This window comes from Kitasatospora sp. NBC_01302 (assembly GCF_035976515.1).
Classification (GTDB): domain Bacteria; phylum Actinomycetota; class Actinomycetes; order Streptomycetales; family Streptomycetaceae; genus Kitasatospora.
This window is the reverse complement of sequence record NZ_CP108404.1, coordinates 3,262,617-3,481,560: the sequence shown is the minus strand read 5'-3', so window position 1 is coordinate 3,481,560 and position 218,944 is coordinate 3,262,617. Positions and strand designations below refer to the sequence as shown.

The 218,944-nt window shown below is 71.4% G+C and carries 254 protein-coding genes, 4 tRNA genes, 3 rRNA genes and 1 pseudogene (2 of these 262 only partly in view); 103 read left to right on the top strand and 159 right to left on the bottom strand.

The window, feature by feature from the left end; genetic code table 11:
* The 3 genes from OG294_RS14795 to OG294_RS14785 all read right to left on the bottom strand — a co-directional run.
* On the bottom strand, positions 1-698 hold the 5' portion of the coding sequence (locus OG294_RS14795; RefSeq protein ID WP_327066970.1) for a C40 family peptidase. The gene continues 358 nt to the left of window position 1, outside the view; only the first 698 of its 1,056 coding nucleotides appear in the window; its start codon is at positions 696-698; the stop codon falls past the left edge of the window.
* A 234-nt stretch (positions 699-932) separates the two neighbouring features.
* Positions 933-1,835 (bottom strand): sucrase ferredoxin, encoded by a 903-nt coding sequence (locus tag OG294_RS14790; RefSeq protein ID WP_327066969.1) that lies wholly within the window; start codon positions 1,833-1,835, stop codon positions 933-935.
* Between the two features lie 52 nt (positions 1,836-1,887).
* Positions 1,888-4,335, bottom strand: coding sequence for a DNA gyrase/topoisomerase IV subunit A (locus OG294_RS14785; RefSeq protein ID WP_327066968.1), 2,448 nt, complete (start codon positions 4,333-4,335; stop codon positions 1,888-1,890).
* 276 nt (positions 4,336-4,611) lie between these two features.
* Here OG294_RS14785 and OG294_RS14780 point away from each other — a divergent pair, with 276 nt between their 5' ends.
* The 3 genes from OG294_RS14780 (at position 4,612) to OG294_RS14770 (ending at position 8,956) form a co-directional block, all read left to right on the top strand.
* Complete coding sequence (locus tag OG294_RS14780) at positions 4,612-5,991, top strand: M16 family metallopeptidase (RefSeq protein ID WP_442789161.1); 1,380 nt, start codon at positions 4,612-4,614, stop codon at positions 5,989-5,991.
* Positions 5,988-7,376 carry a M16 family metallopeptidase gene (locus OG294_RS14775; protein WP_442789160.1) on the top strand — a complete coding sequence of 463 codons (1,389 nt, stop codon included), beginning with the start codon at positions 5,988-5,990 and terminating at the stop codon, positions 7,374-7,376. The genes OG294_RS14780 and OG294_RS14775 overlap by 4 nt, the downstream gene beginning before the upstream one ends.
* Positions 7,377-7,762: 386 nt before the next feature.
* Entirely contained in the window at positions 7,763-8,956 is a 1,194-nt protein-coding gene (locus OG294_RS14770) for an RtcB family protein (protein ID WP_327066967.1), read from the top strand.
* A gap of 24 nt (positions 8,957-8,980) precedes the next feature.
* Here OG294_RS14770 and OG294_RS14765 read toward each other — a convergent pair whose 3' ends face one another.
* Together OG294_RS14765 and OG294_RS14760 are read right to left on the bottom strand one after the other, a co-directional pair.
* Positions 8,981-9,733: an SAM-dependent methyltransferase gene (locus OG294_RS14765; protein ID WP_327066966.1), complete on the bottom strand. Its 753-nt coding sequence runs from the start codon at positions 9,731-9,733 to the stop codon at positions 8,981-8,983.
* Positions 9,734-9,887: 154 nt separating this feature from the next.
* Positions 9,888-10,169, bottom strand: coding sequence for an HPr family phosphocarrier protein (locus OG294_RS14760; protein ID WP_327066965.1), 282 nt, complete (start codon positions 10,167-10,169; stop codon positions 9,888-9,890).
* A gap of 168 nt (positions 10,170-10,337) precedes the next feature.
* Here OG294_RS14760 and OG294_RS14755 point away from each other — a divergent pair, with 168 nt between their 5' ends.
* From OG294_RS14755 to OG294_RS14740, 4 genes are all read left to right on the top strand, one after another.
* On the top strand, positions 10,338-13,175 hold the full coding sequence (locus OG294_RS14755; RefSeq protein ID WP_442789159.1) for a bifunctional acetate--CoA ligase family protein/GNAT family N-acetyltransferase: 2,838 nt from the start codon (positions 10,338-10,340) through the stop codon (positions 13,173-13,175).
* A 104-nt stretch (positions 13,176-13,279) separates the two neighbouring features.
* On the top strand, positions 13,280-13,867 hold the full coding sequence (locus OG294_RS14750; protein WP_327066964.1) for a DUF5998 family protein: 588 nt from the start codon (positions 13,280-13,282) through the stop codon (positions 13,865-13,867).
* A 10-nt stretch (positions 13,868-13,877) separates the two neighbouring features.
* Positions 13,878-15,065, top strand: coding sequence for an alkaline phosphatase family protein (locus OG294_RS14745; protein WP_327066963.1), 1,188 nt, complete (start codon positions 13,878-13,880; stop codon positions 15,063-15,065).
* Between the two features lie 82 nt (positions 15,066-15,147).
* Positions 15,148-15,798 carry a thymidine kinase gene (locus tag OG294_RS14740; protein WP_327066962.1) on the top strand — a complete coding sequence of 217 codons (651 nt, stop codon included), beginning with the start codon at positions 15,148-15,150 and terminating at the stop codon, positions 15,796-15,798.
* A 4-nt stretch (positions 15,799-15,802) separates the two neighbouring features.
* Here the strand turns inward: OG294_RS14740 and OG294_RS14735 are convergent, their stop codons facing one another.
* On the bottom strand, positions 15,803-16,579 hold the full coding sequence (locus OG294_RS14735) for a VOC family protein (RefSeq protein WP_327066961.1): 777 nt from the start codon (positions 16,577-16,579) through the stop codon (positions 15,803-15,805).
* Positions 16,580-16,757: 178 nt separating this feature from the next.
* Between OG294_RS14735 and OG294_RS14730 the strand changes: the two genes are divergently transcribed.
* Positions 16,758-17,666, top strand: coding sequence for a sulfurtransferase (locus OG294_RS14730; protein WP_327066960.1), 909 nt, complete (start codon positions 16,758-16,760; stop codon positions 17,664-17,666).
* A 64-nt stretch (positions 17,667-17,730) separates the two neighbouring features.
* Here OG294_RS14730 and sepH read toward each other — a convergent pair whose 3' ends face one another.
* Positions 17,731-18,819 carry a septation protein SepH gene (sepH, locus tag OG294_RS14725; RefSeq protein WP_327066959.1) on the bottom strand — a complete coding sequence of 363 codons (1,089 nt, stop codon included), beginning with the start codon at positions 18,817-18,819 and terminating at the stop codon, positions 17,731-17,733.
* A 592-nt stretch (positions 18,820-19,411) separates the two neighbouring features.
* Here sepH and OG294_RS14720 point away from each other — a divergent pair.
* Positions 19,412-20,371 carry a hypothetical protein gene (locus OG294_RS14720; RefSeq protein WP_327066958.1) on the top strand — a complete coding sequence of 320 codons (960 nt, stop codon included), beginning with the start codon at positions 19,412-19,414 and terminating at the stop codon, positions 20,369-20,371.
* Between the two features lie 29 nt (positions 20,372-20,400).
* Here the strand turns inward: OG294_RS14720 and OG294_RS14715 are convergent, their stop codons facing one another.
* Both OG294_RS14715 and OG294_RS14710 read right to left on the bottom strand, forming a co-directional pair.
* On the bottom strand, positions 20,401-21,717 hold the full coding sequence (locus OG294_RS14715; RefSeq protein WP_327066957.1) for a D-arabinono-1,4-lactone oxidase: 1,317 nt from the start codon (positions 21,715-21,717) through the stop codon (positions 20,401-20,403).
* A gap of 67 nt (positions 21,718-21,784) precedes the next feature.
* Entirely contained in the window at positions 21,785-23,050 is a 1,266-nt protein-coding gene (locus tag OG294_RS14710) for an MFS transporter (protein ID WP_327066956.1), read from the bottom strand.
* A 182-nt stretch (positions 23,051-23,232) separates the two neighbouring features.
* Here OG294_RS14710 and OG294_RS14705 point away from each other — a divergent pair, with 182 nt between their 5' ends.
* Both OG294_RS14705 and OG294_RS14700 read left to right on the top strand, forming a co-directional pair.
* Complete coding sequence (locus OG294_RS14705; RefSeq protein WP_327066955.1) at positions 23,233-24,378, top strand: ferrochelatase; 1,146 nt, start codon at positions 23,233-23,235, stop codon at positions 24,376-24,378.
* 40 nt (positions 24,379-24,418) lie between these two features.
* Complete coding sequence (locus tag OG294_RS14700; RefSeq protein ID WP_442789328.1) at positions 24,419-25,255, top strand: inositol monophosphatase family protein; 837 nt, start codon at positions 24,419-24,421, stop codon at positions 25,253-25,255.
* A gap of 133 nt (positions 25,256-25,388) precedes the next feature.
* Here the strand turns inward: OG294_RS14700 and OG294_RS14695 are convergent, their stop codons facing one another.
* Complete coding sequence (locus tag OG294_RS14695; RefSeq protein ID WP_327066954.1) at positions 25,389-25,571, bottom strand: hypothetical protein; 183 nt, start codon at positions 25,569-25,571, stop codon at positions 25,389-25,391.
* Between the two features lie 449 nt (positions 25,572-26,020).
* On the opposite strand from OG294_RS14695, the gene OG294_RS14690 reads away from it, so the two are divergent.
* The 4 genes from OG294_RS14690 to OG294_RS14675 all read left to right on the top strand — a co-directional run bounded on the left by OG294_RS14690 (position 26,021) and on the right by OG294_RS14675 (position 30,045).
* Positions 26,021-26,674: a response regulator transcription factor gene (locus tag OG294_RS14690; RefSeq protein ID WP_035846216.1), complete on the top strand. Its 654-nt coding sequence runs from the start codon at positions 26,021-26,023 to the stop codon at positions 26,672-26,674.
* Positions 26,675-26,711: 37 nt separating this feature from the next.
* Positions 26,712-28,016, top strand: coding sequence for a sensor histidine kinase (locus OG294_RS14685; protein WP_327066953.1), 1,305 nt, complete (start codon positions 26,712-26,714; stop codon positions 28,014-28,016).
* Positions 28,017-28,176: 160 nt separating this feature from the next.
* Positions 28,177-29,160, top strand: coding sequence for an acyl-ACP desaturase (locus tag OG294_RS14680; RefSeq protein WP_327066952.1), 984 nt, complete (start codon positions 28,177-28,179; stop codon positions 29,158-29,160).
* 588 nt (positions 29,161-29,748) lie between these two features.
* Positions 29,749-30,045: a DUF4193 domain-containing protein gene (locus tag OG294_RS14675; protein WP_327066951.1), complete on the top strand. Its 297-nt coding sequence runs from the start codon at positions 29,749-29,751 to the stop codon at positions 30,043-30,045.
* Between the two features lie 214 nt (positions 30,046-30,259).
* Here the strand turns inward: OG294_RS14675 and OG294_RS14670 are convergent, their stop codons facing one another.
* Complete coding sequence (locus OG294_RS14670; protein ID WP_327066950.1) at positions 30,260-30,697, bottom strand: DUF3093 domain-containing protein; 438 nt, start codon at positions 30,695-30,697, stop codon at positions 30,260-30,262.
* A 178-nt stretch (positions 30,698-30,875) separates the two neighbouring features.
* Between OG294_RS14670 and OG294_RS14665 the strand changes: the two genes are divergently transcribed.
* The 6 genes from OG294_RS14665 to rrf all read left to right on the top strand — a co-directional run bounded on the left by OG294_RS14665 (position 30,876) and on the right by rrf (position 38,474).
* Positions 30,876-31,448, top strand: a complete 573-nt coding sequence (locus OG294_RS14665) for a PaaI family thioesterase (RefSeq protein ID WP_327071545.1) — start codon at positions 30,876-30,878, stop codon at positions 31,446-31,448.
* A complete protein-coding gene (dut, locus tag OG294_RS14660) occupies positions 31,445-31,912 on the top strand; it encodes a dUTP diphosphatase (RefSeq protein ID WP_327066949.1) in 468 nt (155 codons plus the stop codon). The genes OG294_RS14665 and dut overlap by 4 nt, the downstream gene beginning before the upstream one ends.
* A 91-nt stretch (positions 31,913-32,003) precedes the next feature.
* Positions 32,004-32,831 carry a DUF3710 domain-containing protein gene (locus OG294_RS14655; protein ID WP_327066948.1) on the top strand — a complete coding sequence of 276 codons (828 nt, stop codon included), beginning with the start codon at positions 32,004-32,006 and terminating at the stop codon, positions 32,829-32,831.
* Positions 32,832-33,351: 520 nt separating this feature from the next.
* A 16S ribosomal RNA gene (locus OG294_RS14650) occupies positions 33,352-34,873 on the top strand.
* A 277-nt stretch (positions 34,874-35,150) separates the two neighbouring features.
* Positions 35,151-38,270 (top strand): 23S ribosomal RNA (locus OG294_RS14645).
* Between the two features lie 87 nt (positions 38,271-38,357).
* Positions 38,358-38,474, top strand: a 5S ribosomal RNA gene (gene rrf / locus OG294_RS14640).
* Together the 16S, 23S and 5S rRNA genes form the textbook arrangement of a ribosomal RNA operon.
* Positions 38,475-38,524: 50 nt before the next feature.
* On the opposite strand, the gene OG294_RS14635 is transcribed toward rrf, so the two are convergent.
* Positions 38,525-39,313 carry a VOC family protein gene (locus OG294_RS14635; RefSeq protein ID WP_327066947.1) on the bottom strand — a complete coding sequence of 263 codons (789 nt, stop codon included), beginning with the start codon at positions 39,311-39,313 and terminating at the stop codon, positions 38,525-38,527.
* A 262-nt stretch (positions 39,314-39,575) separates the two neighbouring features.
* Here OG294_RS14635 and recD2 point away from each other — a divergent pair, with 262 nt between their 5' ends.
* The 3 genes from recD2 to OG294_RS14620 all read left to right on the top strand — a co-directional run bounded on the left by recD2 (position 39,576) and on the right by OG294_RS14620 (position 44,585).
* Entirely contained in the window at positions 39,576-41,831 is a 2,256-nt protein-coding gene (gene recD2 / locus OG294_RS14630; RefSeq protein ID WP_327066946.1) for an SF1B family DNA helicase RecD2, read from the top strand.
* Positions 41,832-42,048: 217 nt separating this feature from the next.
* Positions 42,049-43,359, top strand: coding sequence for a citrate synthase (locus tag OG294_RS14625; protein WP_376778505.1), 1,311 nt, complete (start codon positions 42,049-42,051; stop codon positions 43,357-43,359).
* 506 nt (positions 43,360-43,865) lie between these two features.
* A complete protein-coding gene (locus tag OG294_RS14620; RefSeq protein WP_327066945.1) occupies positions 43,866-44,585 on the top strand; it encodes an SDR family NAD(P)-dependent oxidoreductase in 720 nt (239 codons plus the stop codon).
* A 51-nt stretch (positions 44,586-44,636) separates the two neighbouring features.
* Here OG294_RS14620 and OG294_RS14615 read toward each other — a convergent pair whose 3' ends face one another.
* Both OG294_RS14615 and OG294_RS14610 read right to left on the bottom strand, forming a co-directional pair.
* Positions 44,637-46,907, bottom strand: coding sequence for a heavy metal translocating P-type ATPase (locus tag OG294_RS14615; protein WP_327066944.1), 2,271 nt, complete (start codon positions 46,905-46,907; stop codon positions 44,637-44,639).
* A gap of 98 nt (positions 46,908-47,005) precedes the next feature.
* The gene (locus tag OG294_RS14610) at positions 47,006-47,224 is read right to left on the bottom strand and encodes a heavy-metal-associated domain-containing protein (protein WP_327066943.1); all 219 of its coding nucleotides are present in this window, start codon (positions 47,222-47,224) and stop codon (positions 47,006-47,008) included.
* A gap of 270 nt (positions 47,225-47,494) precedes the next feature.
* Between OG294_RS14610 and OG294_RS14605 the strand changes: the two genes are divergently transcribed.
* The gene (locus OG294_RS14605; protein ID WP_327066942.1) at positions 47,495-48,664 is read left to right on the top strand and encodes a PP2C family protein-serine/threonine phosphatase; all 1,170 of its coding nucleotides are present in this window, start codon (positions 47,495-47,497) and stop codon (positions 48,662-48,664) included.
* A gap of 30 nt (positions 48,665-48,694) precedes the next feature.
* On the opposite strand, the gene dhaL is transcribed toward OG294_RS14605, so the two are convergent.
* Both dhaL and dhaK read right to left on the bottom strand, forming a co-directional pair.
* Positions 48,695-49,333, bottom strand: coding sequence for a dihydroxyacetone kinase subunit DhaL (gene dhaL, locus OG294_RS14600; protein ID WP_327066941.1), 639 nt, complete (start codon positions 49,331-49,333; stop codon positions 48,695-48,697).
* Positions 49,334-49,422: 89 nt separating this feature from the next.
* Entirely contained in the window at positions 49,423-50,418 is a 996-nt protein-coding gene (dhaK, locus tag OG294_RS14595) for a dihydroxyacetone kinase subunit DhaK (RefSeq protein WP_327066940.1), read from the bottom strand.
* 127 nt (positions 50,419-50,545) lie between these two features.
* Between dhaK and dhaM the strand changes: the two genes are divergently transcribed.
* Entirely contained in the window at positions 50,546-50,938 is a 393-nt protein-coding gene (gene dhaM, locus OG294_RS14590) for a dihydroxyacetone kinase phosphoryl donor subunit DhaM (RefSeq protein WP_327066939.1), read from the top strand.
* A gap of 9 nt (positions 50,939-50,947) precedes the next feature.
* Here dhaM and OG294_RS14585 read toward each other — a convergent pair whose 3' ends face one another.
* Entirely contained in the window at positions 50,948-52,660 is a 1,713-nt protein-coding gene (locus OG294_RS14585) for a bifunctional 3'-5' exonuclease/DNA polymerase (RefSeq protein ID WP_327066938.1), read from the bottom strand.
* A gap of 147 nt (positions 52,661-52,807) precedes the next feature.
* Between OG294_RS14585 and OG294_RS14580 the strand changes: the two genes are divergently transcribed.
* Positions 52,808-54,835 (top strand): M3 family metallopeptidase, encoded by a 2,028-nt coding sequence (locus tag OG294_RS14580; RefSeq protein ID WP_327066937.1) that lies wholly within the window; start codon positions 52,808-52,810, stop codon positions 54,833-54,835.
* Between the two features lie 97 nt (positions 54,836-54,932).
* Here the strand turns inward: OG294_RS14580 and OG294_RS14575 are convergent, their stop codons facing one another.
* Together OG294_RS14575 and OG294_RS14570 are read right to left on the bottom strand one after the other, a co-directional pair.
* On the bottom strand, positions 54,933-55,640 hold the full coding sequence (locus OG294_RS14575) for a G1 family glutamic endopeptidase (protein WP_327066936.1): 708 nt from the start codon (positions 55,638-55,640) through the stop codon (positions 54,933-54,935).
* 217 nt (positions 55,641-55,857) lie between these two features.
* A complete protein-coding gene (locus OG294_RS14570) occupies positions 55,858-56,628 on the bottom strand; it encodes a G1 family glutamic endopeptidase (RefSeq protein ID WP_327066935.1) in 771 nt (256 codons plus the stop codon).
* Between the two features lie 266 nt (positions 56,629-56,894).
* Here OG294_RS14570 and OG294_RS14565 point away from each other — a divergent pair, with 266 nt between their 5' ends.
* Entirely contained in the window at positions 56,895-57,860 is a 966-nt protein-coding gene (locus OG294_RS14565) for a LuxR C-terminal-related transcriptional regulator (RefSeq protein WP_327066934.1), read from the top strand.
* Positions 57,861-57,882: 22 nt separating this feature from the next.
* Here the strand turns inward: OG294_RS14565 and OG294_RS14560 are convergent, their stop codons facing one another.
* Entirely contained in the window at positions 57,883-59,436 is a 1,554-nt protein-coding gene (locus OG294_RS14560) for a glycoside hydrolase family 5 protein (RefSeq protein ID WP_327066933.1), read from the bottom strand.
* 81 nt (positions 59,437-59,517) lie between these two features.
* On the bottom strand, positions 59,518-60,189 hold the full coding sequence (locus OG294_RS14555) for a TetR family transcriptional regulator (RefSeq protein WP_327066932.1): 672 nt from the start codon (positions 60,187-60,189) through the stop codon (positions 59,518-59,520).
* Positions 60,190-60,436: 247 nt separating this feature from the next.
* Between OG294_RS14555 and OG294_RS14550 the strand changes: the two genes are divergently transcribed.
* On the top strand, positions 60,437-61,702 hold the full coding sequence (locus OG294_RS14550) for an acyl-CoA dehydrogenase family protein (protein ID WP_327066931.1): 1,266 nt from the start codon (positions 60,437-60,439) through the stop codon (positions 61,700-61,702).
* 19 nt (positions 61,703-61,721) lie between these two features.
* Here OG294_RS14550 and OG294_RS14545 read toward each other — a convergent pair whose 3' ends face one another.
* Positions 61,722-61,913: a DUF1918 domain-containing protein gene (locus tag OG294_RS14545; RefSeq protein WP_327066930.1), complete on the bottom strand. Its 192-nt coding sequence runs from the start codon at positions 61,911-61,913 to the stop codon at positions 61,722-61,724.
* A gap of 102 nt (positions 61,914-62,015) precedes the next feature.
* Positions 62,016-62,945: an enoyl-CoA hydratase/isomerase family protein gene (locus OG294_RS14540; RefSeq protein ID WP_327066929.1), complete on the bottom strand. Its 930-nt coding sequence runs from the start codon at positions 62,943-62,945 to the stop codon at positions 62,016-62,018.
* 188 nt (positions 62,946-63,133) lie between these two features.
* Here OG294_RS14540 and OG294_RS14535 point away from each other — a divergent pair, with 188 nt between their 5' ends.
* Together OG294_RS14535 and OG294_RS14530 are read left to right on the top strand one after the other, a co-directional pair.
* Complete coding sequence (locus OG294_RS14535) at positions 63,134-63,625, top strand: NUDIX hydrolase (protein WP_327066928.1); 492 nt, start codon at positions 63,134-63,136, stop codon at positions 63,623-63,625.
* 102 nt (positions 63,626-63,727) lie between these two features.
* The gene (locus OG294_RS14530; protein WP_327066927.1) at positions 63,728-64,576 is read left to right on the top strand and encodes a 4'-phosphopantetheinyl transferase family protein; all 849 of its coding nucleotides are present in this window, start codon (positions 63,728-63,730) and stop codon (positions 64,574-64,576) included.
* A 31-nt stretch (positions 64,577-64,607) separates the two neighbouring features.
* Here the strand turns inward: OG294_RS14530 and OG294_RS14525 are convergent, their stop codons facing one another.
* Positions 64,608-65,588 (bottom strand): LysR family transcriptional regulator, encoded by a 981-nt coding sequence (locus OG294_RS14525; protein ID WP_327066926.1) that lies wholly within the window; start codon positions 65,586-65,588, stop codon positions 64,608-64,610.
* A 269-nt stretch (positions 65,589-65,857) separates the two neighbouring features.
* Here OG294_RS14525 and OG294_RS14520 point away from each other — a divergent pair, with 269 nt between their 5' ends.
* From OG294_RS14520 to OG294_RS41115, 7 genes are all read left to right on the top strand, one after another.
* Complete coding sequence (locus OG294_RS14520; protein ID WP_327066925.1) at positions 65,858-66,538, top strand: hypothetical protein; 681 nt, start codon at positions 65,858-65,860, stop codon at positions 66,536-66,538.
* 140 nt (positions 66,539-66,678) lie between these two features.
* The gene (locus OG294_RS14515) at positions 66,679-68,268 is read left to right on the top strand and encodes a TIGR02677 family protein (protein WP_327066924.1); all 1,590 of its coding nucleotides are present in this window, start codon (positions 66,679-66,681) and stop codon (positions 68,266-68,268) included.
* On the top strand, positions 68,265-69,461 hold the full coding sequence (locus OG294_RS14510; protein ID WP_327066923.1) for a TIGR02678 family protein: 1,197 nt from the start codon (positions 68,265-68,267) through the stop codon (positions 69,459-69,461). Before OG294_RS14515 ends, OG294_RS14510 begins: the two co-directional genes overlap by 4 nt.
* Positions 69,458-73,585 carry a TIGR02680 family protein gene (locus OG294_RS14505; RefSeq protein WP_327066922.1) on the top strand — a complete coding sequence of 1,376 codons (4,128 nt, stop codon included), beginning with the start codon at positions 69,458-69,460 and terminating at the stop codon, positions 73,583-73,585. The genes OG294_RS14510 and OG294_RS14505 overlap by 4 nt, the downstream gene beginning before the upstream one ends.
* Before the next feature lie 4 nt (positions 73,586-73,589).
* Complete coding sequence (locus OG294_RS14500) at positions 73,590-74,861, top strand: TIGR02679 family protein (protein ID WP_327066921.1); 1,272 nt, start codon at positions 73,590-73,592, stop codon at positions 74,859-74,861.
* 899 nt (positions 74,862-75,760) lie between these two features.
* A complete protein-coding gene (locus OG294_RS14495; RefSeq protein WP_327066920.1) occupies positions 75,761-76,639 on the top strand; it encodes a GNAT family N-acetyltransferase in 879 nt (292 codons plus the stop codon).
* Positions 76,640-77,387: 748 nt separating this feature from the next.
* The gene (locus tag OG294_RS41115) at positions 77,388-77,645 is read left to right on the top strand and encodes a helix-turn-helix transcriptional regulator (RefSeq protein WP_442789158.1); all 258 of its coding nucleotides are present in this window, start codon (positions 77,388-77,390) and stop codon (positions 77,643-77,645) included.
* A gap of 170 nt (positions 77,646-77,815) precedes the next feature.
* Here the strand turns inward: OG294_RS41115 and OG294_RS14490 are convergent, their stop codons facing one another.
* On the bottom strand, positions 77,816-78,133 hold the full coding sequence (locus tag OG294_RS14490; RefSeq protein ID WP_327066919.1) for a hypothetical protein: 318 nt from the start codon (positions 78,131-78,133) through the stop codon (positions 77,816-77,818).
* Between the two features lie 75 nt (positions 78,134-78,208).
* Positions 78,209-79,408, bottom strand: a complete 1,200-nt coding sequence (locus tag OG294_RS14485) for a helix-turn-helix domain-containing protein (protein WP_327066918.1) — start codon at positions 79,406-79,408, stop codon at positions 78,209-78,211.
* 100 nt (positions 79,409-79,508) lie between these two features.
* Between OG294_RS14485 and OG294_RS14480 the strand changes: the two genes are divergently transcribed.
* Positions 79,509-80,189 carry an HAD family hydrolase gene (locus OG294_RS14480; RefSeq protein ID WP_327066917.1) on the top strand — a complete coding sequence of 227 codons (681 nt, stop codon included), beginning with the start codon at positions 79,509-79,511 and terminating at the stop codon, positions 80,187-80,189.
* A gap of 52 nt (positions 80,190-80,241) precedes the next feature.
* Positions 80,242-80,556 carry a hypothetical protein gene (locus tag OG294_RS14475; protein WP_327066916.1) on the top strand — a complete coding sequence of 105 codons (315 nt, stop codon included), beginning with the start codon at positions 80,242-80,244 and terminating at the stop codon, positions 80,554-80,556.
* A 59-nt stretch (positions 80,557-80,615) separates the two neighbouring features.
* Here OG294_RS14475 and OG294_RS14470 read toward each other — a convergent pair whose 3' ends face one another.
* The 61 genes from OG294_RS14470 to OG294_RS14175 all read right to left on the bottom strand — a co-directional run bounded on the left by OG294_RS14470 (position 80,616) and on the right by OG294_RS14175 (position 123,478).
* Positions 80,616-80,969 carry a putative phage holin gene (locus OG294_RS14470; protein WP_327066915.1) on the bottom strand — a complete coding sequence of 118 codons (354 nt, stop codon included), beginning with the start codon at positions 80,967-80,969 and terminating at the stop codon, positions 80,616-80,618.
* Positions 80,966-81,160: a DUF7620 family protein gene (locus OG294_RS41110; RefSeq protein ID WP_442789327.1), complete on the bottom strand. Its 195-nt coding sequence runs from the start codon at positions 81,158-81,160 to the stop codon at positions 80,966-80,968. The genes OG294_RS14470 and OG294_RS41110 overlap by 4 nt, the downstream gene beginning before the upstream one ends.
* Positions 81,161-81,173: 13 nt before the next feature.
* Entirely contained in the window at positions 81,174-81,566 is a 393-nt protein-coding gene (locus OG294_RS14465) for a hypothetical protein (RefSeq protein WP_327066914.1), read from the bottom strand.
* Positions 81,567-81,594: 28 nt separating this feature from the next.
* Complete coding sequence (locus OG294_RS14460) at positions 81,595-82,626, bottom strand: glycoside hydrolase family 25 protein (protein ID WP_327066913.1); 1,032 nt, start codon at positions 82,624-82,626, stop codon at positions 81,595-81,597.
* Between the two features lies 1 nt (position 82,627).
* Positions 82,628-83,005, bottom strand: a complete 378-nt coding sequence (locus OG294_RS14455) for a DUF1003 domain-containing protein (protein ID WP_327066912.1) — start codon at positions 83,003-83,005, stop codon at positions 82,628-82,630.
* On the bottom strand, positions 83,005-83,454 hold the full coding sequence (locus tag OG294_RS14450; RefSeq protein ID WP_327066911.1) for a hypothetical protein: 450 nt from the start codon (positions 83,452-83,454) through the stop codon (positions 83,005-83,007). The genes OG294_RS14455 and OG294_RS14450 overlap by 1 nt, the downstream gene beginning before the upstream one ends.
* Positions 83,454-84,362: a hypothetical protein gene (locus OG294_RS14445; RefSeq protein ID WP_327066910.1), complete on the bottom strand. Its 909-nt coding sequence runs from the start codon at positions 84,360-84,362 to the stop codon at positions 83,454-83,456. The genes OG294_RS14450 and OG294_RS14445 overlap by 1 nt, the downstream gene beginning before the upstream one ends.
* A 57-nt stretch (positions 84,363-84,419) precedes the next feature.
* On the bottom strand, positions 84,420-84,815 hold the full coding sequence (locus OG294_RS14440; RefSeq protein WP_327066909.1) for a hypothetical protein: 396 nt from the start codon (positions 84,813-84,815) through the stop codon (positions 84,420-84,422).
* Positions 84,808-85,347 (bottom strand): hypothetical protein, encoded by a 540-nt coding sequence (locus OG294_RS14435; protein WP_327066908.1) that lies wholly within the window; start codon positions 85,345-85,347, stop codon positions 84,808-84,810. Before OG294_RS14435 ends, OG294_RS14440 begins: the two co-directional genes overlap by 8 nt.
* A gap of 10 nt (positions 85,348-85,357) precedes the next feature.
* Positions 85,358-88,195 carry a hypothetical protein gene (locus tag OG294_RS14430; RefSeq protein WP_327066907.1) on the bottom strand — a complete coding sequence of 946 codons (2,838 nt, stop codon included), beginning with the start codon at positions 88,193-88,195 and terminating at the stop codon, positions 85,358-85,360.
* 9 nt (positions 88,196-88,204) lie between these two features.
* The gene (locus OG294_RS14425; RefSeq protein ID WP_327066906.1) at positions 88,205-91,756 is read right to left on the bottom strand and encodes a phage tail tape measure protein; all 3,552 of its coding nucleotides are present in this window, start codon (positions 91,754-91,756) and stop codon (positions 88,205-88,207) included.
* A gap of 17 nt (positions 91,757-91,773) precedes the next feature.
* Positions 91,774-92,244: a hypothetical protein gene (locus OG294_RS14420; RefSeq protein ID WP_327066905.1), complete on the bottom strand. Its 471-nt coding sequence runs from the start codon at positions 92,242-92,244 to the stop codon at positions 91,774-91,776.
* Positions 92,245-92,260: 16 nt separating this feature from the next.
* Entirely contained in the window at positions 92,261-92,383 is a 123-nt protein-coding gene (locus tag OG294_RS14415; protein ID WP_327066904.1) for a hypothetical protein, read from the bottom strand.
* Between the two features lie 116 nt (positions 92,384-92,499).
* Positions 92,500-92,856 carry a hypothetical protein gene (locus tag OG294_RS14410; protein WP_327066903.1) on the bottom strand — a complete coding sequence of 119 codons (357 nt, stop codon included), beginning with the start codon at positions 92,854-92,856 and terminating at the stop codon, positions 92,500-92,502.
* Between the two features lie 90 nt (positions 92,857-92,946).
* Positions 92,947-94,095 carry a phage tail tube protein gene (locus tag OG294_RS14405; protein ID WP_327066902.1) on the bottom strand — a complete coding sequence of 383 codons (1,149 nt, stop codon included), beginning with the start codon at positions 94,093-94,095 and terminating at the stop codon, positions 92,947-92,949.
* On the bottom strand, positions 94,092-94,298 hold the full coding sequence (locus tag OG294_RS14400; RefSeq protein ID WP_327066901.1) for a hypothetical protein: 207 nt from the start codon (positions 94,296-94,298) through the stop codon (positions 94,092-94,094). Before OG294_RS14400 ends, OG294_RS14405 begins: the two co-directional genes overlap by 4 nt.
* A 57-nt stretch (positions 94,299-94,355) precedes the next feature.
* Complete coding sequence (locus OG294_RS14395) at positions 94,356-94,853, bottom strand: hypothetical protein (protein WP_327066900.1); 498 nt, start codon at positions 94,851-94,853, stop codon at positions 94,356-94,358.
* Positions 94,850-95,506 carry an NUMOD3 domain-containing DNA-binding protein gene (locus OG294_RS14390; protein ID WP_327066899.1) on the bottom strand — a complete coding sequence of 219 codons (657 nt, stop codon included), beginning with the start codon at positions 95,504-95,506 and terminating at the stop codon, positions 94,850-94,852. The genes OG294_RS14395 and OG294_RS14390 overlap by 4 nt, the downstream gene beginning before the upstream one ends.
* Positions 95,507-95,541: 35 nt before the next feature.
* Complete coding sequence (locus OG294_RS14385) at positions 95,542-96,204, bottom strand: hypothetical protein (RefSeq protein ID WP_327066897.1); 663 nt, start codon at positions 96,202-96,204, stop codon at positions 95,542-95,544.
* Positions 96,205-96,234: 30 nt separating this feature from the next.
* A complete protein-coding gene (locus OG294_RS14380) occupies positions 96,235-96,504 on the bottom strand; it encodes a hypothetical protein (protein WP_327066896.1) in 270 nt (89 codons plus the stop codon).
* A 72-nt stretch (positions 96,505-96,576) separates the two neighbouring features.
* Positions 96,577-97,950 (bottom strand): SU10 major capsid protein, encoded by a 1,374-nt coding sequence (locus tag OG294_RS14375; RefSeq protein WP_327066895.1) that lies wholly within the window; start codon positions 97,948-97,950, stop codon positions 96,577-96,579.
* A 151-nt stretch (positions 97,951-98,101) separates the two neighbouring features.
* On the bottom strand, positions 98,102-99,880 hold the full coding sequence (locus tag OG294_RS14370) for a DUF6582 domain-containing protein (RefSeq protein WP_327066894.1): 1,779 nt from the start codon (positions 99,878-99,880) through the stop codon (positions 98,102-98,104).
* Positions 99,881-100,039: 159 nt separating this feature from the next.
* On the bottom strand, positions 100,040-100,438 hold the full coding sequence (locus tag OG294_RS14365; protein ID WP_327066893.1) for a hypothetical protein: 399 nt from the start codon (positions 100,436-100,438) through the stop codon (positions 100,040-100,042).
* 18 nt (positions 100,439-100,456) lie between these two features.
* Positions 100,457-101,440, bottom strand: a complete 984-nt coding sequence (locus tag OG294_RS14360) for a hypothetical protein (protein ID WP_327066892.1) — start codon at positions 101,438-101,440, stop codon at positions 100,457-100,459.
* 26 nt (positions 101,441-101,466) lie between these two features.
* Positions 101,467-101,820 (bottom strand): hypothetical protein, encoded by a 354-nt coding sequence (locus tag OG294_RS14355; protein ID WP_327066891.1) that lies wholly within the window; start codon positions 101,818-101,820, stop codon positions 101,467-101,469.
* Between the two features lie 46 nt (positions 101,821-101,866).
* Positions 101,867-102,010 carry a hypothetical protein gene (locus OG294_RS14350; protein ID WP_327066890.1) on the bottom strand — a complete coding sequence of 48 codons (144 nt, stop codon included), beginning with the start codon at positions 102,008-102,010 and terminating at the stop codon, positions 101,867-101,869.
* The gene (locus tag OG294_RS14345) at positions 101,994-103,553 is read right to left on the bottom strand and encodes a phage portal protein (protein ID WP_327066889.1); all 1,560 of its coding nucleotides are present in this window, start codon (positions 103,551-103,553) and stop codon (positions 101,994-101,996) included. The genes OG294_RS14350 and OG294_RS14345 overlap by 17 nt, the downstream gene beginning before the upstream one ends.
* A 24-nt stretch (positions 103,554-103,577) precedes the next feature.
* Positions 103,578-105,107: a hypothetical protein gene (locus OG294_RS14340; RefSeq protein WP_327066888.1), complete on the bottom strand. Its 1,530-nt coding sequence runs from the start codon at positions 105,105-105,107 to the stop codon at positions 103,578-103,580.
* Positions 105,108-105,120: 13 nt separating this feature from the next.
* Entirely contained in the window at positions 105,121-105,501 is a 381-nt protein-coding gene (locus OG294_RS14335; RefSeq protein WP_327066887.1) for a hypothetical protein, read from the bottom strand.
* A 180-nt stretch (positions 105,502-105,681) separates the two neighbouring features.
* Positions 105,682-107,322, bottom strand: a complete 1,641-nt coding sequence (locus OG294_RS14330; protein WP_327066886.1) for a glycosyl hydrolase family 28-related protein — start codon at positions 107,320-107,322, stop codon at positions 105,682-105,684.
* A 9-nt stretch (positions 107,323-107,331) separates the two neighbouring features.
* Positions 107,332-110,121 carry a beta strand repeat-containing protein gene (locus OG294_RS14325; protein ID WP_327066885.1) on the bottom strand — a complete coding sequence of 930 codons (2,790 nt, stop codon included), beginning with the start codon at positions 110,119-110,121 and terminating at the stop codon, positions 107,332-107,334.
* A 10-nt stretch (positions 110,122-110,131) separates the two neighbouring features.
* On the bottom strand, positions 110,132-110,506 hold the full coding sequence (locus OG294_RS14320; protein WP_327066884.1) for a hypothetical protein: 375 nt from the start codon (positions 110,504-110,506) through the stop codon (positions 110,132-110,134).
* Positions 110,507-110,535: 29 nt separating this feature from the next.
* Positions 110,536-110,814, bottom strand: a complete 279-nt coding sequence (locus tag OG294_RS14315) for a hypothetical protein (RefSeq protein WP_327066883.1) — start codon at positions 110,812-110,814, stop codon at positions 110,536-110,538.
* A 23-nt stretch (positions 110,815-110,837) separates the two neighbouring features.
* A complete protein-coding gene (locus tag OG294_RS14310; RefSeq protein ID WP_327066882.1) occupies positions 110,838-111,020 on the bottom strand; it encodes a hypothetical protein in 183 nt (60 codons plus the stop codon).
* A gap of 124 nt (positions 111,021-111,144) precedes the next feature.
* A tRNA-Ser gene (locus OG294_RS14305) sits at positions 111,145-111,229 on the bottom strand.
* Positions 111,230-111,319: 90 nt separating this feature from the next.
* Positions 111,320-111,402 (bottom strand) — tRNA-Ser (locus OG294_RS14300).
* Between the two features lie 141 nt (positions 111,403-111,543).
* Positions 111,544-111,616, bottom strand: a tRNA-Trp gene (locus tag OG294_RS14295).
* Positions 111,617-111,800: 184 nt separating this feature from the next.
* Complete coding sequence (locus tag OG294_RS14290; protein WP_327066881.1) at positions 111,801-112,031, bottom strand: DNA-binding protein; 231 nt, start codon at positions 112,029-112,031, stop codon at positions 111,801-111,803.
* Positions 112,032-112,136: 105 nt separating this feature from the next.
* Entirely contained in the window at positions 112,137-112,283 is a 147-nt protein-coding gene (locus OG294_RS14285; protein ID WP_327066880.1) for a hypothetical protein, read from the bottom strand.
* On the bottom strand, positions 112,280-112,405 hold the full coding sequence (locus OG294_RS14280) for a hypothetical protein (RefSeq protein ID WP_327066879.1): 126 nt from the start codon (positions 112,403-112,405) through the stop codon (positions 112,280-112,282). The genes OG294_RS14285 and OG294_RS14280 overlap by 4 nt, the downstream gene beginning before the upstream one ends.
* A 13-nt stretch (positions 112,406-112,418) precedes the next feature.
* Positions 112,419-112,694, bottom strand: a complete 276-nt coding sequence (locus OG294_RS14275; protein ID WP_327066878.1) for a hypothetical protein — start codon at positions 112,692-112,694, stop codon at positions 112,419-112,421.
* A gap of 13 nt (positions 112,695-112,707) precedes the next feature.
* Entirely contained in the window at positions 112,708-113,241 is a 534-nt protein-coding gene (locus OG294_RS14270) for a restriction endonuclease (RefSeq protein WP_327066877.1), read from the bottom strand.
* Positions 113,242-113,420: 179 nt separating this feature from the next.
* Positions 113,421-115,685, bottom strand: a complete 2,265-nt coding sequence (locus OG294_RS14265) for a hypothetical protein (RefSeq protein WP_327066876.1) — start codon at positions 115,683-115,685, stop codon at positions 113,421-113,423.
* A gap of 4 nt (positions 115,686-115,689) precedes the next feature.
* Positions 115,690-116,064: a hypothetical protein gene (locus OG294_RS14260; protein ID WP_327066875.1), complete on the bottom strand. Its 375-nt coding sequence runs from the start codon at positions 116,062-116,064 to the stop codon at positions 115,690-115,692.
* Position 116,065: 1 nt separating this feature from the next.
* Positions 116,066-118,141, bottom strand: a complete 2,076-nt coding sequence (locus tag OG294_RS14255) for a hypothetical protein (protein WP_327066874.1) — start codon at positions 118,139-118,141, stop codon at positions 116,066-116,068.
* Between the two features lie 142 nt (positions 118,142-118,283).
* Positions 118,284-118,850, bottom strand: coding sequence for a hypothetical protein (locus OG294_RS14250; protein ID WP_327066873.1), 567 nt, complete (start codon positions 118,848-118,850; stop codon positions 118,284-118,286).
* An 80-nt stretch (positions 118,851-118,930) separates the two neighbouring features.
* Positions 118,931-119,305: a hypothetical protein gene (locus tag OG294_RS14245; RefSeq protein WP_327066872.1), complete on the bottom strand. Its 375-nt coding sequence runs from the start codon at positions 119,303-119,305 to the stop codon at positions 118,931-118,933.
* Positions 119,302-120,594 carry a DUF2637 domain-containing protein gene (locus tag OG294_RS14240; protein WP_327066871.1) on the bottom strand — a complete coding sequence of 431 codons (1,293 nt, stop codon included), beginning with the start codon at positions 120,592-120,594 and terminating at the stop codon, positions 119,302-119,304. Before OG294_RS14240 ends, OG294_RS14245 begins: the two co-directional genes overlap by 4 nt.
* A gap of 49 nt (positions 120,595-120,643) precedes the next feature.
* Entirely contained in the window at positions 120,644-120,829 is a 186-nt protein-coding gene (locus OG294_RS14235) for a hypothetical protein (RefSeq protein ID WP_327066870.1), read from the bottom strand.
* A gap of 11 nt (positions 120,830-120,840) precedes the next feature.
* Positions 120,841-121,071 (bottom strand): hypothetical protein, encoded by a 231-nt coding sequence (locus OG294_RS14230; protein WP_327066869.1) that lies wholly within the window; start codon positions 121,069-121,071, stop codon positions 120,841-120,843.
* Positions 121,072-121,171: 100 nt separating this feature from the next.
* Entirely contained in the window at positions 121,172-121,411 is a 240-nt protein-coding gene (locus OG294_RS14225) for a hypothetical protein (RefSeq protein WP_327066868.1), read from the bottom strand.
* The gene (locus OG294_RS14220) at positions 121,408-121,557 is read right to left on the bottom strand and encodes a hypothetical protein (protein WP_327066867.1); all 150 of its coding nucleotides are present in this window, start codon (positions 121,555-121,557) and stop codon (positions 121,408-121,410) included. Before OG294_RS14220 ends, OG294_RS14225 begins: the two co-directional genes overlap by 4 nt.
* 8 nt (positions 121,558-121,565) lie before the next feature.
* Positions 121,566-121,862, bottom strand: coding sequence for a hypothetical protein (locus OG294_RS14215; RefSeq protein ID WP_327066866.1), 297 nt, complete (start codon positions 121,860-121,862; stop codon positions 121,566-121,568).
* Positions 121,859-122,029 carry a hypothetical protein gene (locus OG294_RS14210; protein WP_327066865.1) on the bottom strand — a complete coding sequence of 57 codons (171 nt, stop codon included), beginning with the start codon at positions 122,027-122,029 and terminating at the stop codon, positions 121,859-121,861. Before OG294_RS14210 ends, OG294_RS14215 begins: the two co-directional genes overlap by 4 nt.
* On the bottom strand, positions 122,026-122,268 hold the full coding sequence (locus tag OG294_RS14205; RefSeq protein ID WP_327066864.1) for a hypothetical protein: 243 nt from the start codon (positions 122,266-122,268) through the stop codon (positions 122,026-122,028). Before OG294_RS14205 ends, OG294_RS14210 begins: the two co-directional genes overlap by 4 nt.
* Positions 122,265-122,429: a hypothetical protein gene (locus OG294_RS14200; protein WP_327066863.1), complete on the bottom strand. Its 165-nt coding sequence runs from the start codon at positions 122,427-122,429 to the stop codon at positions 122,265-122,267. Before OG294_RS14200 ends, OG294_RS14205 begins: the two co-directional genes overlap by 4 nt.
* Entirely contained in the window at positions 122,426-122,632 is a 207-nt protein-coding gene (locus OG294_RS14195; RefSeq protein ID WP_327066862.1) for a hypothetical protein, read from the bottom strand. The genes OG294_RS14200 and OG294_RS14195 overlap by 4 nt, the downstream gene beginning before the upstream one ends.
* Positions 122,633-122,644: 12 nt before the next feature.
* Positions 122,645-122,818 carry a hypothetical protein gene (locus tag OG294_RS14190; protein ID WP_327066861.1) on the bottom strand — a complete coding sequence of 58 codons (174 nt, stop codon included), beginning with the start codon at positions 122,816-122,818 and terminating at the stop codon, positions 122,645-122,647.
* The gene (locus tag OG294_RS14185; RefSeq protein WP_327066860.1) at positions 122,815-123,033 is read right to left on the bottom strand and encodes a hypothetical protein; all 219 of its coding nucleotides are present in this window, start codon (positions 123,031-123,033) and stop codon (positions 122,815-122,817) included. The genes OG294_RS14190 and OG294_RS14185 overlap by 4 nt, the downstream gene beginning before the upstream one ends.
* Positions 123,030-123,233, bottom strand: coding sequence for a hypothetical protein (locus tag OG294_RS14180; RefSeq protein ID WP_327066859.1), 204 nt, complete (start codon positions 123,231-123,233; stop codon positions 123,030-123,032). The genes OG294_RS14185 and OG294_RS14180 overlap by 4 nt, the downstream gene beginning before the upstream one ends.
* Positions 123,233-123,478 (bottom strand): helix-turn-helix domain-containing protein, encoded by a 246-nt coding sequence (locus tag OG294_RS14175; RefSeq protein ID WP_327066858.1) that lies wholly within the window; start codon positions 123,476-123,478, stop codon positions 123,233-123,235. Before OG294_RS14175 ends, OG294_RS14180 begins: the two co-directional genes overlap by 1 nt.
* Before the next feature lie 161 nt (positions 123,479-123,639).
* Here OG294_RS14175 and OG294_RS14170 point away from each other — a divergent pair, with 161 nt between their 5' ends.
* The 5 genes from OG294_RS14170 (at position 123,640) to OG294_RS14150 (ending at position 126,179) form a co-directional block, all read left to right on the top strand.
* Positions 123,640-124,182 (top strand): UTRA domain-containing protein, encoded by a 543-nt coding sequence (locus OG294_RS14170; RefSeq protein WP_327066857.1) that lies wholly within the window; start codon positions 123,640-123,642, stop codon positions 124,180-124,182.
* 3 nt (positions 124,183-124,185) lie between these two features.
* Positions 124,186-124,992 (top strand): GntR family transcriptional regulator, encoded by an 807-nt coding sequence (locus OG294_RS14165; RefSeq protein WP_327066856.1) that lies wholly within the window; start codon positions 124,186-124,188, stop codon positions 124,990-124,992.
* Between the two features lie 93 nt (positions 124,993-125,085).
* The gene (locus tag OG294_RS14160) at positions 125,086-125,547 is read left to right on the top strand and encodes a DUF4429 domain-containing protein (protein ID WP_327066855.1); all 462 of its coding nucleotides are present in this window, start codon (positions 125,086-125,088) and stop codon (positions 125,545-125,547) included.
* A gap of 91 nt (positions 125,548-125,638) precedes the next feature.
* Positions 125,639-125,923, top strand: a complete 285-nt coding sequence (locus OG294_RS14155; RefSeq protein WP_327066854.1) for a hypothetical protein — start codon at positions 125,639-125,641, stop codon at positions 125,921-125,923.
* Positions 125,916-126,179: a hypothetical protein gene (locus OG294_RS14150; RefSeq protein WP_327066853.1), complete on the top strand. Its 264-nt coding sequence runs from the start codon at positions 125,916-125,918 to the stop codon at positions 126,177-126,179. Before OG294_RS14155 ends, OG294_RS14150 begins: the two co-directional genes overlap by 8 nt.
* A 58-nt stretch (positions 126,180-126,237) precedes the next feature.
* Here the strand turns inward: OG294_RS14150 and OG294_RS14145 are convergent, their stop codons facing one another.
* Both OG294_RS14145 and OG294_RS14140 read right to left on the bottom strand, forming a co-directional pair.
* Complete coding sequence (locus OG294_RS14145) at positions 126,238-126,654, bottom strand: hypothetical protein (RefSeq protein ID WP_327066852.1); 417 nt, start codon at positions 126,652-126,654, stop codon at positions 126,238-126,240.
* Positions 126,655-126,726: 72 nt separating this feature from the next.
* A complete protein-coding gene (locus OG294_RS14140) occupies positions 126,727-126,993 on the bottom strand; it encodes a hypothetical protein (protein ID WP_327066851.1) in 267 nt (88 codons plus the stop codon).
* 276 nt (positions 126,994-127,269) lie between these two features.
* Here OG294_RS14140 and OG294_RS14135 point away from each other — a divergent pair, with 276 nt between their 5' ends.
* The gene (locus tag OG294_RS14135; RefSeq protein WP_327066850.1) at positions 127,270-128,412 is read left to right on the top strand and encodes a methyltransferase domain-containing protein; all 1,143 of its coding nucleotides are present in this window, start codon (positions 127,270-127,272) and stop codon (positions 128,410-128,412) included.
* A gap of 146 nt (positions 128,413-128,558) precedes the next feature.
* On the opposite strand, the gene OG294_RS14130 is transcribed toward OG294_RS14135, so the two are convergent.
* Positions 128,559-129,617 carry an XRE family transcriptional regulator gene (locus tag OG294_RS14130; RefSeq protein ID WP_327066849.1) on the bottom strand — a complete coding sequence of 353 codons (1,059 nt, stop codon included), beginning with the start codon at positions 129,615-129,617 and terminating at the stop codon, positions 128,559-128,561.
* 193 nt (positions 129,618-129,810) lie between these two features.
* Between OG294_RS14130 and OG294_RS14125 the strand changes: the two genes are divergently transcribed.
* The 13 genes from OG294_RS14125 (at position 129,811) to OG294_RS14065 (ending at position 138,925) form a co-directional block, all read left to right on the top strand.
* The gene (locus OG294_RS14125; protein WP_327066848.1) at positions 129,811-130,197 is read left to right on the top strand and encodes a DUF6907 domain-containing protein; all 387 of its coding nucleotides are present in this window, start codon (positions 129,811-129,813) and stop codon (positions 130,195-130,197) included.
* Entirely contained in the window at positions 130,194-130,385 is a 192-nt protein-coding gene (locus OG294_RS14120; protein WP_327066847.1) for a hypothetical protein, read from the top strand. Before OG294_RS14125 ends, OG294_RS14120 begins: the two co-directional genes overlap by 4 nt.
* A complete protein-coding gene (locus OG294_RS14115) occupies positions 130,382-130,564 on the top strand; it encodes a hypothetical protein (protein WP_327066846.1) in 183 nt (60 codons plus the stop codon). Before OG294_RS14120 ends, OG294_RS14115 begins: the two co-directional genes overlap by 4 nt.
* Entirely contained in the window at positions 130,561-131,178 is a 618-nt protein-coding gene (locus OG294_RS14110; protein WP_327066845.1) for a hypothetical protein, read from the top strand. Before OG294_RS14115 ends, OG294_RS14110 begins: the two co-directional genes overlap by 4 nt.
* An 85-nt stretch (positions 131,179-131,263) precedes the next feature.
* Positions 131,264-132,367 (top strand): hypothetical protein, encoded by a 1,104-nt coding sequence (locus OG294_RS14105; RefSeq protein WP_327066844.1) that lies wholly within the window; start codon positions 131,264-131,266, stop codon positions 132,365-132,367.
* On the top strand, positions 132,364-133,746 hold the full coding sequence (locus tag OG294_RS14100) for a replicative DNA helicase (protein WP_327066843.1): 1,383 nt from the start codon (positions 132,364-132,366) through the stop codon (positions 133,744-133,746). Before OG294_RS14105 ends, OG294_RS14100 begins: the two co-directional genes overlap by 4 nt.
* A gap of 87 nt (positions 133,747-133,833) precedes the next feature.
* Positions 133,834-136,503 carry a DEAD/DEAH box helicase gene (locus OG294_RS14095; protein WP_327066842.1) on the top strand — a complete coding sequence of 890 codons (2,670 nt, stop codon included), beginning with the start codon at positions 133,834-133,836 and terminating at the stop codon, positions 136,501-136,503.
* 148 nt (positions 136,504-136,651) lie between these two features.
* Positions 136,652-136,894 carry a hypothetical protein gene (locus OG294_RS14090; protein ID WP_327066841.1) on the top strand — a complete coding sequence of 81 codons (243 nt, stop codon included), beginning with the start codon at positions 136,652-136,654 and terminating at the stop codon, positions 136,892-136,894.
* Positions 136,895-136,897: 3 nt separating this feature from the next.
* Positions 136,898-137,140: a hypothetical protein gene (locus OG294_RS14085; RefSeq protein WP_327066840.1), complete on the top strand. Its 243-nt coding sequence runs from the start codon at positions 136,898-136,900 to the stop codon at positions 137,138-137,140.
* Position 137,141: 1 nt separating this feature from the next.
* Positions 137,142-137,525, top strand: coding sequence for a hypothetical protein (locus tag OG294_RS14080; protein ID WP_327066839.1), 384 nt, complete (start codon positions 137,142-137,144; stop codon positions 137,523-137,525).
* Entirely contained in the window at positions 137,522-138,316 is a 795-nt protein-coding gene (locus OG294_RS14075; RefSeq protein WP_327066838.1) for a hypothetical protein, read from the top strand. Before OG294_RS14080 ends, OG294_RS14075 begins: the two co-directional genes overlap by 4 nt.
* 67 nt (positions 138,317-138,383) lie before the next feature.
* Positions 138,384-138,665 carry a hypothetical protein gene (locus OG294_RS14070; protein WP_327066837.1) on the top strand — a complete coding sequence of 94 codons (282 nt, stop codon included), beginning with the start codon at positions 138,384-138,386 and terminating at the stop codon, positions 138,663-138,665.
* 56 nt (positions 138,666-138,721) lie between these two features.
* Positions 138,722-138,925: a hypothetical protein gene (locus OG294_RS14065; protein ID WP_327066836.1), complete on the top strand. Its 204-nt coding sequence runs from the start codon at positions 138,722-138,724 to the stop codon at positions 138,923-138,925.
* 152 nt (positions 138,926-139,077) lie between these two features.
* On the opposite strand, the gene OG294_RS14060 is transcribed toward OG294_RS14065, so the two are convergent.
* Together OG294_RS14060 and OG294_RS14055 are read right to left on the bottom strand one after the other, a co-directional pair.
* Positions 139,078-139,248: a hypothetical protein gene (locus OG294_RS14060; protein WP_327066835.1), complete on the bottom strand. Its 171-nt coding sequence runs from the start codon at positions 139,246-139,248 to the stop codon at positions 139,078-139,080.
* 51 nt (positions 139,249-139,299) lie between these two features.
* Entirely contained in the window at positions 139,300-139,509 is a 210-nt protein-coding gene (locus tag OG294_RS14055) for a hypothetical protein (RefSeq protein ID WP_327066834.1), read from the bottom strand.
* A gap of 107 nt (positions 139,510-139,616) precedes the next feature.
* Here OG294_RS14055 and OG294_RS14050 point away from each other — a divergent pair, with 107 nt between their 5' ends.
* From OG294_RS14050 to OG294_RS13915, 28 genes are all read left to right on the top strand, one after another.
* Positions 139,617-140,033 carry a hypothetical protein gene (locus tag OG294_RS14050; RefSeq protein WP_327066833.1) on the top strand — a complete coding sequence of 139 codons (417 nt, stop codon included), beginning with the start codon at positions 139,617-139,619 and terminating at the stop codon, positions 140,031-140,033.
* 37 nt (positions 140,034-140,070) lie between these two features.
* A complete protein-coding gene (locus OG294_RS14045; protein ID WP_327066832.1) occupies positions 140,071-140,331 on the top strand; it encodes a hypothetical protein in 261 nt (86 codons plus the stop codon).
* A 55-nt stretch (positions 140,332-140,386) separates the two neighbouring features.
* On the top strand, positions 140,387-140,773 hold the full coding sequence (locus OG294_RS14040) for a DUF6205 family protein (RefSeq protein ID WP_327066831.1): 387 nt from the start codon (positions 140,387-140,389) through the stop codon (positions 140,771-140,773).
* A gap of 52 nt (positions 140,774-140,825) precedes the next feature.
* On the top strand, positions 140,826-141,122 hold the full coding sequence (locus OG294_RS14035) for a hypothetical protein (protein ID WP_327066830.1): 297 nt from the start codon (positions 140,826-140,828) through the stop codon (positions 141,120-141,122).
* An 11-nt stretch (positions 141,123-141,133) separates the two neighbouring features.
* The gene (locus OG294_RS14030) at positions 141,134-141,514 is read left to right on the top strand and encodes a hypothetical protein (RefSeq protein WP_327066829.1); all 381 of its coding nucleotides are present in this window, start codon (positions 141,134-141,136) and stop codon (positions 141,512-141,514) included.
* A 10-nt stretch (positions 141,515-141,524) separates the two neighbouring features.
* Positions 141,525-141,821: a hypothetical protein gene (locus OG294_RS14025; protein WP_327066828.1), complete on the top strand. Its 297-nt coding sequence runs from the start codon at positions 141,525-141,527 to the stop codon at positions 141,819-141,821.
* A gap of 79 nt (positions 141,822-141,900) precedes the next feature.
* Positions 141,901-142,260 carry a hypothetical protein gene (locus OG294_RS14020; RefSeq protein ID WP_327066827.1) on the top strand — a complete coding sequence of 120 codons (360 nt, stop codon included), beginning with the start codon at positions 141,901-141,903 and terminating at the stop codon, positions 142,258-142,260.
* Positions 142,261-142,271: 11 nt separating this feature from the next.
* Entirely contained in the window at positions 142,272-142,511 is a 240-nt protein-coding gene (locus OG294_RS14015) for a hypothetical protein (protein ID WP_327066826.1), read from the top strand.
* Between the two features lie 7 nt (positions 142,512-142,518).
* The gene (locus OG294_RS14010; protein ID WP_327066825.1) at positions 142,519-142,989 is read left to right on the top strand and encodes a hypothetical protein; all 471 of its coding nucleotides are present in this window, start codon (positions 142,519-142,521) and stop codon (positions 142,987-142,989) included.
* Positions 142,989-143,204 (top strand): hypothetical protein, encoded by a 216-nt coding sequence (locus OG294_RS14005; protein ID WP_327066824.1) that lies wholly within the window; start codon positions 142,989-142,991, stop codon positions 143,202-143,204. Before OG294_RS14010 ends, OG294_RS14005 begins: the two co-directional genes overlap by 1 nt.
* Positions 143,204-143,383: a hypothetical protein gene (locus OG294_RS14000; RefSeq protein ID WP_327066823.1), complete on the top strand. Its 180-nt coding sequence runs from the start codon at positions 143,204-143,206 to the stop codon at positions 143,381-143,383. Before OG294_RS14005 ends, OG294_RS14000 begins: the two co-directional genes overlap by 1 nt.
* Positions 143,380-143,781 (top strand): hypothetical protein, encoded by a 402-nt coding sequence (locus OG294_RS13995; protein WP_327066822.1) that lies wholly within the window; start codon positions 143,380-143,382, stop codon positions 143,779-143,781. Before OG294_RS14000 ends, OG294_RS13995 begins: the two co-directional genes overlap by 4 nt.
* 14 nt (positions 143,782-143,795) lie before the next feature.
* Positions 143,796-144,029 (top strand): hypothetical protein, encoded by a 234-nt coding sequence (locus tag OG294_RS13990; RefSeq protein WP_327066821.1) that lies wholly within the window; start codon positions 143,796-143,798, stop codon positions 144,027-144,029.
* Positions 144,026-144,154 carry a hypothetical protein gene (locus OG294_RS13985; RefSeq protein WP_327066820.1) on the top strand — a complete coding sequence of 43 codons (129 nt, stop codon included), beginning with the start codon at positions 144,026-144,028 and terminating at the stop codon, positions 144,152-144,154. Before OG294_RS13990 ends, OG294_RS13985 begins: the two co-directional genes overlap by 4 nt.
* Positions 144,151-144,447 (top strand): hypothetical protein, encoded by a 297-nt coding sequence (locus OG294_RS13980; RefSeq protein ID WP_327066819.1) that lies wholly within the window; start codon positions 144,151-144,153, stop codon positions 144,445-144,447. Before OG294_RS13985 ends, OG294_RS13980 begins: the two co-directional genes overlap by 4 nt.
* Before the next feature lie 17 nt (positions 144,448-144,464).
* Positions 144,465-144,629, top strand: a complete 165-nt coding sequence (locus OG294_RS13975) for a hypothetical protein (RefSeq protein WP_327066818.1) — start codon at positions 144,465-144,467, stop codon at positions 144,627-144,629.
* Complete coding sequence (locus OG294_RS13970) at positions 144,626-144,928, top strand: hypothetical protein (RefSeq protein ID WP_327066817.1); 303 nt, start codon at positions 144,626-144,628, stop codon at positions 144,926-144,928. The genes OG294_RS13975 and OG294_RS13970 overlap by 4 nt, the downstream gene beginning before the upstream one ends.
* A complete protein-coding gene (locus OG294_RS13965; RefSeq protein ID WP_327066816.1) occupies positions 144,925-145,104 on the top strand; it encodes a hypothetical protein in 180 nt (59 codons plus the stop codon). The genes OG294_RS13970 and OG294_RS13965 overlap by 4 nt, the downstream gene beginning before the upstream one ends.
* A 39-nt stretch (positions 145,105-145,143) precedes the next feature.
* On the top strand, positions 145,144-145,356 hold the full coding sequence (locus OG294_RS13960; protein ID WP_327066815.1) for a hypothetical protein: 213 nt from the start codon (positions 145,144-145,146) through the stop codon (positions 145,354-145,356).
* Complete coding sequence (locus OG294_RS13955; RefSeq protein ID WP_327066814.1) at positions 145,353-145,958, top strand: hypothetical protein; 606 nt, start codon at positions 145,353-145,355, stop codon at positions 145,956-145,958. The genes OG294_RS13960 and OG294_RS13955 overlap by 4 nt, the downstream gene beginning before the upstream one ends.
* Positions 145,955-146,290, top strand: a complete 336-nt coding sequence (locus OG294_RS13950) for a hypothetical protein (protein ID WP_327066813.1) — start codon at positions 145,955-145,957, stop codon at positions 146,288-146,290. Before OG294_RS13955 ends, OG294_RS13950 begins: the two co-directional genes overlap by 4 nt.
* Positions 146,287-146,571, top strand: a complete 285-nt coding sequence (locus OG294_RS13945) for a hypothetical protein (protein ID WP_327066812.1) — start codon at positions 146,287-146,289, stop codon at positions 146,569-146,571. Before OG294_RS13950 ends, OG294_RS13945 begins: the two co-directional genes overlap by 4 nt.
* On the top strand, positions 146,568-146,801 hold the full coding sequence (locus OG294_RS13940; protein ID WP_327066811.1) for a hypothetical protein: 234 nt from the start codon (positions 146,568-146,570) through the stop codon (positions 146,799-146,801). The genes OG294_RS13945 and OG294_RS13940 overlap by 4 nt, the downstream gene beginning before the upstream one ends.
* Positions 146,798-147,076 (top strand): hypothetical protein, encoded by a 279-nt coding sequence (locus OG294_RS13935; RefSeq protein ID WP_327066810.1) that lies wholly within the window; start codon positions 146,798-146,800, stop codon positions 147,074-147,076. Before OG294_RS13940 ends, OG294_RS13935 begins: the two co-directional genes overlap by 4 nt.
* Positions 147,077-147,085: 9 nt before the next feature.
* The gene (locus OG294_RS13930; protein ID WP_327066809.1) at positions 147,086-147,490 is read left to right on the top strand and encodes a hypothetical protein; all 405 of its coding nucleotides are present in this window, start codon (positions 147,086-147,088) and stop codon (positions 147,488-147,490) included.
* A complete protein-coding gene (locus OG294_RS13925) occupies positions 147,490-147,681 on the top strand; it encodes a hypothetical protein (protein WP_327066808.1) in 192 nt (63 codons plus the stop codon). Before OG294_RS13930 ends, OG294_RS13925 begins: the two co-directional genes overlap by 1 nt.
* Complete coding sequence (locus OG294_RS13920) at positions 147,678-148,031, top strand: hypothetical protein (RefSeq protein ID WP_327066807.1); 354 nt, start codon at positions 147,678-147,680, stop codon at positions 148,029-148,031. Before OG294_RS13925 ends, OG294_RS13920 begins: the two co-directional genes overlap by 4 nt.
* Positions 148,028-148,474 (top strand): hypothetical protein, encoded by a 447-nt coding sequence (locus OG294_RS13915; RefSeq protein WP_327066806.1) that lies wholly within the window; start codon positions 148,028-148,030, stop codon positions 148,472-148,474. Before OG294_RS13920 ends, OG294_RS13915 begins: the two co-directional genes overlap by 4 nt.
* Positions 148,475-148,507: 33 nt before the next feature.
* Here the strand turns inward: OG294_RS13915 and OG294_RS13910 are convergent, their stop codons facing one another.
* From OG294_RS13910 to OG294_RS13845, 14 genes are all read right to left on the bottom strand, one after another.
* Complete coding sequence (locus tag OG294_RS13910; protein WP_327066805.1) at positions 148,508-148,735, bottom strand: hypothetical protein; 228 nt, start codon at positions 148,733-148,735, stop codon at positions 148,508-148,510.
* Complete coding sequence (locus tag OG294_RS13905; protein ID WP_327066804.1) at positions 148,728-149,225, bottom strand: DUF6221 family protein; 498 nt, start codon at positions 149,223-149,225, stop codon at positions 148,728-148,730. The genes OG294_RS13910 and OG294_RS13905 overlap by 8 nt, the downstream gene beginning before the upstream one ends.
* Positions 149,226-149,322: 97 nt before the next feature.
* Positions 149,323-149,820, bottom strand: a complete 498-nt coding sequence (locus OG294_RS13900) for a hypothetical protein (RefSeq protein WP_327066803.1) — start codon at positions 149,818-149,820, stop codon at positions 149,323-149,325.
* The gene (locus OG294_RS13895; protein ID WP_327066802.1) at positions 149,813-150,253 is read right to left on the bottom strand and encodes a hypothetical protein; all 441 of its coding nucleotides are present in this window, start codon (positions 150,251-150,253) and stop codon (positions 149,813-149,815) included. Before OG294_RS13895 ends, OG294_RS13900 begins: the two co-directional genes overlap by 8 nt.
* Positions 150,250-150,765, bottom strand: coding sequence for a hypothetical protein (locus OG294_RS13890; protein ID WP_327071544.1), 516 nt, complete (start codon positions 150,763-150,765; stop codon positions 150,250-150,252). Before OG294_RS13890 ends, OG294_RS13895 begins: the two co-directional genes overlap by 4 nt.
* A gap of 314 nt (positions 150,766-151,079) precedes the next feature.
* A complete protein-coding gene (locus tag OG294_RS13885; protein WP_327066801.1) occupies positions 151,080-151,313 on the bottom strand; it encodes a hypothetical protein in 234 nt (77 codons plus the stop codon).
* Complete coding sequence (locus OG294_RS13880; RefSeq protein ID WP_327066800.1) at positions 151,310-152,023, bottom strand: hypothetical protein; 714 nt, start codon at positions 152,021-152,023, stop codon at positions 151,310-151,312. The genes OG294_RS13885 and OG294_RS13880 overlap by 4 nt, the downstream gene beginning before the upstream one ends.
* A 355-nt stretch (positions 152,024-152,378) precedes the next feature.
* Positions 152,379-152,582, bottom strand: coding sequence for a hypothetical protein (locus OG294_RS13875; protein WP_327066799.1), 204 nt, complete (start codon positions 152,580-152,582; stop codon positions 152,379-152,381).
* Complete coding sequence (locus OG294_RS13870; protein WP_327066798.1) at positions 152,575-152,757, bottom strand: hypothetical protein; 183 nt, start codon at positions 152,755-152,757, stop codon at positions 152,575-152,577. Before OG294_RS13870 ends, OG294_RS13875 begins: the two co-directional genes overlap by 8 nt.
* 17 nt (positions 152,758-152,774) lie before the next feature.
* Positions 152,775-153,167, bottom strand: a complete 393-nt coding sequence (locus OG294_RS13865) for a hypothetical protein (RefSeq protein ID WP_327066797.1) — start codon at positions 153,165-153,167, stop codon at positions 152,775-152,777.
* Positions 153,164-153,364 (bottom strand): helix-turn-helix domain-containing protein, encoded by a 201-nt coding sequence (locus OG294_RS13860; protein ID WP_327066796.1) that lies wholly within the window; start codon positions 153,362-153,364, stop codon positions 153,164-153,166. The genes OG294_RS13865 and OG294_RS13860 overlap by 4 nt, the downstream gene beginning before the upstream one ends.
* 58 nt (positions 153,365-153,422) lie before the next feature.
* Positions 153,423-153,659, bottom strand: a complete 237-nt coding sequence (locus OG294_RS13855) for a hypothetical protein (RefSeq protein WP_327066795.1) — start codon at positions 153,657-153,659, stop codon at positions 153,423-153,425.
* A gap of 59 nt (positions 153,660-153,718) precedes the next feature.
* Positions 153,719-154,393 carry a hypothetical protein gene (locus OG294_RS13850; protein ID WP_327066794.1) on the bottom strand — a complete coding sequence of 225 codons (675 nt, stop codon included), beginning with the start codon at positions 154,391-154,393 and terminating at the stop codon, positions 153,719-153,721.
* Positions 154,393-154,872, bottom strand: a complete 480-nt coding sequence (locus tag OG294_RS13845; RefSeq protein WP_327066793.1) for a hypothetical protein — start codon at positions 154,870-154,872, stop codon at positions 154,393-154,395. Before OG294_RS13845 ends, OG294_RS13850 begins: the two co-directional genes overlap by 1 nt.
* A gap of 348 nt (positions 154,873-155,220) precedes the next feature.
* On the opposite strand from OG294_RS13845, the gene OG294_RS13840 reads away from it, so the two are divergent.
* Complete coding sequence (locus OG294_RS13840) at positions 155,221-155,469, top strand: hypothetical protein (protein ID WP_327066792.1); 249 nt, start codon at positions 155,221-155,223, stop codon at positions 155,467-155,469.
* 179 nt (positions 155,470-155,648) lie between these two features.
* Here OG294_RS13840 and OG294_RS13835 read toward each other — a convergent pair whose 3' ends face one another.
* From OG294_RS13835 to OG294_RS13810, 6 genes are all read right to left on the bottom strand, one after another.
* Positions 155,649-155,798, bottom strand: a complete 150-nt coding sequence (locus OG294_RS13835; RefSeq protein WP_327066791.1) for a hypothetical protein — start codon at positions 155,796-155,798, stop codon at positions 155,649-155,651.
* Positions 155,795-156,124 (bottom strand): hypothetical protein, encoded by a 330-nt coding sequence (locus tag OG294_RS13830; RefSeq protein WP_327066790.1) that lies wholly within the window; start codon positions 156,122-156,124, stop codon positions 155,795-155,797. The genes OG294_RS13835 and OG294_RS13830 overlap by 4 nt, the downstream gene beginning before the upstream one ends.
* 252 nt (positions 156,125-156,376) lie before the next feature.
* Complete coding sequence (locus OG294_RS13825; protein WP_327066789.1) at positions 156,377-156,721, bottom strand: hypothetical protein; 345 nt, start codon at positions 156,719-156,721, stop codon at positions 156,377-156,379.
* Between the two features lie 85 nt (positions 156,722-156,806).
* Positions 156,807-157,169, bottom strand: a complete 363-nt coding sequence (locus OG294_RS13820) for a hypothetical protein (RefSeq protein ID WP_327066788.1) — start codon at positions 157,167-157,169, stop codon at positions 156,807-156,809.
* Between the two features lie 36 nt (positions 157,170-157,205).
* Complete coding sequence (locus tag OG294_RS13815) at positions 157,206-157,577, bottom strand: hypothetical protein (RefSeq protein ID WP_327066787.1); 372 nt, start codon at positions 157,575-157,577, stop codon at positions 157,206-157,208.
* Between the two features lie 54 nt (positions 157,578-157,631).
* The gene (locus OG294_RS13810) at positions 157,632-157,997 is read right to left on the bottom strand and encodes a hypothetical protein (RefSeq protein WP_327066786.1); all 366 of its coding nucleotides are present in this window, start codon (positions 157,995-157,997) and stop codon (positions 157,632-157,634) included.
* A gap of 165 nt (positions 157,998-158,162) precedes the next feature.
* Between OG294_RS13810 and OG294_RS13805 the strand changes: the two genes are divergently transcribed.
* Positions 158,163-158,489, top strand: a complete 327-nt coding sequence (locus OG294_RS13805; protein ID WP_327066785.1) for a hypothetical protein — start codon at positions 158,163-158,165, stop codon at positions 158,487-158,489.
* 104 nt (positions 158,490-158,593) lie between these two features.
* On the opposite strand, the gene OG294_RS13800 is transcribed toward OG294_RS13805, so the two are convergent.
* The 23 genes and pseudogenes from OG294_RS13800 to OG294_RS13695 form a co-directional block, all read right to left on the bottom strand.
* A complete protein-coding gene (locus OG294_RS13800) occupies positions 158,594-158,731 on the bottom strand; it encodes a hypothetical protein (protein ID WP_327066784.1) in 138 nt (45 codons plus the stop codon).
* 35 nt (positions 158,732-158,766) lie between these two features.
* The gene (locus OG294_RS13795) at positions 158,767-159,003 is read right to left on the bottom strand and encodes a hypothetical protein (protein ID WP_327066783.1); all 237 of its coding nucleotides are present in this window, start codon (positions 159,001-159,003) and stop codon (positions 158,767-158,769) included.
* Between the two features lie 107 nt (positions 159,004-159,110).
* Positions 159,111-159,287, bottom strand: a pseudogene (locus OG294_RS41105) (FDXHR family putative zinc-binding protein); the annotation flags it as partial.
* Positions 159,288-159,364: 77 nt separating this feature from the next.
* A complete protein-coding gene (locus OG294_RS13790; protein WP_327066782.1) occupies positions 159,365-159,601 on the bottom strand; it encodes a hypothetical protein in 237 nt (78 codons plus the stop codon).
* A 50-nt stretch (positions 159,602-159,651) separates the two neighbouring features.
* Positions 159,652-160,356 carry an ATP-binding protein gene (locus OG294_RS13785; protein ID WP_327066781.1) on the bottom strand — a complete coding sequence of 235 codons (705 nt, stop codon included), beginning with the start codon at positions 160,354-160,356 and terminating at the stop codon, positions 159,652-159,654.
* A gap of 1 nt (position 160,357) precedes the next feature.
* Entirely contained in the window at positions 160,358-161,263 is a 906-nt protein-coding gene (locus OG294_RS13780; RefSeq protein ID WP_327066780.1) for a hypothetical protein, read from the bottom strand.
* A gap of 97 nt (positions 161,264-161,360) precedes the next feature.
* The gene (gene ssb, locus OG294_RS13775; RefSeq protein WP_327066779.1) at positions 161,361-161,882 is read right to left on the bottom strand and encodes a single-stranded DNA-binding protein; all 522 of its coding nucleotides are present in this window, start codon (positions 161,880-161,882) and stop codon (positions 161,361-161,363) included.
* On the bottom strand, positions 161,882-162,109 hold the full coding sequence (locus tag OG294_RS13770; protein ID WP_327066778.1) for a hypothetical protein: 228 nt from the start codon (positions 162,107-162,109) through the stop codon (positions 161,882-161,884). The genes ssb and OG294_RS13770 overlap by 1 nt, the downstream gene beginning before the upstream one ends.
* On the bottom strand, positions 162,106-162,414 hold the full coding sequence (locus tag OG294_RS13765) for a WhiB family transcriptional regulator (protein ID WP_327066777.1): 309 nt from the start codon (positions 162,412-162,414) through the stop codon (positions 162,106-162,108). The genes OG294_RS13770 and OG294_RS13765 overlap by 4 nt, the downstream gene beginning before the upstream one ends.
* Positions 162,411-163,037, bottom strand: coding sequence for a RusA family crossover junction endodeoxyribonuclease (locus OG294_RS13760; protein ID WP_327066776.1), 627 nt, complete (start codon positions 163,035-163,037; stop codon positions 162,411-162,413). Before OG294_RS13760 ends, OG294_RS13765 begins: the two co-directional genes overlap by 4 nt.
* Before the next feature lie 97 nt (positions 163,038-163,134).
* Positions 163,135-163,488: a hypothetical protein gene (locus OG294_RS13755; RefSeq protein WP_327066775.1), complete on the bottom strand. Its 354-nt coding sequence runs from the start codon at positions 163,486-163,488 to the stop codon at positions 163,135-163,137.
* Positions 163,485-163,715 (bottom strand): hypothetical protein, encoded by a 231-nt coding sequence (locus tag OG294_RS13750; RefSeq protein WP_327066774.1) that lies wholly within the window; start codon positions 163,713-163,715, stop codon positions 163,485-163,487. Before OG294_RS13750 ends, OG294_RS13755 begins: the two co-directional genes overlap by 4 nt.
* A complete protein-coding gene (locus OG294_RS13745) occupies positions 163,712-164,278 on the bottom strand; it encodes a hypothetical protein (RefSeq protein ID WP_327066773.1) in 567 nt (188 codons plus the stop codon). Before OG294_RS13745 ends, OG294_RS13750 begins: the two co-directional genes overlap by 4 nt.
* Positions 164,254-164,481, bottom strand: a complete 228-nt coding sequence (locus OG294_RS13740; protein WP_327066772.1) for a LuxR C-terminal-related transcriptional regulator — start codon at positions 164,479-164,481, stop codon at positions 164,254-164,256. Before OG294_RS13740 ends, OG294_RS13745 begins: the two co-directional genes overlap by 25 nt.
* A 23-nt stretch (positions 164,482-164,504) precedes the next feature.
* Complete coding sequence (locus tag OG294_RS13735) at positions 164,505-165,341, bottom strand: exonuclease domain-containing protein (RefSeq protein WP_327066771.1); 837 nt, start codon at positions 165,339-165,341, stop codon at positions 164,505-164,507.
* A complete protein-coding gene (locus tag OG294_RS13730; protein ID WP_327066770.1) occupies positions 165,338-166,471 on the bottom strand; it encodes a recombination directionality factor in 1,134 nt (377 codons plus the stop codon). The genes OG294_RS13735 and OG294_RS13730 overlap by 4 nt, the downstream gene beginning before the upstream one ends.
* Positions 166,471-167,382 (bottom strand): hypothetical protein, encoded by a 912-nt coding sequence (locus OG294_RS13725; protein ID WP_327066769.1) that lies wholly within the window; start codon positions 167,380-167,382, stop codon positions 166,471-166,473. The genes OG294_RS13730 and OG294_RS13725 overlap by 1 nt, the downstream gene beginning before the upstream one ends.
* The gene (locus OG294_RS13720) at positions 167,379-167,816 is read right to left on the bottom strand and encodes a hypothetical protein (RefSeq protein WP_327066768.1); all 438 of its coding nucleotides are present in this window, start codon (positions 167,814-167,816) and stop codon (positions 167,379-167,381) included. Before OG294_RS13720 ends, OG294_RS13725 begins: the two co-directional genes overlap by 4 nt.
* Entirely contained in the window at positions 167,816-168,109 is a 294-nt protein-coding gene (locus OG294_RS13715; RefSeq protein WP_327066767.1) for a hypothetical protein, read from the bottom strand. Before OG294_RS13715 ends, OG294_RS13720 begins: the two co-directional genes overlap by 1 nt.
* The gene (locus tag OG294_RS13710; protein ID WP_327066766.1) at positions 168,106-168,282 is read right to left on the bottom strand and encodes a hypothetical protein; all 177 of its coding nucleotides are present in this window, start codon (positions 168,280-168,282) and stop codon (positions 168,106-168,108) included. The genes OG294_RS13715 and OG294_RS13710 overlap by 4 nt, the downstream gene beginning before the upstream one ends.
* On the bottom strand, positions 168,279-168,569 hold the full coding sequence (locus OG294_RS13705; protein WP_327066765.1) for a hypothetical protein: 291 nt from the start codon (positions 168,567-168,569) through the stop codon (positions 168,279-168,281). Before OG294_RS13705 ends, OG294_RS13710 begins: the two co-directional genes overlap by 4 nt.
* Before the next feature lie 77 nt (positions 168,570-168,646).
* On the bottom strand, positions 168,647-168,919 hold the full coding sequence (locus OG294_RS13700; RefSeq protein ID WP_327066764.1) for a hypothetical protein: 273 nt from the start codon (positions 168,917-168,919) through the stop codon (positions 168,647-168,649).
* Positions 168,920-168,937: 18 nt separating this feature from the next.
* Positions 168,938-169,249, bottom strand: coding sequence for a helix-turn-helix domain-containing protein (locus OG294_RS13695; RefSeq protein ID WP_327066763.1), 312 nt, complete (start codon positions 169,247-169,249; stop codon positions 168,938-168,940).
* Between the two features lie 183 nt (positions 169,250-169,432).
* Here OG294_RS13695 and OG294_RS13690 point away from each other — a divergent pair, with 183 nt between their 5' ends.
* Positions 169,433-169,825, top strand: a complete 393-nt coding sequence (locus tag OG294_RS13690; RefSeq protein ID WP_327066762.1) for a hypothetical protein — start codon at positions 169,433-169,435, stop codon at positions 169,823-169,825.
* Positions 169,826-169,993: 168 nt separating this feature from the next.
* Positions 169,994-170,194, top strand: a complete 201-nt coding sequence (locus OG294_RS13685) for a hypothetical protein (protein WP_327066761.1) — start codon at positions 169,994-169,996, stop codon at positions 170,192-170,194.
* 22 nt (positions 170,195-170,216) lie between these two features.
* On the opposite strand, the gene OG294_RS13680 is transcribed toward OG294_RS13685, so the two are convergent.
* Both OG294_RS13680 and OG294_RS13675 read right to left on the bottom strand, forming a co-directional pair.
* Positions 170,217-171,197 carry a tyrosine-type recombinase/integrase gene (locus OG294_RS13680; protein WP_327066760.1) on the bottom strand — a complete coding sequence of 327 codons (981 nt, stop codon included), beginning with the start codon at positions 171,195-171,197 and terminating at the stop codon, positions 170,217-170,219.
* 113 nt (positions 171,198-171,310) lie between these two features.
* Positions 171,311-171,383: transfer RNA gene (locus OG294_RS13675), tRNA-Arg, on the bottom strand.
* 623 nt (positions 171,384-172,006) lie between these two features.
* On the opposite strand from OG294_RS13675, the gene OG294_RS13670 reads away from it, so the two are divergent.
* The 5 genes from OG294_RS13670 to OG294_RS13650 all read left to right on the top strand — a co-directional run bounded on the left by OG294_RS13670 (position 172,007) and on the right by OG294_RS13650 (position 178,669).
* Positions 172,007-172,930 (top strand): single-stranded DNA-binding protein, encoded by a 924-nt coding sequence (locus OG294_RS13670; RefSeq protein WP_327066759.1) that lies wholly within the window; start codon positions 172,007-172,009, stop codon positions 172,928-172,930.
* Between the two features lie 641 nt (positions 172,931-173,571).
* Entirely contained in the window at positions 173,572-175,056 is a 1,485-nt protein-coding gene (locus tag OG294_RS13665) for a Cys-Gln thioester bond-forming surface protein (RefSeq protein WP_327066758.1), read from the top strand.
* Positions 175,057-175,512: 456 nt separating this feature from the next.
* Positions 175,513-177,177 carry an energy-dependent translational throttle protein EttA gene (gene ettA, locus OG294_RS13660; RefSeq protein ID WP_327066757.1) on the top strand — a complete coding sequence of 555 codons (1,665 nt, stop codon included), beginning with the start codon at positions 175,513-175,515 and terminating at the stop codon, positions 177,175-177,177.
* A 138-nt stretch (positions 177,178-177,315) separates the two neighbouring features.
* The gene (locus OG294_RS13655) at positions 177,316-177,786 is read left to right on the top strand and encodes an acyl-CoA thioesterase (RefSeq protein ID WP_327066756.1); all 471 of its coding nucleotides are present in this window, start codon (positions 177,316-177,318) and stop codon (positions 177,784-177,786) included.
* A gap of 28 nt (positions 177,787-177,814) precedes the next feature.
* On the top strand, positions 177,815-178,669 hold the full coding sequence (locus OG294_RS13650) for a hypothetical protein (protein WP_442789157.1): 855 nt from the start codon (positions 177,815-177,817) through the stop codon (positions 178,667-178,669).
* Between the two features lie 88 nt (positions 178,670-178,757).
* On the opposite strand, the gene OG294_RS13645 is transcribed toward OG294_RS13650, so the two are convergent.
* From OG294_RS13645 to OG294_RS13595, 11 genes are all read right to left on the bottom strand, one after another.
* Positions 178,758-179,771 carry an ABC transporter ATP-binding protein gene (locus OG294_RS13645; RefSeq protein WP_442789326.1) on the bottom strand — a complete coding sequence of 338 codons (1,014 nt, stop codon included), beginning with the start codon at positions 179,769-179,771 and terminating at the stop codon, positions 178,758-178,760.
* Positions 179,772-179,818: 47 nt separating this feature from the next.
* On the bottom strand, positions 179,819-182,803 hold the full coding sequence (locus OG294_RS13640; RefSeq protein ID WP_327066755.1) for an FtsX-like permease family protein: 2,985 nt from the start codon (positions 182,801-182,803) through the stop codon (positions 179,819-179,821).
* A complete protein-coding gene (locus OG294_RS13635; RefSeq protein ID WP_327066754.1) occupies positions 182,800-186,186 on the bottom strand; it encodes an FtsX-like permease family protein in 3,387 nt (1,128 codons plus the stop codon). The genes OG294_RS13640 and OG294_RS13635 overlap by 4 nt, the downstream gene beginning before the upstream one ends.
* A gap of 239 nt (positions 186,187-186,425) precedes the next feature.
* Positions 186,426-186,827 (bottom strand): globin, encoded by a 402-nt coding sequence (locus OG294_RS13630; RefSeq protein ID WP_327066753.1) that lies wholly within the window; start codon positions 186,825-186,827, stop codon positions 186,426-186,428.
* Positions 186,828-186,903: 76 nt separating this feature from the next.
* Positions 186,904-187,968, bottom strand: a complete 1,065-nt coding sequence (locus OG294_RS13625) for an FHA domain-containing protein (RefSeq protein WP_327066752.1) — start codon at positions 187,966-187,968, stop codon at positions 186,904-186,906.
* A 55-nt stretch (positions 187,969-188,023) separates the two neighbouring features.
* The gene (locus tag OG294_RS13620) at positions 188,024-189,370 is read right to left on the bottom strand and encodes a vWA domain-containing protein (protein ID WP_327066751.1); all 1,347 of its coding nucleotides are present in this window, start codon (positions 189,368-189,370) and stop codon (positions 188,024-188,026) included.
* Between the two features lie 53 nt (positions 189,371-189,423).
* On the bottom strand, positions 189,424-190,617 hold the full coding sequence (locus tag OG294_RS13615; protein ID WP_327066750.1) for a PP2C family serine/threonine-protein phosphatase: 1,194 nt from the start codon (positions 190,615-190,617) through the stop codon (positions 189,424-189,426).
* Between the two features lie 4 nt (positions 190,618-190,621).
* Positions 190,622-193,150: a serine/threonine-protein kinase gene (locus tag OG294_RS13610; RefSeq protein ID WP_327066749.1), complete on the bottom strand. Its 2,529-nt coding sequence runs from the start codon at positions 193,148-193,150 to the stop codon at positions 190,622-190,624.
* Positions 193,151-193,155: 5 nt separating this feature from the next.
* Positions 193,156-194,505 carry a hypothetical protein gene (locus OG294_RS13605; protein WP_327066748.1) on the bottom strand — a complete coding sequence of 450 codons (1,350 nt, stop codon included), beginning with the start codon at positions 194,503-194,505 and terminating at the stop codon, positions 193,156-193,158.
* Positions 194,506-194,603: 98 nt separating this feature from the next.
* Entirely contained in the window at positions 194,604-195,569 is a 966-nt protein-coding gene (locus tag OG294_RS13600; protein WP_327066747.1) for a glutamate ABC transporter substrate-binding protein, read from the bottom strand.
* Between the two features lie 50 nt (positions 195,570-195,619).
* Positions 195,620-197,017, bottom strand: coding sequence for a hypothetical protein (locus OG294_RS13595; RefSeq protein WP_327066746.1), 1,398 nt, complete (start codon positions 197,015-197,017; stop codon positions 195,620-195,622).
* 317 nt (positions 197,018-197,334) lie between these two features.
* On the opposite strand from OG294_RS13595, the gene OG294_RS13590 reads away from it, so the two are divergent.
* From OG294_RS13590 to OG294_RS13575, 4 genes are all read left to right on the top strand, one after another.
* Positions 197,335-198,357 carry a cytochrome c oxidase assembly protein gene (locus OG294_RS13590; protein ID WP_327066745.1) on the top strand — a complete coding sequence of 341 codons (1,023 nt, stop codon included), beginning with the start codon at positions 197,335-197,337 and terminating at the stop codon, positions 198,355-198,357.
* Positions 198,358-198,426: 69 nt separating this feature from the next.
* A complete protein-coding gene (locus OG294_RS13585) occupies positions 198,427-198,999 on the top strand; it encodes a nucleosidase (protein WP_327066744.1) in 573 nt (190 codons plus the stop codon).
* Between the two features lie 74 nt (positions 199,000-199,073).
* Positions 199,074-199,694, top strand: a complete 621-nt coding sequence (locus OG294_RS13580; RefSeq protein ID WP_327066743.1) for a DUF4291 domain-containing protein — start codon at positions 199,074-199,076, stop codon at positions 199,692-199,694.
* A 67-nt stretch (positions 199,695-199,761) separates the two neighbouring features.
* Positions 199,762-200,406: a DedA family protein gene (locus tag OG294_RS13575; protein ID WP_327066742.1), complete on the top strand. Its 645-nt coding sequence runs from the start codon at positions 199,762-199,764 to the stop codon at positions 200,404-200,406.
* A gap of 28 nt (positions 200,407-200,434) precedes the next feature.
* Here the strand turns inward: OG294_RS13575 and OG294_RS13570 are convergent, their stop codons facing one another.
* The 8 genes from OG294_RS13570 to OG294_RS13535 all read right to left on the bottom strand — a co-directional run bounded on the left by OG294_RS13570 (position 200,435) and on the right by OG294_RS13535 (position 209,443).
* On the bottom strand, positions 200,435-201,016 hold the full coding sequence (locus tag OG294_RS13570; protein ID WP_327066741.1) for a TetR/AcrR family transcriptional regulator: 582 nt from the start codon (positions 201,014-201,016) through the stop codon (positions 200,435-200,437).
* A gap of 150 nt (positions 201,017-201,166) precedes the next feature.
* A complete protein-coding gene (locus OG294_RS13565; protein WP_327066740.1) occupies positions 201,167-202,237 on the bottom strand; it encodes an N-acetylglucosamine kinase in 1,071 nt (356 codons plus the stop codon).
* A gap of 80 nt (positions 202,238-202,317) precedes the next feature.
* Entirely contained in the window at positions 202,318-203,607 is a 1,290-nt protein-coding gene (locus tag OG294_RS13560) for a family 4 glycosyl hydrolase (protein ID WP_327066739.1), read from the bottom strand.
* Position 203,608: 1 nt separating this feature from the next.
* Complete coding sequence (locus OG294_RS13555; RefSeq protein ID WP_327066738.1) at positions 203,609-204,511, bottom strand: carbohydrate ABC transporter permease; 903 nt, start codon at positions 204,509-204,511, stop codon at positions 203,609-203,611.
* A 3-nt stretch (positions 204,512-204,514) separates the two neighbouring features.
* A complete protein-coding gene (locus OG294_RS13550; protein WP_327066737.1) occupies positions 204,515-205,474 on the bottom strand; it encodes a carbohydrate ABC transporter permease in 960 nt (319 codons plus the stop codon).
* Between the two features lie 7 nt (positions 205,475-205,481).
* On the bottom strand, positions 205,482-206,858 hold the full coding sequence (locus OG294_RS13545; RefSeq protein WP_327066736.1) for an extracellular solute-binding protein: 1,377 nt from the start codon (positions 206,856-206,858) through the stop codon (positions 205,482-205,484).
* 91 nt (positions 206,859-206,949) lie between these two features.
* Positions 206,950-208,137: an ROK family transcriptional regulator gene (locus OG294_RS13540; RefSeq protein WP_327066735.1), complete on the bottom strand. Its 1,188-nt coding sequence runs from the start codon at positions 208,135-208,137 to the stop codon at positions 206,950-206,952.
* Between the two features lie 190 nt (positions 208,138-208,327).
* Positions 208,328-209,443 (bottom strand): mechanosensitive ion channel family protein, encoded by a 1,116-nt coding sequence (locus tag OG294_RS13535; protein WP_442789156.1) that lies wholly within the window; start codon positions 209,441-209,443, stop codon positions 208,328-208,330.
* A gap of 380 nt (positions 209,444-209,823) precedes the next feature.
* Here OG294_RS13535 and OG294_RS13530 point away from each other — a divergent pair, with 380 nt between their 5' ends.
* Positions 209,824-210,441, top strand: coding sequence for an HNH endonuclease (locus OG294_RS13530; protein ID WP_327066734.1), 618 nt, complete (start codon positions 209,824-209,826; stop codon positions 210,439-210,441).
* A gap of 117 nt (positions 210,442-210,558) precedes the next feature.
* Here the strand turns inward: OG294_RS13530 and OG294_RS13525 are convergent, their stop codons facing one another.
* Entirely contained in the window at positions 210,559-214,773 is a 4,215-nt protein-coding gene (locus OG294_RS13525) for a beta-N-acetylglucosaminidase domain-containing protein (RefSeq protein WP_327066733.1), read from the bottom strand.
* Positions 214,774-215,122: 349 nt separating this feature from the next.
* Between OG294_RS13525 and malQ the strand changes: the two genes are divergently transcribed.
* Both malQ and OG294_RS13515 read left to right on the top strand, forming a co-directional pair.
* Positions 215,123-217,372: a 4-alpha-glucanotransferase gene (malQ, locus tag OG294_RS13520; RefSeq protein WP_442789155.1), complete on the top strand. Its 2,250-nt coding sequence runs from the start codon at positions 215,123-215,125 to the stop codon at positions 217,370-217,372.
* 12 nt (positions 217,373-217,384) lie between these two features.
* A complete protein-coding gene (locus OG294_RS13515) occupies positions 217,385-217,633 on the top strand; it encodes a hypothetical protein (protein WP_327066732.1) in 249 nt (82 codons plus the stop codon).
* 95 nt (positions 217,634-217,728) lie between these two features.
* Here OG294_RS13515 and OG294_RS13510 read toward each other — a convergent pair whose 3' ends face one another.
* Both OG294_RS13510 and OG294_RS13505 read right to left on the bottom strand, forming a co-directional pair.
* The gene (locus OG294_RS13510; protein ID WP_327066731.1) at positions 217,729-218,424 is read right to left on the bottom strand and encodes a VIT1/CCC1 transporter family protein; all 696 of its coding nucleotides are present in this window, start codon (positions 218,422-218,424) and stop codon (positions 217,729-217,731) included.
* A gap of 62 nt (positions 218,425-218,486) precedes the next feature.
* Positions 218,487-218,944 carry the 3' portion of an FAD:protein FMN transferase gene (locus tag OG294_RS13505; protein WP_327066730.1) on the bottom strand. Its footprint extends 325 nt past the window's final position, so 458 of the gene's 783 nt are visible here — the last part of the coding sequence; the start codon falls outside the window, past its right edge; it ends in the stop codon at positions 218,487-218,489.

The window sequence follows — 218,944 nt, the reverse complement described above, 5'->3', positions numbered from 1 at the left end:
CTGCCGCTGCTCGCGGCCTGCCCGGCGCGGGTGTCCGGCGACTCGGCCGTGCCGGAGTCGGTGCCACCGTTGCCGTCGCCGTCGTCCGCGCCGGTCGGGCCGGTCCGGCTCAGGTAGACGCCGCGGTCGCTGGTGTAGCGCCACTCGCCGCTGCCGTTGCGGAACCAGTAGACCGAGCCGTCCCAGCCCTGCTGGATGTCGCCGCTGGTCGCGCTGTCGCCGCCGCCGGCGGTCCCGTCCGGGGTCGCCTGGCCGGTGGCGCCGTCCTGGGTGGTGCTCTGGTCCTGGGTGGTGCCTTGGTCCTGGGAGGTGTCGGCCAGGGCCGCGCCCTGGTCGGTGCCCTCGTTCGTCGCCCCGTCCGTCAGCAGAGCGCTGTCGCCGGCCGCGTCGGTGTCGGTGCCGTCGCCGGTCGAGGCGTCGTCCCCGTTCACCGGGTCGTCGGCGCTGACCAGCCCAGGGCTGCTGTTCACGTGCTCGGGGGCGGGCGCCGCGCTCGCGAGATCGGCGCCCAGGCCGATCGATCCGGCTCCGGCGACGATCGCGGCGGCCAGGCCGACCCGGTGGCGCAGCCGGGTGGCCCGCTGGTGCGCGCCGTCCGCAGGGGGCGGGCTGTCGGCAGCGGGGGTCGCCGCCTCGGCCGCGCCGCGGTCGGGTATCTGGTCGGCAGAGGTCAGGTCCGGGCTCAGGTCCTGCTTCATATCCGGTGCATTCCTTCCGTGCGCCCGGCCGGGCGGCCGGGACGGCGGAACCGGGCCGGGAGCGACCGGTTCCGCACGGCACTACGGCTCCCGTTCGAGGCGAGCGGAAGCCGTTGCGCGGGCGGAGGCCCACGGCCGCCACGCTAGGCGGCCCGGGGCCCGTCCGGCGCCGTGGATTGCGCCGACAGAGGGTGCACGCTCGGTGACAGGGTGTCCCGGCAGGGCGGGCCGCACTCAGCTCCGCCGCACCGAGCGCACCTCCATGCGCACCGGTGTGCCCGGGGCCTTGCCGCAGCTCTCCGGCCGGGGCGGCTCGCTCAGCCGCCGCACCACCTCGACCAGCCAGCAGCGGCCGTCGACGTGCCGCACCAGGCAGCGCCACGCACCCTCGGTCAGCGGGTCCTGGGTCACCGTCAGCGTCTCCGCGGCGTGCTCCCCGGTCAGCTCGCGCACCGCCTGCTCGGCCGCCTGGGCCGGGCGGTCCCAGCAGGAGCGGCCGCGGGAGAGGGCCGGCCACATCTGCCCGGCGGTGGTGACGGCGAGCACCTCCTTGGCCGTGGCCTCGGTCAACCGCCCGTACGCATAGCCGTAGGGCAGGACCAGCATGGTGGGGGAGAACCGGTGTCCGCCCAGATGGGTGACCTCCCAGACCTCGCTGTGGCCGGCGGCGGCCAACTCCGCGGCCAGCGGGCGGCCGAGCAGTGCGCAGCAGCGGTCGCGCCGGCCGTTGGTGCACACCAGGGCGAGCGGCCCGCCGGTGTGCGCGGTGCCGAAGCCGCCGTGGTCGCCCGCTCCGGCGGCAGCCAGGTCCAGCGCCGACAGCTCCGTCAGGTCGGCCGACTCGGCCCGCCGGATCCAGCCCCGCCCCGGCACGGTGTGCGCGAGGATCACCTGGTGACGGGCCGCCGGCCGGTTGTCGGCGTGCCGTCCGGGGCGCCGGATCAGCGCCACCCGGACGCCCGTCCCCGCGCTGGCGGCCTCCAGCTCCCGGCCGAGCCGACTGTCGAGGTGGCTCTCGGTGAGTGCCTTGGCTCCCCAGGGGCCGCTCTGCTCGATCAGGAGCCAGGTCCGCGCGGTCGCGGCAGTGGCGGCCAGCGGCTCGGCCAGTTCAGCGGAGAGGTTCGTACAGGTGCTCACTCGGGCACCCTACCGCCGCGCGGTCGGCTGCCCGAGTGGGGTTTTCCGCAGGTCAGACCGGCCCTGCCGCTGCCGAGACCGGCGTGCTCAACGGCGTGCCCGAACCGTCGCGGCGCGGGTCGCGCTCCGGCAGGGTGATCGGCGAGCCGCCTGCCGCCGACGCGCGGGCGGGAGCGGGCCCGGCCCAGGCGAAGGCCAGCGTGTCCTCCCCGCGCAGGAAGCGCTGGCAGCGCACCCCGCCGGTGGCCCGGCCCTTGCGCGGGTAGAGCTCGAACGGCGTGACCTTCCAGCTGCTCTGGGCCTCCCCGGTCAGGGTGCCCGAGGCACCCGCGACCGAGACCACCACCGCGTCCGCCGCCGGGTCCACCGCCGTGAACGACAGCACCCGGGCGCCGTCGGCCAGCTTGATCCCGGCCATGCCGCCGGCCGGACGGCCCTGCGGGCGGACCTGGCCCGCCGGGTAGCGCAGCAGCTGGGCGTCGCTGGTGATGAAGACCAGGTCCTCCTCGCCGGTGCGCAGCTCCACCGCGCCGACCAGCTCGTCGCCGTCCTTGAGCGCGATCACCTCGAACTCGTCCTTGTTGGACGGCCACTCCGGGACCACCCGCTTGACCACGCCCTGCACGGTGCCCAGTGCCAGGCCCGGGGAGGACTCGTCCAGCGTGGTCAGTGCGATCACCCGCTCGTCGGCGGTCAGCCGCAGGAACTCGCTCACCTGGGCGCCACCGGCCAGCGACAGCGCGGGCTGCGGGGGCAGCGCGGGCAGGTCGATCACCGGCAGCCGCAGCACCCGGCCGCTGGAGGTCACCGCGCCCACATCGCCGCGCGCGGTGGCCGGCACCGCGCTGACGATCACATCGTGCTTCGAGCGATCGGCGCCCTGCCCTGCCTCGCCGTCCGCGGTGCGGGCCAGCAGGCCGGTGGCGGAGAGCAGCACCCGGCACGGGTCGTCCGCCACCTCCAGCGGCACCGTGAGCGCCGCCGAGGAGACCGCGCCGGCCTCCAGCAGCACCGTGCGCCGCTCGGTGCCGAACTGCTTGGCCACCGCGCCCAGCTCGCTGGAGACCACGGAGCGCAGCTTGGTGTCCGACTCCAGGATCTCGGTCAGCTCGGCGATCTCCGTGGTCAGCTTGGACTGCTCGGCCTCCAGCTCCACCCGGTCGAAGCGGGTGAGCCGGCGCAGCGGGGTGTCCAGGATGTACGCGGTCTGCGTCTCGGAGAGCGAGAAGCGCTCCATCAGGCGCTCCTTGGCCTGGGCCGCGTTGTCGCTGGACCGGATCAGCGCGATGACCTCGTCGATGTCGACCAGGGCCACCAGCAGGCCCTCGACCAGGTGCAGCCGCTCCTGGCGCTTGCGGCGCCGGAACTCGCTGCGCCGGCGGACCACCTCGAAGCGGTGGTCGACGTAGACCTCGAGCAGCTCCTTGAGGCCCAGGGTGAGCGGTTGCCCGTCCACCAGCGCCACGTTGTTGATGCCGAAGGTCTCCTCCATCGGCGTCAGCTTGTAGAGCTGCTCCAGCAGGGCCTCGGGCACGAAGCCGTTCTTGACCTCGATCACCAGCCGCAGGCCGTGCTCACGGTCCGTCAGGTCCTTGACGTCCGCGATGCCCTGCAGCTTCTTGGCGTTGACCAGGTCCTTGATCTTGCCGATCACCTTCTCCGGGCCGACCGTGAACGGCAGCTCGGTCACCACGATGCCCTTGCGGCGGGCGGTGACGTTCTCCACCGTCGTGGTGGCGCGGATCTTGAAGGAGCCGCGGCCGCTCTGGTAGGCGTCCCGGATGCCCGACAGGCCGACGATCCGGCCGCCGGTGGGCAGGTCGGGGCCGGGGACGAAGCGCATCAGGGTGTCGAGGTCGGCGCTCGGGTGCTTGATCAGGTGGCGGGCGGCGGCCACCACCTCGCTCAGGTTGTGCGGCGGCATGTTGGTCGCCATCCCGACCGCGATCCCGGAGGTGCCGTTGACCAGCAGGTTCGGGAAGGCGGCCGGGAGGACCACCGGCTCCTGCTCGCTGCCGTCGTAGTTGGGACCGAAGTCGACGGTGTCCTCGTGGATCGACTCCACCAGCGCCATCGAGGCCGCGGTCAGCCGCGACTCGGTGTATCGCATCGCGGCCGGCGGGTCGTCGTTGCCGAGCGAGCCGAAGTTGCCGTGCCCGTCGATCAGCGGCACCCGCATCGAGAACGGCTGAGCCATCCGGACGATCGAGTCGTAGATCGACGCGTCCCCGTGCGGGTGCAGCCGACCCATCACCTCGCCGACCACGCGGGCGCACTTCACGTGCGCGCGCTCCGGGCGCAGGCCCATCTCGTTGGCCTGGTACAGGATGCGCCGGTGCACCGGCTTGAGACCGTCCCGCGCGTCCGGCAGGGCGCGCGAGTAGATCACGGAGTAGGCGTACTCAAGGAAGGAACCCTGCATCTCGTCCACGACATCGACGTCGAGGATCCGCTCCTCGAAGTCTCCGGGCGGCGGGGTCGGCGAACTGCGGCGGGCCATCGCGGCGGGGCTCCCTTGCGTCTGTCAGCTGCTTCACATGTCGTCACCGGAGGGTACGGCGCCCCCCATTGTGGACCCTCGCACGGACAGCCCCGGCCAACGGTCACCTCGCCGGTGGCCCCGGTGGCCGTTCGCGCGGTCCCGGAACGAACCGGACGGCTTCCGCCGGTGGCGAACGGGCCGCCTGCGCGGACACATCCCGGCGGCCTGCGCGTTACACCACAATGGGGGGCGGAAGAGACCCCCGAGCCAACCTGACGGGAAGGATCCGAGCGCATGGCCAACCCGGCCCCCGCCTCCCACGGAGCCAGTTCAGCTAGTCACACCAGTTCAGGAAGCCAAGGCTTCGCCATCACGGAGCACCGGTTGGCCAACGGTCTGCGGGTGGTGCTCTCCGAGGACCACCTGACCCCGGTCGCCGCGGTCTGCCTCTGGTACGACGTCGGCTCCCGGCACGAGGTGAAGGGCCGCACCGGTCTGGCTCACCTGTTCGAGCACCTGATGTTCCAGGGCTCCGCCAACGTCTCCAACAACGGGCACTTCGAGCTGGTCCAGGGCGCCGGCGGCTCCCTCAACGGGACCACCAGCTTCGAGCGCACCAACTACTTCGAGACCATGCCCACCCACCAGCTGGAGCTCGCCCTCTGGCTGGAGGCCGACCGGATGGGCTCGCTGCTGGCCGCCCTCGACGACACGTCGATGGAGAACCAGCGCGACGTGGTCAAGAACGAGCGCCGCCAGCGCTACGACAACGTCCCGTACGGCACCGCCTTCGAGAAGCTCACCGCACTCTCCTTCCCCGACGGTCACCCCTACCACCACACCCCGATCGGCTCGATGGCCGACCTGGACGCCGCCACGCTGGAGGACGCCCGCACGTTCTTCCGCACCTACTACGCGCCCAACAACGCGGTGCTCTCGGTGGTCGGCGACATCGACGTCGAGCAGACCATCGCGTGGGTGGAGAAGTACTTCGGCACCATCCCGGCCCACGACGGCAAGCAGCCGCCGCGCGACGGCACGCTGCCCGAGGTCATCGGCCAGGAGATCCGCGAGCTGGTCGAGGAGGAGGTCCCCTCCCGCGCGCTGATGGCCGCCTACCGGCTGCCCCACGACGGCACCCGCGAGGCCGACGCCGCCGACCTGGCGCTGACCGTGCTCGGCTCCGGCGAGTCCAGCCGCCTCTACAACCGGCTGGTCCGCCGCGACCGCACCGCCGTCTCGGCCGGCTTCGGCCTGCTGCGGCTGACCGGCGCCCCTTCGCTCGGCTGGCTGGACGTGAAGACCTCCGGCGAGGCGACGGTCGAGCAGATCGAGCTGGCCGTGGACGAGGAGCTGGCCCGATTCGCCGCCGAGGGCCCCACCGCGGAGGAGCTGGAGCGGGCGCAGGCCCAGATCGAGCGCGAGTGGCTGGACCGGCTCACCACCGTCGCCGGGCGCGCCGACGAGCTGTGCCGGTACGCCGTGCTCTTCGGCGACCCCAAGCTGGTGAACGGCGCGCTGGACCGGGTGCTGGAGGTCACCGCCGAGGAGGTGCAGGCGGTCGCCGCGGCGCGCCTGCGCCCCGACAACCGGGCGGTCCTGGTCTACGAGCCGCTCCCCGCCACCGCTGACGACGACGCCGCCGACGGCGCTGACGAGGAGGACGCCGCATGACCGCCTTCGTTCCCACCATGACGTTCCACCCGCAGCCGCAGCCGGGCACGCCCACCCCCTGGGCCTTCCCCGCGCCCGAGCGCGCCGCGCTGGCCAACGGCCTGACGGTGCTGCACTGCGACCGCCCCGGGCAGCAGCTGGTCGCCGTCGAGGTGCTGCTCGACGCCCCGCTCGCCGCCGAGCCGGAGGGCCTGGACGGCGTCGCCACCATCCTGTCCCGGGCGCTGAGCGAGGGCACCGACACGCTCACCGCCGAGGAGTTCGCCGCCGAGCTGGAGCGGGCCGGCGCGACCATGGACGCGCACGCCGACCACCCGTGCATCCGGGTCGCCCTGGAGGTGCCCGCCTCCCGTCTGGAGCGCGGCCTGACCCTGCTGGCCGACGCGCTGCGGGCGCCCGCGCTGCCCGCCGACGAGATCGAGCGCCTGGTCGCCAACCGGCTGGACGAGATCGTCCACGAGCAGGCCAACCCGGCCCGGCGCGCCGCCAAGGCGCTCTACGCCGAGCTGTTCGACGCCGCCGACCGGCTCTCCCGGCCGCGCTCGGGCACCGCCGAGACCGTCAAGCGGATCGACCGTGCGGCTGTCCAGGCCTTCTACAACGAGCACATCCGGCCCTCCACCGCCACCCTGGTGATCGTCGGCGACCTCACCGGCGTCGACCTGCCGGCGCTGCTGGAGTCCACCCTCGGCCGCTGGAGCGGTGAGCAGACCGCCCCCAGCAAGGCCGCCGCCGTCAGCGCCGACGACGCCGGGCGGGTGATCATCGTCGACCGGCCGGGCTCGGTGCAGACCCAGCTGCTGATCGGCCGGATCGGTCCGGACCGGCACGACCCAAGCTGGGCCGCGCAGACCCTGGGCGCCTACTGCCTGGGCGGCACCCTCACCTCCCGGCTCGACCGGGTGCTGCGCGAGGAGAAGGGCTACACCTACGGCGTGCGGGCCTTCGCCCAGCCGCTGCGCTCCAACGCCGAGGGCTCGGGGCGCGCGCTGCTGGCGATCAGCGGCTCGGTGGACACCGCCTCCACCGCCCCCGCGCTGGCCGACACCTGGACCATCCTGCGCACCCTGGCCGCGGAGGGGCTGACCGACGGCGAGCGCGAGGAGGCCGTGCAGTTCCTGGTCGGCGTCGCGCCGCTGAAGTACGAGACGGCCGGATCGGTGGCCGCGACCCTGGCCGACCAGGTCGAGCAGTACCTGGCCGACGACTTCCAGGCCGAGGTCTACCGGGAGCTGGCCGAGCTCGACACGGCGGCGGCCACCGCCGCCGTGGTGGCGGCGTTCCCCACCGACCGGCTGGTCACCGTGCTGGTCGGGGACGCCTCGGTGATCGCCGACCAGGTCAAGGAGCTCGGCATCGGTGAGGTCACCGTGGTCGCCAACTGAGGCTGACGGCTGATCAGAGGGCCTGGCGGGCACACCCGCCAGGCCCTCGCGTTATTGCGTTGCGCCGACCGGCCGGACTGTGGGTTGATAGCCCCGTCGCACCGGGCGGCACCCTGAACGGACGGAGAGGAGGCGGTCACCATGCGGGTCGAGCAACCAGGCAGGCGTATCGACGCCCGACGCTCCCCGAGGCCGTCTGCTCCCGCTTCGTGCCGCACCACCGCCTGAGCGCGGTGCCGCGCCTGCCGCGCGATCCTGGGCCCCGCTGAGCACTGCCGGGCCCGCTGGTCCTCGCTGGGCCTTCCTCCGTCTTCCCGAGCCACGCCGGACGCCTCGCGTGGCGGTCCTACCCTTGATCCTGTCGACCTTTGGGGGTCAGTTACACCATGTCGTACACCGAGGTACCCGGCGCGCGGGTCCCCATCCGGATGTGGGCCGACCCGGCCACCGTCGAAGGCGCGGCCATGCAGCAGCTGCGCAACATCTCCACCCTGCCCTGGCTGCACGGCCTGGCCGTGATGCCGGACGTCCACCTGGGCAAGGGCGCCACCGTCGGCTCCGTGATCGCGATGAACGGCGCGGTCTGCCCGGCCGCGGTCGGCGTGGACATCGGCTGCGGGATGAGCGCGGTCAAGACCTCGCTCACCACCCGCGACCTGCCCGACGACCTGAGCCGGCTGCGCTCGAAGATCGAGCAGGTGATCCCGGTCGGGCGTGGTCTGCACAACGAGCCGGTCGACCCGCGCACGCTGCACGGATTCCAGACGGCGGGCTGGGACGACTTCTGGGACCGGTTCGAGGGCGTGGCGCCGGAGGTGAAGTGGCGGCGCGAGCGGGCCATGCAGCAGATGGGGACGCTGGGCTCGGGGAATCACTTCACCGAACTCACGTTCGACACCGAGGGTGCGATCTGGCTGATGCTGCACTCCGGTTCGCGCAACATCGGCAAGGAGCTGGCTGAGCACCACATGACGGTCGCCCGGTCGCTTCCGCACAACCAGGGGCTTGTCGACCGCGACCTCGCGGTCTTCATCTCGGACACCCCGCAGATGAACGCCTATCGGCAGGACCTGTTCTGGGCGCAGGAGTACGCAAGCCGTAACCGGGCGATGATGATGGCGCTCTTCCAGGACGTGATCCGCAACGAGTTCCGCCGGGCCAAGGTCGGCTTCGAGCCGGTGATCAGCTGCCACCACAACTACGTGGCCGAGGAGCGCTACGACGGCGTCGACCTGCTGGTCACCCGCAAGGGCGCGATCCGGGCCGGCTCCGGCGACTACGGGATCATCCCGGGGTCGATGGGCACCGGTTCCTACATCGTCCGCGGTCTGGGCAACCCCGCCTCGTTCAACTCCGCCTCCCACGGCGCGGGTCGCAAGATGAGCCGGACGGCCGCCAAGAAGCGGTTCACCACGCGCGATCTGGTCGAGCAGACCAAGGGCGTGGAGTGCCGCAAGGACAGCGGTGTGGTGGACGAGATCCCGGGGGCGTACAAGTCCATCGAGAAGGTCATGGAGCAGCAGCAGGACCTGGTCGAGGTGGTCGCCCACCTCAAGCAACTCATCTGCGTGAAGGGTTGAGCGTGTGCCGGGCGGGAGGGCTGGTCAGTCCGCCCGGCGCAGCAGGAGGGTGACGAAGCCGATGGCGTCGCGGTAGCCGGTCAGCCAGTTGGTGCGGTGTTCGGCGGCGAGTTGGTGGGTGCCGGGGGCGTCGGGGTGGGTGGGGTGGTCCAGGGCCCACTCGGTGAGGGCGCCGGTGCGGGACCACTCGTAGTCGTCGAGTTCGTCGCGGGTGCTGGTGTGGGCGTGGACCGGGGCCCAGCCGGCGGTGGTGATCCGCTCGACCAGGGTCGGCAGGTCGTCGAAGTCGAAGTCGGCGGAGGCGGCGCCGAGGCCGGTCAGGGCCGCCTGGTCGGGCGGGCGCTGCCAGTAGCCCTCGCCGAGCAGCAGGGTGCCGCCGGGGGCGAGGTGGCGGTCGGCGGCGGCGAGGGTGGGCAGCAGGCCGCCGAAGGCCTCGCCGGTGCCGACGCAGAGCACCAGGTCGTAGGGGCGGGCCGGGTCGAATTCGGCGAGTGGCCGGTGGTGCAGGCCCAGGCGGCGGATCACGCCCAGGTGTTCCGCGGTGATGCGGGCCCGGGTCAGGGCCGCCGGGTCGGGGTCGACGCCGTCGGCGGTCAGCCCCGGGTGGGCGGCCAGCGCGCGCAGCAGCCAGGCGCCCTGGCCGCAACCGAGCTCCAGGACCCGCTCGTCGCCGCGGGGCAGGGCCCGGCGCAGCAGTGCGGCCACACTCTCGTCAGCGAGCGGAGCGGCGACGGGGTGGTGGGTATGGGCGAGGCAGGCGAGCTCCTGGCGGTCCACCGGTTCAGCCTGGCAGCTGCGGGCCCGATCCGCACGGGGTTCGGCCGGATCCGTGGCGCCCGGCGTCCCGGCTCGCCCGGGCAGGCCGAAGGGGCGTCCCGCGGCGATCGGGACGCCCCTTCGGAGCGTGGGGAGTGCGCGAGGCGCCCCGGGCTCAGGCCGCGGGGAGCTCGTCCAGGCCCTCCTGGACCATCTTGGCCAGGCGGTCCAGCGCGGCGTCCGCGTCGGGGGCGTCGGAGGCCAGCACGACCTCCTCGCCGCCCTCGGCGCCGAGCGCCAGCAGGCCGAGCATGGAGGCGGCGTTGACGGGGTTGCCGCCGGCGGCCTTGGTGATGGTGACGGGCACGCCCACGGCGGCGGCCGCCCGGACGAAGACCGAGGCGGGACGGGCGTGCAGGCCCTCGGGCCAACCGATGGTGACGCGGCGCTCAGCCATGTGACGTGCCTTTCAGGTGGTGCTGTGTGCAGACATGTTGTCTAGACCATTCTGGCACGGGTGGCGCGGAATGTGGCTCCGGGCGGCCACGCGTCCGCAAACCGGGGTCCACCCTGACGGCGCGCACGCCGGGCGCCATCCGGCTCGCCGCCCGATAGCCTGGCGGCTGTGGACGACCCTCAGGACCCGCAGGCTCCGCAGGACCCGCCGGCTCCGCCCCCTGGCTCCCCGGCCGCGCCGGCCGACCCCGGCTATCCGCAGCACTGGGAGGCCGACATCCTGCTGCGCGACGGCGGCACCGCCCGGATCCGCCCGATCGTGCCCGCGGACGCCGAACGCCTGGTGGAGTTCTACTCCCAGGTCTCCGACCAGTCGAAGTACTTCCGGTTCTTCGCGCCCTACCCCCGGCTCTCCGCCAAGGACGTGCGGCGCTTCACCCACCACGACTTCGTGGACCGGGTGGCGCTGGCCGTGGTGGTGCGCGACCGGTTCATCGCCACCGTCCGCTACGACCGGATCGACACCTCGGGCCGGCCCAGTCAGGAGGGCACCGACGCCGAGGTGGCCTTCCTGGTCCAGGACGCGCACCAGGGCCGCGGCGTGGCCTCCGCACTGCTGGAGCACATCGCGGCGGTCGCCCAGGAGCGCGGGATCCGCCGCTTCGTCGCGGAGGTGCTGCCGGAGAACCGGAAGATGACCAAGGTCTTCACGGACGCCGGCTACACCCAGAAGCGCAGTTTCGCCGACGGTCTGGTCCACCTGGAGTTCGACCTGGAGCCCACCGCCGCCTCGCTGGCGGTGATGCGCGGGCGCGAGCACCGCGCCGAGGCCCACTCGGTGCAACGGCTGCTGACGCCGCGCTCGGTCGCGGTGATCGGGGTGTCGCGCACCGAGCAGTCGGCCGGACGGGCGCTGCTGCGCGCGCTGCTCGGCGGCTTCCAGGGGCCGCTGTACGCGGTGAACAGGGCCGCCCCGCCCGGCACCGAGCTCGAGGGCGTGCCGGTGCACCGCTCGGTGCTGGAGATCCCCGGCCCGGTGGATCTGGCCGTGATCGCGGTGCCGGTGGACGCGGTGCCCGGGGTGGTCGCCGAGTGCGGTGCGCACGGAGTGCGCGGCCTGGTGGTGGTGACCGCCGGCTACGCCGAGACCGGGCCGGACGGGCGCGAGCGGCAGCGTGCGCTGGTCCGCCAGGCCCGGGCCGCCGGCATGCGGGTGATCGGCCCGAACGCCTTCGGCCTGCTGAGCACCAACCCCGAGCACCCGCTGAACGCCTCGCTGGCGCCGGTGCTGCCCGCGGCGGGGCGGTTCGGGATCTTCTGCCAGTCCGGCGCGATCGGGGTGGCGCTGCTGGAGGGGGCGCACCGGCGCGGGCTCGGCGTCTCCTCCTTCGTCTCGGTCGGCAACCGCGCGGACGTCTCCGGCAACGACCTGCTGCAGTACTGGGAGGAGGACCCGGCCACCGACGTGGTGCTGCTCTACCTGGAGTCCTTCGGCAACCCCCGCAAGTTCACCCGGATCGCCCGGCGACTGGCCGGCACCAAGCCGATCGTGGTGGTCAAGGGCGCCCGGCACACCGGCAGCCTGCCGCCCGGGCACGCCGTGCCGGCCGTCGCCAGCTCGCTGCGCGACGCCACGGTGGACGCGCTGTTCCAGCAGGCGGGCGTGGTGCGGGTCGAGACCATCACCGAACTCTTCGACACCGGTGAGCTGTTGGCCCGCCAGCCGCTGCCGGTCGGCGACCGGGTCGCGGTGGTGGGCAACTCGGACTCGCTCGGCCTGCTCACCCATGACGCCTGCCTCAGCGCGGGCCTGCGCCCACGCGCGCCGGTGGACCTGACCACCGGAGCGACCGGCGAGAACTTCCGGGTGGCGCTGGAGACCGCGCTGCGCGACCCCGGGGTGGACGCGGTGATCGCGGTGGCGATCCCGCCGATCGTCAGCCCGAGCATCGCGATCGGTGAGGAGCCGTCGCTGCCCGCCACCGACCCGGCGATCGGCGAGGGCCTGCTGGCCGCGGCGGCGATGGCCCGGGTGCTGGGCAAGCCGCTGCTGCTCACCCACCTCGCGCTGACCGACCTGCCGGCCGTGCTGAGCGCGGGGGAGTACCCCGTCCCCGCCTACCCCGCGCCCGAGCGCGCCGTGCGGGCGCTTGCGCATGCCGTGCGCTACGGCGAGTGGCGGCACACCGCCGAGACCGCCGAGCAGACCGCGCGGGTGCCCGAGCTGGAGGGGATCGACGACGCGGCGGCCCGGAGCCTGGTCGAGCGGGCGCTGGACTCCCCGATCGGGCAGGCCGCCCGTACCCAGCCCGGCGGCGCCCGGTTCGCGCTGTCCGACCAGCAGGCCGCCGAGCTCCTCGGGCACTACGGCATCCAGGTGCAGCGGGCGCTGCCCGCCCCGGACGAGCAGAGCGCGGTGGCAGCGGCGAGCGCGCTCGGCTACCCGGTGGCCCTCAAGGCCACCGCCGCCCACCTGCGCCACCGCCCGGACCTGGGCGGGGTGCGGCTCGACCTGACGGACGAGGAGGGGCTGCGCCGCGCGCACCGCGAGGTGGCCGAGCTGCTCGGCGGCGCGGCGCGGGCCGACCTGGTGGTGCAGAAGATGGCCGCGCGCGGGGTGGACACGGTGATCGGCGCCACGGTGGACCCGGCGGCGGGCGCGATCCTCTCCTTCGGGCTGGCCGGTGCACCGTCCGAGCTGCTCGGCGACCTGGCGCACCGGCTGGTGCCCGCCACCGACCTGGAGGTGGCCGCACTGGTGCGCGAGGTGCGGGCGGCTCCGCTGCTGTTCGGCTGGCGCGGCGCCGACCCGGTGGACACCGACGCGCTGGAGGAGCTGCTGCTGAGGGTCTCCCAGCTGGTCGACGACCTGCCGGAGGTGGCCGCGGTGGATCTCGAGCCGGTGGTGGTGGCGCCGCACGGTCTGGCGGTGCTGCGGGCCCAGGTCCGGCTCGCACCGCTGCCGGTCCGCAGCGATCTGGGCCCGCGCGCCATGAGCACCCTGTAGCCTTCCTGGGTTGCGCCCGTGCGCGCGGCGGCCGGGGGCCGGTTCGCGCGGACGTACGGCGCAGTCCAGCCCGTCGCGTCGGCGGGGCATGCCAGGATGGAGTTATGGCGAAGACCGGTACCACCACCACGCAGGACCTGCGCTCGGCGATCGAGCGCAGTGGTTACTACCCCGCGCTGGTGTCCGAGGCCGTGGAGTCCGCGGTGGGCCCCGAGCCGATCACCTCCTACCTGGTCCACCAGGAGACCACCTTCGACGCCAACGAGGTCCGCCGGCACGTGACCGTGCTGGTGCTGACCGCCACCAGGTTCGTGGTGAGCCACACCGACGAGCAGGCCGCCGACGCCACCAGCCCGGTGCCGTACGCGACCACCTCCACCGAGTGCGTGCGGGTGGACCGGATCGGCTCGGTGGTGCTGAGCCGGATGGTGGCCAACCCCGAGACGTACACCCCGGGCCGGCTGCCGCGCGAGGTGGTGCTGACCATCGGGTGGGGCGCGGTGCAGCGGATCGACCTGGAGCCGGCCGGCTGCTCGGACCCGAACTGCGAGGCGGACCACGGCTACACCGGCTCGGCCACCGCCGACGACCTGTCGCTGCGGGTCAGCGAGGCGGGGGACGGCCCGGAGACGGTGGCCCAGGCGCTGGTCTTCGCCCGGGCGCTGTCCGAGGCCACCATCAGCAGGGCCTGAGGCCCCTGTGATGTCCTACCTCCCGGCGCACGACCACGACGACTTCCAGCTCCTCGACCCGGCCGAAGCGCCCGCTCCGGGCTACGGCAGCGGTTCGCTCAGCGACCTGCTGCCCTCGGTGGCCGCGAACATGGGCGTGCCCGGCTTCACCAGCACGCTGCCGCTCGCCCCGGCCGACCGGGTCTGCGTCTTCCTGGTGGACGGCATGGGGTGGGAGCTCATCCGCCGCCACCCCGAGTACGCCCCCTTCCTGCACTCGCTGCTGGGCGGTTCGCTGGGCGGCTCGGGCCGTCCGCTCACCGCCGGCTTCCCCTCCACCACCGCGACCTCGCTGGCCTCGGTCGGCACCGGGCTGCCGCCGGGCCTGCACGGCCTGGCCGGTTACGCGGTGGCGATCCCGGGCCGCAACGAGCTGATGAACCAGCTGCGTTGGCAGCCGCCGGTGGACCCGCGCAGCTGGCAGCCCTATCCGACGGTCTTCCAGCGGGTGCAGGACGCGGGGGTGGCGGCCAGCCAGGTCTCCTCGCCGCTGTTCGCGCAGACCCCGCTGACCCAGGTGGCGCTCTCCGGCGGCCAGTTCCTCGGCCGCACCACGGGCGAGGAGCGGATGGACCTGGCGGCTCGTCAGCTGGCCTGTGCCGACCGCGCGTTGGTCTACACCTACGTCAGCGAGCTGGACGGCATGGGCCACCGCTACGGGGTGGACTCGGACGAGTGGCGGATGATGCTCAACACCGTCGACCGGCTGGCCCAGCGGCTGGCCGAACAGCTGCCGCCGCGCTCGGCGATGTACGTCACGGCCGACCACGGCATGATCGACATCGCCCCCGAGGACCGGATCGACTTCGACGAGGACTGGGAACTGAGCGCGGGCGTGGCCCTGCTCGGCGGCGAGGGCCGGGCCCGGCACGTCTACGCGGTGCCCGGTGCTGCCGCCGACGTGCAGACGGTCTGGTCCGAGGTGCTCGGCGACCGGATGTGGGTGGCCACCCGCGACCAGGCGATCGAGGCCGGCTGGTTCGGCCCGGCCGTGGACGACCGGGTGTACCACCGGATCGGTGACGTGGTCGCCGCCGCCCGGGACGACGTCGCGGTGATCGCCTCCCGCAGCGAGCCGGGGGAGTCCGCGATGATCGGGCTGCACGGGTCGATGACCCCGGTCGAACAGCTCGTCCCGTTGCTCGAAGTCCGTCCCTGACCGCTCTTCGGCCCGACCCGGTCCACCGCCCCGCCGGTGGTCCGACCGACCATCAGTCTGATGAAAGGCCCGCGCACCACCCATGGCTGACCTGGTGTTCTTCTCCGGCACGATGGATTGTGGCAAGTCCACCCTGGCGCTGCAGATGAACCACAACCACGCCGCCCGCGGCCGGCAGGGCATCATCTTCGCCCGGCACGACCGGGCGGGCGCCTCCACCATCTCCAGCCGGCTCGGGCTGCGCGCCGAGGCGGTCGAGGTGACCGACGGCTTCGACTTCCAGCACTACGTGGTGCAGTTGCTCTCGGCCGGCGGCAAGGTCGACTACCTGATCTGCGACGAGGCCAACTTCTACGCCGCCGAGCAGGTCGACCAGCTGGCCCGGGTGGTGGACGAGTTGGGCATCGACGTCTTCACCTTCGGCATCACCACCGACTTCCGCACCCGGCTCTTCCCCGGCTCCCAGCGGCTGATCGAGCTGGCCGACCGGGTGGAGATCCTCCAGGTCGAGGCGCTCTGCTGGTGCGGGGCGCGGGCCACCCACAACGCGCGCACGGTCGGCGGGGTGATGGTCGTGGAGGGGCCGCAGGTGGTGGTCGGGGATGTCACGGTGAGCGAGGACGAGGTCGGCTACGAGGTGCTCTGCCGCCGCCACCACCGCCGCCGGCTCACCGCTGCCACGGCCAGGGCGGCCGCCCTGTCGCCGGACGTGCTCCCGTTCGAGCGCGGCTGACCGGTCAGGGCAGCCTGACCACCGAGAACCGCCCGCCCTCCGGGTCGGCCAGCCTGGCCACCCGTCCGTACGGGGTGTCGTGCGCGGCCACCAGCAGTGCACCGCCCAGCTCCAGGCACCGGCGCACCGTCAGGTCGACGTCCTCGACGGCGAAGTAGATCCGCCAGCGCGGCGGACCGTCGCGCAGGTCGGTGGTCTGCTTGATCCCCGCCACCCGGTGGCCCTCCACCTGCAGGGTGGCGTCCTCCTCGCCGCGGGCCACCGCCGAGGGGTCCGCCTCGACCACCGCGCGGCCGAAGACCGAGCCGTAGAAGGCGGCGGCCAGCGGCTCGTCCTTGGTGACCAGCTCGTTCCAGACGGGCGCGCCCGGCTCGCCGACCACCTCCCAGCCCAGGTGCTCCTGCGCCTCCCACAGGCCGAAGAAGGCACCCGAGAGGTCGGCCGCCACGGCCAGCCGCCCGGCCTGCCCCGAGCTCAGCGGGCCGACCGCCACCGTGCCGCCGCACTCGCGCACCCGCGCCGCGGCCTGGTCGGCGTTGTCCACCGCGAAGTAGGTGGTCCACTCGGTGGGCAGGGCCGAGTGGGCGGGTGCCACCCCGATCCCGGCCACCTTGGCCCCGTTCAGGCTGGCGCGCACGTAGCCGCCCGGCTCGCTGGGGCCCGGGGTGAAGCTCCAGCCCAGCAGCGGACCGTAGAACGCCTCGGCCCGCTCCCGATCGTGGACCAACAGGCTCACCCAGCAGGGCGTGCCGTGGGCGATCCTGACCTTCAGCGCCGTCATTCCAGACCTCCTCGCGGGGGCGCCCGGCCCGGCGGCTCGGGCCCCAGCCAGATGGTCCCACCTGGCTGGGTGACAGACCGGGCGACGGCGCGGAAATCATGGCAAAGAGCGCACAAAGGAGCACGGAACGCCACCGGGCGACCGCCAAAGGTGTGAACGAGGCGTCAGAATGACGCCCATGGACAAGAATTCCGCGCTGAAATCCCCGCTGATCACGGTCGACGACCTGGTGAAGGAACTGGCCGGCGAGCGACCGCCGGTGCTGCTGGACATCCGCTGGCAGCTGACGGCGCCCGCCGCCGGAGCGGGCGGCGCCACCGGGCGGGGCGCGGCGGTCGGCGCCGCCGAGTACGCGGCCGGACACCTGCCCGGCGCCGTCTTCGTGGACCTGGACGAGGTGCTGGCCGCGCCGCCCGGGGCCGGTGGCCGCCACCCGCTGCCCGATCCCGACGGGCTCGGTGCGGCGCTGCGCCTGGCCGGGGTGTCGGCGGACCGGCCGGTGGTGGTCTACGACGGGGGACCGGCCACCTCGGCCGCCCGCGCCTGGTGGGTGCTGAGCTGGGCGGGGCACCCGGAGGTCCGGGTGCTGGACGGCGGCTTCGCGGCCTGGCGCGCGGCCGGACAGCCGGAGAGCACCGAGGCGCCCGAGCCCGCCCCGGGTGACTTCACGCCGAGCCCGGGCCGGCTGCCCACGCTGGACGCCGACCAGGCCGCGGAGCTGGCCAGGACCGGCCTGCTGCTGGATGCCCGGGCGGGCGAGCGCTACCGGGGCGAGGTGGAGCCGCTCGACCCGCGGGCCGGGCACATCCCGGGCGCGGTCAGCGCGCCGACCTTCGAGAACAACGCCGCCGACGGGCGGTTCAAGCCCGCCGCCGAGCTGGTGGAGCGATTCCGCGCGCTCGGCGTCGAAGAGCAGGAGGCCGGCGGGCAGCAGGTCGGGGTGTACTGCGGCTCGGGGGTGACGGCGGCGCACCAGGCGCTCGCGCTCGCCGTCGCGGGGCACCGGGCGGCGCTCTACCCGGGCTCGTGGAGCGAGTGGTCGAACGACCCGCACCGCCCGGTGGCCACCGGGGCGGACCGGGGCTGAGACGTCGTCACGCGGCGGTGGCCGCCCTGGTCGGGGCCGGCCACCGCCGCGTGATCGAGAATCGCTACTCCGTCTTCTTGCGCCGGCTGCCGAAGACGATCTCGTCCCAGCTGGGCACGGTGGCCCGGCGGCCCGGGCGTACGCCGTCCGCCTCGGCCTGGCGGTCGGTGGTGCCGACCAGCCGCTCACGGTGCGGGGCGACCGCGCGCGGCATCAGGATGTCCGCGTACGCCGAGCCCGCACCGACGGCCGGGGCGGCGGCGGCAGCGGCGGCCGGTTCCTCGACCTCCTGCTCCTCCTCCACCGGGGCGGCCTCGATCGCCGAGGGGCCCACCGCCAGGTCGCCGCGGAACGCGGGGACCACGTCCAGCAGGCTGGTCAGCGAATCCCTGCTCTCGGCGGCCGCGACGGCCTCGCGGGCCGGCAGCCGATCGGGCGGCGACATGATCCGGTCGGCGGAGGGCCGCTCGATCATCGGGCGCAGCGGTCGGTCGTGGGGCAGCCGGGCGATCCGCGGGATGAACGGGAAGACCGACTCCTCCTCGCGCTCGACGCTCTCGCCGATCAGTGCGCGGGCCTCGTCGTCGTTGGGCTGGACCAGCCGCCGGGGCGGGTCGTAGGTCCAGCTCGCGGTGCGGCCCTCGCCGTCCGAGCGGTAGGAGAGGACGACCTCCCAGGTGCCGTCGTCGCGCCGCCAGGAGTCCCAGCGCTCGGTGTCCTTCTCGGCCGCGCGCAGCACCAGGCGCTCGCCGACGGCCTCGCCGAGCTGCGGGCCGGTGGACTCGCCGGGGCGGCGGATGGGGGTCTTACGGGCGCGCTCGGCCATGAAGGCACGCTCGGCGAGCACCGGGCCCTCGAAGCGGCGCACCCGGTCGACCGAGATGCCGGCCGCCTGGGCGACCTCCTCGGCGGAGGCACCGGCTCGTATCCGCGCCTGGATGTCGCGCGGGCGCAGGTGGCTCTCGACCTCGATCTCGATCTGGCCGAGGCGCGGGCGGTCACCGCGGATGGCAGCGCGCAGCCGCTCGTCGATGGCGAGGGTGTACTCCGTGCTGTCGGCAGCCTTGAGCACCAGCCGTGTGCCGTCGTTGCTGACGGCCACGACGCGCAGTTCGGGCACGGTTACCTCCCGGGTGGTGCCTGCCGACGTCACCTGCGTCGCTGCTCCCGTACTGAGTGTGGCCTGCCCACTGGCGACTTGCCACAACCTTGCAGAGTTCTCCGGCGTGTCGGACTTCCGTCCGGTCATGCCGCTGTGGCACGGTGGCCTGTTCGCCGCGTCATCAGGTGACACCGCGTCAGGCATTCCCGGCCGTTCCCCGCACGTGGATGTGGAGCGACGGTTCGGGTCGAGCGCCGCCGTGCGTGCCTGGACCGAGGCTGTCATATCGACTGTCGATGTCGTGGCAGTCGAGAGGATGACCGAAGGCTCAGGCTCCACGAACAGTACTCCATTCGTGGCATCCACAGGGGCGGCTCGCCGCTCAAGTCTCCCGCGATTCACGGGAATCTCAAGAGCGAAGACTCCGATGGCGGACCGCCGATCAGTTGACGGTGATCATCTTCACATATATCGACTTCAAGAAACCGGATTTTCGACCCTTGTGTCCTTCTTTGTGCACAATGGGCGGGCTTATCGGATGGGCCGACGAGTCCGCTGGACGACCTGACGACTTACCGACCGAACTGCTGAGCGACTTCCCGACGCCGCTGGGCGGCCGACCGAACCGAGACTGAGAGCACCGATGCCCGAACAGAGTGAGCGGGCCGCCGCCCCGTCGACCGACCAGGGCAGGCGGCGGATCGACCTGAGCCTGGCCCAGGTGACGGCCAGTGCGCTGGCCGCCGTGGTCGGCGCGGTGCTCGCCTCGGAGCTCGGCGTCTACGGGACGATCATCGGCGCGGCGGTGGTCAGCATCGGCGCCACCACCGGCGGCGCGCTCTTCCAGCACCTGTTCCGGCGCACCGGGGAGCAGTTGCGGGAGGCCGCCGACCGGGGGCCCGGCAGGACGGTCAACGGGCTGCAGCAGGTTCCGCTCACCGAGACGGCGCCGCTGCCGAGCGCCTGGCGTTCCGAGGGCGGGCCGGCGGACGGCGACCGGGCGGAGCACGACCGGGCGGTGGCGGGCGGCTGGAACGACTCCGGGGTGTTCCGGGCCCGGCGCCGCCGGAGCTGGAAGACCTACGCGGCGCTCTCCGCGCTGGTCTTCGTGCTGGCGATGACGCCGATCCTGATCGTCGAGCAGGCCACCGGCAAGACCGTGCACGACATCACCACCGGTCAGGACGGCGGCGGCAACTCGCTCTTCCCCGGCGGTGGCGGCAGGAGCGGCGACCGGGCGCCCGTGAAGCCGGGGGCCGGTGACCCGGCGGCGCCCAGCCGCGCCGCCGAGACCGGGTCGGGGGCGACCAGCGGCTCCGGCGGGGCGGGGGCCTCGCCCAGTCCGTCCGGCTCGGGCGGTGCCGGTGCGTCGGCCACGCCGTCGGCGCCGGCCACCCCGTCCGGCAGCCCGAGCCCGACGCCGCAGGGCTCTTCGTCCCCCTCGCCTTCGGGCGGGTCGACGAGCAGCTCCGGCGCGTCGCCGCAGACGGGCGCCGCCACGCCGCCGGCCTCCACCCGACCGCTGCCGCCGGCCGCCACCCCGCCGGCCGCCACCCCCGCCGATGCGCCGACCGGCCAGCCCGGCGCCGCCGCGACGCCCTGAACCCGGGCCGACCGGATCGGGCGGGTGCGCTACGCCCCGAGCACCCGGCGCAGGTAGGCGTTGGCGAACCGCCGCTCCGGGTCGACCCGGTCGCGCAGCGCCGTGAAGTCCTTGAAGTGCGGGTAGACGTCGGCCAGGTACTCGGCGTCCCGGCTGTGCAGCTTGCCCCAGTGCGGGCGGCCCTGGTACGCCGTCATCAGCTGCTCGACGGCCGTGAAGTAGCCCTGCTCGGCGGTGCCCCGGTAGAGGTGGACGGCGATGTAGACGGTGTCGCGGCCGTTGGCGGTGGAGAGCCACAGGTCGTCGGCCGGGGCGCAGCGCACCTCCACGGGGAAGCTGATCCGCCAGTCGCTGCGCTCCACCAGTGCCTTCAGCTCGCGCAGCACCTCGGTGGCCGCCGCGCGCGGCACCGCGTACTCCATCTCGATGAAGCGCACCTTGCGCGGGCTGGTGAACACCTTGTGCGCCGTGTCGGTGTAGCTGCGCTCGGACCAGGCCCGGCTGGCGACGGTGGCGATGACCGGGATGGTGCGGGGGAAGGCGCGGCCGATCCGGCAGGCGCCCTCCCAGACGGTGTTGGAGAGGAAGTCGTCCTCCAGCCAGGCCTTGGCGGCGGGCAGCGGGGCGGCCGGCCCGTGGCTGCGGTTGTTGCGCTTGGTGCTGCACCGGTCGGTGTGCGGGAACCAGTAGAACTCGAAGTGCTCGTTGACCGAGCTCAGCTCCTCGAACCGGTCGAGCACCTCGGCGAAGCCCATCGGCTGCTCCTGGGCAGTGAGCAGGAAGGCCGGCTCGACCCCGAAGGTGACCGTGCTGAGCACGCCGAGCGCGCCCAGGCCCAGCCGGGCGCCCGCGAAGAGCTCCGGGTCCTCGGTGGGGGAGCAGCGGCGGACGGAGCCGTCGGCCAGCACCAGCTCGACCGCCTTGATCTGCGCGGCCAGTGAGGCCGAGTCGCGGCCGGTGCCGTGGGTACCGGTGCTGGTCGCGCCGGCCACGGTCTGCACGTCGATGTCGCCCATGTTGGTCAGCGCCAGTCCGGCCGTGGCCAGCAGCCGGTTGAGCCGGTTGAGCGGCAGGCCGGCCTCCACGGTGACCGTACCGGCGGCCCGGTCCAGCTCGTGCACGGCGCACAGCCCCTCGGGCCGCACCAGTACGCCGCCCTCGGCCGAGGCTATCGCCGTGAAGGAGTGACCGGACCCGATGGCCTTGACGGTGCGGCCCTGCTCGGCGGCCTGCCGGACCACCGCGGCCAACTCCTCGGCCGAACCGGGGCTGACCACCTGAGCCGGCGCGGCGCTCTGGTTGCCCGCCCAGTTGGTCCAGCGGCCGGCGGTGATGGTGGCGGGCATGCGGAGCCTCCCAGCGACGGGTGCATTACCAGTGGGTAGGGAGCCTAGCCACCGGTGCCCGCACGGTCTATGGTCGCGCGGGCTCGCCCGACGGGGCCAGCGTGCCCGGCTCCACCGGTGCGGGCTCCGCGCCGGCCGTGCGCAGCCGCCGGCCGCCGGCCAGGGCGACCAGCACGCCGAAGGCCGCCGCGGCCATCGGCACCTGGTAGCCGGCCGCCGCCCCGGCGGCGTCCACCCGCCAGCCGGCCAGCGAGGAGCCGCCGGCCACGCCGAGGGCGAGCCCGGTGGTGGTCCAGCTCATCCCCTCGGTCAGCTGGGCGGGCGGCACCAGCCGGGCGACCAGCCCCATGGTGGTGATCATGGTCGGGGCGATCGAGAGCCCGGAGAGGAAGAGCGCGGCGCCCACCGCGAGCATGCCCACCGGACCGGTGCACCAGCGCGCGGCCAGCACCAGCGGCAGCATGCTCAGCGCCATCACCCCGATGCCCAGCTGGAACCGCCGGTCGGCCGGGCCGCGCGGGTGCAGCGTGCCGAAGACGGCCCCGGCCAGGCCCGAACCGAGCGCGTAGACGGCCAGCACCAGGCTGGCGGCACCCTTGTGCCCCTGTGCCTGGGCGAAGGCGACGGTGACCACCTCGACCGCACCGAAGATCGCTCCGGTGGCGATGAAGGTGAGCATCAGCACCCGCAGTCCGGGCGAGCGGATCGCCGAGCCGCCCGACTCCCGGGCCGTGCGGTGCACCGGCGGCTCGGTGCCGCGCTGCGCGGTGAAGAGCAGCACCCCGGCCGCGAGGAAGATCCCGGCCAGCAGCACGCCGGCCTCCGGGAAGAACGAGGTGGCCAGGCCGATCGAGAGGATCGGCCCGACGATGAAGATGATCTCGTCGACCACCGACTCCAACGCGTAGGCGGTGTGCAGCTTGCCCGGGTCCGAGCGGTAGAGGTGCGCCCAGCGGGCCCGCACCAGCGCCCCGGTGCTCGGCATGGTGCCCATGCCGACCGCGCTGAGGAAGAGCGTCCAGTCGGGGGCGCCGGAGCGCGCGCAGAGCAGCAGCGCGACGGTGGACACGGTGGTGGCCGCGGTCGCGGGCAGCGCCACCCGGCGCTGGCCGTGCCGGTCGACCAGCCGGGAGATCTGCGGCCCGATGGCCGCGGCCGCCAGCGCCATCACCGCCGAGACCGCGCCGGCCACCCCGTAGGAGCCGCGCAGCTGGGAGAGCATGGTGACGATCCCGATGCCGACCATGGAGATCGGCAGGCGGGAGAGGAAGCCGGTCGCCGAGAAGGCGAGGCTGCCGGGGGCGGCGAAGATCTGGCGGTAGTTGGACAGCACGGCGGCTCCTGGGTGGGAAGAGCCAGGGAGGGCCCGGTGGGTTGCGACGGCGGCCACGGTTCCGCTGGGTAAGGAACATGGCTCCTCTACACAGCTTACGGAACGTGGCAAACGGAATTCCGGCCGCGGCCGGGCCCCGCCCTGCCCGCGCGCCCGAACGGCGCGGTGGCAGGATCGGTGCCATGCCCGAGATCCACAGCGAGCCCGCCCCGGCCGCCGCCGCTCCCTATGACGCCCTGCTGCTGCTCTCCTTCGGCGGCCCGGAAGGGCCCGAGGAGGTGGTGCCGTTCCTGGAGAACGTGACCCGGGGCCGCGGCATCCCCAAGGAGCGGCTGGCCGAGGTCGGCCAGCACTACTTCCGCTTCGGCGGGATCAGCCCGATCAACGAGCAGAACCGCGAACTGCTCGCCGCGCTGCGCGCCGACTTCGCAGCGGCCGGCCTGGAACTGCCGGTCTACTGGGGCAACCGGAACTGGGCGCCGTTCCTGGTCGACACCCTGCGGGAGATGGCTGAGGACGGCCACCGCCGGATCGCGGTGCTCGCCACCAGCGCCTACGCCGGCTACTCGGGCTGCCGCCAGTACCGGGAGAACCTGGCCGACGCGCTCGCCACGCTGGCCGCGGAGGGCCGCCCGGCGCTGCGGGTGGACAAGCTGCGGCACTTCTACAACCACCCCGGCTTCGTCGAGCCGATGATCGACGCGACCCTGGCGGCGCTGGCCGAGCTGCCCGCCGACCTGCGCGAGGGCGCCGAGCTCGCCTTCACCACCCACTCGATCCCCACCGCGATGGCCGAGAGCTCCGGGGCGCCCGAGGACCCGGCGCGCGGCACCGCGGGGGGCGCGTACGTGGCCCAGCACCTGTCGGTGGCCGAGCTGGTCGCCGAGGCGGTCGCCAAGGCCACCGGCGTGGCCGACCGCCCGTGGCAGCTGGTCTACCAGTCGCGCAGCGGGGCCCCGCACATCCCGTGGCTGGAGCCGGACATCTGCGACCACCTGGCGGAGCGTCAGCAGGACGGCGCCCGGGCCGTGGTGATGATCCCGATCGGCTTCGTCTCGGACCACATGGAGGTCAAGTACGACCTCGACACCGAGGCGGTCGCCAAGGCCGCCGAACTCGGCCTGCCGGTGGCCCGGGCGGCCACGGTCGGCACCGACCCGCGCTTCACCGCCGCCGTGCGCGAGCTGGTGCTGGAGCGGGCGGCCACCGAACGCGGCCTGGCGCCCCGGCGCTGCGCCCTGGGCGCACTCGGCGCCAGCCACGACGTGTGCGCCGTGGACTGCTGCCCCAACCCGCGCGCCCCCCGGCCTGCCGCCGCGCAGGCCTGACCGATCCCACACCGAGCCTAGGAGTACCGTGCCCGACCAGATGCCGAGCGACCGGCAGCAGTCCGACCGGCCCCAGCCCGACGCCGCCATGCTCGACGAACTGCTCGCGCTCGCCCTGGAGGCCGCCCGGCTGGCCGGGGCGCTGCTGCGCGACGGCCGCCCCGCCGACCTGGGCGTCGCGGCCACCAAGAGCAGCCCGGTCGACGTGGTCACCGAGATGGACCTGGCCTCCGAGAAGCTGATCGTGGAGCTGATCACCGGCCGTCGCCCGCAGGACGGCTACCTGGGCGAGGAGGGCACCGAGCGGTCGGGCACCAGCGGGGTGCGCTGGGTGGTCGACCCGCTCGACGGAACGGTCAACTACCTTTACGGGCTGCCGAACTGGGGCGTCAGTGTGGCTGCCGAGTACCACGGGCAGGTCGTGGTCGGTGTGGTCGACGCCCCGGCCAGGAGGGAGCTGTTCCAGGCGGTGCTGGGCCGTGGCGCCACGCTGGACGGGCGCACGCTGAGCGGGCGGCCCACTCCGCCCTGGGGGCAGGCGCTGGTCGCCACCGGTTTCAACTACGTGCTGCCGAACCGGGTGCACCAGGCCGAGGTACTGCACCGCCTGATGCCCGAGGTGCGGGACATCCGGCGCGGGGGAGCGGCCGCCATCGACCTCTGCGACCTGGCGGCGGGCCGGCTGGACGGCTACTACGAGCGCGGCCTGGCCCCGTGGGACCTGGCGGCCGGTGGCCTGATCGCCCGCGAGGCGGGCCTGTTCACCGGGGGCCGACCCGGCGAGCCGGCCTCCGGTGAGCTGGTGGTGGCTGCCGGACCCGGCGTCTTCGAGCCGTTGCAGGCGCGGCTGGAGGAGCTGGGCGCCTGGCACGACTGAGCCGGATGCGGACAGCGTGGCAGATGTGGTGAGCCCCGGCGCACGGAGCGCCGGGGCTCACCACAGGTCGAGGGGTCAGCGGGCGGGGGCCGGTCTGTCGGCCGCGGTGAAGTGGTCGGCGACGAGCGCCGGGTCAGGCACTGCGGGGCAGGGAGAGGACCGGATCGACACCGTGGTCGGTGGCGATCCGACGCAGGTCGTCCAGTTCGGACTGTTCGACCTCGGCGAGGAACTCGTCCCCGGACTCGAGTGCGCGGTGCAGATCCTGCTCGGTGTTCCTTATGCGCTGCAGGATTCCGGCGGTGAAGGCGTCCATGCGGCAGACCCCCTTACGGTGTCGGACGTGCGCGGTCGAGCGTTCTCCGGTTGGGAGGTGCGGCATTCCAGCGGCTGCGCCCCACCGGCCGGCAGGCACCGGTGCGAACGCTGATGCGGCCTCGGGGCCGCTCCGTGGGACCTGATCCCCCAGCCGGTGCGGATGAACGCGCGGCGGGTGGGTGCGATCGCCTGACGGCGTGATCGCGGGTGTGCAGTCGTCCTCCCCAGTCAGGGGGACGGGAAACCTCACGGCCGCGAGAAACCGGAGAAAGTTGCCGCTGTCACATTCGAGCGGCGCCCTGGTGTGCGGGCCCGGGGGCGGGGGCGTACCGCCTTACCGGTGCTTTACGCCGCAAGGAGGCAGGATGGAGGCACCGTCGGAGTCGCAGGCCCGCGTACGGGACCTTCCGATCCCGCCGCGCGTGCCCCAGAGAAGGGACAACCGCTGTGCGGGTTCTTGTCGTCGAGGACGAGCAGCTGCTCGCCGAAGCCGTGGCCACCGGTCTGCGCCGGGAGGCCATGGCCGTCGACGTGGTGTACGACGGCGAGGCCGCGTTGCAGCGGATCGCGGTCAACGACTACGACGTCGTGGTGCTCGACCGGGACCTGCCGCTGGTGCACGGCGACGACGTCTGCCGCAGCGTGGTGGAGCAGGGCCTGGCGACCCGGGTGATCATGCTGACGGCCTCCGGGGACATCAGCGACCGGGTCGAGGGCCTGGAGATCGGCGCTGACGACTATCTGCCCAAGCCGTTCGCTTTCAGCGAACTCGTGGCCCGGGTGCGCGCGCTGGGCCGACGCGCCACCGTCCCGCTGCCGCCGGTCCTGGACCGGGCCGGGATCACCCTCGACCCCGGCCGCCGCGAGGTGCTGCGCGACGGCCGCTCGATCCAGCTGGCGCCGAAGGAGTTCGCCGTCCTCGAGGTCCTGATGCGGGCCGGCGGGGCGGTGGTCTCCGCGGAGCAGCTGCTGGAGAAGGCCTGGGACGAGCACACGGACCCGTTCACCAACGTGGTGCGGGTGACCGTGATGACCCTGCGGCGAAAGCTCGGCGATCCCGCCGTGATCGTCACCGTGCCCGGTTCCGGCTACCGGATCTGACTCCCGTCCGCTCTTCCACCGCAAGGGGACGACACTCATGACCACCCCGCCCACCACCGGCGGGCCCTCCGGCAGTTCCCGCACGTTGCCGCCGCGGCCCGGCCACCCACCGCGTCCCGAGCAGCCGCCGCGTCCGGCCGCCGCGGAGCAGCACGCCCCTTACCGGCCCGGCGAGGGGCTGAGCTGGCTGCCCTTCCGGCCGACCATCAGGATCCGCCTCACCCTGCTCTACGGCGGCATGTTCCTGATGGCAGGGGTGGTGCTGCTGCTGCTCATGTACGTCCTGGTGCGCAACGCCTTCCAGAGCCCCACCCTGCCGCCGATCTTCATCGATCCGAGCATCACGGCCCGGATCAACAACCAGGTGGTGACCGGCGACCAGTTCAACCAGTACCTGCAGAACCAGATGAGGCTCGGGCAGCACAGCGAGCTCGACCTGCTGCTGCGCCAGGCGCTGACCGTGCTGGTCGTGCTCGCCGTGATCGCCTTCGCGGCCGGCTACGCGATGGCGGGGCGGGTGCTGCGCCCGCTGGGCCGGATCACCCGCGCCGCCCGCGAGGTGGCCGGTTCCGACCTGCACCGCCGGATCGAGCTGGAGGGGCCCGACGACGAGCTCAAGGAGCTCGCCGACACCTTCGACGAGATGCTCGACCGGCTGGACCGCTCCTTCGACTCCCAGCGCAGGTTCGTCGCCAACGCCTCGCACGAGCTGCGCACCCCGCTGGCGATCAACCGGACGCTGCTGGAGGTGCAGCTCTCCGATCCCAACACCTCGGCCGACCTGCAGCAGCTCGGCAAGACGCTGCTGGCCACCAACGAGCGCAGCGAGCAGTTGGTGGAGGGCCTGCTGCTGCTGGCCCGCAGCGACAACGAGCTGGTCGACCGGCGGCCGGTCGAGCTGTCCGAGGTGGCGCTGCGGGCGGTCGAGCAGACCCGCGCGGAGGCGGCCGACCGGGAGGTGGAGATCCGCTCCGAGCTGCACCAGGTGGCGGTCTCGGGCAACGGCGTGCTGCTGGAGCGGATCGCGCTCAACCTGCTGCAGAACGCGGTGCGCTACAACGTCGCCGACGGCTGGGTGGAGATCACCACCGTGCCCCGCCCCGGCGGCTTCGGCGAGCTGGTGGTGAGCAACACCGGGCCGGTGGTCCCGGGCTACGAGCTGGAGCACATCTTCGAGCCGTTCCGGCGGGTCAAGGGCGCGGACCGGACGCGCAGCGACAAGGGCGTCGGGCTCGGCCTGTCGATCGTCCGCTCGGTGGTCCGTGCGCACGGCGGCTCCATCGAGGCCGCGGCGCGCCCGGGCGGGGGGCTGACCATGCGGGTACGAATCCCCGGAAGCTGAATCCCGCACCCCGTCGGCCTTGCGCCCTGGTACGCCCGTCACCTGCACGAAGGGCCGGACCAGGGCGCTTGTCATATCCGGCTCCGACAACTTACGGTGTCGTAACCTACGCTTGCGTAAGTGACGCGTCCGTAAGTCCCCTCCCTCAGGAGCCCCCGTCGTGACCATCGCCCCCGCCCAGCGCACCGGCTCGACCGCCTGGACCGATGCCCGGCTGATCCTCGCTCTGGAAGAGGTGGTCGAGACCGAGCTCAACCGCCACCTGAAGGTCGCCAAGGAGTGGATGCCGCACGAGTACATCCCGTGGAGCCAGGGGCGGGACTTCGACGGCGTGCTCGGCGGCGAGGCCTGGGAGGTCGGCCAGTCCAAGGTGACCCCGCTCGGCCGGGTCTCGCTGGTCGTCAACCTGCTGACCGAGGACAACCTCCCCAGCTACCACCACGAGATCGCCTCCATGTTCGGCCGTGAGGGCGCCTGGGGGACCTGGGTGCACCGCTGGACGGCCGAGGAGGGCCGGCACGGCATAGCGCTCCGGGACTACCTGCTGGCCACCCGGGCGGTGGACCCGGTGGCTCTGGAGCGCTCCCGGATGGAGCACATGTCGGCCGGCTTCGAGTCCGACAACGCGCACAGCATGCTGCACTCGGTGGCCTACGTGGCCTTCCAGGAGCTCGCCACCCGGATCTCGCACCGCAACACCGGCCACTACGCCGGCGACCCGCTCTGCGAGCAGCTGCTGGCGAAGATCGCCAACGACGAGAACCTGCACATGGTCTTCTACCGCAACCTGCTCAAGGCGGCGCTGGACCTGGCCCCGGACCTGGCCCTGCAGGCCATCCGCGACGTGGTGACCGACTTCCGGATGCCCGGCCACGGCATGTCCGGCTTCGAGCGCGCGGCCGCGCAGATCGCCATCGGCGGCATCTACAACCTGCGGATCCACCACGACGACGTGCTCCAGCCGGTGCTGCGGCACCTCAAGGTGATGGAGCTGGGCGGCCTCGGCCCGGCGGGCCTGCAGGCCCAGCAGGAGCTCGGTCTCTACCTCGACGGGCTGGACACCCAGGCCACCCGGTTCGACGAGCGCCAGGCCGCGCTGCTGGCCCGCCGGGCCGAGGCCGCGGAGCGCCGGGCGGCCGGCTGAGCGGAGTCGGGGCGGCCCGTGGCCCGCGTCCGCGCCCACGGTGGCGCGGACGCGGGCCACGGCTCTGCGGGGGCCGATCGTGGGCGGACGGAAAGACCCGAAGCCCGGGATTGGGTCGTACCGGGGCGCTCGGACGGTGGGCGGTTTGCGGCGCTTTTGGCCAAAAAATTCTCCCCCGTGACCAACGTCACATCAGCGGTCCGCACTCGTTCGGATGATCTCTCTGAGTGATCAGACGATCGGGGTTGATCATTGCACTGGGTAGTCGGAATCGGTGGATCGCACTCCCGTGCGATCGGCCGGAAAGTACGGCCCCACCTGGGTCAAGCCGGTCTGGCGCACGGGGTTTTCGAGGCGTACCATCACCATCCGTATTCGGCAGCGAGTGCCCGTCGGCCGCCGGTGGCCACTGTCCGCAAGCCCCGGGAAGGCGCCCCCGACCGCCCGGCCGGGCTCGCCGCTGAGTGTCGATTGAGTAACAGGGCTTGAAGTAAGGCACAATCTCGGCCTCGGGTCGGGCACAAGACCGGCCCCTCATGCGTTACGTGCGCTGGAGATACCGCACACACCCAGAGGGGGAGAGCGAACATGGCGACGGACTACGACACCCCACGCAAGACCGACGACGACATCAACGAGGACAGCATCGAGGAGCTCAAGGCTCGTCGAAACGAGAAGTCGACGACGGCCGCCGACGTCGACTACGACGACTCCGCCGAGAGTCTCGAGCTGCCGGGCGCGGACCTTTCCAACGAGGAGCTGTCCGTCCGGGTGCTGCCCCGGCAGGCCGACGAGTTCACCTGCATGAGCTGCTTCCTGGTGCATCACCGCAGCCAGCTGGCCGGCGAGAAGAACGGCCAGGCCTACTGCAGGGACTGCTCCTGAAGATCGCGCGGCCCGAGCCCGGCGATCGTGCCGCGGCAGACCGGCCCCGACTGGGCACCCCGCCCCGTCGGAGCGGGTCACCGCGGCGGTCGGACGCGGACCGCTTCGGCGGCAGTGCACGAACGGCGATGGGGCGGTCCGTCATGACGGACCGCCCCATCGCCGTTCGTGCAACTCCTGCGCTGCCCCGCCTGTCCCGCCTGCCCGCGCAGGATCAGGAGCGGGCCGCGCCGATCGCGGCGGCCAGCGCCTCGGGATCGCGGGTGGACAGGTAGAGGTAGGGAGTGGGGTCGGCCGGATCGGTGACCTCCACCCGCAGCGCGGTCGGTACGTAGCTGCGCAGCAGCATGAAGGCGCGCGGGTCGGCCTTGGCCGAGCGCCAGGCCACCGCCTCCTTGGCATCCAGCGGCCGCGCCTCGCCGAGCACGTCGAGCGGGATCCTGGCCTTGCCGGCCACGAGCGAGCCCTGCACCACACGGATCCGCGCGGAACCGTACGAGCTGAGTCCGACGGCCGCGGCGACGAGTCCCGCCACCAGACCGACCAGTCCGGGCATCGGGCCGTAGCGCAGCAGGATCAGGCCGATCGACAGGCCGGCCGCGACCGGCAGCAGCCACCAGGAGCGGGGCGCGGTGAGGCGTTCGTCGTACATGCCCCCCATTGTGGGTGCCGTTCCAACCAGCTCGGCACGGCCCCCCGGTCCAAGGGGCGGAATCGCCTGGCGCATCCGTTACTACCGGCGGGTAGGGTCTGGCGCTGTGACTGGATCCACTGCCCCCACACCGGCTCCGCAGGGCTCCGCGGACCCTGCCGAGCGCCCCCACAGACTCCTGACGCCGACCACTGCGCCGGACGACGCCGTGGCGGCGGTCCGTCACCCCGAGGCGCCGGCACCCGGCACCCCGCTCGGCTCGCACTACGTGCACTGCTTCGGGTGCGGACCGCAGCAGACCAGCGGCCTGCAGATCGATGTCCGCGCCGGCCAAGGAGTGGACGTCACCGCCGAGTTCGTCGTCAAGGCGGTGCACCAGGGCGGCCCGGGCCTGGCCCACGGCGGCATCCTGACCACGGCGATGGACGAGACCCTCGGCTCGCTCAACTGGATCCTGCACACCGCCTCGGTCACGGGCCGGCTGGAGACCGACTTCGTGCGCCCGGTGCCCGTCGACTCGCGGTTGCACATCCGCGCCTGGGCGACCGGTGTGCACGGCCGCAAGCTCTACTGCGCCGGCGAGGGACGTATCGGCGGACCCGAGGGACCGGTCGCGATCCGGGCCGCGGCGCTCTTCGTTCAGGTGAAACTGGAACACTTCACCACGCACGGTCGTCCGCAGGACATCAAGGCTGCCCTGGACGACCCCGACCTGTTCAAACGAGCAAGAGCCTTTGAGGTGAATCCGTGAGTTCCACCGCCCGCCCGCCGGTCGAGGTCCTGATCCGGCGACTCGACCCCGAGCTGCCGCTGCCCAGCTACGCCCAGCCGGGCGACGCCGGCGCGGACCTGTGCGCCGCCGTCGACGCCGACCTCGAACCGGGCGAGCGCACGGTGATCCCGACCGGCATCGCCATCGCGTTGCCCGACGGCTACGCCGCGTTCGTCCACCCCCGTTCCGGACTGGCAGCTCGTTGCGGAGTTGCGCTCGTGAACGCCCCAGGGACGGTCGATGCCGGGTACCGTGGTGAGATCAAGGTGATCGTCGTCAACCTGGATCCGCGCGAGCGGGTCAGTTTCCGACGTGGGGACCGGATCGCGCAGCTGGTCATCCAGCAGGTCGAGAAGGCTCGCTTCCACGAGGTGACCGAACTGCCGGGGTCCGCACGCGCCGAGGGTGGGTTCGGGTCGACTGGTGGCCACGCGGCGGTTTAACATGCCGCGGCCGTGCAGGCCGCAGCCGAGCAGGTAGCCAAAGGTACGAGCAGGATTTCGCATCGGTCTTGGACCGGGAAGGACAGTGACCGTGTTCCGTCGTCGCCACAAGAGCGAGGACGCTGTCGAGCAGCTCGCCGAGGACGCCATCAGCGCCGACGAGACGGCCGATGACGTCGAAGGTTCCGCCGACTCCGAGAGCGAGACGCCGAACGACGTTGACTCCGTCGAGGAGACGGAGGAGGACCCGGCCGACCGTGTCGGTCTGCCGCCGGCCCCGCGTCCCGATGGTCCCTGGGACGACTCCGAGCTGGAGAGCCCGCACGAGGGTCGGGTCGACCTGGGCGGTCTGCTGGTCCCCGGTGTCGAGGGCATGGAGCTGCGGGTCGAGGTGGCCGGCGACGCGATCGTGGCCGCCACCCTGGTGCTCGGCAACAGCGCCATCCAGCTCCAGGCCTTTGCCGCGCCGAAGTCCGAGGGCATCTGGAGCGAGGTCCGCGACGAGATCGCGACCGGCATCCGGAGCCAGGGCGGCCTCGTCGAAGAGGAGGAGGGCCCGCTCGGCTGGCACCTGCGGGCCCAGGTCCCGGTCCAGCTGCCGGACGGCACGCAGGGCGTGCAGCTGGTCCGCTTCGTCGGCTGCGACGGCCCGCGCTGGTTCCTGCGCGGCGTGATCTCCGGCCAGGCCGCGGTGCAGCCCGAGTCGGCGGACGTGCTGGAGCAGGTGTTCCGGCAGACCGTGGTCGTGCGTGGCGAGGCTCCCATGGCGCCCCGCGACCCGATCGTGCTCAAGCTCCCCGAGGACGCCCAGATGGTGGCGGACGGCGGTGTCGGCGCCCCGGAGGGTGAGGCCTCGCGCTTCGGTGACGCCTCGCTGAGCCCGTTCGCCCGTGGCCCGGAGATCACCGAGGTCCGCTGAGGCGGGTTCATCAGCCGTATCGACCGGCCCCGGACAGCTCGGCTGTCCGGGGCCGGTTTGACTCCCGGCAGGACGGTGCGTAGGGTTCTCCGAGTTGCCCGGACCACGTGATGTGGCGGCGAGTAAATCTGATGAGCGTGAAAATCGCGAGACAGAAACTCTGCTAGAGTCTGGGAGCGCCGAAAGCCGAAAGGCCGGAAGCGAAATGCGGAAAGCGAAGCGGAAAAGGCACTGAGCCGGATCTGATAAGCTGGAAACACGAAAGAACGAAGCGCCCGGAGGGGCCACGGAAGTGGCTGCAAAGGAAGCGTCCGTTCCTTGAGAACTCAACAGCGTGCCAAAAGTCAACGCCAGATATGTTGACATCCCCGGCCTCGATCGCTTGATCGGGGTTGGAGATTCCTTTTGAAGTAAAACACTAGCGAGGACGCAGTGCGCGAGGCCACCCTATTCCGGTGGTTGTCGTGCCGCTCGACGCGGGTGTTGCTCGTGCTTTTAATTAAGCACTGCCGAGCAGACATTCACGGAGAGTTTGATCCTGGCTCAGGACGAACGCTGGCGGCGTGCTTAACACATGCAAGTCGAACGGTGAAGCCCTTCGGGGTGGATCAGTGGCGAACGGGTGAGTAACACGTGGGCAATCTGCCCTGCACTCTGGGACAAGCCCTGGAAACGGGGTCTAATACCGGATACGACCTTCCTCTGCATGGGGGTTGGTGGAAAGCTCCGGCGGTGCAGGATGAGCCCGCGGCCTATCAGCTTGTTGGTGGGGTAATGGCCTACCAAGGCGACGACGGGTAGCCGGCCTGAGAGGGCGACCGGCCACACTGGGACTGAGACACGGCCCAGACTCCTACGGGAGGCAGCAGTGGGGAATATTGCACAATGGGCGAAAGCCTGATGCAGCGACGCCGCGTGAGGGATGACGGCCTTCGGGTTGTAAACCTCTTTCAGCAGGGAAGAAGCGCAAGTGACGGTACCTGCAGAAGAAGCACCGGCTAACTACGTGCCAGCAGCCGCGGTAATACGTAGGGTGCGAGCGTTGTCCGGAATTATTGGGCGTAAAGAGCTCGTAGGCGGCCTGTCGCGTCGGATGTGAAAGCCCGGGGCTTAACCCCGGGTCTGCATTCGATACGGGCAGGCTAGAGTGTGGTAGGGGAGATCGGAATTCCTGGTGTAGCGGTGAAATGCGCAGATATCAGGAGGAACACCGGTGGCGAAGGCGGATCTCTGGGCCATTACTGACGCTGAGGAGCGAAAGCGTGGGGAGCGAACAGGATTAGATACCCTGGTAGTCCACGCCGTAAACGTTGGGAACTAGGTGTTGGCGACATTCCACGTCGTCGGTGCCGCAGCTAACGCATTAAGTTCCCCGCCTGGGGAGTACGGCCGCAAGGCTAAAACTCAAAGGAATTGACGGGGGCCCGCACAAGCAGCGGAGCATGTGGCTTAATTCGACGCAACGCGAAGAACCTTACCAAGGCTTGACATATACCGGAAACGGCTAGAGATAGTCGCCCCCTTGTGGTCGGTATACAGGTGGTGCATGGTTGTCGTCAGCTCGTGTCGTGAGATGTTGGGTTAAGTCCCGCAACGAGCGCAACCCTTGTTCTGTGTTGCCAGCATGCCTTTCGGGGTGATGGGGACTCACAGGAGACTGCCGGGGTCAACTCGGAGGAAGGTGGGGACGACGTCAAATCATCATGCCCCTTATGTCTTGGGCTGCACACGTGCTACAATGGTCGGTACAAAGGGCTGCGATACCGTGAGGTGGAGCGAATCCCAAAAAGCCGGCCTCAGTTCGGATTGGGGTCTGCAACTCGACCCCATGAAGTTGGAGTTGCTAGTAATCGCAGATCAGCATGCTGCGGTGAATACGTTCCCGGGCCTTGTACACACCGCCCGTCACGTCACGAAAGTCGGTAACACCCGAAGCCGGTGGCCTAACCCTTGGGAGGGAGCCGTCGAAGGTGGGACCAGCGATTGGGACGAAGTCGTAACAAGGTAGCCGTACCGGAAGGTGCGGCTGGATCACCTCCTTTCTAAGGAGCACACGGCCGGATGCGAGCGAATGTCTCGCACGGTTGCTCATGGGTGGAACGTTGACTATTCGGCACACAGGGTTGGTTGTTTCCTAGTACTGCTTCGGCGTGGAACGGTTACGGATGATCTGGTGTGTCGGGCACGTTGTTGGGTCCTGAGGGAACGAGTAATCGTTGTCTCAGTGCCGGTCCCACGGACCGACCTGGTGTTTGCCGGGTTGTGTAGGTGGGTGTCTGGTCGTTGTTTGAGAACTGCACAGTGGACGCGAGCATCTGTGGCCAAGTTTTTAAGGGCGCACGGTGGATGCCTTGGCACTAGGAACCGATGAAGGACGTGGGAGGCCGCGATAGGCCCCGGGGAGCTGTCAACCGAGCTTTGATCCGGGGGTGTCCGAATGGGGAAACCCGGCAGTCGTCATGGGCTGTCACCCATACCTGAACACATAGGGTATGTGGAGGGAACGCGGGGAAGTGAAACATCTCAGTACCCGCAGGAAGAGAAAACAACCGTGATTCCGGGAGTAGTGGCGAGCGAAACCGGATGAGGCTAAACCGTTGTGGTGTGAGACCCGGCAGGGGTTGCCACTTCGGGGTCGTGGGAAAGTTCTTCGGTCGTCTGCCGGCGATCGGGTGAGTCAGAAACCGTATGGGTAGTCGAAGGACATGCGAAAGGTCCGGCGTAGAGGGTAAGACCCCCGTAGACGAAACTTGTACGGCTCACTTGAGCTTCTCCCAAGTAGCACGGAGCCCGAGAAATTCCGTGTGAATCTGGCGGGACCACCCGCTAAGCCTAAATATTCCCTAGTGACCGATAGCGGATAGTACCGTGAGGGAATGGTGAAAAGTACCGCGGGAGCGGAGTGAAATAGTACCTGAAACCGTGTGCCTACAAGCCGTGGGAGCGTCGTTGGTCAGCTTGCTGATCAGCCGTGACTGCGTGCCTTTTGAAGAATGAGCCTGCGAGTTTGCGGTGTGTAGCGAGGTTAACCCGTGTGGGGTAGCCGTAGCGAAAGCGAGTCCGAATAGGGCGGTTGAGTTGCATGCCCAAGACCCGAAGCGGAGTGATCTAGCCATGGGCAGGTTGAAGCGCGGGTAAGACCGCGTGGAGGACCGAACCCACCAGGGTTGAAAACCTGGGGGATGACCTGTGGTTAGGGGTGAAAGGCCAATCAAACTCCGTGATAGCTGGTTCTCCCCGAAATGCATTTAGGTGCAGCGTCACGTGTTTCTTGCCGGAGGTAGAGCACTGGATAGGCGATGGGCCTTACCGGGTTACTGACCTTAGCCAAACTCCGAATGCCGGTAAGTGAGAGCGTGGCAGTGAGACTGTGGGGGATAAGCTCCATGGTCGAGAGGGAAACAGCCCAGAACACCGACTAAGGTCCCTAAGCGTGTGCTAAGTGGGAAAGGATGTGGAGTCGCAGAGACAACCAGGAGGTTGGCTTAGAAGCAGCCACCCTTGAAAGAGTGCGTAATAGCTCACTGGTCAAGTGATTCCGCGCCGACAATGTAGCGGGGCTCAAGCACACCACCGAAGTCGTGTCATTCACAGAATACGCCCAACGGCGCTGTGGATGGGTAGGGGAGCGTCGTGTGCCGGGTGAAGCGGCGGAGGAATCCAGTCGTGGACGGTATACGAGTGAGAATGCAGGCATGAGTAGCGATACAAGAGTGGGAAACTCTTGCGCCGATTGACCAAGGGTTCCTGGGTCAAGCTGATCTGCCCAGGGTAAGTCGGGACCTAAGGCGAGGCCGACAGGCGTAGTCGATGGACAACGGGTTGATATTCCCGTACCCGCTTTGAAGCGCCAACGCTGAACCTCTGAATGCTAAGGCCGTGAAGCCGGCCCGGAGTCTTCGGACAATGGGACGTGGTGGAGCCGCTGATCCGACAGGGTATTAGGTGAGCGATGGGGTGACGCAGGAAGGTAGTCCAGCCCGGGCGGTGGTTGTCCCGGGGTAAGGGTGTAGGACGCAAGGTAGGCAAATCCGCCTTGCACATAGTCTGAGACCTGATGCCGAGCCGATTGTGGTGAAGTGGATGATCCTATGCTGTCGAGAAAAGCCTCTAGCGAGTTTCATGGCGGCCCGTACCCCAAACCGACTCAGGTGGTCAGGTAGAGAATACCGAGGCGTTCGGGTGAACTATGGTTAAGGAACTCGGCAAAATGCCCCCGTAACTTCGGGAGAAGGGGGGCCGGAACTGGTGGAGGCACTTGCTGCCCGAGCTGGGGCCGGCCGCAGAGACCAGCGAGAAGCGACTGTTTACTAAAAACACAGGTCCGTGCGAAGCCGTAAGGCGATGTATACGGACTGACGCCTGCCCGGTGCTGGAACGTTAAGGGGACCGGTTAGCTCTGATTCGTCGGGGCGAAGCTGAGAACTTAAGCGCCAGTAAACGGCGGTGGTAACTATAACCATCCTAAGGTAGCGAAATTCCTTGTCGGGTAAGTTCCGACCTGCACGAATGGCGTAACGACTTCTCGACTGTCTCAACCATAGGCCCGGTGAAATTGCATTACGAGTAAAGATGCTCGTTTCGCGCAGCAGGACGGAAAGACCCCGGGACCTTTACTATAGCTTGATATTGGTGTTCGGTTCGGCTTGTGTAGGATAGGTGGGAGACTTTGAAGCGGCAACGCCAGTTGTTGTGGAGTCGACGTTGAAATACCACTCTGGTCGTGCTGGATGTCTAACCTGGGTCCGTGATCCGGATCAGGGACAGTGTCTGGTGGGTAGTTTAACTGGGGCGGTTGCCTCCTAAAGAGTAACGGAGGCGCCCAAAGGTTCCCTCAGCCTGGTTGGCAATCAGGTGTTGAGTGTAAGTGCACAAGGGAGCTTGACTGTGAGACCGACGGGTCGAGCAGGTGCGAAAGCAGGGACTAGTGATCCGGCGGTGGCTTGTGGAAGCGCCGTCGCTCAACGGATAAAAGGTACCCCGGGGATAACAGGCTGATCTTCCCCAAGAGTCCATATCGACGGGATGGTTTGGCACCTCGATGTCGGCTCGTCGCATCCTGGGGCTGGAGTAGGTCCCAAGGGTTGGGCTGTTCGCCCATTAAAGCGGTACGCGAGCTGGGTTTAGAACGTCGTGAGACAGTTCGGTCCCTATCCGCTGTGCGCGTAGGAGTGTTGAGAAGGGCTGTCCCTAGTACGAGAGGACCGGGACGGACGAACCTCTGGTGTGCCAGTTGTCCTGCCAAGGGCATGGCTGGTTGGCTACGTTCGGGAGGGATAACCGCTGAAAGCATCTAAGCGGGAAGCCTGCTTCGAGATGAGCACTCCCACCTCCTTGAGAGGGTAAGGCTCCCAGTAGACGACTGGGTTGATAGGCCGGATGTGGAAGCCCTGTAAGGGGTGGAGCTGACCGGTACTAATAGGCCGAGGGCTTGTCCTCAGTTGCTCGCGTCCACTGTGTTGTTCTGAAACAACGACCCCCGCCAGGGAAAGAACGGGCGGGTTGCGGTCGACAGTTTCATAGTGTTTCGGTGGTCATAGCGTGAGGGAAACGCCCGGTTACATTCCGAACCCGGAAGCTAAGCCTCACAGCGCCGATGGTACTGCAGGGGGGACCCTGTGGGAGAGTAGGACGCCGCCGAACAATCATTCCAAGAAAGCCCCCTTCCTTCGGGAAGGGGGCTTTCTTGCGTTTTACGAGCCGGCGGGGACGCTCTTGATGATCGAGAAGACCGCTCCGTGCGGGTCGGCGAGCTGAGCGAGCCGACCGACGCCCGGGGCGTCCACCGCGGGGGCACGCACCGCGCCGCCGAGCTCCTGGGTGCGGGCGATCACGGCGTCGGGGTCCTCGACCTCGAAGTACGGCAGCCAGTAGGAGCCGCCGGCCGCCTTGTCCTCGGGAAGCAGGCCGACGATGCCGCCCTGACTGGCGTCCGTGCCGCCGCCGGTGGGGGTGACCACGGTGTAGGTGAAGTCGCCGAACGGGACGTCCTGCGTCTGCCAGTCGAAGACGCTCGCGTAGAACCGCTTGGCCGCATCGGGGCCGCTGGTGTGCAACTCGGTCCAGCAGAGCGTGCCGACCGAGGTGACGGCCTCCAGGCCAGCCGTCTCGCCGGGCTGCCAGACGGCGAAGCGGGCGCCGGTCGGGTCGGTGTAACCGGCCATCCGGCCGTCGGTGAAGACGTCGAACGGGCCGAACCGGACCGCGCCGCCGGCCTGCTCGACGAGCTTGCCGGTCTGGTCGGCGTCGTCGGTCTTGAAGTAGAGCGTCCAGGCGGGGCGGGCGCCCTCCTCGGTGAGCGGCCCGAGTGCGCCGACGGTCCGCCCGTCGAGACGGAAGAAGCCGTAGCCGCCCGCATTGGGGCCGGCGGATTCGAAGGTCCAGCCGAGCAGGCTGGTGTAGAAGGTCTCGGAGGCCTGGAGATCGGGGCTGCCGAGGTCGAGCCAGTTCGGGGCGCCAGGGATGTAGCTGGTGGTCAGCATGGTGTTTTCCGCTTCTCTGCGGGCCCGGCGCGGTGGTCTGCGGCCACGGGGGGTCGAACCTGGGCCGGGCAGGACGGGATCGGCCCTCCACGTTCATGGTCGGCCTTGCACCGGGCGGTGACAATCGCGGGACCCGGCAGGCCCGGAGCGTCGGCGGGGTGTCACCGCGGCGGGGTAGCGTTCCTCACGCAGGGTTTGGCTTCGACACAGAACACGTGACACCGGACGAGTGGCACCGGCAGTGGCATGAGGGGGTCCCCGGATGGCCGGGCAGCGGTCCCAGACGGCGCAGGGGCAGGCGGCGGGCCAGGTGCCGGCCCAGCGGCAGCTGGCCGAGGTCGAGGGCGTGCTGGAACGGATCACCTATGCCAACGAGGAGACCGGCTACACGGTGGCCCGGGTCGACACCGGGCGCGGCGGCAACGACCTGCTGACGGTGGTCGGCGCGCTCCTCGGCGCGCAGGTGGGCGAGTCGCTGCGGCTGCACGGCCGGTGGGGTTCGCACCCGCAGTACGGGCGGCAGTTCACGGTCGAGAACTACACCACGGTGCTGCCGGCCACGGTCCAGGGCATCCAGCGCTACCTCGGCTCGGGACTGATCAAGGGCATCGGGCCGCGCTTCGCCGAGCGGATCGTGGAGCACTTCGGCGTCGACACGCTGACCGTGATCGAGGAACAGCCGGGCCGGCTGGTGGAGGTCCCGGGGCTCGGGCCGAAGCGGACCAAGATGATCGCCGCGGCCTGGGAGGAGCAGAAGGCGATCAAGGAGGTGATGGTCTTCCTCCAGGGGGTGGGCGTCTCCACCTCGCTCGCCGTGCGGATCTACAAGAAGTACGGCGACAGTTCGATCGGGGTGGTGAAGAACGAGCCCTACCGGCTGGCCTCGGACGTGTGGGGCATCGGCTTCCTGACCGCCGACCGGATCGCGCAGGCGGTGGGGATCCCGCACGACAGCCCGGAGCGGGTCAAGGCCGGGCTGCAGTACGCGCTGTCGCAGAGCAGCGACCAGGGGCACTGCTACCTGCCCGAGGAGCGGCTGATCGCCGACGGGGTCAAGCTCCTCCAGGTGGACGTCGGCCTGGTGATCGAGTGCCTGGCCGAACTGGTGGCGGAGGAGGGGGTGGTCCGCGAGAGCCTGCCGGGCGAGGGCGGCGAGCCGGTGGTCGCCGTCTACCTGGTGCCGTTCCACCGCGCCGAGATCTCGCTGTCGAACCAGCTGCTGCGGCTGCTGCGTTCGGAGACCGACCGGATGCCCGGCTTCGCGGACGTGGACTGGACGAAGGCGCTGGCCTGGCTGGCCCAGCGCACCGGGGCGGAGCTCGCGCCCGAGCAGGAGCAGTCGGTCCGGCTCGCGCTGACCGAGAGGGTCGCGGTGCTGACCGGGGGGCCTGGCTGCGGCAAGTCGTTCACCGTGAAGTCGATCGTCGCGCTCGCGCTGGCCAAGCGGGCCAAGGTGCTGCTGGCCGCCCCGACCGGGCGGGCGGCCAAGCGGCTGGCGGAGCTGACCGGCCATCAGGCCTCCACGGTGCACCGCCTGTTGGAGCTTCGGCCGGGCGGTGATGCGGCGTACGACCGGGACCGCCCGCTGGACGCGGACCTGGTGGTGGTGGACGAGGCCTCGATGCTGGACCTGATCCTGGCGAACAAGCTGGTGAAGGCGGTGGCGCCCGGCGCCCACCTGCTCTTCGTGGGCGATGTGGACCAGCTGCCCTCGGTGGGCGCGGGGGAGGTGCTGCGCGACATGCTGGCGGACGGCAGTCCGATCCCCTCGGTCCGGCTGACCCGGATCTTCCGCCAGGCCCAGCAGTCGGGGGTGGTGGTCAACGCGCACCGGATCAACGAGGGGCAGCCGCCGCTGACCGAGGGGCTGCCCGACTTCTTCCTCTTCGTGGAGGACGACACCGAGCGTGCGGCGGGCCTGGTGGTGGACGTGGTGGCCCGCCGGATCCCGCAGCGGTTCCGGCTGGACCCGCGCCGGGACGTGCAGGTGCTGGCCCCGATGCACCGGGGACCGGCCGGCGCGGGCAACCTCAACACGTTGCTGCAGGCCGCGGTCACCCCGGGCCGGGAGGGGCTGGCCGAGAAGCGCTTCGGCGGGCGGACCTTCCGGGTCGGCGACAAGGTGACCCAGATCCGCAACAACTACGAGAAGGGCCAGAACGGCGTCTTCAACGGAACGGTCGGCGTGGTGACCGCACTGAGCGTGGAGGACCAGCGCCTGACCGTGCTGACCGACGAGGACGAGGAGGTGCCGTACGACTTCGACGAGCTCGACGAGCTGCAGCACGCCTACGCCGTCACGATCCACCGTTCACAGGGCAGCGAGTATCCGGCGGTGGTGATTCCGGTCACCACCTCGGCCTGGACGATGCTGCAGCGCAACCTGCTCTACACGGCGGTCACCCGGGCGAAGAAGCTGGTGGTGCTGGTGGGCTCGCGCAAGGCGATCGGGCAGGCGGTGCGCACGGTGAGCGCGGGGCGGCGCCACTCGGCACTCGATCACCGGCTGGCCGGCTGAGGGCGAATGGGGTCAAGGGCTCCTGCGGGGGTATCTTGACGTGAAGAAATTGATGGACCAGCCTAGTCTTGTCACGATCTTGTCCGGTTCGTATGGGCGGGAGCATCGGTTCTTGTAGTACAGGGCTCTTTTGGGCCACCCCGGGTGCGCGGTCGTCCTCCGGATGGGGGAGGGTGGACGGGCAGGGCACCTTGGGAAGCGGATTTTCATTTCGTAGGTGAGGAAGCGCGTGAGCGAGAACAGTCAGGAATCTGTAGTACTGCGGTACCAGGGCGGCGAGTACGAGTACCCCGTCGTCGAGAGCACTGCAGGGAACTCCGGCTTCGACATCTCGAAGCTGCTCCCGCAGACCGGCCTGGTCACCCTGGACAACGGCTTCGGCAACACCGCTGCCTACAAGTCCGCGATCACCTTCGTGGACGGCGACAACGGCATCCTCCGCTACCGCGGCTTCCCGATCGAGCAGCTGGCCGAGAAGGGCAGCTTCATCGAGACCGCGTACCTCCTGATCAACGGTGAGCTGCCCACCGCCGACCAGCTGGCGGAGTTCAACAGCGAGATCACCCAGCACACCCTGCTGCACGAGGACGTCAAGCGCTTCTACCAGGGCTTCCCCCGGGACGCCCACCCGATGGCGATGCTCTCCTCGGTGGTCGGTGCGCTGTCGACCTTCTACCAGGACAGCCACAACCCGTTCGACGCGGCCCAGCGCCACCTGTCGACCGTGCGCCTGCTCGCCAAGCTGCCGACCATCGCGGCCTACGCGTACAAGAAGTCGGTCGGCCAGCCGTTCGTCTACCCGCGCAACGACCTGAGCTACGTCGAGAACTTCCTGCGGATGACCTTCGCGGTCCCCGCCCAGGACTACGAGCTCAACCCGGTGATCGTCAACGCGCTGGACAAGCTCTTCATCCTGCACGCCGACCACGAGCAGAACTGCTCCACCTCCACGGTGCGCCTGGTCGGTTCCAGCCACGCCAACCAGTTCGCCTCGATCTCGGCCGGCATCTCGGCGCTCTGGGGCCCGCTGCACGGCGGCGCCAACCAGGCCGTGCTGGAGATGCTGGAGCAGATCCAGAAGGACGGCGGCGACGTCGACGCCTTCATCCGCAAGGTGAAGAACCGCGAGGACGGCGTCAAGCTGATGGGCTTCGGCCACCGCGTGTACAAGGCCTTCGACCCGCGCGCCGCGCTGGTCAAGGGCCTGGCGCACGATGTGCTGGCCCAGCTGGGCAAGTCGGACGAGCTGCTGGAGATCGCGCTCAAGCTGGAGGAGCACGCGCTCAGCGACGACTTCTTCATCTCCCGCAAGCTGTACCCGAACGTCGACTTCTACACCGGCCTGATCTACCGCGCGATGGGCTTCCCGACCAGCATGTTCACCGTGCTGTTCGCGCTCGGCCGGCTGCCGGGCTGGATCGCCCACTGGCACGAGATGATCAACGACCCGACCAGCCGGATCGGCCGTCCGCGCCAGATCTACACCGGCACCGCGATCCGGGACTACGTCGCGCTCGACAAGCGCTGAGCCCCCTCCCGCACCGCACCTCGAAGGCCTCGCAGCACCGCTGCGGGGCCTTCGGCGTACCCGGCCGCCGAGCAGGGGCCGGAACAACAACGCACGGCGACCGGGGAGTGGACAAGGCCGGGAACGGCCGCTCAAAGCGTTCCCGGTCACCCCACTGCCCGGCGCCGTGCGCGCCGACCACCGCCGAGGCGACGGTCTTCCCGGGGCCCGCCGGGACCCCTTTGGCGGTGTGCCGACCGCGGGCGCGCGCCCCTCCCCGGGGGGAGGCGGGACGCGCGGTGCCGTTCCACGGTCGTACAGCCGCACTCACCAAGGTAAGACGTATCTGGGTCGGCAAAGTTACGTCCGGGGGGTGTGAGTTGCCTCTCGCTGCGTTCCGCGCCCCCTGCTTCACCCGCCCATACCACATGACTTCGGGCGCTCGGCGTCACCCTCCCCGCAGTGATGGCAACCCAGCGTGATAGGAATCGTGGCATTCCGGTACGGACAGGGCGGGAGAGACACAGATGGCCAGGAACGTTGTCGTCACGGGTGGTGGCACCGGAATCGGCCTCGAGATCGCCCGGCGGTTCGCCGACGCCGGCGACGCGGTGGTGATCGTCGGGCGGCGCCGCGCGGTGCTGGAGGCGGCGGCCGAACGGCTCGGCCCCACCGTCACCCCGCTGGTCTGCGACCTGGCCGACCCGGACGAGGTGGAGGCGGCGCTGACCAGGCTGCCGGCCCGGATCGACGTCCTGGTCAACAACGCCGGCAGCCGGGAGACCGGCTTCGGGGCCGGCCCGCACGCGCTGCTGGCCCGCTGGCGCGGCGACTTCGAGCGCAATGTGCTGACCGCCGTGCTGCTCACCGAGTCGGTCCGCGACCGGCTCACCCCGGGCGAGGGCCGGGTGATCACGATCAGCTCGATCGCCGCGCTGCGCGGGGCCGGCTCCTACGGGGCAGCCAAGGCCTCGCTGCACGCCTGGAACCACTTCCTGGCCGCCCAGCTCGGCCCCTCCGGGATCACCGCCAACCTGGTGGCGCCCGGCACGGTGGCCGGCACCGAGTTCTTCGGGCCGCGGCTGGACGAGGCCGAGGTCTCCCGGCGGGCCGCCCGCACGCTGCTGGGGCGGATCGGGGAGACCGGCGAGGTGGCCGCCGCCGTGCACTTCCTGGCCTCGCCCGAGGCCGGCTTCATCACCGGCGAGATCCTGCACTGCAACGGCGGCGAGCTCCTCGGGCGCTGACGGCCCGGCGTCCGCCGGACAGGCCCCGGGAACCCGCCGCGGTCGCGGGGGTCAGGCGCCGAAGCGGCGCAGCCGCAGGCTGTTGCTGACCACGAAGACCGAGGAGAAGGCCATCGTGGCGCCGGCGACCACCGGGTTGAGCAGGCCGGTGGCGGCCAGCGGGAGGGCGGCCACGTTGTAGGCGAAGGCCCAGAACAGGTTGCCCTTGATGGTGCCCAGGGTCCGCCGGGAGAGCCGGATCGCGTCGGCCGCCACCCGCAGGTCGCCGCGGACCAGGGTCAGGTCCCCGGCCTCGATCGCCGCGTCGGTGCCGGTGCCCATGGCCAGGCCCAGGTCGGCCTGGGCGAGCGCGGCGGCGTCGTTGACGCCGTCGCCGACCATCGCCACCGACCGCCCCTGGCCCTGCAGCCGCTTGATCACCGCGACCTTGGCCTCGGGCAGCACCTCGGCGATCACGTCGGCCGGCTCGATGCCGACCTCGGCGGCCACCGCGCGGGCCACCGCGCCGTGGTCGCCGGTCAGCAGCACCGGCCGCAGGCCGAGGGCGCGCAGCTCGCGCACCGCCGCCGCACTGGTGGGCTTGACGGTGTCGGCGACCACCAGCAGCGCGCGGGCGGCCCCGTCCCAGCCGATCGCGACGGTGCTGCGCCCGGCGGCCTCGGCGGCGGCCCGGGCCGCGGCCAGCTCGGCGGGCAGCGGCTGTGCCCGGTCGGCCAGCAGGCTCGGGCGCCCGGCGAGCACCGCGTGCCCGTCCACCACGCCCTGCACGCCCAGGCCCGGCAGGTTCGCGAAGCCCTCGACGGCGGGCAGCGGGCCCAGCTCGGCGGCGGCCGCGGCGGCGATGGCCCGGGCGATCGGGTGCTCGGAGGCGTGCTCCAGGGCACCGGCCAGGCGCAGCGCCTGCTCGCGGGAGACGCCCGAAGCGGTGTGCACCGCGGTCAGCGCCATCGCGCCGGTGGTGACGGTGCCGGTCTTGTCGAGCACGATGGTGTCCACCCGGCGGGTGGTCTCCAGCACCTCGGGGCCCTTGATCAGGATGCCCAGCTGGGCGCCGCGCCCGGTGCCGACCAGCAGCGCGGTCGGGGTGGCCAGGCCCAGGGCGCAGGGGCAGGCGATGATCAGCACGGCGACGGCCGCGGTGAAGGCCTCGGTGGCGCTGCCGGTGGCCAGCAGCCAGCCGATCAGGGTGCCCAGCGCGATCAGGATCACCACCGGCACGAAGACCGCGGAGATCCGGTCGGCCAGCCGCTGGGCGGCGGCCTTGCCGTTCTGCGCCTGCTGGACGAGCTCGGCCATCCGGGCGAGCTGGGTGTCCGCGCCGATCCGGCGGGCCTCGACCACCAGCCGCCCGCCCGCGTTGACGGTGGCGCCGGTGACCTGGTCGCCGACGGCGACCTCGACCGGGACGGACTCGCCGGTCAGCATCGAGGCGTCCACCGCGGAGCTGCCCTCGACGACCACGCCGTCGGTGGCGATCTTCTCGCCCGGGCGGACCACGAAACGGGTGCCGACGGTCAGTTCGGCCACCGGGACGCGGATCTCGCGGCCCTCGCGCAGCACCGCCACGTCCTTGGCCCCCAGGTCGAGCAGGGCGTGCAGGGCGGCCCCGGCCCGGCGCTTGGAGCGGGCCTCCAGCCAGCGGCCGAGCAGGATCAGGGTGGTGACGGCGGCGGCGGTCTCCAGGTAGAGGGCCGAGCCGGCGTCACCGCGGGTTATCGAGAGGGTGAACTCGTGCTTCATCCCCGGGTGGCCCGCGTCGCCCAGGAACAGCGCCCAGGTCGACCAGCCGAAGGCCGCCAGGGTGCCGAGCGAGACCAGGGTGTCCATGGTGGCCGCGCCGTGGCGCAGGTTGGTCCAGGCCGCCTGGTGGAAGGGCCGGCCGCCGTAGGCCACCACCGGGCCGGTGAGCGCGAAGGCCAGCCACTGCCAGTTGGTGAACTGCAGGGCCGGGACCATCGAGAGCAGGATCACCGGGAGGGTGAGCACGGCGCTGAGCAGCAGCCGGTCGCGCTGCGGGTCGCCGGCCGCGGCTGCCGCGGTGCCGGTGGCCGGGGCGTCGGGGGCGCTGGGGGCGGGCGGCGGCGCGGGGAGTTCGGCGGTGTAGCCGGTGCGCTCGACGGTGGCGATCAGGTCGGCCACGCTGACGCCGGGTCCGAAGTCGACCCGGGCCTTCTCGGTGGCGAAGTTGACGCTGGCCGCGACGCCGTCCATCCGGTTGAGCTTCTTCTCGATCCTCGCCGCGCAGGAGGCGCAGGTCATGCCGCCGATCGCGAGCTCGACGCGGTCGCTCGTGCCGACGGGGGCGGAGATGGCGGTGCTCATCGTGCGGGCTCCTTCGGGACCTTCGAGGAGGGGGAGGGGCGGGGGTGCCGGGGCCGGTCCGGCCCCGACCCCCGCGGGCGGCCTGACGGCGCGTGGCCTCAGGCCGCGGGGCCGACCAGCTCGTAGCCTGCCTCGTCGATGGCGGCGCGCACGTCGGCCACCTCCAGGGGCTGCTCGGAGGAGACGGTCACGGTGCCGGCCTTGGCGTCGGCGGCCACCTCGGTGACACCCTGCAGAGCGGCGAGTTCGGCACTGACCGACTTCTCGCAGTGGCCGCAGCTCATGCCGGTGACGGTGTAGGTGACGGTGTTGGACATCGCAGCCTCCAAAAGGGTGAGGGGCGCCGGGGACGGCGCGCCGTACTGTCGAGAACACGATACCCCCTAGGGGTATTCCAGGGGGAGGGTGGACGCCTGACGCGGTGAGACGGTCGCCATGGTCCGACGACCGACAGTAGCCCCACTGGTACCAGGCGTCGCTCTCCGCCGCTCGCGCTCCCCCGGACGGGCTGCGCTCCGGTCCGCCCGCCCGCCGATCGAGGGACGCGAAGGTGGGCGTCCGGGCGCAATGTCCGTAATGTTCGGCGGGTGCTCAGCTTCCGCCGCCCCAGCCCGCTGCTGGCCCCCGACCTCAAGGGGTTGCCCCGGGCGCGCCGGCGGAGCGCGCTGGCCGCCGTCGACCTGCGGGACCTGTCCTGGCGGCGGCGGGCCACCCCGGCGCTGCTGGCCATCGTCGGCGTCTGCATCGCGGACCTGTCCACCGGGCGGGAGCGCTACCTGGCCCCGCTGATGACGGTGGTGCCCTCGGTCGCCGCGCTCACCCTGTCGGCGGTCGGCGTGCTCGGGGTCTGCGCCGTGGGCCTGGTGGCGCTGATCGGGCTCAACCACTACGACCAGGTCACCGCCGTGCACGACCAGCGCTTCCTGTTCGGCTCGATGATCACCTATGCCGCGCTGACCGTGTTCAGCGCCTATGTCGCGGAGATCCGGATGCGCCGGGCGGCGGCCTTCGCCGCCGTCAGCTCGGTGGCCGAGGCGGCCCAGCGCGCGCTGCTGCGCCGGCCGGGGCCCGAGGTCGGCCCGCTGCGGCTGGCGGTGCGCTACGCCTCGGCGGCCGACGAGGCGCGGATCGGCGGCGACCTCTACTCGGTGCTCGACACCCCGCACGGCACCCGCGCGGTGGTCGGCGACGTGCGCGGCAAGGGGCTGGACGCCGTGCAGACGGCCGCCGTGGTGCTCGGCGCGTTCCGGGAGGCCGCCTATGACGAGCCGGGCCTGCGCCAGGTGGCCGCCCGGATCGAGGCGAGCGTCGAACGGCACGCTCCGGACGGGGAGTTCACCACCGCGCTCTTCGTGGAGGTGCGCGGCGGCGGGGCGATGGAGCTGCTGCAGTACGGGCACGTGCCGCCGCTGTGGGTGGGCGCGGACGGCTCGGTGACGGTGCTGGAGGCCCCCGATCCGTGGGTGCCGCTCGGGCTCGGCCGCCTGGCCCCGGGCCAACCGCAGAGCTGGGACCAGCGGTTCGGCGCCGGGGACGTGCTGGTGCTCTGCACCGACGGCGTGGTGGAGGCCAGGCGCAAGGGGAGCGGGGAGTTCTATCCGCTGGACCAGCGGGTCGGCGCGCTGGTCGCGGGGGCCGGCGGCTCGGTGTCCGAGCTGGACGACGCGGTCGGGCGGCTGTACGCCGACCTGCTCGCGCACACCGGCGGCGAACTCAACGACGACGCGCTGCTGCTGCTGGTCAGCCGGATCGACTGACCGGCAGCACGCGGCCGGGGCAGGCGGTGGTCAGGCGGTGACGGCCTCGGCCAGGGCGCGGAAGATCAGCGCGGTGGAGGTGGCGCCCGGGTCCTGGTGGCCGATGCTGCGCGGGCCCAGATAGGAGGCGCGGCCCTTGCGGGCCTGCAACGGGGTGGTGGCCCGGGCGCCCGCCTCGGCGGCCTCGGCGGCCAGCGCGCTCGCCTCGCGCAGCGTGAAGCCGTCGAAGGCGGCGCGCTCCAGGGCGGCCACGCCCGGTTCGAAGGCGTCGACCATGGTCTTGTCGCCGACCGCGGCGCCACCCAGCTTCTGCACCGCGCCCAGCCCGGCCCGCAGGGCCTCGGCCAGCGCGGTCAGGTCCGCGCTCGGCGCCGGCAGGGCCGCCCCCGCGACGCGCAGCGCGGTGCCGTAGAGCGGCCCGGAGGCGCCGCCGACCTTGGAGATCAGCGTGCTGCCGGCCTTGCCGAGCACGGTGCCGGGCGTGGCGTCGGCATCCAGCGCGTCCACGGCAGCGGTCACGGCGGCGAAGCCGCGCCGCAGGTTGCTGCCGTGGTCGCCGTCGCCGATCGCCGCGTCCAGCGCGGTGAGTTCCTCGTGCTGCCGGTCGATGGCGGCGGCTGCGGCGCGCAGCCAGCCGAGCGCGAGTTCGCGGTCCAGGTCGTTGCGCATGCGGGCTTTCCTCGAAGGGCTCGGGTCCGGGCGGGCGTCGGGGCGGGGGGTGGTCCGGGCGGTGGTGCTCCTGGCAGCGGGGCGGCCGGTCAGTCGCGGCGCAGGGCCGCGGTGCGCACGGGGGCGTCCCACAGCTCCAGGAGGTCGGGGTCGACCTTGGTGAGGGTGAGCGAGAAGCCGGCCATGTCCAGGCTGGTGACGTAGTTGCCGACCAGGTTGCGCACGATGGTGATGCCGCGCTCGGCCAGCCGGGCGGCCACCTCGCCGTAGACGATGTACAGCTCCAGCAGCGGGGTCGCGCCGAGGCCGTTGACCAGGGCGATCACCTCGTCGCCGGCGGTCAGGGTGTGGTCGGCCAGGATGGTCTCCACCACCTCGGCGACCAGCTCGGCGGCCGGACGCAGCGGCGCGCGGCGGCGCCCCGGCTCACCGTGGATGCCGACGCCGACCTCGATCTCGTCCTCGGGCAGCTCGAAGCCGGGGCGCCCGGCGGCCGGCACGGTGGCGGCGGTCAGCGCCACCGCGAAGGAGCGCGAGGCGGCCACCGCGCGCTCGCCCATCGAGGCGACCTCGGCCGCCTTGGCGCCGCGCTCGGCCAGGGCGCCGGTCACCTTCTCGACCACCACGGTGGCGCCGGTGCCGCGCCGCCCGGCGGTGTAGGTGGAGTCCTGCACGGCGACGTCGTCGTCGACCAGCACGGTGCGGACCTCGGTGCCCTCCTCGGCGGCCAGTTCGGCGGCGAGCGAGAAGTTCATGACGTCGCCGGTGTAGTTCTTCACCACGAAGACCACCCCGGCGCCGCCGTCGGTGGCGTGGACGGCGGCCAGAAGCTGGTCGGGCACCGGGGAGGTGAACACCTCGCCGGGGCAGGCCGCGTCCAGCATGCCGGGGCCGACGAATCCGCCGTGCAGCGGCTCGTGGCCCGAGCCGCCGCCGGAGATCACGGCGACCTTGCCGGGCCGGGGTGCGTCGGCCCGGTGGATCACCCGGTTCGCCCGGTCCACCGTCAACTCCGGGTGGGCGGCGGCGATTCCGGCCAGGGTGTCGTCGAGCACGGACTCGGGGGTGTTGATCAGCTTCTTCATCGGTGTCTCCGGTGGGGGCGATTGGACCGGCTCGCCTCCGAACCTACGCCACCCGGGGAGGGTTCCTCAGACGTTCGCCAGGACGTGGCGTGGCGGGCCCGGCACGGTCGGTCTAGGCTCGGTCGGCATGAGGAGCTCGGTGGGAATCGTCCTGGTGTCGCACAGTCCGCTGCTGGGCGCGGGGGTGCGCGAGCTGGTGGAGCAACTGGGCGGGGGCTCGGTGGCGGTGGAGGTGGCGGCCGGGACCGAGGACGGCGGGATCGGGACCAGCTACGAGCTGATCGCCGAGAGCGTGCGCAAGGTGGACGGTGGCGCGGGGGTGGTGCTGCTGCCGGACCTCGGCAGCTCGGTGCTGACCGCCCGGGCCGTGCTGGCCGACCTGGAGCGGGCGGAGCTGGTGCTGGTGGATGCGCCGTTCGTGGAGGGGGCGGTGGCCGCGGTGGTCACGGCCTCGACCGGGGCCGCGCTGGCCGAGGTGGTCCGCTCGGCGCAGGAGGCCTGGCAGGCGCACAAGTTCTGACGGGCAGCGCTATTTGGCGTCGGCGTAGCACTCCACCACGGCGGTGCTCATCGGGAACCTGACCGGGCTCGCCCCGAAGACCAGCCGGCTGGCCTCGTCCGCCGCGGCGGTGACGGCGGCGGCCACCTGATCGGCCGTATCGGCAGGGCTGTGCACCACCACCTCGTCGTGCTGGAAGAAGACCAGGTGCGGGCGGGACCCGGGGCGCTCCAGCTCGGCCAGCCGGCGGCGCAGTGCGGCCAGCAGGGCCAGCGCCCAGTCCGCCGCGCTGGCCTGGATCACGAAGTTGCGGGTGAACCGGCCGCGGGCCCGGGTGGAGCGCCCGCCCTGCTCGCCGCCCTCGCTGCCGGGCTCGGCGGTGCTCTCGGCCAGGTCGAGCCAGGCGTCGGAGGGCGGCGGGCAGGGGCGGCCCAGCCGGGAGCTGACGATGCCGCCGTCCTCACCGGTACGGGCGGCGGCCTCGACGTAGCCCATCGCGGCCGGATAGCGCTGGCGCAGGGTGGCCAGCAGCGGGCCGATGTCCCCGCTGGTCTGCCCGTACATCGCGCCGAGCAGGCCGAGCTTGGCCTTGTCCCGGTCGCCCTGGAAGGCGGTGGCGGCCAGCGCCTGGTACAGGTCGCCGCCGGCGGCGGTGCGGGCCAGCGCGGCGTCCCCCGAGAGGGCGGCCAGCACCCGGGGCTCCAGCTGGGCGGCGTCGGCCACCACCAGCCGCCAGCCGGGATCGGCCACCACCGCGCGGCGCAGGATCCGCGGGATCTGCAGCGCGCCGCCGCCGCGGCTGGCCCAGCGCCCGGAGACCACCCCGCCGACCACGTACTCGGGGCGGAAGCGGCCGCCGCGCGTCCAGGCGTCCTGCCAGGCCCAGCCATGCGCGGCGTGGATCCGGGACAGCTCCTTGTAACGGATCATCAGCTCGGCGGCCGGGTGGTCCACCTCGCGCAGCTCCCAGGAACGGGTGGAGGTGAGCCGGACGCCCTGCTCGGCGAAGGCGCGCAGCACCTGGGTGTGCGAGTCGGGGTTGAACGGCTTGCCGCCGAGCACCTGCTGGAGCCGCACGGAGAGCTCCGCCAGCCGGGCCGGCTGGGTGCCGGCGATGTGCGGGCGGGGGCCGAGCAGCTCGGTGAGCAGCCGGTCGTGCACCTCGGTGCGCCAGGGCAGGCCGTCCTCGGCCATCTCGGCGGCGGCCAGGGCGCCGGCCGACTCGGCGGCCACCAGCAGCCGGAAGCGTGCGCGGGCCTCGTCACCCTCGATGGCGCGCAGCCGGCGCTGCTGGTCCGCGTGGACCTCCAGCACGGCCGCCAGCGGATCGACGCCGGGCGGCAGTTGCAGGCGGTCGGGGGCGAAGAGGGTGTCCTGGGCCTCGCTCGGGCCGGCCTCGGGCAGGTCGGCGGGCACCGGCAGGCCGCGCAGCCGGGCCACGGCGGCGCCGAGCGAGCGCGGCGCGCCCCAGCGGCCCTCGTGCGCCAGCAGCAGGGCCTCGACCAGCCGCAGGTCGTGGCAGCGGCCGAGCCGGTGCGGGAGCTGGGGCAGCAGCGGGGCGTACCCGGACTCGGCGGCGGCCCAGACCCAGCGCGGGTGCTCGGCAGCCTCCAACTCGGCGACGGTGCTGGCGAGCTCGGCGGTGCGCAGCGGAGCGCCGACCGGCTCGCCCGCCTCGGTGAGGCGGTGCAGGCGGCCACCGCGCCCGTGGGCGTCGGGGACCAGGGCGATCCTGGCGGGCACGGCGGGACTCCGTATCGGTACGAGCGAGCGGTGCGGGGCGGGCGGGTGGTGCGGACAGGCGGGGCAGCAGCTGGGGCGACGGGCCGGGGTGCTGCCCAGCCCCGACCGTAGCGCGCGGCACTGACAGCGGCGCGTAGGGTCGGCGGAATGACGGACAATCCCTTCTTCGCACCCAGCCGGCTGCCCTACGGACTGCCGCCCTTCGCCGAGATCCGCGTGGAGCACTACCGGCCGGCCCTGGAGGCGGGCATGGCCGGGCAGCTGGCCGAGATCGCCCGGATCACCGCGAATCCCGAGCCCGCCACTTTCGAGAACACCGTGGTGGCCCTGGAGCGCACCGGGGAGCTGCTGCGCCGGGTGCTGGCGGTGTTCGAGGTCAAGACGGCCGCCGACACCGATGCGGTCCTGCAGGAGCTGGACGCCGAGTTCAAGCCCCGGCTGGCCGCGCACCGCGACGCGGTCCACCTGGACCGCGCGCTCTTCGCCCGGATCGACGCGGTGCACGCCGAGCGCGCCGGGCTGGAGCTGGACGCCGAGTCGCTGCGCCTGCTGGAGCGCCATCACAGCCGCTTCGTGCGGGACGGGGCGCAGCTGCCCGAGGCCGACCAGCAGCGGCTGCGCGAGCTGAACGCCGAGCTGGCCGCCGCGACCGCCGCGTTCGGGCAGAACCTGTACGCCGCCAACGCGCAGGGCGCGCTGGTGCTGGAGCGGGCCGAGGAGCTGGCCGGGCTCTCCGAGGCCGCGATCGAGGCCGCGGCCGACAACGGCCGGGCCCGCGGGTACGAGGGCAGGTACGTGCTGAGCCTGCTCAACTTCACCGAGCAGCCCGCGCTGGCCCAGCTGACCGACCGTGAGGTCCGGCGCCGGCTGCTGGCCGCCTCGGTGGACCGGGCGCTCGCCACGAACGGGCCGGTGGCCGCGCGGATGGCCGCGCTGCGCGCCGAGCGGGCCGCGCTCTTCGGCCACCCGAGCCACGCCGCCTACGTGGTGGAGGACGAGACCGCGGGGAGCGTGGCTGCGGTCACCGAGCTGCTGGAGCGGCTGGTGCCGCCGGCGGTGGCCAACGCCGAGCGGGAGCTGGAGCGGCTGCGGGCGGCCGCCGAGGCCGACGGCGTCACTGACTTCGGCCCGCACGACCTGGCGTACTACGCCGAGCGGGTGCGGCTGGCCGAGTACGACCTGGACAGCGCCGCGCTGCGCCCGTACTACGAGTTGGAGCGGGTGCTGCACGACGGGGTGTTCCACGCGGCCGGCCTGGTCTACGGGCTGAGCTTCACCGAGCGCCCCGAGCTGGTCGGCTACCACCCCGACACCCGGGTGTTCGAGGTCTTCGAGCAGGACGGCACCCCGCTGGGTCTCTTCCTGGCCGACTTCTTCGCCCGGCCGTCCAAGCGCGGGGGTGCCTGGATGGACGAACTCGTGCTGCAGAACGGCCTGTTCGACCATCGGCCGGTGGTCTACAACAACCTGAACATCACCAAGCCGGCGCCCGGCTCCCCGGCGCTGCTGAACGCCGACGAGGTCCGCACGGTGTTCCACGAGTTCGGCCACGCGCTGCACGGCCTGTTCTCGGCGGTGCGCTACCCGCTGCTGGCCGGCACCCAGGTGCCGCGCGACTTCGTGGAGTTCCCCTCGCAGGTCAACGAGATGTGGGCGAACTGGCCCGAGGTGCGGGCCAACTACGCCCGGCACCACGAGACGGGCGAGCCGCTGCCGGCCGAGCTGGTGGACCGGCTCGCCGAGGCCCAGCAGTTCGGCGAGGGCTACCGGACCGTCTCCTACCTGGCCGCCACGCTGCTGGACTGGGCCTGGCACACCCTGCCGGCCGGCGAACTCGTCGAGGACGCGGGCGCGTTCGAGGCCGCGGCGCTGGAGCGGGCCGGCCTGGCGCTTCCCGCGGTGCCGCCGCGCTACCGGACGGCGTACTTCAGCCACCTGTTCACCAACGGCTACAGCGCGGGCTACTACGCCTACATCTGGTCGGAGGTGCTGGACGCCGACACGGTCGAGTGGTTCCGCGGCAACGGGCGGCCGGTGCGCGAGAGCGGGGAGCTGTTCCGGCGCGAACTGCTCGCCCGGGGCAACACGGTGCCGGCGCTGGCGGCGTTCCGCGCGGTGGTCGGGCGCGAGCCCGATGCCGCGCCGCTGCTGGCCCGGCGCGGGCTGGCCGGGTAGACCGGGTCATGCGGACGCGGGTGCGTCACGAGCGGACTCGTGGCGCACCCGCGCACCCGCGCACCCGCGCGGCCCGGGCCCGGCCCGGGGTGACGGTTCAGCCCGGGATGATCGAGAAGGCGCCGCCCTGCAGCGGGGTCTCGGTGTACTGGCCGCTGTCGATGGCCTGCGGCCCGTAGTTCGAGAAGCTCTGGCCGTTCACCGTGAGGTTGGCGAAGTCCAGCTCGTTGAAGGACGGGTAGCTCTGGCTCGGCGACTCGATGACCGCCTCGGCGCTGACGTTCTGGGCGCGCAGGGTCTTGGTGACGGTCTTGGTCCAGCCCTTGGTCACGTCGGTGAGCGTCAGCGTGTAGCTGCTGCGGCTGGTGTTCACCACGCTGGCGTTGAAGGTGTCGCCGGCGCTGACCGGGTTGCTGAAGTACTGCGGCGGCGCCGGGTACATCTCGTACCAGGCGGAGTAGACCGGGGAGCCGCTGGAGCAGTCCGCCTGGACACCGGTCTGCTCGACCGTCGACGAGCCGTAGCCGTCGATGCCGATCCACGGGGCGAACAGGTCGTTGGTGGTGTTGCACTGGACGTCCGGCATGGTCCAGGAGCCGGTGATGCTCTTGAAGCCGCTGCCCTGGGCGACGTAGCCGCCCCAGTTGCTGTCGCCGGAGAACGGCTGGCCGCCCCAGGTGTGGTGCGGGGCGTAGAAGTGCGGGGTGGCGGCCTGGGCCGCGGGGGCGGCGAAGGCGGCACCGGAGAGGGCGAGCAGCGCGGCTATGGCGGCGCGGGCGGGCTTGCGCAGGCGAGTGCTGGTCATGTGGGGCTGCTCCTTGAAACGTGGGGGGTCGACACGCCGAGCAGCCCTCGGGTGGGGCCTGAGGACTGCCGGGTGTGCGGATCAGCGTGCGGTCCGGTGGTCACCGGCTGGAAGGCGGAAAGGGGGACAGGAATCTGCCATGGCGGAAACATGACAGCTTGTCGGAACTCCTGGTAGTCGCCCTGGCGCACTCCGACACCGGATCGGCGATGGTCCGTCAGATGTGCCTGGCCGAGTCCCAGTTGCCGCCGCCCGCCGGGACGATGGCGAACGATCCGTTCTGCAGCCCGGTCTCGGTGTACTGGCCGCTGTCGATGGCCTGCGGCGCGAAGCTGTCGAAGACCTGGTTGTTCACCGTGACGTTGGAGAAGTCCAGCTCGTCGAAGGACGGGTAGCTCTGGCTCGGCGACTCGATGACCGCCTCGGCGCTGACGTTCTGCGCGCCCAGGTTCTGCGTGGTGTTCTCGGTCCAGCCGAGGGTGTTGTCGGTCAGCGTCAGCGTGTAGTTGCCGTTGCCGTCGGTGGTCACGCTGCCGGTGAAGCTGTCGCCGGTGTTCACCGGGTCGCTGAAGTACTGCGGCGGCGCCGGGTACATCTCGTACCAGCCGGAGAGCACCGGCGAGCCGCTGGAGCAGTCCACCTGGACGCCGGTCTGCTCGACGGTCTGCGAGCCGTAGCCGTCGATGCCGACCCAGGGGGCGAACAGGTCGTTGCTGGTGTTGCAGGTGACCTGCGGCATCGTCCAGGAACCGGAGATGCTGGTGAAGTTGCTGCCCTGGGCGACGTAACCGCCCCAGACGCCGCCGTCGTAGCGGCGCGCGCCGTGGCCGTAGCGCAGCGCGGTGTGCGAGCCGTGCTGGGCGGGGCCGAAGGTCGTGGTGGAGCCCGGGGCCGCGGCGAAGGCCGGCGTGGCGAGCGCGGCCCCGGAGACGGTGAGTGCGGCGGCGACGGCGAACCGCAGTGCACGAACGGTGCGAAGACTGGACACGGGGTACTCCTCATCCGTGGGGGTGGAGCACCGCGGCTGCCCTCGGGTGGGGGCCTGACGGCTGCCGGGCGATGCGGCTCAGCGTGCGGCCCCGTGGTGACCCGCTGGAAGGTGGAGGCCGGGGCCGGAATGCGACATGGCGGTAACATGACAGCTGTCAGAACTCTTGATTTCCGCCCTGACGTGCACCAAAGTCGGGTCGACAACAGGCCGGACGCCGAGGTGAGAGGCCGGTCGCGGAGCAGTGTGAGCCGGGGGCAGGGCAGGTGGCCGAGCAGTGGACGGGGCGGTTCGGTGGCCTGGGACTGGCCGCCGACCAGGAGTTGCTCTACCTCCACCTGCTGTCCAGCCCGGGCCTGAGCGCGGCTCAGCTCGCCGGCGCGCTCGGGATCGCCGCCGAGCAGGCACAGGCGGCGCTCGGCGCGCTGGCCGAACTCGGCCTGGTCGAGCGGCCGGTGGCGGACGGCGGGGTGTGGAGCGCGGCGGCCCCCGACGTGGCGCTGGAGGAGCTGCTGCTCCGTCGCGAACTGGAGCTGCGCCGCACCCGCGGGCGGATCACCGAACTGCTGCGCACCTACCGGCGTACCAGCAGCGGCCCCGAGGGCGAGCTGGTCGAGGTGATCACCGGGCGCGAGTCGATCTCCGAGCTGTGGCGCAGTCTCCAGGTGGGCGTGCGGCAGCAGTTGCGGGTGCTGGACAAGCCGCCGTACATCCGACGCTCCGACCCGGAGCTCGAACTCGCCGCGCTCGGCCGGGGGGTGCGGATGCGGGTGGTCTACGAGAGCCAGGTGCTGCGCGACCCCGAGCGGGTGGCCGAGATCCAGCTGTACGCCGGGGCGGGCGAGCAGGCCCGGGTGCTGCCCGCCCTGCCGCTCAAACTGGCGCTGGTGGACGACCGTTGGGCGCTGCTGCCGGTCAGTTCGGGCACCGAGCTGCAGAGCGTGCTGCTGGTGCGCCCCTCCTCGCTGCTGGACGCGCTGGCGGGGCTGTTCGAGCTGTACTGGTCGCGGGCGATGCGGGTGCCCGCGGCCGACTCCACCGACCTGCCGCGCGACCGGCACCGCCAGTTGCTGACACTGCTCGCGGCCGGGCTGACGGACGAGAGCATCGCGCGGCAGATGGGCGTCTCGACGCGGACGGTGCAGCGCTGGGTGCGGGAGCTGATGGACCGGTTCGGCGCGCGCACCCGGTTCCAGGCCGGGATCCAGGCGGCGCGCGCCGACCTGCTCTGAGGGCTCCTTCGACCGGGGCCCCTCAGCTCGTGACCGTCAGGGTGGCCTCGGTGCCACGGGGGAGCCGGACCTGCGGGTGCCCGGGGGTGCGGGTGTCGAGGGTCGCCCGGTCCGTGCCGGTGACGGTGATCCTGGCGGTGGGCGGGGCGGCCAGCTCGGTCCAGCCGCCGTCGGCCCGGAAGGTGACGGTGTAGGAGCCGGCCGCCCAGCTCTCGTGCTCGGGGCGCCCGGCCAGGACGGGCGCGTACGGTCCGAAGGCCGGGCCGTCCCCGGGCGCGGGCGCCGCGTCCGTCCCCAACGCGCAGTAGCCGCCGTCGCCCTGGCACCAGTACCACATGGTCCAGGCGCTCGCGAAGCCCGCCATCGCGGCGATCTGCTGGCGCACCAGCTCGGTGTTGCCCGGGGTGCGGGAGTTCGGCGGGCCCCACTCGCCGACCAGCAGCGGCATCCGGTGGGAAGTCGGGTAGGCGCTGATCGCGGCGGTGTAGGAGGCGATGAAGCCGTCGGCCGGGTTCCAGTCGGCGCCGTCCTCGACCGCGGTGTCGTAGAAGTGCGGGGCGTAGCCGAGCCGCGGCGGGCCCGGGCGCGGGTCGGTGAAGCCCGGCAGCCGGGTCGGCACGCCCTCGCCGACCAGGACGGTCGGCTCGACGAAGAGCCAACTGCGCTGGTCCACCGCGCGGATCGCGCCGATCAGCCGCTGGTACATGGCCGCCAGGCGTCCCTGTTCGAGCTGTGCCGAGGCGGCGGCGAGCACCGCCGGGTCGCTCGGGTCGCCGTCGACCGGTCCGAACGGCTCGTTGAACAGGTCGTAGCCCAGCAGCGAGCGGTGGCCGCGCAGTTCGGTGGCCAGGTGGGTGTAGAACTCGGCCTGCCAGCGGCGCAGGTCGGCGTCGTCGTAGAGGTGGCGGAAGGCGGCCTGCACGGCGGGCTGGAAGTAGCCGGCGAACCAGTCGTTCGGGTCCGGGACGAACGGCAGTCCGTCGTCCCGGGTGGCCCAGGGCGGGATGCCCCGGTCGCCGCCGCCGAAGGCCGGGCCGTAGACGTCCTGGTGGAAGTCGATCACGGCGAGCAGGCCGTAGCGGTCGGCCCAGCCCAGCAGGCGCTGGAGCTTGGCGAGTTCGGCCTGGTCGTCGTGGCCGCGGGCGGGCTCCAGGCGGTCCCAGGAGACCGCCACCCGGATCAGCGTGAAGCCGCGGTCGGCGATGGAGCGCAGGTCGGCCTCGGTGGTCTCGTCGTACTTGTCGAGATCGAAGCCGCGCGGTTCGAGGGCCCGCCCCGACCGGTCGGTGAAGAGCACCCGGCCGTCGGGGGTGGGGCTCGCGCCGGTGGGGAAGTCGGCACGGGGGTAGCCGGGCTGCGGGGCATCGGAGTGCGGGGTGCCCGGTTGGGCGAGCGCGGGGGGCGCGCCGATCAGCAGGGCGGCGGCGGTCAGCAGGCTCAGCAGCAGGGCGGCGGTGCGGCGGGTGGCGGTGCGGCGGGCGGCGGTACGGGTGGCGGGGACGGAGGGGGGATCGGTGTGGCGGGCGGCGGTACGGAGGGCAGTGATGCGCAGGGCGGCGGTACGGAGGGTGTGCACGGACACCTCGCACGGGCGGCGGGCAGGATGGGCGCCGATGCTCGCGCACCGGCGCCGCCGCGCGCAAGAGTGCCGCCGTCGCTACGCGCCGTCCGCCGGCGGAGCAGGGATCTCGGGCGGCGAGGCGGAGGTGCCGCCCGGCAGCGGGGCCGCCGGCAGGGGCGCGGCGGCGGCCAGCCGTCCCCAGAGCAGGTCGGCCAGTGCCTGCACCATCCGGGCCCGGGGGCAGGGCCGCTGCTCCAGCCACCAGTCCCCGGCGGCCAGCACCATGCCGGTGATGCCCCGCCCCCAGGCCTCGGAGAGCAGCGGTCCGTCGGGGCCGAGGTCGACCTGGGCGGTGACCGCCCGGGTGATCTCCTCGGCGATCTGCCGCAGCGCGGGCGCCAGCGCGTTGCCCACGCCGTGGGGGTCGCCCGGCTCCGGGTGGGTGAGCAGTTGGTAGACCTGCGGACGGGACTCGATGCCGGCCAGGTAGGTGTCCAGCACGTGCTCCACCCGCTCGCGGCGCTCCAGCGGTTCGTCGAGCGCGGTGCGCACGGCGGCCAGCAGGCCGGAGGTGTGACGCTCGGTCAGCGCCTGGAAGAGTCCGCTGCGATCGCCGAAGTGCCGGTAGAGGATCGGCTTGGTGATGCCCGCCTCGGCGGCGATCGCGTTCATGCTCGCGCCCGGGCCCTCCCGGCCGACCACCCGGTCGGCGGCGTTGAGCAGCTGCTCCCGGCGCGGTTCCTCGCGCGGTTCCTCCAGGGCGGTCACCCGGCCCTCCGTTCTCTCGGCTCCCCGTTGCGCTGTGCGTTGACAGCCGTGAGCTATCAGTAGCAGACTCCGACCATGTTACCCGGGGTAACACCCCATGGGTCCCCGGTGGGTGTGGCCCCGTGCGGCACGCCGGTCCACACCCCGGGCGGCCCGGCGAGCGGCACCCCGGACAGCACACGAACAGCACACGGAACAGCGCGCGGACAGCACACCGCACGGCGCGATCTTGATCCTGGAGGACTTCATGAACCCCTTCTCGCTGGCGCTCGGCGAGGACCAGCTCGCCGTCCGCGACTGGCTGCACGGTTTCGCCGCCGACGTGATGCGCCCGGCCGCCGCCGAGTGGGACGAGCGCGAGGAGACCCCCTGGCCGATCATCCAGGAGGCCGCCAAGCTCGGGATCTACTCGCTCGACTTCTACGCGCAGCAGTACTTCGACCCCTCCGGCGTCGGGATACCGGTGGCCATGGAGGAGCTCTTCTGGGGCGACGCGGGCATCGGCCTGTCGATCGTCGGCACCACGCTGGCGGCCGTGGCCGTGCTGGCCAACGGGACCGACGAGCAGATCGGCACCTGGGCCCCGCAGATGTTCGGCACCCCCGAGGACGTCAAGGTGGCCGCCTTCTGCTCCTCCGAGCCGGACGCCGGCTCGGACGTGTCGGCGTTGCGCACCCGGGCCGTCTACGACCAGGCCAAGGACGAGTGGGTGCTGAACGGCACCAAGACCTGGGCCACCAACGGCGGCATCGCCGCGGTGCACGTGGTGGTCGCCACCGTCGACCCGGCGCTCGGTGCCCGCGGGCAGGCCTCCTTCGTGGTGCCGCCGGGCACGCCGGGGCTGGCGCAGGGGCAGAAGTTCAAGAAGCACGGCATCCGCGCCTCGCACACCGCCGAGGTGGTACTGGACGACGTGCGGGTGCCCGGGCACTGCCTGCTGGGCGGCAAGGAGAAGCTGGACGAGCGCCTGGCCCGCGCGCGGGAGCGGGCGGCCGGCGGCGAGGCTGCCGGTGATGGGGCGCGGGGTGGTCAGGCGCGGGGCGGCGCGGGCAAGAACGCCGCGATGGCCACCTTCGAGGCCTCGCGCCCGGCGGTGGGCGCGCAGGCGATCGGGATCGCGCGGGCCGCCTACGAGGTGGCGCTGGACTACGCGAAGACCCGGGTGCAGTTCGGCCGCCCGATCATCGACAACCAGGGGGTGGCGTTCACCCTGGCCGACATGCGCACCCGGATCGACGCGGCGCGGCTGCTGGTCTGGCGGGCCTCCTGGATGGCCGCCAACCAGCAGCCGTTCACCGCGGCCGAGGGGTCGATGTCCAAGCTCTACGCCGGCGAGACCGCCAAGTGGGTGACGTCGCAGGCGATGCAGCTGCTGGGTGGCAACGGCTTCACCCGCGAGTACCCCGTGGAGCGGATGCACCGGGACAGCGCGATCTACACGATCTTCGAGGGGACCAGCGAGATCCAGCGGCTGGTGATCGCGCGGACCATCTCCGGGATGCCGATCCGCTGACGGCGGTCGAGCGGGCCGGTCAGGTGCGGTGCCGCTGCTCGACCGTGCAGTCGGGACCGGGGAAGATCAGCGTCTGCGTACCGTCGTCGAACCTGACCAGGTACGGGGGTTCGCCCTGGTCGCCGTGCACCTCGATGACCTCGCCCTCGCGGTCCACGATGCCGACCGCTCGGCTGTGGATATGCAGCCGGTCGCCCACGTCTGCGTGCATCTGCGGGACTCCTTTCGATGGTGGTTCCCGGTGGTGGATGGTCCTGCCGGGGGCAGTTCCTGAGGGCATCCCATCAGAGCGCGACCGTTCGCACGCCTTGCGTTACTCCGTCCGGCCGGGGATGTGGCCGGCGCCGGGGAGGGGGTCGGCGAGGGAGTCGGAGACGGGGGAGTGGGCGGCGGCGGTGGCAGCGGCGGCTGGGACGGGTGCGGGCGGCGCGAAGCGGGGTTCGCGGCGCTCCAGGAACGCGGCCAGGCCCTCGCGGACGTCCGGCGCCTCGCGGGAGCGGCGCTCCCAGGGGGCGAGGGCGGCGCGGGCGGCAGCCGGATCGGGCGCGGCCAGCGCCGCCTTGGCCGCGCCGATGGTCTGCGGCGAGCGGGCGGCCAGCAGCCGGGCGAACGCCAGGGCGCGGGCGTCGAGCAGCTGCGGCGGGTGCACCTCGTCCAGCAGGCCGAACCGCTCGGCGCGCTCGGCGTCCACCAACTCGCCGGAGAAGAGCAGGTACTTGGCCCTGGCCGGCCCGACCAGGCCGGCCAGCCGGGCGGTGGGGACCGCCGGGTAGACCACGCCGAGCTTGGCCGGGGTGATCCCCAGTCGCGCGTCCGCCGCGCCGAACCGCAGGTCGCAGGCGAGCGCGAGCTGGCAGCCGCCGCCCACGCAGGCGCCGTGCACCACGGCCAGCGTGGGGTGCGGGAAGGCGGCCAGCGCCTGCTCCGCCTCGACGTTGCGCGCGTGGTAGGCGTCGGCGCGGGCCGGATCGGCGTACACGGTGGAGAGTTCGGCGATGTCGGCCCCCGCGCTGAAGGTCCCCGCGGCGCCGGCGACCAGCAGGGTCCGCACGCCCGGTCGGGCCGCGAGGCCGGCCAGCAGTTCGGGGATCGCCTGCCACATCGCGAGGGTCACGGCGTTGCGCCGCTTCGGCCGGTCGAGGACGAGCACGGCCACGCCGTCCGCCTCGTCGTGGAAGACGCGCAGCCCCTCGGTGGGGGAGGGGAGTTCGGCGCGGTCGGCGGTGAGGGTCTGGTCGGTCATGCGGCCAACTCTCGCAGGTGGATGCGGTGGCCGACGGTGGTGGGCATGGTTGAATGCGCGGGACGGTGAGGCGGGACGGTGAGGGTGCGACCGAGCCGTGCCTGTCCGCGTTGTGCGTTGCCCGAGCTGTGCCTCTCCGCATTGTGCGTTGCCCCAGCCCGCCGAACCGGCAGACGAGGAGTCGATCAGTGGACCAGGAAAAGCTGCTGTCCCGGGACGCCTGGCTCGCCTCGCTGCCCCGCTCCTACACCGCCGCCGGCACCCTGCTGACCGACGAGGCGGGCCGGGTGCTGGTGGTCAAGCCCAACTACCGCCCCGGCTGGCAGTTCGCCGGCGGCGTCATCGACCTGGGCGAGGACGCGCTGGAGTGCGCGCGGCGGGAGCTGCGCGAGGAGACCGGGCTCGACCGGGAGATCGGCCACCTGCTGGTGGTCGGCTGGATCCACCCCTCCGAGCAGCTGAACCACCCCTCGGTGCACTTCCTCTTCGACGCGGGGAGCGTGCCGGTCGGCACCGAGATCACCCTCCAGGAGGCCGAACTGGAGGAGTACCGCTGGGTCGAGCCGGAGCAGGCCTGCGAACTCCTCGGCGAGGCACGCGCTCCCCGGCTGCGGGCCGCGCTGGCGGCCAGGGCGGACGGCGTGGTGCGGATCGTGTCCGGGACGGTGTCGGGGATCTGAGGCGCGGGCGCTTCGGGGCCTGACCGGTTGAGACGTGGCGGTGCGGAGTTGGTGAGCGAAGTGGGCATGGGGACGGGCATGGGTGTGGGGAGCGGAACGGACATGGGGACGGGCGTGGGTACCGGGACGGGCATGGGCTCGGGGGCGCTGGCGCCTGGGCAGGTCGAGGTCGGCTGGGTCGCGGTCACGGCGGCGAACGCAGCAGCCGCCGGCGCTGCCGCGGCCGGGGTGCTCGACGAGGCGGAGCGGCAGCGCGCCGCGGCGTTCCGGCGGGACGAGGACCGGGCGCTCTACCAGGTCGCCCACGTGGCGCTGCGCAAGGTGCTGGCCGAGCGCCTCGGCCGCGACGCCGCGGCGGTGACATTCCGGCGGGCCGTCTGCCCGGGCTGCGGCCAACTGCACGGCCGGCCCGAGCCGGTGGACGCGCCGGGCCTGGAGTTCTCGCTCTCGCACAGCGGCGACCTCGCGCTGATCGCGCTGGCCGCGCACCCGGTCGGCGCGGACGTCGAGCGGGCCGACGCCTTCGCGCCCGGCGCCGGTGCCGAGGTCGCCACCCAGCTGCACCCGGCCGAGCAGGCCGCACTGGCCGCGCTGGCCGATCCGTCGCCGCAGCGCTGGGCGGCTGCGGCGGTGCGCTGCTGGGTGCGCAAGGAGGCGTACCTGAAGGGGACGGGCATGGGCCTCGGGCGGGGCGTCGGCGTCGACTACGTGGGCCTCGGGCCTGGGTTCGGGACGGCGGCGAGGGGGTCCGGTGCGCTGCCGTCGGGTGCACAGGCGTTGGGTGCACAACCGTCGGGTGCACAACCGTCCGGTGCGCTGCCGCCCGCCGGGTGGGAGCTGCGGGCGGTCGAGGTGCCGCCCGGTTACGACGCGGCGATCGCGCTGCGGCTGCCGCCGGGCCTGTCGGGCGAGGCGGTCCGGGTACGTTCGGTGGAGTTGCGCCTGAGCTGACGGAACGTCGGGTGGTCCGATCCCTCCCGGGCTATTCGGTCCGGGTGCGCTCGCTCGGGTCGACCAGCCGCGGCCGGACCCTGGGCTCGCGTTCCAGCAGCCCCAGCCCGGCCATCCGTTCGGCCGCCAGCAGCACCGCCTGCTGCAGCGCCTCGGCCGTCGCCTCGACCGCCGGCACCGCCCCCGACGGCCCGGTGCGCCGCAGCAGGCGCACGACGTAGCCGCCGGGCACCGCGAGCCCGGCCACCACTCCGTGGGTCAGCCGGCTCGCGGCCGTTGCGGTCAGGATCGCCGGGCCGAGTCGAGCCGCCAGCATGCTGTAGACCGCGAACGGATAGCGGGCCACGTGCTGGACGGACGGCACGATGCCGTGCTCCGCGGCCAGCCGCTGGAAGACCACGCCCCGCGGTGAGTCGGCCGGTGCTCCGATCCACGGCCGGCCCGACAGTTCGGCCCAGTCGGCCGGCTCCGCCCACCCGTCGGGCAGCACGAGCCGGTACTCGTCCTCCAGCAGCGCCGTGGCCCGGACTCCGGGCGGCAGCGGGGTGGGTGCGTCCTGGTCGTCGGCGATGACCAGGGCGTCCAGCTCACCGAGCCGCAGCGCACGCAGGCCCTCGGCCGGCCCTGTTTCGACCAACCGCGGCTGCAGGGCCGGATGCGCCGTGGCGAGCAGGTGCAGGGCGGTCGTCGCGAAGTAGCTGATCGCGGTCGCCGGAACGCCGATCGCCACCGGCCCCGCCGCCTGCTCGCCCAGCGCGTTCAACTCCCGGGTGGCGTCGGTGAGGGCCTGCTGGATCCGTTCGCCCGCCTGGGCCAGCAGCCGCCCCGCGGCGGTCAGTTCGGCCCGTCCGCCGGTGCGGTCCACCAGCGGGACGCCCGTCTCCCGCTCCAGCCGGTTCAGTTGCTGCGACACCGCCGACGGCGTGTGCCCCAGGGCCCGCGCCGCGGCCGCCACGCCGCCGCCCTCGGCTATCGCCCGCAGGATCATCAGCCTTCTCGGATCGAGCTCCATTGCGCCACCTCTCCCGTCTCTCCCGTCCACGTGCGTCCCGGCGCCGGCCCTGGCTCTGCGCTGGCCCGGCCCGTGCTGCCGTGCCCGTGCTGCTCGGTCCGCGTTGCCGTGCCGTGCCGTGCCCGTCGCACCGTTAGCGAACCTACCGGGGGCATGCAGCTGTGCTGTCTTCCGGCAGCCCGGGCGGTCGGCCACAGTGAGGACGCCCTCGTCGGGCCTCGCCCCGCCTGCCGCCCGCCTGCTCACCCCGTGCCTCTCGGAGACCGCTCATGCCGCTGCCCCGTCCGCTCACCGCCGTCTGTACCGGAGTCCTCCTCGCCGCCGCAGTGACGGGCTGCCAGTCCGGCGGCGGCCCGGGGCGCACAGCCGGCACAGCCGGCGCGGCTGCCACGGCGGCTGCAGCTGCCGAGGCCGCCCGCTGGACGATCGCCATGCCCCCGGTGGCCAACGGCTACCAGCAGCAGCAGCCCACCGCCGCCCAGTTGAGCAAGATCAACGACACCATGGCCAAGCTGACCGCCCAGCTCCACCTCGACGGCCAGACCGTCACGGGCCTCTACGACGACCCCGCCGAGGACGCCTGGCTGATCGTCACCGGAGTCAACGGCAGCGGCTTCGACCAGAACGCCCTGCAGACCCTGATCAAGTCCCCCGCCATCAGCGGCGACGGCGCCGGGGACAAGTTCAGCACCACCTACCAGTCGGTCGACCCCGGCCCGCACGGCGGCAGCGACACCTGCCAGCAGACCCTGGAGACCAGCCCGAGCATCTACGGCACCCTGGCCGTCGAGTCCACCACCTGCATGTGGCTCACCCCGACCACCTTCGGCGCCGTCTACTTCGACAACAAGCGGGACGGCAAGATCGACTCCCACTCCTCCGCGATCACCCCCGCGATCGCCGGCCCGATCATGCGGGGCATCCGGGACAGCGTCGAGCACAAGTCCTGAGCCGGGGCGGTAGTGGTACCGCTCCGGATCGGCGGTGGCGCGGGAGGTTGCCCGGTGGGTCGCCGCACGAAGTGGGTCGTATGCAAGCGGCTTTCGGTGAACCGGCCCAGGGCCGAAACGACTCTGGGATACTGAAGCGTGTGACCACCGCGCCGCCGCCGCAGCCCTTCGCCTACCTGAACGCCCCCAAAGCCCAGTTGCACGGCCAGGTGCTGGGCGTGTTCGCACAGGCGAGGGAACGGTTCACGGTGCACCTGCGGCCCGAGGACGTCGTCGCCGAGCTCCGACAGGCGCCTGAGCAGCAGGCCTTCTCGCTGGAGGCGGTCGGCGCTTCGCTGGAGCAACTGGTGGAGTGGGGCAACCTGCGGGCTGACGCCGACACCGGCCGGGTCACCTCCGTCGAGGACTTCCACCGTGCTCGCTACCTGTACCAGCTGACCCGGCACGGCCAGGCGGCGCTGCGTGCCGTCGCGCTCTACGAGGAAGCGCTCGGGCAACGCGGCCAGCTGCAGTCCGTCGCCCTCGCCGACATCGCGGAGCAGCTCGGTCCGCTGCTGGCGCTCGCCGAGCAGGAGGACCCGGACCCGGCCAAGGTGCACCTGGCGCTTCTTCAACTGGCCGACCGCTTCGGCAGCCTGGCGGACAACGCGCAGGCGTTCATGGCCTCGCTGCGTCGCACGGTCGACTTCCAGGACGGTGACGAGGAGGCGTTCATCGCCTACAAGGACCGGCTGGTGGAGTACATCGAGCGCTTCATCGCGGACCTGGCCAACCGGGGCGCGCAGATCGCCGACCTGATCGACCGCCTGGAGGTGGCCGGGGTGGGCCGACTGCTGCTGGCGGCTGCCCGGCGCGAGGCCGTCGACGCCGTTCCGCTGGGCGATGAGGGTGCGGACGAGGCCGAGGCCGATCGGGCCAGGCAGGCGGCTCTGGCGCCGGCGCTGGCGGCCTGGGAGAACCGGTGGCGTGGGCTGTCCGACTGGTTCCTCAGCCGCTCCAGCCGCCGGCCCTCCCAGGCGAAGCTGCTGCGCGGTGCCGCGGTCAGCGCCATCACCGGGCTGGTCAACACCGTCGCTGCGCTCAACGAGCGGCGCGGCGGCCGTAGCGACCGCTCGGCCGATTTCCGGGCGCTGGCCCGGTTCTTCGCCGAGGCACCCGACGACGCGGCGGCGCACCGGCTGTGGCGCGCGGCCTTCGCGCTGACCCCGGCCCGGCACCTGACCGTGGACGCGACGACCGAGGCGGCGTGGCAGGACGCGGATCTCGCGCCGGCCACACCCTGGGGTGAGGCACCGCCGCTGGAGATCAGTCCGCGGCTGCGCGAGACCGGTTCGTACGAGCGGCGCGGCGCGCCCAACCGGGTCGCCGACCGGACCGCGGCCCGGCAGGCGCTGGCCGAGCAGGTCGAGCGGGAGGCGGCGCAGACGGCTGCCGCGAGGGCGAGGCTGGCCACCGACGGTCCGGTACTGCTGTCCGCCCTCGCGGGCCCGGACGGGCTGGACACCCAGGAGTTCCGGCTCTTCCTGGCCGTGCTGGGTGACGCGCTGTCGGCCCGGGTGCCGGGGGAGAGCGAGTCGTCCGCGATCACGGGCGACGGGACGATGGAGGTCCGGTTGAAGCTGGTGGACGCGGAACAGGTGGTCGAGATCCGCACGGTGGACGGTGTGCTGTCCGGCCCCGAGCACGTGGTCGAGATCATCGACCTCGCCCCGGCAGGAGACCCCGAGTGAGCGCCGTGCCGCTGGTCGACGCCCAGGCGGAGCGCCGCCGCGCGGCCCGGGCCCTGCTCGCCGCGCCGCTGCTGACCATCGTCGACGAGGCCGCCAAGGAGGACTTCCGGCTGGTGCGCAAGTACGCGGCCGAGCTCGCGGCCTGGTTCACCCAGGAGACCGGCTGGCGGCTGGTGGTCGACACCGAGACGGCCCGGCTGTTCAAGACGCCTGCACGACTGGACGACGCGACCCGCCCCGCCCGCGCGCCGCGCACCAAGGTGGCGTTCACCCGCCGGCGCTACGTCCTGCTCTGCCTGGCCCTGGCCGTGCTGGAGCGTGCCGACGCGCAGGTCACGCTCGGCCGGCTCGCCGAAGGCGTGCTGACCGCCGCGGCGGATCCGGCGCTGGCGTCGGCCGGCGTCGAGTTCCGGATGGAGCGCCGGGAGGAGCGCTCCGACCTGGTGGCGGCAGTCCGCCTGCTGCTGGAGTGGGGCGTGCTGCACCGGGTGGCAGGCGACGAGGAGGCGTACCTGTCCGCCTCCGCCAACGACGTGCTGTACGACGTGCGTCGGCGGGTGCTGGCGGGCCTGCTGGCCACGACCCGCGGTCCCTCCACCGTCACCGCGGCCGAGCCCGAGCGGCGGCTGCTCGCGCTGACCGAGGAGGTCCTGCCGGACACCGACGAGTTGCGGTTGCGCTCGCTGCGCCACCGGCTGACCCGGCGACTGCTGGACGACCCGGTCGTGTACTACGACGAACTGCCCGAGGACGAACGCGCCTACCTGGTCTCCCAGCGGCACGCGATCACCCGTCGGATCACCGAACTCACCGGCTTGGTGGCCGAGTCGCGCGCCGAGGGTGTCGCCATGGTGGACCCCGACGACGAGTTGACCGATGTGCGGATGCCGGAGCAGGGGACCGAGGGTCATGTCACCCTGCTCATCGCCGCGCACCTCGCCACCACGGACGGTCCGCACACCGAAGCGGAGCTGGTCCGGCTGGTGCGCGAGCTCGCCCTCCAGCACACCGCGTACTGGCGCAAGTCCGCCGCCGAACCGGCCGCCGCTGCCGACCTGCTGACGCAGGCCCTGGACCGCCTGAGCGCCCTGGACCTCGTCACCCGGGACGCCGACCGGGTCGGCGCCAAGCCCGCCCTCGTCCGCTACGCCCTCGCCGCCCCGACCATCCGGAAGGCCCGCACCCGCTCATGACGCTGCCGCAGCCGACCAAGACCCGCTGGCAGCCGTTGCGCGCCGGGCTGGTCGACATCTTCTACTACGACGCCGAGGAGTTCCGCTTCCACGACGGCCGACTGCTGCTGCGCGGCAACAACGGCACCGGGAAGTCCAAGGTGCTCGCCCTCACCCTGCCGTTCCTCCTCGACGGCGAACTGGCGCCGAACCGGGTCGAGCCGGACGGCGACCGGGCCAAGCGGATGGAGTGGAACCTGCTGCTCGGCGGCAAGCACCCCCACGACGAGCGCACCGGCTACACCTGGCTGGAGTTCGGTCGGATCGGCGAGGACGGCCTGCCGCAGTACCGGACCATCGGCTGCGGGCTGAAGGCCGTCAAGGGACGCGGCATCGCCAAGCACTGGTTCTTCACCACCCCGCTGCGGATCGGCCCCGAGCTGCCGCTGCTCTCCGCGACCCGGGTCCCGTTCACCCGGGAGCGGCTGCGCGACGCCCTGGGCGGCCGCGGACTGGTGCACGACACCGCCACCGAGTACCGCCGCGCGGTCGACGAACAGCTCTTCGGCCTGGGCCAGGAGCGCTACGAGGCACTGGTCGGGCTGCTGATCCAGCTGCGCCAGCCGCAGCTGTCCAAGAAGCCGGACGAGAAGCTGCTGTCGAAGGCGCTGACCGAGTCGCTCCCGCCGCTGGACGCGGCTCTGGTCGGCGAGGTCGCCGAGGCGTTCCGGGGCCTGGACGAGGAGCGGCATGCGCTGGCGGCGCTGTCCGAGGCGTCCGGTGCCGCCGCGAGCTTCCTCACCCACTACCGCCGCTACGCACAGATCGCCGCCAAGCGCCAGGCCGGCGTGCTGCGCGTCGCACACAGCCGCTACGAGCACCTGGGTCGCGACCTCGGCGAGGCGGAGGCCGAACACGGCACCGCCGAGCAGGAGCTGGCGCACGCCGAGCAGAGCCTCGCGGAGCTGGAGGACAGCCGGGTCCGCCTGACGGCCGCCCGTGACGCGCTGAACCGCAGCCCCGAGATGGACGCGGCCCGCGAGCTGGAGCAGGCCGCCCGCACGGCCGAGACGTTCGGCCGGGCCGCGCTCGACCGGGAGGCCGCCCGGGAGGCCGCCCGGCGCACCGCGGCCGACTGGAGCCGTCGCGGCGCCGCCGCGCTCGCCCAGACCACGACCGACCAGCACGTTCTCGACCAGGCCCAGCTCGCCGCCCGCCAGTGCGCCGAGGAGGCGGGACTCGACCACCGGGCGGTCGCCGAGGCGCTGGAACGCGATCATGCGCCCTACCAGGACACCCGCCGCACCGGCGAGCGGGCGCTCGAACGCCGCCGCCAGGCCGTCACCGGCCTGACCGAGCTGCTCGCCGCCACCGAACGGGCTCGCGGCCGGGCCCGTGACGCCCAGGTGGAGGCGGGCCGCCGGGCCTCGGACCTGGAGGCCGGGCGGGAACGCGTCGCGCTCGCCGATCAGGCCGTCCTCGGCCAGGGCGGCGAACTGGTGACCTTGTACCGGGCCTGGACCCTGGGCACCACCGAACTCCGGCTCGCCGACCCGGACCAGGCGTTGGCCGCCCTGGAGGCGTGGACCGAGAGCCTGGACGGACCGAACCCGGCGGCCGAGGCCGCGGCTCTCGCGCACCGGGATCACGCGGCCGTCCTGACCCGCAGGGAGACCGAGCTCGACGCCGAGCGCGCCGCCGTCCGGCGCGAGCAGGGCGCGGTGGCGGAGGAGATCGCCCGTCTGGAGTCAGGTGGTCACGACGCCCCGCCCGCCGTGCACACGCGCGACCACCACGGCCGCTCCGACCGCCCCGGCGCACCGCTGTGGCGGGCGGTGGACTTCGCCGACACCGTTCCGCCGGCGGAACGGGCCGGGATCGAGGCGGCCCTGGAGGCAGCCGGCCTTCTCGACGCCTGGCTCACGCCCGACGGCGCCCTGCTGGACCCGCGGACCCACGATGCCGTGCTGCTGCCCGGCCCACCCGCCGGGGGCGCATCGTTGGCGGCCGTCCTGCGCCCGGCCGTCGACCGGGACGACCCGCAGGCCGCCGCCCTCGGCGACGAAGCGGTGCTCGCCGTGCTCGCGGCGGTCGGACTGGGAGCGGACTCGCCGTGTGCGAGCTGGGTGGCCGCTGACGGTGGCTACCGGCTCGGTGTGCTCGCCGGCTCCTGGAGCAAGCCCGCCGCCGGCTACATCGGTGAGGGCTCCCGCGAGGCGGCCCGCCGCGCCCGGCTTGCCGAGCTGACCGAACGTCGCGTCGAACTCGCCGCCGCTCTGGGCATCTTGGACGAGCAGCGGGCGGTGGTCCGGGAACGCGCGGTGGTCCTTGCCGCCGAGTTGCGCGCCGCCCCCACCGACCAGGCGCTTCGGGAGGCGCACGCCCGCCGTGGCCACGAGGCGGAGGCGGTGCGACGCCTGTCGGAACGTCAGATCGAGGCGGAGGGCGAGGCGGTGACTCGGCGCGAGGAGGCCGAGGAGGCCGCCGCTCGGGCCGAGGAGTACGCCGCCGACACCGGCCTGACGGCCGATCGGGAGGCGCTCGACGCCGTGCGCGAGGCCCTGTCCGGTTACCGCGCCGCCCTCGCCGCGCTGCTGCCCGCGGCTGTGGCCCGGGCCCGCTCCGCTGCCGACGCCGCCGAGGCCGCCGCGGAGGCGGAGTCCGCCGCGCAGACCCTGGCCGATGCCGTCGAAGCCGCCGAGGGCGCGCGCCGCACGGCCGAGGCTGCCGCCGAACGGCACCGGGTACTGGGCGAGACCGTCGGGGCGAGCGTGGAGGAGCTCTTCCGGCGCCTGGCCGAGACGGACGCCGCCCTTGAGCGCCGCGACGGCGCCGAGAAGGCCGCCCGGGCCGCGCGCGACACGGCCCTGGCCGCGCGGGCGAGGGCGGAGGGCCGGTACACCGAGATCCGCGCCCGGATCGGCGAGGCCACCGGGGAGCGGGAGCGCGCGGTCACCGCACTGCGGGCCTTTGCCGCCACCGGCCTGCTCGCCACCGCCGTCCCCGGGCTCACCGTCCCGCCCTCGGACGAGCCCTGGGTCCCGACCCCGGCCGTCGCGCTGGCCCGGTCCGTCCACCAGGAACTGGAGGCCGTCGACGATGCCGACCGGCGCTGGGAGCTGATCCAGCAGCGGATCACCGCCGAACACAAGATCCTCACCGACGCGCTCGCCCGGCACGGCCACTCGGTGGGCATGACGCTCCACGAGGGCGTCATGGTCGTCGACGTGCTCTTCCAGGGCCGCAGCCACGACGTTCCCGCGCTCGCCGCCTCGCTGGGCGAGGAGGTCGAACAGCGGGGCCGCCTGCTCTCCGCGAAGGAGCGCGAACTCCTGGAGAACCACCTGGTGGGGGAGGTCGCCGGTGCCCTGCAGGAGCTGATCGCCGGTGCCGAGGAACAGGTCCAGGCGATGAACCGGGACCTGGCGGAGCGCCCCACCTCCACCGGTATGGCGCTGCGCCTGCTCTGGCAGCCCGCCAAGGACGCGCCGCAGGGCCTCGAAGCCGTCCGCACCCGCCTGCTGCGCCAGTCCTCGGACGCCTGGCGTCCGGCCGACCGGGCGCTGGTCGGTGAGTTCCTGCAGGCCAGGATCGCGCAGGATCGCGAGGAGCACCCCGGCGACTCCTGGGCCGACCAGCTCACCCGCGCGCTGGACTACCGGGCGTGGCACATGTTCACCATCCAGCGCCGGCAGGACGGCCAGTGGAAGCCCGCCACCGGTCCGGCCTCCGGTGGCGAGCGGGTGCTGGCCGCCTCGGTACCGCTGTTCGCCGCCGCCTCCTCGCACTACTCCTCCGGCAGCCCGCACGCACCGCGGCTGATCGCCCTCGACGAGGCGTTCGCCGGGGTGGACGACGACTCCCGCGCCAAGTGCCTGGGCCTGCTCGCCTCCTTCGACCTCGACGTGGTGATGACCAGCGAGCGCGAGTGGGCCTGCTACCCCACCGTGCCCGGGATCGGGATCGCCCAGCTGACCCGGCGTGAGGGCTTCGACGCGGTGCTCGTCACCCCGTGGCGCTGGGACGGGCGCGAGCGCTCGCGGGAGCAGCGGCCGGTGCCGCACGTGCCGGCTGCGGCGCACGTGCCGGCAGTGGCGGTGAAGGCGGTACCGCAGTCCGACCTGTTCGAGTTCGAGGAGGCGTAGGCCGGTGCCCGACCTGCCCCGGCTGCGCCGCATGCTCGGTGGTCCCGAGACCGCCTGGCTGGTCGAGCGGGTGCGCGAGCGGCTGGCGGCGGGACGCCCGCTGGACACCGCGGTCGTCCTGGCCGCCGCCTCCGTCGAGCAGCGGCGCGCCGTCGAGCTGCTGCTCGGCCGCCGGCTGCGGGCCGGCCGCTCGCTCTCGGTGCCGCTGGCCGATGTGGACCGGGTGCTCCGCGAGTCCCTGGCCTGCCCGGACGGGCTCGCGGCCGCCGTAGTCCTGCTCACCGGGCCGGTCGCCGACCGCCGGGCCGAGGCGCTGGCCTCGGCCGAGGCGTGGCGGGCCGCGTTCGTGCCCCTGGACGCCGCCTGCGACCGGCCCGACCTAGCGCCCTGGCGCGCGCGGGTGGAGTCCACCGGCCTGCTCAAGCGGATCGCTGCGGGAGATCCTTCGGTGGCAGGTCGGTTGGCCGACCAGGCTGCGCGCGTGCTGGCCGAGCTGACCGCTGACGAGCTGTCCGCCGGCCCCGGGGCCGCGCTGACCCTGCCCGTCCTCGCCGCCCGCTGCCTCGGCGACGCGCACGCACTCGACGAGGGGCGGCCGCTCGCCTCGCTCGTCTGGTCCGCCGTCAAGGCGCTGGCCGGGCTGTCGGACGAGGAGGCCGGTGGCGCCGAGGGCCGCCGCGCGGGCTGGGCCGCGGTCGGCGTGGCGACCGACGAGCTCTCCTCGCGGGTGCTGACCCTGGGCCTGCCCGGATCGACCCACGGCACCACCGGCCGGATCCTCGCCGCCGCGCGGGAGGGCGGCGAACCCTGCGTGCTGACGCTGCGCCAACTCGCAGCTGGGGTTGGAGCGGTGCCCGAGTCGGTCCGGGTCTGCGAGAACCCGGCGGTGGTCGCGGCGGCGGCCGCCTCGCTCGGCGCGGACTGCCCGCCGCTGGTCTGCGTCGAGGGCAACGTCTCGCTGGCGGCGCGCACGCTGCTCGGCCGGCTCGCCGAGCGCGGCAGCCGGCTCGCCTACCACGGCGACTTCGACTGGGGCGGCGTCCGGATCGCCGCAGGTCTGCTGCGCCTGCCCGGTGCTGTCCCGTGGCGCTACGACCACGCCGCCTACCTCGCGGCGGTCGAACGCGGCCTCGGCGCGCCGCTCACCACCGGGACCCCGGCGCCCACACTCTGGGACCCCGCGTTGCGCGAGGCCATCGAGGCGCACGGGGTCAGGGTGGAGGAGGAGCTTGTGCTCGGTGAACTCCTGGCCGACCTGCGCGGGTCGTGCGGGTAGCGAGGCGGCCCCTCGCTCGGGTCGGGTCTCGGGTTGGGTGGCGAGGGGCCGGTTGCCGGGGCAGGCGGTGGAGTCGGCGTGGTGGTCGAACTCGCCGTCCTGGACGCCTTGGGTCCCAGGCGTCCAGGTAGGCGACGCCACGCTCGGGCGGCAGGGGCTCGCCCGTACCACTGTCCGTGCAGGACGCGTTGAAGACCTCGGCGGCGCTGAGCGGGAGCAGGCGACCTCCGCGCACGGCCCAGCCCCGGAGTTCCTTGACGGGGATCCGGAGCCCCGCTTCGGTGGTGATGGCGGTGCGGTCGGTGAAGGCACGCAGCAGTACGCCGGCGGCGTGGCCGTGGTCGAGCATGAGGCGGAGCGAGGCGGCCACGTTCGGCAGCTCGACTTCGGGGGCGCCGGTCTCGTCGATCCGGACCCCGGCGGTCATCTCGTTGACTGTCAGGATGCTGGTGCTGCCAGGTCCGCACGGTTCGACGAGGGCACGGACCAACTCCTCCACCCGCTGCCTCGGCAGCGTCTGCGCCAGTGCGATCAGGCCCAGCCGCCGCGCTCGCTCGGTGCCGCCCCGCGCCTCACCGTCCGTCTGGACGTCGGGCCGGCCTCGGAAGCCACCGGGTGTCTGCGCCTTGTCGCAACCGTCGTTCGAGCAGGTGGTCGTGATGCGAGAGGACTCCCCGGACGTGCTCATCGCAGCCTCCTCGGCAGCCGGGGCCGAACGCGGCCCCACCTGATGAACAATCTGTCACGGGAGGCTGACAATCCGTTCCGGGGCCGTGTTCCCGACTGCGGCCGGCGCTGCTGGGTGCGTTGTCAGTGGCACTCCTTAGCGTAGTCGCATGGTCACGCCATGGAGTATCGCGGCAGGTCGAGTGCACGAGCGTCTGGGGTCGGCTGCCGGGATGCGCCCGGTCGTTCTCGGGGAGGGGCGGCGATTCGCCCTGTGGGAGCTCGCCTCGCTCGCGGAGGGCGCGCTGGGCGAGCAGGTCGAGCCTGACGCGTTGACACCGTCAGCCGAGCGAGAGCTGCGCGCTCGGTCCGGGGCCGCGGGCCGGGAGGCTCCCGGCTGTGGCCGCTATCGCCGGCGGTACTGGATCCTCGGGGCGAGCGGGTCGCCGGTCGGCACCATCGCCGTGGACAACTGGCCCAAGGGAGCCGGACAGTTGGGCCTGTCATCGCTGTACCTCCGTCCGTCCGCTCGCGGCCGGGGGTTCGGCGGTGCGGCGCTGGACACGGTGTACCGGGTCACTCTGGCCGAGGGTCTGCGCGGATTCCGACTGGATGCGCACTGGACCTGGCAACGCGCCGTCCACTACTACCTCAGGCGCGGCCTGTGGGTGGTCCTCTGGAAGCACGACCTCGGGTTCGCGCGGACGCCCCAGCTCCCCCGCTACGAGGTCCGGGACGAGAGCGACCGCCTGGTCTTCCTGGTCGAGGAGGAGCGCTCCGGGTTCACGCCGCTGCTGGTCGCCCGGCGCGAGCGGCAGTGGCTGCGATTGCGGGAGACCGAGGCGTCCCGGCGAATGGAGGCGGGCGACGCGGGCAGTTGGGTCCACGGCTATGCCCGGTCCACGTTCGCACTGCAGCTCGCGGTACGGGGTTGGCCGCTGGTGCGGAGCTCCGAGAGCTGGGCGCAGGCGTGGCGGTGGTCCGATATCGGCGAGCCGGAGGGGCTCGCCTACAAGATCGAGCTCTTCGAGGCGGCTGCCCGCGACGACGGTTGGCGCGTCGACACCGCCTACCGCCCGGTGCCCGTGGAGGATCTCGCGGACGGGAGTTGACGAGGCGCGGGTCCGAGCGGGCGCAACGATCCGATGGCCGTCTTCGGGCGTCTTCCACCATCGCCACCGCCGGGATTCCAACCTTCCGGGCTCTCGGCCCCGCCACCGGCCGACGACCGCGGGCCGGCGAGCGGCACGCCTGCGGTCGTCGCCCGCACTCCTGCTTGTACTCCGGTTCAAAGATCAACCCGAGGTCGCTTCTATCTGACCGATCGTGCGGTCGCTGACCGTACCGCGAGTGTGCCGCGGACCGCCCCGGAACCGACGCCGTCAGCCGCGAACGCTCGGATGGGTGTTCGATACAGGGCTCCAGCCGCCTCCGGCAAGGTGGCCGCACGGTCGTGCTCCGACCTGCGAAAACGCCCCGTTGGTCCGGTGTGGACCGACGGGGCGCAGGGGTGCCCCCGGCAGGACTCGAACCTGCGGCCAAGTGCTTAGAAGGTATCGAGCCGTTAGCGCTGTGCTCACCTGGCGTTTTGCCTGGTCGCAGCTGACCAAGTTAAGCCCAGGCACTTGCTGTCTAAACGATCTCACTTTGGCTTGATCAAGACGGCTCCGACGAAGGAACCGCCCCCGGGCCCATCGTAGGGCGCCGGGGGCGGACCTGGACTGCGACTCCACCATCCGGGTGGAACGGGCGCCCCGTGCAAGGGCCCTGCCGCAGTCCGCTCATGGGGCGCCGGTCGGCACCGCAGGTTGCCGCATATTTGCGGCTGACATTTGATCATGCAACGGTCAGCGTGGCTAGGTGCCGACCGATCCACCACATTGGGTGCTCCAGCAACGCCAGACCGTCGGCCGACGTATTCGAACTCTCCGGGTTGAACGGGGCCTGTCGCAAGAGCGTCTCGCTGAGGAAGCTGGCGTCCATAGGCATACCGTCTACCGCACCGAGCTCGCTACACACTCCGTCAGCATCGACGCCTTGGCGCTCATGGCCCACGCCCTCGGGGCGCCGATCTGGCAACTTTTCAGAGAAGAGCCGCCCGGTCCCGGCGGGGGGTGACCGGGCCGGGCGGCCTGCCGGCGGCTCAGCGGTGGGGGCTGAGCCGTCCGGTGCCCGCGTCGGCTGAGCGGCTGGGGGCCGGCGCGGGGGCTTGGGTGAGGTTCCGTCCGATGACGGTGCGTCCGGCCCGGTGCGTGACGGCGTTCCGCCAGTCCCGCTCGGTGTGGGGCTCAGAGCGCGCCACGGGCCACCAGCTCGGCGAGGTCGGCCTGGGCGGCGGCACGGGAGGGGTAGAGCCGCGGCGCGCTGTCGACGTGGTCGACGACGAGCACACCATGCTGGCGATCCCGCAGCGCCCAATAACCGGAGCTGAGCTGCTCGGGCTGGTAACGGCTGGTCGACGCGATCTGACAGTCGGTGCAGCGTCGGACCCGCTCGTCCCGCACCACGCCGTCCGCGACCCGCGTCGTCTGGAGCTCCCCGAGGTGCGGGGCTTTCTGGGTGCCGCAGCCAATGCACCGGCCCGGTGCCGTCGTGATCTCTGCCATGGACAGGACGGTAAAGGGGCGCCGGGTGCACGGGACGAGCTGTCAGCTCGGGTGAGCCGTCAGCTCGTCCCAGTCTCACAGAGCGCCCATGCGCTCGGCCAGAGCCTCGGCCTGCCGGGCGTGCATCGTCCGGGCCCGGCGCACCAGACCGAGCATCATGTCGCGGGCCATTGGCTGCCTGGCGAGGTCCTCGGGTGCCATGCGTTCCAGCTCCAGCAGGTGGAGGAGCACAGCGGCGTCTTCGCGCCGTAGGTCGTAGCAGCGGGCTACTTCCAGCGTGAACGTGAACTCGCGTTCCATCGACGGCAGGCCACTGGTGTCGACCGTGTCCGCCATGCGCAGGGCTTCGCCTGCCTCGCCGGCCTCCATCTCGATCGAGATGCGGTGCAGTTCGACGTTGGTGGGCCCGTACACGGTCCAGCCGATGTTGCCCTCGCCTACCCGCAGCGCGATGGCCCGAGCCTCGTCGAGCCGTGCGCGGGCGGTCCACCAGTCTCGGCGCCGGGATGCAGCGACCACAGTGACCAACTGGAGGGCGCCGGCCATCGCCCTGCACTTCTCCTCGCCGACGGCGACGCGCGGCTGGAGCTCCTCGGCGGCCCGCATCGTGACCTGCTCGGCACCGTCGGGCTCGTCGGCGGCGAGCAGGACGTGGCCGAGGTTCCATTGGGCGGCGGCAATTCGCAGCGGGTCGTCGGCGTCCTCGGCGGCGCGGACGGCCCGGTCAGCGGCCATGAGGGATAGGTCGACGCGGCCGGTGCGCCGCAGGTAGGAGCGGAGGAGGAAATAGAGATCGGCGGAGCAGCGGAGGGCCTCGCGGTGTCGGCTCGGGTCGCTGCGGTGGGCGCGTACGGCGTGCTCAGTGTCAGCGATGAGGGTGGGGAGGACCGTGGCGGCGTCGGTGAACCGGGTGGGGGAGGTCTGCCAGCTGCGCCAGGCCTGCTCGATTCGCTCTCGGAGGGTGGGCAGTGGGGTGGGTTCGGCGCTGCGGGCTGGCCCGTAGCCCATGAGGGCCTGGGTGATGGCCGGCTCGGTGCTGTCGGCTGGTGCGGCCGTCGGCGCGGGGGTTTGGGTGAGCAGGGCGGAGGTGGGCACTCCGAGCTCCTGGGCGATGGCGTGCAGGACGGGGATGGTGGGGGTTTTGAGGCCGCGTTCGATCTGGCCCAAGTAGTCGGGGGTGATGCCGACAAGTCCGGCGAGGACGTCTTGCCGGCGCCCGGTCTTGTTGCGGTAGTGCCGGATGCGGTCGCCGATGGGGAGGTCTGGGGCGACCATGGGCGGCTCCTGTCGTGGGCGGGGGTCTTTAGGGTAGGGGGAGTTGGCGGGGCTTTGTGGCGGTCATCAACTTCCGTGCGGGCAGGGTTAAGGAGCAGGTATGACGCTGGTGCTATGGGATGTTGACCACACGTTGATCGCTACGCGTGGGGTCGGGCGAGAGGCGTTCGCTGCCGCGTTCGAGCGGGCTACTGGGCGCCGGCTGGAACGCCAGGCGGAGATCACCGGCCGCAGCGAGCTGATCATCTTCCGGGAGACGCTGGCGCTGCACGGGCTCCCCCGGGACGCAGTCGGCTTCGCGACGTACACCGAGCTGCTGGCGGACGAGTACATGCGGCGAGCCGCTGGCCTGCGCGAGCGAGGACATGCTCTGCCGGGGGCCGCGGCTGCCCTGGACGCGCTGGCCGGTGTGCCGGGGGTGGTGCAGACGGCGGCGACGGGCAACGTGCGGCCGGTTGCGGAGATCAAGCTGGAGACGTTCGGGCTCGACGCGCACATGGACTTCGAGGTGGGGGGCTACGGGGAGGATGCCGAGGTGCGCGCGGACATGATCCGGGTCGCACTGAGGCGCGGTGGCGTCAAGCCGGCCGACGCGATCATCTTTGGCGACACGGTGACGGATGTCGAGGCTGGCCGTGCGACCGGGGTGTTCGTCGTCGGAGTGGCGACGGGGCGGACGAGTGCGGAGGAGCTTGCCGAAGCTGGTGCCGACGTGGTGCTGCCTGGCCTGGGGGACACGGCGCGGGTCGTGGGCCTCGTGCGGGAGCGCAGCGGAGGGTGAGGGGGGAGCCGCGATCGAGTGAATCGAACATGCGAGCGATATCCTGGGTCGTGTGGACCACGAAATCGCCCCTCACCTGCGTCGATACCCCGGTGACATTGCCAGGGCCGACCGTGCGGACATGACCGGCCCCGGGCCGATCACGGATGTCGACGCCCAGCAGGTCGTGGTCGTGGCGGTCGACGGGGCGTGGCGGCTGGCGACGCTCACGCGGTGGCGGCGGCTCCCGAGCGGCAGCCGGGTGGCGCACATCCGGTGGTCCCGGGCGCCGCAGGATCCGGTCGGCGGCTGGGCCTGGGTCCAGCATGATCGCGAGCGGCTGATGCCTCTGGCGCGGGAGGCCCTCGACGCCGTCGGCCTCATCTGACCGCACCCGGAAACGCAAAAAGCGCCCCCGCCTGACCCGAAGGCCAGACAGGGGCGCTGCTACTGCTGGGGTTCCTTCATCGGTTCGACTCTGCCGCGGCGTCCGTCCGCAACCATCCGCGCCCGTTGGTGCATGAGCACCGCGAGGATGATCAGCACGGCGACGCGCACAACCCGCAGGACGTCCGCAATGCACCCCGTCGGCCACAGCGTCGCCGCGACGGTGTACGCGCCGAGCAGACCGATGCTGAGGGTCGCCGTCATCATGTGCCGCCCGACCCGGCTGCTTCTCCACGGAGCCCGCCGATACACCAGCACCGTCCGGACGCACGACAGGGCGATCAGTGCCGACGCCCCGGCGTTCGCCAATTGGGACCAGTTCAGGCGAGAAAGATCGGCAATGGCCAACATCATCGGGCGCCTCCTTCTAGCGTCAACCGGATCGCATCAGCGAAATGGTTGAGCTCTCTGAGCCCCCTCAGTTGATCTGCGGCCCAAGCCACCTCGCCGGCCTGCCCCTCGCTGGCCATCCGGTCAGCCTCGGACCGGCGCAGGGCCGCTTCCGCCTCCCTCTGGCCCTGCGTCGTGCGCGGCGCCAGCCGCACCAGCGACACCGGGTCAGGGCGGCGACGCCACAGCCTCCGAATCCACCGTGGCACCGGCTGTCACCTCCCGGTCAGGCCGTGGCAACGACGCCAACAGGTGCGCGGCGGTGCGGGACAGCTCCAGCAGCTCCCCGGTTTGACTTTGGGAAAGGTGACGGCCGGCCTCCGACGTCTCGTAGGCGGCTCGCCACGTGTCCCGCTCCGCCGTCAGTTCCTTGATCCGTGCGTCCCGGTCCGCCAGCCGCGCGTCCCGGTCCGCCCTGACATCCCGCACCGTCGACCGCGGGACCAGCGCGCCTCGTAGCACCAGCACCACGATCAGCATCACCAGCCCAGCCGCGCCGCCCTGCAGCAGGCTGATGCCCATCACACCCGGAGCCCCCTCTACCGCGTTGGCCCAGATCACGGGCTCCTATCGCTCGACGGAACCAAGGTCAGGCCTGCAGGCGCGTTTCGACGAGCCAGGAGCACGGCACGTCAGACGCCGTGTCCGTCGCCGTCAGCGGGACCCGGCAGACGCTGGCCTTGTCGTCGCCGGACTGCAGCCACACGTGGGCCCGCGCGTCCGTGGACTTGATGTCGACCATCTGGATGCGCCAGCCGCCAGCGGTGTTGTGGACCGCGACGCGCAGCCGGATCGGCGTCGTCAGCGCGTCCGTGAAATCGCAGGCGAACGACAAGTCGACCATGCTGTAGGGCCAGCGAGAGTCGCCCAACGTCGGCAGCGGGATCACACCGGCCTTGCTCCGGTCGGTGATCAGGCCGCTGGGGTTGCAGGCGAACCCTGCCGGGATCTGTCCGATAGCCACGTCGTCTCCTGTCTGAGGGTGCGCCGGGGTCGCCGGCTGCGGCTGGGGTGCGGGTGCAGGCGGGGGAGGGGGCTGGAACGAGAGTGCCCACTGGCGGAGGGCAGCCGTGGAGCCGAGCGGGCAGTAGTCCTGGTCGGCGCTACCGCTGTCACTGAACTGGTGGAACATCCAGTGCGCCCGGATCCCCGGCTGCCCGGCAGGCAGGCCCGCAGTCGCGATCCACAGGAAATCCTGCACGTATCCGGTCGTGTCGATGTTGTCCCAGTAGTCGAGGCTGCAGTACAGCCCAACCGGCAGATGGGGTGCCTTGGACTTCACGTACCGGAGCCACGCCTCCTTGTAGGCGAGCTGGGTCGCGTGCGGCACAGCCGAGTTGGCCGTGTCGTAGCCCTCCCAGTCCAGGCACAGCAGCTCACTTGCGGCCGGCAGCGCCAGGGCGAGGAACCGATCCGCCTCGGTCTGCGGCGAGTTCGCCATGTTCGGGTAGTGGTAGTACCCGACCACGAGCCCCGCCCCGCGCGCGTGGTCGCGCTGCGCGGTCCACTCGGGGTTGGTGTAGGTCATGCCCTGGGTGACCTTGATGAACGCGAAGGACAAGCCGGTCGTGTCCGGCGTCGCCGACTGGTAACTCGCCCAGTCCTGGCCATAGATCCCCACCTCAGTCACCGCCCTGCATGGGCGACAGGCCGAGGTGCTCGGCGATCTGGTCGGACCGCTGCGCCAGGTATGTCAGCGCCTGGTGATCCGAGTCGGCCTTCAGGTTCCGTTTGGCGTCCGCCCGGTTCGCCGTGTTGCCGAGTACTGGCAGCGCCCACAGCTGGATCAAGTTCGAGAGGAACAGCAGGAAGCTGAACGGGTACTTGTCGCCCTTGAACAGCCAGATGCTGGCCTCGGCCAGCGCCATCCAGCCGAGCTGCCAGCCGACCAGCAGCCAGAACGTCGTCATGGAGCCGAACACCGCGCTGATCTTGTCGCCGAGGCGGTCGTTCAATGCCTGGTGAGGGTGCTCCACTGCCGGGTGGGGGTTGATGGCCATCAGCTGATCAGCCCCCTCACAAAGTGCTGCCCCTCGAAGTCGCTGGCCGATGCAACATGCGCACCGCCATGCCCGCGATGGTGGAACTGGCACAGCCACTCAAGGTTCTCGGCGGTCTCCACCCAGGCCCCCACCTCGTCGGGCGTGTCCACGCCCGGGTACTGGCGGGCCAGCAGCGCCAGGTCAACCTCGTTCTGGAGCGCCCACTCGATGTGCGTGTGATGCAGCTCCAGCGGCTTATCCAGGGTGCAGTCCGAGAAGTCGCCGCGGCGCCTCCCGACCGCGCACTGGTACAACTCGGGGTCGTCCTTGGTAGCGCGGTGGTAGTGGTCGAAGTCCTTGTAGTGGGGGTCTCCGGGCCGGGAGCCGTGCTCGGGGTAGTGCACGACGTAGCGGTGCGATTCGCTCTGGTCGTGGGCGGCGACCTCGTGGGGGTCGGGTGTGGCCATCACAGCCCCTTCGCGGTGAGCCAGGTGTGCGCCGCCGCAGCGAACGTGGCGTCGGCCGAGGCCGGGGCAGGCGTGGGCGTCGGAGTGGGGCTCGGGGTCGGCTGGGGCTGCGGGGCCGGGGCGGGGATCGGGTTGGGCTTGCCGGTCAGTGCGGCGTAGTCCTGGCCGAGCTGGTACAGCGACGCGCCGAGCACGTCGTTGCCCGTCGCGGCGCTGACGAAGTCGGGGGTGACGATCACCCATGCCTCGTCGAAGTACTTCTGGAAGAACGCCCAGGTCATCTTCTGGACCGCGCCCCAGGTGACGCACTCCAGGCCGGTGGCGTCGTAGGCGCCGATGGTGACGCAGTGGCCACCCTCGATGCTGGCACCCTTGACGACGTCCCAGGCCTGGTGGTTGTTGAACTGGTCCATGGCGCTGGACGGGAAGTTGAAGCCCGTGTAGACCTGCCCGAAGGTGGCGATGGCCTGCTTCACGGCGGTCAGGTTCGACAGGTCGACCTTGGCGAACGCCACGATCTTCTCGCCGAGGAACCCGCTCTTCTGCCAGTACTGCAGCACGTCCTGGCAGACAGCGCCCTGATCGGTCGGGTTGTCGCCCGACGGGCCCGCGTTCGGGTCGAACCCGGTGACGGCGGAGTACAGGGCGAGCGCGTCGGCGGTGGTGACGGCCAGCACCTGGTGCTGCTGGTTGACGTACACGTCACCGATCCGCTTGTGCCCGACGCCAGCGCAGGTGCAATCGCCCCACTCGTCGTTGCCCAGCATCCCCCAGTCCGCCGCGGGGACGGGGGTGAGCCAGTCGGAGGATGCCGGGGGAGCGGGCAGCGCCGCGAGGGCTGGGCCGGCCTGCAGGGCGGCGCGCGTGGGCTGGGCCGGGAGCCGGCCGCCGCGGAACGTGAGGGTCATGCGATGCCTCCGGGCATGCGAAAGCCCCGCACGGCGGCGGGGCTTGAGAGTTTGGAGTCAGCTTGCAGGTGGGGCCGGGACCACCCAGCCGGTGGTCAGGGCAGTCGTCGTGATGCCGGGCGGAGCGGCAGGCGGCGGGGGCTCCGGCGTGCAGTCGCACCCCGGTAGATGGGCGACGCACGGGGCCGTACAGGTGGCCTCATGTACCTGTGCCGCGGCTTCCAGCTGGATGGCGTGCACCGCACAGGCGTACACGGTGACGGCCGTGTCGGTCGCGGTCGGGACCGCCGCTGCATCTCCGAACTTCTGCTGCGTCGCCGCCACGAGGGCATTCAGCTCTGCGGCGGTGGGGCGCCGGCACCAGTGCGCGACCGGTGCTGCGCCGCACAGGGTGCACTGCACGCTTGGCGTCAGGGTTGCCAGCGGGGCGGCCGTCGGCGCGATGTCAGGCATGAGACCACCTCACCCATAGTCCGGTCCTCAAGTCCCCGTCCAGGATTGTGTTCAGGGCACTGCCGGTGTTCTGGTAGCCGCAAATCTCCACGTAGTCGCCGACGTTGAGGAAGACGTCCTTCGTGGGGGTGACGACACCCAGCTCAACAGCCGCGCCCGCATTGATGTAGGCGGCCCCGCCGAGGACCGCCACGCCGTTGACCTGCATTTTGACGGCCCGGAACCCGGTCGCGTTCCCGGTCGGGGCGTACACGCCACAGCAGGTGTACCAGCCCGGCACCCCCACCTGGCAGGTGTACCGGGAAGGATTCGTGACGGCGGAATGGCCGCCGTACGTGTCGGTGGGACTGGTGTCGAAGTTGAGCGTTGTCCACGAACTCGTGGGGATGGACTGGGCCGTGGACTGGTAGCCGACGAAGTCCGGCGGCTGCTGCGCGTACGTCAGACCGTTGTAGACGTTGGCGTTCCACAGGGCCGACGTCACATAGTTGCCCGGGACTTCTGATGCGAGGATGGGGATTGCGAGGCCCAAAGCAGCTCCCTCAGTATGCGAAGGCGATTGATCCGAATTGGCTGGTGCTGTCCCAGGTGTTGGCTGCCGAGACACCGGCCGGCAGCGGCTCGCACACCGTGTCGCCTGCTGAGTGCGATTTGGTGGTGACGGCCTGGAGGGCGACGCTGGCGGTTGTCCAGGTGCCGGTGGCGTAGCCGACGGAGTAGACGGTGACGGTTTCCTGGTTGGCTGTTCCCAGTCCGAGGATCAGTTGCTGACCGGGGCCGATCTGGGCTGCGGCCGGATTGATGTTGTCGGCGCCCGCGTTGATGCTGATGGTGGTCGAGCCCGCCCCCGGGGAGTTGGCGAGAGTGGTGTGGAAGCTGGCGAACAGGCCGTAGGGGGTGGGGTCGACCGGGCTGCACTGGAGGGTGACCCAGGCTTCGCCGTCGTCGCCGAATTCCCAGGCGATGTTTTCGACGAAACAGTCGATCTGATCGGTGGGGGCTGGCGCCGGGGGGCGCCGCATGACGCGCACCCGCATCCCCAGCTCCAGCGACAGGCAGACCGGCCATAGCAGGGCGGGGTTGGCGGAGGGGTGCAGTTTGATGCTGCTGACGCGGACAGTTGGCTGCTTGTACCTGCTGAGGAGGTAGTTCGCGGCGTCCTGGCACTCTTGGGTACTCGTGGTGTTGATCGTTCGGGTCAGTTGGCGCGTGAAGTAGTCGGCGATCGAGGTGGAGTCCTGCGCCGAGAAGGCCTGGTTGGTCGATTCCTGGGTGACAGCAATCTGGTTCGCGAGCCGAGTGGGGTCGAGTTCGGTTGCGGCGTCCTCGTAGGGGATCTCACCGCCGGCCGCGTTCTCCCCGAAAGTCCATACTGGGGTCAGCGAGTTGTAGCGGTCGGAGCGCGCTCTGAAGGTGACGACCCCGGCTCTGTCGACGTAGTGCGCGCCGTTCTCGGTGTCGACGACGGCCTGTAGCGCGGTCAGAACGTCCTGTCCGTCGGTGGCCGCGGGCCCCATGCTCGTGGTCAGGCCGGTCTGGATGCTGGTGGGGCCGCTGAAGCCTGCCCAGCCGAGGATGCGGCTGTACCTGGTGTCCGAGGAGTCCCCTGTGCACGCGGACTTCCATGCCTGGTACATGGGGGTGAACTGGGTGGCTCCGAAGGCTGTCGGCCACTCGGCGGCGAAGGCGAGGTCGCCCTGGTAGTTGAATGCGGTGCCGTTGCCGACTGTCGGGTCGACGTATCCGCCCAGGTTGTCGCTGATCAGCCCGGTCGGTTCACACCGGGGGTCCACCGACACGTAGTTGGTGGCTGAGCCGTCGAGGCTGACGGATGCGGAGGCTGTGGCGTGGGAGTAGGCGAACAGGAAGAGGTGCCAGTTCCCGTCGGCGACGTTGGGGCTGGGGCTGACGGGGAAACTGTAGGCGAAGCCAGTGGGCCCGGACATGAATGCTTCGACCTGGCCGCTGGAGGTGATGAAGATGACGAACTGTGATCCCCCTGACTGCGGTCCGAAGCATGACCAGATGTAGGCGACCGTGCTGGGTGTTCCGGCCGTGTAGCGGAAGGCGATGGCGCGGGTCCAGGACCCGGACGGGGCGGCGGGGCCCTTGATCCCGGCGGAGCCGAGGCTGATGTAGGTGGCCGGCGCCGTGATGTTGGTGCCGGGACTGGGATTGGACACGGTGACGACCGTTCCGGTGGACCCTGTGAACGTACCGCTGCTGGTCGTTGCAGTGATCTGATTGCCGGACGTCAGCGTTCCCGCACCGTACTTGGAGATCCCCAGCGGAGCCGGCGGGTAGGCGCCGGTTGCGTCGGTGAACGTCTGCGCGCCCTGGGGGTCGCCGAGCGTGTACAGGAACCGCGGGCCGATGGAGTAGAACTCCTCGGTGAGCGGGTCCCTCAGGGTCCGCTGACTGAAGAGGGACAGCGTGTCGACGCCGGTCGGGGACACGATCCCGTAGGTGCCCGACATGGTCCAGGAGGACGGGAAACGCTCGGTGAAGCCGGCCCAGACCGGGTAGGTGACACCCGGAGCGACCCATGTACTTGGGGCCGCCGCCTTCTCGACCTGCCAGCCGTCGGCCTGCAGTACCGTCGCCGATGACGGGCTCGCCGAGGACAGGGCCACACCGCTGATGCAGTAAGCGGAGTTCGAGGGGGCTGTGCCTGTTGCGGTGACCTGGGTCCACGTAGCGGTAGACGACCCGACGAGCGTGGTCGGGCTGCCGACGACCGTGGAGATGGTCGTGCCGGTCGGATCAACCCAGCGCAGGAACGCCTGCACTGGCAGGCTGGTGCTGCCGGTGACGTTGCGGACCTGCATCTGGATGCTGTACGTCGTGCCGGGCTCGCAGGGCACCTGGGGTGTCCAGCACGGCCACAACCCTGAGGCGCTTGATGCCGGCACGGCGAACTGAAATACGTTGCTCCCCTGCCACGCGGTTCCGGAGGCGACGATACTGCCGCCGGTGCTGTCCGTCTGAGAGAACACCGAGATGCCCTGCTGACCGCCGGGGATCAGGCCGGGCGAGTAGCCGCCGAGGTCACCGCCGGTCGCCTGGACCTGTGTCAACAGATTGACGGTCGGCGGCCATTGGGCACGGATGCGAGCGGGCTGGTACGGCATGATGTGCCCGTACCAGGGGCCGCCCGTGTTGAGGGGGTCCAGGGATCCGTCCTGGTTCCGCCATTGGGTGTTCAGGGTGCCGCTGCGGATCTGGTCCAGCTCGTATTGGCGTCCGCGCTGGACGGCGATGCGGCCCCGGGTGCGGCTGGTGACCTCCAGGTAGCGGTCCAGGGGCTGGGCGCCACCGTTGCATGTCCAGTGGGGGCCCCATTCGTGGAGCATGAGGGGCCAGTTGGTGTTGATTGCCACGCTGGCCTCCTAGCGTCGGGCGTATTGCTGCCAGGTCTGGGAGTTGCGCATTCCGAGCTGGTACATCTGGCGTTCCATGACTGTCCGCAGCTCCTGCTCGGAGAGCACGGATCCCTGGACGGTGACGTTGAGGACGTAGGTGGGCGTGCTGCCGCCGGGAGTGGGGCCTGCGGCGAGCGATCCGTAGGGGGCGGCGGCGCCCGTCAGTGACCCGCTGCCCGTGCCGGTGAGGGCGAGGTTGGCGGTCATGGTGGGGGACAGGCTGCCGATGTGGTCTGTGATCCCGGTCAGCTGGGACTTGAGCGCGGGGATCTTGTTGGTGATGCCTTGGATCAGGCCGGTGATCAGGGATTCGCCGGCGGGGGTGAGGAGTTTGGCGTCCTTCTCCGGCGGGCCTTTCCAGGAGGTCAGGTCGCTGGTGAGGGACGTCAGGGTGCTCTTGACGGAGCCGATGGCCGACTTGATGCCGTTGACGAGACCGCTGATGATCTTGGAGCCGGCGTCCCAGAGCCAGCGGCCGGCGTCAGCGAAGATGCTGGCGATCTGCCCCGGCAGCCCGGCGATCCACCCGACCGCGGTCGATATCGCCGAGGTGATCCCCTGCCAGGCAGGGTCGATGACGTTGTGCCACAGCCACAGGGCGACATCGGCGATGCCGTGAAAGGCAGGCGACAGGACGTTCTGCCAGAGCCAGACTGCGACTGCGGCGATCCCGCGGAACGCCGGCTCGAAGACGTCGTGCCACAGCCACAGGGCGATGTCCGCGACAGCCTGGAAGGTCGCCTCGACCACGACGCGGAACTCCGTGCAGTGATTCCACGCATACACGATCGCTGCGACGAGCGCCGTTATCGCAATGATCACCAAGCTGATGGGGGTGGCATCCAATGCCGCATCCAGCAGCCACTGGGCGGCCGTCATCACACCGTCCGCCACCGCCGACGCCAGGGTCGCGACCTTCTGCGCGATCCAGGACGCCGCGGCCGTGGCCGCCTCCACACCGGCATCGAACGCGGCCTTCCCCGAGGCGACGATCCACTCCAGCGCACCCTTGGCCGCAGTGCCCGCAGCGGACACCGCAGCCGACAGGCCCTGCCAGATCGCTGCCGTCTTGGAGCCGAGAGCGGACAGCCCAGCGGACAGGCCGGTGGTGATCCGGCTGCCGATGGCCTGTGCCGCGGTCGTCGCACTGCTCGCCCACCCGGATATCGCGGTGCCGAGCGAGGTGCCCCAGCCGCGGACCGTCCCGGCGATGCCGCCGCCCAGGGATCGGACGGACTGCATGGCCGAGCTGCTCCATCCGGAGATCGCACCCGCGACGTCCGACCCCTTGTCCTTGACGGACTGCAGGAACAGGCTGGCGTCGACCTTGGTCGGCATCACGTTCTTCACGGCGTCGCCGATGGAGGAGCCCCAGTCGGAGACGGTGGAAGCGATGGTCGATCCGGCCTGCTTGAACGCGCCGATGTACGACTGGAGCTGGAACTTGGTGGCACTGAAGGCCCCGGAGAGGAGGTCGCCGGCCGCGGATCCGCCGGACTTCAAGGAGGCCCAGCCGGCCGAGATGGCACTGCCGATCTTCGGGAAGAAGCCCTGGATCGCGGAGATTGTGTTGCCCTCGGCGTCCGTGGTGGCGGCAGTGCCGAAGAGGTTGCTCTTGATGCTCGTCAGCTGGTCGAGGATCTGCTTGCTTTGAGAAAAGGGGAAGTTGACGATGTCCTTGGCCAGCCCGGCGACTGCGCTGACGGTTTTCACTGTTGCGAGCAGGGTGAGTCGGAGGGTCAGCGGGATCAGGAAGCCGTCGATGATCCACGTCATGATCGTCTTGTGCTTCTCCGCGAAGCTCGCGAAGTCGGACATGGCCGGCGCGACCACGTCCTTGAGGACCCCGCCGACGGCCAGCAGACCGCCGAGGATCGCGGCGCCACCGATCTTCTCCGCCTGCGGGACGACCTCCTTCATCAGGACGTCCGCCAGGCGGCGCCCCGCATCGATGAATGTGCCGATGTCGTCCGAGACTTCCCGCAACACCTTGCCGAGCTCCTGCATCGGCGTCAGCGGCACCGGCGCCGCCAGCGCACCGCCGTGCTGCTCGCCGCCCGCGGTCGTCTCCACCGCGCCCTCGCCCGGCTTCGCAGTCTTCCCGGTGAAGCCCGAAGCGATCCCCGAGATCGCCGAGGTGAAGTCGTGGACGACCGGGGCGCCCCGCTTCTCCAGCAGGTCGATGAACTTGCTGATCTGCGGAATCAGGAAGTCGCCGAGGCGGATCATCACCGAGTCGAAGCCGGCGCGCAGCTGCTTCAGCTGCTGGCCGAGCGTCTGCTGGACCAGGGCGAAGCCTTGCACCTTGCCGGACGCGTCCGCAGTCGCGGAACCGACTGCTTTGATCGTGTCGGACGTCGCCTGGAAGTTGGCACCAACCGTGGCCAGGGCAGCGTTGGCGCCCGGGGCGGTGCCCATCATCGCCTTCAGCGCCGCGGCAAAGGCCGGGGTGCCTTCCTTGCCGGCCTTGGTTGCCGCCTGCGACACGTACTCCATCGCATCGGTCAACCCGTTGGGCCCGTTCAGCTTCTGCTTCAGGACGTCACTGGAGAGGCCGTACTCCTGGAATGCGGTTGCCATCGTGCTCGTCGGATTCAGCAGCGACCGCAGTGCCTGCGCCAGATTCTGGCTGGCCCTCTGCGCGGTGAACCCGTGGTTCGTCATGTTCGACAGGGCCGCCATGACGTCCTGGAAGGAGATGCCGGCTGCACTCGCTGCGGGCACGATCGATGCGAATGCGGAAGAAAAATCTTGAAGGTTCGTCTTGCCGTGCGCAACCGCCGCGATCATCTGGGAGGTTACGTTCGCCGCCGCCGACGCCTTCAGGTGGTAGTCCACCAGGACGTCGGTCAGGGCTTTGGCGACCGTTGTGGTGTCGGCGCCCTCAGCCGCGGCACCCTCCGCGGACGCCTTCAAAACCGTCAGACCGTCCGCTGCGTGATAGCCGGCGGCCTCCACGTAGTACATGGCCTGCGACAGGTCGTCGGCAGAGACGCCGACCTGCCCGGCCATGTTCAGCATGCCCTGGCGGACCATGTCGATGGCCGAGGACGACTCGCCGGCCGAGGTCACCAGCCGAGTCGTGGAGCTCTGAAACGTGCTGGCCATCTTCACGGCCTCGACGCTGATCCCCGCGACGCCCAGCGCCCCGAAAGTGGTGACAGTGTCCAGCGCACCGCCCAGCCCGAGGACCTTGTTACCCAGCAGGTCAGATGATGCCGCGGACTCCGTCGAGGCCGCGCTGGATTCCCGCGAAGCAACCGCCAGGCGTTCCATCGATGCCGCGGCCGTGTCCGCAGCAGCGGCCAGGCGCTCCAACCCGGCCGCTGCTTCGGTGCCTTCCGCCGCGCCTGCGGCCCCGATCTCGCCCAGGCTTGTGCCTGCCTCCGTCGCGGCAGCAGTCAGCGCTTCCAACTGGGCGATGAAGTCGTCGACCATCCCGCCGGCCTCGGCCAGGCCGACGGTGAACGGCTCCGTGATCGCACTCAGGGTGATCCACAGGTCTGCAACCTCGGCCACGACACCCCCTGGGAGATTCAGTCGGTGGTGTCGGTGGTCCAGCTCGTGACGGCGAACGCCTGCGAGAACGTCACGTTCGCTTGAATGCCGGCCATCTTGGCTGCCGGCCCGAGGAACGGATAGGTGGCGCCGTTGCGCAGGCCGGTTTCGAGGTAGAGGCCGTACTTGCTGGACTCGGTCGGGTGGTTGCCGTAGGGCGGTGTACGCCCTGGCTGGAGGCCGACCTTCGTGGTCCAGCCGACCGGGTTCCGGACGACCGCTTCGCGGGTGATCGAGTTCTTGAGCGTTCCGGAGATGACCGCCGGACCGGCGCCCGGGCGGGCCGGAGTCGGGGTGCCCCAGGCGTGGCTGCCGTTCGTGGCGTTGGTCCTCGCCTGTTTGACCACGGCATCGGCGGCCCCGATGAGTCCCGTGCGGCAGGCTTTGATGCCTTGGCTCCTGATACGGGAGAGGGCGGCCTGCAGGGATGCGGCGTTGAGTTCCGGCACGGCTGCCCCCTCCCGGTCAGCCGCGGGCGGCCCGCGTGTTGATGCGGTGCTCGGCTTCGCGGCGCGTCGACATGAGGTCCCAGGTGAACCGTCGTACGTACCAGGGGGTGTCCTGCAGTTCCTGCCAGGTCCAGCCCATCTCCCGCATGATCTCGAAATCGACGAGTTCGTCCGGTGGAGGGCCGGACGACCATGTCCCCTCGTAGATGCTCTCTGCTACCCAGAGGACATCTGTGAGGTACGGGTCGTCCGGCCCTAGGCTCCCGGGTTGCGGACCTTCGCGATCTCGTCGCTGATCCGGTTCTGGATCTCCATCGGCAGTTTGGCGACGAGTTCGGCGCTGGCGGGCAGCCCCAGCAGGGGCTGGTCCTCGGCCATGGAGGTGGCGTCGTACACGTGCCAGGCGACGACCAGCCTCGCGATGATCGCCATGCCTGAGGCGAGCTGAGCCTTCTGATCCGGCTTGCCGTCTGGGCCGTCCGGGACCTCATCGGGAATGAGGTCCTGCACGGGGACGAGCCTGGGATTGCGGATGATCACGTGGACGCGGTCGCCCTCCTCGGAGAACTCCGGGAAGTCGAGCAGGATGGTGCGGTTGCCGTAGCCGGCCATGGGTGGGGCTCCTTCGCTGAGGACGTTGGAGGACGTCAGGCCCCGGCCGCGCCCGACGTCCTCCAACGGGGCGCGGCCGGGGAGTTGGGGTCAGTAGGACGCGGTGGTCCAGTTCTTGAGGACGGCGGAGACGGCGCCCCCGTCGGTGGCGTTGTACAGGCCGCTGATGTCGAAGTCGGCCTGCACGTAGGCGCTGCCGATGTCGCGTTTGCCCTTGGACCACACGGTCTTGTTCATGGTGACCGCCAGCGAGGGGGAGCCGTCGAGGAGGCGGCCGGTGATGGTCGCGGTCATCGCCTGCTGCGTGTAGTTGAGGAACAGGTTGATGTCGGTCTGGTTCTCGAAGATCGCCTTGTAGGTGCCGTCCGCTTCGAGAGCGCCGACGAAGATCTCACGCGGCGCCTGCGTCCCATCACTGGAGTTGATGGCCTCGCCGGCCCGCTTGACCGTCAGATCGAGGGTGAGGCCGCGGGTGGAGGCGACGGCGTTCTGCGTGGACGTCCATTCCCAGCCGAGGAACGGGGTCAGCTGGGTGTACGACTCGGACACCGAGCTCTGCACGGTGCCGGGGAACGCGAGCGCCTTCACGCTGAACGACAGCGCGGCCTTCGGGTCGATCTTGATCTGCAGGTCGGTGAACTTCAGCCCCGAGTAGCCCAGATACTGCGTCGTGTCGTACACCGTCAGCGAGTACGTCGGGATGGCCGTACCCGGCGACTGCTTGAACGTGTGCGTCGTCGGCGTACTGACCTGCACGCTCGATGTGTGCGCGTACGTCAGACCGCCCGACGGCGTCGCCACCGGGATCGTGTACGGGCCCGTACCGGTCGGCGAACCGGACACGAAGTACTCCAGCGTCGCGCCGGTGCCGATGCTCACGGTCGAGCCGCTCGGGATCGTCGCGGCGGTCTGGATGCTCGTCGCGCCCGCGGTCGTCGTCGAGGACAGCGTCGTCGAGATGCCCGCGGTCACCGTGTCCGGTCCGATCACCGCGCACAAGAGGTGCCCGGCCAGGTCCGGGTAGGCCATGACGTCTATGTCCCAGGTGGCGTGCTCGGGACCCGGGTAGGCGCCCTGCATGACGGTGTCGTTGCCGCGCCACGACTGGTCGTCCAGCTTCGCGATGACGTCCTCGAAATCCGCCTTCGTGAACGGGACCGCGATCGTCGGCACCAGGTAGGTGTTCGGCGTGACCTCCTTGGCCAGGCCGAGTGTTGCGAGCTTGGAGAGCTGGGTCACGGGGTCGGCTCCTCACCGGTGGGGGCCGGCGCGGCGGCCTTCCTCTTACTGGGGGCGGGCTCCGGCGGGAGTGGCGCGGCGTCATCGGCGACCGGTTCGAAGCCGACGATCGGGCGTGGCCAGTCAGTGGTCTCGCCGGGCTGGACCTCTGCCGGGATGTCCGGCACGACCAGCGCGTACGGGTGGGGATTGCGCTGCAGCACGCGGTCCTCCGGGCATGGGTGAGCAGGCCCGGACGCTCAGCGTGGGCCCGCAGATGGTCAGTTGGTGTAGTCCGCGTCGTCCGCGGTGTAGGTGACGGTCGCAGCGAAGAAGCCGTTGGCGACGCCTTGGGCCGGGTCGTCGTATTCGACGTCGATGGTCGAGCCGTTGGGTGCCTCTGCCACGGACAGGAACCGGTTTCCGTGGCTCTTGTCGTTGACGAGGCCTTCAATCCTGGTCACCAGCAGTGCCACCGCCGAGTCCAGGGCTGTCTGCTCCAGCTCGGCGATCTGTGGGCCGCTGGCGGTCGCACCGACCGGCCACACCAGCGACAACTGGAAGTGGTGGGTCGCCATGCGGCGCTGCTGTGCGAAGCGGGCGGTCACCAGGCGCCGGCGCAGCACGTAGATCTGCGTCCTCTGCTGCGTCGGGGTTCTGGGCAGGTAGGCCTGGATGACGTCCCAGGGGCCGCCGGTGGCCGACAGGAGCGACGGGAGCGTGTCGCCTGTGGTGGAGAGCCATGCCGCCTCGCGGGCGCACGCGTCAGCGGTGGTCACCGGCGCCTCCTGCGGGGTGTGGTCTTCCGGGGGGCCTGTTTGCGGGGGCGGCGTTTGCGGGCGGCGGCCATCTTCGCCTTTGTGGCGGCGGACAGCGGCCCGCGCTTGCGGTGGCTGCCCTTGTGCCGCTTGCCCCGCATCCGGGCCGCCAGCTTCGCTTTCGCGGCCGGCGACATCGGGCCGCGTTTCTTCGACGAGCCCTTGTGGTGCTTACCCTTGAGGCGGGCGCTCAGCTTGGCCTTCGCGGCAGCGGACAGGGGCTTACCCTTGCGGCCCTTCAGCCGGGCCTTGAGCTTCGCCTTGGCAGCGGCCGACATCGGCTTGCGTTTGCGCCCCTTCAGCCGGGCACTGAGCTTGGCCCTGGCAGCGGCCGACATCTTGTGGTGCGAGCCCTTGTGGGCCTTGCCCTTCAGCTTCGCCGACAACTTGGCGCGAGCCGCGGCGGACATGGCATGGCCCGGGTGATGGCGGCCCTTGAGCTTGGCCGAGAGCTTTGCGCGGGCCGCCGCCGACATTGTGTGGCCGGGGTGGTGGCGTCCTTTCAGCTTCGCGGAGATCTTCGCGCGGGCCGCAGCGGACAGGGGATGGCCGCGATGCGGATGCGGGCGCCCCTTCAGCCGCTGCGAGATCTTCGCCTTCGCGGTCGCCGACATCTTGTGGCCAGGGTGGTGGAATCCCCAGGCCACGGCTAAGCCCGCATGAACGCGTCGAGGAGGTCCTCGGCCTTGCCGCGCAGAATGTCCGGGTCGTGCCCGCGCGACATGGTGGGGTCGAGCTCGGTGACGGCGATCGAGCCCGCCATGTACTTGCAGGCTCGTGCCAGGTCGGCGGGGATCGTCTGATAGCCGCCGTCATAGGAGATCTGGATGGTGGTGCCGATCGGCAGGAACAGGCCGAGCTGGAAGAAGACGTGCCCGGTGTCCGCCGACGTGGTGAGCAGTTGGGCGCCCGTCACGCTCTGAGTGCCGCCGTACGACCGGATCAGGGAGATGTTGAGGTTGGCGTACTGCCAGTACTCGGCGTGCCGCGGCGCGTACTCGTTCAGCCAGACGTGCCGCACCAGTGAACTCGCCCCGAGAGCCATCGCGTACGAGCGGCCCAGGGTTCCCTGGATGTCCATCGGCAGGTTCGCCGAGTCCGCGTACTCGTCCGGGTCGATGCCCTCGGCCCGGTGGGACTCGGGGAGTTGAGTGAACGGGGCGAGCCGGCGGCCGACGTGTCCTTCGCAGGCGCGGGTCGCCTCGATCATCAGGTCCTGTTGGGCCTGTGTGGAGTAGGAGCGGACCAGGTCGGCGAACGGGCCCTCGACCAGGGATGCGACGGACGCCAGCGGAACGGGGGAGTCGGCCACGGGTCACCTCCCCTCGTTGTGCGGGTGCTGTCAGGACGGGGTGCGGCGCCGGTAGGGCCGCTTGGCCGGGATGTCGGTGGCGTCTTGGCCGGCTTGCTCGACCTCGCTGAACTCGCCCTGCTCGGGGGCGGGTTCGCCCTGGGTGGTGGGCTGGTCGGCGACGGTGAAGCCGGCGTCGGGGATCGCCAGCAGGTCCATGGCCTGCTCGTAGTCGACGTCGATGACCGAGCCGTCCTCGGGCCACGCATGACCGTAGGAGTCGGACCCGGCGAGGCGCTTGCGCAGGGGGACGGTGGGCATGGCGGCTCCTGGTCGCAGTAGGGGATGGGAAGCCGGGCGGCGCGATGTCGGTGCCGCCGCCCGGCTGATGGGTCAGACCGCGGTGGCGACGCGGGCGAGACGCCCGGTGTAGCGGGCCGCACGGATAGCCAGCGTGGTGTCGGTCACGACGGCGTACGGCATCGTGTCGGGCGCCGCAGTCGTCGGGTACACGTCGAGCGGGGTCGCCTCACGCACGTACGGGCGCACGACGTTGTTGCGGTCCCGGGAGATCAGGTAGATGTTCTCCTGGCCCGTCGCGGGCGGCAGCATCGCCGTGTTGGTGCCGTAGTACGACGTCGGCAGGGTGCCCGGGACGGTGGAGCCGTTCTGCGGGATGAGCGCGGTGCCCGTGTCGACGATCGACGTGGTGAGGATCGGGGTGACGCCGTCCGAGGCAAGTCCGACGGTGCCATCGACGTAGCCGAGCAGCGTCTCGGTGCCAGTGGTGGTGGAGCGGTACACCTTGTAGAGCTGCGGCTGCAGTCCGTCCAGGCCCGAGGGGGTCGAGAAGGACAGGGTGATGGTGTTGGTGGAGGTGCCGGAGCCGGTGGCCTGCGAGACCTCGCCGCTGACGCCGATCTCGCCCTGCCTCGCGACCACGGCCGAGATCTTGTAGTAGTAGGTGGTGGACAGCGGGATGCTGCCGCCGGTGGTGGCGGTCGCCGCGGTGACGGTGCCCATGCCGTAGCCGCGGGCCTGCAGGAAGCTCGTCTTGACGAGCGGGATGTTGCGGTAGGTCGGCACGATCAGGCCGGTGGCGACCTCGACGGTGTCGACGAACCTCTGCTGCGAGGTCTGCAGCTGGGCGATCTTCGACGCGGCGGTGTTCGACAGGACGATCATCCACGTGTCGTCGAAGACGGGCATGGCCGCGTTCGACTCGACCATGTCGATGAGCTCGTCCAGGTAGGCCAGGGAGATGGTGCCGCCGGCCTTGTCGATGGCGTTCTGGTAGCCGCCGGAGAAGGTGGCGACCTGGCTGTCAAGGCCGTCGAACTGCGGCTGCGCGCCGGTGAGGGTCGAGGCCGCGTTGCCCCAGCAGATGCCGGTCTCGATGTCCCAGTACAGGCCCCGCATGGAGCCCTCGATTTCCGTCTCCCGCAGGTCTCCGATGACCTGCCGGGTGACCTCCTGGGCGTAGCCGGTGACGGCGCCGACGACCTGGACGTGCTTCATGGTGAAGCTGTTCTGGACGTAAGTGCTGTTGGAGACCGGTCGGGCTCCGCCGTCGGGCACGAAGCCGCCGGCGGCGACCTGGGTGCGCTGGTTGAAGTAGTACTGGTCGGCGTTCCAGGCCTGGGTGGGGATGGACCGGACCAGGGGGCTGTAGCGGCGCTGGTACTCCAGCAGAACCGGGTCGATGATCTTGGGGACGAGTGCGGATGCACCTGCGACGTTGAGCGCTTCACGGAGCTCGGACGGCATGGATTCTCACCCTTTCGGCGAGTGATGGCCCGCATGCGGGCATGGGAAAGGCCCCGTCGCGTGCGCGGCGGAGCCGGGGACCATCACTGCCTTGAGGGCACCGGCCACGTGGCCGGCGGTCAGATACTGCGTGCTGGAGCGGCGCGGCGGGTCAGCCGACGAAGCGGTCCTTGAGGACGTGCTGACGCACCGCCGGACCGAAGTAGCGCATGCGCTCGTCGGCGGTGTACGTGTGCAGCGGCTTGTTGGGCCAGTCCGAGGGGACGCCGTGCTCGTTGAAGCCCGGCTCGGTTCCGGCGCCGGCCGGGCCGTTCTCGGCGACCGACGCGACCAGGCCCTTTCGGGTCGGCGGCCCGGACTGCTCGACGTGTTCCTGGACGGCCTTCGGCAGCGCGGCCTTGACGCCCTCGGCGACGAGCCGGGCGATCATCTGCTCCTGGGTCTCAGCGACCGGCTCCGGAGCAGACTCGACCGCGGGTGCCGCTGGGGCAGGTGCGGCCTCGACCGGCTTGGCGGCCATCGCGGTCACCATGCCGGCGATCGCGTCTGTGAGCTTGTCGAACTTCGCCGACAGGGCATCGAGGCCACTGTCGGTGGTGCTGCCCGGGGTCTCGGCCGCCGGGGTGGTGGACTCCGCCATGGCGGGCTCCTTCTCCTGGGTGGGGGTCTCGGCGGCGGGTTCCGGCGCCGGGGTCTCGGGGGTGGACTCGCCAGTGCCGGCGTCGGCCGACTTGCAGACGTCACAGCCACAGGCGCACGGGCAGCCGTCGGCGACCGCCATCGGGTGCGGAACGGCGCAGCCGCAGCCGCACGAGCAGGCGGATCCGGGGGCGTCAGCCATGTCGTCGTCCTCGCTGTCCATGTCGTGGTCGGTGTCTTCGGGTTCGGCGCCGGGCACGTCGATGTCGGCGTCCATGTCCGGATCGAGGTTGGCGAGGGCGTCGCAGGCACCTGCCATAGCGGCGCGGCCGACCGCGTCGAGGTCGTGGGCGTCCAGGAGCTGGCTGGACACGGTGACGGTCGTCGGGCCGTTCGTGAGGCTGATGTACAGGTTGCTGGGCGAGGCGGGCATGTCCCAGCACTCGGCGAGCGCCTCGGTCACCTGCACGGCGGGGTCGATCAGCCAGCGCTCCTGCGTGGCGACCGTGACACCGAAGGCCTTCAACGCTTTGACGATCCGCGCCTTGACCCGCTTCAGCTGCGCGGACGTGTACTGGCGGGCGTTGTCGGCCTGGTTGATGTAGCCCCAGGCAGCCTTGGCGTGGGCCTTGGTGTCGAGTTGGTAGCGCTGCTTCTTGTCCTTCAGGTAGCCGGGGTCCGCGTACGGGCCGCCCTCACCTTTCAGGCCCGAGTCGCGCTTCGACATGGGCGGGGTCGCGGCCTCGCTGATCGTCACGGTCGCCTCCGGCGCGGACTCGGCGATCGGCATGCGTGCGGTGCCGTCGGACTCGCGTGGCTGCGCGGGGACCGGATTGACGCTGTCGATGCCCGCGCCCTCTACGCCCGGCTTGCGGGTGTAGTCCAGGCCGTCCAGCTCCAGGTCGTCGGCGGTCTCGACGGTGCGGCCGTCCTGCTGGACGCGGCGGACCGGGCCCAGCCACGCTCCGCGGATGCTGACGCCCCGCAGGACGGGGTCGGGGCCGGAGATCAGCCCGTGGATGTCGCGGCCGTGGGTGGTGTCCGCGAGGATCGCGGTGTAGCGGGCGGACCCGTCGGCCTCGTGGGTCATCGACGTGATCCGGCCCACGATTCGGGTGGAATCGTCGCCGGCCTCATGGTGCGTCAGGGTTGTCAACGGCATGCCGCCGTCGGCGATCCGCTGCTGCGCCCGGGCGACGGCCTTGCCGATGGCCTCGGCGGTGTACAGGCGGTTGTTCTTGCTGATGCCGGGCCGGATCGCGGTCCCGGTCACGGTGGCGATCGGCGCCATCAGCGCTCCTTCTCTGCTCGGCGAAGAGCCGCAGAATCGCGGCGCGCACTCGGGGGTCCTGCTCGATCGCCACGATGAGGGCGTCACGGAGCGTGGCCTCGTCTGCGGCGTCGTCGTGGTGCCGCCCAGCCGGGCGGGTGGGGCGCAGGTACATGATGGTCAGCGGCCGGTGAGGCAGATCGAGGCCTGCGGGAACACTGGGCTGGTGCCGCCCACTGTCCATGCGACCCGGCACCAGCGGGGCAGCACCATCGAGCCGGTCGACGCAATGTGCAGGCCGGCGCTGACGGAGGAGTAGTTGGGGGCGGACGTCAGCTGGGCAGTCTTGGCGACCTGCGGGAACCAATTGCCATCCGGGTCCTGCACGTCCAGCTGCGCCAGCAACGTGGGGCTGGTGCCGGTCGAGGTGCCTGCAACGTAGAGCGAGAGCCACACGTCGGTGACGTCCAGCAGGTCGATCAGCGTGGTGCCGCTGTTCCCCGATGCGGTCAGCGTCGTGCCCAGGCCCGAGGACGCCAGGTCCCACAGGGTGCGGGGCACCGGATTGTAGGGGGCCACTGGGTCCTCCTCGGGACGTCAGGTGGTGAACCAGCGGTCGAGCCGGTCCGGGTCGATGTCGGCGGACAGCACGCAACGGCACATTGGGTGTGCGGGAGCCTCAGGGACCTGGTCGATCGGCCAGGGGCTGGCGTCCTCGTTGCTCTCACAGGTCGGACAGACCCGACCGTCCCCGACGGTGATCCAGTCGATGGTCTGGGCGCCTTGTGCCTGGTAGAGGCCGAGGGCGGCCTGCACGGCGGAGGCGGTCATGGCCCAGTCGATGCCGAATCCGACCGCGGCGATCTTCTCGCCGGTGAGATGGTCGGTCACCGCATCGAGCGTGTCCTCGAAGCCGCCTCCCTCGGCGGCCTTGGCGACGAGTAGGCGCCGGAGATCGGCTTCGGCGCGGGCGGCGATCCGCCCGGCCCACTCGTCGGCCTCACCCCATAGGTCACCGAGGCGCTCCAACTGCTGGTAGGCCCGGTCGAACGCTGCATCCCAGTTGAGGCCGTCCCGGCGTGCTCGCGCCGCTGCGATGGCCACCGCGTCGACGATTCCCTCGGCGCGGCCGGCGGCGAGCGCGTCGCGGATGGCGGCGCGCATCGCGGCCCAGCCGGCGGTGAGCGGGAGGGCTTGGAGGATTGCGCGGGCGGCGGCCGAGGCGGCGGCTTCTACCGTCGTCCGGTCCGGTTCTTGGTCGCGCGGTCCGAGGTCTGCGTGGAAGTTGTGCAGCGGGTCACGCAGTGCGCGGGGCCGGATGAGGCGGCGCCACGCGTCGGAGACACTGCCCGTGTAGCGGGTGATCAGATGGTCGCGGCGGGCGAAGAGCTGCGCCCACATGCCCTCCAGTCGGCCCAGTTCGACGGTGGCTTCGAGGACAAGGGGGTCGTTGCGGCGCTCGACCGCGAGTTGTACGGCGGTGGCGCAGGCCATCTGGAAGCGTTCGGTGATCGGGGCGTCGGCCGTGGCGAACCCGGCGGCAAAGGCCAGCCGGGCGTAGGGCTCCAGGGGGTGAGGCACGCCCACCCCCTGTCCCGGCCCGTGGGTCAGCCCCTGGTCGCCTCACTCCAGGCGTTGAAGGCCACAGCCCAGGTGATGATGGCCTGGGCGTGCCGCGGTTTCACTTTCGCGGTGGCCGTGCTGCCGTCGGCGCCTACGACCACGACGTTCACGTCGCCGGTCTTCTTCTTCGCGAGGAGAGCCAGTGGCCCCATCAGGGCAACCCGGGTGATCGTCGTGCGTTTCCCGGTGTTGTCGAGGGTGTGGATCGACGCGCCTGCTATCGGCGCCTTCCAGGAGAAGAGCGCCCCGGTGTCGACGACCAGTTGAGTGCCCTTCAGGTTGAAGGTGATGGGCGTGCCAACTGGCGGGCGAGGGGCGGGAGGGATCGATCTCGTCATGGCTGGCAGTGTGCCGCACGGGATACGAGCAGGGCAGGGGAATCGGCTAACCGATCTCCTTGGGCAGTAGCGCGGCGACGTCCTGGGCCCGTAGCGGATGCTCCGGCAGCGTGTCCGGCTCCAGCGCGGCCGTGTCGCCGGGCGGAGGCCAGGCCGGCGGATCGGGCTGTTCGTCAGGCGGCGTACTCATCAACACCTCCTGGTAGGACGGCGAGCGCTTCGCGAAGCCGGGCCCGGTAGGCGCTGTGCAGGGCCTCGGTGGATGTGGGGTCGACGTCGGGTGGCACTTGCGGCGGTGGCTGGCCGGCGAAGGGCGCTGGCGGCGCTGGGGCGGGCTTCTCCAACGTGACGGGTTCGCCGTCGGCGGGGGCCGAGGGCTCCAGTGCGGTGCCCTTGAGTTTCATCGCGATGCCCGCCTTCGACATGGCGTCCATGTCGGACCACTTCACGAGGTTCTGCCTGTCGACCAGCACCGCGTCGTCGCCGCCCGCGATCGGGGGCTCGCCGATCTCGGCCCGGTACCTGTTCTGCGTCCAGGAGCCGTTGCGGAGCCGCGTGTCGCGGATCGTCTCGATCGTCTGACTGTCCCGCATGTCGATGTCGCGGAACTTCAAGTGCCAGCCCTGGATGCCGAATCCCTGGCGGACCACATGGAAATTGATCTTCTCCAGGACCAGTTGGGCGATCGGGTCACACGTGTTCACCCGGAACGTCTTATCCTGCGCCTCTCCCGTTCCCCCGCCCAAATTCCCGGACTCGATCACCGTGGCCTTCGACGGCGGGACCCCGTAGCACGCCAGGATCTCGTCCCGCTTCTGGTCAAGGAAGCTCTCAAGGTCAGCGGTCTTGCCCTGGGCCAGCTCAACCAGGGTCGCCCCGCCCTTGGTGGCGATCGGCGTCCCCAGGTTCCGCGGCCCGATGTTCCGCGCCGCGTACTGCTGCAGCCAACGGTTCATCTCGGCCTGCTGCATGCCCGCCGGAAAATCCACGTGCACCGTGGGCGGCTGGCCCTTGCGGAAAATCTCCTTGCCGTTCGATGCGGCGAACAGCCACGCCGTGATCGGCAGGAGGGCGGCCTGCGTCGGCGACACCCCGAACACGCCGCTTCGGGGAGCATCCAGTGCGATGTGGATGACCTCACGCGGCTCGAACTCGGCGCGCTGCCCGAACTCCGTGACCTGCACGTACTTCGTGATCTGCCCGTGCTCGTCCGCGATCGGGAACATCGTCGGGCAGTCCAGGTTGTACAGCGCCACCGGCTGGTTGCCGACCCAGGACACCTCGATGAACGCATCGCCGAACACCAGCAGGTCCGTGATGACCATGCGGGTCAGCTGCCGAATGTCCTCACTGGGGTTGCAGTACGCCAGCAGGCGCTCCAGCGCCAGGACCTCCGGCGGCTTCTGCGGGGTCTCCTGGTCGCCCTCACCGTCGTCCTGGTCCCAGTCCGTGACGAGGCCACCCGCGGTGATGGTGCGCGCAACAGCGTTGATGGACGCCCACGCCCACGGGCACGACAGGTACGCCTCGTACAGCTCCTGCATGATCGAGGACCGGTCGGTCTGGGTCGCAGTGCCCATGCCCTGCCGGTACTCGTTCAGGCCGCCGACCGGAATGCCGTACTCGTAGCCGGCCCGCTCGGGCAGTTTCGCCGGGCCCGGCAGTGCGGCTTCGTGGATCGGCTGCTCACGGTCGCGGCGCAGGCGGCTGATCAGGGAGGAACCCCAGGCCATGGCGGCCTCCCCTCGAATTGGTGGTCAGACGAAGGGCGACGGTCTGGTAGTGCCGCGCTGCGGCTCGTCCTGCTCGTCCCACGGGTCAGTGCCCGGGTCCTCACGCGGTCGGTAGGCGACGGTCGGGCCGAGTGCCTGCAGGAGCTGGTCGAGTTCCTCGTTGCCCTCAGGGGCGTCGAAGAGCGGAAATGAGGGGCCGCCACCCAGGTTGATCAGCAGGTAGCGCAAAGCGTCGGGCGCGTGGTCCTCCGCCTTGGTGTCGATGTCCTCCGGGTTGCCGACCGTCGCGTGAGGCAGGGACGGCAGCGTGCGGATCAGGTTCTCGGCCTGTGGGAACACGTGGAGCCTTGGGCAGGTCTCCCAGCCCAGCGCCCGATGGTGCGGGCAAGCCGGTGCTTCGGCGAGGTAGGAGTGGACGCGCTGCCAGCCGGAGATCCGACTTCCGGGCCCCTTGCCGGCGGCGGTGAGGTGGGCGCCGTTTTCCGAGTAGACCGTCGCGATCGGCTTCGCCTCGCCGCGGCTGGCCCACATCGCATCGTCTGCGTACCGTGCGGCGACCGCTTCGCCCTCCTCGGCGGCGACGATCCGTTTTGCCTGCTCCGACTCGGCCACTTGCGTGGCGTACAACTCCCGGTAGATCCAGACGCGGTCGTCCTCGTCGACCGCGCCCCACAGCACCGCCCACGGGGCGGTGTAGCCCCAGTCGACGCCAGCGAAGCGCCGCCACGACGTCGGCACGGTGACGGGCTGGACGACGTGCCGGTCGTAGCGCCACTCGGAGAACGCCTGGCCGGCGAAAACACCCCAGTCGCCTTCGAGATACGCCTTGCGGATCTTCTCGTCGAGGCCCTGCAGGTTCCGCTTGTACTCGTCGCCGAGCTGCGGGGTGTCGGACACGCGGGCCTGGATGAAGATCCTCCGACGACCGTTGCCGTCCTCGATCTCCCGTTCGCCGTGCCCGGTGGCGTCCACGTACTCGGCGCGGACCCGGGAGTGCCCGATCCCGCCGGGGTTGGTGGCGGAGCGGATACCCAGGCAGGGGACGCCGGCGACGCCGGAGCGGACGCGGACGTACAACTGGTCCACGACGTCCGGCGGGATGGTGGTGCGCTCGTCGATCAGCAGCAGGTTGATCTCGGCGGACTGAAGAGCCGACACCTCGCTGATGTTCTTGGCATGCCCGAAGGTGAACACCGACCCGTTGCTGAACCGCAGTTCATGCGTGGACCCGTTGTAGCGGCCCCCGAGCGCGCGGGCGAAGTTGTAGCGAGCAAGCATCCGCAGCACGGACTGCTCCAGCTCGGGGAACGAGCGGCGGAACCAGAACGCCTGCAGCCCCGGCCAGCGGTAGCAGGCCCGAAGCCCGTACATGAGGAGCGAGGTGCTCTTCGACCCACCTGCGGCGCCGCCGTACAGCACGTCGAGGTTCTCGTCCGGCAAGGACAGGAACGTCGACTGCGGGCCCGGGTTCGGCGTGAAGTTCAAGCCGTCAAACGGGTTCACCGGCGGCGTGTCTATCCGCTCGGCGGCCAGCAGGAGCGGGTCGGCCCGCATGGCCTCCTCCTTGCTACACGGCGCGGAGATGGCGGGCGGCGACTTGCCGGGCTCTGGTCGCCTCGGCTCCGGCCAGGCCGGCCGCGGCAAGGGCGGCATCGATCGCGGCCAGGACCCGGTCGGCTTGCGCCTCGGAGATCTGGGCGAGGCGTTCTTCGATGTTGAGTCTGGCGATCGACGACAGGACCTTCTCGGCGCGGTCCATCGAGCGCTCGTAGAGCTGGACTTCGGCGCGGAGCTGTTCGCCGCCCGCCATGCCCTCGTACCGCACTTGGTCGCCGAGCCGGTTGACCAGGTCGGCGGTCGCCTCCTGCCAGGCGAGTACCTGCCCAGCCAACTGCATCAGCGCGGTCAGCGGGTCGTCAACCGGGGCGACGTCGAGTTCGGCCAGCACAGAACGTATCTCCCGATCGACGCGGGTACGGTCCGCCTTGACACGCTGGCCTGAGGTTTTCCCTCCGTGCAGCTTGCACCTACCGATCCCGGGATGATCAGTACCCCAGCCGGCAGGGAGTCCGCAGCGCTCGGCGCTCTCTTCTTGGCGTGTCTTGGCGCTGCACTTCTCGGCCACAATTCACCCCTTCACCTGGTAGCTGACGGACAGGGCCGCCCCGGCCGCCGGGGCCGCGGCGGTGGCGATGGAGAACCCGTTGACGCTCTCGGCGGTGGTGTAGGTCCCGGCGGTGACGGTGGCCGCGCTCCGTGCGGTGAGCCCGACCTTGGGGGTCGTCGCGTAGGGGGTGGCGTAGGTGACGGTGGCGATCGTCCCGGCGGCCGGAGCGGAGACCGCCACGGTGTTGATGACTCCGGCGCCGTCGAAGGCCCCGTTGCTGCCCGCGGTCGCCGTGGCGGACTGCGCCCCGGCGGTGACGGTGACCGGTGTGCCGGCGGCGACCTGGTGACCGAGGTAGGTCTGCGCGGCCTGCCAGGTGCGGGCCGGACCGGTGTCGGGCAGTACTTGGGTCTGGCGGAGACCGGTGCCGGTGTTGAGGTAGGCCGCCACCCCGGCCGTGCTGGACGGCACGAGCGCGTAGTTGCAGTACGGGGTGGGCCGCGTGTCCGCGATCGTGTTGAGGGCGACCGTCACGTCGGTGACCGTTGTCGGCTGGTCGATCAGGATGCCGATGTTCTGCGTGGTGTCGGTCGCCGCGATCGGAGTGATCCCGTCGGCGGCGTACTGGGTGCCGATGTCGAGGAGCGTGTTGCCGGTGATGGTGACGTGCTCGGCGCCGGTCAGGTAGATCCCGGCCAAGGGCGCGGACCGGATCGTGTTGCCGGTGACGCTGATGCCGGTCGCGTAGGCGGTGGGGGTCGTGCGGTTGGTGACGGGGTAGCCGCCGATCCAGATACCGGCGCCGGTGGCGGTGGAGGCCTGTCCGGCGGGGCCGCGGTAGTAGCCACAGTCGACCGTGTTGCCGGTGATCGAGCCCACTGTTGGGGCAGCATCTGCATAGATCCCGTTGTTGCCGACGCCTACGACGGTGTTGCCGGTGACGCTGAACTGGGTGGGGCCGGTGCTGGTGTCGTAGCCGGAGACCCAGATCCCGTTGTAGCAGGAGTTCTGGATCGTGTTCCCGGTGACGGTGACCTTTGCGCAGCCGCGGGAGACGGAGACGCCGTTGTCGGCGGAGTCCTGGATGTGGATGTTGGCGAAGATCACTTCCTCGTCGTAGAGGAAGCCCACGTCCTGGTTGTTCGTGAACTCGCAGTTCGTGACAGAGACTCGGCCACGCACGCCACCAATACGGATCGGCAGCGCCGTCATGTTCCGCACCCGGCAGTCCCGCATCACGAAGTTCGTGATCTGCGCCTGCCCGGAGCCGGACAAGTCCAGGTCGCCGGACAGGAACACCGCAGTCTGCGCGCCCGACCCGCTCGTGGTACGCGAGCGCTGAGGCACCGCCGGCGTTTCGTTGACTGGACCCAGGAACGTGATCCCCACGATGCTGAAGTCCGCGCAGGCCACGGTCGACCCGTAGATGATGGCCGTGTCCACCAGAGCGATCAGCGTCGTCCCCGGATCCCCCAGCAGCGTCACGCCCGTCATCGGCGTCAGTGCCCTGCCCAGCGCGTACGTCGCGGCGGGCAGGTAGACGACCGCACCGCCCTGCGCGCTGGCCGAGTTGATGACCGCCTGGATCGCCGAGCTGTCATCCGTGGCACCGTCGCCGAGCGCGTTGAACTGGGTGACGTCCAGCCACTCCGCCGGGGCCATGCAGACTCCTCAGGACAGGGCGAACCAGAACGCGCTCGTGTTGATCGACAGGCCGCTGAACGTCACAGAGGAGGGCAGCGAGGTGTTGCCGGCGCCGCTCACCATCGCCGGGTACGGGTAGGCGTGCCATCCGGCGTTCATCGCGGAACCGATCGGGCCCTTGGGCCACGTCGGACCGGTCGTCCCGTTGAACAGTGCCGCGATCCAGTAGTAGCCGGCGGCGGCACTGTAGGTGCTGGTCAGAGGGATGACCTTCTCGACCTGTGTCCCGGACGCCCAGGACGTGGACTGGTCGGCCGTAATAGCGACTTGTGTCCCGGAGGCGTTGTACAGCCCGGCGAAACACTGGCCGCTGGTGAGGGTCGAACCGGCCGCGGTCTGCCACATCTCTATGTTGGTGATCGTTGTCGCGACGGGGACTTTCACCCGCATGTAGTAGATCGTGCCGGAGGCACCGGCCCCGTTGCTGCTGGACGCCCACGGCGGGAAGTTCCAGCTGACCAGTCCGGCGTCGCCGGGCACCATGTCGACCATGCCCAAGTTGGCGCGGGCAGTGGAGGCGCTGTTGACGTCCGACAGGTTGTTGGCGACCAGGAGAACGCCGGTCGTGGGGTGTACATGCCCGGCGTCGGCGCTCTTGCCGGTCGACCCGGCGGCCTGCGCGCCGAGGGCCTTGATGTCGGTCGCGGTCCCGTCGAGTTGAACAGCGCCCTGCGTGCTGGTGGTCGCGGTCGGCAGGTCCCCTGCGGCGATCGTGCCCCAGCCCGGCGCGGCGGAGACGGAGCCGGTGCCGGTCTGGGTGAGGAACTGCTTGGTGGCGGACGTTGATCCAGCCAGCCGACTGTTCGCATTGCTCCCGGACCCGTAGATCAGATCGCCGAGCGACGTCACGGGCGACAGGGCATTGAACGCCGCGCCGGCGCCGGTCTGCCCGGTGCCGCCGTTCGCGATGGCGACGGTCCCGGTCACGTTCGCCGCGGTCCCCGTGGTGCTCTGATTGAGGGTCGGCACGTCGCCGGCCTGGATCGTGCCCCAGGCGGGGGCAGCCGAAGCGGAGCCCGTGCCGGTCTGCTGCAGGTACTGCTTCGTTGCCGAAGTCGTGCCCGGCAGACGCGTGTTGGTGCCCGCGCCGTTGGCGTAGGCGATGTCCCCGAGCGTGGTCGTCGGGGCGAGCGCGTTGTAGGCCGCGGACGCCGAGGTCTGTCCCGTGCCGCCCTGGGCTGGCGGTAGCGCTGCGGTCAGGTGCGTCGAGGTGACCTGTGGGCTGGCCGCCGTTCCGCCGCCGAGGTCTCCCGCCAGCTGGATGATCCCCTCGGCGCCGGACGTTGCCGCGCCCGCTGTCGCAGCCGTCCCGAGCCCGAGGTTCGTGCGGGCCGTCGCCGCGCTCGGCAGGTCGGACAGGTTGTTGGTGAGCTGCGCATAGCGGGCGTCGAGCTGCGGAAGCGGCAGGTCGTCGGAGTACACGTACCAGATCGCCGACGCGGCGGAGTACTGCAGGACGCAGCCCTGGGAGAGGAGCGTCAGGGTCAGGCTGGCGCCGCCGCCGGTCCGGTTGAAGACGTCGCTACCACCGCAGTTGATCGTCACGGTGTGGCTGCTCGCCGTGTTGATCTGCTTCGCGGCGATCACTGTCAGGTCGGTCGGCGCGGTCGGCAGCGTGATCACGACACTGGCCGTGGTGCTGTCAACCGGAACGAAGTCCCCGGGCGCCGCCGTGTAGGCGCCGGTCTTTACGCCGGTCGGGGTCAACAGGCCCGCCCAGACCCGGGACGCCGAGGCGGTGCCGCCCTGCGTGACCGCAAGCGGGGCCGCGAGGTGGGTCCCGGTGACGGTCGGGTTGGTTGCGGTGCCGGCCAGGTCCCCGGCGAGCTGAACGATGCCCTCGGAGCCGGTGGTGGCCGCGCCGGCGACGGCCGCCGTTCCGAGGCCCAGGTTCGTGCGGGCCGTGCTCGCCGACGTCAGATCGCTGAGGTTGTTCGCGGTCTGAGCAGCGCCGGTGATCCTGGCGTCGTTGCCCTGCGCCGCGGTCCCCGTGGTCGTCCCGTAGGAGACGGTGAGGGTGCGGTCGGCGGTGAGGTCCCCGCCGCCGGTCAGCCCGGTGCCGGCAAGGATCTGTCGGCTGGTCGGAGGTACCGCCAGGTTGGCGCGGGCGGTTCCGGCGTTTGCCACGTCGCTCAGGTTGTTGGCCTTGGCGAGGTAGGCGGCGTTGGCGCGGGCGACCTCAGTGCTGATCTGCCCGTCGGTGTACGCCTCGGCGTTGGTCTGCGCGGTGCTCGCGGCCCCCGCCGCGTCGAAGGCGCTGCTGGCCTGGGTGGCGGCGGTGCCGAGTCCGAGGTTGGTGCGGGCGGTGGCCTCGTTCGCCAGGTCCGACAGGTTGTTGGCGGTCTGGGCGGCCCCGGTGATGCGGCTGTCGTTGCCAGCCGCAACCGTGCCGCTGCCAGTGCCAACGTTGAGGACGGCCGCGCCGCCCAGGCCCAGGTTCGTGCGGGCCGAGGACGCGGACGCCACGTCGGACAGGTTGTCGGCCGCGGTGAGCGCTCCGACCTCGGCGGCGGTCAGGACGACGGTGCCGGTCTGCCCGTTGACGGACGAGACGGCGCCGCTGCCGCCACCGCCGAACGGGTGGGAGGAGCCCCATACCCCGGCGGTCTTGGGCCCGTAGTAGACCGCGGTGTTGGTGGTGTCGAGGTAGAAGTCCCCGTCGATGCCGACCGAGTTGCTTGGCGCCCCGGTGCCGGAGATCCAGCCCGGCCCGGCCGGACCGGACGTGCCTGCGGAGGAGACGATGACGGTGACCACGGCTACCTCCTCAGGCTGCGGCGACGAGGGCGTTGTAGAAGGTGCCGGTCACGAGGTCGGTGGCGTCGCTGAGCCCGGGGTCCATCCACAGGCTGTAGGGGTAGGCGCTCTGCCCGATCAGCGCGGTTGCGGTAGGGGAGAGCACCACGAGGAGCGTTGACGTGGCCGGCGTGACCGTGATGTAGCCCTGGGCGTTGGCCGCCGTGCTGTTGACGGAGACCAGCGCGGGTTCCGTGGCGTCGCTCGTCGTGGGCCTGATCACGAACTCGAATGTCTTGCCCGTGATGTTCATCAGGGTGCCGTCGTCGTTCTGCAGCTGGTAGCTGGTCACCCATTGGGAGCCGGACGCACTGGTGGTGTTCAGCTGGTTGGGCAGTGCTGGCACGGGTCACCGCCTCCTGGGTGCCGCTGGGGTCAGGCTGCGGGAGAAGCCGGCGGCTCGGCGGCCGAGGTGGCGTCCTTGACGTCGGCGACGGCCTCGGTGGCGAGCTTCTCGGCGTCGCCCCTCGCCTCGGCGACGACCGGGGCGGCGTCCTGCGCGACCTGCATCTCGTCGGCGTGGGCCTCGGTGGCGAGCTGAGCCTCGTCGCCCTTCAGCTTGCCGAACAGGGCCCGGAACTTGTCGGCCAGGGCGTGGCCCTCGGACTCGAGCTGGGCGATGAGCTTGTGGATCTCGTCGGTGACGGCGGACATGGTGAACTCCTTGAGGGTGTGGGTCAGTCGGGCAGGAAGTCGGCGGTTCGCCCGCGCGAGCGGCACGGTTCCTTGTCGTGCCACCAGCGGGTTTCGCCGAGCCACGCGTCGGCGCCGCAGCGTGAGCAGGTGCCGGGGATCGGCTCCCAGTCGTCGGGCACGGTGAACGGGGCATCCAGCGCGCGGGCCGGATCGTCGCGGGTCACTCGTCTCCTGCTGCTCGTGCGTGGAGGAGTGCGCACCTCGTCGAGCAGTACTCGCCGTCCCAGTCAGGCGGCAGGCGGCGCTCGCACCAGAGACAGGTGGCCATCGTCATCGCCTCTCAGTAAGCGGAAGGTGAGGGAGTCGAACCCGTCCACGGTGTTACCCGCCACGCTTTTCGAGAGCGCTTGGCACGCCACATGCCAGACCTTCCAGGGGCGAGTGGATGGTGGAGCTACCACCAGAGCCGGGCTCGCCTTGTCCGGCGCCGTGACGGGTGTTACCCGTCCGGATTGCCGGTCCGCGGAGAGTGCAGGGATCGAACCTGCGCGGGTGACCCCGACGACGGCTTAGCAAGCCGCTCCATTGCCACTCTGGCAACTCTCCAAGCTGCCGTCGGTGCGCGGTGCGATCTCCGCGACTCACCGGCGGCCGCCCGAGGACGCTCTGCCGCTTGAGCTACCGGCCAGGCAACGCGCTGCCCTTGGTGTGGCCGGACGGGGTTTGAACCCGCAACCTTCCCCTGCGCTGACCCGGCAGGACTCGAACCTGCGACGCGCCGCTTTGGAGACGGCTGCTCTGCCAACTGAGCTACGGACCACGGTGCTTCGATCGTACGAAACCGGCGTCGGCCAGACGACCGGTTTTCGTTGAGGGTTGTGGGGTCCCGCGGTCGGCGTCAGCTTCGGGCCGGAACGACTGCGGGACCCCCAGGCCCTGCGCCACCCTCGGGACGCGGGCCGTCCCGCCAGACGCCCGCGGGGGAGTGCGGGCCGGCGGGAGTATCAGGCAGCGAGGCGACCGCGGCGTTCGGCGGGCATCTCGGGTGTGGCGCCTGACCGTTCGATGCCGTCATCGTCCAGCGTCTTGGAGTGGAGCTCCAGCAGGTCGTAGCGGACCCGGCCGCGGCCGTGCCCGTAGCGGCTGATCCGGCCCTCGTGGGCCCAGCGGCGGATCGTGGTCGCAGGTCGGCCGGTGTATGCGACGGCGAGGTCTTCGGGGACGAGACGAGGCATCAGTTCACCCCCGTGCAACGCGAAAGGGCCGCCCGGTGGTGGGCGGCCCTTTCGACAGAAGTTCCAGTTGATCAGACGATAAGTTCAGATCGCGGTTTGCGCAAGTCACGGGCCTGGGCTGGTCCAGTCGCCGTGAACAAGGTCGTGGTGCCAGTCGCTGTCGTGGGGCGGCAGGTTGCAGATGACGACGATGGGCTCGCTGTCGAGGGTGATGGTGCCGGTGGCGGGGCAGTCGGCTCCCGCGCTGATCACGAGAGCGCCTGCAGGGTGAGGATCAGACCGGCGAGCAGCAGCGAGGCGGTCGTGCTGTAGGCGACGGTCTCGATGTAGTCGGGGTCGGAGAACCAGGAGCGGATGATGGCGATCGGGTTCATGTTGATGATCCTCTCAGTGCCAGGGCCAGGTGGCCGTGATCTCGGCCGCGACTGCGGCGGTGGCGACGGGGATGGTGTAGCGGGCGTGCCGGCCGCCCCATTCGGCGAACGCAATGGCGTGGCGGATGGCGGGCAGTCGCCAGAGCGGCGCAGCTGCGCAGGCGATGCGCTCGGCCGAGGTCATGGAGGCGATTCGGTAGGCGTCGAGCGCGGTGAGGGCCGCGGCTCGGTTGCCGTTGGTGAGGTGGCGCCGGATTTGGGTGCGGTGACCGCGGCGGGTGCGGGGCATGGTCGATTTTCTCTCACTGCCAGGGTGCGGGTCCGGTGCGGCTCGCCCAGCGGGCGAGGGCGTCGCCGTTGAACATGCGGATCCCTACCTGCCGGGCGTAGTTGGCCGCGGCGGGTGTGAACGTTGAGGTGGTGACGACGGCGGCGATGTCGGCGCCGTGGATCTGCCGGGCGGTGCCGCCGACTTTCTGTACGTCGGGGGAGCCGACTTTGGTGGTGGCCGCGTACCGCTTGGCTTGGATGACGAGGCGCCGCCCGTCCGGCAGGGTGCAGATGACGTCGGCCCCGAGGTCGCCGGCCCCTCCGACGACGAGCACGTTGGCGCAGCCGTCGCGCCTGCACAGGTCGGCGAGTGCGTGTTCGAACTGGGTTGGGGTCATGGCCTGGTAGCCGCTGATGCTGGCGGCGCGGGGCAGCGGGATCCGGGTCGGGCGGCGCGGTGCACGGACCTTGTACCGGGTACGGCCCGGCCTCAGGAACCACAACCCAGCAACGATCAAGACCAGGATCGGGATGCCGATGGCCGGAGACCCGATCGAGACGAGCACACCCGCGGTCAGAAGCACGGGCGGCGAAGTGAGGCCGCGCTTGGGCCGGCGGGGTCGTCGGGTGGTTCGGCGGCGTGCGGGCCGGTATCCGGCGCGGCGGGCAAGACGGCGCGGTGGCACAGCGGTTCCCCCTTGTGTCTATGTCGATTGTGGTGCACTGCGCCAGGTCCGGTGGCAGTTCAGCTTTCCTCGTCAGCAATGAGTGGCAGCCCATACTCGCCAGCCGCCCCCGGGTTGCGGACAACGATGCCGTCCTTGGCCAGGCGGCTGAGGGTGTTCTCGACGGTCTTGCGTGCGACGCTGGTCATCTGGGTGATCTGGTCGAGATGCAGGTAGCCGACCTCCACGCTGATCGGATCCCGGCGCTCCTCCAGCGCGGTGAGGATCTTCTCCTGGGCGGTGGGTTCCTTCGTGAACTGGACGGGGGCGCTGGGCGCCCATGTTGAGGTGCCGTCATCCTCGTCGTCGACGGCTGCCGGACCGACAGGAGTGGCGGCGATCAGCTCGCGGTCATCCCAATCGGGGAAGTCGGCGGGGTAGACGATGTTGGCCGGGTCGAACAGGCCGTCTGCGGATTCCTGGATCCAGGCGCGCATCATCTCGGCGCGCTCGTCCGGGCCGATGACATAGCCGACGCCGAACGTCCTGGACGGGTCGTCCTCGGGGATGTTCGGGTCGTAGATCAGGCTCTCCTCCGCGTCGCTCTTCCAGAATGCCGGGATCTTGGACGGGTCGATGCCGGCGAAGGCGTGGGGGAGGTCCACGCGCTGCTTCTGCCCGCTGTCAGAGCGGAGCAGCACCAGCGCGCCGCCGTAGAAGATGTTGTCCCTGATCGACGTGTCGCTGCCCATTTTGTCGAGGTTCATGATCTGGCCGCACAGGACCATGGCCATGCCCAGGGACCGGCCCTGCTCGGCGATGGCCGCGACGATGAACGAAGCCTCCTTCATGTGCTCGGACTTCTCGCCGAGGACCTGCGCGAACTCGTCTAGCGGGACGGCGACGTACGGTCGCTTGGCGCTGGCCACGAAGTTCTTCGCGTCCGTGGCAGCGGACTCGGCGATGCGATGCAGCAGGATCGCGTACGCCAGGCGCAGGGTTCCCATCGCCCCGTCCTTGCCGCAGCCGGCATAGGCGGCCATACGCGCCACGGCAGGGTTGCTGGAGCCCTTGGGGTCGCCGTAGAGGATGGCAACCTTGTTGACGTGGTAGCTGAGGCAGATGAGTTGCAGGACGCCGCCCTTGCCGGAGCCGGTAACGCCGGCCACAACGACGTGCTGGGCGCCGACCTTGGGGTCGAACAGCTGCACGCGCGCGGGGCGCCCGGAGATACCGGTGCCCAACTGCACGAAGCCGTTCCTATTGGCGAGCAGGGCCTCGGCGCCGGGCAGTGGCGTGCCGTTCTGCAGGGGAGAGCGCTCCATGAGGCGGAACTTGGCCTTGCGCGGGTTACTGGTGGGTTCCACCGCGACGAGCAGGGTGGTGGTGTGCAGGGCCCCGGCGAGTCGGTACTGGTCGGGGATCGTGATTGCGTCGGTGTCCTCGTCGGCGACAACCCAGGCTGCGACGCCGCCGGTGGCGGGGTCGGGGATGGCGCCTTCGAGGTGGGTCCCGGGCATGCAGCCGGCCTTGTGGGCGACGCGGCGCAGCCAGCGCGCTTCCAGGGTGCTGTACTGCGCTTCCTCGACGGACGGCGCGACGGTACGGACCCGGATGTTGCGGGAGCTGGTGTGCGGTCCTTCAGTGATCGAGATCCAGTCGGCGGGGAGCCGGTAGACGCCGGAGACGGTCTCACTGCTGACGGTGACCGGCCGGCCGGGGGACGCTTCGATGATGCCCTCCCACATCTCGGGTCCGTGGGCCGTCAAGGTCAGGTGCTGGCCGGGGTGGGCGCCGTTCTCGCCGGACACGTGGGCGTGCCAGCTGTGCAGGATGTCGCGCACGGCGGCATCGACGGGGCCGGTGGCGGGGGCCGCGTTGTGGGTCGCCTTGTGGGGGCGGCGGTGGCCGGCGAGGACGCGCCGCAGGGAGTAGCCGACGAACCCGACGGCACCGAACCAGGCGACCGAGACGAGCCCCGCGAGGGAGGGCATGGTCATCCAGCCTGCAACGAGCTGGTCGATGCCGGTCTGGCCGTCGAGGGTGGCGGTGGCTGCGGCGGTCGCCGTGGCGACGGCTGAGATGAACATGGGGCGCCGGTGGGCACGCAGGAGGTCGCCGCCGGGGATGTCGTTCAGGAGCCGGTCGTTCAGCAGTCCGCTGGCGTTGGCGGCGGCGACGAGTGCTGGTGCTGCCAGGAACGTCGACATGGTGGTCGCGGCCTGGGGGTCGAGCAGGGGCATGATGCCGGCGCACACCAGTGGGGCGGCGATCTCGGCGATCGCGAGGCGCTTCTCGACGGTCGGGTTGCGGATCGTCTCCGCGGGGGTGCTGTCGGTGGTCATGGTTCTACTCCTGGGTGTACCAGCCGCGGTGGGCCATTTCGACGGGGGAGGAGTCGGCGGCCTGCTGGATGCCGTCGTGGTCGGTGCGGGCCCGGTCGCCCGCGGCCTGTGCGTGGCGGCCTGTCTCTGTTGCTGTCGTGGCGTAGGCGCGCGCCGCTTCGCAAAGACCGTCCATGAGCCGCGCCAGCTCGTAGGTCTCCGCGACGGTCGCGGAGTCGACCTTGAATGTGGAGATCTGTTCGGCGACCCGGCCGGTGTCCTGGGCCTCCTGTGTGAGCAGCTCGGCCAGGGCCTGGTGTGCGGAGGTGTCCCGGGCGATCTCCTTCGACAACTGCTTCACCTGGCGCACCAGGTCGCGGTATGTCAGTCCACTTGCCATGTCAGCTGCCCTGCTTGTCCTGGTAGAAGGTGCGCTCGGCCGGGGTGGTGAGCGGCGAATCGACGACGGCCTTGTAGATGGCGCCGTGCCGGGTCTGGGCGTTGGCGGCGACCACGCGGACCGCTTCGGCGCTGCGTGTGGTGCGCTTGGCGACCTCATCGGCCTTGTGGCGCAGGGCGGTGGCCTGTTCGGCGAGCCGCTGGAGAGCGCCGACGAGGGCCATACCGCCCTTCATCTCCTTGGCTTCCTCGGCCAGTTTCTGGGCGCGCATTGCGTGGGCGAGGGCGTGCTCCCGGGCGGTCTTGTTGTCGTCGCCGATCTTCGTCAGGGTCCGGCCCTTGTGTGCCAGGCGTTGCTCGAACTGCTTGAGGCTGCGGACCTCGCCGCGGCTGAGGTTGTGCTGCGCTGCGGCGCCGTGCCGGTCGGGTGCGGTGAACTTCACGGCGTCGGGGCCGACTTTCACTGCTTTCACTGCGGTCGGCTCGGGCGCTGCTGTCGGCTTGGGGCTGGCCGGCGCTGGCCCGGAGGGTCGCTCCTGCGGGGGTGCTGCCGTCGTCCGTGCGCCTGCCGCCGCCGGAATCGTGGGTGGGGCGGTCGGCCTCGGCGGGGCCGTTGAGCCGGGAGGGGTCGTCGGCTTCGGGGGCGCGGTCGCCTTCGCCATGTTGGCGGTCGACCCGGTAGCCGGAGCCGTCTTCGGCCCGGCGGGGGTCTTGTCGGGCTTCAGCAGTTTGTGGTCCTCGTTGCGGGCCTTGGCGGTGTCCATCTTTTTCCTCTCGGCCAGATCGGCGGTGGTGCGGTCGTCCCAGCCGTCGCGGGTGCCGTCCCGCCATGCCCGGACGTGCCCGACGGCCGCGGCGGCGCGCGTGCCGTCGCGGTAGCCGGCCTCGCGGGAGGACTGGGTGCGGGGCCGCGGTCCCTTCGGCGTCTGGTCCTGCTCGTCGCGGTCGGCCGGGGCGCTTCGGGCGGTCGGATCGGTGTTCTTCTTCGCCAGGTCGACCTTGGTGTTCAGGCCTTTCGGGTCGCGTTTCGGCGCCGCGCCGTCAACCTTCGCCGATCGGTCGGGGCCGGTTCCGTTGGCCGGGCCTGGCGGGTTGCCACCGACCTTGCCCAGGTCGACCTTGCGGACGGGCTCCTTGGCCGGTCCCTGTTCGCCTGGCGCACTGTCCTTGGGCTTTTTGGTGGGGGCGCCCCCGAACGGCCCGGCGTCCCGGCCGCTGTGCGTCGGCACGTCGGTGCGGGTGCGCTTCGTGTCCGTGCTGCCGGTCGTCCGCTCGTCCCGGTTGCTGCGCTGGGCGTTGTCGTTCCTCGCCGCGTCGTCTTTCTTCGCGCTCGCGGCCTTCGTGTCCGAGGACTTGGTGTCGCTGCTGTCGGTCTTCGAGGTCTTCCCGTCGGTGCTGGCGTCGCGGTGGTTCTTGTCGTCCTGCGCGGACTTCGACGCGTTGTCGTTCTTGGAGGCCTTGGCGTCGGACGCTTTGACGTCCCGATTGTCCTTGTGGTCCCGGTTGTTCCTGGACGAGTTGTCGTCCTTGGCCTGCCTCGCGTTGGAGGTCTTGGCGTCGGAGGTGCTGGCCCGCTTGTGGTCCTGCTGATTCCGGCCGTGGTGCTGGTTGACCTTGTTGTTGAGGTCGGCGATCTTGGCGTCGTGGTTGGAGCGTCGCTGGGATCCGCTCTCGTGCTTGGCGGTGCGGTCGGACTTGTTGGCGTGGGTGGCGGCGGTCGAGTTCCCGGAGACCCGGGTCTCTTTGATGTCGTGGCTCTGCTTGACGGTGGTTGCGGTGCCGGTGCGGCCCAGGCGCCCGGCGAGGGCGCGTACGAGGGCGCCGATCGGGCCGTCCCGCCTGTCGCTGGCGCCGGTCTTCCCGCCGCCGGCGGCTCGGCTGGTGCTGGCAGGCTCGGGGGCGGGGGTGTCCTGCGCGAGGGCGGCGGTGGTGCCCAAGTGGGTGGTCGGCCGAGCCGGCTGCACCGGGGTGAGGATGCTCGCGAGGGTGCCCGTCCGGGTTTCTGGGGCGCTGCTCTCGGAGGGCCTGCGATCGCCCTCGGGGTCGGTCTGTGGGGGCGGTTCGATGGTCGTAGTCATCTCGAATACCTCACTGTTGGTAGTCACCCACCCACCCCCCACCCGGCCTGAGAATCCCTGAATATGACTGTTGAGCAGCCAGGGGATGGCGCTGAGGGCTTGTTTACGGGTAGGAGGTGGGTGGGGGGGAGGTCACATCGTGTTACAGGGAAGAAGCCCGGTGACCGAAGCGCTTCTTCGCCCAGCCCACTGCCGTGACCGCCCCGACAGAGCCCAGAACGATCAGCCCGACATCGGACCCGGCCGCCGAGGACTTGCCGCCGGAGACCGTGTCCGAGGTCGTCGACATGCCGGGCGACGTGATCGCCGGGAACGCAGCGGAGCACTGGGACACCGCGTTCATGCTGTCCCCGGAGGCCTTCGCAACGCAGTCCTGCACGGCCTGACGCCGGGCCTGCTCGGCCTGGGTCTCCTGGCCGGCAGCGGCAGCCTGCGCGGCCTCCTGCTGCTGGCGCTGCAGGTCGAGCTGGGCTTGCTGCAGGGCGATCTGAGCGGCCTTCACGTGGGCGGTGGCCTGGGACGATGCGTAGTCCGAGTAGGCGACCATGCCGGTGGCGGCAAGGATGACGCCGCCCGCGGCGATGCCGGCCTTCGCTCGGGGGGAGAGCTTCGCGTTGGGGGCGTAGGCGCCGTGCAGCGGCGGCGTCTTCCACGACGGCACCGAGGTGATGTCGAACGCGGCGTCGTTGTAGATGTCGTTGCTGGACATGGCCGGGGAGGCTCCTTTGGTGCAGTTGGGCCGGTGATGGACCGGAAGGCGTCGTAGAGGCGATCCGGATGGATGGACCGTCAGGCGGCGGCCCGCAGGGTCCGGAAGTGGCGGGCGATATCGGCGGCCCGCTGGTTCGAGCAGGTTCCGCCAGCGGAACGGATCGCGGCGGCCACGGTTCGCCGAGTGATCGGCTGCTGGTTCGCTGCTAGTTCGGCCAGGGCGCCCTGCTCGCCCCGCCGGAGCCGGACGGTTCGCAGTGGTTCGCGAACCGTCCTGGTTCGCGGGTTCCGATTCGCGAGGGCGGTTCCGAGAATGGCCGGCACGATCGCGAGCGCAACCTCGACCCCGTGACTTCGGCAGAGTGGAACCGGTTCGCGAACCTCGACAGGCTCCGGGCAAGTTCGCCGGTTCGCGGAGCAGCGAACCGGGATCTGGTTCAGGTGGTTCGTCATGCCGCGTCCTGGTTCCACTTCGCGCGGGCTTCCTTCAGACGGTGATGGGCGGTGGTCTTGCTCATGCTGGTTCGCTTCAGAACCACGGGGAGGGTGACGCGGTCGTAGCCGAGTTCCGCGATGAGGTTCAGAACCTGGTCGACCTGCTCGGTTCGCTTGCTGGCCCGGTCGGTCAGGTTCGCGGTTCGGGTGGTTCGCGGTTCAGGGTTCGCTGGTTCCGGGGCGGTGCTGTCGGGGTTCGGAACCGGTTTGTCGGTGTGGGCTGGTTCGCGAACCTCGCGCTGGTGGGGTTCCGGAACCTGCTGGTTCGCCGGTTCCGGGGGCGCCGGTTCGAGTTCGGGCCGGTTCGGGGTTGAGGGGTTCGCGGGTTCGCCTGGTTCCAGATGACGGGGCGGTTCCGCGATGACGCCCTGAACCTTCCGGCGGGTTCGCCGGACCGAGTTCCGTTCGGTTCGCAGTTCCCTCCTTGCGGCCAGCACGAGGTTCGCGGAGTTCCATGCGGCGTCGAGTGTCCGATGGCCTTCGAGCGTGATCAGCGACCAGGCGGTCCACGAGTGCCGCGGGTAACGGGTCCAACGAGCCATCCCGATCCTGGGCCGAGCCGGCGGCAGCTTGCCCTCGGCCCGCAGCTTGCGGCGGTGGATCAGTCGGGCCCGGCCCTCCCAGAGGAGGACCCCGACGATGGACATCACCGAGTAGGTGACGGCCCGCGGGGTCGGGTGCCAGTGGTTCGAGTAGTGCCACCACTGCTGGACCGCGGCTCCTGTTGCGAAGATCCATGTGCCGAGGCGGTACTCCCAGCCGCTGTCGCCGTCCGAGCGGGCCTGGTGGTACAGCCAGGCGCAGTACACGGTGGTGAGCTCGTAGGCGGCGGCGTAGAGGACGCTGGCGACGAAGAGCCACCCGAGGACTCGCATGGCGAACTGGGATTGGCCGGTCCATGCGACGGCCATGGGGGCGAGGATCGGGGCGGTGACGAGGAACTGCTCGGCGAGCCGGGCTGAGGCCCGCTTGATTCGGTTGGCGCGGTCGCTGCGGTCGGCGATCTTCTCGGCGCGTTGCTCGCGTCGTTCGGCGCGGGCGGCGCGGCGCTCGTCGCGGATGGCTTGGCGCTTCTCGGCCCAGGTGTCGATGGCGTCGTGGCGGTCGGTGCGCTTTTCGGCGGCGCGGGCTTGGAGTCGCTGGATCTTCTTGTCCGCGGCCGGCTCGGGCTGCGGGTCGACGGGCCGCGGTTCGGCGAGCATGTCGCCGATGGGCCGCCAGCCGGCGGTCAGGTCGGGCTCGGTCACGGGAGTTGGCCTTTCGGGCTTGGTGGGGTGCGAGCTGGTGGGGTCGTGGTCAGTCGGCGTCGATCTGGCGGTACTCGACGTGCCCGTCGCGGTGGCGAACTCGGCGGATCGCCGGGTCGCGGGTGAGGTCGAGGACGTCCTCGGCGAGGTCGTTCGCGCGGCTCTCGGCGTCGTACTCGGCGATGAAGTCGGCGGCGGCCTGGCGGCGCTCGGCGGCCTTCTTGCGTCCGAACATGCGGTGCTCCTTCAGTGGTCGATTGGGGTGGTGCAGGTTTTGGCGTGTGCGAGTGCGGTCCAGTTGGTGCAGGCTTCGGCGTAGCTGGGGTCGTAGCTGTGATCACCGGTGAGCTGTTTGGTGATCGCGACGGTGGTGGTGTCGCAGCCTGCGCAGGCGTACTGGCCGACGAGGTGGACGGTGGTGGTGACGGGGGCGCCGGCAAGGTTCTGGTAGCCGGCGCCGTCCGGGGTGATGGTCACTTGGCGGGCGTCGCGAGCTTGGCGAGGGCCTCGTAGGCCATGACCTCGATCAGGTAGTCGGTGTCGTCATCGACCTGGTCCTCGTGCTCGACGGTCTCGTTCACTCCTGCGCCTCCGGCCTCGGGATGGCCCGGCACTTCTCGGCGTGCTCCTGAGCCCACTGGTGTACGTGGAGGGTGTAAGCGCCACCCCATATGCGGGTGCAGCCGTTGCACTGGGCGTCATAGCCGCCCGTCTTGAGGCTGATCACGTCGACGGCAATGGACGGGTCGGCGAGCGCTGCTCCGGCGACGGTCAGATACCTGCCGGTGACGCCCTCGGGCCAGGGGGTGCCGCTCATTCCCATCCCTCCCGAACGCACTGCTCGTAGATGTCGAGGTAGTTGGTGCCGTCGAGGGCGGTCATGCCGCCGAGGAGGTCGGTGATCTCCTGGTCGGTGGCGGGGCGGCCGTTCGGTTCGTCGGTGGGGTGGAAGGTGGCGTCCATGAGGCTCCTTACGGGTACGGGTCGACGGAGTTGAGGTGCCGGTTGGCGTGGTCGAGGAGGGTCTGCTGCTGCGGGTCGTCGTCGGGGAGGGCGAGGGCGTCGGTCAGGTAGGTGGCGGCGGATGCGAGTTCCTCGGCCGCGTCCTGGAGGTCGCTGCTGGTGCTGGAGCCGAGGAGGTTGGCGGTCTCGTGCAGGAGGTTGATGAACTCGTCGGGGGTGGCGTCGAGGGTGAGGGGGTCCTGTTCGTTGAAGCGGGCGAGCATGGGGCTGTGCTGGTTGACGATCCGCGTGACGGTTGTGGTCACTTCGGCTGCTCCTTCGGGGCTTCGATGGCCGGGCGCTCGGCCGGGGCGGTGAGTGCGGGCGGTGCGGGGGGAGGGGTGGGCTTGCTGGTGGCGCACTGTCGGGCTTGGCCGCCGGCGGGGATGGTCAGGTCGTGGCCGTAGCCGCCGCAGATGTTGGGGTCGCTCACGTCTGGCTCCCGGATCCGGTGGTCGGGAACTGCATCGGCGCAAGGTCGAAGTAGAGGACGACGACGGCGCGGCCGCCCATCTGCTCCTGCAGGTGCTCCCGCAGGTAGGTGTAGACGTGCATGCGGGTGTGGCTGGAGTGGACCTCGATGCGGCCGTTGTAGGTGGCGATGCGGCCGTCGCCGGATTGGCCGGTGATGATCCAGTGGTAGGTGGTCGACTGGTCCTCGGCGGTGGTCACTGCTGCTCCTCGGGGGCTTCGCGGATGTCGGGCGCTCCCCAGCCGAATTGCGGCTCGGACGGGTGCGGGTACTCGACGGGGTCGTCGAGCGGGGTGTCGTTCAGGGCCGCGGTGATCTCGGCGCGGTCCAGGCCCATCGTGTGGCCGGTGTCGACGCTCATCGCGGGCCCCGGTGGACCGTCGGGTCGTCGGCCACGCCGATGTCGTAGCCGCCGCGGTTCAGCTTGCGGAGCGGCCCGTTGGCCTTGGCGATCGCCGTGTTGATGATCTGCTCGTCCGTGGCGTCCGGGTCGGTCGTGACGGCGATGTTGTACTCGCCACCCCGGTCGCCCATGGTGTGGAACTGAACCATGTGCTTGGGCATTTGGTGGCTCCTTCAGCTTCCGTCGGTCTGCTCGGCCCAGCGGTGGCCGGCCGGGCAGGCGAGCTTGCGGATCGCGATGGTCTGGAACGGGCCGCGGTCCTCGAACTCGACCGTCCCGGAGGTGGCCGGCTGGCCGCAGGTGTCGCAGCGGTACGCCGAGCAGGACTCGGCGGACATGGCGGTCATCGGACGTCCCGGGAGGCGACCACGAACGCGGAGGCGGGCAGTCGGCCGGCCGTGACCTGCTCGTTGCGGAACTGCTGGGCGATGCTCCGGTCGTGGGCGCCGCCGTCGAGGACGATCCCGTCCGGGGTCCAGTGCGCGACAGACCAGGCCGGGGTCGGCATGTGGCTGGCGGCGGGGGTGGGCTGGTGGCTGGCCATCCAGGTGGGGAGGCTCACCGTGGGTCACCTGCCTGTTGGCCGCGGTAGGGGCCGCCGAGCTGGGTACTGGCGGCCTGCAGGTTCTGCAGGAGGTCGGCGCGCTGGTCGCCGTTGAGGCTGGGGTTGTTGATGCCGGCGGCGAGGGCGTTCAGGTCGGCCTGGGCCGCGTTGAGCGCATCGGCGGACGAGACCGGAGGGTCAGAGGGCGCGGCGGACATCAGGCCACCTCGTCCAGGTCGTGGGTGCCACACAGGTCGTGGATGGCCTGCAGTTTCGCGGCGACCACGGCGGCCGGAATGCGGATCGCGCCGCCTCGGCCAGCCTGGCCACGGGACCACTGCTTGCCGTGGCGGATGGCTTCGAGCTCGCCGCCCTTCACCCAGCGGTAGATGGTCGGAACGCTGACCCGGAGGGCTTTTGCCACCTCTCTCACGGTCAGTACAGGGGGGCTCTCCGGGAGCATCTTTGAGCTCTCCAATCGAGTCGTCTCGGGTGGGAACGACTCGACTGTATAGCTTCTCTTGAAAGGTTGCAAGGTTCTCTCGCTGTCCGTGGGAGAACCTTGTGCCTTACCGTGAAAGGCGACAAGGTCGTTCGATCATGATTCGCACAGGAGAGTGGCTCTTGAGCAGGGAACACTGGGCGGAGGACGCGGAGCCATACCTGCGCCCGGTCGCGGCGGGAGAACCCGACGCCTGGCAAGCGGAAGCGCGTCAGCGTGGGCATCACGGAGGGCAACAGCTCACCGCGGTGGAAGAGGTCGCTGCGCCAGAGCGTGTGGCCCGACTCCTCGGGGTGGCCGGCGACTCCCTCGTCGTAGTCCGCCGCCGGATCGTCTCCCTGGACGGCGCGACAACGGAGCTGACCGACTCCTACTACCCGCTACACATCGCGCACGGCACCGCCCTGGCCGAACACAAGAAGATCCGCGGCGGCGCCGTGACCCTGCTGGCCGAGCTCGGCCACGTCGGCCACACCCGACATGAGAGCGTGGCCGCACGAAAGCCCAGCGAAGAAGAGCAGGCCGCCTTTCAAGTGGACTCGACCGAATGGGTCTTGGACATCTGCCGACTCGTAGTCGACGAGGACAACGAGCCGATCGAGGTCACCACGATGACCATGCCCGCCCGCGGGCGTACCCTCCACTACACCGCCAAGATCGGCTGACACATGACTGACCAGGACGACGCCAAGGCACAGGCGAAGGCGGAAGCGCTGGAGCGCTTGGGGGCAAACGAGAGCAGCTGGGCCCAGCATGAGCTCGTCGCCAACTACTTGCGCTACGGCATCCTGACGGGCGACTACCCGCCCGGCAGCAAGCTTCCCTCGACGCCGAAGCTCGTTGAGCTCTACGGAGTTGCGCCGCAAACGATCAAAAACGCCAACGACATGCTCGCCGACGAAGGGCTCGTTCGCAGCCAGCGCGGCAGCGGCATCTTCGTTCAACCACACCGACAGCAAACGCTCGTGCCCGCCAAGTACAAGCAGCCAGCCGAGCCAGGTGAGACGTACCGCTGGCTCGACGAGGCCGGGAAGCAGGGAGCCCAGGCGGCGAGCACGCTTCTGGATGTCGAAGAGGTGGAGCCGCCGGCGGACGTGGCCGAGGCGCTGGGCCTGGCAAAGGAGGAGGTGGCGGTCCTTCGGGCCCAGGTCCTCTCGATCAACGGCGAGCCTGCCGAGCTCGTGAGGTCGTACTACCCAGTCGCGATCGCCCGCGGGACACAGATCACGGAGATGAAGAAGATCAAGGGCGGCACCCCGCGCCTTCTGGCCGACATGGGCTACCCCCCGGTCCGCTGCGTCGACAAGCTGATGGCCATCCTGCCAACGCCGGAGCAGGTCAAGGCCCTCAGGATGCCGGGCAAGCTGCCCGCGCTGCGTACCCTGCGTGTGGTCTACAGCAATGACGATCGGATCATCGAGGTCACGGAGATGGTGAAGGCCAGCCACCTCTACGCGGTCGAGTACGAGTTCTGACGCGAGCTGATAACGGCTCGGCAACTCCCCGACGCACCCCCAACCGCCGCTGCGAAGCTGCTCCTGCCCGTCCGAGACGATCAGGAGCAGCACGTGATCAGAGCCCAGAGCCGGACCGCCAGTGTCACTTTCGACGGTCACACCGTGACGATCACCCGTCATGGGTCGCCCTACTTGCCGGACGGCTCCCGCAGCATCCCCATCAGCCAGATCTCCGCGATCCGCTGGTCCAACGCCGGCCGGTGGACGGGCGGCGGCTACATCCGGTTCGTGATCGCCGGGACGATCGAGCGGCAGTACAGCCAGACCGCAGTCCTCAAGACAGGCCCGCTCAAAGACGAGAACACCGTCCCGTTCAGCCACAAGACCCAGCCGCAGTACGAGGCCCTGCGCGCCGCGATCGAGCAGGCCATCGCCCAACTTCAGCGCGGCGGCCAGCCCGCGGCGGTCGGCGGGTCGATCGCGGAAGAGATCGCCAAGCTGGCGGAACTGCTCCGACTCGGCGCGATCACCCGCGAGGAGTTCGAACAGGCGAAGGCTCGACTCCTGGGATGACCAACGGCGACCCCACGCGCTTTGCTACCGGGTAGCGTAGGCACATCCCGACAGGGAGTAGCCGCCATCGCCCCAGCGAACGGACGCCGCCATGACCGCACAGCCGATCGAACATCACCACCCGCGGACCGTTGAGAGGCCGCCCGCGACGATCCGCGAGTTCCGCGGAGTCCTGAGCGGCGACGACCTGGCTCGCTTCAACCGGGAGATCGACGACGTGCCCCTGCACGAGATCGACCAGTACCTCAAGGGCTGGCAGCACGTCCTGTACCTCCGCACCATCCCCGAGATCGGCGAGGCCCTGCGCACGGCGTTCGACCGGCCCGGGATCCCGGTCGGCGAGGTCTTCCCCGAGTGGGAGGAGATCAGTGGCTGACCTTCCCAGTGTGTTCCTCTCCGACGCGGCCCGCGTGGCGGTGATCGGGATGCCCGCGGAGCAGCGGCGCAAGCTGGTTCACACGCTGAGGTCCTTGCAGCGGGACCCGGAGATTGGGCTCCCGCATCCCCTGGGCGGGGACATGTCCGGCCGGGTCGTGGTGGTGCCGGGTGACGAGGCCGTGCCTGGCATGACGCTGATCTACCGGATCAGGGCCGAGGAGATCCGGGTCGTGCATATCCTCGCCGGCCCGTGAGAACACAGAAAACGCCCCGCCGCCCGTTCCGGGCCGCGGGGCGTCGTCCTGCCAGGGGTCAGCGGATGGCCTGCAGGTATACCTTCGCGCTGGAGTGCAGCTCGAACGCCGCACCGTAGCGGACCGCGGGCGGCTCGGGCCGCTCCGAGTACAGGTCGACGGCCGAGAACTCCCCGGGGTCGGCGTTGATCAGCGCGGCGACCAAGGCCTGCTCGACGGTGGCGGGGTCGTCCGTGACGGCCGGGACCTCCCGCCCCGGGAGCCGCTCGCCGAGGATCGGGTCGCGTTCCGGCTGCGTGTAGTTGTCCCCGGGGGCGACCGAGACGGCCTGCCAGCGGGTCGTCTTGCCGGCAGCCTCAACGGCGATGCCGTAGGGGTGGCGGCTGTAGCCGGTGTCGGCGAGGGCCTTCGCGGTGACACCGGGGATGGTCGCGGCGGCGTCGAGGAGCAGCCGCTGGAAACGGTCAGGGCGCATGGGGGTCCTTCAGCGTTCGGGGTCGTTCGATTATGTACGCCTGAACGTCCTGGACGGACCCGCCCCGCCGGGTCAGAGCGCCCGCAGTGCCCGCTCGCAGTCCCTGCAGCGCTGCTCGTCCATGCCTGGCGGGTACCAGGGCTCGCCGGGCCGTGCGGGCCGGTAGTGGGCGTGCTCCATGGGCCCGGTGTCCAGGCCGCACAGGGTCTGTGGGAGTGGATCCTCGGGCACCTCGGGGTCGGCCGGCGCAGCGTGCACAGCGAGCACGACCGGCTCAACTCCGTCGGGCCCGAGCGCCTGGTCCTGCTCCAGCTCGAACAGGATCACGATCGTCGCCATACATCGAGCGTCACCCCGACCAAGGCCGCTCGCACCTTGGCCAACCGCCCCGATACCCCGCGCCCCTCGATGCCCCCGTGCGCTCTGGCGCCAGCCGCCCGGCTGCGATTGTGTGGACGCACCAACTCGCAACCAGGAGCCGTAAATGGTCCTTGAGCACACCGCGTCGGGAGGCGGCGGCAACGGCGACAAACTGCCGGGCCAGCCGTGGACACCCCCGCCCACACCCCCGTCACCCGATGGCGGTTCCCCGCCCGGCGACGGGGGCCACCGCAAGTGACCACCACCAATCAGGACCGCCTCGGCCGCGCGCCGGGGCGGTCCTTCCCCGTCCCAACCCCATGGGCCGCCACCTTCGAGGCTGTCCCCCGCGCACTGTTCCTTCCCGACCTGATGTGGGCGCACGACATGGCCGCCGGCACCAGCGTCCCCGTGGACCGAACAGCGAACCTGGACGCCTGGGCCACCGCTGCGCAAGCCGACATCCCGATCATCACCCAGTGGGACGACGGTCAGCACGCGGGCCGCGAACCCGGGGTCGTTCCAACAAGCTCCGCGTCAATGCCATCGGTTGTCGCCGGCATGCTCGACGACCTGGATGTGCAGCCCGGCATGAGGGTGCTGGAGATCGGCACCGGCACCGGTTGGAACGCCGCACTGCTCGCCAGGCATCTCGGCGACCAAGCCGTGACGACCATCGAGGTCGACCCCGCTGTCGCAACGGATGCCAGCCACCACCTCAGCGCCGCCGGCCTTCACCCGAAGGTCATCGTTGGCGACGGGGCCGACGGATACTCGCCAGGCGCGCCGTACGACCGGGTCATCGCCACATGCGGAATGCGCAGCATCCCCTACAGCTGGGTCGAGCAGACCCGGCCCAGCGGGATCATCCTGGCGCCGTGGGGCACACACTTCGGCAACGGCGACGCCTTGGTCCGCCTCACAGTCGGGCGGGACGGCACCGCGTCCGGCCCGTTCCTGCGGCCAGTGGAGTTCATGAAGATGCGCTCCCAGCGGCTCGTCTGGCCCCAGCCGCCCACGGCAGGTGGAACGGTGTCAGAGGGAACCACCCGGCTGGTGCTACCCGCGCATCACCGGTTCGCGCCGTTCCCGTTTGCGCTCGGCCTGCGACTGCCCGACGTCACGCACGCTGTCCAACCGCACGACGACGGGGAGACCCTGTGGCTGTATAGCCTCGCCGAAACCGAACCGGCCTGGTCTGCTACCGAATTCCGAGGCGGTGATGTCCACCGCGTTCAGCAGTACGGGGCCCGGCGCTTGTGGGACGAGGTCGAGGCCGCACACGACTGGTGGCAGGACCAGGGCCGGCCGGGCTTCGACCGGTTCGGGCTGACCGTCGACCAGGATGGTGAACGGTCATGGCTCGACCACCCCGACAATCCGGTAAGGGCAAGGTGACCCGTGCAGGGATGGGTGAACCCGAAGTACGCCGAGACTGTCGCCGTGGCCCGGCCAGTCGGGAGTGAGCCAGTCACGAAGTAGAGCTGGCCCGAGTAGGCCGAGGGAGCCCACCGCATGTTGCGGTGGGCTCCCTCCATGTCTTCTCAGATCGCGCCGGTGCGCTGGGCGAACTCCCGCAGCCCCGGGACCGTCGCCGGCCCGTACAGGGCACTCGCTGTCAGCGCCCGCAATGCCGGACGCCGCACCTCCTCCGGCGCCGCGGCCTCGACCTGGCGCAGAGCGACGAAGGTCTGCTTCGCGTCCCCAAGGCGGTGCCACATACGGGCCACGTCCGTCGCCGCGCGGGCCGCACGCTCGGCCGACGTCCACCGCACCGCCGCGAGCCGGGCCGCGTACGGCACGCCCTCGTCCGGGGTCCCCAGCGCGTTGAACGTGCTCACCCAGTACGAATCGACCTGTGCCACGGTCGCGTCGACCGTGAACAGGGCCCGTCCTGGGGCGGCCGTCGCCCGCTCGATCATGCTGCTGGCGTGGCCCATCAGGTCGAGTGCATCGCTGCGCTGCCCGTCGTTGGCGGCCGTGTACGCCGCGGTGAGGAGCATGGTCGCGGCGACGGCCTGCTCGGCCGGGTCGCCGGTGTCGACCTCGGCGGCGGTGCGGCGCAGCAGTTCGACGGCGGCGCCGGGCCGCCCTGCCCGGCGCATCGTGATCCCGAGAACCCGGGCGGCCTCCCCGATGACGACGGGGTCTCCGGAGGCGCGGGCTGCGGTCAGGGCCCGGTCGGAGGTTGCCCATGCGATGTCCGAGTGCTGCTTGAACGCCAACTCGGTCGCCAGGACGTAGCCGCGGGCGACGGCCGCCTGCGCCTGCTCCCGGGCCTGCCCCGACGCGGCGTCACGAGTGGCCTCGGCAGCGGCCAGGAGAGCCGGCAAGTGCTCGCCCAGGGCGCCGTAGCGGGCCGCCATGAAATCGGCCTTGGCGGCGGCGAGGCCCTTGTCGAGCCGAGCCGCGGTGACCGGCTGCGCGGCGGACGGCGCGAACAGGGCCGCTCCCAGCCCGGCTGCCGGGTCGACGGGTACTGGGCGGCCCGCAGCGACAGCCGGCGTCGGCAGGCCCATGGCGAGCGTGAAGCCGATACCGGCCGCGCCGGCGAGTAGGTCCCTGCGGCGCACCGCGTCCTCCTGAGTGTTGGTCAGCTTCAACGTTAGCGATCCCGGGCTACCCCGGGGGCCGTTTGCGCAGCGCGTCATAGCATTGCAACTTATCAAGAAACCTTATATGGTCGAGCTGTCCCTAGAAACGGGAACGGCCCCGCTCACAGGCGGGGCCGATGACTCGTCATGAGCGCCAAGTGGCCTGGTAACCGGAAGCGCTCACAGCAGAGATGAGGACATCATGACAGCTCTGGCTGCCCAAGGCACCACCGCCCCCGCCCCGAATCTGCCGCGCGTCGGCACCGCCGCGGCCTGCCCCGCCTGGTGCACCGATGACCACGCCACTAGCCCCCTCGGCCACGACGTCCACCACGCCACCGAACACCGGGCCGTGCGCCTCGCGGACCTCGGCGGCTCCGACCTGTGGGGCCTCACCGCCGCCCTCGTCCGCTACGACCCCGAACCCGGCTACCCCGCCCCCACGCACGAGATCGACGCCACGTTCGGCGGCAGCCCCGTCGAGATCCCTGACGGCGGCACGGCCCGTCAGGTCGCGGCCCAGCTGTTGCAGTTCGCCGCCGGCTTGCTGAACATGGCCGACCAGCTGGACGGGGAGGCGACCCGATGAGCGCCCTCGTCTCGCGCCCCACCGAGAACGCCGCGATCGGCCGCATCCGCCCCCGCCCCCTCGGCCCGATCGGACGCCTGCAAGCCCTCCTCGCCCACGCCGTCCGCTGCCACGACCACGTCGGTGCGAACCTCCTGCGCCACGCCGTCGCCCGGGCACTCGCCGGCGGAAAGGTCGGTGTCGCGTGACCACGATCTTCCGCTTGTCGGACACCGCGCACGACGCCGTCGACCGCACCGTCCACGCCGCACACCAGGCGCAGGCCGCCGGCTACGAGCACGTCCAGACCGGCTACGACCCCGCGCACCAGACGTACACCGTCACCGGCGACCAGCCCGGCCAGCAGCCCACCAGGAGCCCGCGATGAGCTGGTCCTACGAACCCGACCTCGACATCCACACCTGCAACCCCGCCCCCAACATCCGGCGCCCGTTCCCCATCAGCCAAGCCCTCGACCTGACCCCCCGCCAGGTCCGCCACATGAGCACCGTCCACGAAGCGGGGCACGCCGCGGTCTTCCTCACCGCCGGAGTCCCGTTCGACTACCTGGCGTTCAGCGCCGGGCCCGGCGGCGAACACTGCATCTCGGGCATCTCGGGCATCAACCTGGCTGCCGCCGACCACGTGCGCTGCTGCGTGGCCGGTGAGCGGGCCTCCGACCGGTGGCTGCGAGACCACCAGCTGTGGACCCCGGATCGGGCCTGGGCCAACGAGGCCCTCTCCGCGAGCGACCGGCGCCAGCTCGCCGGGCACCTGCCGGCGAACGGCCTCATGGCGCTCGTCGTCAACGATGACGACCTGCTGGCCCCGCCCGTGGACGGCCCGCGGCTGGACGACCTGAGCCTCCTGCACGCCGAGGTCGACGCGTTCCTCGACTCGCTGTGGCCCCAGGTGCTGCGCCTCGGCGAGGCGCTCGACCGTCACGGCCGCCTCGACTACGCCCAGGCCCGCGAGCACGCCGGCATTCCCTGCGGCCGATAGGCCCCCGGCCGCCCGACACTCCAGCCGGGCGGCACCCCCTGCACCCACCCCGCGGCGGTGCCGCGCACAAGCTGGAGACCAGCACGTGACCGTCAACACGCCCACCACAGGGATGCCCTCAGGGCCCGAGTTCGCCAGGAGCCTCATTCAGCGCGCCTGGGAAGCGCCCGAGGAAGTCGTCTTCCCGCGCTACCTTATCGACTCGCCCGGGCTGCAGGCCGAGGACATCGGCGTACTCGCACACCTGCTGCTCCGCGACACGGATCGGCCGTCCAGCGTGGCGGCGCTCGCCACCGAGTGCCAGCAGCGTGGCTGGAAGATCAGCGAGTACGCGATGCGCGCCATCGTGAAGCGCCTGAAGCAGGCCGGCCACGTCCACCAGGACAGGGTCTACAACAAGGCGACTGGACGGCTCGACTGGGTGTTCACGGTCTACCGGAACCCCGCGAACAACCGGGCGTACGTCAACTCGGTCACCGAGGAGATGCCCAGCTCAGGCCGATTCGTTGGCTCCCAGCAGATCGGCCAGCCCGATTCGTCGGCTCCCAACGAATCAGCAGGTCAGGCCGATTCGTTGAATCCCAACGAGTCGGGAGCGATTCGTTGGGATTCAACGAATCGGGATCTGTCAAACGTTGCAGGTCAGGGCCGATACGTTGGCTCTCAACGAATCGGGGCTCACCCCCCACACCCCCCGGAGGAGGTGGAAACCTCCTCCCCCTACCCCCTCAAGCAGTCGGCTGCGCCGACGGAGGAGGCGGGGGAGCGCTTCACGCCCGAGCAGATCGCTGACGCCGAGCGGTTCCTGCAACTGCTCCCCGGGCCGTGGGCCGCCGGCCGCAAGACCGCACAGCGCCTCGCCCCGAAGCTCCTCGACGCCGCCGACGCGCAGGGCTGGGACCTCGACGACGCCCTCGCCACCCAGCTGACCGAGAAGCCCGACGGCGTGCACCGGTACGCCGCCGTCCTCGCCACCCGGATCGATGACCTGCCCCTGTACGCCGCAGTTCACCGCACGCCGGCCGCACTGACGACCGCTGCCCCGCCGACTGCCCTGCCCATCTGGTGCGAGGACCTCGACTGCGACGAGGAAACCCGGCTCCGCTGCATCACCGACGACCGCGGGTTCCGCCGTACCGGCCCGTGCCCCGACTGCCACCCCAACACCCAAGCCCAGGAAGCCGCATGACCGTCTTCGACGACTACGACACCGAACCCGCCCTGATCGACGAGCCGGGCCTGTGGGACGAGCAGACCGAGCAAGCCGTACTCGGCGCGATGCTCCTGTCCCGCCGGGCCGTCGACGAGATCGCCCAGACCCTCGGCCAGGGCGAAGCGTTCTACCGCCCCGCCCACCAGACGATCTACCTGGCGATCCTGTCGATCCACGACACCCCCGGGCGCACTGTCGACACCATCAAGGTCACCGAGGCGCTGCGCGCCAGCGGCGATCTGCAGCGCTGCGGCGGCCCGATCTACCTCGAACGGTGCATCAGCGCCGTGCCGGCCGCGGTGAACGGCCCCGACTACGCCGAGATCATCGTCAACCTGTACGAGCTGCGGCAGATCGAGCAGCTCGGCACCCGGCTCGTCCAGCGTGCCAGGCTCCGCGATGCTCCCGCCGGTGAGATCGCCTCTCTGGCGCTGTCCGAGCTGCAGTCCTTGTTCGGGAAGGCGGCCGGTGGTCAGACCGAAGCCCTGTCGGTCGCCGAGCGTTGGCCTGGCTACATGGACGAGTTGGAGGACGAGGACGACCCGCGGGCGATCGACTCTCCGTGGCCGGACCTGAACGAGGTCGTGCTGTTCAAGCCGAAGGAGGTCACCGCTGTCGGGGCGGCCACCGGGGGTGGCAAGACTCTGCTGGGTCTCAACCAGGCCGCGCACGTGGCGTTCACCCGCAAGCAGCCGGTGCTGGTCGTGTCGATGGAGATGGGCGGATCCGAGGTGTTGTCCCGGCTGGCCTCGTCTGCGGGCAACATCGACTTGGGTTCGTTGACGCGCCGCAAGCTTGGCGACCGGGAGTGGTTCCAGGTTGCTCGGATCACTGAGCTGATGACGTCGGAGGCTGCGTCGAACTTCATCATCGACGACTCGCCGACGATGACGATCCCGAAGATCGAGTCGCGGATCCGGTGGATGGAGTCGCGCGGGATGAAGCCCGCGTTCGTGATGGTCGACTATGCGCAGCTCGTCACACCGGTCGGTCCGAACGCGGGGAAGAATCGGGTCCAGGACGTCGCGAGCATCTCGCTCGGCCTTAAGCACATCGCGGACGAGTTCGACGTGCCGGTGATGGTGCTGGCGCAGTTCAACCGCGGCGCGGTGGGCCGGCAGCCGCTGGCGACGGACTTCAAAGACTCTTCCCAAATTGAACAGGACGCGTCAACTGTTCTCCTGCTCCACCGCGAGCTGGACGAGGAAGGCCAGGACACCGGCCCGAACGCCGGACAGGTGAAGCTCATCGTGGGTAAGAACCGCAACGGTCTCCGGGGCCGCGAGATCTGGCTGTCCTTCCAGGGCAAGTTCGCTTCGCTGCGCAGTCTCACCAACCAGACCCCGCCTCGCTGACTGGCCTGTCCTATGCGGCACTTACGTCCGCGCACTGTCTGCCATGAGCAGGCATCATGGCTTCACCCACTTCCATGAGGAGTCCTCATGAGCACCACCGTCCAGGCAGGGCCGCAGCTTCGCGGATACCAGCAGGAAGCCGTCGCCGCTATCACCGAAGCCCTTGCCGGTGGCGGCGTCCGACAGTTGCGCATGGCGTGCGGCACCGGCAAGTCGCTGACCGCCCAGAGGGCCGCAGAGGCACTCCTGGCAGCCGAGTTGGGGCAAGGCCGGAACGTCGGCGTCGTAGCCGTTGTGACGCCGTCCCTGGCGCTCGTGAAGCAGTTCGTCGACGGCTGGCGCCACAACGCCGACATCGGCCCCGTCCAGTGCCTCGCCGTCTGCTCCGATCGCACCATCGGCCAGCACGACGAGATGGCCAGCGTCGCGGACCTCGACGCGCAGGTCACCACGGACGTTGACGTGATCAAGCGCCGCCTGCACGAGCTTCCCTCTGACGGGCTGCTCCTCATCGTCAGCACCTACGTCTCCGTGGCAGTGCTGGCGCGGGGCGTCCAAGCTGCGGGGCGCGCGCTGGACGTACTGATCTGCGACGAGGCACACCATCTGGCCGGCAACCCGGCAACATCCCTGCGGAACCTCGTCTCGGACCCCGACTGGCTCCCCGCCGCACGGCGGATCTACATGACCGCCACGCCGCGCCTGTACACCAGCCGCCTCGCTGGCCGCGGCGCACTGAGCATGGACGACCCGCTGTTCGGAAAAGTCGCCTACGAGTACGCCTTCCCGAAGGCGATAGCCGACGGCCACCTCGACGACTACCGGGCCCTGGTGACGGTCGTCGAGAACGAGAAGGTCCGCAGGATCCTGGAACTGCTGGACGAGGCACGCGACAGTGAGCCCGGCGAGGCCCGCAACACGGTGGTGGCGCAGGTTGCCCTCCTTCGCTCCTGGCAGGAGCAGGGCGTGGGCAGGGCGATCGCGTTCTGCGACTCGATCCGCGGGTCCAAAGTGTTCACCGCGCAGCTCCGTCAGGTGGCGGCGATGTTGGGCTACGACCCCGACATGGTCACGGCGCTCCATGTGGACGGCTCGATGAGCAGCGAGCAGCGCGCCCCGATCCTGGCCGAGTTGGCGGCACCGTCGGACGGTCGGCTGGTCGTGGTGTCGAACGCTCGCTGCCTGGGTGAAGGCGTGGACGTGCCGTCGGTGGATGCGGTTCTCTTCGCCTGCCCCAAGCGGTCCGAGGTCGACATCATCCAGTCGGCCGGCCGGGCTCTGCGACGAAGTCCTGGCGGCCGCGGCGTCGCCAAGTTCATCCTGCCGATGATGCTCCCCGAAGCGCCCGACGGCGACCTTCCTTCGAACGTCCTGGACGGCACCGACTACGAGCCGGCGTGGACGGTCATCCGGGCGTTGCGAGACCTCGACAACGACCTTGGCGCCGAACTCGACCAGCTGCGCACTTCCGCGGTGCGCGAACCTGAAGCCCAGGAGGCCGACGATTCGCAGCAGGATGGACTGCCCGACAGGATCGCCATCGCGGGTCCGTGCGCCGACCCTGAGATCCTTCGGCAGATTGCTGTCGCGCTCATCGACCACACAACGGCACCCTGGCTGGACGGCTACGCCGCGCTGAAAGCGTTCCACGACGAGGCCGGTCACCTCAACGTCCCCGCCGGGGCCAAGCTTGCCGACGGCTCCTTCTTGAAGAGGTGGATCGCCCGCCAGCGTTCGGATCGCCTGAAGGGGATCCTGCCGTTCGAGCGAGTGGCTGCTCTTGATGCCTTGGGCTTCGAGTGGGATGCGGAGACCGCCGCCTGGTGGCGGATGTATGAGTTCTTCGCTGGGTCCGAGAGGGGCACTGAGGGCTTCGCCATGATGGGCAGGCGTTACTGGAAGTGGGTGGAGGAGCAGCAAGACGCTTACGCCGATGCCACGTTGAGCCAGGAACGGATTGCTGCCCTCAACGGCTGTGGCTTCGACTGGGTGCCTCTGGCCGTTCGGCAGGCCGAGATGGAGGCCGCCCGGGAAGTCAAGCAGCGGGCGGCCAGAGAAGCGGTTGCGGCGTGGCTGGCAGAGCACGGATGTGCCAACCTGCCTGGCCGCGTGATCGCAACAGACATCCATGGCAACGAGGTGGACATCGTCAAGTGGCTGGAGGACGTCTGCCGCCGACGCCACTGGGGAGAACTCGGCCCCGAGGAAGGAACGGCCATCGCTGCCATGGGGTTCGACTGGCTTCCGCCCTGGTGGCGTCAATACCTTGAACGAGTAGCGGCATTCCATGCGACGTTCGGGCATGTCGACATCCCGCGTGAGTTTGAGAACCCGGTCAGGGAGGGTGTCTTTGATCAGTCTCTGTCTAGCTGGCTCAATGACCAGCGACGGGACGCGAATCGAGGTGACCTGGCGCCTGAACAAGCCGCCGCTCTCAACGAACTCGGGGTCGGCTGGGTAGTGGCCGGACCCAGCCGTTCCGAGGCGGCTGCGGATTGGATGGAGACGGCGGAGCTCGCAGTGAAGTACTTCAAGGACCACGGCGATCTACGCGTCCCGCTCCACTTCAGAGCGGACGTTCCACAGCGCTACCCGTGCTACCTGGGCTGCTGGTTGCAGGTCCAACGACAGCGGCGAGCGGACGGCACACTCACGGGTGCGAGCGCAGCGTTGCTGGAGGCCCTTGGGATCGACTGGGACGTCGACTGGGACGAGTCATCTCGGGCTCGACCGTCAGCGCAGAGGGCCGCAGCCTGACCCGGGGCCGGCCGTGACCTGAACCGGCCGGCCCCATCTCCCCATCCCACCAGCCGAATTGGTCGTGGACCGCCACGCCCAGGGGGTACCCCTGCGCCCGAAAACACGGGACACTTGACCACATACCACCGCAAAGTGAGGCACCCTCATGGCCACCGAGCCCATGCCCGAGCAGATCGCCGTCGACGACCTCGCCCGACTGCTGCACGACGCTGATGTCTTCGTCAACGGCGGCGACTACCCCGCCTGGGAGCAGCTGAGTACCACTCCCGGCCTTGGCCAGGACGAGGTGCGTAAGGCCGCCCGGTACCTGTTGAGGCGGCTCAGCATCACCCCCTGGCGCCCGATTGACGCCCAGGGCCCGGATGCCGCGCCCGCCGAGGAGGCCTGATTCATGTCCGACGTTGAAGCGTTCACCGAGTACGGCTGGTACGTCGAGTACGGCGACGGGACCCGCGGTTGGTTGACTCCCCTCGGCACCGACCGGGATCGCGCGCTCGCCCAGTTCCGCATGCTCGAAGCGGACATGCCCGAGGGCACCGACGAGATGCGGCTCGTCTTCGTGTCCCGCCACGTCACCCGCACCCCCTGGACCGCGGAAGACGCGCCCGCTGTAACGACCACCGTGGAGGCCTGAGATGGGTGCCGCACTACACCTCGCCCACGTGCAGGACCGTCGTGACCCGAAGCGGAAGCGCAAGGACGGCGGCGGGGACGATGGCGGTGACGGCCCGTTCCTGATCGTCCCCCGCGACGCCTGCCAAGCGTGCGCCCAGCACTGGCATCACAAGTGCTGGGGCGCCAACCCCCTCGACGAACAGCGACCCAACTGCCCGTGCCCGTGCGGAGACCCGCACGACCCGACCGGGCAGCGGATGAGTGGGAACGCCTGGGCAGACCTGGCGCAGCACGACCCGGCCGAGGTCGGGCAGGCGATGCGCCTGCGGGGCTGGTTCGAGGAAGGCGCCCTGTTCACCTGCGGCTGGAACCGCGACGAGACCGGACTGAGGAGCGAGCGGTGAGCGACGACGAACGCCTCACGAAGTACGACGAGTTCTGTGCCCGGGCCTACACCGATACCCGACTCCTCGCCGGAACCCGCGAACTGATCCTCGCCATGGCGTGGGTCATGCAACGTGACCCCGACCAGCCCGCGCCTGGCGAAGTGTTCCCTCGCGTGAAGAAGCTCCTCGGGCCGGCGAGCAGGTGGCGCCCGGACGGCCGCCGATCCCGCATGTCGGAGCTGATCGAGGCCGATGCCCCGAGGTATGAGCCGCCCCGCCAGGTCGAGCAGGCCGCCTCGCAGGCATTCTGCGAGGCGCCGCGGATGCGGGCCTACAAGCCGCGCGGGTACGTGCCGCGTACCAAGCCGGATCCCGACCTGATCCAGCCGACGCCGCTGCACCCGCGTCCGCCGACGATCGTCCACGTGCTGCCCGGCTACGTGCCGCCGCCCGAGCCGACCAAGCAGGACCCGTGCGGCGCGACCGGGCACACCCTGATCGTGGAGAAGGATCCGGCGACGGGCTGGCAGACCGCGCACTGGTTCTGCCGTCGGCACCTCGACCAGGCGGCCCGGGTCGCCGAGCAGGTTCGGGAGCAGAACGAGTTGGCGCCGGAGCCGATCCCGAACCGGGGTGGTTTGCTCGGCTCGTACTTCAAGGCGGATTTCGCGACCTTGTACGGCAAGCACTGCGATCACTGGGTGGCGCCGGTGTACGGGGTGTGCGCTGATGACTGGCCAGTGCCGGGAGTTGATGCGGTGCCGGTCCGGCCGCGGCTGCGGCTGCTGGTGGTGGGAGGGTCCGCCTGACCATCTCGGGGTGTGTCCGGCCGCGGCGCACCCCACCACCCACCCCCCCCCCACGAAGGAGGACGACATGGCCGACTTCTCATTCGGACACGGGCCCGGCGGCCCCTGGATCGGCGCGCCCCTCGGCCGGATCGACGTCACCAGTGCCGAGTTCGCCGCCGCGCTCGAACAGCATGGAGTCGAGGTGGTCCACCAGGAGCCGTTCGCGCCGCGCATGGAGCTCGGCTGGAACGACTGTGACCCCGTCGCGACCTGCCACTGTGACGCGCGCTGTGTCGGGGACTCGGTCAACGATGCGGTGCTCGCTTGGGCCGCGCACCTGACGGCCGCGCACAAGGGGGAGTGGTGACGCTCGTGAAGCGCCGCCGGCCGCGGCGCACCCCACCAACCACGAAGGAGCAACACGTGACCGATCAGGCCGTGGCCGACGGCTACACGGTGGCCGTCTATTTCCCGCCCGAGGCCCCGCGCGAGGTGATCAACGCGTTCGTCGACCGGATGGTGACGGACGCTCACGCGATCGAGCGGGACGGCTGGGATGCGTCCTGTGTCGGGCTGGATGGGGACGTGCTCGGCCTCGATGGGCCGCGCCGAGGCCGGCGCCCGTAGCGGCCCGTTCTCGCCCCGGAAGCTCCCGGACTGCCTCCGGCCCGGGTTCGGCCGCCTGAGGGGCCGCCACGGGCCGGGACGGGGCTGCGGGGCCCGGGCAGCGGAAAGCCCCCGGCAAGCGGGGGCTTCGGGGCGGGACGGCGGGGCCGACGTCAGGCCTGGGGCAGCCGCATGGGGGTGAGCTTGTAGAAGGCGTCGTTGGGGATGCCCTCGTTGTTCAGGGCTTCCGCGATTTCCTCCGTGGTCAGGCCGTCCAGGCGGAGGCGGGTGATGCGCTGGACGGTGGCGGTGTCCTCGGGGGTGATGTCGTTGCTGTCGAGCATTCCGGTCTCCTGGGGCGGGTCGGGTGGTCAGGTTAGCGCGGGGCCTGGGGGTCAGGGGCCGTCGGGCTCGGCGGGGCCAGGCGGGCGGTCGGGCCGGTGGAGGGCTTTCGCGCCGGGCATGCGGGCGTACCAGCGGATGAACTCTCGGATGGTGGCCGTGCGGTTCCGGTCGCCGACGAGTCTTCCGAGGGCTGTCCACTCGTCTTCGGGGATGCGGAGCTGGCGCAGGGGGGTGTGTCCTTCGGTGTTCTGTTTGGCCATGGTCACAGAGTAGGGGTGTATATGCACGGCGTCCAGCAATGGGGTTGCGGTGTATATGCACGAGCGCTAGCCTGTGTATATACACGAAATCGCAGAGGAGAAGCTCAGTGCCCAACCAGCGCGCCATCGCCAAGTACGAGACCGCCATCGCCGGCATCCCAGACAGTTTCGACTCCTTTACCGCCGATGCGATCCGCCACGAAGCCGAGGTCATCGCCGATAACTCGAACAGCCAGTTGGCCGCCGCGGCCGACAGGGCCATTCGCACCCACTTCGACATGCTCTCCACCTGGCACGACCACCTCGACCAGCTCGACTCCGAGATCCGTGGCGACGTCGTCGAGGGAAGCATCCCGGCCGAGGCGCAGCAGTACCTCAAGCACGAGGCCCGCGCCCTGTTCGCCGCCCAGCAGACGCTGCTCCGTGCCGTCGCCGAATACCACCACGGAACCGCCGGCCCGCTCCTCGATGAGGCGTATGGCTACGCCTACGCACTGTCGAACAGCGCCCTCAGCCCGTTCTGACTCGACCGCCCGACGCCATCACCCTGAGGAGACCCCGTTGTCCCGGAACCCGAACATCGAACTCGCCGCCCGCACGATCGCCCGCATGATGCAGGAAGGCGCAGACGCCACCGCCATCGCGAACAAGCTCGAACCCGTCCTGGAGGACCCCCGACTGGGACGCCCGCAGGAGGAGATCACCCAGCTTCGCGAGCAGATCGCCAAGCTGGAGGAGAACTCCGCTGTGCTCCGCGCCCTCGAAGCCGCCGGGGTCGACAACTGGGACGGCTACTCCGACGCCCTCAGCAGCCTCGACTGACCACCCCCGCCCGGCTGCCCCGGCGGCCGGGCCCACCCACCCGAAGGAACTCGCGATGAGCTACACAACGCACGTCACTGGCGCCTTCCGCATCACCCCGCCCCTGTCCTGGCGCGAGATCAAGGACAGCCCGTTCATCTCACCCCACTGGGACGCCAGCGACCTGGTCCTGCGCGTCGAGGAGGTCGCCGTCGACACCGACGACGGCCAACTCGTCCGCAAGACCGCCTCGACACTGGCGATGCGGGAAATCGACGAGTACAACTGCCGGAACCTCATGGCCCAGGTCCAGAAGGCCGTCGACGACTTCCCCGGCCACGCCTGGTCGGGCCGGCTGGAGTGCGCGGGCGAGGAGAACACCGACCTGTGGCGGGTCGTCATCCGCGACGGCAAGGCAGTCCGTGTCGAGCCGCGCATCGTCTGGCCCGACGACGAGTCCTGACCCGACCCCGCCCGTCTTCCCGGCGGCCGGCCCAACCCGAAGGAGCAGCACTGTGAACACCACCGTCGACCAGGTCCACGCCCTCTTCGCCAAGCTCACCCTGCCCGTCCTCACCGACACCGAAAGCGGCGACGAGGGCTTCCACGCCCGCACCCAGGCTGGCCGCGACACCGTCGAGGTCCGCTACCAGTTCGGCTTCTACCAGACGATGGAAGCCGCAGACCTGGCCGCCTCACCCCAGCTCCGCGCCGACTTCCAGCGGGCCGTCAACGCCGCCCCGCAGTACGGCTACACCGTCACCTGGAAGCCACGCACCGCCCTGATGCACGTCACCCGCACCGACAACTGAGGAGCAGCACAATGTTCGAGGACCACAGCGCCAACCAGATCGCCGCCGAGCTCAACCAGGTCCAGCACTACGACCCGCAGTACACCGGCGCCCTGTCCATGCTCGACGAGGCCACCCTCCGCTGGACGCTCCGCCACCCCGTACTCAGCGCCCCGCAGAACGCGTTCTCCCAGGCCCGCTACCGGCAGAAGCCCACCCTCGCCAACCAGGGCCGCGACCAGCAGCAGGCGTGGGCCGACGTCGTCACCGCCGCTGAGGCGCTCGCCCTGGCGCTGCGCCCGTACGGCGACGAGCAGTTGCAGTTCTGTGGCGTCCGGTCCGTGTACGGCACCTGCCACGGTCTGGTGCATGACGGGCCGTGCACGCGCAGCGACAACCACGTCAACGACTGAGGAGCCTTTCGTGTTCGAGTTGCTTGTCGGCGCCGCCCTCGCCGCCTCCACCTACGGCGCCGGCGTTCTTACCGGCCGCCACCAGCGTCGCAACCGCACCCCCGCCGAGATCTGCCAGTGCGCGCACGGCTCCGCGTTCCACGACGCGACCGGCTGCCACCACATCGTCAAGGGCCAGGGCTTGCAGTACCGGGACGGGGTGCCGATCAAGTGGGAGCGCGTCGAATGCCCGTGCGTCCGCTACGTCGGCCCGCTCAGCAGCTACATCCCCGAACTCGACGCACCCGCAAAGGAGATCACGCCATGACCGACACCACCGACTCGGCCGGCATTTTGGCGCTGCCGTCAACGGCCAGCCCGTCTACCTGGCCCGCTGAGGAGTACCGATGACCGACGGACCCATGGCCCTGCTCACCGAGATCCCCGCCGACGACCCAGTCGAGAACGGCTCGGGCCCGGGCTGGACCCTGCATGACGAGCTGTGCGACGAGTGGGACTTGAACGCCTGCCCATGGCTCTACGACCGCGACTCCGAACTGTGGGCTGCCGTCCCGTGGACCTGGCGCGGCGAGGCAATCCTTTGGCCGTTCGCTGGGGACATGCGCCCCGCTACCCGCGCGAGCGTGGAGGCGGCGTTCGGGCCGCTGGTCGACGAGCCGCACTGCCGGGTCTGCGGCAGCACCATGCTCCGCGAGGACGGCACCTGCTCGCGACGCCTCGACACCATCGCCCACCCCAAGCGCTGAGGAGCAGCACGATGACCGACACCACCCCGCCCGCCGAGCAGGGCACCCACTTCTGGTTCATGAGCCTCATGAAGGCCATCCCCGGAGGAGGCGGGTTCAGCACACACGACCGTTCCGGCACCTGCAGCCCTCGGACAGGCAACACCCGCCTCGACATGTTCACCGAGCTGCACGGGTGGGTCGAGGCGACCTGGCCCGAACTTGCGGGGGCCACCGTCATCGCCTTCGACATCCAGCCCAACAAGATCTGAGGACCCCATGACCGACTTCTTCAAGCCCGAAACGGCGTACCGCCACAGCAGCGAGAACGGTTCCGAAGGCATCTTCCTCGTCAAGTACGTCGGCCGCGCCCCCGGCCCGTTCGAGCACCACTCCGAGACACTGGGCGTTGCGTTCGGCTGGCTTTGGGGGCCCGGCCCGAACGGCTGGGAGGGCCGGGGTGCCTACCTGACACCGGACTTCGTCGGCTGGGAGGAGATCCCCCTCCCGCCGTGCGGCGCCCAGGTCAGCGGCCACACCTGTGTCAGCACCGAGCCCGACCACTACCGGCACCACGCCGCCAACGGCAACTACTGGTTCAACGTCGACCCGTGCAAGCACGACGACTGCCAGAACCTCGACTGCGACCCCGTGCCTTCCGTTCACTGCGGCGCGCCCAACGACGCCGGCGACCACTGCCTGCTCCTGACGCACGCAGGCCGGACCCCGCACGTCTACCTGGAGTCCTGATGGCCCGCAAGTCGAAGCCCTGGGCGGTCATCTGCGCCACCCCTGGCCAGCCGATCCGCACCGAGCACACCAGCGAGAAGAAGGCGTTCGAGAAGGTCCGCGCCGAGGCCGACCTCGTCCAGCAGGGCCGCTCCCGCGTCACCCGCATCCGCGTCGAGAAGTGGGCCACTGACCACTGGCAGCTGTTCGACCTCATCGACCCCAAGGAGTGGTGATGAACCCGACCCCGACCCCCGACGAGATCGCCGCCGAGGAATCCGAGTGGATGCGCACCGGCCGGATCCGCTGCCACGACTGCGGCGCTCGCGTCACCACCCGCACCCTCGAAACCCTCCCCGACCACCAGTGCAGCCGCCGCCAGCAGGCACGAAGCGAACGAGAGGCCCAGCCGTGAGCAGCGCCGAACGCGACTCCGTTGCCGCCGAGTTCATTGCCCGCATGCAGTCCCGCGACCCCGACGACCTCGAAGCCGACCGTCAAGCGGCATGGACCGGCGACGAGCCGCCCAAGCCGATCCGCTACAACATCACCGAGCACAAGCCGCACGGCGAGAACACGGTGATCTACGAAGTCCGCCGCGGCCACACCAAAGCCTTCACCCTTCGCATCGAAACCCACCCACGCGCCCTGCACGACACATGGCCGCTCCGCCGCGAGATCGCCAATCACGCCGGCGTCGACCCCGACGAGGTCCTACCGCAGTGGGACAAGGACAGGCAGCGACGCCAGATGGGCCGATTCGCCCCGGCACTCTGGCTGATCCACCCGAATCGAGATGAAAACTCCCTCTGACAAGGAGAAGCACCATGCGCACCCCCGCCCCGATCGTCCGCCCCGGTGACACCATCGACTCCGACGAATGGTCGATCATCGCCAACAAGCGTCAGCTCCACGCCGCGTTCCGCGCCTGGCTCGCCGACTACAACCCCGAGTTCCTGGACGAGTTGGAGCACGCCCAGCTCGACGAGGACCGCGTCTACAACGGGCTGCCCTACGCCGTCGACGAGATCATCGACCACATCAAGGAGCAGCAGCGGTGACCACCGCCAAGCCGACCGGCACCTGCACCGTCTGCGGCAAGGCCCGCACCCTGCGGAAGGACGGAACCCTCTGGACCCACGGCATCTGCAAAGGCGCCGGCCAGCCCCCGAAGGAGCAGCAGTGAACCCCATCGACATCCGAGACCTCGCACTGAACCTCGACAGTCTCATCGGCGGCCTCGACGACCACACCACCCGCGGGCCGCTGCTCGTCACCCGCGACGGCGAGCCCGAAGCCGTGATCATCCGCCACAAGGCGTACGCACCCCGCCTGCACGACTTCGCGGTGGACGTAGGCGGCATCTGGTGTCGCCACTGCACGCCAGCCAAGCGCATCACCTGCGACACCACCAGCCTCGGCGTGGCTGTCGAGGCCGCCAACCAGCACTGGCGCGAGCAGCACCGGGCCAAGCCGTGACAGTCCGATCGGTCACCGTGTACGTCACCACCTGCGACGGCTGCGGCCGTGAACTCGGCCAGGGCTACGGCCACCGCGAAACCTACGACACCCAGCAGGAAGCCGACACCGCCGCCCGTGTCGCCGGCTGGACCGCGCACCCCGGCGGCACCCACTACTGCCAGGAAGGCGAACACCAGTGACCACCACACCCCGCCGGCTCGACCAGCGCCTCGCCCTCCGCGACCGGTTCCGCGACATCCTCGCCACCGCGCAGGCGGAACGGCACCTGCGTGAGGACGTCATCGACGGTGAACTCGAATGGGTCGCCCATGAGCGCACCACCATGCACCGCGCCGTCAACAAGGCCCGCGCCGAGCTCGGCAAGCAGCCCCTTCCGATCAGCGCGGTCGAGGCTGTCGAGCAGCAGGCCGTCGGGCACTCCGACTACAGCAGCAAGTACGCCCCGTACTGCGCCGAACTCGTCCAGGAGAAGCCTTGACCGACCACCGAAGCCGTCTCACCCGAGACATCCAGCGTCTCGCCCAAGAAGCCCAGCGTCTCGCGACCACGGCATCCACCGACGAACTCGCCTTCGGCACCCAGACGCTAGCCGAGCAGGCCCTCCGCATCGCACTTCGGGCCGCCCGACTCGACGAAGCCGACCCGCAGCGGTGATCGACAGTGGCGGCCAACCCCTCTGACAAGGAGCAGCACATGCCCGCGAAGCCCGGCCAGATCTACCAGCAGTGCGACCCGCACGCCCCGCACATCCGCCTGCGAATCATGACCGTCGGCCCGAACCGCGCCGAGGTGTTCTACATGCACACCGGGAGGGCCGGCCGCATCCTCCTCAACGCCCTCCACGACAGCGCGGTCACCAAGACCGGCAAGCCCCGCCGCACCGGATACGCACTGGAGACCAAGTGACCATCCGCAACGTCTATCTGGACTGCGAGTTCATCCCGTCCGACCCTTCGATCGCGGGCCTGATCTCCATCGGCCTCACCGACGGCCAAGGCCGGGACTACTACGCCGTCAACTCCTACCTGGACGCCAGCACAGTCACCTCGCACCCGTGGCTGTCCAGGAACGTCTGGCCCTACCTGCCGAACTGCGCCGCCGACTTCGGCCTCCCGGGCTGGCTGGACATCAGGCACCCCGACGTGAAGACGCCCAAGCAGATCAAGGCGGACCTGACCCGTTACTTCGGCGACCACGGCCCCGCCCACCTGTACGCCTGGTACGGCGGCCAGGACATCAACCGGCTTCACTCCCTGTGGGACAACGACTGGTCGGCGATGCCGGAGGACATTCCGCGCTGGTTCCACGAGATCCAGTCCCTCGCCTACCTGGCCGGAGACCCGCAACTGCCGCAGCAGGACGGCGGGGAGCACCACGCCCTGGCTGACGCCAAGTACAACCGGCAGCTCCACCAGTTCCTGACCCAGCGAGCCGGCCCCCACGCCTGCCCGACGTGTACCGGGACCGGCGGCGACCACCAAATCGGATGCACGGAGGGGGAGTCGTGACCAACCGCTGGAACCCCGACAAGCCCCACCGCTGCCCGAACTGCCACGCCATCGCCATCAGCGGCCACAAATCCAGCAGTTGGCGCGTCTACACCTGCTGCCGGTGCGCCACCCGCTTCACGCGCCGGCCTTGGCTCGCCCGGCTCCTGCCCGACGCCGGCGTCCGCTGCGGCGAGCACCAGACTGTCCGCGACGGCATCCTCGACGAGGCGCTGCAGATCATCACCGACCCCGGCTGGCGTGCTCACGGCCTTGGCTGGGAGAGCGCCCGCGACGCCGTCCAGCACCTCAAGAACGGCACCCACCCGTCCCAGTTCCAGGAGCAGCAGTGACCGCTATCGACCGTCTGCGCCGCGACATCCTCAACGAGATCGACAACCTCCTCGCCGCCGGCCAGCAGCCGCTGCCCCGCCGCGGCGACCAGTTCGAGCAGTGGCTCAAAGCCCAACGCGACGAGTACGAAGTGGAATCATCCGAGCAGTGGAAGGCCCTGAACGAAGTGCTCGACACCTACCGGCTCCACGCCGACACCGGCACCCCACTCGACCAGCACTGCTGTGAGAACGGCAACGTCGACGACTGCCACGGCTGCCACCAGGAGAGCAAGCGATGACCGCCACCTGGGATCGCACACAGCCGGGTGACGACCTGACAGGCCGCGCTCGGCACCGCTGGTACGTCGAAGGCTGGGAGAGCGGCGAATGGGGCATGGTCGCCTCACCCAGCGACAGCATCCCCGAGGCCGAGCGCAAGCAGGCCGGCGTCGCACGACGCGTCCCCGGCCTCACCATGCGGATCGTCCGCGAAACCGTCACCTACACCGTCGAGGAGCAGCAGCCGTGAACGACACCATCAAGCCGGTCCCCGACGGCCTCAACGAGATCGACCTCGGCATGAGCAACTTCGACCACTCCATCGACCCCGGCTTCGAGGACCGGCTGCGCAACGAGTCCGTCTGGGGTCGCCACGCCGCATGGAACTTCAACGGCCGCGTCTGGTTCGCAGACGGCGAGTTCCACGAGGAGGTGTGGCGCTACGGTCAGCCGGTGGCGTCCTTCTCCGAGGCCACGCTGACGGAGTTGATGGAGACGGTCAGCGACGAATACGGATGGGAGTGAGGGGCAGCCGTGATCCGCGACAACCGCTTCCTGATCTCCCGCAAGCCGTTCGCCATCGACCTGAGCACGGTCACGGGCGAGCAGCAGCCGCGCGGCGACCTCCACGCGTTCAGTGGCACCGCCAACGCCGTCTGGTACCGGCGCAAGGACGGCGTCACCCGCGCCTGCATCGGAACCCTCGGGCTGTGGGACCACTACCTGCCCCGCCCCCTCAACCTTGAAGACCCGCACGACATCCTCACCGCCGACCTGGACGGCCGCTACGGCGGCAAGTGCCACGGCCGGTGGGATGGCGAACGGTACTGGGGCGCGCAGGAACCGGCGGTGATGGAGCAGCACCTAGCAGTGCTCCGGCCCATGCTCGCCAACTACCCCGAGATCCCCGACGGGCACGACGGCTGGTGGAGGTTCTGATGACCGACCCTGATGGCCTGCACGAGTGGCGGCACGCCGCCTACCAGGCAACCCGCGAACGCGACCAGGCCCGACGGAAGCTCGCCCGGATCGAGCAGATGGCCGCCGCCTGGCAGCAGCGGTTCCCCGACACGATCCGCACCGCCGCAGTCGTCGAAGCCATCCGCACCATCACCCAGGAACAGCCATGACCGACGATCCGATCGAGCTGCTCTACTACGCAGGCCGCGCCCTGTGGCTGAGTGTCCTCGTCGGCGACCCCGCACCCGCCACGCTCCAACTTCGGAACCGCATGAAGCAGCCCCGGCCCGGCGACCTCGTCATCGAGATCAGCAGCTTCAACCAGACCTTCGACCCCGACAGCGTTGGCCGCCTCGTCCGAATCGAGAACGCCCACGACATGGGCCTCTGCCGCCACGTCACCGCCCCTCTCGGCCGGCCCGGTGAGGAACAGGGCTGGCGGAACGCAGAGTTCGTTGCTATACCCGACCGGCGATCCTCGGACCGGTGGGCCCAGCCCGCGAAGGAGACCAACAGGTGACCGCCGTGGCCCGCTACTTCTGCCCGCTCGACTGTGGCTGGCACCACGACCAGGCCGCCTTGGACTTCACCGACCGGGACAGGCTGTACCCGATCGCGGACCTTCCGTGCCCCGAGGGCGTCGACCTGATCGCGTTCGGGGCCGCAGCGGGCGAACTGCAGGCCGTTGATGCCATCGTGAAGGCGCACCTGGAGACACACGAACTGATCGAGTGGGTGCAGGCCGTCGGGCGCCTCAAGACCGAACGCGACCGGCTCACCGCCGAACTGGAACGCCGGCTGATCCTCGCGTGCGGCGCCAGCATGGCCACGGGCATCGGCGACCCGGTCGGCCCGTGCACGCTGCGGTACAACCACGACGGGCCGGTCCACCAGGACGCCACAGGCTGCCGCTGGTGGGGCACCACCACGTTCGCCGCTAATACCGCCAAGGCGCAGCAGTGAGCGAGGCCCCCGGCCAACACCGGGGGCCTCGTGCTACCCCTCCCTCGGTGCGGCCATGTGGCCGAGCGCCCAGTTCTGCCGGTAGTTGCAGGACGGATCAGAGCAGCGCATGCCGTCCCTGCGAGCGATCAGTACCACGTGCCAGCCCTGGTGGATATCACGAGTCCGGCTGCAGATGAGAGGGTGCTCGGCGGCGGTCTGGTAGGAGTTGATCGCCCGGATCTGCTCGGGCGTCCACGGTGCTTGAATCTCATCAGCCACGCTGCTCCTCTTCCCAGCCCCATCCCTGGGCGAGCAGCCGGACGCGGCGCTCCACCCGTGCGTCCCGGCCGCAATCGCACGGCCCGCCAGCCCGCCCCTCATCGGCACAGACGTTGCCGAACCGGTCGTCTGTCGCCGCTGCACACGAGTACCAGCCGTCATCGACCATCAGATGTTCGTCAGCCTGCAGATCAGCCAGCAGCTCCCGCTCGGCGGCGACACGGCGCAGCACCGACACCGGGTCGTGTAGGGCGATGTGGTCGGCGAAGGACCCGCCATACGTTGGGCAGACATCAGTCTCTCGGCCATGCTGGTCTTGGGCCCGGACGTATGTCCCCGTAGCAGGACGCGTTGCAACGTACCACTCCCCGATCTCCTCGCGGTCAGCGCCGTTGAGCAGAGCGCCGAGCTGGTCCAAAGCCGCCCGCGCCAACTCCTCGGCGCGCGCGTGCGCCTGCCGCAGGAACACCACCGCCGGATGCCCGTTCACCGCTTTCACTGTCGCCTCCCGCTCCGAAACGCAAAGATCAACACGACCACCAGGCACAACAGATCGAGGTCGAACGGGAACCACAACCACCAGCCACTCACCGCCGCCTCCGCTTCACCCGGGCCCGCTGACGACGCCTGTACTCCGACGAGAACGCCGACCGCTGGACCAGACCCAGCTCGGCCGCCGTGGCGCCGCACTCCCGCAGCACCCGCCGCGCGATCCGATCCGGCCCCGACCAGTACAAGCGCGCCAACTCCTCCCGCTCCACCCGCGCCAAGCGATCAGCCTCCGCCTGCACCCGGTCGTAAAAGACCTCCGCCTCCGACCACGACATCGGCACGGCGGCCGTGCCCAGAAACGCCACGTCCATCGCATGCTGATGGGCGCGCACCATGCCCACGCTGGCGAAGCGCTGCCACTGCCCCCACGACCAGTCGGCCGACTCCGGCGGAGGCGCCACCCACTCCAACTCCGGCGCGGGATCCGGCTGGTAGTCGAGCGTCGGCGGCAAGCCGTCACCCGACGCCGAATCCCATCCGTCCAGCATGCCGAGCAGGCCGTCGAACTGCGGCAGTCCGTGGTCCTCACTCATCCTCGTCCTCCCCGCACTCCAGCCATCCGGCGCGGAGCCCGTGCCGCATGACCCACGGGTCCCCGTTGGGCCACCAGCCGATTGCCCACTCGCCGTTGACCGCTACGACCGTGACGTACTGATTCAGATACGAGTCGCCGATCGGCCGATACTTCCCGCCAACCTCGAACCGCACTGGCTGCTCGGTCGCGCCGCCCCCGTGAACGCCCTGCTCATGCTTCAGTGCCAGCCCCGTCGCCTCCGCAAGATCAGTCGGGCGCCCCAGCCCGTACACCGGACCGGAAGGCTCCTCGCCCCGGCACCGGCCCGCGAACCACTCCCGACGAAGTGCTGCAGCAACAGACCGACATGCCGCACACTCCAACGTCAGGACTGGCAGGCCGTACTCGGTGTCAGAATCCAGCTCGTAGCGCGCCCAGTCGATCGCGCTCACCGTTGCTCACCCCGGCCGAGGAGTCGCCAGAGGTCGGCTGGGCAGACGTAACCCGGCCACCTCCTGTCCTGGAACAGGTGAACCCCAGCGTCTTGGTAGATCTGGTCAACGAGGGCTGAGCAGATCTCGTGCTTCGTGCTGGCGACGTACCTGCGGAGCCAGGGAATCGGCAGCCGGAAGCGGTGTGCGGCGATCGCTGCGTAATCGAGGAAGCTGTAGGGGACGCGCACGTAGTTCGTGGCCGCGGCGCAGATCGCCGTCCGCTGCTCGTCCGTCAGCCCGGCCGGCGCCACGTACAGGACCTCGCGGCCCGCGTACTCGTCCAGGCCGGTGACCCGCGCGCCGCCCGGCTCGGCCTCGATCAGTGTCTCGTCGCTGAGGACGATGAACGCGTGCTCGTATGGGCAATCACCGTCGAGGAGAAGGGCCTGGCCGACCCGGATCCCCAGGCCGACCGCGCCAGCGATGCTCGTCAGGCCTATCGAGCCAGGCAGCGGTGAAGACTCAATCATCTCCACACCCCCGACGCGATCGCTACCAAGCAGCCCACGATCACCCCGTTGACCAGGACCACGACCGCCGCCGCGCCACCCGTCAACGGCTTCCGACTCTTCCCGACGTTCGCAACCGACCCCAGCGACCCGTAGGCCATGATCCCGGCCAGCACCCAACAGAACCAGTGCACTTCAGCTCTCCTCATCGTTTGGCACGGCCTTCCACCAGCGTTCTGGCCCGTCGAGGTGCCAGTCGTCGCCCGGGTGCGGTTCGCGGATGCACTGCAGCCGCAACTCGTCGTCACCGCCGCGGGCCTGGCAGCAGTCGCCGTTCATCGCCCGCCCCCGGTGGTGATCAGCGCGATCGTCCCCTGCAACCAGGTCAACGCCACCGACTCCGCCGCGGTCGGTGACCAGCCCCGCTGCTCCATGTCCGCGCGAATCCCGTCCGCAGCATCGAAGACCGGGGCGAGCTGCTGCTGCATCGCCAGCAGCGAGTTGGCAAGTTCGTGCCGCATCCGGTCCAGTTCCTCGGCCGGCGGCATCGGAAAGCTCGATTGGCTCATGCTGCCGCTCCGATCTGGTCGGCCTGTCCGGCCCGAATGAAGGCCTCGCGTTCCCAGAGCGTTCCGCACAGCGGGCACCGCCTCGGTTCGAGGTCGACGCCGACCCGAACCAGCCCCGGGCAGTCGAATCCGGCTACGTACGGTGCCACGCAGCGCGAGGCGATCAGCCGTGGCGGCGGATCCGCATTCACGGCCCGCTTCAACGCGCTGACCATCGGGCCGAGGTCCTCGTTCAGCCGCGCCACGTCAGGGAGCAGCGGTTCGCCGTCGAGGTAGCGGGGGTTCTTGTGCGCGGCGCACGCCCACCACAGGTGGTCCCGCAGAAACTTGAGGACTCTCGGCATGGCCACGACCGGCCGCCCATAGTTCTTGATCAGGCGGTAGCCGGCCGCGCGCCGCCAGTCGTCCTCCACCTCGATCAGCTTGCCGAGCGGGGTGTCGTCACCGGGCCCGGTCAGGGTGATCACCTGCGCGTTCCCGGGAATGCCAGCGTGCACGCTCGTACTGCGTCCGATGGCGCGGTCGCCGACGGGTCGATGGGCGGAGTCCGGGAGCTTGACCCAGAGTTGGCCGACCACGTTGAGGTGCTCGAAGATGCGGCGCTCGCAGATGGCGCAGGCGAGGCGGCCGTAGTCGGCGCCGTGCAGCTCGCGCGGGCAACAGGAACAGCGGGGTATGTCGATCGGAAGGTCGTCGTCGGCGTCGAACATGCGCAACTCCTGTGATCGGAGTACCGTCGGTGTCGACGAGCCGTGGTGAGCTGGTCAGCGGGTTGGCGGGTCGAGCGGGGCGCCCTGACGGGGGCGTCCCGCTTCGTCGTGTCAGGCGGCCAGGAACTCGCGGACCGCGTCCCAGAATTCAGGGGTCCGGCGGGCGGCCTGGTCAGGTGTGAGGCCGAGGAGTTCGGCAAGCTCGTCATCAGAGAACGGCATGAGGGTCTCCGGGCGGTGCGAGGGGTACGCTAGGAGCATCCACACCAGCGGTACCTCGTGAAGCGCCAGCCCTGCCGGGGGTTGGCGCTTTCGCATTGCGCTCATTGTGCACCAAGCCGCCGTGAAAGCGGCGTTAGCCATTCCACTCAGCGATATCTGGCAGGTCCACGGCCAAGCGGGCCACCGCGACGCGCTTCCTGCCGATGACCTTCTTGACGACCACCACGTGCACGCCCGGCGGCAGTTGAGGGCCCGCCGCTGCCGCGTCATCAGCGTCGAAGTCGCAGTCGAGCGGCAGCTCCAGCCACCGCTCGTCCTCGCACCAGTCGTCAGTCACGGCGCTGCTGATCTTCGTTCAGGCGGGCGGTGATGGCCGCCCACTCGTGTTCCTCGTCAGCGGTCAACGGCGGCCCCTGCCGCTCCGCCACCTCAGCGCGGACGGCATCGCGCTCCACAGCCCACAGGAACAGGCACACCACGCCGACACTGATCAAGGTCAGCAGGGCCAGCATCGGGCCGCTCATCGGCGTCATGACACGCCGCCCAAGAGCGCGTGGGCCACCGCGAGGGCGGCCATGTTGTCCTGACGTGCCACCCACGCCGCCCCCGCAGCCGGATCGTCCCGGAAGACCTCGGCGGCGGCAACAACAGCCGCCTCATGGCTCTTTGCCTCACGCTTCAGCCAATCAACGAGCGCGAGCCCGACACCCGGGTGCATCGCCGCAATGTACTCGGCCGCGCCGCCCCACATCGCCACGGCGACAGGAACGTCCTCATCGGGAACCGTGATGCGGCCCTGCATCCCGTCGGCCGGCGCGAGCCACGGTCGCCGGATCCGTTCGGGCATGCCGTCGGGGTGGAGCAACCACTGCAGGCGTTCGGCTGCGGTGCGCAGGGTCTCGGCGGGGGTCTGGTCGGTCACGACTGCTCCTGGCTGGTCTGGTGGATCTGGACGGCGTGGTGCAGGTCACGGGCACTCAGCAGGCGGCGGATCCGGGCGATAGCGTTCCGCACGACACGCTCCTCGACGCCGAGCTGATGGGCGATGTCACGGGGGCTGTGGCCGCGGGCGGCGAGGCCCAGGATCTGGGTCTCGAAGGGGGTGAGAGGACTGGGCACGGTGGCTCCTTCGGAGGAGGGCCGCCGCCAGAAGCAGCGGCCCGGCAAGGGTGGTGGGTCAGCTGGTGGTGGGCAGGTCGACGTCGACCGTGTAGGCGATCACCACGGCGTCGTCGGTCACGGTGACCGTCAGCGCGTCGTCCGACAGCGCCGCATCGACGGCCAGACCACGCGCCCGCTTCAGGCTGCGCTCCGCCGCGACGATGGCTTTGCACACCTCGGCGTAGGCGACGGGCACGGGGACGAGGTACTCGATGTGGCGGACGGTGCGCTCTTGGTGGGTGTACGTGGCCATGGCTGCTCCTCAGCAGGGGATGGTGTCGTCGGCGTCGGGCCTGGGCGGCGGCTCGCCGGTCACTCGGCGGCCCAGGCAGCAACCGCCGCGGCAACGTCAGGGTTCTGCCATTCGCGGTCCGGCTGTGCGGGCGGCTCCTCGCAGGCGAGGACCGCGCGCACCGCAGCGACCACGTCGGCCGGCTCGGCCCACAGCGATAGCGGCAGGTACTGCGGGATGTCGTTGCTGCCGTCGACGTGCCGCTCGGCCCACTGCCAGCCGGTCGTCAGCGCCCAGTACACGCCGAGGCCGTACGGCAGCAGCGCCGCGTTCACGGCCTCGTTGGTGCCGCCCCAGGCGAGAACGGCGGATAGGGTGCCGACGCCTTCGTCGTCGTACTCGTCGGCTTCGCTGGTCCAGCCGTCGTCGCAGCCGATGCCGGCGGCGGTGAGGGCCTTGTCGATGACGGTGATGTACGGGTCGTGGGGTAGGTCGGCCACGGTGGTGTGCTCCTCGGAGTGTGGTGGGGCCGCCGGCCAGCGGGCGTCAGTTGGGGTGGCGAGCAGGCCGCTCGTGGCAACCAGCAAGCCGGGGATCGCCTTGTGGCCGTCGGGGAGCGCCTCGGCCGCTTGCCGGGTCGACTCGGCGGCCTCGGTGAGGACCTGGTCGCGGTAGGCGTCGAGCAGGGTGGTGGCCGTCGTGGGGCTGTAGATCGCGCGGATGTACTGCTCCAGTGGGGTGGGCTGCTTCGGCATCAGGACTCCCGGGCGGTGTTGAGGATCTTGCTGTGGTCGACCGGATCACCGGCGGTCAGCGGCCCCCATTCGCCCAGCACCTCGCTGATCAGCGAAGGGTCGTTCGAGTAGTCGCCGTTGCAGAGCAGCAGTAGTTCGCCGGTCATGCCGTTGGCGAGCGAGTGCGGCATCCACGGCACGCCCTCGCAGTCGATCAGCCAGTGTCCGGTGTTGTAGGTGGTTCCGTTCCACGTGATGACGGCGTACTGGCAGGTGTTCGCGTGGAAAGTCGCGGCGAAGCAGTCGCAGGACCGGGCGGCGTCCAACTCGGCGCGGGCCTGGTCGCGTTCGGCGCGCAGCCGGTCCACCTCCGCGAGCAGCGCGGGCACGTCGTCGGCAGAGGCGTGGGCGGGGCAGCAGGCGAAGCCGTTCATGTGACTGTGGCTGGTCAGGTAGGCGCTACGGCGGGCGCGGATGGCGGCGTACTGCTCGTCGGACAACGGGGGAGGGATGGCTGGCACGGTCAGTACCCCAGCTCTCGGTAGACACGGTCGTGGGTCCGGTTCAGGCAGACGGGCCCACACGTCGGGCACGAACACGTGCAGCGGCTACTGATTCCGCCGACGTAGGCACACGACTCGGTGTGGCCGCCGTTCGGCGGAAACGCGTCGTGCTCGTCGGCGGGGTGCTCGTCGTGCTGCCACCAACCGCCGGTCGGGCAGTCGATGAAGGCAATGGGCTGCTGGCAGGTCGCGCAGGCGGTACGGGTGTCGGGCACGGCGGGCTCCTCAGGTGGTGGGGTGGTTGCAGGCGTTACAGCGGGCTCGCCCGTCCGGCGTGAGCCCGCCATGCAAGGCCTGATCGTGGCCGCGGCGGCACGTAGGGCGACGAGGTCGGGCGCCGAGTACAAGGCGCAGCGCCGCACGATCACGCTCCCTGCGGGCGAAGTCGTCGATGTGCGTTGGTTCGACGCAACCACGGTGGTCGCAGCCGGCCTGAACGCGACCGACCGGCTCAACACCGTTGGCGATCACGAAGGCGAGACGCTGCGCCGTGAACCGGGCCTGGCGGTGGGTCAGGACCGCAACGCCGCGTGAGTCGCGGGCACCGATCCAGGCGAGATGCCCGCCAGGCAGGGCGGTGGTGCGGGCATGGAACGCGGCGATCAGCTCGTCCGGAAGGGCCCGAACGGTCTCGGCGGGTGCGGTGGTCATCACGGGCTCCTCACGTGTCAGCAGGGGTGGGGTGGCCGCCGGAACAGCGGCCACCAGGCGGGTCAGTTGGCGTCAGCGTCCTGCTCGCCGGTGCCGTCGCAGTCGGGGCATTCGCCGGTGCACAGGCACTCGCTGCAGGCGTACGAGTCCGCGTCGACGCAGTTGGCGCACTCGCCGGTTCCGGCGCAGCCGTCACAGTCGTCGGCGGTCATGCCGCGCTCTCGGACTTGGCGGTTGCGGCGGCGATCCCCTCGCAGGTGGCGCGGTCGGCCTCGGCCCGGGCGATCAGACGGGCGTTGTTCGCGATGAGCAGGTGAAACCCGATCACGGCCTGCTCCTCAACCGGGCTCACCGGCGCGCTCTCCTCGCGCCGCTTCTCGACGCTGTAGCAGCGGGCGCACAGAAGCGGCTGCTTCTCCCTCGCGCACCACTCACACGGCACCGGGATGACGTGGAAGTCGTGGTCGGGCTCGTACAGGAACAGCGGACGGGTCTGCTTGCAGTGGTCACAGCGGGCCTCAACAGGCTGGTCGGTCACGGCGTCTCCTTCGTGGTCGGGTTGGTGCGGGCGGCACGACGGGCCGTCACGCCGGTCTCGGAGTACTGCGGGGCCGGCTCGTCCCACGGCTGCCAGTCCACGGGCGGCCTCCGGTACGGCGGCCGTGCGGGCACCCAGCAGTCCCTGCACGCGGACGGATCGATGGGCATTCGGGGCTCCTTGGGAGGGCAGGCCCGGCGGAGACAACCGTCGAGCGGGGGTCTCCGGGGTGGTGTGCGGGCGGGTACGGGATCAGGCGGGCCGGCGGTACAGCGGGATGCCGTCGGCCTGCAAGACCCGCGTGAACAGCTCGTCCAGGTCCAGCGAAGCGTCCGCCGCCAGCTCCTCCGCCGGGCGCGTCCAATCCGCCATGTCGGCGACATACTCGGCGCACGTGAACACGGCCTGCTTGGTGTAGAAGGCGCCGAACGTCAGCCCGGTGTGGTGGCTGATCCGCCAGTGCGCTTCCTCGCCGGGCTTGCGGTGATGCTCGGGGATCTCGTGGGCGAGCAGGCCCGGCGTGCTGGTGGGGTAGGACTCCCAGACCTCGGTGACACCGGTCTTGAGCGGGACGGGAAGCTGTACGGGATCGTGCATCGTGGTCTCCTCGCGGATGGTGCGGGACGGTGGTCGGCTGGGCGTCTCGTGGGGTGCCCGTCCCGCACGGGCACCCGGGCGGCCGTCAGGCGGCGGAGTGACAGCCCGGCTCGCCGCAGTCGCAGTACCGCGGGTGGCGCGGGCGGTAGCCACCGACGTGGACGAACGAGCCGTCCATGCGGGCGGTGGCCCGCTCGCCGGTGGGCCGGTACTCGACCTCGATGGTCGCGTCGGGGTTGCGGCGAGACGCCGAACGGGCCCGGACACGGGCAAGCAGTCGGTTGATGGCGAGCTGCTGCGGGGCGCCGTTGACGAGAACGAGGTAGCGGGGCGGCCGGTAGCCGCTGCTCATGGTGGCCGCGATCTCGATGGCGGTCGGGGTGCGGCCGATCAGGGCCAGGTCGGCAGTGAGGAGCTCGACGCAGTTGGTGTTGGCGGGGGCGATCATTGTGGGCTCCTCTTGGGCGGGTGGTCTGGGTGGCGGTCAGAAGTTCGGGTTGTTCCACGGGCAGCGCGGCGTGTGCGTGGGGATTCGGTCGCCGACTGCGGGCGCATCGCACTGCGGGCAGCCGGGCAGGGCGGCATCAGCTGGCCGGTACTGCTCGACCAGATCGGGGAGCCATGACGGCCAGAGCTCCGGCTGTCCCAAGTACTCGGGGGCTACGAACAGGTCCTCGGTGGTGGTGCAGTAGCGGATCGCGGTGACCTTGCCGTCGACGTAGGTGATGCGCACGCCGGTGACGGCGAAGGACTCTTCGCCGCCGTATGGGGCCTCGGCGGTGACGGGCGCGGCGCCGGTGATGGCCAGTTCGACCTTATGGGTGCTGCTCCGGGCGATGACGCTGCTGGTGATCACGGCGGTCTCCGATGTGAGGGTGGCGCGCGGGCTGGCGGGCTGGGTGGCGGCGAACTACGCGGCGAGGGCGAGGCGGGCGAACAGCTCGGCTGCGGCCTTGTTGGTCTTCGGCCGGTAGGTGAGCAGCGCGGCGGTGATCTGCTCGGCGGTGAAGGTCTTCGCGGGGACGGTGAGGACGACGAGCCGGCCGGTGGACTTCGAGTGGCGGAGCTTCAGCTCGTTCACGGTGCCGACGCCGGCCCCGGCGGTCTTGGAGAACGCGGAGGCGAAGCGGGCGGCGGTCGCGGTGTCGAGGCCGCGCTGGATCAGCGAGGCCTTGGCGGTGAGCGGGGCGCCGTTGCGCAGGGCCTTGGTGGTCTGGCGCTGGTTGTGGGTGCGGGCCTTGACGATCTGTCGGGCGGTGCGGGTGGTGGCGAGCATCGTTGACTCCTTGGGGAGTTGGGCTGCTTGCTGCCGCCCTGATGTCTCCAGTATGAGCCCAACGCGTTGGCCAAGCAATAGGCCAACATGTTGGGCTTCATGATTCTTTCTGAGCCCAACGCCATGGCCTACCCGTTGGCCACCACTACGTGAGACCATCGCCCCATGACCACCTACGAACCCGACACCAAAACCGCCCAGCTCTTCACCCGCTACAAGCGCGCCGTCGAAACCGAACGCGACCTCAAACCCCAAGTTCGCGACGCAGCCGAGACCGCCATCCGCGCCGGCGCCAGCAACCAAGAACTCGCCGCATTCACCGGCCTCACCGCCGAGTACTTCCGCAAGATCGCCATCGCCATTGGCGCCGACAATCGTCGTCGCGCACCCACCGTCGGCCCCGAAGCCGCAGCACTCCGAGCAGCCAAGACCGAAGCACTCCCCGCCGAACCCGTCGCCAACCCCCGCCGCACCAAAGCCGCCGAGGACTGACCCGCCCCGCCCCCGCCCAGCCACACGGCCACCGCCGTGGGGCACATCGTGCTGCCCGCCATCGCCCGCGCAGGAACACCTACGAACGTCCACGCCGCAGCCGCTCACCACTGCGCCCCGAGATCCTCCACCGGAGCATCAGCCGCAGCCGCACGAGCAGCCAGGTCAGCCAGCCCCAGGCGCAGCAGATAGGCCTCCCGCGGCGTCAGCACGTGCCGCTCCGTGCGATCCACGAGAGCCACGAGCTGCTCCCTGGTCGGCAGCCCCTCGGGCCCGCTCACCGCGCACCGCCGCGAAAGCTGGCCTCCAGCCGGGCCGCGATCAACCTCGCGTCGTCCGGAGTCGACCGCAGCTTCGAGCCCGCCACCCGGGGCCGCAAATGCGGCTCCTGCCAGCGCAACTCCCGATCCACCTCCACCGCCAGGCCAGCCAACTGGCGCACCGTCACCGGCAGGTCCAGCTCGTCCGCCCACCGGGCCAGCACCTGGCAGATCACCTCCTCGCGGGCCGTCACGACGCCACCGCCCCGCCGCGCAGCACCGACACCGCGACCTCCGGCGCCGGCCAGGACCACAGCGTCCCGAACGGCATCGGCCGGGCCACCAGGCCAACGGTCGCAGGGTCTGCGCAGCGTCTGTCGACGCCGTGCGCGCCGACACGGTGCCGGTCGGCCGCGGACTCGCCGCTGAACGTCTCGTGGCACGACGGGCAGTGTGACCGCCCGAGGCCCGACCACCAGCCCCCGCACGCGCCGTGCACGATGGCGTTCGCCGGGAGCCCAGACTGGGTGTAACGCATAGATGCCTCATTTCGCTGAGTTCAAAATTGCTGGACGGCCTCACAGGCCGAGAGCAGAGCGAGCGACGTTCGAGCCGTCAGCGGCCCTGTGAGCCGTTCGGGGCGGACCGCGCGCCCGGAGCGCTATTGGACGGCCCGCCGACGGCCCGCGTTGTGCCACGGCCCGTCGGCGCCACCACCAGCCACCCGTCCTCCCGCAGAGCCCTGACGATCAGCCGCCCGTACGCGGCCCGCTCCGCAGCCGGGTGATCGTCGAGCACGCCCTGGATCAGAGCCGCCACCGCGTCCGGGACGGTGCTGGCCTTGCGGGTCATGACCGTTTCCGCGGCCTGCGTCCCGTCACGACCCTGGCCTCTGGCGGGGTTCATGCCGCTTCCCGCCGCCGGTCGACGCCCTTGAGGACGATCCGCTGGCACATCTCGGAGAGCCGGCTGAAGACGCGCTCGCCGAGGGCCGCGGCCAGTTCCTTGGGGGCGAGGTTCGAGGTGATCACGGTGGGCAGCTCGTGTTCGTACCGGTGGTTGACGAGCCGGTAGTTGATCTCTTCGGTCCACTCGGTCGTTTTCGCTGCGCCGAGATCGTCGATGAGCAGCAGGCGGGCATCGGCGAATTTGCGGAACTCGGCCTCGGAGTCGACGTTGTGCCGCGGGCGCAGGAGGGCGTACAGGTCGGCGGCGGGGGTGGCGCGCCATGCGGAGCGGATTCCGGCGCAGGCGATGTGCCGCAGGGTGCCGTAGGCCTCGTGGGTCTTGCCGACGCCGGTTATGCCGAGGAGGAGCAGCGACGGGCCGTGCTGGACGTACGGGCGCAGGGCATGGGTCTTGCTCTGGTTGGCGCGGGCGCCGGCGATGAGCTGGTCGGCCCAGGCGACGATCGTCGGGTCGGTGGCGACGGCGGTCCGGTAGTGGTGCGGCATGCGGTTCTCGGTGTCGGTGATCGCTTCGAGGGTTTCGCCGGCTTCGCCGTACGGGTCGTGGGTGGCGTCGGCGAGGAGCTGCTGCGGGGTGTGGCCGTGGTTGGCGAGGATCTCGGGGAGCCGGTTCGCGGTCAGGTCGGGCGGTTTGTTCATGTCAGTTCCACTCGTCGTAGGCGGACTGGTCGACGGGGTTGCTGTAGGGCTGGTAGCCACCGGTGCCGGTGCGGCCGAGGGGGCCTTCCTGCTGGCGCTGGGCTTGGAGGCGTAGCCGCTCGTACTGCTTGCGGAGGGAGGGCATCGACAGGATGTTGGTGCGCCAGAACTCGTCCTTCTGGCACCAGTCGATGGCGGCGAGGAGTTGGTCGAGGGTTCGTCCGTCGCGGTCGAGCATGAGGCGGGCTGCGTCGCGCCAGCGCTTGTTGATGACGGGCCTGCGACTGCCGTTGGCTTCGATGCGGTCGGCGAGGGTTTGGCATGCCCGCTCGACGTCGACTCGGGTTGGCTGAGTGTCGGCAGCCTCTGGCTGCGGACGTTCTCCTACCTCTTCGTTAGAAGAGGTAGTTGGGGACGGGTCGGGTCGGGTCGGGGTGGCATCTACAGGGGGGTCTACAGACGCGTCTACAGACGGTGGTGTAGACGCGTCTACATGGGCGTCTCCATCGTCGTCCGGTTCGCGGCCTGCACCGTCTGTGAACTGGCCGTTTACCCGTCGTCCCTCTCGCCAGCGCCGCTGTCTTTCGGTCTTGGCTGCACGCTCGGCATCGACGGAATTACGCGAGGGATTGAAAGCCAAGTACTGGTGAATCAGATACGAGTTGGCATCGAGTTGGGGGCACGACTCGCATCCGTGGCCCTTCTCGTGCCACATGCCGGCGTCTATAAGAGCGCGGATCATGCGGGGTGTTCCGTACATGCGGGCCACTGCTTTGGGCACGATGCCGTCGCTCGTCTGCTGTGCGGCCCAGGACCCGCAGCGGACGTAGAGGCCGATCGCGGGGGTGCCGGCCGCGAACACTTTGGGGTGGCAGTGGAACCCGTCGTCGATCTTGAACCAGGGCATCGGTGCTTCTTTCGGACAGTGCGGGCGGGGGCGTGAGGGCGCCGGGGTGGGCCCGGCCGGACTACTCCGCCGGCCGAGCACTATTGGCATGCGCAGATCAGAAAGGGGGCTCGCCTGGGGCCGCACCCGACGCGCCCCACCCCTGGGCGGCCGGCTGCCCGCTGCCACCCCAGCCGCCCTGCGGTGCGCCGCCCTGGCTCCACGGGTCCTGCTGCGGCGCCTGGCGCTGCTGCCCCTGCTGTCCGCCGGACTGGCCGCGTTGGGCCTTCGTGATGACCGCGGTGGCCCGGCGCAGGGAGACGGCGACATCGTCGGCCTCGATTTCGAACGACTGCCGCTTCTGGCCGTCCTTCTCGTACTCGCGCATCCTGAGCCGGCCCTGGACTATCAGGGCGGTTCCTTTCGCGATCGAGGCGGCGATGTTCTCTGCCAGCTCCCGCCAGGCGTTGACGCGGAGGAAGAGGGTCTCGCCGTCTTCCCAGGCGTTCGTCTGCTTGTTGAAGGTGCGCGGGGTGGAGGCGATGCGGAAGTTGGCTACCGCAGCGCCAGAGGGCGTGAACCTCAACTGCGCGTCCTCGACTGCATTGCCGCACACGGTGATCATGGTCTCGTTGGCCATCAGGCTGCTGTCCTTCGGTGTTGGCGCGGGCTGCGGGCGGGGGTGTCGTCGGCTGCGAGGCCGAGCATCTGGAGGAACTGGAGGCGTTCGGTGTCGTCGGTGATGCAGCGCCTGAGGGTGGCCCGGGCTCTGAACTGCTCGTCCGGGGTGTTGGCGGTGACGCCGAGGGGGTAGCTTTCGGGCCGGTCGACGGGGTCGCACAGGGGCGGCCGGTTCGGGGCGGTCATGCTGCGGCCTTCTTTCTGGTGGTCTGACGGTGGAGGTTGTGCCGCTCGGCGGGGGTGAGGCCGGCTCGGATGCCGTGGCGTCCTTCGGCGGCGATGCCGCCTTCCTGCCGCATGGCGTCGTCCAGGCAGAACTGCCGGACGGGGCAGGCGGCGCAGATGGCTTTGGCCTTGGCGAGGGTCTTGTAGCCGTCGGTCTTGCCGGTGCCGTCGGCGAACCACAGTTCGGGGTCGTAGTAGCGGCAGTAGGCGCGCTTGTGCCAGGCGGGGGCGGAGGCGTCGTAGAGGAACCGGACCGGCTTGCTCATCGCCCTGCCCCCGTTCCGTCGAGCTTCCAGATGCGGATGACGGCGCCGGGCTTGGGCAGGGCGTCCGGGTGCGGGGTGGTGGGGAAGACCTTGGCCACGGTAAGGAATGCGACCTGGCCGTCGTCGTGCCAGACGGCCGCCTCGGTGAGTGCGTCGAGCTCGGCGCGGGCGTGGTGGTCGATATCCGTCGTGGTGTTGTTGTCGGGCCACACGTCGCCGCGCTTCGCCGAGGCCATGGACTGCTCGACGGTGACGGTGAGGGAGAGCCCGAGGGGACCGCCGAGGAGGCCGTGGCGCTTCCGTTCCCGGCCGCAGGCGTGGCACTTGGCGGCGTCCTTGCCCGCAGTGAACTTGTGGCTGCTGGCGCCGTGCCGGGGCTTGGCGATGCCGCAGGTGACGCAGTTCTTGGCGTTGGGTGGCGGCAGGTAGACGTGGGTTTCGGCAGCCGCGGTGGCGGCTTCGACGATGGTGCGCCGCCAGGGCTTGAGCGTGGCGTGGTTGGTGTGGATGGCGGGCCGTCCCTTGCCGAGGAAGGAGATCTGACCTTGGCCGGCGGGGGTGCCGTGGACGGTGATCAGCAGGTGGGGCCGGGTGCTGATGGGCGGTTCGAGGAGGCTGGTCACGGGGGGCTCCAGATGATGGCGAGTGTGGTGAGGGTGGCGCCGACGACGCCGAGGAGGATCACGGCGTCTACGGCGGGGTGGTGGAGCAGGAGGTGGGTCACGCGGCTCGGCCGGGCTGCCTGGGGATGAGCGGGCGCAAGCCGTCCATGCCCCAGACCGGGGAGAGGGTCATCTCGCGGATGGCCTTCGGGTCGGCCGCTTCGGTGCGCCAGGCCGCGAGTTCAGCCTGTTCGCCGAGGAGCTCTTGAAGGTCGGCCTGAAGCTGCTTGATGTCGGCCGCCAGGAGATTGGCGACCGCGGCGGTGGTGTCCCGCTCCCGGCTGATCTTGGCGTTCTCGGCGGCGAGGAGCAGGGCGAGGAGGATCCACAGGTCCCGCTCGTTGGTGAGGACGGGGATGCGGTCGACGGCGCGGCGCCGGCCAGGGCCACGCCACCAGGCGGTGATGCTCACAGCAGGTCTCCCGGGTTGGTGTGGTGGCCGCAGTCTGTGCAGGTGCGGCAGACGCTGGAGTGGATGACGTGCGCGGTCTGGCGGTCGCAGTGCGGGCACGGGTGGAAGGCCTGCAGGACGCCGAACGGAGCGCCGGCCAGCGGGCGTTGACCGCGGCGGCCCAGGAGCATCGCGGCGGCACTGAGCGCGGCAGCCACCTGGCCGGTCAGACCAAGCGCGGCTCTCATGACGCGGCCTGCAAGCGTGTGGCGGGTCCGGCGGCCCAGTCCGCGGCCTCGTTGGCCCGCTGCAGCAGGGCCCGCTCGTCCTCGAGCGCCAGGAGCTGCGCGGTCCTCGCCGCCAGTCGCTTCTGCAGGTCGGCGATCTGTGAAGCGGCGTCGTCACCGATGGGCCGGGCGAGTCCGAGTGCCCGGTCGGGGCCCTCAACCCTGTCGAGCCGCTCAGTCAGGCCGGTGTTGGCGTCCTGGAGTTCTCTGTTGACGGTTCGGAGTTCGCTGATCTCGCGCCGGTAACGGGCGCACGCCCGCAGAACGCGAAGGAGACGACGCTGGCCGGAGGCCGCCAGCTCTACCCAGTCCTGGATGAGCTGCTCCAGCTTGGCGATCTCCCACTTCGCGGCACGGTCGGCCTGGACGCGGTCCCGTGCGAGCTGCTTGCCGATCGCCTCCCAGTCCGGGTCGCTGGGGCCGACGGTGCTCTGCTCGTTCTTGGCGCGTTCGGCGTCCAGCTCCTGGCGCAGGTAGCTGGCGAGGGCTTCAAGCTCGGCTATGCGGATCTTCGATCTGAACATGGTTCCTGCTCCTGGGGGTTGGCGACGTCAGCGGGCAGGTGTCCGGCGGCGATCGCGAGGGTGACTGCGTGGGTGGCGTTGGCGGCGCCGAGGGTGGTCATCGCGTCGCGGAGATGGGCGCGGGCCGTTGCGACGGGGAGGCCGTGCCGCTTGGCGATCTGCGGGAAATCCGCGCCGCGGGCGAGCAGGGACAGAACCTGCACCTGCTCGCCCGCGAGCTCGGGAGTTACGGCGGGAGGGCGACCCCGCCCGTCGCCACCGCCGGGCGGAAAGGACGCATGGGCCACGAGCCGTCGACCACAGCCTTCGGGTCACCGCCACGCTCCGCAGGAGCCGACCGGAACCACTCCTGCAGCGACGCGGCCTGCTCCCTGGCCCACACCACCTGCCGGTCGTGCAGCTCGTCCAGCGACAAGCCCGCGACGCTGCCGAACTGGGCGTACCGGTCAGACAGCACCCACGCTGGATAGCCGGACGGCCCGCGGTGCGCGATCTCACCGATCCACCACGCGACCCGCGCCGACACCATCGCGTCGAACTCGCAGCCGTGCGCCTCGTCGTCGTTCCAAGCGACCCTGAAGACCTGCGCCACCGTCTTCAGGACCCGGGCACCCTGCTCCGCCGAGACCCGCTTGCGTCGCGTCAGGACCTGCTGATCGAGTACCCGGGTGTCGATCACCGGCCGGATCGGGCGGCCACAGAAGCCCTCCAAGCCGCCCAGACCGTAGCGCCGGCACTCACGGTCGAGGAGCGTAAGGTCGTACGACACGTTGTGGCCGACGAGCGGCACCCCAGCCGTGACGATCTCGGCAACCTCGGTGGCGATCTCCTCGACGCCCTTCGCCGCATCCATACCCTCGGCGCGTGCCTGCTCGGTGCTGATGCCATGTACGGCAGTCGCACCGGCGGGAATCTCGACGCCCGGATTGAGCAGCCAAGTGCGGGGCGTGACCACCGCTCCGTTGATGCGGATCGCGGCGGCGGTGACGATCCTGTCCTCTTCGACGTTCACCCCCGTCGTCTCCAGGTCGAAGGCGCTGCGAGGACCCAGGTGCCAGCTCATCGCGCACCCGCCTTCAGTCGGTTGAGGAACGCCCGCAGCTGCGACGTCTCCGCCGAGCCCGGCATCGTGCCGCCGGAGAACTCGGCGAACTGCTCCTCGATCTGGTCGGTCGACCAGCCCCGCGCTCCGGCCGCCGCGACGATCTGGAACCACACATCGGTCGGGTCGTAGACGATTTCAGGCTCGATGATCTCCTCGGCCGGCTCGGCCTGAGGCGCCCGCCTCTGTGAGCTGACCGCCGCTGTACGCTTCTCATCGCCGACCGCGGCCAGCCTGGCCAGGTAGTCAGCAGGAGCGCCAGCATCCTTGGCCTCCGTGACGATCGCCTCGAACTCCTGCGGCGACTGAGCAGCCCTCGCCAGCACCAGGAAGTCCTTCGGCGGACCCACCGGAGCAGCCGGAGCCTCGATCGCAGCCCGCTCCGGGACAGCAGCCTTGCCGCCCTCGATCGCGATCTGCGGAACCTGGCCGGCCAACGCCTGCCGGGCTGTCATTCCCCGCACCTCAACCACGATCACCGGGAACTTCTTCGTCTCACCGTTCGCCACCCGCTGACGAGGCTCGATCCGCAGCGACACCGGCACCAGCGCCTTGCCGCCCGTCGCGGATAGCAGCATGTCGATCTGCCCGGCGATCTCATTCGCCGCGTAGTAGCCGTGCGTCTCCATGCGCCACACCCCAAGGTCAGGCAAATCCGGGAGCATGACGTTCAACCGCGTGGTGGGCGAGCAGACCGTGCCCTTCTTCCGCTCGAACCAGCCCTCACCGTGCTGAGCCAGGCACAGGCACGGCCGGTCCGACAACTGCTCGGTGACCCCATCACACCGCCTGGCGCAGCCGCCCTTGGACCACATCTCGTTGGCCTGCGACAGCGGGTCCCCTGGCGGCAGGATCGCGTCGATCGACTTGGCCTTCGTGACGACCCGCCACTGCTGGGAGCCAGAACCGAGCGGCTGCCACCTCTCGACCCTCCCGCCCCACAGTGAGGCGGCGGCCTCAAGATAGTGCGGGGCGTGCGAGGTGACGATCCACGTCTCCGACGTCGTCGGGTACTTGCCGTTGTACTCACCGGAACGGAGCCGGCCCAGCTCGCGGGCCTGGCGCTGCATGGTGAGGATGCGTCCAGCCATCAGGCGGCCCTCTTTTCGGATGCGACAGGAATGGTCAGGGGAGTGCCGACGACGGTCTTCGACAGCCCGGTGGCCCACTCGGCCGCCTGCTTCATGACGAGGAACGCCTCAAACACGTCGTCACCGCACAGGACGGGGACGACGCGGTAGCCCTCGGGCCGCAGGTGCAGCACGATCCCCGTGGAGTGGACCGCCGGCATGGGGATCTGGGTCCCGTCCCGCAGCCAGCAGACCGTTGCCCGGCGGTACGCGGCCATCTGCAGGCCGGCCTCCGCATAGACGCCCTTGACGTCCAACTCGCCGCCGGTCTTCGTGTCGCCCTCGAACAGGGTGTCCGGCCGAACACCGAGGAGACTGGCAACGATCCGGGACCGGTAGAGATAGTCGAGCGTCCCGGCGTAGCCGTCCTCGTAGTTCCCGACGACCATCTCGGACGCCTCGAACTCGATCTCCCATTCGCGGATGAACGCCGAGAAGTTGTCGACGTACGGGGCGAGTTCCTGATCGTTCAGCAGGTCCGCGGGGATGGGCGTACCGAGGATGTGAGCCTCGATGAGCCGGTGAACGGCCGTGCCGACATCCGCGCGCTCGTCCTTGCGCCGGATGTGCGCCTTCCGGAGCCAGTCGTACGACTCCTCGCGATCAGCTCGGGTGCGTGAACTGGCGACGAGCTGCGGCAGGTTGTCGATGGCGGTCTGGGCGGTGAAGTTCGCCGACCAGAACACGAGCGGCTCCTTGGAGCAGCCTTGGCTGAGGATGGTGGTGACGCGGCGGAGCTTGGTTCCGGTGATCGGGTCGCGGTACCAGCCCTGCGAGGGCCGGGGGATCCGCTCCTCACCGGCAGGGGCGGCCTTCGCGGGGCGCCGGCGGCCGGCCGGGGCCTTCGCTCCGGCCTCGGTGGTCACGGTCACGCCGCGCTCCGATCCTGCTGGTTCGGAAGGACGGGCCCGACAGCGGTCAGCAGCCGCTCCGCCAGGCCCCGCGCCGCAGTCGCGCCGAGAGACTGGGTGGCGCCGCCGAGACGGTCGACCAGCGTGCGGAGCAGCTCGTCGCGCTCCGGGCCGGACGCGGCGTCGATCTCCGCGAGCTCACCGGCCAGACCCTCGGAGTCCTCGGCGCTCTCGGCGGCCAGCGCGGCGATCAGCGCGGAGAAGAGAGCCAAGGTGCTCACCTCGACGCCCAAGCCCGTTCGACGGACCGTGATCGGATACGGAGCAGGGACCACACTCGCTGCGGGCAGGAGCAGACCGGCCTCGTCGAGCAGCTCGACCATCTCGGCCGACGTACCGGCGGCACTGCCGAGGAGCATCTCGGCACGCCGCTTGACCCACTCAGGTGTGCGCATCAGGCCGCGCTCCTCAACTCGCCGGTGACATTAGGGTTGTGCTGGCCCGGGGTCCGGCCACAGCCACACGGGCACAGGAGCCGGGTCGTGCAGCACGGGGTGACGAGCCGCGCCTGCAGGTGGCGAAAGAGGTCCTCGTTGCCGCCGATCAGGGCGAGCAGGGCCTCGTCGCGCAGCTGCTCGAACTCGTCCACGGTCCTCGGGTGGCGGATCACGCAGTGACACGCCGTCGGATCCGGGGCCAGCGCAGCGAACCGGCGGCGAGGCCGACGGTGCAGCAGATGGAGCGTCATGACGTAGCCTCCGCCGCGTGAAGCTCATCCAAGGCCTTCTTGTAGCCGGCCTCGATGTCCTCGTCCCACTCGCAGGGGGCGCCGTGGTCGTCCATCCAGTCGGACATGAGCGCCATCTCGGCGTCCGAGCAGCCGTAGCGCTGGGCAGCCTTGTGGATCTGGGCCGCGGTCATGCCGCCACCTCCGACGTGCCAGAAGTGAGCCCGTACGGCCAGCCGTCGCGGACCACCGGCAGGTCCGGCAGAACCTCGTCCTCGGCGGTGACGACCTTGTACACGGCGGTGGGGGTGACGAGCATCCAGTCCAGCCCGCCAAGGCCGAACCGCTGGCCGTCCTCCCGGACCTCGCTGCGGCTGCCAACCGACAGGCCGCGGTGCGTACGGCTCGCCAGGTACTGCTCGTTCAGGTCGTACAAGGTGCCGACGGTCACCGTCGGCCGGTGATCGGTAAGCTGGCTCATGGCCTGCTCCTCTTCGTGATGGTTGGTGGGGTGGGCCTGGGTCGTCCGGGTCGCAACCGGGCGGCCCGCTTTGTTTCTCAGGCGGCGCTCTTGCCGCCCTGCAGACCCCTGTTGATACGTCGGGCCTGTGCGGATCGGAGCGCGAGGCGCGTGTAGTAGGCCTTCTTCGCGTGTTCGGCGCGGCGGGTTCGTTCCTCGTCCGACAGCTGGTTGTCGGGGTCGACCTCGCGCTCGAAGCGGGTCAGCTGCGCGGCGCGGGCCTTGGCGGTGCGGCTGGCAGGGTCGGGGGTGTTGGCCCAGCTGACGTGGGCGGCGAGCTTGGCGCGGAGGGTGCGCTCAGTGGGGTCCATTTGGCATATGCCCTTTGGCTAGAAGTCCTCGTCCGTGGACGGGGACTGCGGCTGGTCGAATATGGCGCCGGCGTGGACGCCGAGGGCCTCGCTGATGAGGTGCGCTTTGGTTTCGTCCAGTAGCGGGCGTTCGCCGGTGAGTAGCGCGGAGACCTTGCTCCTGCTGAGCCCTACCTCGCGTGCAAGATCTCTGACGTGCAGTGATCTGCCGCCGGGGGCGCGGGCCATGAGGCGTCTCATGAGCTCGCAGTCGGCTATGCGCCAGCGGGGAGGTGGCACGAGTGTCTCCGAATCTTTGTCCGCGTCCGTGGACAAGGACAAGTAGAGCACAGCGCTCGACCTCTGTCCACGTTTGCGGACACCTTAAGTTTCGGTCATGTCCACCGCAGGTCTGTCGCCGGCCGTCCATGTCCGTGGACAATGAGAGCTGGGCGTGCCTGTAGGTTGTCCGCTGACCTTGGCGTTAGCTAGATACGTGACTGCCACGATGTGGACGCGCGAGAGGTGTATCTGATGACAGGGCGACGCGATGCGCTCACTGAGCTGGTATGCGAACAGGTTGGCCCGGGTCGTACGTACAGCGTCAGAACCTTCGCTGAGCGGGCGGTGGATCCGGCCACCGGCTACTCGCCAGGCAAGTCGCTGATCGGCAAGATCATCAAAAGGCTTTCGTACACCGTGAGCCCGGAACTCGTCAGCGCCTTGGCGGTCGGCCTGGGGAAGCCGCGCGAACTCGTTGCCCAGGCTGCCGCCGAGCAGTTCATCGGGATCACGATCTCTGGCTACGACACCGACGGTGTGTCAGTCAGGGTTGCGCACGAGGGCTCCGCGCGCCCCCAAACTGCGCCCCGAACGCAGGAGTTTATTGACTCGGTGCTGGGTAGGGGCGAAGGTTCTGATACCTGACGTGATCTGCATCACGATGCGGAAACGATCACTCCGGTATCAGTGCGCAGGCGCTCAAACCCCTCCACATGGCGGGTGGACGCGCGTACGCTGATCAGCGCCTCGTGCATATCGCACGCGCGTTCGATGCCTCCTGCCTGGCGCCACGCGCGGGGACAAGGGGGTCACGTGCAGGACACGACCGACGTTCATCTCCACTACATCCCGCTCGACGAACAAACCCACGCCGCCCTCGTCGAGACCCCCGAAACCATCGACGTGGCCCTCGACAGCGACGACCCGGCCGCGGCGGTCCAAGCACTCCAGGCACTCCTGCAGGAACGCTTCAGCTCGGGCGCATGGATGCGCCGGCCCTCCACAGAATCGTAGGGGGCCGGCGCAGGGCGGCCGACTACCCGTTCAGTCGGTCGCCCGGACTGAGATCGCGGTGCTCTTGGCGGGCGCGCTCCACCGCCGCCGACGCCCCGTAACGCCCCAGCATCTCCCGGGACCTCCACCCAGTGATCCGCATCAGCGCATCCTCGTTGCCCCCGTTCAGCTTCCACTGGTGGGCAAAAGTGTGCCGAAACTGGTGAGGATGGATGTGCGGGACCCCGCACGCTGCGGCCCTGCGCTCGACCATTGCGCCCACGCCCGAGATCGTGAAGGGCCGCCTCGACTTGATGCCGATCCACAGAGGATCGCTGCCCTCCGGGTCCAGGGGCCGCTTGATGTGCTTGGCGTAGGCCCGCAGGTAGCGGTCGATGGCTTGGGCAGCCTGGCGGCCGAAGGGAACGGCGCGCTGCCTGTCGCCCTTGCCGAGGACGTGGAAGACCATCAGGTCCAGGTCGATGTGCTTGACCTGTCGTTCGGTCAGCTCGGACAGGCGCACCCCGGTGTCGATGAACAGCATCAGGATCGCCATGTCGCGACGGGACTCGAAGTCGCGCCCCGAGCAGGACTTCAGCAGCTTCCTCAGGGCGTCGTCCGGGATGACCGGCACTTCAGTCTCGCCAACCTCCGGCGGCTTCATGTTGCGCATCGGGGATCGGTTGATCTCCTCCTCCTCGACCAGCCAGTTGAAGAAGGTCTTGAGGCTGCGGAACTGCTGGTTCGCGGACGCTTTGAGGCCGGCGGTGAGCATGGCAGTGATGTAGGGCTCGATGTGGTCGCGGTCGATGTCCCCCACGTCCTTGGGGGTGGGCTGGGCGCCCTGCTCGGGGACGTAGCTGGGGAGGTAGCGGGCGAAGCCGCGCGCGGATCGCTCGTACACCTTGACGGTTCCGGCGGCCTTGTTGGCGGCTCGAAGCGAGCGCAGCCAGGACTCGATGAGGGGGGTGAGGATGTCGGCGGCAGGCTCGGACGGCTGGGCGGCGGGGGAGGTCTGTGCCATGGATCCACGCTAGGGCTGCGATGAGAGATCGTCTAGGCACTTGGCGCGATTGCGCTGTGCGTGCTCTACGACAAAGGCCCTGACCGGCATTCCTGCTGGTCAGGGCCTGTTTGTGCCCCCGGCAGGACTCGAACCTGCGGCCAAGTGCTTAGAAGGCACCTGCTCTATCCGCTGAGCTACGGGGGCGGGGCGGGCGTTGGGCCCGGGGCGGGGCGGGTGGGGCCTTGTGAGCGTCCGGTGCCTAATCCCCTGGGGTGGGGTTGAGGAGTCCCTTGCCCTGCCGGGGACAGGATAAGGGGGTGGCGCTGCCTTGCTCGGCTTTCCACCGCCGGGATGGGTGTGTCGGCCTCGCGAGAGCGGTCTGATAATCGCAGGTGGAGAGGCATGGTGCAGCATTGTGGGGGGTGTTGCCGCCGGACGTTGTGCAGTCGTTACGGTGATGTCTCCTCACCCGTTATGGACCTGCCGTGCTGGTAGCGGGGTGTGCTGGGAACGTGACGGTTGAGCAGCGGCGGCGTGGGGTGAGATTTCGGTTCCTCCGGTCGGATGACGTGGACAGAGCGTCCTTGCGGCCACTCGTTCAGGGGTGGGCGGGGGAGGGGGCGGGGGCTTTTGTCATGGACGCAGAACGCCATCCTAGGTAATTATGGAAATAATATCACCAAGGGATGGCAAATTTATCCACAGGGGCTTGGTTATCCACAGAAATCAAATCCATTCACCGCAGTTGTGGCGGGACGGGGCAACATCGTCGACAGCAGGTCAATTCTCCCGGTGCAGGAGAAACACGAGAAATGCGAGGGCATGCCGTGAACGAGACTCTGGTGACGATGATCGGAAATGTCGCCTCGACGGTGAGCTACGGGCAGACCGCCGCCGGGGTGCCGATGGCGAACTTCCGGCTGGCGGCGACGGAGCGGCGCTACGACCGGGCGCGCGGTGAGTGGGTCGACGGGGACACCAACTGGGTCACGGTGAACGCGTGGCGCTGGCTGGCGGCGAATGTGGTGAGTTCGCTCGGCAAGGGCGATCCGGTGGTGGTCAGTGGGCGGCTGCGAGTGCGGGAGTGGGAGGACGGCGGTAAGCGGAGATCGGTGGTGGAGATCGATGCACGGGTGGTGGGCCACGACCTCGGCCGGGGCACCTCGGCCTTCCGCTGGGCGGTCCGCGGCAGGGCGGAGTTGACGCCGGCGCAGCCGGTCGGCGAGGCGGTGCCGGAGTGGATCGTGGAGGCGGTCCGGGCGCACCGGGCGGCCGATGCGACGGCCACGGCGGGTGCCGGCCGGGCGGAGTCGGTGGTGGCGGGAGGTTCCGTCGCTGCAGGGGAGTTGGAGGGGGTCGGGGCTGCGGGTCGAAGCCCCGGGGGTGGTGCGGCGGCGCTGGCGTCGCCGGCGCGGCGGGTGGCGATCGAGCCGGCCGGCATGGCGGGAGGAGGCGCGGGCGGAGCAGCGGCTGGAGCGGGTGCAGTTGGAGGGGTGGGCGGGGCAGCGGAGGGCGGGGTGCCGGTGGCTCCGGCGGCAACTGGAGCGGTGGGGGTGTCGCGTGCCACTCGGCCGGCCCGGAGCGTGCGTGGCCCCGCCGTGGAGCGACCGCCCCGCTCGGCCGCGGCGGCCAGGGCAAGTCGCGCTGCTGGTGGGCTGGTCGGGCCGGCGGAGGTGGGCTCGCAGGTCGGAACCGGGTCGCCCGGGGGGCCGGACGAGGCGGGTTGGGCGGGAGAGGTGGTGCCGATGTGAGGAAGTGATGGTGAGGAGGGGGCAGGGGCAGGAGCGGCGAGAAGGACGAGAGGGGTGAGAGGTTGGCGAGGGGTGGGGCTTGAGGGAGTGTCGGGCGGGGCGGTGGCCGGCGGGGCGTCAGGCCGGCGGGGTGGTGCGAGTCCGCCGTGGGGTGCTCCGCCTCTGCTGTCTCCCCCACCCTCGTGCCGGGGCTGCGGAGCAAGTGCCGACCCAAACTCCGGAGCCTCGAAGCGCAGGTGGGCGAAGTGCCGGGCGGCTAGTGCGCGTAGCAACCACTGCACGACGGTATCGATCAGACTGGCTCTAGCTCTTGAGCGTTAGTTGAGCTTTCATCGACACTAGTCGTCGGGCATCGTGCATTGGCGGGTCAGAGAGTCGATAAAGTGACGAATATCTGGCGACCCGTCAGTCTGCCGCCCGAGCAACCGGCTTGATAACAATTCCGATACGGAAGTCGCAACCCCTGGAATTTCGGTTTGCGCGCCCTGGGTTCTCCATATGATGCGTCTGGTTCAGACAAGTGCGGCGGCGCCACAATGGGCGCGGCATTGCGCGGCGGGCCGTCATGGGCGCGGCCCTGCCCGGAGGGGTCCTTCATGTACCACATGCAACGGCGGGGTATCTCCCGCATAGCTGCTGTCATGCTCACGTCGAGCATGATGGTCGGCGGCGGGTTCGTTCTGGCGGGTGCGGCCGTCGCGGATGGCGGCACCGGTGCCGGAGCGACCGCGACACTTCAGGACGGCCTGAAGTTCGGCGGCCAGATCAAGATCAATGACGGTGACTGGAACGCCGGCGGCGGTCTGATCGTCCTCAAGAACGCGGACGGCACCGAGTTCGACACGTACTGCATCGATCTCAACATGGAGACGAAGCCGCACGCCAAGTACCAGGAGACCGCCTGGTCCGGCACCTCGCTGGCGACCAACCCCGACGCCGGCAAGATCAACTGGATCCTGCAGAACTCGTACCCGCAGGTCTCCGACCTCCACAAGCTGGGCAGCGAGGTCGGTGTCCCCTCGCTCGACGCCAACGAGGCCGCCGCCGGTACCCAGGCTGCGATCTGGCACTTCTCGGACCACGTCAAGGCCGTCCCGCTGGACGCCGGCGCCGCGACCCTCGCCAGCTACCTGATCAGCCACGTGCAGGACGTCAAGGAGCCGGCTCCCTCGCTGACCCTGTCCCCGTCGTCGGTCTCCGGCAAGAGCGGCTCGCTGCTCGGCCCGATCACCGTCGCCAGCACGGGCAACTCCGTCAGCGCCTCGCTCGACAGCACCTCCAGTGCGGCCGGCGTGGTCCTCACCGACAAGAGCGGCAACGTTCTGTCCGACCAGAGCGGCGCCCTGACCAAGCCCGTCCAGAACGGTGACCAGCTCTTCGTGAAGGCCCCGGCCGGCGCGAACGCGGGTACGGCGACGGTCAGCGCCAAGGCGTCGGCCGACGTCCAGGTCGGTCGTGCGTTCACCAGCCTCGGCTACACGCCCTCGAACCACAGCCAGACGCTGATCCTCGCGGGCACCCAGACCGACACCGTGACCGCCAGTGCCACCGCCACCTGGGCGCCGACCGGTCCGGTCCTCGCCTTCTCGGCGATGGTCGACTGCACCAAGAGCGGCGTCGTCGTCACCGCCACCAACAATGGTGACCAGCCCTTCACCGTCGGTGTGACCGACGAGGGCAGCGGCATGCCGTCCCTCACGGTCGCCCCGGGCCAGACCCAGAGCGAGGTCGTCCCGGTCGGCGAGGGTGCGGCCTACGACATCAAGGTCACCGGCCCCAAGGGCCAGCAGGAGTTCCAGGGCATCCGCAACTGCCAGGTCGCCCCGAGCCACTCCCCGAGCCCGAGCACCTCGGCCACTCCGGTGACCTCGGCGACCCCGAGCAGCTCCAGCAGCAGCCCGGCCACCGCGACCCCGAGCAGCTCGGCCAGCGCCAGCAGCCCGGCCGTCGTGGCCCCGAGCGCCTCGGCCAGCCCGACCAGCACGAACGGCAAGACCCTCGCCTTCACCGGTGGCGGCAGCAACTCCGGCCTGATCGCCGGTGTCGCCGGTGCGCTGGTCCTACTCGGCGGTGGCGCGGTCTACACGATGCGTCGTCGGGGCCGTCACAGCCGCACCACGGCCTGACGCCGATCGCCCGCACCGATCGCCCGACAGCGACAGCTGCCCATAAGTAGCTGAAGCCGAAGCGGTCCGCGTAGCCGCCCGAGCGGCGGCGAACGCAGCCCAGTGGCCTGATCCCCTGCACCAGGGGATCAGGCCACTGGCGTTCCGGCGCTCAGACGTCGCCGCCGGGCCAGGGGCAGGGGCAGGGGCAGGGGGGCCGGGCAGGGCAGGTCCGGGGCAGGGGCAGGCCAGGTCCGGGACAGGGGTCAGGTCAGGGCCCGGACCCGGGCCGGGGCGCGGATCGGGGGCGGGGGTCGTAGCGCTGCGATACCGCAGCGCTACGGCGCCGGAACGCCGCACACCGGAACCTCCGAGCGCCTGAGCTCCGGGGAGCGGGTTCGGGATGGGAGCCCGGGTGCGGCACAATGGAACGCTGACAGCCTGAAACACTCCTCGACGACGCCGGAGCGATCTCACGTGGCGGAATACATCTACACCATGCGCAAGTTGCGCAAGGCGCACGGCGACAAGGTCATCCTTGACGACGTGACGCTCAGTTTCCTCCCCGGAGCGAAGATCGGCGTTGTCGGCCCCAACGGCGCCGGTAAGTCCACCGTCCTCAAGATGATGGCCGGCCTGGAGCAGCCCTCCAACGGTGACGCCTTCCTTTCGCCCGGATTCACCGTCGGCATGCTCCTGCAGGAGCCGCCGCTGGACGAGTCCAAGACGGTCCTGGAGAACGTCCAGGACGGCGTCAAGGAGGTCAAGGGCAAGCTCGACCGGTTCAACGAGATCGCCGAGCTGATGGCGACCGACTACTCGGACGCGCTGCTGGACGAGATGGGCAAGCTCCAGGAGGAGCTGGACCACTCCAACGCCTGGGACCTCGAGGCCCAGCTGGAGCAGGCCATGGACGCGCTGGGCTGCCCGCCCGGCGACTGGCCGGTCACCAGCCTCTCCGGTGGTGAGCGCCGCCGCGTCGCGCTCTGCAAGCTGCTGCTCGAGGCGCCCGACCTGCTGCTGCTCGACGAGCCCACCAACCACCTCGACGCCGAGTCGGTGAACTGGCTGGAGCAGCACCTGGCCAAGTACGCCGGTACCGTCGTCGCGGTCACCCACGACCGGTACTTCCTGGACCACGTCGCGCAGTGGATCCTGGAGCTGGACCGCGGCCGGGCCCTGTCCTACGAGGGCAACTACTCCACCTACCTGGAGTCCAAGCAGTCGCGCCTCAAGGTCGAGGGCCAGAAGGACGCCAAGCGCGCCAAGCGGCTCAAGGAAGAGCTGGAGTGGGTCCGCTCCAACGCCAAGGGCCGCCAGGCCAAGTCCAAGGCCCGCCTCGCCCGTTACGAGGAGATGGCGGCCGAGGCCGACAAGATGCGGAAGCTGGACTTCGAGGAGATCCAGATCCCGCCGGGCCCGCGTCTGGGCAGTGTCGTGGTCGAGGTCGACAAGCTCAACAAGGCCTTCGGCGAGAAGGTCCTGATCGACGACCTCAGCTTCACCCTGCCGCGCAACGGCATCGTCGGCGTGATCGGCCCCAACGGCGCCGGCAAGACCACGCTCTTCAAGATGCTGCAGGGCCTGGAGACCCCGGACTCCGGCGACGTCAAGGTCGGCGAGACCGTCAAGATCAGCTACGTCGACCAGGGCCGTTCCAACATCGACCCGAAGAAGACCCTGTGGGAGGTCGTCTCCGACGGCCTCGACTGGATCAACGTCGGCCAGGTCGAGATGCCCTCGCGCGCCTACGTCTCGGCGTTCGGCTTCAAGGGTCCGGACCAGCAGAAGCCGGCCGGTGTGCTCTCCGGTGGTGAGCGCAACCGCCTCAACCTGGCACTCACCCTCAAGCAGGGCGGCAACCTGCTGCTCCTCGACGAGCCGACCAACGACCTCGACGTCGAGACGCTCTCCTCGCTGGAGAACGCGCTGCTGGAGTTCCCGGGCTGCGCCGTGGTCATCTCCCACGACCGCTGGTTCCTGGACCGAGTGGCCACCCACATCCTCGCCTACGAGGGCGAGAGCAAGTGGTTCTGGTTCGAGGGCAACTTCGAGTCGTACGAGAAGAACAAGATCGAGCGCCTGGGCGCCGACGCGGCCCGTCCGCACCGCGCGACCTACAAGAAGCTGACCCGAGGCTGACCTCGCCCCGGCCTGTGCGGCAGCGGCCCGGTCGGGTGCCCGTTGGGTACCCGGCCGGGCCGCTCGAATGGCCGGGCCGCTCGAAGTGACTGGAAGAGCGGGCCGCTCGAAGTGACCGGAAGAGAAGGAGAGACGTTCGTGGCGCGCCACATCTACGCCTGCCCGTTGCGGTGGTCCGACATGGACGCCTTCGGCCACGTGAACAACGTGGTCTTCCTGCGCTACCTGGAGGAGGCCCGGATCGACTTCATGTTCACCCAGGCCACCGCCGCCGGTGCGGGGGAGTTCGCGGGCGGCTCGGTGGTCGCGCGGCACGAGATCGACTACAAGGTGCCGCTGGTGCACCGCCCGGAGCCGGTGACCATCGAGACCTGGGTGACCAGGATCGGTGGCGCCTCGCTCACGGTCAGCTACGAGGTGAAGGACCGGGCCGAGGACGGCACCGAGACGGTGTACGTCCGGGCGTCGACCATCGTGGTCCCGTACGACCTGAAGGCCGCCCGGCCGCGCCGGATCAGCCCGGTGGAGCGGGAGTTCCTCAGCCGCTTCATGGACGAGCCCGCCGAAGCGAAGAGCAGGGCGGACCAGGTCGCGGTGGCCGCGGCCTGAGCCGGTCGCGAACCGTGGCAGCAGGCGTGTGGTCGAGTCCGAGACCCAGCCCGAGACCCAGCCCGAGACCGAGACCGAGACCCAGCCCGAGACGCAGCGCGAACAGAACGAAGTGAGTGTTCCCGTGATCAGTACGGCCCGGTTCGTCCTTGCCGACTCCCGCGAGGCGGCCGATCTCGGTGCGTTCCTGAGCCGCCTGCTGCGGTTCGACCGGGCGGCCGCGGTGCGGCTGCAGTTGGTCGCCGACGAGGCGGGCGGCCCCGGTGTGCTGGCCGTCTACGGGCGGTTGCCGCTGGGCGCCGCCGGGGTGCTCGCGCTGCGCACCACCCGGCTCGCCGCCGCCGAGCCGCTGCCGGGCGCCCCAGAGACCGAGCCGCTGCCGGGCGCCACGGAGACCGGGGCTCTGCCGGGTACCACCGACCTGACCGTCTCGGCGGGCCAGCTGCTGGAGGGGGTCGACGAGGCGGGGGCCGCGCTCGCCGTGCCGCCGCCGGTCACCGGACCCGCCTGGGCGGGACTGCTGCCGCCGCGCCGCGGCTGGCAGCAGCTGGGCGAGGTCGGCGCCGGGCTGGTGGTCCCGCAGGTGATGGCGGCCGTCGCCGAGTTCAAGGAGCGCACCGCCCAGGTGCCGGAGCACCACCGGACCCGCGAGGTGCTGGACCGGCTCGCCGACGAGATCTGGTCGCGCCCGCTCGGCGCGCTCCCGGCGCTGCCGCTGCGCGCGGCCCACGCCGCCTACCGGATCGGCTTCCTGCACCCGGACGCCCGGCTGACGGCGCACCGCGCGGGCAGCTGGCTGCGGCTGACCGCACCGCACGGGACGGTCGCGCTGCGGGCCACGGCCGCCCCGGGCGCGGGCCTGGGGCTGACCCCGCTGCGCTGAGCCGGAGAGCTCCGCAGCGGACGGCTCCGAGCCGCTCACGTCCGGGGCGGGGCCGCCCGAGCAGCCCGAGCCGCCCGAGAAACCCGCCTCACGCCTCCTGCTGGTCGTCCGGCCGCACCGCGATGTGATCGGCGACCAGGTCGACCGCGACCCGGTGCTCCATCCCGAGCGCCGTGAGGAACTCGCGCGGCAGCTGCACCCGCCCGGTGCGGTCCAGCATCACGTACTCCCGCTCGTTGACGCGTTCCGTGCCGTCCGCCTCGGTCACGGTCCGGCGCAGCACCTCGGAGGCGGTGCGCCCGTCACGGATCGCCACCGTGCGGCGGACCTCCCCGGCCACCATGGGGTCGTGCGTCACGATCACCACGGTGGCGCCCAGCTCGCGGTTGACGGTGCGGAACGCCTCGAAGATCCCGGCGGCGGTCTCGGAGTCCAGTTCACCGGTCGGCTCGTCGGCCAGCACCACCGAGGGGTTGTTGGCCATCGCCACCGCGATCGCCACCCGCTGCTGCTCGCCGCCGGAGAGCTGGGCGGGCCGCCGGTCGGCCAGGTGGTCGATGCCGAGCGCGGCCAGCAGCTCACCGGCCCGGGCGGCGCGGCGCTTGGCCCGTCCCGCCGACCAGCGCTCGCCGTTCAGCTGCATCGGCAGCGCCACGTTCTGGGCCGCCGTCAGGAACGGCATCAGGTTCCTGGCGGTCTGCTGCCAGACGAAGCCGACCACCTCCCGGCGGTAGCGCAGGCGCTCCTTGGACGTCATGGTCAGCAGGTCGCAGCCGGCCACGGTGGCCGAGCCGGCGGACGGGACGTCGAGGCCGGCCAGGATGTTGAGCAGGGTGGACTTGCCGCTTCCGGAGGCGCCGACCAGGGCGATCAGGTCCCCCTTGCCGACCAGCAGGTCCAGGCCCTGGAGGGCCTGCACCTCGACCCGGTCGGCGCTGAAGATCCGCACCACCCGGTCGCAGGCGATCACCGAGTCCTGCCCGTAGGCCGGGGCGTCGCGGGCGCTCAGGGCCCGCTGCCGCAGCTCGTCGAGCGTGACGTCCGGCGCGGCGGGATCCGCCACCCCCGCCGCGCCGCCGGCCGCCGAGGTGTCACCCGCCAAGCCGTCAGCCCCGTCCGTCCCACGCCGCTTGCCGCTCGTCGGTGTGCTCACCGCTGGTCACCCGCTCTCAACTCGGTATTGATCTGCCGCCGCCCGGCGAACAGCGTCTCCGCGACCACGACCCCCGTGGACAGCCCGGCCAGGATCAGTGCCTGCCAGGCCACCTGCCCGGGGGCCGCCCGCAGCCCGCCGGGCACACTCGCCCCGACCATGGCCGACAGATTGACCGCCGTGCCCAGCAGCGGCGCGGACAGGCAGGCGATGCCGGCTCCGGCGACCGCGGCCACCAGGGTCTGCGGCAGCGCCTCGACCAGGATGAGGACCAGGCCCTGGCGCGGACGCAGGCCCATGGTGCGCAGCCGGGCCAGCAGCGCCGAGCGTTCGGGCGCCGCGCGCAGCAGGGTCAGCAGCAGCGAGAGCACGCAGTACCCGGCAGCGGCGACGACCGAGGCCCAGAACAGCTGCTCCGCCGAGCGCTGCAGCGGGTTGTCGGCCATCTCCCGGGCGTAGTCGTCCCGGGTGGCGATGTTGAAGCCGGCGTTCACCTGGGCGGTTGCGTCCTTGCCCGCACCCAGCTCCTGGTTCAGCAGCCCGCGCAGCGCCGCACCGGTGATCCCGTCGCCGGTGCCGAACCACGCGGTCGGTGCGTTCGCCAGCGCCGCCGCCGCCGGCCGCTGGCGGGCCACCGCGTCGCTCGACACCAGGAGCACCGGCCGCTCGCCGAGGACCGGCACCGCGGGGGTGGCCTGGATGGTGCCGACCACCTGGATCTTCAGCCTGCCGTAGGCGTTCGGCAGCTGGACGTAGTTGCCCTGGGTACCGAGCCGGCTCGCGTAGGTGGTGTTGACCAGGGCGGGCACCATGGCATCGGGGTCGGCCGGGGCCTTCAGCAGCGCCGGGTCGAACTGCCCGTAGCCCACGTCCCGGGCCAGCGCCGCATAGCTCTCCGGATCGACCATGACGAGGATCATGTCGGGCAGCGCGCTGCCGTCCGCGGTCCCGGTCGTGGCCCCGTCGTCGATCACCGCCGCGGTGCCGGAGCGCACTCCGGGCAGCTTGGCGGCGGCCGGGACGAACCCGTTCGGCAGCGTGCCGGAGTCGTTCGCCAGCACCCGGGCATCGCCGCCCACCGCCTGACGGACCGCCACCTGGCGCGCCGCGTCGGCGGAGCTGAGCATGGTGACCCCGAAGCCGGCGGTGGTGACCGCGAGCAGCAGCGCCAGCAGCGGCAGCATGGTCGGTCCAGGCCGGGCCGCCGTGCCGTCGCCGGCACCGGTGGACCCGCCGCCGGCGCCGCTCGCCGCCCCGGTCCGGGTGGCCCGGGCCAGGCCCAGGAAGCCGACCGCACCGGGCCGCCGGGCCGCCCAGCGCACGCCGGGGGCGAGCAGCAGCGGGAAGAGCCTGGCCAGCAGCACCGCCCCGGCCACCGCCAGCAGCAGCGGCGCGGCGGTCAGCAGCAGGTCGAGCGAGCTGCCCGGCGGCGCCATCCCGCGCCGCCGCACCGCGAGGACGGCGGCTGCGGCCAGCGCCAGCGCGGCCAGCTCGGCCACCAGCCGGCGCGGGCTGCCCAGCAGCCGGGTGAACCGCCGGCGCCGGGTGGGCCGGGTCGCACCGGCGGCGCGACCCTTGCCGCGCGGACCGCTGGCGCGCAGCAGCAGGACCGCCCGCAGCGGGAACGGCAGCAGCGCGAGCAGACCGACCAGCACGCCGGTCAGCACCGCCGCCGTCCAGCGCGGGGCGGGCAGCAGGAGCAGGGCGAGCGCCGTGCCGAGCCCTGCGGCGGGCACGGTCAGAACGGCGATCTCGGCGAGCAGTCGCCCGCCGATCGCGGGCAGCGAGCCGCCGCGGGCCCGCAGCAGGATCAGTTCGGCGCGGCGGCGGTCCACCGCGAGCCCGGCGGCCAGCAGCAGGACCACCAGCGCCACCGTGCCGGCGCCGATCGGTCCGATCGCGTGCAGCGGGGCGGCGGCGGACTGCTGGTTCAGTGCCTTGGTGAACGCGTCCGGCAGCATCGAGCTGGGGCGCAGGCTGGGGACCTTGATGCTGCTGCCCAGGGAAGCGGCCAGCGGGCCGTCCAGCATGGAGCCGATCAGCTGCTGTGCCTGGCCGACCTGGTAGCTGTGCAGGTGGTGCGGGTCGATCGGGATCTGCCAGAACAGCTTGGCCCCGTTCCACTGGGGCAGCGCGGTCAGATCAGTGGGGGCGACCAGGGCATCGACGTCCCAGTAGGGCTCCGGCGGCGCGCCGACGGCCTCCAGACAGGGAGTCAGGAGGCAGCCGGCGGTGGACCAGATCGCCTGCTTCGCGTCGGTCGGCTCGAAGAGGCCGACCACCACGGCCTGGACCGAGTGCTCCGGCTGGTGCGGCCTGGACCGGCCGAGGGCCGAGAGCATGCTGGTGTTCAGGGCGGAGCCGACGCCGACCCCGAGGCGGTCGGCCACCGCTTTGGTGAGCGCGACGTCGAACTCGAGGTTGCCGTCGACGTCGAGGGTGTGGCCCTCGGGCAGCTTCCCGGCCACCAGCCGCAGGTGGGAGTCCTGGTCGTGCAGGGTGTAGAGGCTGAGCACCGGGTCCTGGCCGACGCCGGGCCGGGGCAGCGCGGGGTCGGTCAGGTAACGGGTGCCGCTGCTCGCGCCGTAGGAGTCGTCCGCGGGCAGGGGCGCCAGTGGTGCGGTCAGGTCGCCGCGCAGCTTCTCGGCGACCTGGTCCAGGGTCTGCTGGTTGTACGCCGAGGTTCCGGTGCTGGGATCGGTGGTGTCGGAGCTCAGGGCGGCCGTCAGGCTGCGGGCCTGGGGCGTGGTGCTGCTGAGCACCTTGGTCAGCGCCCGGTCGCCGTCCCGGTCCAGGGTCCGCGGGAGCGCGGCGGCCAGGAAGGCGGTGCCGAGTACCAGCAGGGCCAGCAGCAGGGCGGCGGACCGGCTGGTGTGCAGCCTGGTCCTGACCCAGGGCGCGGGGGTGCGCCCGGCCGTGGCGCCGCGGGCGGTCCGCTCGGCGGCGGGCTCGCGATCGAGCGGTTCGCGATCGGGGCTCACATCTCCTCCGAGTAACGCAGACGGGCGATGGTCTCGCCGGGCCGGGCAGGGCGCAGCACCCGGTGGACGGTGAGCAGGACGGGCAGTGCGGCCACCGCTGCGAGCAGCACCAGGACCTGCCCCATGGGCAGCACCACCAGCACCGAGGGCATCGGCCGGTGGGCGTCCGTGGTGAGGACGGTCAGCGGTACCACCAGGTGGACCAGCGCCGTTCCGAGCGCGAGGCCGACGCCAAGGCCGAGGGCGATCAGGATGCCCTGCTCGGCGGCGGCGGTCCTGGCCAGCTGCCGGTGCGGGGTGCCGAGCGCGCGCAGCACGGCGAACTCGGCGGCCCGTTCGCCGGCGGCGCCCACCGCGGCGGCGGCGAAGCCGATCGCCGCCAGCACCGCGGCCGCGACGGTCAGGGCCAGCAGCCCGCTCTGCGGGGCGGCGCCCAGCGGATCGTCCTGCAGGCCGGTCACGAGCTCCTGGTACACCTGCAACTGCGCGGGGACGGTGCCCGCCCGCAGCGCGGTGGCGGCCTGGGCCGGCACGGGGTCGGCCGGTCCGGTGCCGGGCAGCCACCACTCGGTGGGGGGCAGCGGGGGGTTCTGGGCGGCGCCCAGCATCCGGTTCACGGTGGTCAGGTCGACCATCAGCGCGGTGGTCGGGCCGCCGGTCCCGCCGCCGACGCCGGGCAGCGTGGGCACCACGGCGGCGATCCTGACCTTCAGGCTGGCGGTGCCGAGCGACAGCGGCACCTCCTGGCCGACGGCGGCGCCGGTGGCGGTCAGGTAGTCCTTGGTGGCGAGCGCGTCGAGCACGGTCGGCGGGGCACTGCCCGGTGCGCCCACGGTCAGCTGGGTGGTGTTGTCCAGCTGGCCCTTCCCGGCCTTGTAGGTCACGCCGAACAGGTCCTGTCCGTTCGCCGGGGCGAGGGTGGAGCCGTCCAGGACCGACCAGCCCTGTCCCGCCGTGCCGATCGCCGTGGTCGCGCCGCTGTCCACGTCGGTCCCGGTCATCCGGTGGACCGTCAGCTGCTGTTGCATGGCGGCGAACGCGGGGCCGTCGTAGGTGAGTTTCACGCCGGCCAGGGTGAGCGGGTAGGCGGCCCGGCCGGCCGGGGAGCCGATCAGCGGGGCCAGATCGGCGGAGACGGCGACGTCGCCGTCGGCCGGGACGCCGGGGAGCACGGCCTCGAAGGGGAGCCCGTGCCGGTCCCGCAGTTCGAGCTTGACGGAGGGGGCGTGGATCGACGGGTCGACGTAGAACTCGCCGTCGGCCGACGGTGGTCCGGCGGACGTGCTGGTCCGCACCGACAGGTCCAGGTTCAGCCGGATCGGCTTGCCCGGCAGCACGAGCCCGCCGCCGTCGGTGCCCCCGGAGCCGGAGCCGGAGCTGGAGTCAGCGCCGGTGCCGGTCAGCGGGGCGAAGAACTGGGCCGGGGTGCGCCCGCCGGTCAGGTCCGGGCGCATCCGCACCGAGGTGGCGGCGGCCTTGGTGTCGATCGCCAGCAACTGGCCGATCCGGCCGGCCTGCAGCGGCAGGTCCTGCCGGGAGACGGGCAGGAACCGGGAGCCGCCGGGCAGTTGGTCCAGCACCCCGCCCTGGCCGAGGGCGGGCACCGCAAGGTTGGCCACCCGCAGCCCGCCGAGGCTGGCGAAGGCGGACTGGTCGCGCTGCGAGGCGCTCAGCGAGGCGCCCTGGCCGAGCGCCAGCATGCCCATCGAGACGGCGAAGACCATCAGCAGCACCGGGCCGGCGTTGCGCCGGGGCCGGCGGGCGAACTGCCAGCCGGCCAGCGCGCCGGGCAGCCCGCGCCGGCGCCCGGCCCACCGCTCGCCGAGCCGGGCGGCCAGCGGCAGCAGCCGCAGGGCCAGCACGGTGCCGGCGCACAGCGCCAGGGTGGGCGCGGTGACCAGCACCGGGTCCAGGCCGAGCCGCCCGGAGGCGTCCGCGGACAGGGCACCGCCACCGGCCGCGGCGCTGCCCGCCGCCGTGGCGGAGACGCTGCTGCTCGGCCCGGAGCCGTAGTGCGCGAGCTGGAAGTAGGCGAGTGCGGCCAGGGCGAACAGCGCGAGGTCGCTGCCGGAGCGGCCGAGCGCGGAGGCCAGTGCCTGGCGTCGCCCGGCCCGGCGCTGGAAGACCGCGCCGCCCAGCACCCGCGCGACCGCGGGCACCAGCACCACCAGCACCGCGCCGATGCCGACCCCGAGCGATAGCAGCCAGGAGACGGGCGAGAGCCCGCCGCTCAGCCGCATCTTCGCGTGGGCCAGCGGACCGATGTGGCTCAGCAACGACAGCAGCGCGGGGGTGAGCAGGGGGGCGAGCAGCACCGCGGGCAGCGCCAGCAGACCGGCCTCCAGCGCGGTCAGCCCGGCGATCCGGCGCCAGGTGGCGCCGCGACCGGTGAGCAGCGCGTTCTCGGAGGCCTGGCGCTCGCCCAGCAGCCGGGTCACCAGGACCAGGGCGGCGATCGCGAGGACGGCCAGCTGGAGCGCGCCGATCACCAGGGTGGAGCGGGCCACCAGCAGGTCGTTGTGCAGGTCGTCCAGGGCGGCGCTCAGCGACGTGGTCGCGGTCATTCCGGTGCCGGCCTGGAAGGCGTTGATCTGCTTGGCCACCCGGTCGCGCAGCGCGTCCAGGTCGGCGGCCTTGGCGTGCGAGAAGTCGCCGGTCAGCAGCAGGCCGAGGGTCTGCTGCTGGACCGTGCCGCCGGTGAAGACGGAGTCCTGGACCAGCAGCGGGCCGTAGGTGGTGAAGCCGCTGACGGAGACGCCGCGCCCGGCCAGCGGGTCGAGCTGCCAGTACGGGTCGGTGGTGTCGGTGGGGTGGTAGACGCCGGTGATCAGCACGTCCAGCGCCGAGCCGTCGTAGCGGTCGACCAGGTGCAGTGCGGTGGGAAGTGCCTCGGGCCGCAGGCCGAGGCGGTGGGTCACGGCGTCGGGCACGGCCACCTGGACCGGGCCGCCGGGGGCGGCGGCCTGCGGCAGCCGGCCCGCGCTGAGCGTGACCTCGGCCGGGTCGAGCGAGGCGAGCAGCGTCAGGTCCGGGTCGACGGGCTGGCCGTCCGCGCCGGTGGCGCCGGTGGCCGGCAGGCCGTAGGCGTGGCTGCGGCCGAGCTCGTGCAGCTGGGCGGGCAGCGAGCCGAAGATCCGGCTCGCCAGCCCCCGGACCTGCTGTTCGGCCGCCGCCCGGCCGGAGCTCGCGACGTCGTCGGAGACCTGGACGGTGGACCTGGCCCGGTCCTGGACGGCCAGCGCGCGGCGCACCCCGGCATCGCCGACCCCGGATTCGAAGGCGTTCAGCGTGCAGAGCACGGTCGCCGTCAAGACGATGGTCAGCACCGCCGAAGCGGCCAGTGCCAGCCTGCTGCGCAGTCTGCGCAGGACGAAGCCGCCCATGGTCGATGCCCCTCCCCGAAGCCTCGGTCTGCCCCCGTGCGGTGCCATGTCCGGGTCCACCGGACATGGCAGCGGCCATGTACCGGCGTACGGGACCCCTGCACCGAATAACGGGCGATGCTGTCAGAGAAGGTTCAGCCGGGGAAGGGTTTTGTAAAAAAGCGGTCAGTAACGAAACTAAATACGCACAGGGCATGTCAAAGACGTAATCGCCCGATGCTCAGTGCGAGTTGACCGTCTCAGTGCGAGTTCACCATCGAGGCCGCCGCGTAGCTCAGGTAGTCCCACAGCTGCCGCTCGGCATCCGGGGCCAGGGCGAGCTCGTCCACCGCCACCCGCATGTGCCGCAGCCAGGCGTCGTGCGCGGCCTGGTCGACCTTGAACGGGACGTGGCGCATCCGCAGCCGCGGGTGCCCGCGCTGCTCGCTGTAGGTGCGCGGACCGCCCCAGTACTGGATCAGGAACAGGGCCAGCCGCTCCTCGGCGCCGGCCAGGTCCTGCTCGGGGTACATCGGGCGCAGCAACTCGTCCTCGGCCACGCCCTGGTAGAAGCGGTGCACCAGCCGACGGAAGGTGGCCTCGCCGCCCACCGCCTCGAAGAAGCTCTCCTCGTGACTCTCCGCACGCCCGATCTCAGTCATCCGACCATGGTCGCAGACCGCTGCGGAAAGCCGGAACCGGCCTTCGGTCGTACGACCGAAGGCCGGTTCCGCGCGGTCAGGCGCGCAGCAGGGTGATGGTGGTCCAGGCGCCGATGTGGATCCGGTCGCCCTCGTTCAGCGGGATCGCGGTGTGCGGGGCCAGCGGATCGGCGCCGCCGTTGAGCGTGGTGCCGTTGGTGGAGTCCTGGTCGACCAGCACCCAGCTGCCGTCCGGCTGCTCGGCCAGCAGCGCGTGCTGGTGCGAGGCGCCCGGGTCCTCCGGCGGCACCGACAGGTCGATCTCCGGGACGGTGCCCCGGTGCTGGCTGCGCCGGCCGATCCGCAGCTGGCCGCGGCCGGTGATCGGGATCCGCCGCTCGGGGCAGTACGGCGGGAAGAAGAGACCCGAGGCCTCGGGACCGCTGCGCGCCATCATGTCGGTGAAGTACTGCCGGTCGGCGCTGACCACGGCCACCCAGGTGGAACGCACCGGCTCCGGCTGCACCTGGGCCGAGGGCGGTGCCAGGTGGAACGAGGTGCCGTACGGGTCGCGGGACGGCTGCTCGGGCGCGGGCGGGTAGCCGGGCGGGCCGGGCTGCTCGGGCGGCGGCGGGTAGCCGGGCAGGCCGTGCGGCTGCTCGGGCGCCGGCGGGTACCCGCCCTGGTGCTCGGGCGCGGGGTGGTAGCCGGGCGGGCCCGGCTGCTCGGGCGGCGGCGGGTAGCCACCCGGCTGCTCGGGCACGGGGTGGTACCCCGGGGCACCCTGCTGCGGGTAGCCGTAGCCGCCCTGCGGGGCCGCAGCGGGCTGCTGGTAGCCGAACCCCTGGTGCTGCGGCGGCGCGGTGGCGGCGAGCTCGTAGTCGTAGCCGCACTCCTCGCAGTACCGCCCGGTCTGCGGGGTCCGGCAGATCGGGCAGGTGACCAGGCCCTCGGTCGCACCGGCGTAGCCGCCGGGCATCCCGGGGGCGCCGGGGTGCATGCCGGGCGGCGGGCCGGGCGGCATCGGCGGTGGTGGCGGCGCCTGGTAGGGGTCCATGCCGACCGACCCCGGCACCTGGCCGGAGGCCGGGTGCATCGGGAAGCCGCAGAAGTCGCACCAGTCCTCGGCCTGCGACTCATGGCCCCTAGGGCAGATCGGCATCAAGTCCCCCACATCTGAGCAGGTCCGGCCCGGAGCGGTACCAGGTCACGAAAGGTCACTTCTTCACACGAACGGTTTTGGTGGAGCGGGTCTCCAGCGTCATGGAGTCGGCCTCGCTCACATCCTTACGGAACCGAACCGTACCCTCCTTCGGGTCCACCACATCCACCACCTTCTGCAGAAGCTTGAAGGTGCCCTCGTTTCCGGTCTGGTGGGCCAGCTTGACGGCGGCGCCCAGCTTGGCGGTGGCCCGGTCCAGATCCCCGGCCCGGTGGGCCTCCAGGCCTTCCTGGATCGATTCGGCGAGCTCGGCCTGGCCGGTGTAGTGCGCGACCTGCGGGCTGATCCTGGTGGAGGAGGACAGGTCGTCGGTCCAGACCGCCTTGACCAGCCCTTGGGAGAGCACCTCGGTGCTGCCGTCGGGCTGCGGCAGCACCAGCGAGATCCGGGCGGCGAGCATCTCGTTGCCCACCGCGGCCGCGGGGACCTCCACGCAGACGTGGTAGTCGCGGCTCTCGTCGCCCCAGGACCCGGTGGGGTAGTCGCCGGCCCGCGGCCCGGCCTCGATCCGGCGCTCGGTGAGGTCCTCCAGGTTCGGGGCGACCTGCTTGACGAACCGGACGCTCGCGTTGGCCGGCGTCCAGACCCGCAGCGCCACGTCGGCGACCTGCTTGCCCATGGCGGCCTCCATCATCGAGCGGAAGTCGTCCGCCAGCCCCGAGGGCTCGGCCACGATGTCGACGGTGCCCAGCAGCGCGGAGGAGATCCGGCGCAGCTCGGCGATCTCCCAGTCCGTCCCCACCCCGCGGCAGTCGGCGGTGAAGTGGCCGCTCACCCGCTCCAGGACGCGCTGCAGGTCCTCCGGCTTCTCGTGCTCGTTGCGCCCGTCGGTGAGCAGGATGCCGTGCCGGATGGCGAAGTCACGGCGGGTCAGGAAGAGCCTGTCGGCCAGCGTCAGCCAGGTGCCGATGGCGGTGCCGCCGCCCGCGGTGAGCTTGCGCAGCGACTGCTTGGCCGCCTCCCGGGTGGCCTTCGACGCTATCGCCAGGCCGCCGTCGCCCGGGTAGACCTCCTTGGCCTCGTGGGTGCCGGCCACCACCGCGAAGGCCACGCCGTCGCGCACGGTGTCGATCGCCACGGCGGTGGCGTCGCGGGCGTTGCGCATCTTGGTCGGCGGGTAGTCCATCGAGCCGGAGCAGTCCACCATCAGCACCACGGCCGCGTTCTGGCCCGCGCCGGCCGCGCCGTCGGTGGCGCCCAGCGGCCGGCCGCCGGTGGTACCGCCGCCGGTGGCGGTGACGGTGACGATCGCGTTGACCTCGCGGGCACCCTCGGCGAGGTACTCGTTCTGGAAGATGTCGGTGCTGAACCGGGGCAGGTTGGACTTGGCGAGACTGGCCATGGCCGTGGACTCCTGAGGAGGGGAAAAGGGATGGGGATGGCCGGGGAGCGTGGTCAGCGCGGCGGGAGCGGGGGGTGCGGCGGCAGCGGCGGTGCGGCCGGCGGCGCGGGCGCGGGCACGGCGGCCGGTGGCTCGGACGGGGCCGGCGCGGTGATCACCGGGAGGTCGAGCAGGGTGTCGGTGTAGCCGCCGGCCGGGTCGGGCACGATCGGCAGCAGCGCCACCGTGATGTTGTCGTGGCCGCCGGCCGCGACCGCGAAGGCGACCAGCGCCCGGGCCGCGCGCAGCGGGTCCTGCCGGGCGTCGAAGCGCACCAGGTCGGCCAGCTCGGTGGCTGCCTCGGCGTAGTTCCACAGCCCGTCGGTGCAGATCAGCAGCACCCCGGGGACGTGCGGGGTGAAGGCGACGGTGTGCGGCTCGACCTCTTCGGCGTCCGCCCCCAGCCACCCGGTGATCGCGTGCGCGCGGGCGTCCGCGTAGGCCTCGGCCTCGGTCATCAGGCCCGCCGCCACCATGCCGGCCGCCCAGGAGTCGTCCTCGGTCAGCCGGTAGGGCTCGGCGCCGGTGCGGTCGTCCGGGATCCAGTAGGCCCGGCTGTCGCCGACCCAGCCCACCGTGACCACCCCGGCCGCCGCGACCGCGCCCACGAAGGTGCAGGCCGGGGCGTTGCGCCCGACCTGCCGGGAGCCGTCGCGGCCCAGCTCGGCCACGGCCTCGGCGGCCGTCATGATCGCCTGGCGCATCGCCTGCTCCGGCACCCGGCCGTGTTCCAGCGCGGTCAGCAGTGCCTCGCTGGCGCTGTCGGCGGCGGCCTGGGACGCCTCGTCGGGCCGGGAGGCCGAGGAGACCCCGTCGCAGACCACCGCGACCTGGGCGCTCTCGCCGCCCGGCAGCGAGGTGGCCGCGACCGCGAAGGCGTCCTCGTTGCGGTGGTGGCGCACGCCCCGGTCGCTCACCCCGGCGACTCCGGACAGCTCGCGCTCCTGGTGGTCGCGCGGGCGCGGCTGGACACCCCCGCAGGTCTCGCAGTAGCCGTCGGAGATCCGCGGCGAGCCGCAGTGCACGCAGCCGTCCGGGGCCGGCAGCTCGACGTCGTCGAGCTCCCCGGCCGCCGGGCCCGCCGCGGCGGAGCCCGGCGCCTGGGCACGGTCGGGGGGTGCGGCCAGCGCGCGTCCGCAGGCGCCGCAGAAGGCGTCCTCGGCGTCGAGCGGCTCGGCACAGAACGGGCAGACCCTCTGATCATCCATCAGCTCACACCCACGTTCGCGGTCGGGTCCGGTTGGCCTGTTCGACCAGCTCGATCCTGGTGGCAGGCTGCTCGGCCAGCCGGGCCAGCACGCGGTAGGACCGCTCCAGGGCGAACCGCAGGTCGCGCTCGACGGCGCCGTGCCCGAGCACGGTCACCTCCGGGCCGCCGGGCCTGCCGGACAGCGTCCAGCCGAGCGCGGCGTGCAGTACCTCCACCGAGAGCTCCTCGCGCCGCCGGTCGTCCAGGCCGAGCGCGGTCAGCTGGGTCGAGCTGGCGGCCAGGTCGGCGCCGAGCGGCTCGGTGCCGGAGCGCTCCCGCAGCCGGGCGCGGATGCCCGCGACCCGGGCGGCGGTGTAGTGGCTGGAGGTCTCCGGCACCGACTCCAGGACGCGCACCGCGCCGGCCCGGTCGCCGGCCGCCAGGCTCACCCGGGCCAGGCCGAAGGCGGCGCTGACGTAGGAGTGGTCGCAGGTCCACACCAGGCGGTAGAACTCGGCCGCGTCCTCGCCGCGGCCCAGCAGCTCGGCGCAGACGGCCAGCGCCAGCTTGGGCGCTGCCTCACCGGGGAAGGCGTCGTAGATCGCGTCGAAGGCCTCGGCGGCGGCCTCGGCCAGCGCCCGGGACTGCGCGGTGCCCTCGGTGTCTCCCGCTGCTCGACCTGCCGCCGTCAGCTGGGAGAGGCCGCGGTACCAGACCACCCGCCAGTCGTCCGCGTGGTCGGACTGCAGCTCGGCCAGCGCCTGGGCGGCGTCGGTGTGCCGGCCCAGCTCGGTCAGCGCCCGCAGCTCGCGCAGCCGGCGCTCCACCGAGTTGACCGGCGCGCTCTGCAGCGCGCTGAGCACGTCGGCGGGCCGGGTGGCCATCAGGGCGGCCAGGAAGCCGGAGTTGGGGTCGTTCGGGTCCACCCGGGGCACCGGCAGGGCGAGCGCGGCGGCTGCGGCGTCGAGTGCGGCCAGCCTTGGCCGGCCCGGCGCCGTCGGCTCGCCGTCGGTCACCAACTCGGTGTCGACCACCCGCAGTTCGGGGCCGAACAGGGTGGACGGGGCGGGCCGCTGGCCGCCGTCCTTGAGCGCCAGGATCTCCCGCAGCACGCCGGTGAGCTGATCGGCCATCTCCTCGGCGGAGGAGAACCGGCGGCCGGGGTCCGGGTCGGTGGCGCGCACCAGCAGGCGGTAGAAGGACTCGTACTCGGCGAAGACCGGCACCTCTTCGGGGCCGGGCAGCTCGTCCACCCAGGTGGTGCTGTAGCCCTGGAAGTCGAAGCTGAGCACGGCCAGGGTGCGGGCCACCGTGTAGAGGTCGGAGGCGGGCGAGGGGCCGTCGGTGGCGATCTCGGGGGCCTGGTAGCCGACCGTGCCGTAGATCGGGCCGTCGTCGTCGAAGCGGCGCACCGCGCCCATGTCGATGATCTTGAGCGAGTCCTCGCTCTGGATCACGTTGTCGATCTTGAAGTCGCAGTAGACCAGACCACGGCCGTGCAGGTAGCCCAGCGCCGGCAGCGCCTCCAGCGCGTACGCGATGGCCTGCTCGACCGGCAGCGGCTCGCGCCGCCCGTCGGGCGTGCGCCGCTCGTTGGCGATGTCCTTGAGCGACTTGCCGCCGACGTACTCCATCACGATGTAGCCGTCGACCGAGCCGGAGCCCAGGTCCGGGTGCTCGACGAAGTTGATGATGCGCACGATGTTCGGGTGGTCCACCTCGGCGAGGAAGCGCCGCTCGGCGATCGCCACCGCCAGCGCGTCCTCGTCACCGGTGTCCAGCAGGCCCTTGAGCACCACCCAGCGGTCGGAGACCCGGCGGTCCACCGCCAGGTAGATCCAGCCCAGGCCGCCGTGCGCCAGGCAGCCGAGCACCTCGTACTGGCCGCCCACCAGGTCGCCGTGGCGCAGCTTGGGGGTGAACGAGTACGCCGTGCCGCAGTTGGTGCAGAAGCCGTCCGGGCGGCCCGGGCGGCCGTTCTTCTCCCGGCCCACCGGACGCTCGCAACTGCTGCAGTACCGCTTGCGCTCGGGGACCTCCGGGTTCTCCAGCACGGCCTGGGCCGGGTCGGCGCGCGGCACCGGAGGCACCGTCACCAGGCCGGCGCCCAGCCGGCTGCGGCTGCCCGAGGTGCCGGTGGACTTGCTGCTGCGCACCGAGACCGAGCCGCGGGTGCCGGTGCGGGTGGAGCGGTGCGAGCGGGAGCGGCCCGACATCGAACGCGAGCCGGTGCGGCTGGAGGGTATCGAGCGCACCGAGGAGGAGTCGGCGCCGCCCGAGCCGGCGGCGGGCGCCGGGACCGGGGCCGATCCGCCCGTCACGGGGGCCAGGCCGCACTCGTCGCAGAACCCGTCCGCGTCGATGGTGCCCGAGCAGCCGGGACGCCCGCAGGGCGAGCCGGGCCCGGCGGCCACCGCGCCGGCGGTCTTGGCCGCACCGGTACCGGCCCTGGCGGCCGGTACCGCCTGCGGCGCCAGGCCGCACTCGGTGCAGTAGCCGTCCTCGTCGATCACCCCGCCGGAGCAGTCCGGCCGCACACATGCTTCGCCCATGGCTCTCAATCCCCCTGTCCGTCGTACCGCCGGGCGTCCTGCGGCGCCGCCGCCGGACGCAGCGCCTGCTGGAACCTGGCCACCGCGGCGGCTGCCGCGCGCAGATCGCACGGCGCGCTCCACAGCAGCCACCGGGCCTTCTCGTACCGCTCGATCACCTCGGGGTCCTCGGCCACCCCGAGCCTGGCCGCCATCGCCTTGTAGGCGTCCAGCCGCCCGCGCAGCTCGGCGCGCACCGCCAGCGGCGCGGTCACCTCGGTCAGCGACTGCCGGGCCCGGGTCAGCTCCTGGGCGGCCTGCTCCTCCAGGGCGTCCAGCAGCGGCGCCAGCCGGTGCCACTGCCCGCTCTGGCGCAGCTCCGCCGCCTGGTGCACGCCGTCGCGCAGCGCCGCCAGCGGCCCCGGCACGGCCGGCACCTCGGTGGCCGCGATCTTGGCCAGCACCTCGCCGCGGGCCTGCCGGGCCTCGCCCAGCGTGGCGTCCGCGCGCCGCAGCAGGTCGCCGACCTGGTGCAGCCGCTCGGTGGCCTCGTCGCGCAGCCGCAGCAGTTGCTCCAGCTCGACCCGGACGCTGTCCAGCGCCCGGCCCGCCCGGTCGAACCGCTCGGTGTCCACCACGCCGGCCGCGCCGGCCTGCGCGAGGCTCAGCTCGGTGCTGGTCTCCCGGCCGCGCTGCGCGGGCACCCGGGCCGGGCGCCACAGCGCCAGCGGATCGGCCAGCACCTCGGCCCGCAGTGCGCTCAACCCCTGCTCCAGCCGGGTCAGCTCGTCACCGAGCGGGTGCGCGCCGGGCCGCACGCCGACCGAGCCGGCCAGCGAGGACACCCGGCGCAGCTCGGCCAGCAGCAGATCGATCCGGGCCGGCAGCGCGGACCAGACCGCGTCGGCGGCGTTGACCACCTCCAGCACGGTGGCGTACCAGCTGTTCATCCGGTCCATCAGCTCGGTGAGGCTGATCTGCTCCACCAGCCGGGCCGGGCCCGCCAGTTGCCGGGCCACGTCGGGCAGTTGGCCGCCCGAGACGGTGACCGCCCGGCCGCGCAGCAGCTCGGTCAGCTCGGCCAGCTCGGGCGAACTCGGGCGCACCCGGCGCGAGCGCACCGCACGGGCGGCGGCCAGCGCCTCGGAGTAGCGGTCGAAGAAGGCCCACAGCAGGGCGAGCCCCGGTGCGGCCACCGCCCACCGCTCCTCGGTGCGCCCGGACAGGGCCGCGCCCTCCAGCAGGCGCCGGCCAGGGTGGTCCTGGAGCGCGAGCAGCGCGGCCTCGACGGCCTCGCGCTCGGCGCTCAGCCGGGCCAGCTCGCGGTCCACCTCCTCCCGGCTCAGCACCGGGCCAGCGGATCCTGTCAACGCCACGCCCTTCTCTCCTCAGGTCAGCAGTCGTGTTCTGGTTCGGCGTTCCTGTCCGGATCAGTCTCCACCCGGCGCCTGGTGAGCCGTCAGGCAGGTCGCCATCAGGGCAGGTAGTGGGCCGGCGGCGGGCCCGCGGAGGGGCCGAGGTAGGCGGCGAGCCACCGGTCGTAGCTCGCCTGCCAGCCGCCGCCGCTGCGGTAGTCGGCCAGCACCTGGTTGACCCGGGCCACCAGGTCGGGGGCGTTCTTCGCGATCGCGATCCCGTAGGGCTCATTGGTGATGGCGGGTCCGATCACCTGCACCGTCGGGTCCTGGGCGGCCTGGCCGACCGCGATCGCGTTGTCCGTCAAGGTGGCGTCCACCTGCCCGAGCTGCATCAGCACCAGGCAGTCGAGGTCGTTGCCGACCACCTTGACCGCCGCCGCACCGCGCGGGTTCCGGTGGAGCTCGTCCTGTGCGGTGGAGGAGCTCGACACGCACACCCTCTTCCCCTTCAGGGCGTCGTCGATGCTCTTCGCCCCGGCCGCCTTCGGCACCACCACCTGCTGGCCGGCCTGGAAGTACACCGTGGAGAAGGCGACGTCGGCGAGCCGGTCGCAGGTGATCGTCATGGTGCGCGCCACCAGGTCGACCTCACCGCTCTGGACGGCCTGCACCCGGTCGGCGGTCGGCACCGTCTTGAACTGGACCTTGTCCGGATCGCCCAGGATCGCCTGCGCGATCGCGCGCACGAGGTCGATGTCGAAGCCCTCCAACTGCCCGGTGGCCGGATCGCGGAAGCCCCAGTGGTAGTTGTTCTGGTCGACGCCGGCGATCAGCACGCCGCGCTTGCGGATCGCGCTCACGGCCGGGCCGCTGTCGCTGCTGCTCGGCGGCAGGCTCTTGGTCGGGTCGCAGTCCGGGGCGCCGGCCGCGGCATCGGCCCGCACGCCGGGTCCGGCCGCTGCCGCCAGCGCCGCGGGCCGCTCGGGGGCGCCCGAGGCCGCGCCCGCGAGGGTGAGCGGGGCGAGCAGGGCGGTGGCGAGCAGCAGGGTGCGGGCCCGCCGCGGCAGGTGTCCCCTGGTCATCGGTGCTCCGCTCATGGGTAGGCTCGTGGGTCGGCTCGTGGGTCCGGTGCTCATCGGTACTCCGCCAGACGCCGGCCGAGGCCGCGCAGCACGCCGGCCGCGGCGAGCAGGGTGAGCAGGCTCGCGGCGGGGACGACGGTCGTGGTGGCGTCCCGTCCTCGCTGTGCCGCGCTCAGGAAGTCGGCCTGCTCGACCTTGACGGCGTCCGCGAGGTGCTGGTCCAGCTCCTGGTAGACCGGCTGGGTGCTGTCCGCGCCGGTGCCCACGGTGGCGTCCAGCGCGCCCTGGTAGTCGCCGGCGTTGTTCTTGGCGTCGGCCGCGTCGTGCCGCTGCGTCCAGAGCGCGAACTGGTCGCGGGCGGCCCCGATGGCGCTCGCCGCGCTCTGCGGAGCCAGCAGTTGGGCGGCGGCCAGCGCCGTGCTGTCGTCCTTCACCGCGCCGGTCCACTGGGTCGCGTACTGGGTGGTGGAGCCGCGGGCGACCAGGTTGAGGTTCTCCGCGGTGCGGGCCCGCAGCGCATCGCTCCGGGCCAGGTCGAGCGCCTGGAGCGGGGTCGCGCCGTGCTCGAGGCTGTCGGCCAGCGCCGAGTCGGCCGCCCGCATCCCGCCGGTCAGCCAGAGAAGGGTGACCAGCACCGCCGCCGTGGCGGTCAGCAGCCCGGGGTTGAAGATCCGGTTGGTGCGCCGGAAGAGCCGCAGCTGGCACCAGAACAGCGCGGCCAGCACCAGGACCCCGAGCGCGTAGGCCGCCCAGGGGGTGGCCCGCGCATCGGCGTAGTCCTGGCCCAGCCGGGCCGCTTCGGCGTCCGCGAGCTGCTGGGCGACCGGCAGCAGCTGGGTCTGCATCGAGGTGGAGGCGTAGCTCAGGTAGGCCGCGCCGAGCGGCAGGCCCTGCCGGTCGTCGGTCCGCGCCGTCTCCACCAGGCCGGAGTAGACGGGCAGTTGCTGGTTGAGCAGGCTGATCGAGGCCTGCGCCTGGGCGGATCCGCCGCTCTGCGCGGCGGCCTGGCTGAGCAGCCGGGCGGCGCTCGCGAGGTCGTCCTGGTAGCGCTGGCGCACCTGTGGCGGCTCGCTGCCGGCCAGCAGGAAGCCGGCGGCAGCGGTGGTGTCGGCGTCCGCGAGCGAACGGTGGATCTCGGCCGCCTGCTGGCTCAGCGGCTGGCTGCGGGTGACCAGCCGGTCGGCGGCCTGGCTGCGACCGGTCAGCTGCCAGCCGGTCAGCGCGCCGAAGCCGAGCACCAGGACGACCAGGCCGACCGAGGCCAGCCGCAGCCGGCCCGGGGCGCTGTCGGCCGCCGCCCGCCACCGGTCGCGCCGCCGCGGGCGCGGTGCGGCCGCGGGCCGGCCGGGTGTGGCCGGCTGCTGCCCCGGAGCCTGCCCGGGCCGTGACGGCGGCGCGCCGCCGCCCTGCCCCGGCGGCCGAGCCGCCGTCTGCGCTGGTGTCGCCACCTGCCCCACCCTCCCCGGTGGGCCGCCCCGACGATCGGGGAGCGGCCCGTTGCCAGCAGTATGGCCATCAGGTCCGACGGCCACACGTGACGTGTGCTGCAGTTGTGACGCATCTGTGGCTTCCCGGGCGGCCCCGGCAGGTCCAAGACGCGAGGGGCACCTTATGCGGTTCCGGCCCCGGCGGGGGAGGGGTTCGGACCCTCCCTTACGGATCTTGCCGGGCCCGCGACACGGTGCCCCGCCGACCGTGATCGTCTTCCGGTCGGCCATGATGGCTCGGGAACCGCCGCACCCCGGCGGAGCATGGAGCGCGAACGATGCAGAGCACAGCAGTCCTGACCACGGCGGCCGGCTACCACGGGCCGCCGCCCTGGCAGTGGGCCGACCTGGCCACCTCGTGGACCGCCGAGCCGGTGGTGCTGACGCTGGCCGTGCTGCTCGGCGGCGGGTACCTGCTGGGCGTGCGGAAGCTGGCCCGGTCCGGCACCCGCTGGCAGCCCACCCGCACGCTGGCCTTCCTCGGCGGACTGCTGCTCTGGGTCTGGGCCACCTGCTCGGGCCTGGGCGTCTACGAGCGGATCCTGTTCACCGACCGGGCCGTGCAGGTGGTCCTGCTGCTGATGCTGGTCCCGCTCTTCCTCGCGCTCGGCGCGCCGGTCTCGCTGCTCGCCGAGAGCGCCTCGCCGGTGTGGCGGGAGCGGATCCTGCGGGCACTGCGCAGCCGGCCGTCCAAGGTGCTGATGTTCCCGGCCGTCTCGACCGCGCTGCTGATGGCGCCGCCCTGGCTGCTCTACTTCACGCCCTGGTACGAGAAGTCGCTCAGCAGCGGGGCCTGGAACATCGGACTGCACGTGTCGCTGGTGCTGCTCGGGCTGGCGTACTTCTGGCCGCGCCTGCAGATCGACCCGGTCGGGCACGAGTACCCGCACCTGGTCGGACTCTTCATCACCTTCGCCGAGGTGATCTTCGACGCGGCCCTGGGCATCGTGCTCATCTACGGCGGCCACATCGTCGCCGAGCACTACTACGTGACGCTGGCCCGCCCGTGGGGCCCGAGCATCGCCCAGGACCAGACCTGGGGCGGCAACAGCCTCTGGGTGCTGGGCGACCTGGTGGGCCTGCCGTTCATCTGCGCGCTGGTCCGGCGCATGATCGTGCTGGGGCGCGAGGAGACCGCGGCGGTGGACGCGGAGCTGGACGCGCAGTACGAGGCGGCCCTCGCCGCCGCGGCGACCCAGGGCGCCGAGGCGACGGCCGCGGTGGGGGACGGCGAGGTGGGCCTGCGCCCGTGGTGGCTCGACGACCCCAACCTGAAGCACCGCTACGGCGCGGAGAGCTGAGCGCCGCGGGGCGGACGCCGCCCGGACGCCGGGGCGGGCGGCCCGCGGCGGCTGACTACGATCGGCAGCATGCAGCTGATCGGAACCGTCGCCCCTGACCGCCCGCTCCTCGTCCTGGCCGTGCCCGAGGAGGCCGCGCACCTGGACCAGGAGCTGCCGGTGCTGCTCACCGGCATCGGCAAGGTGAACGCCGCCGCCGCGCTGACCGCCGTGCTGGCGGGCGGCCCGCACCCGAGCCAGGTGATCAATCTGGGCACCGCGGGCGCGCTGCGGCCCGGCCTGGACGGGCGGTTCCACGAGATCGGCACGGTGCTCCAGCACGACCTGGACACCGAGGTGCTGCACACGCTCACCGGCCGCAGCTACGGCGGCCCCCTCACGCTGGCCGCCGAGGGCCTCACCCTGGCCACCGGTGACCTCTTCGTCTCCGACTCCGCGGCCCGCGAGCGGCTGGCCGCCGAGGCCGACCTGGTCGACATGGAGGGCTACGCGCTGGTGGAGGCGGCCCGGCGCGCGGATGTGCCGGTGCGGCTGGTCAAGTACGTCAGCGACCAGGCCGGCGAGGGTGCCGACCAGGTCTGGCGCGAGGCGGTCGACGGCTGCGCCCGGCGGCTCGCGCAGTGGGTCGGCGAGCACCTCTGACGGACGGGGCCACCGGGCGGAGGGTCCGCAAAAACCGGCGGCGACCGCCCGGCCGGGCGGGGCAGACTGGCCCCGTGCAGACGAGTGATCAGGTGACGGCGCCGCCGCAGCGGCAGATCAGGGCCGCGTACACCGAAGGGACGGTGACGGTCTACCAGGCCTACCCGCCGGAGATCGGCGGGCCCGCGGTGCGCGACGGACGGTTCCCGGCCGCCTGGAGCCGGAGCAGGATGACCTGGATCAAGCCGAGCTTCCGCTGGATGATGTACCGCTGCGGCTGGGGGACCAAGCCGGGCCAGGAGGTGGTGCTGGCGCTGGAGATCAGCCGGGCGGGCTTCGAGTCGGCCCTCGCGCAGGCCTGCCTGTCGCACTACGACCGCGACGTGCACCCCGACCGCGTGGCCTGGGCGGCCCGGCTGCGCGAGACCACCGTGCGGGTGCAGTGGGACCCGGAGCGCGACCTGGACTTCACCGCGCTGCCCTTCCGCTCGCTCCAGCTGGGCCTGGCCGGGCGGGCCACCCGCGACTACGCGGACCACTGGCTGCGCTCGGTGCGCGACGTGACGCCGCTCGCCCACGAGGTGCACCGGCTGGTGCGCTCCGGCGACCGGGCGGGCGCCGCCGCGCTGCTGCCCGCCGAGGCGCCCTACCCGCGGCCCGCCGAGTCGACCGCCCGGGAACTGCGGCTCTGCTGAGCCCGGCTGCGCCGCGCGGGGCACCGCGTACGGTGGGGAGGGACACGACGCGGAAGGAGCGGCGGCCATGGGCTCGATCACCCACTGGCTCGGCGGGCTCTCCGGGCCCCTGGTGTACGCGGTGGTGGCGGCGCTGGTCTTCGCCGAGGACGCGCTCTTCGTCGGCTTCGTGCTGCCGGGCGAGACCGCGGCGGTCCTCGGCGGCACCATCGCGGCCGCCCACCGCGGGGTGGACCTGCCGCTGATGATGCTGGTCGTGGTGCTGGCGGCGATCCTGGGCGACACCGTCGGCTACGCGGTCGGGCGGTACTTCGGGCCCCGGCTGCTGGAGACCGGGCCGGCGCTGCGGCACAAGGGCAAGCTCGACCGGGCTCGCGGCTTCATCCGGGAGAAGGGCCCCGCGGCGGTCTTCTTCGGCCGCTTCGTCGCGCTCTTCCGCGCCCTGGTGCCGACCCTGTCCGGCGCCTCGCACATGCCCTACAAGCGGTTCGCCGTCTTCAACGTGGCCGGCGGCACGCTCTGGGGCGTCGGCTTCACCCTGCTCGGCTTCGCGGCGGGCAGCGCGTACGCCCGGGTCGAGCACCTGGTCGGCACGGTGGCGGCGGTGGTGGTCGGGGCGCTGGTGGTGCTGGCGCTGGGCATCTGGCTCTGGCGCCGGCACCGGCGCGAGGCGGACGAGCCGGCCGCGCGGGCCGGCGAGCGATCGGAGTAGCCGGCGGGCGAGCGGGCCGCGGGCGGGCTCAGGAGGCCTGGGCACCCGGCCGGGCCTGGGCGGCGAGCAGACCGAGCACGCCGTCGACGGCCTCGGTGAACGGCTCGGTGGAGTCGGCGGCGCGGGCCAGCACGTAGCCGCCCTGGAGCACCGCGACGATGGTGGAGGCGGTGGCGACCGGGTCGAGCGACGGGTCGAACTCGCCGCGCTCGCGGCCCTCGGCCAGCAGCCCGGCGAGCCGGCCGCGCAACCAGCCGAAGGTCTCCCGGACCGGCCCGCGCAGCGTGGCATCGGCCATCACCTCGGGGTCCTGGGTGAGCCGCCCGACCGGGCAGCCCCGCAGCACGTCCCGCTCCCGGCGCAGGTAGACCGCCAGGCGGTCCAGGGCGCTGCCGGGGGCGTCGAGCTCCAGCGCCGCCTTGGCGCGCATCTCCTCGGCGGTGCGGGTGATCGCGGCGAGCGCCAGGTCGGGCTTGCCGTCGAAGTGGTGGTACATGCTGCCCTGGCCCACGCCCGAGTGCTGCTGGATGGCCTTGGGGCTGGTGCCGACGTAGCCGCGCTCCCAGAGCAGTTCGCGGGTGCTTTCGATGAGGCGCTCCGAGGTACTCACGCCCGATATCGTACCTACCAGTAGGTACAGGTGCAAGAACGGTGCCTCCCGGATGGCCACCCCGAGCGGCAGGGCGCCGGCCCTGGGTGCACCGGCGGCGCCGACTCCCACCACCCCGGCCGGCGCCGCCGGTTGACGTCGGGCCCGGCCTCAGGCGGCCATCGCCGCCGGGCTGCCGTACGCCTCGCGCAGCCGCTGCTGGGCGCCGGGGCCGCCGCCCAGGCCCTCGGCCGCCAGCCGGTCCAGGCCGAGCAGTGCCGCGCCCAGCACCGGCGGCGCGGTGACGATCCGCGGCTGTGCCCACGGGGTGAGGGTGTGCAGCCGCTCGGTCAGGTTGTCCAGCAGCAGCGGGTGCCCGGCCGCCAGCACCCCGCCGCCGAGCACCAGCGGGGTGGGCTCGCCGAGCAGCTCCAGGCGGCCGAGTGCGACGAAGGCCAGCCGGCTGATCTCCTCGGCCTGGCGGTCGATCAGCTCCAGCGCGGTGGCGTCCCCCTCGGCCGCGCAGTCGAAGATCAGCGGGGCGACCTCGTGCAGCCGCTCCCGGGCCAGCTCGCCCAGGTGCATCGCGGCTGCCACCGCATTGGCGCCGGGCAGCGCGAAGTGCGCGGCGATCGCACCGGTCAGCGTGGTGGCGGGCCCGCGGCCGTCCTCGGCCCTGGCCGCGTGCCACATCGCCTCGGCGGCGAGCCCGCCGCCGCCGCCCCAGTCGCCGGTCAGCTGGCCGAGCGCCGGGAAGCGCGCGGTGCGGCCGTCCGGCAGCAGGCCCACGCAGTTGATCCCGGCGCCGCAGACCACGGCCACCCCGCGCGGGCTGTCGGTGCCGGCCCGCAGCAGGCCGAAGGTGTCGTTGGCGACCGCGACCGTGCGGCCCCAGCCGTGCGCGGCCAGCGCCCGCTCCAGCCGCTCCTCCTCGATAGGGAGATCGGCGTTGGCCAGGCAGGCGTGGAGGTGCTGGACCGGCGCGCCGGGGGCGAGGGCGGGGCCGGCCTGTTCGGCCGCCGCCGCGACCAGCGGGGCGAGCGCGGCGACGGCCGCCTCGGGCCCGGTCAGCTGCGGGGCGAAGCCGCCGCCCCGGGCGGTGCCGAGCAGCCGGCCGTCCGCGGCCACGAAGGCGACGTCGGTCTTGCTGTTGCCGGCGTCGATCGCGAGCACGGCGGCGGGGCCGGCTCCCCCGGCTCCCTCGGCAAGGGTCGGGTCTGGTTCCAGCTGGTGGTGCTCCATCGGGCCCCCGGGCTCGTACGTGGGGCCCCGGCCGGTCCGGCCGGGGCTGGGTGTCAGGTGGCGCTCGGGCCTTCGGCCGGTCAGGCCCAGTCCAGGTGCTGGCGATTGTGCGCCAGCAGGCGGTCCGTCAGCTGCTCGGCCAGGTCGAGCTGGCCCACCAGCGGGTGCGCGAGGAGGGCGTCGAAGACCCGGTCCCGGCCGCCCTTCAGGGCCGCGGCCAGGGCCAGCTCCTCGTAGGCGGTGACGGCCGCGATCAGGCCCCGGTAGAGCGGCTCCACCGGGCGCTGCGGCAGCGCGGTCACGCCGCCCGCACCGACCTCGGCGGGCACCTCGATCACCGCCTCGTCCGGCAGGAAGGGCAGGATCCCGTCGTTGCGGGTGTTGACCACCTGCACGTCGTGCGCCACCCCGCCGGTGCCGAGCAGCGCCGCGAGCAGCTGCACCGCAGCCTCCGAGTAGAAGGCGCCGCCGCGCTCGGCGAGCAGCTCGGGCTTGGTGTCCAGCGCCGGGTCCGCGTACATGGTCAGCAGCTCGCGCTCGATCGCGGCCACCTGGCCGGCCCGCGAGCCCTTCTCGCGCAGCTCCTGGACCACCTGGTCGTGCTGGTAGAAGTAGCGCAGGTAGTACGAGGGCACCACGCCGAGCCGCTGGATCACCGGCAGCGGCAGCAGCAGGTCCTCGGCGATCTGCGGGCCGAAGCCGCCGAGCAGCTCCGGCAGCACCTCGCGCCCGCCGGCCGCGCCGGGAGCGTCCAGCAGCGTGACGCCGCGCTCCCAGGTCAGGTGGTTCAGCCCGACGTGGTCCAGGCGGATCAACTCCGGTGCCACGCCCAGGTGGGCGGCGAACTTGCGCTGGAACCCGATCGCCACGTTGCACAGGCCCACGGCCTTGTGGCCGGCCTCCAGCAGGGCCCGGGTGACGATGCCCACCGGGTTGGTGAAGTCCACGATCCAGGCCGCCGGGTTGGCCCGGCGGACCTTCTCGGCGATGTCCAGCACCACCGGCACGGTGCGCAGCGCCTTGGCCAACCCGCCCGCGCCGGTGGTCTCCTGGCCCACGCAGCCGCACTCCAGCGGCCAGGTCTCGTCCTCGCCGCGGGCCGCCTGCCCGCCGATCCGCAGCTGCAGCAGGACGGCGTCCGCGTCGGCCACGCCGGCGTCCAGGTCCTGGGTCGTGGTGATGGTGCCCGGGTGACCCTGCTTGGCGAAGATCCGCCGGGCCAGGCCGCCGATCAGCTCCAGCCGCTCGGCGGCCGGGTCGATCAGCACCAGCTCGCCGATCGGCAGCCGGTCGCGCAACCGGGCGAAGCCGTCGATGAGTTCGGGCGTGTAGGTGGAACCGCCGCCGACGATGGCGAGTTTGAGAGACATATCAGCCCTTGACCCCTGTGAGTGTGACGCCTTCGATGAAGGCCTTCTGAGCGAAGAAGAAGAGAACGATGACGGGCGCCATGATCAGCAGGGTGGCCGCCATGGTCAGGTTCCAGTTGGTGTGGTGCGCGCCCTTGAAGGACTCCAGGCCGTAGGAGAGCGTCCAGGCACCGGGGTTCTCGCTCGCGTAGATCTGCGGCCCGAAGTAGTCGTTCCAGCAGTAGAAGAACTGGAACAGGGCGACGGCGGCGATGGCCGGGCGGGCCATCGGCAGGATCACCCGCAGCAGCGTCCGCAGCTCCCCGCAGCCGTCCACCCGGGCCGCCTCGGTGTACTCCCTGGGGATGGTCAGCAGGAACTGCCGCAGCAGGAAGATGGTGAAGGCGTCGCCGAAGGCCATCGGGATGATCAGCGGCCAGAGCGTGCCGGTCAGGTGCATCTGCTTGGCCCAGAACAGGTACATCGGGATGACCGTCACCTGGGGCGGCAGCATCATCATCGAGATGACCGCCATCAGGGCCAGGTTGCGGCCGCGGAACCGGAACCGGGCCAGCGCGTAGGCGACCGGCAGGCTGGAGACCACGGTCAGTACCGTCCCGGCGACCGCGTACACCAGGGTGTTGCGCCACCAGGTCAGGAAGCCCGGGGTCCGCCACACCTTGACGTAGTTGCCCCAGTCCCAGTGCTGCGGCCAGTAGTCGGTGGTCAGGGCCTGGCGGTCCGACATCACCGAGGTGAGGAAGACGAAGAGGAAGGGCAGCAGGAAGAAGAGCGCGGCGGCGATCGCGGTGGTGTGCACGGCCACCCAGTGCAGGGCGGCGCGGCGGCGGGCGGTGCGGTGCGCGGTGGTGCGGGCGGGCGCGTCGAGCGGCCGGCCCAGGCTGGGGGAGGAGGTCACGGCCATGGGTCAGTCCTCGCTGGTCACGAAGCCGGCCCGACGGCGCAGCAACAGACTGGTGAAGGCCATCGAGATGGCGAAGAGGATCAGGGCCACCACGCAGGCCGAGCCGGTGTCGAAGCGCTGGAAGCCGAGGTTGTAGACCATCTGCGGCAGCGTCCAGGTGGAGCCGCGCGGGTAGCCGGGCTCGAACTGCTCGCCGGAGCCGCCGATCACACCGCTGGCCACCTTCCCGGCCACGATCGCCTGGGTGTAGTACTGCATCGTCTGGATCACGCCGGTCACCACCGCGAAGACCACGATCGGCGAGATGTGCGGGACGGTGACGAAGCGGAACTTCTGCCAGGCCCCGGCGCCGTCCAACTCGGCCGCCTCGTACTGCTCCTGGGGGACGTCCAGCAGGGCGGCCAGGAAGATCACCATCAGGTCGCCGATGCCCCACAGCGCGAGCAGGGTCAGGGCCGGCTTGGACCAGCCGGGGTCGTTGAACCAGCCGGGCTGCGGCAGGCCGAGCCGGCCCAGCGCGTGGTTCACCGGCCCGGTGCCCGGGTTGAGCAGGAACGCGAAGGCGATCGTGGCGGCCACCGGCGGGGCCAGGTAGGGCAGGTAGAACGCGGTGCGGAAGAAGCCGGCGCCGCTCTTCACCTTGGTGATCAGCAGGCCGACGCCCAGACCGAAGACGACCCGCAGCGAGACCATCACCACCACCAGCCAGAGCGTGTTGCCCAGGCCCTGCCAGAAGAAGGGGTAGTGGCCCAGGACGTAGTTCCAGTTCCGCAGGCCGGTGAAGACGGGGGCGGTGAAGCCGTCGTACTTCATGAAGGAGAAGTACACGGTGGAGAGCAGCGGATAGGCGAAGAAGAAGCCGAAGCCGAGCAGCCAGGGGGAGAGGAAGGCGAGCGTGCGCCAGGCTTCGCGGCGGTGCTTGCGGCGCAGTGCGGCGGGCCGGGGTGTGCTGGTCAGGGCCATCGGGGGATCACTTCGCCTGGGCCACGGCGTCGTCGATCTCCTTGTCGGTGGCCGCGAGGCCGGCCGCCAGATCGGTCTTCTTGCCGCTCTCCACGTCGTAGGCGAAGTTCTGCAGGCTCACCTGGTAGGCGCCGCCGTTGATACTGGCGGGCGTGGTCGAGGAGTTGGGGTTGCGAGCCACGTCCAGGAAGGTCTTGAAGTTCGGATCGGCCGTCAGCTTGGGCGAGTTGAGCGCGGCTATGGTGCTGGGCACGTTGTGGATCGCGTTGGCGAAGCTCACCACCGCGTCCGTGTCGGTGGTCAGGTACTTCACCAACTGCCAGGCGGCGGCCTGCTTCTGGGAGCTGCGGGCGATGCCGATGATGGTGCCGGTCAGGTAGCCGCGGCCGTAACTGGCGGCCTGCGCGTCGGGCACCGGGAAGGGCGCGGTGGCCCAGTCGACGGAGGCGTTGTCGTCGGCGATCGACTGGGTCCGCCACTCGCCGTCGATCGCCATCGCCACCTGGCCGGTCTCGAACGGGTTCTTGGCGCTGAACTCGTCGCCGAAGGTGGTGCGGAACTTCTCCAGCTTGTCGTAGCCGCCCAGTTGGTTCACCAGGCTCCGCTGCCAGCCGAGCATGTCGGCAACCGTCGGGTCGGTGGCCAGGTCCGCCTTGCCGTCCGGGCCGAAGTAGCTGGTGCCCCACTGGCCCAAGTAGTGTGCGGGAGAGGACTCGTAGCCGTGGTAGTCGGGCATGAAGCCGAGCTGCTGGTAGCCGTCGCCGCTGGGGACGGTCAGCTTCACCGCGTCGGCGTCGAACTCGCTCAGGGTCTTCGGCGGGGCGGTGATCCCGGCGGCGGCGAACGCCTTCTTGTTGTAGTAGAGCCCGTAGGCGTCGCCGAGCAGCGGCAGCGAGCACTGGTCGCCTTCGAACTGGCTGTACTTGAGCATCTGGGCGGGGAAGGTGGCGGCCGGGTCGATGTTGTCCTGCTTGAGCAGGGGGTTGAGGTCGATCCAGATCTTGGAGTTGCAGAACGCGCCGACGTTGTCGGTGGTGAAGGAGGAGACCACGTCGGGGGCGTCGGAGCCGCCGGCCCGCAGCGCCTGCTCGCTCTTGTCGTCGGAGACGTTGGCGACCACCTTGACGTGGATGTTCGGGTGCAGCTGCTCGAAGGCGGCGATGTTGGCGTTGATCGCCTTGGTCTCGTTGTCCTGGCTCCAGCCGTGCCAGAAGGTGATGGTGACGTCCTTGCCGTTGGCGGACTGGTCGGTGCCGGTGGAGTCGGTGCCGGTGCAGCCGGTGGCCAGCAGCGCGACGCTCGCGCCGAGGGCCACCGCGGCGGCGAGCCGGTGGGTGCGGATCTGGGACACGCGTCCTCCTGGGAGTACGGGGGCGGGCGGCATCGCCCGTCGCCCCGGCGGGGGAAGGGGGGAGGCAGTGCGGGTGCGCGGACATCGGGCATGACGGTGGATCGGTTGCGGGTCACGAGGCGGATCAGGCGGTGGTGAAGGCCCTCTCCCGTGCGGCGGTCAGGGCGAGCTGCAGCGCGCCGTGCAGCACCGGCGAGCCGGGCACCGTGCTGCTGAGCAGCCGGGGACGCGGCACCGCGAGGCCGGTGAGCTCCTCCTGGACGAGCTCGCGCAGCGTCTCGCCGCCCGCGGTCGGGATCCCGCCGCAGAGCACGACGAGTTCGGGGTCGACCACCGCGACGATCGCCGCCAGACCGGTGGCCAGCCGGTTGGCCAGCTCGGCCAGGAACTCCTCGCCCGCGCCGGGGGTGGCGAGGGCGCGGGTGACCGCCGCCTCGGCCGTGCGGCCGGGCAGCTTGTACCGCTTGGCCAGGGCCAGGACCGCGTTGGCTCCGGCCAGTTCCTGGAAGCCGCCGGAGTTCTCCCGGCGGACGTTGCGGACCACCGGTGCGCCGGGCACCGGCATGTAGCCGACCTCGCCGGCGCCGCCGGTGAAGCCGCGGTGCAGCCGGCCGCCGATGGTGATCGCGGCGCCGATGCCCTCCTCGGCCCAGAGCAGCACGAAGTCCGCGCAGCCGCGGGCCGAGCCGAGCGCCCGCTCGGCCACCGCGGCGAGGTTGACGTCGTTCTCGATCGCCACCGGCGCGCCGAGCGCCGCGCGCAGCTCCTCGGCCAGCCTGGGGGAGTGCCAGCCGGGCAGGTGGGCGGCGTAGCGCAGCTTGCCGGTGGCCGGGTCGAGCGCGCCGGGGGTGCCGATCGCGATCTCGCTCAGGCAGCCGGGCCGCAGACCGGCCTGGCGCACCGTCTCGGCGAGCCCCTCGGCGACCCGGTCGACGGTGCCGGCGGCCTGCCGTCCGGGGGTGGGCAGCAGGTGTTCGGCCAGGGTGGTGCCGGTGATGTCGGCCACCGCGAAGCGGACGTGGGTGGTGGTCACGTCCAGCCCCGCCACGTAGCCGGCCGCCGGATTGAGCTGGTACAGCTGCGCGTTGGGCCCGGGGCCGCCCGCGCTGGTGCCCACCGGGACGACCAGGTGGGCCGCCTCCAGGCGGGCCAGCAGCTGGGAGGCGGTGGGCTTGGAGAGCCCGGTCAGCGCCCCGATCCTGGTCCGGGACAGGGGGCCGTGTTCAAGCAGGAGGTCGAGCGCCGCCCGGTCGTTGATGGCTCGCAGTCGGCTGGGAGTGCCGGGGCGGGGGGTGCTGGTGGTGTCGGTCACGAGCTTGATCCTCCTCCATCGGCCGTGGTCGGTGCGGGGGTGGTGGCGCTCCCGATGATTGGAAACTTTACTAACAGTTCCTCCCCGGCTGTCAATGACTTCGGCGACTCTCGCGACCCTGGGCCGCGGAAAACGCGGCAGCCCCGCGACCCGGGTGGGTCGTGGGGCTGCTGGGCGGAGCGGGCGCCAGCTAGGGCAGCTTGCCGAAGGCCTGCTGCTCCTCCGGCGTGGGCGCCGGTATCGGCCGGGCGGCCAGCGAACGGGCCGAGGCCGGGTCGGCCAGCGCGGAGGGCGGCAACGCGTCCGCCGGGGCGGCCGGCGCGGGGATCGGCGCGGCGACCTCCTCCTTCAGCTTGATGCCGGCGTCGTCGAAGGCGGTCTTGAGCCGCTGGCGCAGACCCCGGGTGACCAGGACCGCCTTGCCCGGCATGGTCCTGGCCTGCACCCGCAGCACCACGGTGTCGGAGGCGACGGACTCCACGCCCAGCACCTCCACCGGGTCCCAGAGCACCTCGTCCCAGGGCGCTTCCTTGGCGAACTGCTCGGCGGTCTGCAGGATCAGCTCGGTCACCCGGTCGAGCGGCTCCCGGTAGCCCACCTGGACGTCCACGGTGGCGGTCGACCAGCCCTGGCTCATGTTGGCGATCCGCTTCACCTCGCCGTTGCGGATGTACCAGATCTCGCCGTTCGCGCCGCGCAGCTTGGTCACCCGCAGGCCCACCTCCAGCACGGTGCCGGTGGCCACGCCGGTGTCGATCTCGTCCCCGACGCCGTACTGGTCCTCCATGATCATGAAGACCCCGGAGAGGAAGTCCGTCACCAGGTTGCGGGCGCCGAAACCGATCGCCACACCGGCCACACCGGCACTGGCCAGCAGCGGTGCGAGGTCCATGCCGAGCGCCGAGAGCACCATCAGCGCGGCGGTGCCCATGATGGTGAACGAGGCCACGCTGCGCAGCACCGAGCCGATCGCGGCCGAGCGCTGCTGGCGCCGCTCGGTGTTGACGAGCAGTCCGCCCAGCCGGCTGGGCCCGTCCTCGTCACCCTGCGGTTCGCGGGTCATACGGTGTATGAACTGCGAGATCAGCTTGCGCACCGCGGCTCTGAGCAGCAGCGCGAGCACCACGATGATGACGATCCGGACCGCGCCCTCGACCCAGCTCTGCCAGTTGGTGTCGAGCCAGGAGGCCGCCTGCCGGGTGCTGTCCGACACGTCGCTGGCGCTGGTGGGCAGCCGCAGGACGGGTGTCTCGGCGGGCGGACTGGGGGCCGCGGAGAGAAGGGCCGGGAGACCGGACCAGCTCACGGTGGAACCTTCCTGCAGACGGGCACACGGCCGGCCCCGCGGGACACGCCGCCCGCGCGGACCGTGCGACTCAGCCTAGCGCCCGGGCGGGCCCCCGATTTCCCCCGCCGCCGGCCGCCCGCCCCACCGGCGGGTCCCGGCGGGTGATCTTCGTAGGCCGCTCAGCGGCGCCGGGTGGACCGTTCGAGTGCGGCGCGCCGCACGCTTGGGCATAGAGATCAGTACGACCGGCGATGACCGAAGCCTCTTCGGGCCGTTACCCGGTAGTGGTGGCGCCGTACAAAGTCGTAAGGCGACACTGGGGGTGATCGCGCAGCGATGCGCGGTCATCCGCTCGTCCCGGCGCGAGCCACGCGCCGCAGGCGTCCAAGGAGGCATCCGTGCCGCATGTCCTGGTCCTCAACGCGTCCTACGAGCCACTCGGCGTCGTATCGACGCGCCGCGCCCTCATCCTCGTCCTCAACCACAAGGCGGTCAGCCTGGAGGACTCGGGTGTCACTCTGCACAGCGCCACCAGCGCCGTTACGGCGCCCTCCGTGGTCCGGCTCACCCGGTTCGTCCGGGTGCCGTTCTGCGGGCCCGTCCCTCTCACCCGCCGCGCTCTGTTCGCCCGAGACCACGGGCGCTGCGTCTACTGCGGGGCCGCCGCTACCAGCGTCGACCACGTGATCCCGCGCAGCCGCGGCGGGCAGCACCGCTGGGAGAACGTGGTGGCGGCCTGCCGCCGCTGCAACCACATGAAGGCCGATCGCCACCTGACCGAGCTCGGGTGGCGGATGAAGCGACCACCGGCCCCGCCCAGCGGGCTCGCCTGGCGCATCATCGGAACCGGGATCAAGGACCCGCGCTGGCGGCCCTACCTGGAGCCGTACGGCGGCACGGACCAGTTCCGTGACTTCGAACACCACGACCATACCGATCACGCGGGAGCACCGGTTCCGCTGGGCCGGTCCCGTCCCGTCCACCGCGGTGAGCACCCGGAGGCACTCACCGCCTGACCAGCGAGGGCCGAACGGTGCCTCATGGGCCGGTGGCGCGCATCGACGAGCGCGCCACCGGCCCGCCGCTGTCCCGGGGCAGCGGCGGGCCCCTGACCGGGGCTCGGCGCCGCCGGCTCAGTGCGGCTGAGCAGCCGTCCCGCTCGGGCTCGGCGAGGGGCCCGCGCCCGGGGAACCGCTGGGCTGCGGGGCCGGGGAGCCGCTGGGCTGCGCACTGGGCGTCGGCGTGGGGGCGGTGGACGGCGTGGGCGCAGCGGTGGACGGGCTCGGCACCGCCACCGGGGGCGTCGGCAGCCCGCCGCCCGGGCTCGGCGGCGCGCTCGGCACCCCGCTGGGCGTCGGGGTCGGCACCGGCACGCCCACCGGGGGCGCCGTCGGCGCCGGGCCGGTGCCGCCCGACTGGTCGGCGACCGCGTACAGCTCGATCCCGTACAGCGAGTAGCCGTACTTGGTGGCCCGGCCGACCCCCTGCATCCGCAGGTACACCGCGTCGGGTGCGTCGAATCGGATGGTCTCGGTGCCGCCGTGGCCACTGGTGACGGTGGCCACCGTGGTCCAGGTGACGCCGTCCTGGGAGCTCTGCAGCTGGTAGGCGCTGGCGTAGGCGTCCTGCCAGTGCAGCACCGCCTCGCCCAGGTGGGTGGCCTGCGGCAGCTTCAGCTGCACCCAGGCGTCGTCCACCGCGGGGGAGGACCAGCGGGTGGCCGGGTTGCCGTCGTTGACGGCCGAGGCCGGGAACTTCGCCGCCTCGTCGCCCGAGGAGCTCGCCGTCGCGGTCGGCGCCAGGTCCGGGCCGCCGGTCGGCGGCACCACGTGCACCCGCAGGGTCTGCTCGATCGTCGCCGAGCCGGCCACGAAGTCCACCGGCACCTGGTAGGTCCCCGGCGGGGTGGTGGCCGCCGCGGTGATCTGCACCGGGGTGCTGGCCCGCCCGCCGCGCGGCACGCCGACCGGCGAGCCGGGCTGGCCGGGCGCGGGCGCGGGGGAGACGGTGATACCGGCCACCCCGGAGGGCGCCGCGGCCCGGATCTCCCCGGTGGCGCCGTCGGGGCGCAGCGCGTCCACCACGGCCTGGGTCTGCGCGGGCGCCGTCGCTCCGGCGATCACGTCGAGCGACTGGTCGGCCAGCGAGAGGCGGGCCACCGGGGTGTCCGCGTACCAGGGCACGATCTGGTTGACCACCGGCGCGTCGCCGCCCGGCTGCCAGGTCAGCCGCACCGCGTCGGCCTGCTGGCCGCCGGCCGGCAGCTCGTTGTAACCGGGGTGCAGGGTGCCGATGTCGCTCCAGCTGCCGTCCTCCTTGCGCACCGCGACGGTGGCGGTGGCGTTCACGGTCGGGTCGGTCAGCACGGTGAGCCGGTCCAGCGGGCGCAGCGTGCCGAGCTCGACGGTGAGCGGGGCGTCGGCGGCGGTCGGTGCGGACGCCGCCCGGTAGGCGGTGTCCGGGTCGCCGTCCAGCACGGCGGAGGCCGAGGAGCCGGCCGCCGCGGGCGGCCCGCCGACCACGGTGATCTGGGCGCTGCCCGGTGCGGTCACGCTGAAGTCGCGCACCGCGACGGCCGTCTGCTGCGTCTTGGTGGCGCGCAGCCGGATCGCCTTGACCACCGCGCCGCCGGGCAGCTGGGCGGTGACGGTCTTCTGCTGGTGCACCGCCATCAGCTGGTGCCAGACGCCGTCGCCGGTGGTGTACTCGAGCACCCCGTCGTGCAGGTAGTCGTCGACCGCCGCGGCGGTGTCGCTGTCGGCGCTGGCGCTCCCGGCGGCGGCGCTGTCGGCCGACCCCATGGTGACGGTCACGCTGCCCACCGGACGCCCGTCGCCCAGGTTCACGCCGATGGCGTCGCCGGGCTGCGGCGGGGCCGCGCTCCAGTAGAAGGTGTCCGGCGAGGAGTCGGTCATCAGGGCCGGCGGGTGGTCGCCGGCGGTGCCCATGGTGCTGGTCGGCGTCAGGCTGCCCGCGCTCACCCCCGACCAGGTGTCGGCGGCCCGGGTGGCCCGGTCCAGGAAGGGGTCGAGCACCCCGGCGCCCACGGTGACCGCACCCTGGCCGAGCTGGGTGCGCAGCGCGCGCAGCTTGACCCTGGCCTGCCAGGCCGCCGCGCCGTCGCCGCGGTGCTGGGCCAGCAGCATGTCCAGCGCCGCCTGGCCGGCCCGTCCGTACAGGCCCAGCCGGGACAGCCACGGACCGGTCTCCTGGGTCAGGGTGTTGCCGGCCATGCCGGGGCCCGCCTGGTTGTCGGTGCCGCGCAGCGCGTCCAGGGCGCCGGCCATGGTGGTGAAGGCGGCCCGCAGCGGGTCGGCGGCCTGCTGGAGCCTGGCCAGGTCGGTGCTGCCGCCGCCGGTGGGCTGCAGGGCCGCCCAGAACGCGTCGATCAGCGGGGTCAGGTAGCCGGACTCCTGGGCGGACAGCGGGGAGGAGGAGCTGTTGCCCGCCAGCGCGGTGAGCGCGGCCAGCGCCGGTCCGGTGCCCGCGTCCGCCGCGCTGCCGGGCACCGTCTCGGCGGCCAGGGTGCGCAGCGCGTACTGCCAGGAGGCGTCGGACCGGTAGCCGGTGGGGTTCCAGGCGTAGTCCGCGGCGGTGGCCAGCGGCAGCTGCGAGGCGGCGGCCTGCTGCATGCCCGCCGTCAGCAGCATCGCCGAGCGGGCGGCCACCTCGGGGTCGCGCCCGGTGTAGGGGCCGAGGAAGAGCCGGTCGGGGGTCGAGTCGTTGACCGGGTAGTTGTCCATGGTGACCAGCGGGTGGCCGAAGAGCGCCGCGGTGTCGGTGGTCTGACCGGCCGTGATCTTGCCCGGGATCACCCCCACCCCGCTCCAGGCCACCTGGACGGCCTTCGGCAGCGCGGCGGCCAGCGCGGTGCGGTAGGGGCTGCTGCCCTGCTGGTGGAACTCGGTCGGGACGATCGAGAGCGCGGCCAGGTCCTGGTGCTGGTCGATCAGCCGCTGCTGCACGGCCGCGGCCAGCTTGGCCTGCGCCTTGGCGGCGGCGGCCGGGCCGGTGCCGAATTCGTCCTCGTCGGCCGAGCAGTGCCACTCGTCGTAGCTGACGTCGTCGAACTGCAGCTGGAAGGCGCCGAAGCCCAGGTCGCGCATGGCCGACAGCTTGGCCACCAGCGCGTCCACGTCCTTGCCCGAGCTGTAGCAGAAGTTCTGGCTGGGGGAGATCGCGTAGCCGAGGGTGACGTGGTCGGTCTTGGCCCGCTCGGCCAGCGTGCGCAGGTCGTGCTGCTGCGCGGCGGGGTAGGGGTCGCGCCACAGGTCCTGGCGGTACGGGTCGTCACCGGGGGAGTAGAGGTAGAAGTTCTGCTTGGTCCGGCCCAGGAAGTCGAGCAGGTCGAGGCGCTGGGCGGTGGTCCACGGGGTGCCGTAGAAGCTCTCGGCGGTGCCGCGCACCGGTGACCCGGTGGGCCAGTCGCGCAGCGTCAGGCCGGGGAAGCCGTAACTGCCGGGCCCCTGGCCCTGGCCGGCCGGGACGGCGGTGAGCAGCTGGCGCAGGCTCTGCGCGGCGTAGAAGGTGCCGGTGGCGTCCACGCCGGCGAGCACCACCGCGCCGTAGCTGCCGCCCGGGGTGGGCAGCTGACCGGTCGCCAGCGCGTAGCCGCCGTCCGGCAGCCCGTCCGGGGCGCCGCCGCCGAGCGTCTGCAGCACCTGGGCGGCGGCCGGGTCGGGCTGCTCCTCGGCGCCGCCGACGTAGACCACCAGCGAGCCGGGCGCGGGGGTGGGGGCGGCGGCCAGCGGGGTGACCAGGCTGGTGGCGCCCGCCTCGATCAGCACCTCGCGCACGGCCGCCAGCGCGCCCGGATCCGCCTGGGCGCCCGCCACCAGGGTCACGTCCGCGGGGACCGTCACCGGCTTGCCGGACTGCTGGAGCTGCTGCGGGCGCGGGAAGACCTGAGGGTCGGTCAGGCTGCCGAGCGGGGTGGGCACCGGAGTGCTGCTGACCGCGTAGGACGCCGGCTGTGCGGTGGCCGCCCCGGCCGGGACGGCGGTGGCCAGCGCGCCGATCACGGCGGCGGCCGAGAGGGTGGCGGCGATCCGCAGCGCGGCCCTGCGGTGCGAGAGCGCCTCGGGGTGCGCCGTGCCGGTGCCGCTGACGGTGCGTCCGGTGGGCTGCGCCTCGCGCTCGGCCCGGACGGCGGCGAGCAGCGGCTCGGTGCCCTTCAGGTCGGAGATCAGCCGGTCCGCCGTGCGCGGCGCGACCAGGCGGGCGGTGCGAGCGGTGGCTCGACGGGTGACATGGACGGCGGGATGCTGCAGGACCTCGCGCAGAACCGGGCTGGCTTCGAGCTGCTGCCGCAATCGCCGCCCGGCGGCTGCGGACACACGGGTCTGCACGGGGGCCTCCTCGCGACCGGGGCAATCGGCCGAACGGGGTGATCGACGGGCGTGCGACGACTGCCCCACGGCCCCCCGACCGACACGCCAGCCCTCGCTGCCACAGCCCACCAGGTGCGCATGTGCACTGTCAACGCGAGCCGGTCCGATGACCGTTCCATCCCATTTTGTCGCGCGTGTCGCATGCTCGGGCGGCGGCGCTCGCCGCGCCGCCGCGCCCCCGCCTCCGGCGCGCCGTTGCGGATGGTGGCCGGGCGGGCCGGGTAGGAGTGGAGCCTGACTGACGCTCACCCGGCCGCAGCAGCCGTACCGCACCGCGCAGTTGTCCTCGAACCTCAGGGAGACCGTGTTGGCCGCCTATCTCGACCACCATGACGAGAACAGTGACGCCTCCTCAGGGCCGGTACCGGACCATACGGACAGCGCGGAGGCGGGCGAGGAGACCCCCGGTCCCGCGCTGATCGCGCTGGCCCACGCGCACGGCGTGGACAGCAGCTACGACCCCGGCGAGGGCGAGCCGGTCCAGGTCGGCGCCGCCACCCTGATCGCCGTGCTCGGCGCGCTGGGCGTGGACGCGAGCAGCCCGCAGGCCGTCGAGCGGGAGCTGGCCGCGCACCGGGCCGCCGCCGCAGCCCGGCTGCTGCCGCCCTGCCTGGTGGTGCGGGCCGGCCGCCGCACCGCGCTGGACGTGCCCGCCGCCACCCGGCTGCGGATCGCGCTGGAGGACGGCGGCGAGTGGCAGCTGCCCTCGGCCCGGGCGCACTGGCTGCCGGCCGACCTGCCGCTCGGCCGGCACACCCTGCACCTCGACCTGGCCGGGCGCGCCGAGTCCGCCACCCTGATCGTGGCCCCCGAGCGGCTGGCCGCGCTGCCCGGGCGCGGCTGGGGGCTGCTGGCCCAGCTCTACTCGGTGCTCTCCGAACGCTCCTGGGGCATGGGCGACCTCGGCGACCTGACCGAACTCGTCCAGTGGTCGGGCGGCACGCTCGGCGCGGACTTCGTCCAGATCAACCCGCTGCACGCGGCGCTGCCCACCGTCCCCTCCGACCCCTCGCCCTACCGCCCCTCCTCGCGGCGCTTCGCCGACCCGGTCCACCTGCGCATCGAGGCGGTGCCCGAGTACGCGTACGTCGAGGCGGCCGACCGGGCCGCGCTGGACGAGCTGGCGCAGCGCGGCGCCCGGCTGCGCGCCGAGGTGCTGGCGCACGACGGACTGATCGACCGGGACGCGGTGTGGACGGTCAAGCGCGCGGCGCTCGAACTGCTGCACGCCGTCCCGCGCGGCCCGGGCCGGGAGGCCGCCTACCAGGCCTACGTCCGGCGCGAGGGCCGCTGGCTGGAGCGCTATGCCACCTGGAACGCGCTGGCCGAGGTGCACGGCAGCGACTGGCGGCACTGGCCGCACGGCCTGCGCCACCCCGACTCGCCCCAGGTAGCCGCCGCCCGCGCCGAGCTGGCCGGGGCCGTCGCGTTCCACCGCTGGCTCTGCTGGCAGCTGGACGAGCAGCTCGGCGCCGCCCAGCGGGCCGCCGAAGCGGCCGGCATGGCGCTCGGCCTGATCCACGACCTGGCGATCGGCGCCCATCCCGACGGCGCCGACGCCTGGGTGCTGCAGGACCACCTGGCCGCCGGCATCGCGGTCGGCGCCCCGCCGGACGCCTTCAACGCGCACGGCCAGGACTGGGGCCTGCCGCCCTGGCGCCCCGACGCGCTGGCCGCCGCCGGCTACGCCCCGTACGCCGAGCTGCTGCGCGCCGCCGCCCGGCATGCGGGGGCGATCCGGATCGACCACGTGATGGGTCTGTTCCGGCTCTGGTGGGTGCCCGAGGGCCGCCCGCCCACCGAGGGCGCCTACGTGCGCTACGACGCCGCGGCGATGCTCGGCGTGCTCGCCCTGGAGGCGCACCGGGCCGGCACCGCGGTGATCGGCGAGGACCTCGGCACGGTCGAGCCCGGGGTGCGCGAGGAGCTGACGGCGCGCGGCGTGCTGGGCACCTCGGTGCTCTGGTTCGAACGGGACTGGACCGGCAAGGAGGGCGCCAAGGGCGCGCCGCTGGTGCCCGAGCACTGGCGACCCGGCTGCCTGGCCACCCTGACCACCCACGACCTGCCGAGCACCGCCGCCCGGCTGTCCGGCGATCACGTCCGACTGCGTCACCAACTCGGCCTGCTCGCAAGGCCATTGGTCGAGGAGGAGCAGGCCGCGGCGGGCGAGCTGGCCGACTGGCGGGCCGAGCTGACCCGGCTCGGCCTGCTGGCCGAGGGTGCCGAGCTCGATGCGGCCGCGCTCTACCGGTTCCTGCTGGCCACACCGGCCGAGCTGGTCGGCCTCTGGCTGCCCGACACGGTCGGCGATCCGCGGCCGCAGAACCTGCCCGGTACCTGGGACCAGTACCCGAACTGGCGACTGCCCGTGGCGGACGGCACCGGAACCCCCGTCACCCTGGAGCGGCTGGCCGCCGGAGCCGGTGCCGCCGAGCTGGGCGGACTGCTGCGCGAGGGGCTGGCGGCCTGGCGGGCCCAGCGGCGGGCGGGGCTGCCCGGGCGTGCGGCGACGGGTGAACTCGGAAGGCCGACCCCGCCGAGCGACCCCCAGTAAAGGGCCGGTACCTTGAGGAACGTGGACAAGAGGAACGCTATGCGCGCCGGTGCGGTCTCCGCGGCGGCCACGCTGATGATGCTGCTGTCGTCGCCGGCCTTCGCCGCGACCGGGACCGGGACCGAGGAGCAGGCGAGCCTGAGCGTCGCCCAGTCCCTCGGCCTGTTCGTCGCGACGCCGATCGTGCTGTTCGCGATCATCGCCGGCCTGGTCGTGCTGGGCACCTCCAGCGGCAACAAGGCCAAGGCCAAGAAGAAGTAACCCGTACCGTCCCGTCCGCCCCGCCGACCGTCGCCGGTCGGCGGGGCGGACGTGTGGCTGCCGCCCGGTTCCCGTGCCGCCGGTGAACGGCCCGGTCAGACCCCCGCCGCGCCCAGCAGTGCGCCGGCCGCGTAGGCCACCGCCATCGCCAGGCCGCCGCCCAGCACGTTGCGCAGCACCGAGGGCCGCAGCGGCGCCTCGCCGAGCCGGGCGCTCGTCCAGCCGGTGAGCAGCAGCGCGCAGAGCACCGCCAGGACCGTCACCGGCACCCGCAGCGCCACCGGCGGCAGCACGATCGCCAGCAGCGGCAGCAGCGCGCCCACCGTGAAGGACAGGAAGCTGGCCCAGGCCGCGTGCCAGGGATTGACGATCTGCTCGGGGTCGATGCCCAGCTCGACCCGGGCGTGCGCGGTCAGCGCGTCCCGCGCGGTGAGTTGCTCGGCGACCTCCCTGGCCACCTCGCGGGTCAGCCCGCGGTCCACCAACAGCCCGGTCAGCTCGTCGAGTTCCTCCTCCGGCTGCTCGGCCAGCTCGCGCTCCTCGTAGGCGAGCGCGGCCTGCTCGGAGTCGCGTTGGGCGCTCACCGAGACGTACTCGCCGGAGGCCATCGAGAGCGACCCCGCCAGCAGGCCGGCCAGGCCCGCGGTCAGCAGGGCGTCGGAGGACGAGGTCGCCCCCGCGACGCCGACCACCAGGCCGGCGGTCGACACGATGCCGTCGTTGGCGCCGAGCACCGCGGCGCGCAGCCAGTTCAGCCTGGTCCCCAGGGCGCCGTTTCGGCTCTCGTCCACGCTCCAGTGTCGCCAGCCGGGGTGCGGCGGCGCACCGACCCGGCGGTCGGCGGCGTGTCGGATCAGCCCTCGGCGTCGACCAGGTAGCCGCCCAGGCCGGGGGTGCCGAGCCGGCGGCCGTCGGGCAGCACTGCCAGCGCCTCGTAGCCGTCCTGGGCCGTCACCCAGTCCAGCGCCCGCAGCGGGCCCATCGCGAAGGCCGCCGTGGCGTAGGCGTCGGTGCGGGCCAGGCGCCGGCCGATCAGGGTCAGCGAGCGCAGCCCGCGGGCCGGGCCGCCGTGCTTGGGGTCCACGATGTGCCCGCCGCGCTCGGCGGTGCCCGAGGTGGCGACGGCGAAGCCTGCCGCGTGCTCGCCCTGGTCGGACCGCTGTGCGATGACGGCCGCCAGGAACCCCGTACGGTCCGGGTCCGCCACGCCCACCCGCCACGGCTGCCCGGGCGCCGCCTCGCCGCTGGCCTGCACGTCGCCGCCGCCGGTCACGCTGTGGTGCCGGTAGCCGGCCTCGAGCAGCAGGTCGG

What these genes read in the sequence shown, in the direction of transcription:
- OG294_RS14785 (WP_327066968.1), bottom strand. Translation starts at nt 4,335, where the DNA reads ATGGCCCGCCGCAGTTCGCCGACCCCGCCGCCCGGAGACTTCGAGGAG.
- OG294_RS14780 (WP_442789161.1), top strand. Translation starts at nt 4,612, where the DNA reads ATGGCCAACCCGGCCCCCGCCTCCCACGGAGCCAGTTCAGCTAGTCAC.
- OG294_RS14775 (WP_442789160.1), top strand. Translation starts at nt 5,988, where the DNA reads ATGACCGCCTTCGTTCCCACCATGACGTTCCACCCGCAGCCGCAGCCG.
- OG294_RS14770 (WP_327066967.1), top strand. Translation starts at nt 7,763, where the DNA reads ATGTCGTACACCGAGGTACCCGGCGCGCGGGTCCCCATCCGGATGTGG.
- OG294_RS14760 (WP_327066965.1), bottom strand. Translation starts at nt 10,169, where the DNA reads ATGGCTGAGCGCCGCGTCACCATCGGTTGGCCCGAGGGCCTGCACGCC.
- OG294_RS14750 (WP_327066964.1), top strand. Translation starts at nt 13,280, where the DNA reads ATGGCGAAGACCGGTACCACCACCACGCAGGACCTGCGCTCGGCGATC.
- OG294_RS14745 (WP_327066963.1), top strand. Translation starts at nt 13,878, where the DNA reads ATGTCCTACCTCCCGGCGCACGACCACGACGACTTCCAGCTCCTCGAC.
- OG294_RS14740 (WP_327066962.1), top strand. Translation starts at nt 15,148, where the DNA reads ATGGCTGACCTGGTGTTCTTCTCCGGCACGATGGATTGTGGCAAGTCC.
- OG294_RS14735 (WP_327066961.1), bottom strand. Translation starts at nt 16,579, where the DNA reads ATGACGGCGCTGAAGGTCAGGATCGCCCACGGCACGCCCTGCTGGGTG.
- OG294_RS14730 (WP_327066960.1), top strand. Translation starts at nt 16,758, where the DNA reads ATGGACAAGAATTCCGCGCTGAAATCCCCGCTGATCACGGTCGACGAC.
- OG294_RS14720 (WP_327066958.1), top strand. Translation starts at nt 19,412, where the DNA reads ATGCCCGAACAGAGTGAGCGGGCCGCCGCCCCGTCGACCGACCAGGGC.
- OG294_RS14715 (WP_327066957.1), bottom strand. Translation starts at nt 21,717, where the DNA reads ATGCCCGCCACCATCACCGCCGGCCGCTGGACCAACTGGGCGGGCAAC.
- OG294_RS14705 (WP_327066955.1), top strand. Translation starts at nt 23,233, where the DNA reads ATGCCCGAGATCCACAGCGAGCCCGCCCCGGCCGCCGCCGCTCCCTAT.
- OG294_RS14700 (WP_442789328.1), top strand. Translation starts at nt 24,419, where the DNA reads ATGCCGAGCGACCGGCAGCAGTCCGACCGGCCCCAGCCCGACGCCGCC.
- OG294_RS14695 (WP_327066954.1), bottom strand. Translation starts at nt 25,571, where the DNA reads ATGGACGCCTTCACCGCCGGAATCCTGCAGCGCATAAGGAACACCGAG.
- OG294_RS14685 (WP_327066953.1), top strand. Translation starts at nt 26,712, where the DNA reads ATGACCACCCCGCCCACCACCGGCGGGCCCTCCGGCAGTTCCCGCACG.
- OG294_RS14675 (WP_327066951.1), top strand. Translation starts at nt 29,749, where the DNA reads ATGGCGACGGACTACGACACCCCACGCAAGACCGACGACGACATCAAC.
- OG294_RS14670 (WP_327066950.1), bottom strand. Translation starts at nt 30,697, where the DNA reads ATGTACGACGAACGCCTCACCGCGCCCCGCTCCTGGTGGCTGCTGCCG.
- OG294_RS14635 (WP_327066947.1), bottom strand. Translation starts at nt 39,313, where the DNA reads ATGCTGACCACCAGCTACATCCCTGGCGCCCCGAACTGGCTCGACCTC.
- recD2 (WP_327066946.1), top strand. Translation starts at nt 39,576, where the DNA reads ATGGCCGGGCAGCGGTCCCAGACGGCGCAGGGGCAGGCGGCGGGCCAG.
- OG294_RS14620 (WP_327066945.1), top strand. Translation starts at nt 43,866, where the DNA reads ATGGCCAGGAACGTTGTCGTCACGGGTGGTGGCACCGGAATCGGCCTC.
- OG294_RS14615 (WP_327066944.1), bottom strand. Translation starts at nt 46,907, where the DNA reads ATGAGCACCGCCATCTCCGCCCCCGTCGGCACGAGCGACCGCGTCGAG.
- OG294_RS14610 (WP_327066943.1), bottom strand. Translation starts at nt 47,224, where the DNA reads ATGTCCAACACCGTCACCTACACCGTCACCGGCATGAGCTGCGGCCAC.
- dhaL (WP_327066941.1), bottom strand. Translation starts at nt 49,333, where the DNA reads ATGCGCAACGACCTGGACCGCGAACTCGCGCTCGGCTGGCTGCGCGCC.
- dhaK (WP_327066940.1), bottom strand. Translation starts at nt 50,418, where the DNA reads ATGAAGAAGCTGATCAACACCCCCGAGTCCGTGCTCGACGACACCCTG.
- dhaM (WP_327066939.1), top strand. Translation starts at nt 50,546, where the DNA reads ATGAGGAGCTCGGTGGGAATCGTCCTGGTGTCGCACAGTCCGCTGCTG.
- OG294_RS14580 (WP_327066937.1), top strand. Translation starts at nt 52,808, where the DNA reads ATGACGGACAATCCCTTCTTCGCACCCAGCCGGCTGCCCTACGGACTG.
- OG294_RS14575 (WP_327066936.1), bottom strand. Translation starts at nt 55,640, where the DNA reads ATGACCAGCACTCGCCTGCGCAAGCCCGCCCGCGCCGCCATAGCCGCG.
- OG294_RS14550 (WP_327066931.1), top strand. Translation starts at nt 60,437, where the DNA reads ATGAACCCCTTCTCGCTGGCGCTCGGCGAGGACCAGCTCGCCGTCCGC.
- OG294_RS14545 (WP_327066930.1), bottom strand. Translation starts at nt 61,913, where the DNA reads ATGCACGCAGACGTGGGCGACCGGCTGCATATCCACAGCCGAGCGGTC.
- OG294_RS14540 (WP_327066929.1), bottom strand. Translation starts at nt 62,945, where the DNA reads ATGACCGACCAGACCCTCACCGCCGACCGCGCCGAACTCCCCTCCCCC.
- OG294_RS14530 (WP_327066927.1), top strand. Translation starts at nt 63,728, where the DNA reads ATGGGGACGGGCGTGGGTACCGGGACGGGCATGGGCTCGGGGGCGCTG.
- OG294_RS14525 (WP_327066926.1), bottom strand. Translation starts at nt 65,588, where the DNA reads ATGGAGCTCGATCCGAGAAGGCTGATGATCCTGCGGGCGATAGCCGAG.
- OG294_RS14520 (WP_327066925.1), top strand. Translation starts at nt 65,858, where the DNA reads ATGCCGCTGCCCCGTCCGCTCACCGCCGTCTGTACCGGAGTCCTCCTC.
- OG294_RS14505 (WP_327066922.1), top strand. Translation starts at nt 69,458, where the DNA reads ATGACGCTGCCGCAGCCGACCAAGACCCGCTGGCAGCCGTTGCGCGCC.
- OG294_RS14495 (WP_327066920.1), top strand. Translation starts at nt 75,761, where the DNA reads ATGCGCCCGGTCGTTCTCGGGGAGGGGCGGCGATTCGCCCTGTGGGAG.
- OG294_RS14490 (WP_327066919.1), bottom strand. Translation starts at nt 78,133, where the DNA reads ATGGCAGAGATCACGACGGCACCGGGCCGGTGCATTGGCTGCGGCACC.
- OG294_RS14485 (WP_327066918.1), bottom strand. Translation starts at nt 79,408, where the DNA reads ATGGTCGCCCCAGACCTCCCCATCGGCGACCGCATCCGGCACTACCGC.
- OG294_RS14480 (WP_327066917.1), top strand. Translation starts at nt 79,509, where the DNA reads ATGACGCTGGTGCTATGGGATGTTGACCACACGTTGATCGCTACGCGT.
- OG294_RS14470 (WP_327066915.1), bottom strand. Translation starts at nt 80,969, where the DNA reads ATGATGTTGGCCATTGCCGATCTTTCTCGCCTGAACTGGTCCCAATTG.
- OG294_RS14455 (WP_327066912.1), bottom strand. Translation starts at nt 83,005, where the DNA reads ATGGCCATCAACCCCCACCCGGCAGTGGAGCACCCTCACCAGGCATTG.
- OG294_RS14450 (WP_327066911.1), bottom strand. Translation starts at nt 83,454, where the DNA reads ATGGCCACACCCGACCCCCACGAGGTCGCCGCCCACGACCAGAGCGAA.
- OG294_RS14445 (WP_327066910.1), bottom strand. Translation starts at nt 84,362, where the DNA reads ATGACCCTCACGTTCCGCGGCGGCCGGCTCCCGGCCCAGCCCACGCGC.
- OG294_RS14440 (WP_327066909.1), bottom strand. Translation starts at nt 84,815, where the DNA reads ATGCCTGACATCGCGCCGACGGCCGCCCCGCTGGCAACCCTGACGCCA.
- OG294_RS14415 (WP_327066904.1), bottom strand. Translation starts at nt 92,383, where the DNA reads ATGGGCTGGACCTGGCAGGAACTGCAGGACACCCCCTGGTACGTACGA.
- OG294_RS14410 (WP_327066903.1), bottom strand. Translation starts at nt 92,856, where the DNA reads ATGGCCGGCTACGGCAACCGCACCATCCTGCTCGACTTCCCGGAGTTC.
- OG294_RS14390 (WP_327066899.1), bottom strand. Translation starts at nt 95,506, where the DNA reads ATGTCGGCGACCGCGAAGGCGAAGATCTCGCAGCGGCTGAAGGGGCGC.
- OG294_RS14380 (WP_327066896.1), bottom strand. Translation starts at nt 96,504, where the DNA reads ATGCCCACCGTCCCCCTGCGCAAGCGCCTCGCCGGGTCCGACTCCTAC.
- OG294_RS14375 (WP_327066895.1), bottom strand. Translation starts at nt 97,950, where the DNA reads ATGCCGTCCGAGCTCCGTGAAGCGCTCAACGTCGCAGGTGCATCCGCA.
- OG294_RS14370 (WP_327066894.1), bottom strand. Translation starts at nt 99,880, where the DNA reads ATGGCGCCGATCGCCACCGTGACCGGGACCGCGATCCGGCCCGGCATC.
- OG294_RS14355 (WP_327066891.1), bottom strand. Translation starts at nt 101,820, where the DNA reads ATGACGAGATCGATCCCTCCCGCCCCTCGCCCGCCAGTTGGCACGCCC.
- OG294_RS14350 (WP_327066890.1), bottom strand. Translation starts at nt 102,010, where the DNA reads ATGAGTACGCCGCCTGACGAACAGCCCGATCCGCCGGCCTGGCCTCCG.
- OG294_RS14345 (WP_327066889.1), bottom strand. Translation starts at nt 103,553, where the DNA reads ATGGCCTGGGGTTCCTCCCTGATCAGCCGCCTGCGCCGCGACCGTGAG.
- OG294_RS14340 (WP_327066888.1), bottom strand. Translation starts at nt 105,107, where the DNA reads ATGCGGGCCGACCCGCTCCTGCTGGCCGCCGAGCGGATAGACACGCCG.
- OG294_RS14330 (WP_327066886.1), bottom strand. Translation starts at nt 107,322, where the DNA reads ATGGCCCCGGCGGAGTGGCTGGACGTCACCCAGTTCAACGCGCTCGGC.
- OG294_RS14315 (WP_327066883.1), bottom strand. Translation starts at nt 110,814, where the DNA reads ATGTCCGCCGTCACCGACGAGATCCACAAGCTCATCGCCCAGCTCGAG.
- OG294_RS14290 (WP_327066881.1), bottom strand. Translation starts at nt 112,031, where the DNA reads ATGCCTCGTCTCGTCCCCGAAGACCTCGCCGTCGCATACACCGGCCGA.
- OG294_RS14280 (WP_327066879.1), bottom strand. Translation starts at nt 112,405, where the DNA reads ATGAACCCGATCGCCATCATCCGCTCCTGGTTCTCCGACCCCGACTAC.
- OG294_RS14275 (WP_327066878.1), bottom strand. Translation starts at nt 112,694, where the DNA reads ATGCCCCGCACCCGCCGCGGTCACCGCACCCAAATCCGGCGCCACCTC.
- OG294_RS14265 (WP_327066876.1), bottom strand. Translation starts at nt 115,685, where the DNA reads ATGACCACCGACAGCACCCCCGCGGAGACGATCCGCAACCCGACCGTC.
- OG294_RS14260 (WP_327066875.1), bottom strand. Translation starts at nt 116,064, where the DNA reads ATGGCAAGTGGACTGACATACCGCGACCTGGTGCGCCAGGTGAAGCAG.
- OG294_RS14255 (WP_327066874.1), bottom strand. Translation starts at nt 118,141, where the DNA reads ATGACTACGACCATCGAACCGCCCCCACAGACCGACCCCGAGGGCGAT.
- OG294_RS14250 (WP_327066873.1), bottom strand. Translation starts at nt 118,850, where the DNA reads ATGTCCAGCAACGACATCTACAACGACGCCGCGTTCGACATCACCTCG.
- OG294_RS14245 (WP_327066872.1), bottom strand. Translation starts at nt 119,305, where the DNA reads ATGACGAACCACCTGAACCAGATCCCGGTTCGCTGCTCCGCGAACCGG.
- OG294_RS14235 (WP_327066870.1), bottom strand. Translation starts at nt 120,829, where the DNA reads ATGTTCGGACGCAAGAAGGCCGCCGAGCGCCGCCAGGCCGCCGCCGAC.
- OG294_RS14225 (WP_327066868.1), bottom strand. Translation starts at nt 121,411, where the DNA reads ATGAGCGGCACCCCCTGGCCCGAGGGCGTCACCGGCAGGTATCTGACC.
- OG294_RS14220 (WP_327066867.1), bottom strand. Translation starts at nt 121,557, where the DNA reads ATGGACGCCACCTTCCACCCCACCGACGAACCGAACGGCCGCCCCGCC.
- OG294_RS14200 (WP_327066863.1), bottom strand. Translation starts at nt 122,429, where the DNA reads ATGAGCGTCGACACCGGCCACACGATGGGCCTGGACCGCGCCGAGATC.
- OG294_RS14195 (WP_327066862.1), bottom strand. Translation starts at nt 122,632, where the DNA reads ATGCCCAAGCACATGGTTCAGTTCCACACCATGGGCGACCGGGGTGGC.
- OG294_RS14190 (WP_327066861.1), bottom strand. Translation starts at nt 122,818, where the DNA reads ATGACCGCCATGTCCGCCGAGTCCTGCTCGGCGTACCGCTGCGACACC.
- OG294_RS14180 (WP_327066859.1), bottom strand. Translation starts at nt 123,233, where the DNA reads ATGTCCGCCGCGCCCTCTGACCCTCCGGTCTCGTCCGCCGATGCGCTC.
- OG294_RS14175 (WP_327066858.1), bottom strand. Translation starts at nt 123,478, where the DNA reads ATGCTCCCGGAGAGCCCCCCTGTACTGACCGTGAGAGAGGTGGCAAAA.
- OG294_RS14165 (WP_327066856.1), top strand. Translation starts at nt 124,186, where the DNA reads ATGACTGACCAGGACGACGCCAAGGCACAGGCGAAGGCGGAAGCGCTG.
- OG294_RS14155 (WP_327066854.1), top strand. Translation starts at nt 125,639, where the DNA reads ATGACCGCACAGCCGATCGAACATCACCACCCGCGGACCGTTGAGAGG.
- OG294_RS14145 (WP_327066852.1), bottom strand. Translation starts at nt 126,654, where the DNA reads ATGCGCCCTGACCGTTTCCAGCGGCTGCTCCTCGACGCCGCCGCGACC.
- OG294_RS14140 (WP_327066851.1), bottom strand. Translation starts at nt 126,993, where the DNA reads ATGGCGACGATCGTGATCCTGTTCGAGCTGGAGCAGGACCAGGCGCTC.
- OG294_RS14125 (WP_327066848.1), top strand. Translation starts at nt 129,811, where the DNA reads ATGACAGCTCTGGCTGCCCAAGGCACCACCGCCCCCGCCCCGAATCTG.
- OG294_RS14120 (WP_327066847.1), top strand. Translation starts at nt 130,194, where the DNA reads ATGAGCGCCCTCGTCTCGCGCCCCACCGAGAACGCCGCGATCGGCCGC.
- OG294_RS14110 (WP_327066845.1), top strand. Translation starts at nt 130,561, where the DNA reads ATGAGCTGGTCCTACGAACCCGACCTCGACATCCACACCTGCAACCCC.
- OG294_RS14100 (WP_327066843.1), top strand. Translation starts at nt 132,364, where the DNA reads ATGACCGTCTTCGACGACTACGACACCGAACCCGCCCTGATCGACGAG.
- OG294_RS14095 (WP_327066842.1), top strand. Translation starts at nt 133,834, where the DNA reads ATGAGCACCACCGTCCAGGCAGGGCCGCAGCTTCGCGGATACCAGCAG.
- OG294_RS14090 (WP_327066841.1), top strand. Translation starts at nt 136,652, where the DNA reads ATGGCCACCGAGCCCATGCCCGAGCAGATCGCCGTCGACGACCTCGCC.
- OG294_RS14085 (WP_327066840.1), top strand. Translation starts at nt 136,898, where the DNA reads ATGTCCGACGTTGAAGCGTTCACCGAGTACGGCTGGTACGTCGAGTAC.
- OG294_RS14080 (WP_327066839.1), top strand. Translation starts at nt 137,142, where the DNA reads ATGGGTGCCGCACTACACCTCGCCCACGTGCAGGACCGTCGTGACCCG.
- OG294_RS14070 (WP_327066837.1), top strand. Translation starts at nt 138,384, where the DNA reads ATGGCCGACTTCTCATTCGGACACGGGCCCGGCGGCCCCTGGATCGGC.
- OG294_RS14060 (WP_327066835.1), bottom strand. Translation starts at nt 139,248, where the DNA reads ATGCTCGACAGCAACGACATCACCCCCGAGGACACCGCCACCGTCCAG.
- OG294_RS14055 (WP_327066834.1), bottom strand. Translation starts at nt 139,509, where the DNA reads ATGGCCAAACAGAACACCGAAGGACACACCCCCCTGCGCCAGCTCCGC.
- OG294_RS14040 (WP_327066831.1), top strand. Translation starts at nt 140,387, where the DNA reads ATGAGCTACACAACGCACGTCACTGGCGCCTTCCGCATCACCCCGCCC.
- OG294_RS14030 (WP_327066829.1), top strand. Translation starts at nt 141,134, where the DNA reads ATGTTCGAGGACCACAGCGCCAACCAGATCGCCGCCGAGCTCAACCAG.
- OG294_RS14020 (WP_327066827.1), top strand. Translation starts at nt 141,901, where the DNA reads ATGACCGACGGACCCATGGCCCTGCTCACCGAGATCCCCGCCGACGAC.
- OG294_RS14015 (WP_327066826.1), top strand. Translation starts at nt 142,272, where the DNA reads ATGACCGACACCACCCCGCCCGCCGAGCAGGGCACCCACTTCTGGTTC.
- OG294_RS14010 (WP_327066825.1), top strand. Translation starts at nt 142,519, where the DNA reads ATGACCGACTTCTTCAAGCCCGAAACGGCGTACCGCCACAGCAGCGAG.
- OG294_RS14005 (WP_327066824.1), top strand. Translation starts at nt 142,989, where the DNA reads ATGGCCCGCAAGTCGAAGCCCTGGGCGGTCATCTGCGCCACCCCTGGC.
- OG294_RS14000 (WP_327066823.1), top strand. Translation starts at nt 143,204, where the DNA reads ATGAACCCGACCCCGACCCCCGACGAGATCGCCGCCGAGGAATCCGAG.
- OG294_RS13990 (WP_327066821.1), top strand. Translation starts at nt 143,796, where the DNA reads ATGCGCACCCCCGCCCCGATCGTCCGCCCCGGTGACACCATCGACTCC.
- OG294_RS13960 (WP_327066815.1), top strand. Translation starts at nt 145,144, where the DNA reads ATGCCCGCGAAGCCCGGCCAGATCTACCAGCAGTGCGACCCGCACGCC.
- OG294_RS13940 (WP_327066811.1), top strand. Translation starts at nt 146,568, where the DNA reads ATGACCGCCACCTGGGATCGCACACAGCCGGGTGACGACCTGACAGGC.
- OG294_RS13925 (WP_327066808.1), top strand. Translation starts at nt 147,490, where the DNA reads ATGACCGACCCTGATGGCCTGCACGAGTGGCGGCACGCCGCCTACCAG.
- OG294_RS13920 (WP_327066807.1), top strand. Translation starts at nt 147,678, where the DNA reads ATGACCGACGATCCGATCGAGCTGCTCTACTACGCAGGCCGCGCCCTG.
- OG294_RS13900 (WP_327066803.1), bottom strand. Translation starts at nt 149,820, where the DNA reads ATGAGTGAGGACCACGGACTGCCGCAGTTCGACGGCCTGCTCGGCATG.
- OG294_RS13890 (WP_327071544.1), bottom strand. Translation starts at nt 150,765, where the DNA reads ATGATTGAGTCTTCACCGCTGCCTGGCTCGATAGGCCTGACGAGCATC.
- OG294_RS13885 (WP_327066801.1), bottom strand. Translation starts at nt 151,313, where the DNA reads ATGAGCCAATCGAGCTTTCCGATGCCGCCGGCCGAGGAACTGGACCGG.
- OG294_RS13880 (WP_327066800.1), bottom strand. Translation starts at nt 152,023, where the DNA reads ATGTTCGACGCCGACGACGACCTTCCGATCGACATACCCCGCTGTTCC.
- OG294_RS13870 (WP_327066798.1), bottom strand. Translation starts at nt 152,757, where the DNA reads ATGCTGGCCCTGCTGACCTTGATCAGTGTCGGCGTGGTGTGCCTGTTC.
- OG294_RS13855 (WP_327066795.1), bottom strand. Translation starts at nt 153,659, where the DNA reads ATGGCCACGTACACCCACCAAGAGCGCACCGTCCGCCACATCGAGTAC.
- OG294_RS13850 (WP_327066794.1), bottom strand. Translation starts at nt 154,393, where the DNA reads ATGCCGAAGCAGCCCACCCCACTGGAGCAGTACATCCGCGCGATCTAC.
- OG294_RS13840 (WP_327066792.1), top strand. Translation starts at nt 155,221, where the DNA reads ATGCAAGGCCTGATCGTGGCCGCGGCGGCACGTAGGGCGACGAGGTCG.
- OG294_RS13835 (WP_327066791.1), bottom strand. Translation starts at nt 155,798, where the DNA reads ATGACCGCCGACGACTGTGACGGCTGCGCCGGAACCGGCGAGTGCGCC.
- OG294_RS13825 (WP_327066789.1), bottom strand. Translation starts at nt 156,721, where the DNA reads ATGCACGATCCCGTACAGCTTCCCGTCCCGCTCAAGACCGGTGTCACC.
- OG294_RS13820 (WP_327066788.1), bottom strand. Translation starts at nt 157,169, where the DNA reads ATGATCGCCCCCGCCAACACCAACTGCGTCGAGCTCCTCACTGCCGAC.
- OG294_RS13810 (WP_327066786.1), bottom strand. Translation starts at nt 157,997, where the DNA reads ATGCTCGCCACCACCCGCACCGCCCGACAGATCGTCAAGGCCCGCACC.
- OG294_RS13805 (WP_327066785.1), top strand. Translation starts at nt 158,163, where the DNA reads ATGACCACCTACGAACCCGACACCAAAACCGCCCAGCTCTTCACCCGC.
- OG294_RS13790 (WP_327066782.1), bottom strand. Translation starts at nt 159,601, where the DNA reads ATGACCCGCAAGGCCAGCACCGTCCCGGACGCGGTGGCGGCTCTGATC.
- OG294_RS13785 (WP_327066781.1), bottom strand. Translation starts at nt 160,356, where the DNA reads ATGAACAAACCGCCCGACCTGACCGCGAACCGGCTCCCCGAGATCCTC.
- OG294_RS13780 (WP_327066780.1), bottom strand. Translation starts at nt 161,263, where the DNA reads ATGCCCTGGTTCAAGATCGACGACGGGTTCCACTGCCACCCCAAAGTG.
- ssb (WP_327066779.1), bottom strand. Translation starts at nt 161,882, where the DNA reads ATGGCCAACGAGACCATGATCACCGTGTGCGGCAATGCAGTCGAGGAC.
- OG294_RS13770 (WP_327066778.1), bottom strand. Translation starts at nt 162,109, where the DNA reads ATGACCGCCCCGAACCGGCCGCCCCTGTGCGACCCCGTCGACCGGCCC.
- OG294_RS13765 (WP_327066777.1), bottom strand. Translation starts at nt 162,414, where the DNA reads ATGAGCAAGCCGGTCCGGTTCCTCTACGACGCCTCCGCCCCCGCCTGG.
- OG294_RS13750 (WP_327066774.1), bottom strand. Translation starts at nt 163,715, where the DNA reads ATGAGAGCCGCGCTTGGTCTGACCGGCCAGGTGGCTGCCGCGCTCAGT.
- OG294_RS13745 (WP_327066773.1), bottom strand. Translation starts at nt 164,278, where the DNA reads ATGTTCAGATCGAAGATCCGCATAGCCGAGCTTGAAGCCCTCGCCAGC.
- OG294_RS13735 (WP_327066771.1), bottom strand. Translation starts at nt 165,341, where the DNA reads ATGAGCTGGCACCTGGGTCCTCGCAGCGCCTTCGACCTGGAGACGACG.
- OG294_RS13730 (WP_327066770.1), bottom strand. Translation starts at nt 166,471, where the DNA reads ATGGCTGGACGCATCCTCACCATGCAGCGCCAGGCCCGCGAGCTGGGC.
- OG294_RS13720 (WP_327066768.1), bottom strand. Translation starts at nt 167,816, where the DNA reads ATGCGCACACCTGAGTGGGTCAAGCGGCGTGCCGAGATGCTCCTCGGC.
- OG294_RS13715 (WP_327066767.1), bottom strand. Translation starts at nt 168,109, where the DNA reads ATGACGCTCCATCTGCTGCACCGTCGGCCTCGCCGCCGGTTCGCTGCG.
- OG294_RS13710 (WP_327066766.1), bottom strand. Translation starts at nt 168,282, where the DNA reads ATGACCGCGGCCCAGATCCACAAGGCTGCCCAGCGCTACGGCTGCTCG.
- OG294_RS13705 (WP_327066765.1), bottom strand. Translation starts at nt 168,569, where the DNA reads ATGAGCCAGCTTACCGATCACCGGCCGACGGTGACCGTCGGCACCTTG.
- OG294_RS13700 (WP_327066764.1), bottom strand. Translation starts at nt 168,919, where the DNA reads ATGGACCCCACTGAGCGCACCCTCCGCGCCAAGCTCGCCGCCCACGTC.
- OG294_RS13690 (WP_327066762.1), top strand. Translation starts at nt 169,433, where the DNA reads ATGACAGGGCGACGCGATGCGCTCACTGAGCTGGTATGCGAACAGGTT.
- OG294_RS13680 (WP_327066760.1), bottom strand. Translation starts at nt 171,197, where the DNA reads ATGGCACAGACCTCCCCCGCCGCCCAGCCGTCCGAGCCTGCCGCCGAC.
- OG294_RS13665 (WP_327066758.1), top strand. Translation starts at nt 173,572, where the DNA reads ATGCTCACGTCGAGCATGATGGTCGGCGGCGGGTTCGTTCTGGCGGGT.
- OG294_RS13635 (WP_327066754.1), bottom strand. Translation starts at nt 186,186, where the DNA reads ATGGGCGGCTTCGTCCTGCGCAGACTGCGCAGCAGGCTGGCACTGGCC.
- OG294_RS13630 (WP_327066753.1), bottom strand. Translation starts at nt 186,827, where the DNA reads ATGACTGAGATCGGGCGTGCGGAGAGTCACGAGGAGAGCTTCTTCGAG.
- OG294_RS13625 (WP_327066752.1), bottom strand. Translation starts at nt 187,968, where the DNA reads ATGCCGATCTGCCCTAGGGGCCATGAGTCGCAGGCCGAGGACTGGTGC.
- OG294_RS13620 (WP_327066751.1), bottom strand. Translation starts at nt 189,370, where the DNA reads ATGGCCAGTCTCGCCAAGTCCAACCTGCCCCGGTTCAGCACCGACATC.
- OG294_RS13615 (WP_327066750.1), bottom strand. Translation starts at nt 190,617, where the DNA reads ATGGATGATCAGAGGGTCTGCCCGTTCTGTGCCGAGCCGCTCGACGCC.
- OG294_RS13610 (WP_327066749.1), bottom strand. Translation starts at nt 193,150, where the DNA reads ATGGGCGAAGCATGTGTGCGGCCGGACTGCTCCGGCGGGGTGATCGAC.
- OG294_RS13600 (WP_327066747.1), bottom strand. Translation starts at nt 195,569, where the DNA reads ATGACCAGGGGACACCTGCCGCGGCGGGCCCGCACCCTGCTGCTCGCC.
- OG294_RS13590 (WP_327066745.1), top strand. Translation starts at nt 197,335, where the DNA reads ATGCAGAGCACAGCAGTCCTGACCACGGCGGCCGGCTACCACGGGCCG.
- OG294_RS13585 (WP_327066744.1), top strand. Translation starts at nt 198,427, where the DNA reads ATGCAGCTGATCGGAACCGTCGCCCCTGACCGCCCGCTCCTCGTCCTG.
- OG294_RS13575 (WP_327066742.1), top strand. Translation starts at nt 199,762, where the DNA reads ATGGGCTCGATCACCCACTGGCTCGGCGGGCTCTCCGGGCCCCTGGTG.
- OG294_RS13565 (WP_327066740.1), bottom strand. Translation starts at nt 202,237, where the DNA reads ATGGAGCACCACCAGCTGGAACCAGACCCGACCCTTGCCGAGGGAGCC.
- OG294_RS13560 (WP_327066739.1), bottom strand. Translation starts at nt 203,607, where the DNA reads ATGTCTCTCAAACTCGCCATCGTCGGCGGCGGTTCCACCTACACGCCC.
- OG294_RS13555 (WP_327066738.1), bottom strand. Translation starts at nt 204,511, where the DNA reads ATGGCCGTGACCTCCTCCCCCAGCCTGGGCCGGCCGCTCGACGCGCCC.
- OG294_RS13550 (WP_327066737.1), bottom strand. Translation starts at nt 205,474, where the DNA reads ATGGCCCTGACCAGCACACCCCGGCCCGCCGCACTGCGCCGCAAGCAC.
- OG294_RS13545 (WP_327066736.1), bottom strand. Translation starts at nt 206,858, where the DNA reads ATGCCGCCCGCCCCCGTACTCCCAGGAGGACGCGTGTCCCAGATCCGC.